Source organism: Aminobacter carboxidus (assembly GCF_014863355.1).
Lineage (GTDB): Bacteria > Pseudomonadota > Alphaproteobacteria > Rhizobiales > Rhizobiaceae > Aminobacter > Aminobacter carboxidus.
On the sequence record NZ_JACZEP010000003.1, the window covers coordinates 1 to 230,686 of the forward strand.

General features: G+C 62.6%; 203 protein-coding genes and 3 pseudogenes (1 of these 206 cut by a window edge). 118 read left to right on the top strand and 88 right to left on the bottom strand.

Translation table 11 applies throughout. The features are described from left to right. Nucleotides 1-117 (bottom strand): annotated as a pseudogene (locus IHE39_RS30625) (sulfite exporter TauE/SafE family protein); the annotation flags it as partial. A gap of 493 nt (nucleotides 118-610) precedes the next feature. After that, nucleotides 611-1,483 carry a helix-turn-helix transcriptional regulator gene (locus tag IHE39_RS11950; RefSeq protein ID WP_192566613.1) on the bottom strand — a complete coding sequence of 291 codons (873 nt, stop codon included), beginning with the start codon at nucleotides 1,481-1,483 and terminating at the stop codon, nucleotides 611-613. 215 nt (nucleotides 1,484-1,698) lie between these two features. On the opposite strand from IHE39_RS11950, the gene IHE39_RS11955 reads away from it, so the two are divergent. From IHE39_RS11955 to IHE39_RS12005, 11 genes are all read left to right on the top strand, one after another. Continuing rightward, a complete protein-coding gene (locus tag IHE39_RS11955) occupies nucleotides 1,699-2,754 on the top strand; it encodes a Rieske 2Fe-2S domain-containing protein (protein ID WP_192566614.1) in 1,056 nt (351 codons plus the stop codon). A gap of 168 nt (nucleotides 2,755-2,922) precedes the next feature. Further along, nucleotides 2,923-3,900 carry a PDR/VanB family oxidoreductase gene (locus tag IHE39_RS11960; RefSeq protein ID WP_192566615.1) on the top strand — a complete coding sequence of 326 codons (978 nt, stop codon included), beginning with the start codon at nucleotides 2,923-2,925 and terminating at the stop codon, nucleotides 3,898-3,900. 101 nt (nucleotides 3,901-4,001) lie between these two features. Further along, nucleotides 4,002-5,048: an adenosine deaminase gene (gene add / locus IHE39_RS11965; protein ID WP_192566616.1), complete on the top strand. Its 1,047-nt coding sequence runs from the start codon at nucleotides 4,002-4,004 to the stop codon at nucleotides 5,046-5,048. A 94-nt stretch (nucleotides 5,049-5,142) separates the two neighbouring features. Beyond that, the gene (locus tag IHE39_RS11970) at nucleotides 5,143-6,177 is read left to right on the top strand and encodes a BMP family lipoprotein (protein WP_192566617.1); all 1,035 of its coding nucleotides are present in this window, start codon (nucleotides 5,143-5,145) and stop codon (nucleotides 6,175-6,177) included. 71 nt (nucleotides 6,178-6,248) lie between these two features. Then, complete coding sequence (locus tag IHE39_RS11975; protein WP_192566618.1) at nucleotides 6,249-7,784, top strand: ABC transporter ATP-binding protein; 1,536 nt, start codon at nucleotides 6,249-6,251, stop codon at nucleotides 7,782-7,784. After that, on the top strand, nucleotides 7,781-8,848 hold the full coding sequence (locus IHE39_RS11980) for an ABC transporter permease (RefSeq protein WP_192566619.1): 1,068 nt from the start codon (nucleotides 7,781-7,783) through the stop codon (nucleotides 8,846-8,848). The genes IHE39_RS11975 and IHE39_RS11980 overlap by 4 nt, the downstream gene beginning before the upstream one ends. Continuing rightward, entirely contained in the window at nucleotides 8,845-9,777 is a 933-nt protein-coding gene (locus IHE39_RS11985) for an ABC transporter permease (protein WP_192566620.1), read from the top strand. The genes IHE39_RS11980 and IHE39_RS11985 overlap by 4 nt, the downstream gene beginning before the upstream one ends. A gap of 469 nt (nucleotides 9,778-10,246) precedes the next feature. Next, complete coding sequence (locus IHE39_RS11990; RefSeq protein WP_192566621.1) at nucleotides 10,247-11,572, top strand: NAD(P)H-dependent oxidoreductase; 1,326 nt, start codon at nucleotides 10,247-10,249, stop codon at nucleotides 11,570-11,572. Then, nucleotides 11,569-12,603 (top strand): thiamine pyrophosphate-dependent dehydrogenase E1 component subunit alpha, encoded by a 1,035-nt coding sequence (locus IHE39_RS11995; RefSeq protein WP_192566622.1) that lies wholly within the window; start codon nucleotides 11,569-11,571, stop codon nucleotides 12,601-12,603. The genes IHE39_RS11990 and IHE39_RS11995 overlap by 4 nt, the downstream gene beginning before the upstream one ends. Continuing rightward, nucleotides 12,603-13,601, top strand: coding sequence for an alpha-ketoacid dehydrogenase subunit beta (locus IHE39_RS12000; protein ID WP_192566623.1), 999 nt, complete (start codon nucleotides 12,603-12,605; stop codon nucleotides 13,599-13,601). The genes IHE39_RS11995 and IHE39_RS12000 overlap by 1 nt, the downstream gene beginning before the upstream one ends. Before the next feature lie 3 nt (nucleotides 13,602-13,604). Then, nucleotides 13,605-14,969: an acetoin dehydrogenase dihydrolipoyllysine-residue acetyltransferase subunit gene (locus IHE39_RS12005; protein ID WP_192566624.1), complete on the top strand. Its 1,365-nt coding sequence runs from the start codon at nucleotides 13,605-13,607 to the stop codon at nucleotides 14,967-14,969. A gap of 71 nt (nucleotides 14,970-15,040) precedes the next feature. Here the strand turns inward: IHE39_RS12005 and IHE39_RS12010 are convergent, their stop codons facing one another. Then, the gene (locus IHE39_RS12010; RefSeq protein WP_184771114.1) at nucleotides 15,041-15,895 is read right to left on the bottom strand and encodes a MurR/RpiR family transcriptional regulator; all 855 of its coding nucleotides are present in this window, start codon (nucleotides 15,893-15,895) and stop codon (nucleotides 15,041-15,043) included. Between the two features lie 31 nt (nucleotides 15,896-15,926). Continuing rightward, the gene (locus tag IHE39_RS12015) at nucleotides 15,927-17,009 is read right to left on the bottom strand and encodes a polyamine ABC transporter substrate-binding protein (RefSeq protein WP_246471156.1); all 1,083 of its coding nucleotides are present in this window, start codon (nucleotides 17,007-17,009) and stop codon (nucleotides 15,927-15,929) included. A gap of 152 nt (nucleotides 17,010-17,161) precedes the next feature. Here IHE39_RS12015 and IHE39_RS12020 point away from each other — a divergent pair, with 152 nt between their 5' ends. From IHE39_RS12020 to IHE39_RS12035, 4 genes are read left to right on the top strand one after another with little or no spacing between them, the layout of a single operon-like run. Further along, a complete protein-coding gene (locus tag IHE39_RS12020; RefSeq protein WP_192566625.1) occupies nucleotides 17,162-18,256 on the top strand; it encodes an ABC transporter ATP-binding protein in 1,095 nt (364 codons plus the stop codon). 1 nt (nucleotide 18,257) lies between these two features. Continuing rightward, nucleotides 18,258-19,151, top strand: a complete 894-nt coding sequence (locus IHE39_RS12025) for an ABC transporter permease (RefSeq protein WP_192566626.1) — start codon at nucleotides 18,258-18,260, stop codon at nucleotides 19,149-19,151. Nucleotides 19,152-19,162: 11 nt separating this feature from the next. Next, nucleotides 19,163-19,993 (top strand): ABC transporter permease, encoded by an 831-nt coding sequence (locus IHE39_RS12030; protein ID WP_184771118.1) that lies wholly within the window; start codon nucleotides 19,163-19,165, stop codon nucleotides 19,991-19,993. After that, a complete protein-coding gene (locus IHE39_RS12035) occupies nucleotides 19,990-21,129 on the top strand; it encodes a DmpA family aminopeptidase (protein WP_192566627.1) in 1,140 nt (379 codons plus the stop codon). The genes IHE39_RS12030 and IHE39_RS12035 overlap by 4 nt, the downstream gene beginning before the upstream one ends. Nucleotides 21,130-21,156: 27 nt before the next feature. Here the strand turns inward: IHE39_RS12035 and IHE39_RS12040 are convergent, their stop codons facing one another. Further along, nucleotides 21,157-21,825 (bottom strand): HAD-IA family hydrolase, encoded by a 669-nt coding sequence (locus IHE39_RS12040; RefSeq protein WP_192566628.1) that lies wholly within the window; start codon nucleotides 21,823-21,825, stop codon nucleotides 21,157-21,159. 93 nt (nucleotides 21,826-21,918) lie between these two features. Further along, nucleotides 21,919-22,551, bottom strand: a complete 633-nt coding sequence (locus IHE39_RS12045; protein ID WP_184771124.1) for a hypothetical protein — start codon at nucleotides 22,549-22,551, stop codon at nucleotides 21,919-21,921. A 194-nt stretch (nucleotides 22,552-22,745) separates the two neighbouring features. Between IHE39_RS12045 and IHE39_RS12050 the strand changes: the two genes are divergently transcribed. From IHE39_RS12050 to ptsP, 5 genes are all read left to right on the top strand, one after another. Then, complete coding sequence (locus IHE39_RS12050) at nucleotides 22,746-23,180, top strand: transcriptional regulator GutM (protein ID WP_184771126.1); 435 nt, start codon at nucleotides 22,746-22,748, stop codon at nucleotides 23,178-23,180. A 52-nt stretch (nucleotides 23,181-23,232) separates the two neighbouring features. Next, complete coding sequence (gene srlA, locus IHE39_RS12055; protein ID WP_115734428.1) at nucleotides 23,233-23,991, top strand: PTS glucitol/sorbitol transporter subunit IIC; 759 nt, start codon at nucleotides 23,233-23,235, stop codon at nucleotides 23,989-23,991. A 16-nt stretch (nucleotides 23,992-24,007) separates the two neighbouring features. After that, nucleotides 24,008-25,015 (top strand): PTS glucitol/sorbitol transporter subunit IIB, encoded by a 1,008-nt coding sequence (gene srlE / locus IHE39_RS12060; RefSeq protein ID WP_192566629.1) that lies wholly within the window; start codon nucleotides 24,008-24,010, stop codon nucleotides 25,013-25,015. A 116-nt stretch (nucleotides 25,016-25,131) separates the two neighbouring features. After that, nucleotides 25,132-25,512 carry a PTS glucitol/sorbitol transporter subunit IIA gene (locus IHE39_RS12065; protein ID WP_192566630.1) on the top strand — a complete coding sequence of 127 codons (381 nt, stop codon included), beginning with the start codon at nucleotides 25,132-25,134 and terminating at the stop codon, nucleotides 25,510-25,512. A 48-nt stretch (nucleotides 25,513-25,560) separates the two neighbouring features. Further along, nucleotides 25,561-27,540, top strand: coding sequence for a phosphoenolpyruvate--protein phosphotransferase (gene ptsP, locus IHE39_RS12070; RefSeq protein WP_192566631.1), 1,980 nt, complete (start codon nucleotides 25,561-25,563; stop codon nucleotides 27,538-27,540). An 18-nt stretch (nucleotides 27,541-27,558) separates the two neighbouring features. Here the strand turns inward: ptsP and IHE39_RS12075 are convergent, their stop codons facing one another. Beyond that, on the bottom strand, nucleotides 27,559-28,326 hold the full coding sequence (locus IHE39_RS12075; protein ID WP_192566632.1) for a hypothetical protein: 768 nt from the start codon (nucleotides 28,324-28,326) through the stop codon (nucleotides 27,559-27,561). Nucleotides 28,327-28,487: 161 nt separating this feature from the next. On the opposite strand from IHE39_RS12075, the gene IHE39_RS12080 reads away from it, so the two are divergent. Next, nucleotides 28,488-29,501 (top strand): sugar-binding transcriptional regulator, encoded by a 1,014-nt coding sequence (locus tag IHE39_RS12080; RefSeq protein ID WP_312880894.1) that lies wholly within the window; start codon nucleotides 28,488-28,490, stop codon nucleotides 29,499-29,501. A gap of 114 nt (nucleotides 29,502-29,615) precedes the next feature. Continuing rightward, complete coding sequence (locus tag IHE39_RS12085; RefSeq protein ID WP_184771135.1) at nucleotides 29,616-29,984, top strand: hypothetical protein; 369 nt, start codon at nucleotides 29,616-29,618, stop codon at nucleotides 29,982-29,984. 17 nt (nucleotides 29,985-30,001) lie between these two features. Here IHE39_RS12085 and IHE39_RS12090 read toward each other — a convergent pair whose 3' ends face one another. Next, nucleotides 30,002-30,970 (bottom strand): sugar-binding transcriptional regulator, encoded by a 969-nt coding sequence (locus tag IHE39_RS12090; protein WP_192566911.1) that lies wholly within the window; start codon nucleotides 30,968-30,970, stop codon nucleotides 30,002-30,004. Between the two features lie 272 nt (nucleotides 30,971-31,242). Here IHE39_RS12090 and IHE39_RS12095 point away from each other — a divergent pair, with 272 nt between their 5' ends. From IHE39_RS12095 to IHE39_RS12115, 5 genes are all read left to right on the top strand, one after another. Further along, nucleotides 31,243-32,229, top strand: a complete 987-nt coding sequence (locus IHE39_RS12095; RefSeq protein ID WP_192566633.1) for an ABC transporter substrate-binding protein — start codon at nucleotides 31,243-31,245, stop codon at nucleotides 32,227-32,229. 120 nt (nucleotides 32,230-32,349) lie between these two features. Next, nucleotides 32,350-34,053 (top strand): ABC transporter permease, encoded by a 1,704-nt coding sequence (locus IHE39_RS12100; protein ID WP_192566634.1) that lies wholly within the window; start codon nucleotides 32,350-32,352, stop codon nucleotides 34,051-34,053. Further along, nucleotides 34,041-35,117 (top strand): ABC transporter ATP-binding protein, encoded by a 1,077-nt coding sequence (locus IHE39_RS12105; protein WP_192566635.1) that lies wholly within the window; start codon nucleotides 34,041-34,043, stop codon nucleotides 35,115-35,117. Before IHE39_RS12100 ends, IHE39_RS12105 begins: the two co-directional genes overlap by 13 nt. Further along, a complete protein-coding gene (locus tag IHE39_RS12110; protein ID WP_434781303.1) occupies nucleotides 35,114-36,274 on the top strand; it encodes an MBL fold metallo-hydrolase in 1,161 nt (386 codons plus the stop codon). The genes IHE39_RS12105 and IHE39_RS12110 overlap by 4 nt, the downstream gene beginning before the upstream one ends. Before the next feature lie 8 nt (nucleotides 36,275-36,282). Next, complete coding sequence (locus IHE39_RS12115) at nucleotides 36,283-37,017, top strand: 5'/3'-nucleotidase SurE (protein WP_192566636.1); 735 nt, start codon at nucleotides 36,283-36,285, stop codon at nucleotides 37,015-37,017. Nucleotides 37,018-37,044: 27 nt separating this feature from the next. On the opposite strand, the gene IHE39_RS12120 is transcribed toward IHE39_RS12115, so the two are convergent. From IHE39_RS12120 to IHE39_RS12170, 11 genes are all read right to left on the bottom strand, one after another. Continuing rightward, a complete protein-coding gene (locus IHE39_RS12120; RefSeq protein ID WP_192566637.1) occupies nucleotides 37,045-37,821 on the bottom strand; it encodes a ferredoxin--NADP reductase in 777 nt (258 codons plus the stop codon). A 67-nt stretch (nucleotides 37,822-37,888) separates the two neighbouring features. Next, nucleotides 37,889-38,593, bottom strand: a complete 705-nt coding sequence (locus IHE39_RS12125) for an ABC transporter ATP-binding protein (protein ID WP_192566638.1) — start codon at nucleotides 38,591-38,593, stop codon at nucleotides 37,889-37,891. Next, nucleotides 38,586-39,356 (bottom strand): ABC transporter ATP-binding protein, encoded by a 771-nt coding sequence (locus IHE39_RS12130; protein ID WP_210327551.1) that lies wholly within the window; start codon nucleotides 39,354-39,356, stop codon nucleotides 38,586-38,588. Before IHE39_RS12130 ends, IHE39_RS12125 begins: the two co-directional genes overlap by 8 nt. A 4-nt stretch (nucleotides 39,357-39,360) precedes the next feature. Next, on the bottom strand, nucleotides 39,361-40,359 hold the full coding sequence (locus IHE39_RS12135; RefSeq protein WP_192566639.1) for an ABC transporter permease subunit: 999 nt from the start codon (nucleotides 40,357-40,359) through the stop codon (nucleotides 39,361-39,363). Beyond that, nucleotides 40,356-41,219 carry a branched-chain amino acid ABC transporter permease gene (locus IHE39_RS12140; RefSeq protein WP_184771150.1) on the bottom strand — a complete coding sequence of 288 codons (864 nt, stop codon included), beginning with the start codon at nucleotides 41,217-41,219 and terminating at the stop codon, nucleotides 40,356-40,358. Before IHE39_RS12140 ends, IHE39_RS12135 begins: the two co-directional genes overlap by 4 nt. Nucleotides 41,220-41,237: 18 nt before the next feature. Then, nucleotides 41,238-42,422, bottom strand: a complete 1,185-nt coding sequence (locus tag IHE39_RS12145; RefSeq protein ID WP_184771152.1) for an ABC transporter substrate-binding protein — start codon at nucleotides 42,420-42,422, stop codon at nucleotides 41,238-41,240. 112 nt (nucleotides 42,423-42,534) lie between these two features. Continuing rightward, the gene (locus IHE39_RS12150; RefSeq protein ID WP_192566640.1) at nucleotides 42,535-44,028 is read right to left on the bottom strand and encodes a class I adenylate-forming enzyme family protein; all 1,494 of its coding nucleotides are present in this window, start codon (nucleotides 44,026-44,028) and stop codon (nucleotides 42,535-42,537) included. A 4-nt stretch (nucleotides 44,029-44,032) separates the two neighbouring features. Beyond that, nucleotides 44,033-44,821, bottom strand: a complete 789-nt coding sequence (locus tag IHE39_RS12155) for a thiamine pyrophosphate-dependent enzyme (protein ID WP_184771156.1) — start codon at nucleotides 44,819-44,821, stop codon at nucleotides 44,033-44,035. Further along, a complete protein-coding gene (locus tag IHE39_RS12160; protein WP_192566641.1) occupies nucleotides 44,818-45,894 on the bottom strand; it encodes a hypothetical protein in 1,077 nt (358 codons plus the stop codon). The genes IHE39_RS12155 and IHE39_RS12160 overlap by 4 nt, the downstream gene beginning before the upstream one ends. Continuing rightward, a complete protein-coding gene (locus tag IHE39_RS12165) occupies nucleotides 45,894-46,151 on the bottom strand; it encodes a 4Fe-4S dicluster domain-containing protein (protein ID WP_184771159.1) in 258 nt (85 codons plus the stop codon). Before IHE39_RS12165 ends, IHE39_RS12160 begins: the two co-directional genes overlap by 1 nt. Continuing rightward, nucleotides 46,148-46,735 carry a 2-oxoacid:ferredoxin oxidoreductase subunit gamma family protein gene (locus tag IHE39_RS12170; RefSeq protein WP_184771161.1) on the bottom strand — a complete coding sequence of 196 codons (588 nt, stop codon included), beginning with the start codon at nucleotides 46,733-46,735 and terminating at the stop codon, nucleotides 46,148-46,150. Before IHE39_RS12170 ends, IHE39_RS12165 begins: the two co-directional genes overlap by 4 nt. A gap of 146 nt (nucleotides 46,736-46,881) precedes the next feature. Between IHE39_RS12170 and fdxA the strand changes: the two genes are divergently transcribed. Then, nucleotides 46,882-47,217, top strand: coding sequence for a ferredoxin FdxA (fdxA, locus tag IHE39_RS12175; protein WP_184771163.1), 336 nt, complete (start codon nucleotides 46,882-46,884; stop codon nucleotides 47,215-47,217). Nucleotides 47,218-47,231: 14 nt separating this feature from the next. Here the strand turns inward: fdxA and IHE39_RS12180 are convergent, their stop codons facing one another. After that, on the bottom strand, nucleotides 47,232-48,002 hold the full coding sequence (locus tag IHE39_RS12180) for a TetR/AcrR family transcriptional regulator (protein ID WP_192566642.1): 771 nt from the start codon (nucleotides 48,000-48,002) through the stop codon (nucleotides 47,232-47,234). A gap of 179 nt (nucleotides 48,003-48,181) precedes the next feature. On the opposite strand from IHE39_RS12180, the gene IHE39_RS12185 reads away from it, so the two are divergent. After that, nucleotides 48,182-48,940 carry an SDR family NAD(P)-dependent oxidoreductase gene (locus IHE39_RS12185; protein WP_192566643.1) on the top strand — a complete coding sequence of 253 codons (759 nt, stop codon included), beginning with the start codon at nucleotides 48,182-48,184 and terminating at the stop codon, nucleotides 48,938-48,940. Between the two features lie 71 nt (nucleotides 48,941-49,011). Here the strand turns inward: IHE39_RS12185 and IHE39_RS12190 are convergent, their stop codons facing one another. Beyond that, on the bottom strand, nucleotides 49,012-50,172 hold the full coding sequence (locus tag IHE39_RS12190) for an MFS transporter (RefSeq protein WP_192566644.1): 1,161 nt from the start codon (nucleotides 50,170-50,172) through the stop codon (nucleotides 49,012-49,014). An 88-nt stretch (nucleotides 50,173-50,260) separates the two neighbouring features. After that, nucleotides 50,261-50,350: a DUF1127 domain-containing protein gene (locus tag IHE39_RS31270; RefSeq protein ID WP_491844516.1), complete on the bottom strand. Its 90-nt coding sequence runs from the start codon at nucleotides 50,348-50,350 to the stop codon at nucleotides 50,261-50,263. A gap of 253 nt (nucleotides 50,351-50,603) precedes the next feature. Between IHE39_RS31270 and IHE39_RS12200 the strand changes: the two genes are divergently transcribed. Then, nucleotides 50,604-52,112, top strand: a complete 1,509-nt coding sequence (locus IHE39_RS12200; RefSeq protein WP_192566646.1) for a winged helix-turn-helix domain-containing tetratricopeptide repeat protein — start codon at nucleotides 50,604-50,606, stop codon at nucleotides 52,110-52,112. Nucleotides 52,113-52,173: 61 nt separating this feature from the next. Here IHE39_RS12200 and IHE39_RS12205 read toward each other — a convergent pair. The 3 genes and pseudogenes from IHE39_RS12205 to IHE39_RS12215 form a co-directional block, all read right to left on the bottom strand. Beyond that, nucleotides 52,174-52,413: pseudogene (locus IHE39_RS12205) on the bottom strand (helix-turn-helix domain-containing protein); the annotation flags it as partial. Between the two features lie 186 nt (nucleotides 52,414-52,599). After that, nucleotides 52,600-54,411, bottom strand: coding sequence for an ABC transporter ATP-binding protein (locus IHE39_RS12210; protein WP_434781315.1), 1,812 nt, complete (start codon nucleotides 54,409-54,411; stop codon nucleotides 52,600-52,602). A gap of 60 nt (nucleotides 54,412-54,471) precedes the next feature. Further along, the gene (locus tag IHE39_RS12215; RefSeq protein ID WP_184774229.1) at nucleotides 54,472-55,668 is read right to left on the bottom strand and encodes an aminotransferase class V-fold PLP-dependent enzyme; all 1,197 of its coding nucleotides are present in this window, start codon (nucleotides 55,666-55,668) and stop codon (nucleotides 54,472-54,474) included. A gap of 178 nt (nucleotides 55,669-55,846) precedes the next feature. On the opposite strand from IHE39_RS12215, the gene IHE39_RS12220 reads away from it, so the two are divergent. Continuing rightward, nucleotides 55,847-56,593 carry an IclR family transcriptional regulator gene (locus tag IHE39_RS12220; protein ID WP_312881016.1) on the top strand — a complete coding sequence of 249 codons (747 nt, stop codon included), beginning with the start codon at nucleotides 55,847-55,849 and terminating at the stop codon, nucleotides 56,591-56,593. A gap of 2 nt (nucleotides 56,594-56,595) precedes the next feature. Here IHE39_RS12220 and IHE39_RS12225 read toward each other — a convergent pair whose 3' ends face one another. From IHE39_RS12225 to IHE39_RS12255, 7 genes are all read right to left on the bottom strand, one after another. Then, nucleotides 56,596-57,078: a RidA family protein gene (locus IHE39_RS12225; RefSeq protein ID WP_184774247.1), complete on the bottom strand. Its 483-nt coding sequence runs from the start codon at nucleotides 57,076-57,078 to the stop codon at nucleotides 56,596-56,598. Between the two features lie 54 nt (nucleotides 57,079-57,132). Then, entirely contained in the window at nucleotides 57,133-58,338 is a 1,206-nt protein-coding gene (locus tag IHE39_RS12230) for an amidohydrolase/deacetylase family metallohydrolase (RefSeq protein WP_184774225.1), read from the bottom strand. Nucleotide 58,339: 1 nt separating this feature from the next. Next, entirely contained in the window at nucleotides 58,340-59,218 is an 879-nt protein-coding gene (locus tag IHE39_RS12235) for an ABC transporter permease (RefSeq protein ID WP_184774223.1), read from the bottom strand. Continuing rightward, on the bottom strand, nucleotides 59,218-60,159 hold the full coding sequence (locus tag IHE39_RS12240) for an ABC transporter permease (RefSeq protein WP_184774222.1): 942 nt from the start codon (nucleotides 60,157-60,159) through the stop codon (nucleotides 59,218-59,220). The genes IHE39_RS12235 and IHE39_RS12240 overlap by 1 nt, the downstream gene beginning before the upstream one ends. Before the next feature lie 79 nt (nucleotides 60,160-60,238). Continuing rightward, nucleotides 60,239-61,765, bottom strand: coding sequence for an ABC transporter substrate-binding protein (locus IHE39_RS12245; RefSeq protein WP_192566648.1), 1,527 nt, complete (start codon nucleotides 61,763-61,765; stop codon nucleotides 60,239-60,241). Nucleotides 61,766-62,014: 249 nt separating this feature from the next. After that, nucleotides 62,015-63,640 (bottom strand): serine hydrolase domain-containing protein, encoded by a 1,626-nt coding sequence (locus IHE39_RS12250; RefSeq protein ID WP_184774218.1) that lies wholly within the window; start codon nucleotides 63,638-63,640, stop codon nucleotides 62,015-62,017. 57 nt (nucleotides 63,641-63,697) lie between these two features. Then, nucleotides 63,698-65,227, bottom strand: a complete 1,530-nt coding sequence (locus tag IHE39_RS12255; protein WP_184774215.1) for an ABC transporter substrate-binding protein — start codon at nucleotides 65,225-65,227, stop codon at nucleotides 63,698-63,700. 286 nt (nucleotides 65,228-65,513) lie between these two features. Here IHE39_RS12255 and IHE39_RS12260 point away from each other — a divergent pair, with 286 nt between their 5' ends. The 3 genes from IHE39_RS12260 (at nucleotide 65,514) to IHE39_RS12270 (ending at nucleotide 70,216) form a co-directional block, all read left to right on the top strand. After that, a complete protein-coding gene (locus IHE39_RS12260) occupies nucleotides 65,514-66,659 on the top strand; it encodes a helix-turn-helix domain-containing protein (RefSeq protein WP_192566649.1) in 1,146 nt (381 codons plus the stop codon). 266 nt (nucleotides 66,660-66,925) lie between these two features. Then, nucleotides 66,926-67,831 (top strand): hypothetical protein, encoded by a 906-nt coding sequence (locus IHE39_RS12265; RefSeq protein ID WP_210327553.1) that lies wholly within the window; start codon nucleotides 66,926-66,928, stop codon nucleotides 67,829-67,831. A 189-nt stretch (nucleotides 67,832-68,020) separates the two neighbouring features. Continuing rightward, nucleotides 68,021-70,216, top strand: a complete 2,196-nt coding sequence (locus IHE39_RS12270) for an esterase-like activity of phytase family protein (RefSeq protein ID WP_192566650.1) — start codon at nucleotides 68,021-68,023, stop codon at nucleotides 70,214-70,216. 82 nt (nucleotides 70,217-70,298) lie between these two features. Here the strand turns inward: IHE39_RS12270 and IHE39_RS12275 are convergent, their stop codons facing one another. From IHE39_RS12275 to IHE39_RS12300, 6 genes are all read right to left on the bottom strand, one after another. Next, nucleotides 70,299-70,637 carry a slr1659 superfamily regulator gene (locus IHE39_RS12275; protein ID WP_115734413.1) on the bottom strand — a complete coding sequence of 113 codons (339 nt, stop codon included), beginning with the start codon at nucleotides 70,635-70,637 and terminating at the stop codon, nucleotides 70,299-70,301. A gap of 19 nt (nucleotides 70,638-70,656) precedes the next feature. After that, on the bottom strand, nucleotides 70,657-71,214 hold the full coding sequence (locus IHE39_RS12280) for a slr1658 superfamily regulator (protein ID WP_184774209.1): 558 nt from the start codon (nucleotides 71,212-71,214) through the stop codon (nucleotides 70,657-70,659). A 4-nt stretch (nucleotides 71,215-71,218) separates the two neighbouring features. After that, entirely contained in the window at nucleotides 71,219-73,591 is a 2,373-nt protein-coding gene (locus IHE39_RS12285; protein WP_192566651.1) for a SpoIIE family protein phosphatase, read from the bottom strand. Next, nucleotides 73,588-74,778 (bottom strand): class I SAM-dependent methyltransferase, encoded by a 1,191-nt coding sequence (locus IHE39_RS12290; protein WP_210327554.1) that lies wholly within the window; start codon nucleotides 74,776-74,778, stop codon nucleotides 73,588-73,590. Before IHE39_RS12290 ends, IHE39_RS12285 begins: the two co-directional genes overlap by 4 nt. After that, nucleotides 74,775-75,290: a ubiquinone biosynthesis methyltransferase UbiE gene (locus tag IHE39_RS12295; protein ID WP_246471473.1), complete on the bottom strand. Its 516-nt coding sequence runs from the start codon at nucleotides 75,288-75,290 to the stop codon at nucleotides 74,775-74,777. Before IHE39_RS12295 ends, IHE39_RS12290 begins: the two co-directional genes overlap by 4 nt. Nucleotides 75,291-75,438: 148 nt before the next feature. Then, on the bottom strand, nucleotides 75,439-77,121 hold the full coding sequence (locus IHE39_RS12300) for a putative bifunctional diguanylate cyclase/phosphodiesterase (RefSeq protein WP_343070086.1): 1,683 nt from the start codon (nucleotides 77,119-77,121) through the stop codon (nucleotides 75,439-75,441). 329 nt (nucleotides 77,122-77,450) lie between these two features. Between IHE39_RS12300 and IHE39_RS12305 the strand changes: the two genes are divergently transcribed. Next, entirely contained in the window at nucleotides 77,451-79,922 is a 2,472-nt protein-coding gene (locus tag IHE39_RS12305; protein ID WP_192566652.1) for a DNA translocase FtsK, read from the top strand. A 58-nt stretch (nucleotides 79,923-79,980) separates the two neighbouring features. On the opposite strand, the gene IHE39_RS12310 is transcribed toward IHE39_RS12305, so the two are convergent. Continuing rightward, entirely contained in the window at nucleotides 79,981-80,529 is a 549-nt protein-coding gene (locus IHE39_RS12310) for an invasion associated locus B family protein (protein ID WP_192566653.1), read from the bottom strand. A gap of 359 nt (nucleotides 80,530-80,888) precedes the next feature. Here IHE39_RS12310 and IHE39_RS12315 point away from each other — a divergent pair, with 359 nt between their 5' ends. The 4 genes from IHE39_RS12315 (at nucleotide 80,889) to IHE39_RS12330 (ending at nucleotide 95,262) form a co-directional block, all read left to right on the top strand. Further along, the gene (locus IHE39_RS12315) at nucleotides 80,889-93,569 is read left to right on the top strand and encodes an inverse autotransporter beta domain-containing protein (protein WP_192566654.1); all 12,681 of its coding nucleotides are present in this window, start codon (nucleotides 80,889-80,891) and stop codon (nucleotides 93,567-93,569) included. Nucleotides 93,570-93,717: 148 nt separating this feature from the next. Then, entirely contained in the window at nucleotides 93,718-94,215 is a 498-nt protein-coding gene (locus IHE39_RS12320) for a phage tail protein (protein ID WP_192566655.1), read from the top strand. Nucleotides 94,216-94,227: 12 nt separating this feature from the next. Further along, the gene (locus IHE39_RS12325) at nucleotides 94,228-94,731 is read left to right on the top strand and encodes a phage tail protein (RefSeq protein ID WP_192566656.1); all 504 of its coding nucleotides are present in this window, start codon (nucleotides 94,228-94,230) and stop codon (nucleotides 94,729-94,731) included. A gap of 9 nt (nucleotides 94,732-94,740) precedes the next feature. Beyond that, nucleotides 94,741-95,262 (top strand): phage tail protein, encoded by a 522-nt coding sequence (locus IHE39_RS12330; RefSeq protein ID WP_192566657.1) that lies wholly within the window; start codon nucleotides 94,741-94,743, stop codon nucleotides 95,260-95,262. On the opposite strand, the gene IHE39_RS12335 is transcribed toward IHE39_RS12330, so the two are convergent. After that, nucleotides 95,210-95,668 (bottom strand): hypothetical protein, encoded by a 459-nt coding sequence (locus tag IHE39_RS12335; RefSeq protein WP_192566658.1) that lies wholly within the window; start codon nucleotides 95,666-95,668, stop codon nucleotides 95,210-95,212. The genes IHE39_RS12330 and IHE39_RS12335 overlap by 53 nt on opposite strands. Between IHE39_RS12335 and IHE39_RS12340 the strand changes: the two genes are divergently transcribed. Together IHE39_RS12340 and IHE39_RS12345 are read left to right on the top strand one after the other, a co-directional pair. Then, nucleotides 95,655-96,809, top strand: a complete 1,155-nt coding sequence (locus IHE39_RS12340) for a DUF8189 domain-containing protein (protein ID WP_192566659.1) — start codon at nucleotides 95,655-95,657, stop codon at nucleotides 96,807-96,809. The genes IHE39_RS12335 and IHE39_RS12340 overlap by 14 nt on opposite strands. A 14-nt stretch (nucleotides 96,810-96,823) precedes the next feature. Then, nucleotides 96,824-97,366 (top strand): GNAT family N-acetyltransferase, encoded by a 543-nt coding sequence (locus IHE39_RS12345; protein WP_192566660.1) that lies wholly within the window; start codon nucleotides 96,824-96,826, stop codon nucleotides 97,364-97,366. A 5-nt stretch (nucleotides 97,367-97,371) separates the two neighbouring features. Here IHE39_RS12345 and IHE39_RS12350 read toward each other — a convergent pair whose 3' ends face one another. Further along, complete coding sequence (locus IHE39_RS12350; RefSeq protein ID WP_246485464.1) at nucleotides 97,372-97,671, bottom strand: DUF6916 family protein; 300 nt, start codon at nucleotides 97,669-97,671, stop codon at nucleotides 97,372-97,374. Between the two features lie 135 nt (nucleotides 97,672-97,806). Here IHE39_RS12350 and IHE39_RS12355 point away from each other — a divergent pair, with 135 nt between their 5' ends. The 3 genes from IHE39_RS12355 (at nucleotide 97,807) to IHE39_RS12365 (ending at nucleotide 99,388) form a co-directional block, all read left to right on the top strand. Beyond that, entirely contained in the window at nucleotides 97,807-98,601 is a 795-nt protein-coding gene (locus IHE39_RS12355) for a SapC family protein (protein WP_246485465.1), read from the top strand. Nucleotides 98,602-98,810: 209 nt separating this feature from the next. Next, nucleotides 98,811-99,167, top strand: a complete 357-nt coding sequence (locus tag IHE39_RS12360; RefSeq protein ID WP_184774203.1) for an ElaB/YgaM/YqjD family protein — start codon at nucleotides 98,811-98,813, stop codon at nucleotides 99,165-99,167. 53 nt (nucleotides 99,168-99,220) lie between these two features. Beyond that, complete coding sequence (locus IHE39_RS12365; protein WP_184774201.1) at nucleotides 99,221-99,388, top strand: Thivi_2564 family membrane protein; 168 nt, start codon at nucleotides 99,221-99,223, stop codon at nucleotides 99,386-99,388. A 103-nt stretch (nucleotides 99,389-99,491) separates the two neighbouring features. Here the strand turns inward: IHE39_RS12365 and IHE39_RS12370 are convergent, their stop codons facing one another. The 7 genes from IHE39_RS12370 to IHE39_RS12400 all read right to left on the bottom strand — a co-directional run bounded on the left by IHE39_RS12370 (nucleotide 99,492) and on the right by IHE39_RS12400 (nucleotide 106,289). After that, nucleotides 99,492-100,295, bottom strand: coding sequence for an amino acid ABC transporter ATP-binding protein (locus tag IHE39_RS12370; protein ID WP_281397567.1), 804 nt, complete (start codon nucleotides 100,293-100,295; stop codon nucleotides 99,492-99,494). Next, nucleotides 100,292-101,215 (bottom strand): amino acid ABC transporter permease, encoded by a 924-nt coding sequence (locus IHE39_RS12375; RefSeq protein ID WP_184774199.1) that lies wholly within the window; start codon nucleotides 101,213-101,215, stop codon nucleotides 100,292-100,294. Before IHE39_RS12375 ends, IHE39_RS12370 begins: the two co-directional genes overlap by 4 nt. A 62-nt stretch (nucleotides 101,216-101,277) precedes the next feature. Then, entirely contained in the window at nucleotides 101,278-102,159 is an 882-nt protein-coding gene (locus IHE39_RS12380) for an ABC transporter substrate-binding protein (protein ID WP_434781306.1), read from the bottom strand. Between the two features lie 219 nt (nucleotides 102,160-102,378). Further along, nucleotides 102,379-103,194: an ABC transporter permease gene (locus IHE39_RS12385; RefSeq protein ID WP_192566661.1), complete on the bottom strand. Its 816-nt coding sequence runs from the start codon at nucleotides 103,192-103,194 to the stop codon at nucleotides 102,379-102,381. Then, entirely contained in the window at nucleotides 103,191-104,078 is an 888-nt protein-coding gene (locus tag IHE39_RS12390) for an ABC transporter permease (RefSeq protein WP_184774195.1), read from the bottom strand. Before IHE39_RS12390 ends, IHE39_RS12385 begins: the two co-directional genes overlap by 4 nt. Beyond that, the gene (locus tag IHE39_RS12395; RefSeq protein ID WP_192566662.1) at nucleotides 104,075-105,175 is read right to left on the bottom strand and encodes an ABC transporter ATP-binding protein; all 1,101 of its coding nucleotides are present in this window, start codon (nucleotides 105,173-105,175) and stop codon (nucleotides 104,075-104,077) included. Before IHE39_RS12395 ends, IHE39_RS12390 begins: the two co-directional genes overlap by 4 nt. 79 nt (nucleotides 105,176-105,254) lie before the next feature. Next, entirely contained in the window at nucleotides 105,255-106,289 is a 1,035-nt protein-coding gene (locus tag IHE39_RS12400; protein ID WP_192566663.1) for an extracellular solute-binding protein, read from the bottom strand. Between the two features lie 171 nt (nucleotides 106,290-106,460). Between IHE39_RS12400 and IHE39_RS12405 the strand changes: the two genes are divergently transcribed. Both IHE39_RS12405 and IHE39_RS12410 read left to right on the top strand, forming a co-directional pair. Beyond that, the gene (locus tag IHE39_RS12405) at nucleotides 106,461-107,219 is read left to right on the top strand and encodes a FadR/GntR family transcriptional regulator (protein ID WP_184774189.1); all 759 of its coding nucleotides are present in this window, start codon (nucleotides 106,461-106,463) and stop codon (nucleotides 107,217-107,219) included. Next, nucleotides 107,219-108,916: an AMP-binding protein gene (locus IHE39_RS12410; protein WP_192566664.1), complete on the top strand. Its 1,698-nt coding sequence runs from the start codon at nucleotides 107,219-107,221 to the stop codon at nucleotides 108,914-108,916. The genes IHE39_RS12405 and IHE39_RS12410 overlap by 1 nt, the downstream gene beginning before the upstream one ends. A 12-nt stretch (nucleotides 108,917-108,928) precedes the next feature. On the opposite strand, the gene IHE39_RS12415 is transcribed toward IHE39_RS12410, so the two are convergent. From IHE39_RS12415 to IHE39_RS12425, 3 genes are read right to left on the bottom strand one after another with little or no spacing between them, the layout of a single operon-like run. Continuing rightward, nucleotides 108,929-109,738 carry an enoyl-CoA hydratase/isomerase family protein gene (locus IHE39_RS12415; RefSeq protein WP_184774185.1) on the bottom strand — a complete coding sequence of 270 codons (810 nt, stop codon included), beginning with the start codon at nucleotides 109,736-109,738 and terminating at the stop codon, nucleotides 108,929-108,931. Between the two features lie 14 nt (nucleotides 109,739-109,752). Next, nucleotides 109,753-110,745, bottom strand: a complete 993-nt coding sequence (locus IHE39_RS12420; protein ID WP_192566665.1) for an MDR family oxidoreductase — start codon at nucleotides 110,743-110,745, stop codon at nucleotides 109,753-109,755. Between the two features lie 35 nt (nucleotides 110,746-110,780). Further along, nucleotides 110,781-111,530: a FadR/GntR family transcriptional regulator gene (locus tag IHE39_RS12425; RefSeq protein WP_192566666.1), complete on the bottom strand. Its 750-nt coding sequence runs from the start codon at nucleotides 111,528-111,530 to the stop codon at nucleotides 110,781-110,783. A 142-nt stretch (nucleotides 111,531-111,672) separates the two neighbouring features. Between IHE39_RS12425 and IHE39_RS12430 the strand changes: the two genes are divergently transcribed. The 8 genes from IHE39_RS12430 to IHE39_RS12465 all read left to right on the top strand — a co-directional run bounded on the left by IHE39_RS12430 (nucleotide 111,673) and on the right by IHE39_RS12465 (nucleotide 121,988). Further along, the gene (locus IHE39_RS12430) at nucleotides 111,673-113,076 is read left to right on the top strand and encodes an FAD-binding oxidoreductase (protein WP_192566667.1); all 1,404 of its coding nucleotides are present in this window, start codon (nucleotides 111,673-111,675) and stop codon (nucleotides 113,074-113,076) included. Between the two features lie 9 nt (nucleotides 113,077-113,085). After that, nucleotides 113,086-116,568: an indolepyruvate ferredoxin oxidoreductase family protein gene (locus IHE39_RS12435; protein ID WP_192566668.1), complete on the top strand. Its 3,483-nt coding sequence runs from the start codon at nucleotides 113,086-113,088 to the stop codon at nucleotides 116,566-116,568. Between the two features lie 65 nt (nucleotides 116,569-116,633). Continuing rightward, nucleotides 116,634-116,909 carry a WGR domain-containing protein gene (locus IHE39_RS12440; RefSeq protein ID WP_343070087.1) on the top strand — a complete coding sequence of 92 codons (276 nt, stop codon included), beginning with the start codon at nucleotides 116,634-116,636 and terminating at the stop codon, nucleotides 116,907-116,909. A gap of 375 nt (nucleotides 116,910-117,284) precedes the next feature. Then, a complete protein-coding gene (gene repA / locus IHE39_RS12445; protein WP_184774174.1) occupies nucleotides 117,285-118,478 on the top strand; it encodes a plasmid partitioning protein RepA in 1,194 nt (397 codons plus the stop codon). Between the two features lie 11 nt (nucleotides 118,479-118,489). After that, nucleotides 118,490-119,545 (top strand): plasmid partitioning protein RepB, encoded by a 1,056-nt coding sequence (repB, locus tag IHE39_RS12450; protein WP_192566669.1) that lies wholly within the window; start codon nucleotides 118,490-118,492, stop codon nucleotides 119,543-119,545. Between the two features lie 258 nt (nucleotides 119,546-119,803). Next, nucleotides 119,804-121,015: a plasmid replication protein RepC gene (gene repC, locus IHE39_RS12455; RefSeq protein WP_192566670.1), complete on the top strand. Its 1,212-nt coding sequence runs from the start codon at nucleotides 119,804-119,806 to the stop codon at nucleotides 121,013-121,015. Nucleotides 121,016-121,111: 96 nt separating this feature from the next. Next, a complete protein-coding gene (locus IHE39_RS12460; RefSeq protein WP_184774168.1) occupies nucleotides 121,112-121,483 on the top strand; it encodes an antitoxin Xre/MbcA/ParS toxin-binding domain-containing protein in 372 nt (123 codons plus the stop codon). Next, nucleotides 121,476-121,988, top strand: coding sequence for an RES family NAD+ phosphorylase (locus IHE39_RS12465; protein WP_184774167.1), 513 nt, complete (start codon nucleotides 121,476-121,478; stop codon nucleotides 121,986-121,988). Before IHE39_RS12460 ends, IHE39_RS12465 begins: the two co-directional genes overlap by 8 nt. An 8-nt stretch (nucleotides 121,989-121,996) precedes the next feature. Here the strand turns inward: IHE39_RS12465 and IHE39_RS12470 are convergent, their stop codons facing one another. After that, entirely contained in the window at nucleotides 121,997-123,184 is a 1,188-nt protein-coding gene (locus IHE39_RS12470; RefSeq protein WP_192566671.1) for a tyrosine-type recombinase/integrase, read from the bottom strand. A 195-nt stretch (nucleotides 123,185-123,379) separates the two neighbouring features. On the opposite strand from IHE39_RS12470, the gene IHE39_RS12475 reads away from it, so the two are divergent. After that, nucleotides 123,380-124,540, top strand: coding sequence for an RHE_PE00001 family protein (locus IHE39_RS12475; protein ID WP_192566672.1), 1,161 nt, complete (start codon nucleotides 123,380-123,382; stop codon nucleotides 124,538-124,540). A 554-nt stretch (nucleotides 124,541-125,094) separates the two neighbouring features. On the opposite strand, the gene dgoD is transcribed toward IHE39_RS12475, so the two are convergent. Beyond that, nucleotides 125,095-126,243, bottom strand: coding sequence for a galactonate dehydratase (dgoD, locus tag IHE39_RS12480; protein WP_192566673.1), 1,149 nt, complete (start codon nucleotides 126,241-126,243; stop codon nucleotides 125,095-125,097). A gap of 32 nt (nucleotides 126,244-126,275) precedes the next feature. Continuing rightward, nucleotides 126,276-127,019: a FadR/GntR family transcriptional regulator gene (locus IHE39_RS12485; protein WP_192566674.1), complete on the bottom strand. Its 744-nt coding sequence runs from the start codon at nucleotides 127,017-127,019 to the stop codon at nucleotides 126,276-126,278. A gap of 199 nt (nucleotides 127,020-127,218) precedes the next feature. Between IHE39_RS12485 and IHE39_RS12490 the strand changes: the two genes are divergently transcribed. The 27 genes from IHE39_RS12490 to IHE39_RS12620 all read left to right on the top strand — a co-directional run bounded on the left by IHE39_RS12490 (nucleotide 127,219) and on the right by IHE39_RS12620 (nucleotide 155,940). Then, nucleotides 127,219-128,211: an arabinose ABC transporter substrate-binding protein gene (locus IHE39_RS12490; RefSeq protein ID WP_067964779.1), complete on the top strand. Its 993-nt coding sequence runs from the start codon at nucleotides 127,219-127,221 to the stop codon at nucleotides 128,209-128,211. A 67-nt stretch (nucleotides 128,212-128,278) separates the two neighbouring features. Then, nucleotides 128,279-129,790 (top strand): L-arabinose ABC transporter ATP-binding protein AraG, encoded by a 1,512-nt coding sequence (gene araG, locus IHE39_RS12495; RefSeq protein ID WP_192566675.1) that lies wholly within the window; start codon nucleotides 128,279-128,281, stop codon nucleotides 129,788-129,790. A gap of 11 nt (nucleotides 129,791-129,801) precedes the next feature. Next, on the top strand, nucleotides 129,802-130,752 hold the full coding sequence (gene araH / locus IHE39_RS12500) for an L-arabinose ABC transporter permease AraH (protein WP_184770383.1): 951 nt from the start codon (nucleotides 129,802-129,804) through the stop codon (nucleotides 130,750-130,752). Between the two features lies 1 nt (nucleotide 130,753). Continuing rightward, entirely contained in the window at nucleotides 130,754-131,632 is an 879-nt protein-coding gene (locus IHE39_RS12505) for an aldose 1-epimerase (RefSeq protein ID WP_192566676.1), read from the top strand. Beyond that, nucleotides 131,629-132,411, top strand: coding sequence for an SDR family oxidoreductase (locus IHE39_RS12510; protein ID WP_192566677.1), 783 nt, complete (start codon nucleotides 131,629-131,631; stop codon nucleotides 132,409-132,411). The genes IHE39_RS12505 and IHE39_RS12510 overlap by 4 nt, the downstream gene beginning before the upstream one ends. Before the next feature lie 7 nt (nucleotides 132,412-132,418). Then, nucleotides 132,419-133,357: a 2-dehydro-3-deoxygalactonokinase gene (locus tag IHE39_RS12515; protein WP_192566678.1), complete on the top strand. Its 939-nt coding sequence runs from the start codon at nucleotides 132,419-132,421 to the stop codon at nucleotides 133,355-133,357. Beyond that, on the top strand, nucleotides 133,354-134,004 hold the full coding sequence (locus IHE39_RS12520; protein ID WP_192566679.1) for a 2-dehydro-3-deoxy-6-phosphogalactonate aldolase: 651 nt from the start codon (nucleotides 133,354-133,356) through the stop codon (nucleotides 134,002-134,004). Before IHE39_RS12515 ends, IHE39_RS12520 begins: the two co-directional genes overlap by 4 nt. Then, nucleotides 133,994-134,866, top strand: coding sequence for an SMP-30/gluconolactonase/LRE family protein (locus tag IHE39_RS12525; RefSeq protein ID WP_192566680.1), 873 nt, complete (start codon nucleotides 133,994-133,996; stop codon nucleotides 134,864-134,866). The genes IHE39_RS12520 and IHE39_RS12525 overlap by 11 nt, the downstream gene beginning before the upstream one ends. Before the next feature lie 44 nt (nucleotides 134,867-134,910). Then, nucleotides 134,911-136,635: an L-arabinonate dehydratase gene (gene araD / locus IHE39_RS12530; protein WP_192566921.1), complete on the top strand. Its 1,725-nt coding sequence runs from the start codon at nucleotides 134,911-134,913 to the stop codon at nucleotides 136,633-136,635. 11 nt (nucleotides 136,636-136,646) lie between these two features. After that, on the top strand, nucleotides 136,647-137,582 hold the full coding sequence (locus IHE39_RS12535) for a dihydrodipicolinate synthase family protein (RefSeq protein WP_192566681.1): 936 nt from the start codon (nucleotides 136,647-136,649) through the stop codon (nucleotides 137,580-137,582). A gap of 201 nt (nucleotides 137,583-137,783) precedes the next feature. Beyond that, nucleotides 137,784-139,349, top strand: a complete 1,566-nt coding sequence (locus IHE39_RS12540; RefSeq protein ID WP_246485467.1) for an amidohydrolase family protein — start codon at nucleotides 137,784-137,786, stop codon at nucleotides 139,347-139,349. Nucleotides 139,350-139,366: 17 nt separating this feature from the next. Next, nucleotides 139,367-140,428, top strand: a complete 1,062-nt coding sequence (locus IHE39_RS12545; protein WP_192566682.1) for an extracellular solute-binding protein — start codon at nucleotides 139,367-139,369, stop codon at nucleotides 140,426-140,428. 20 nt (nucleotides 140,429-140,448) lie between these two features. Next, nucleotides 140,449-141,669, top strand: a complete 1,221-nt coding sequence (locus IHE39_RS12550) for an ABC transporter permease (RefSeq protein ID WP_192566683.1) — start codon at nucleotides 140,449-140,451, stop codon at nucleotides 141,667-141,669. After that, nucleotides 141,666-142,496 carry an ABC transporter permease gene (locus IHE39_RS12555; protein ID WP_192566684.1) on the top strand — a complete coding sequence of 277 codons (831 nt, stop codon included), beginning with the start codon at nucleotides 141,666-141,668 and terminating at the stop codon, nucleotides 142,494-142,496. Before IHE39_RS12550 ends, IHE39_RS12555 begins: the two co-directional genes overlap by 4 nt. Next, complete coding sequence (locus IHE39_RS12560) at nucleotides 142,493-143,968, top strand: chlorohydrolase family protein (protein WP_192566685.1); 1,476 nt, start codon at nucleotides 142,493-142,495, stop codon at nucleotides 143,966-143,968. Before IHE39_RS12555 ends, IHE39_RS12560 begins: the two co-directional genes overlap by 4 nt. After that, complete coding sequence (locus IHE39_RS12565; RefSeq protein ID WP_192566686.1) at nucleotides 143,968-145,068, top strand: ABC transporter ATP-binding protein; 1,101 nt, start codon at nucleotides 143,968-143,970, stop codon at nucleotides 145,066-145,068. Before IHE39_RS12560 ends, IHE39_RS12565 begins: the two co-directional genes overlap by 1 nt. Before the next feature lie 16 nt (nucleotides 145,069-145,084). Further along, the gene (locus IHE39_RS12570; RefSeq protein ID WP_192566687.1) at nucleotides 145,085-146,548 is read left to right on the top strand and encodes an amidohydrolase family protein; all 1,464 of its coding nucleotides are present in this window, start codon (nucleotides 145,085-145,087) and stop codon (nucleotides 146,546-146,548) included. A gap of 15 nt (nucleotides 146,549-146,563) precedes the next feature. Beyond that, a complete protein-coding gene (locus IHE39_RS12575) occupies nucleotides 146,564-147,286 on the top strand; it encodes an aspartate/glutamate racemase family protein (RefSeq protein WP_192566688.1) in 723 nt (240 codons plus the stop codon). 258 nt (nucleotides 147,287-147,544) lie between these two features. Continuing rightward, nucleotides 147,545-148,654: a transporter substrate-binding domain-containing protein gene (locus IHE39_RS12580; protein ID WP_192566923.1), complete on the top strand. Its 1,110-nt coding sequence runs from the start codon at nucleotides 147,545-147,547 to the stop codon at nucleotides 148,652-148,654. A 157-nt stretch (nucleotides 148,655-148,811) separates the two neighbouring features. After that, entirely contained in the window at nucleotides 148,812-149,369 is a 558-nt protein-coding gene (locus IHE39_RS12585; RefSeq protein ID WP_192566689.1) for an ANTAR domain-containing response regulator, read from the top strand. A gap of 311 nt (nucleotides 149,370-149,680) precedes the next feature. After that, on the top strand, nucleotides 149,681-150,718 hold the full coding sequence (locus IHE39_RS12590) for an alpha/beta fold hydrolase (protein ID WP_192566690.1): 1,038 nt from the start codon (nucleotides 149,681-149,683) through the stop codon (nucleotides 150,716-150,718). Between the two features lie 87 nt (nucleotides 150,719-150,805). Next, on the top strand, nucleotides 150,806-152,053 hold the full coding sequence (locus tag IHE39_RS12595) for an urea ABC transporter substrate-binding protein (RefSeq protein WP_210327555.1): 1,248 nt from the start codon (nucleotides 150,806-150,808) through the stop codon (nucleotides 152,051-152,053). 70 nt (nucleotides 152,054-152,123) lie between these two features. Further along, nucleotides 152,124-152,990 (top strand): branched-chain amino acid ABC transporter permease, encoded by an 867-nt coding sequence (locus IHE39_RS12600; protein WP_192566691.1) that lies wholly within the window; start codon nucleotides 152,124-152,126, stop codon nucleotides 152,988-152,990. Next, nucleotides 152,987-154,018, top strand: a complete 1,032-nt coding sequence (locus IHE39_RS12605) for a branched-chain amino acid ABC transporter permease (RefSeq protein ID WP_184770394.1) — start codon at nucleotides 152,987-152,989, stop codon at nucleotides 154,016-154,018. Before IHE39_RS12600 ends, IHE39_RS12605 begins: the two co-directional genes overlap by 4 nt. Next, entirely contained in the window at nucleotides 154,015-154,743 is a 729-nt protein-coding gene (locus IHE39_RS12610) for an ABC transporter ATP-binding protein (RefSeq protein ID WP_184770395.1), read from the top strand. The genes IHE39_RS12605 and IHE39_RS12610 overlap by 4 nt, the downstream gene beginning before the upstream one ends. Further along, nucleotides 154,736-155,428, top strand: coding sequence for an ABC transporter ATP-binding protein (locus IHE39_RS12615; RefSeq protein ID WP_184770396.1), 693 nt, complete (start codon nucleotides 154,736-154,738; stop codon nucleotides 155,426-155,428). The genes IHE39_RS12610 and IHE39_RS12615 overlap by 8 nt, the downstream gene beginning before the upstream one ends. A gap of 59 nt (nucleotides 155,429-155,487) precedes the next feature. Beyond that, nucleotides 155,488-155,940, top strand: coding sequence for an urease accessory protein UreE (locus IHE39_RS12620; protein ID WP_192566692.1), 453 nt, complete (start codon nucleotides 155,488-155,490; stop codon nucleotides 155,938-155,940). A 72-nt stretch (nucleotides 155,941-156,012) separates the two neighbouring features. On the opposite strand, the gene IHE39_RS12625 is transcribed toward IHE39_RS12620, so the two are convergent. Both IHE39_RS12625 and IHE39_RS12630 read right to left on the bottom strand, forming a co-directional pair. Beyond that, entirely contained in the window at nucleotides 156,013-158,430 is a 2,418-nt protein-coding gene (locus IHE39_RS12625; RefSeq protein WP_192566693.1) for a putative bifunctional diguanylate cyclase/phosphodiesterase, read from the bottom strand. 10 nt (nucleotides 158,431-158,440) lie between these two features. Beyond that, nucleotides 158,441-158,932, bottom strand: coding sequence for a putative pterin-binding protein (locus tag IHE39_RS12630; RefSeq protein ID WP_246485468.1), 492 nt, complete (start codon nucleotides 158,930-158,932; stop codon nucleotides 158,441-158,443). A 255-nt stretch (nucleotides 158,933-159,187) separates the two neighbouring features. Here IHE39_RS12630 and IHE39_RS12635 point away from each other — a divergent pair, with 255 nt between their 5' ends. Beyond that, on the top strand, nucleotides 159,188-159,559 hold the full coding sequence (locus IHE39_RS12635; RefSeq protein WP_192566695.1) for a 6-pyruvoyl trahydropterin synthase family protein: 372 nt from the start codon (nucleotides 159,188-159,190) through the stop codon (nucleotides 159,557-159,559). A 23-nt stretch (nucleotides 159,560-159,582) separates the two neighbouring features. Here the strand turns inward: IHE39_RS12635 and ehuR are convergent, their stop codons facing one another. Then, entirely contained in the window at nucleotides 159,583-160,992 is a 1,410-nt protein-coding gene (gene ehuR / locus IHE39_RS12640) for a MocR-like ectoine utilization transcription factor EhuR (RefSeq protein WP_192566696.1), read from the bottom strand. A 175-nt stretch (nucleotides 160,993-161,167) separates the two neighbouring features. On the opposite strand from ehuR, the gene IHE39_RS12645 reads away from it, so the two are divergent. The 24 genes from IHE39_RS12645 (at nucleotide 161,168) to IHE39_RS12760 (ending at nucleotide 184,093) form a co-directional block, all read left to right on the top strand. Next, entirely contained in the window at nucleotides 161,168-162,376 is a 1,209-nt protein-coding gene (locus IHE39_RS12645) for an ABC transporter substrate-binding protein (protein ID WP_192566697.1), read from the top strand. A gap of 115 nt (nucleotides 162,377-162,491) precedes the next feature. Further along, nucleotides 162,492-163,352, top strand: coding sequence for a branched-chain amino acid ABC transporter permease (locus tag IHE39_RS12650; protein WP_184770403.1), 861 nt, complete (start codon nucleotides 162,492-162,494; stop codon nucleotides 163,350-163,352). A gap of 7 nt (nucleotides 163,353-163,359) precedes the next feature. Further along, nucleotides 163,360-164,394 carry a branched-chain amino acid ABC transporter permease gene (locus IHE39_RS12655; RefSeq protein ID WP_192566698.1) on the top strand — a complete coding sequence of 345 codons (1,035 nt, stop codon included), beginning with the start codon at nucleotides 163,360-163,362 and terminating at the stop codon, nucleotides 164,392-164,394. Beyond that, a complete protein-coding gene (locus IHE39_RS12660) occupies nucleotides 164,387-165,157 on the top strand; it encodes an ABC transporter ATP-binding protein (protein WP_192566699.1) in 771 nt (256 codons plus the stop codon). The genes IHE39_RS12655 and IHE39_RS12660 overlap by 8 nt, the downstream gene beginning before the upstream one ends. After that, nucleotides 165,154-165,870: an ABC transporter ATP-binding protein gene (locus IHE39_RS12665; protein ID WP_192566700.1), complete on the top strand. Its 717-nt coding sequence runs from the start codon at nucleotides 165,154-165,156 to the stop codon at nucleotides 165,868-165,870. The genes IHE39_RS12660 and IHE39_RS12665 overlap by 4 nt, the downstream gene beginning before the upstream one ends. A gap of 9 nt (nucleotides 165,871-165,879) precedes the next feature. Next, complete coding sequence (locus tag IHE39_RS12670) at nucleotides 165,880-166,623, top strand: aspartate/glutamate racemase family protein (RefSeq protein WP_192566701.1); 744 nt, start codon at nucleotides 165,880-165,882, stop codon at nucleotides 166,621-166,623. Between the two features lie 44 nt (nucleotides 166,624-166,667). Continuing rightward, nucleotides 166,668-167,576: an allantoinase PuuE gene (puuE, locus tag IHE39_RS12675; protein WP_192566702.1), complete on the top strand. Its 909-nt coding sequence runs from the start codon at nucleotides 166,668-166,670 to the stop codon at nucleotides 167,574-167,576. 25 nt (nucleotides 167,577-167,601) lie between these two features. Next, on the top strand, nucleotides 167,602-168,849 hold the full coding sequence (locus IHE39_RS12680) for an allantoate amidohydrolase (RefSeq protein ID WP_192566703.1): 1,248 nt from the start codon (nucleotides 167,602-167,604) through the stop codon (nucleotides 168,847-168,849). After that, a complete protein-coding gene (locus IHE39_RS12685; protein ID WP_192566704.1) occupies nucleotides 168,849-170,111 on the top strand; it encodes an ArgE/DapE family deacylase in 1,263 nt (420 codons plus the stop codon). The genes IHE39_RS12680 and IHE39_RS12685 overlap by 1 nt, the downstream gene beginning before the upstream one ends. Before the next feature lie 278 nt (nucleotides 170,112-170,389). After that, a complete protein-coding gene (locus tag IHE39_RS12690; RefSeq protein WP_192566925.1) occupies nucleotides 170,390-171,544 on the top strand; it encodes a transporter substrate-binding domain-containing protein in 1,155 nt (384 codons plus the stop codon). Nucleotides 171,545-171,557: 13 nt separating this feature from the next. Continuing rightward, nucleotides 171,558-172,166: an ANTAR domain-containing protein gene (locus IHE39_RS12695; RefSeq protein WP_184770411.1), complete on the top strand. Its 609-nt coding sequence runs from the start codon at nucleotides 171,558-171,560 to the stop codon at nucleotides 172,164-172,166. Nucleotides 172,167-172,668: 502 nt separating this feature from the next. Beyond that, entirely contained in the window at nucleotides 172,669-173,916 is a 1,248-nt protein-coding gene (locus IHE39_RS12700) for a transporter substrate-binding domain-containing protein (protein ID WP_184770412.1), read from the top strand. Nucleotides 173,917-173,991: 75 nt separating this feature from the next. Further along, nucleotides 173,992-174,882 carry an urea ABC transporter permease subunit UrtB gene (gene urtB / locus IHE39_RS12705; protein WP_184770413.1) on the top strand — a complete coding sequence of 297 codons (891 nt, stop codon included), beginning with the start codon at nucleotides 173,992-173,994 and terminating at the stop codon, nucleotides 174,880-174,882. 25 nt (nucleotides 174,883-174,907) lie between these two features. After that, the gene (gene urtC / locus IHE39_RS12710; protein ID WP_192566705.1) at nucleotides 174,908-176,023 is read left to right on the top strand and encodes an urea ABC transporter permease subunit UrtC; all 1,116 of its coding nucleotides are present in this window, start codon (nucleotides 174,908-174,910) and stop codon (nucleotides 176,021-176,023) included. Between the two features lie 3 nt (nucleotides 176,024-176,026). Beyond that, nucleotides 176,027-176,821 (top strand): urea ABC transporter ATP-binding protein UrtD, encoded by a 795-nt coding sequence (urtD, locus tag IHE39_RS12715; protein WP_184770415.1) that lies wholly within the window; start codon nucleotides 176,027-176,029, stop codon nucleotides 176,819-176,821. Then, nucleotides 176,814-177,509, top strand: coding sequence for an urea ABC transporter ATP-binding subunit UrtE (gene urtE / locus IHE39_RS12720; protein WP_184770416.1), 696 nt, complete (start codon nucleotides 176,814-176,816; stop codon nucleotides 177,507-177,509). Before urtD ends, urtE begins: the two co-directional genes overlap by 8 nt. A 73-nt stretch (nucleotides 177,510-177,582) precedes the next feature. Next, nucleotides 177,583-178,035, top strand: coding sequence for an urease accessory protein UreE (gene ureE, locus IHE39_RS12725; protein WP_192566706.1), 453 nt, complete (start codon nucleotides 177,583-177,585; stop codon nucleotides 178,033-178,035). Further along, entirely contained in the window at nucleotides 178,032-178,715 is a 684-nt protein-coding gene (locus tag IHE39_RS12730; protein WP_184770418.1) for an urease accessory protein UreF, read from the top strand. The genes ureE and IHE39_RS12730 overlap by 4 nt, the downstream gene beginning before the upstream one ends. Before the next feature lie 15 nt (nucleotides 178,716-178,730). Next, nucleotides 178,731-179,426 carry an urease subunit beta gene (locus IHE39_RS12735; RefSeq protein WP_184770419.1) on the top strand — a complete coding sequence of 232 codons (696 nt, stop codon included), beginning with the start codon at nucleotides 178,731-178,733 and terminating at the stop codon, nucleotides 179,424-179,426. 13 nt (nucleotides 179,427-179,439) lie between these two features. Beyond that, nucleotides 179,440-181,152 (top strand): urease subunit alpha, encoded by a 1,713-nt coding sequence (gene ureC, locus IHE39_RS12740; protein WP_192566707.1) that lies wholly within the window; start codon nucleotides 179,440-179,442, stop codon nucleotides 181,150-181,152. 4 nt (nucleotides 181,153-181,156) lie between these two features. Further along, a complete protein-coding gene (gene ureG / locus IHE39_RS12745) occupies nucleotides 181,157-181,804 on the top strand; it encodes an urease accessory protein UreG (RefSeq protein ID WP_184770421.1) in 648 nt (215 codons plus the stop codon). Next, the gene (locus IHE39_RS12750) at nucleotides 181,801-182,676 is read left to right on the top strand and encodes an urease accessory protein UreD (RefSeq protein ID WP_192566708.1); all 876 of its coding nucleotides are present in this window, start codon (nucleotides 181,801-181,803) and stop codon (nucleotides 182,674-182,676) included. The genes ureG and IHE39_RS12750 overlap by 4 nt, the downstream gene beginning before the upstream one ends. A 42-nt stretch (nucleotides 182,677-182,718) precedes the next feature. Then, a complete protein-coding gene (locus IHE39_RS12755; protein WP_192566709.1) occupies nucleotides 182,719-183,321 on the top strand; it encodes a HupE/UreJ family protein in 603 nt (200 codons plus the stop codon). A 58-nt stretch (nucleotides 183,322-183,379) separates the two neighbouring features. Further along, nucleotides 183,380-184,093, top strand: a complete 714-nt coding sequence (locus IHE39_RS12760; protein WP_192566710.1) for a helix-turn-helix domain-containing protein — start codon at nucleotides 183,380-183,382, stop codon at nucleotides 184,091-184,093. Nucleotides 184,094-184,097: 4 nt separating this feature from the next. On the opposite strand, the gene pta is transcribed toward IHE39_RS12760, so the two are convergent. From pta to tauA, 8 genes are all read right to left on the bottom strand, one after another. Next, entirely contained in the window at nucleotides 184,098-185,096 is a 999-nt protein-coding gene (gene pta, locus IHE39_RS12765; protein WP_192566711.1) for a phosphate acetyltransferase, read from the bottom strand. After that, complete coding sequence (locus IHE39_RS12770) at nucleotides 185,096-186,130, bottom strand: YeiH family protein (RefSeq protein ID WP_184770426.1); 1,035 nt, start codon at nucleotides 186,128-186,130, stop codon at nucleotides 185,096-185,098. Before IHE39_RS12770 ends, pta begins: the two co-directional genes overlap by 1 nt. 73 nt (nucleotides 186,131-186,203) lie before the next feature. Beyond that, nucleotides 186,204-187,979 carry a sulfoacetaldehyde acetyltransferase gene (gene xsc / locus IHE39_RS12775; RefSeq protein ID WP_192566712.1) on the bottom strand — a complete coding sequence of 592 codons (1,776 nt, stop codon included), beginning with the start codon at nucleotides 187,977-187,979 and terminating at the stop codon, nucleotides 186,204-186,206. Nucleotides 187,980-188,022: 43 nt separating this feature from the next. After that, nucleotides 188,023-189,423: an NAD(P)/FAD-dependent oxidoreductase gene (locus IHE39_RS12780; RefSeq protein ID WP_192566713.1), complete on the bottom strand. Its 1,401-nt coding sequence runs from the start codon at nucleotides 189,421-189,423 to the stop codon at nucleotides 188,023-188,025. A gap of 22 nt (nucleotides 189,424-189,445) precedes the next feature. Further along, the gene (locus tag IHE39_RS12785; RefSeq protein ID WP_192566926.1) at nucleotides 189,446-189,826 is read right to left on the bottom strand and encodes a nuclear transport factor 2 family protein; all 381 of its coding nucleotides are present in this window, start codon (nucleotides 189,824-189,826) and stop codon (nucleotides 189,446-189,448) included. Nucleotides 189,827-189,980: 154 nt separating this feature from the next. Continuing rightward, nucleotides 189,981-190,808, bottom strand: coding sequence for an ABC transporter permease subunit (locus IHE39_RS12790; RefSeq protein ID WP_192566714.1), 828 nt, complete (start codon nucleotides 190,806-190,808; stop codon nucleotides 189,981-189,983). Further along, complete coding sequence (locus IHE39_RS12795; RefSeq protein WP_184770430.1) at nucleotides 190,801-191,613, bottom strand: taurine ABC transporter ATP-binding protein; 813 nt, start codon at nucleotides 191,611-191,613, stop codon at nucleotides 190,801-190,803. Before IHE39_RS12795 ends, IHE39_RS12790 begins: the two co-directional genes overlap by 8 nt. A gap of 82 nt (nucleotides 191,614-191,695) precedes the next feature. Further along, nucleotides 191,696-192,715, bottom strand: a complete 1,020-nt coding sequence (gene tauA, locus IHE39_RS12800; protein ID WP_192566715.1) for a taurine ABC transporter substrate-binding protein — start codon at nucleotides 192,713-192,715, stop codon at nucleotides 191,696-191,698. Nucleotides 192,716-192,870: 155 nt separating this feature from the next. Here tauA and pdxR point away from each other — a divergent pair, with 155 nt between their 5' ends. Beyond that, nucleotides 192,871-194,349: a MocR-like pyridoxine biosynthesis transcription factor PdxR gene (gene pdxR, locus IHE39_RS12805; RefSeq protein ID WP_192566716.1), complete on the top strand. Its 1,479-nt coding sequence runs from the start codon at nucleotides 192,871-192,873 to the stop codon at nucleotides 194,347-194,349. Nucleotides 194,350-194,611: 262 nt separating this feature from the next. On the opposite strand, the pseudogene IHE39_RS12810 reads toward pdxR, so the two are convergent. From IHE39_RS12810 to IHE39_RS12850, 9 genes and pseudogenes are all read right to left on the bottom strand, one after another. Further along, nucleotides 194,612-194,749 (bottom strand): annotated as a pseudogene (locus tag IHE39_RS12810) (leucine zipper domain-containing protein); the annotation flags it as partial. 85 nt (nucleotides 194,750-194,834) lie between these two features. Beyond that, nucleotides 194,835-196,073, bottom strand: a complete 1,239-nt coding sequence (locus IHE39_RS12815) for a phenylacetate--CoA ligase family protein (RefSeq protein WP_192566717.1) — start codon at nucleotides 196,071-196,073, stop codon at nucleotides 194,835-194,837. 66 nt (nucleotides 196,074-196,139) lie between these two features. After that, entirely contained in the window at nucleotides 196,140-196,976 is an 837-nt protein-coding gene (locus IHE39_RS12820; RefSeq protein ID WP_192566718.1) for an ABC transporter ATP-binding protein, read from the bottom strand. A gap of 62 nt (nucleotides 196,977-197,038) precedes the next feature. After that, nucleotides 197,039-198,367, bottom strand: a complete 1,329-nt coding sequence (locus IHE39_RS12825; RefSeq protein WP_184770436.1) for an ABC transporter substrate-binding protein — start codon at nucleotides 198,365-198,367, stop codon at nucleotides 197,039-197,041. Nucleotides 198,368-198,414: 47 nt separating this feature from the next. Then, entirely contained in the window at nucleotides 198,415-199,491 is a 1,077-nt protein-coding gene (locus IHE39_RS12830; protein ID WP_192566719.1) for a branched-chain amino acid ABC transporter permease, read from the bottom strand. Nucleotides 199,492-199,495: 4 nt separating this feature from the next. After that, nucleotides 199,496-200,470 carry a branched-chain amino acid ABC transporter permease gene (locus tag IHE39_RS12835; protein ID WP_192566720.1) on the bottom strand — a complete coding sequence of 325 codons (975 nt, stop codon included), beginning with the start codon at nucleotides 200,468-200,470 and terminating at the stop codon, nucleotides 199,496-199,498. Between the two features lie 112 nt (nucleotides 200,471-200,582). Then, nucleotides 200,583-201,362, bottom strand: a complete 780-nt coding sequence (locus IHE39_RS12840; protein WP_192566721.1) for an ABC transporter ATP-binding protein — start codon at nucleotides 201,360-201,362, stop codon at nucleotides 200,583-200,585. Then, entirely contained in the window at nucleotides 201,359-203,245 is a 1,887-nt protein-coding gene (locus IHE39_RS12845; RefSeq protein WP_192566927.1) for an AMP-binding protein, read from the bottom strand. Before IHE39_RS12845 ends, IHE39_RS12840 begins: the two co-directional genes overlap by 4 nt. 303 nt (nucleotides 203,246-203,548) lie before the next feature. Further along, nucleotides 203,549-204,223 (bottom strand): Crp/Fnr family transcriptional regulator, encoded by a 675-nt coding sequence (locus IHE39_RS12850; RefSeq protein WP_312880865.1) that lies wholly within the window; start codon nucleotides 204,221-204,223, stop codon nucleotides 203,549-203,551. A gap of 484 nt (nucleotides 204,224-204,707) precedes the next feature. Here IHE39_RS12850 and IHE39_RS12855 point away from each other — a divergent pair, with 484 nt between their 5' ends. From IHE39_RS12855 to IHE39_RS12865, 3 genes are all read left to right on the top strand, one after another. Beyond that, nucleotides 204,708-205,400, top strand: a complete 693-nt coding sequence (locus tag IHE39_RS12855) for an antitoxin Xre/MbcA/ParS-like domain-containing protein (protein ID WP_192566722.1) — start codon at nucleotides 204,708-204,710, stop codon at nucleotides 205,398-205,400. 314 nt (nucleotides 205,401-205,714) lie between these two features. Then, a complete protein-coding gene (locus IHE39_RS12860) occupies nucleotides 205,715-206,770 on the top strand; it encodes a porin (RefSeq protein ID WP_192566723.1) in 1,056 nt (351 codons plus the stop codon). A gap of 160 nt (nucleotides 206,771-206,930) precedes the next feature. After that, on the top strand, nucleotides 206,931-207,695 hold the full coding sequence (locus IHE39_RS12865) for an IclR family transcriptional regulator (protein WP_184770442.1): 765 nt from the start codon (nucleotides 206,931-206,933) through the stop codon (nucleotides 207,693-207,695). A gap of 47 nt (nucleotides 207,696-207,742) precedes the next feature. On the opposite strand, the gene IHE39_RS12870 is transcribed toward IHE39_RS12865, so the two are convergent. From IHE39_RS12870 to IHE39_RS12880, 3 genes are all read right to left on the bottom strand, one after another. Next, entirely contained in the window at nucleotides 207,743-208,918 is a 1,176-nt protein-coding gene (locus tag IHE39_RS12870; protein WP_192566724.1) for an aromatic ring-hydroxylating dioxygenase subunit alpha, read from the bottom strand. Nucleotides 208,919-208,933: 15 nt separating this feature from the next. Continuing rightward, on the bottom strand, nucleotides 208,934-209,899 hold the full coding sequence (locus IHE39_RS12875) for a PDR/VanB family oxidoreductase (RefSeq protein WP_192566725.1): 966 nt from the start codon (nucleotides 209,897-209,899) through the stop codon (nucleotides 208,934-208,936). Nucleotides 209,900-209,972: 73 nt separating this feature from the next. Beyond that, on the bottom strand, nucleotides 209,973-211,640 hold the full coding sequence (locus IHE39_RS12880; protein WP_210327557.1) for a thiamine pyrophosphate-binding protein: 1,668 nt from the start codon (nucleotides 211,638-211,640) through the stop codon (nucleotides 209,973-209,975). 315 nt (nucleotides 211,641-211,955) lie between these two features. Between IHE39_RS12880 and IHE39_RS12885 the strand changes: the two genes are divergently transcribed. After that, entirely contained in the window at nucleotides 211,956-213,140 is a 1,185-nt protein-coding gene (locus IHE39_RS12885; RefSeq protein ID WP_192566726.1) for an amino acid aminotransferase, read from the top strand. Nucleotides 213,141-213,265: 125 nt separating this feature from the next. Here IHE39_RS12885 and IHE39_RS12890 read toward each other — a convergent pair whose 3' ends face one another. Genes IHE39_RS12890 through IHE39_RS12940 form a run of 11 tightly spaced genes read right to left on the bottom strand, consistent with a single transcriptional unit; the run spans nucleotide 213,266 to nucleotide 223,676 of the window. Next, nucleotides 213,266-214,438 (bottom strand): 4-hydroxybenzoate 3-monooxygenase, encoded by a 1,173-nt coding sequence (locus IHE39_RS12890; protein WP_192566727.1) that lies wholly within the window; start codon nucleotides 214,436-214,438, stop codon nucleotides 213,266-213,268. A 46-nt stretch (nucleotides 214,439-214,484) separates the two neighbouring features. Continuing rightward, entirely contained in the window at nucleotides 214,485-215,153 is a 669-nt protein-coding gene (locus tag IHE39_RS12895) for a 4-carboxy-4-hydroxy-2-oxoadipate aldolase/oxaloacetate decarboxylase (protein WP_192566728.1), read from the bottom strand. Further along, the gene (locus tag IHE39_RS12900; protein WP_192566729.1) at nucleotides 215,150-215,806 is read right to left on the bottom strand and encodes an RraA family protein; all 657 of its coding nucleotides are present in this window, start codon (nucleotides 215,804-215,806) and stop codon (nucleotides 215,150-215,152) included. Before IHE39_RS12900 ends, IHE39_RS12895 begins: the two co-directional genes overlap by 4 nt. Beyond that, the gene (locus IHE39_RS12905) at nucleotides 215,803-216,465 is read right to left on the bottom strand and encodes an RraA family protein (RefSeq protein WP_192566730.1); all 663 of its coding nucleotides are present in this window, start codon (nucleotides 216,463-216,465) and stop codon (nucleotides 215,803-215,805) included. The genes IHE39_RS12900 and IHE39_RS12905 overlap by 4 nt, the downstream gene beginning before the upstream one ends. Next, nucleotides 216,462-217,478 (bottom strand): DODA-type extradiol aromatic ring-opening family dioxygenase, encoded by a 1,017-nt coding sequence (locus tag IHE39_RS12910; RefSeq protein WP_192566731.1) that lies wholly within the window; start codon nucleotides 217,476-217,478, stop codon nucleotides 216,462-216,464. The genes IHE39_RS12905 and IHE39_RS12910 overlap by 4 nt, the downstream gene beginning before the upstream one ends. Nucleotides 217,479-217,528: 50 nt before the next feature. Continuing rightward, nucleotides 217,529-218,554 (bottom strand): amidohydrolase family protein, encoded by a 1,026-nt coding sequence (locus tag IHE39_RS12915; protein ID WP_192566732.1) that lies wholly within the window; start codon nucleotides 218,552-218,554, stop codon nucleotides 217,529-217,531. Between the two features lie 41 nt (nucleotides 218,555-218,595). Continuing rightward, nucleotides 218,596-220,257 (bottom strand): FAD-dependent oxidoreductase, encoded by a 1,662-nt coding sequence (locus IHE39_RS12920; RefSeq protein ID WP_192566733.1) that lies wholly within the window; start codon nucleotides 220,255-220,257, stop codon nucleotides 218,596-218,598. Further along, on the bottom strand, nucleotides 220,254-220,664 hold the full coding sequence (locus IHE39_RS12925) for a Rieske (2Fe-2S) protein (protein ID WP_210327558.1): 411 nt from the start codon (nucleotides 220,662-220,664) through the stop codon (nucleotides 220,254-220,256). Before IHE39_RS12925 ends, IHE39_RS12920 begins: the two co-directional genes overlap by 4 nt. Continuing rightward, on the bottom strand, nucleotides 220,661-220,960 hold the full coding sequence (locus tag IHE39_RS12930) for a hypothetical protein (protein ID WP_192566734.1): 300 nt from the start codon (nucleotides 220,958-220,960) through the stop codon (nucleotides 220,661-220,663). The genes IHE39_RS12925 and IHE39_RS12930 overlap by 4 nt, the downstream gene beginning before the upstream one ends. A gap of 11 nt (nucleotides 220,961-220,971) precedes the next feature. Next, nucleotides 220,972-222,225, bottom strand: coding sequence for an amidohydrolase family protein (locus IHE39_RS12935; protein WP_184770454.1), 1,254 nt, complete (start codon nucleotides 222,223-222,225; stop codon nucleotides 220,972-220,974). A gap of 11 nt (nucleotides 222,226-222,236) precedes the next feature. Further along, the gene (locus IHE39_RS12940) at nucleotides 222,237-223,676 is read right to left on the bottom strand and encodes an NAD-dependent succinate-semialdehyde dehydrogenase (protein WP_192566735.1); all 1,440 of its coding nucleotides are present in this window, start codon (nucleotides 223,674-223,676) and stop codon (nucleotides 222,237-222,239) included. A gap of 163 nt (nucleotides 223,677-223,839) precedes the next feature. Between IHE39_RS12940 and IHE39_RS12945 the strand changes: the two genes are divergently transcribed. The 6 genes from IHE39_RS12945 to IHE39_RS12970 all read left to right on the top strand — a co-directional run. Then, nucleotides 223,840-224,616, top strand: coding sequence for a FadR/GntR family transcriptional regulator (locus IHE39_RS12945; RefSeq protein ID WP_192566736.1), 777 nt, complete (start codon nucleotides 223,840-223,842; stop codon nucleotides 224,614-224,616). 129 nt (nucleotides 224,617-224,745) lie between these two features. After that, nucleotides 224,746-226,275, top strand: a complete 1,530-nt coding sequence (locus IHE39_RS12950; protein ID WP_192566737.1) for an ABC transporter substrate-binding protein — start codon at nucleotides 224,746-224,748, stop codon at nucleotides 226,273-226,275. A 14-nt stretch (nucleotides 226,276-226,289) separates the two neighbouring features. Continuing rightward, the gene (locus IHE39_RS12955; RefSeq protein ID WP_210322383.1) at nucleotides 226,290-227,270 is read left to right on the top strand and encodes an ABC transporter permease; all 981 of its coding nucleotides are present in this window, start codon (nucleotides 226,290-226,292) and stop codon (nucleotides 227,268-227,270) included. A 3-nt stretch (nucleotides 227,271-227,273) separates the two neighbouring features. Continuing rightward, nucleotides 227,274-228,083: an ABC transporter permease gene (locus tag IHE39_RS12960; RefSeq protein ID WP_280222492.1), complete on the top strand. Its 810-nt coding sequence runs from the start codon at nucleotides 227,274-227,276 to the stop codon at nucleotides 228,081-228,083. Continuing rightward, the gene (locus IHE39_RS12965; RefSeq protein ID WP_192566738.1) at nucleotides 228,080-229,672 is read left to right on the top strand and encodes an ABC transporter ATP-binding protein; all 1,593 of its coding nucleotides are present in this window, start codon (nucleotides 228,080-228,082) and stop codon (nucleotides 229,670-229,672) included. Before IHE39_RS12960 ends, IHE39_RS12965 begins: the two co-directional genes overlap by 4 nt. A 73-nt stretch (nucleotides 229,673-229,745) precedes the next feature. Then, nucleotides 229,746-230,686, top strand: partial view of an aldehyde dehydrogenase family protein gene (locus tag IHE39_RS12970; RefSeq protein WP_192566739.1) — the 5' portion only. 469 nt of this gene lie beyond the right edge of the window; only the first 941 of its 1,410 coding nucleotides appear in the window; the start codon lies at nucleotides 229,746-229,748; its stop codon lies beyond the right edge, outside the window.

Consider the following 230,686-nt stretch of genomic DNA (forward strand, 5'->3'; position numbering starts at 1 on the left):
GATCAAAAAGCCGCCGCCGACCCCGAACATGCCCGACAGGAAACCGACCGCCGCGCCCATCGCCAGCAGCACGAACACATTGACCGACATTTCCGCAATCGGGAGATAGATGCCCACCCGTCAGACTTTTCGTTGGTGTGATTGGGGGTGGCATTTCGTTCTGCAAGGCACATTCGACGAATGCCCTGACGACGAAAGTTTGCTGAAAATTCGCATTGCAGCCAAGGCTATTGTGTCAGTGCGCCAGCCTTTTCAGGCAGGGCCACTATCGTCCCTGCCTCTATCGCAAATTGCTTGCGGTGCACAGCAGGTCCAGGCCCGCGCATATAGTGCAGTTCCGGGTGGTAGCGCTGTCGCCCGAAGCCATTCACCCAAGCGCGCAGGCGCTCCCTGTAGGATACTGAATGAGGCAAATCTGCCGACATCGTCAACACCACTGAAATCGCCCAGTTGAGCGGGTTGGCCCTGCGCGATTCAGTTGGGCATGCAGCATATTGGCTGCGACATTGGCCAACCGATCCAACGCGTATCCAAAATAGCGGTTTGGCGTTTTGCCGGCGCATAGCGATGCGTCTGAGATGCATTCCAAAAAGTAATGCCGTTGCGCTTGTCACTTCGTCAGGATGGTATCCGTATCCGGCAGCAGCATGCCGTAGGCGACGTCGGCTGCGCCCTCGGCGATATCGCTCGCCAAGCGATAACCCTTGTTGGCACGGACCTCGCGCGGCGACATGCCGAACTGCTCGGAGATCTGGCGCGAGAAGTGGAAAGGGTTCTTGTAGCCGCATTGGTAGGCGATGTCGGAGATGGCGAGGCCGCTCTGCAGCAGCAGGAAGTGGCCGCGGTTGGCGCGCACCTGCCAGAGATAGCGAACCGGCGTGATGCCGACATGCTTGCGGAAGGACGACACCAGGTGCTGTGGCGTCACGCCGACAAGTGCCGCCAGGCGCTCGACGGTGATTTCCTTTTCGTAGTTTTCGTCGATGTAGAAGCGTGCGCGTAGCACCGAGCGCGGCGTCAGGCGTTCCTGCTCCGACATCTGCGCTTCGTGGAAATAGGCAAGGAAAATGGATTCGCCGAGTGCGTTGCGCAGCGCATTGAGGTTGGAGCTGGAGCCGGCGCCAAGTTCGACACCGAGACGCTGCAAGGCCTCGACACGCTGCGACAAGGCAATGCGCGGTGTCAGCGTGCGCAGCCGCATCGCCACCGGTTCGGAGATTTCTCCGGCATAACCCTCGCACCAGCTGACGCGCGTGTTGCGGCCCTCCGCATACTCCATGAACAAGTGCTGTGCGTTGCGAAAGAAGCCGCAGCTGCGCGGCCCGAGGGCTATCTCCTCGTCGTCGCAGACAACACGTGCCTTGCCTTCATGGATGATGAGCAGCGTGAGGTATCGATCCTTCAGCGGACCATAGACGCCACCTGCCGGATAAATGGCTTCGCCAAAGGCAAAACCACGACCGCTATCAATGAGTGCGTGCATAGCCATATCCCGCTTGCCGATCCGCAGCTTGCAATAGCACAGGCGAAACGGCGCTGGAAGATTAGTCGAAACTGATCTTAAGCCCAGATATGTTTTCTGTCGCGTCAGGCATTCCGTGAAATTCCTGCCTGCGGAATACTCCACCCGTGTTCAGGCAAGGCTTTGGCCGACGCCCTGGACAAGCCAGCGAAGGCACGTTCTGGAGGAGTGAACAGGTGTTTCTGCCAGCCGATAATTCCAAGACAAAGAGCGACTTGCCACGTGGCTGTACCTTCTCGGCCAGCGACTGGCATATCCTTGCCTCGTTCTGGCATCCGGTTGCTTTTGTCCATGACATTGCCGACAAGCCGGTGCGTGCCAAGCTGCTCGATGTCGACCTTGTCATCTACAAGACGGCAAGTGGCATTACGGTTGCACGCGATCTCTGTCCGCATCGCGGCACTCGCATCAGTGCTGGCTGGATGGTCGACGACCAGATCGTCTGTCCGATGCACGGGCTGCATTTCGGGCATGACGGCGCCTGCTCCAAGATCCCTTCGATTGCCAATTCGGAAGGCCGCATTCCGCCCAAGCTCAGGCTCGAGACCTACGCATCGGTGGAACGATACGGCATCATCTGGGCGTGCCTGAAGAACGATCCGATCTGGCAGCTGCCGGAATGGGAGGGCATTTCAAACCCTGATTTCAGAAAGGTCTACGTGCCGAAAGGCACCTGGTACGCGGCGGCAAGCCGCCACGTCGAGAATTTCAATGACGTCGCCCATTTCCCCTGGGTCCACACCCAGAGCTTCGGCGGCAACACGGCCGATCCGATCCCGCCCTACGACGTCAACCAGACAGACTACGGTCTGCGTTTCGAGTTGCCTTATCATGAGGGGTTCAACCGGTTCGACGATGGTGTCGAGGGCGACAGCCGCGACGTGGTCTACACCTACGAGCTGACCTATCCGTTCTCGACCATCATCAAGATCGACCCCAAGGGGTCGGACTACGTCGCCTACTTCGCCGATACGGTCTGTCCGGTTTCGGCGCGCGAGACGCTCATCTTCCAGCTGATGACCGACACAACCGGCAATCCCGATACCGAGTACTGGATCAAGGATGCGCTGCTCATCAATGACGAGGACAAGCCGATGGTCGAGGAGCAGCATCCCGAAGAACTGCCGCTTGACCTCACCGAAGAAATCCATGTGCCGTCGGACCGCATGTCGCTCGAATACCGCCGCGGACTGGTCCGGAATTTCGGCCTCGGCGCACCGATCGTGAGTTGATCCCACGACCGCATCGCAATTGGAGACATAAGGAAAAGCCATGTCGGTCCGGTCATACAAATCCTCGCCTGTTCTGTCGTTCGCCGGCATTCGGTCGTGCATGGGGGCAGGCATGCTGTTGTCTTCGGGGCTGCGGTCGTGACCATGGCTGTCCCGATGAACGGGCTCATGCCCGCCACTACGATCAAGGCCGGTGCCAGGTTGCAGTTGCGCGTAGCCGCCAGGCGCGTCTGTGCCCAGGGCATCGTTGCGCTCGATCTCGTTGCGCCTGATGGCGCCGAGCTGCCGGCCTTCACGGCCGGATCGCATCTCGACCTGTTCCTGCCCGGCGGGTTCACCAGGCAATATTCGCTGCGCAACGACCCGAACGAACGCCGCCGCTATGCGTTGGGCGTCCTGCGCGAGCCCGGCGGACGCGGCGGGTCGGCCTATGTGCACGACCGGTTGAAAAGCGGAGACCTGATCGAGGCGAGCCGGCCACGTAATGCCTTCGCGCTCGACGAGACGGCACCTTTCTCGTTGCTGCTTGCTGGCGGCATCGGCGTTACGCCGATCCTGGCGATGGCTCACCGCCTTTCGACGCTCGGGCGCGATTTCGAATTCCATTATTGCGCCCGCAGCGCGGAGCGCATGGCATTCCGCGACGAGATCGAGGCCTCGCCGTTTGCAGCCCAGATGCGCTTCCATCTCGACGACGGGCCTGCCGGGCAACGGCTCGATCTTGATCGACTGCTCGGCGGTCGGCCGAATGGTGCGCATCTCTATGCGTGCGGCCCGTCAGGCTTTCTCGACGCGGTCGTTTCGAGGGCCGCCGCGGCGTGGCCGAAGGAGACCATACACCGCGAGTATTTCGCCAATGCGGCGCCGAAACCGACGTCTGGCGACCAGCCGTTCACGGTCACGCTCGCCCATGACGGCCGCAGCTTCGAGGTGGTGCCGGGGCGCAGCATCGCCGAGGTGCTGAGCGCGAACGGAATCGTCATCCCGGTATCGTGCGAGCAGGGCATCTGCGGCACATGCGTGACGCGTGTCCTGTCAGGCGAGCCCGATCATCGCGACCTCGTTTTGACCGACAGGCAGCGCGCCGACCACATAACGCTGTGCTGTTCGCGAGCGCGGAGCGCCGAACTGGTGCTGGACCTTTAGGGGACAAGGACAATTCCGGGATGCGGGACTGACAGCTATCCGCCAGGCAGCGACAGGGGGCCAAGTGGCCCCGACAAGAACGAGCCACCAAGGGGAATGAAATGGATCTGGATCAATTCGCGCGGGCGCTGCCAAAGGCCGAGCTGCATCTTCATCTCGCCGGTGCGGTCAATGCGCAGACCTTTCTTAAGCTGGCGCGCAAGAACAACGTGCCGTTGCCTCCGTTCCAGCACATCGAGGACCTCTATCGCTACGACAACCTTGTCGATTTTCTGCAGATCTACGATCTTGTCGCGCGCTCTGTCGTCGATGCCGACGACTTCCACCTCATCACCTATGAAGCACTCGCGCATGTCGCCAAGGCCGGCGGCCGCTACGCCGAGTTCTTCTTCAGCCCGCAGGTACACCAGGATGCCGGCATCAGCTACGAGACGATGTTCTCCGGCCTGCTCAAGGCGATGGACGATGCCGAGACCGACTTCGGCCTGGTGTCGCGGCTGATACCGGCGATCAACCGGGAGTTGACCATCGACCGAAGCTTCGAATTCCTCGACCGTGTGCTGCCATTCCGCTCCGACAAGGTGATCGGCATCGGCCTCGATTATGACGAGGAGCCGTTCCCACCAGCACCCTTCAAGCCGGTTTACGACAAGGCGAAGAAGGCCGGCATGCGGCTCACCGCTCATGCAGGCGAGGGTGGCCCGGCCGCCAATGTCCGCGATGCGCTTGATCTGCTCTCGGTCGAGCGCATCGACCATGGCTACCGCGTGATTGAAGACCCGGAACTTGTTGTGCGCTGCATCGATGACAACATCGCCTTCACGGTCTGCCCCAGCTCGACGGTCATTCTGACCCATTGGCGCGACCTGACTGCCGCAGACCATCCGATCCGCGCCATGCTCGATGCGGGCCTGAAGCTCGTGGTCGACACCGACGATCCGCCAATGCTGCAGACCGACCTTGCCAAGGAATACCGGTTGCTCGGCGAAACCATGTCGCTCGATCGCCGGACACTCGCCGATCTCGCGTTGAATTCGCTAGATGCGGCCTGGCTTGACGACAGCGTCAGGCGCGACTGGCGCGCATCATGGTCGGCGGAGATCGACCGCCTGCTGGCCGAGCCGCAGGAGGTGCCGCCAAGGAACTGATTTATGCCCGCCTGGGAGAGGCGGGATCGGAAGACATAATCATAAGAACGGGATGAAACCCAAAAAATGACACCAGAGGGAAAGGTACAATCCTATGTTCGCAATTCTCGCGAGACGGCTGGCACTATTGGCCGCGCTTCTAGTCGCTGCCATCGTCGTCAGTCCTGACCGGTCCGAGGCGGCCGAGCCGGACAAGCTCAACATTGCCATCATCCTGTCGGCTGGCATCGACAATGGTTGGGATGGCACGCTGATCGAGGCCCTCGAGCGGGTCAAGGCGACCAAGCCGCACGGCCTCGACATCACCTGGAAATACACTGACCCGCTCTGGGGCGACGACGCCGGCGATGCGATGCGGCTATTCGCTGAAAGCGGCCAATACGACGTCATCTGGGCGCACTCGACCTATTCCGACCAGGTCAAGAAGCTCAAGGACGAGTTCCCCGACATCCTGTTCGTTGTCGTCGGCTCGGGCAATGAGGGCCTCGGCGGCAACCAGTACTGGGTCTACAAGCGCGTGCATGAGCCGGCCTATCTGCTCGGCTATGCCGCCGGAAAGCTGTCGAAGTCGAACAAGCTCGGCTCGGTCGGCACCTTCCCCGCCGATGACGTGAACGACGAGATCAATGCCTTTTTTGCCGGTGCCAAGGCGGCAAATCCTGCTATCGAGCGCACCGTGGCGTTCATCGAGTCGTGGTATGATCCGGCCAAGGCGGCGGAATATACCTCCGCCCAGATCGCCACCGGCGCCGACCTGATCTTCCAGCTGACCGGTAACTTCAAGCCGTGCGAAGAGGCCAAGATCTTGTGCTTCGGCAACTTCCAGGACCAGCATTCCTTCTCGCCGTCGACGGTGCTCTCGAGCACGGTCGCGCATTGGGATCCTGACATCATCTGGGTGGTCGATGCCTGGTGGGCGCACAAGGCCGAGGGCAAGCCTTATGCCGGCAATACCGACAAGCACTGGTTTTTGATGAAGGATGGCGGCGCTTCGATGGCGCCATATCGCGACCTCGAGGCCAAGTTGCCGGAAAATATCCGCGCTGAGGTCGAGGACCTCAAGGCCAGGATCATCGCCGGCAGCTTCGAAGTGCCGATTGACGTTTCCGATCCCAAGGCGGCGAAGTAGCGCCCACGAGCCCTGCTGCGACAGGTGCCTGCCTGTCGCGGCCCCCGTGTTCCTTTACATTGGTAACAGCCATGTCCACTGCCTTGCGTGTCGAAGGACTGACCAAGCGATTTGCCGGGGTCACCGCCAACGACAATGTCGACTTCGACCTTCGCCCCGGCGAAATCCATTGTCTGTTCGGGGAGAACGGAGCCGGAAAATCGACGCTTTCTTCCTGCATCTTCGGCTTCTACCGGCCCGACAAGGGGCAGATTTTCGTCCGCGACAAGCCGGTCCATATCGCTTCGCCGATCGATGCCATCCGCCATGGCATCGGCATGGTGCACCAGCATTTTGTGCTCGTGCCCGAGTTCACCGTGCTCGAAAACATCATTGTCGGCACGCAGCGTTCAGGCTGGCGCCTGAACGCTCAGCAGGCCAGGCAGAAGCTGAAGGCCATTTGCGATGGCTACGGCATCGACATCGATCTTGACGCCTATGTCTGGGAACTGCCGGTCGGACGTCAGCAATGGGTGGAAATTCTGAAAGCGCTCTATCTCGACGCTGAGATACTTATCCTCGACGAACCAACTGCGGTGCTGACACCAGGTGAGTCGCGCATCCTGTTCGACATCATCCGCAAGATGTGTGCCCGCGGCCTGTCGATCATCCTCATCACCCACAAGCTTGTGGAAGTGATGCAGTCCGACCGCGTCACGGTGCTGCGCAAGGGCAAGGTGGTGGCGACGCTGAACACGCCGGAGACCTCGCCGGACGAATTGGCGCGGCTGATGGTCGGCCGCGAGGTCTCCTTCACCGTCACCAAGCCGGACCTTCAGCCCGGCGAGACCGTTGTTGCCGTCGACGGACTTACCGCACGCGGCCACTGGGGCGAGGCCGTGCTCAAGGACGTTTCTTTCTCCGTCGCGCGCCACGAAATCCTCGGTATCGCAGGCGTCGCCGGCAACGGCCAAAAGGAGCTGTTCGAAGTGCTGTGCGGCGTGCGCAAGCCTGAGGCCGGTACGATCAGGCTCAAGGGCGAGGACGTTGCCGGCCTGACGCCGCGCTGCCTGATGGATCGTGGTGTCGGCCACATCCCGGACGACCGCTTTCGCGAAGGCCTGGTGCCGGAGTTTAGCGTCGCCGAGAACCTTGTGCTCGGCTGGCAGCGCAGCCCGAAATATTGCAACGGCCCGTTGATCGACAGCAAAGCCATCGCCGAATTGTCGCGGGAGATGATCGCCGAGTACCAGATCGCCACGCGCGACGAGAAAGTGGCGGCGGGCAAGCTGTCGGGTGGCAACGCCCAGAAGATCATCATCGCACGGGAGTTCCTGCACGCTTCTGGCCTGATGCTCGCCAACCAGCCGACGCGCGGGCTTGATGTCGGCGTCATCGAATACGTGCAGGCGCAATTGCTCAAGAAGCGGGCAGAAGGCTTTGCCATCGTCCTTGCTTCGGAGGAACTGAGCGACCTGTTCAATCTCGCCGACCGCATTGCCGTGATGTTCAAGGGCGAGATCATGGGCATCGTCGACCCCAAGACGACAACCATATCGGAGGTTGGCGTGATGATGGCAGGTCGCCGCGAAGGTGTCGCCGCGCCCAAGGAAAGGACACTGGCATGATCCGCTTCGAACCGAGAGTCGAGAGCGATGCGCTCTGGACGGCGGCGTCGTTTGCCATGGCAATTGCCGCCGGGCTCGCCGCCTCTGCGATCCTGCTGGCCTCCACCGGTGCCGATGTGCTGCAGGTATTCAGTGCCTTGTTGCAAGGTGCGGTCGGCTCGCCCAAGGCGGTGGCGACGACACTGGTCAAGGCGACGCCGATCATCCTCACCGGCCTCGCCACGGTCATCGCCTTTCGCGCCCAGCTGTGGAGCATCGGCCAGGAAGGACAGGTGTTTGCCGGGGCGATGGGCGGTTATCTCGGAGCGCAGGTCCTCGCCGGCCTGCCGCCGCTGCTGTTCTTCCCCGGCGTGCTTGCCTTCGGCATGGCCGCCGGCATTGCGCTTGGCTGGCTTGCTGCCGTGCTCAAGAACCGCTTCGGCGTCAACGAGATCATCTCGACAGTGATGCTCAATTACCTCGTCGTCTACCTGCTGTCCTGGTTGCTGCAGGGTGGTCCCTGGGGGGAAAGCGGCGGCACAATCTCCTACCACCAGTCGCCAATGCTGCCAAACGAGGCGTTTCTGCCCGGAATGTTCGGCTCAAGCCGGCTGCATGCCGGTGTCCTGTTGCCGTTTCTGGCCGCTGCCATCTGCGCGCTGGTCATGTCGCGCACGCCGCTCGGCTACGAGATCCGTGGCCTCGGCTACAATCCAGAGGCGCTCAGGCATAAGGGCGTCAACATCAACCGCACCGTCACGATCATCATGCTGGCCAGCGGTGCGCTCGCGGCACTAGCCGGCGCCATCGAACTGTTCGGCGTGGCGCACCGGCTGCGCGCCGACAATCTTATCGGCCTCGGCTACGCCGGCATCATCGTCGGCATGATCGGCGGCCTGAGGCCACTGGGCACGGTATTTGCCGGGCTGTTCTTTGGCGGACTGGCAAGCGGTGCGGTCTACATGCGCGTGCTCGGCGACGTGCCGGCAGCACTGGTCCCGGCGATGCAAGGCATCACCTTGTTCTTCTTCCTCTGCGCCGGTGTCGTGGCGCGCTATCGTATCGTGAGGGTTGCGGTCCAATGAGCCAGCTGTTCCAGGAAGCCATCATCGTCAGCATCCTTGCTGCAACCGTCCGCATCGTCACGCCGCTGCTGTTTTCAGCACTCGGCGAGTTGATCACCCAGCGCGCCGGCATCTGGAACATGGGCGTCGAAGGCACCATGCTGACCGGTGCGTTCGCTGCCTATCTCGCCGCCACAGCAACCGGCTCGCTCTGGCTTGCCGTGTTGGCCGCCGTCCTCGCCGGTGCCCTGATGGGTGCCGTCATCGCATTCATGACGTCGCTCATGCGTGTAGATCACTTCATCGCCGGCCTCGGCCTCAACCTGCTCGCTGGCGGACTGACGCTCTATTGGTTCCAGAGCTACATCCAGGGACGAGCCCAGCCGACTTTTTCCGGATTCCAGAACGTGGCGATCCCGCTGCTCTCGGACATTCCGCTTTTGGGTCCGGTGCTGTTTTCGCAGCGTGCATTGACCTATGTCGCGCTGCTTGCCGTGCCGGCTGTCTGGTTCCTGCTCTACCGCACCCGCTACGGCCTCGAATTGCGCTGCCTCGGCGAAAACCCCAAGGCGCTCGACGTCAAGGGCTTGAGCGTGACTGCCAGGCAGTTCGCCGCAGTGATGCTGGGCAGCGCCATGACCGGCCTCGGCGGCGGCTTCCTGATGCTCGGCTTCTCCGATCGCTTCCTCGCCGACTTTACCGCCGGCCGAGGCTGGATCGTCGTCGTCGCGCTGATCGCCGGCAACTGGCGGCCACGCGGCGTGCTGATTGCCGTCACGGCCTTCGCCTTCCTCGAGTCGCTTGCGACCCACCTTCAGGTCATCGGCGCGCAGGTTCCGCACCAGTTGCTCCTGGCGTTGCCATATCTCGCCTCGATCGCGCTGCTGATGGGCCTGCGCTTCCGTACCGGCCAACCGGCGCGGCTTGGCGTGCCTTATGCAAGGGAGTGATTGGCCGGGCAGAATCCGTGAAAATCTCATCAGCAATAGTCGCGATTGAAACGGCTCGTTGAAAGGGCCTTTGCCAAAGCAGCGGATGGAACAGTGCGGGGCAGGGGACTGCCGACTTTCGACCATTTATGCCCGGTCAAGCGAGAGCTTGGCCGGGCATTTTCTGTTCCCGTCGGTCTGTGCGCAGATCTCTTGCTGCCAATTCGCCGCCGGAACCGATCGACTTTGCCGGCTTACACATTCCCTTTCTGCCGCCCCAAGTGTCCCGCTGCCGTCATGGTGTTCGACGTCCGCGCGCGGCTTCCTGTGGCCAGCGCCACGACTGTTCCCCGATGCCGGGTCGATGCTGCGGGAAACGATGGCCGGCGCTCATGGGCAGTGAAAACATGGACATTCGTATTGACACAAATACAGATGTTCATTACCTCTGAGCGCAATTGCAGTGCCTTTGCTCGGGAGGAACCATCGGATGACCATCAACGTCGCACCAGTCGGCTTGGCGCGGGACCTCGTGGAGCGGCAGAAGTCGGGCAAGCCGATCCGCATCGGGCTGATCGGCTCTGGCGAGATGGGCACCGACATTGTGGCGCGGGTGGCACACATGCCGGGCATCGAGGTCGGCGCGATCTCCGAGCTCAGCCTGCCCAATGCGCATCGCGCCGTTGACATTGCCTACCAGGAGAAGGGCCATGCCCGCGAAGTCGGTAGCGGCTCGGCGCTGAACGAAGCCATCGAGGCCGGCAAGATCGCCGTCACCAACGATGCCGACCTGATCCTCAACAGCGGCCTGATCGACGTCGTCATCGATGCGACGGGTGTGCCCGCCGTCGGTGCCGAGATCGGCCTGCGCGCCATGGAGCATGGCAAACATCTGGTGATGATGAATGTCGAGGCCGACGTCACCATCGGCGCTTATCTCAAGTCGGAAGCCGACCGTCTTGGCGTGACCTATTCGCTCGGCGCCGGCGACGAGCCGTCGTCCTGCATGGAGCTGATCGAGTTCGTCTCGGCGATGGGCCACACCATCGTGGCCGCCGGCAAGGGCAAGAACAACCCGCTCAACATCGATGCGGTGCCGCACGACTATGCCGAGGAAGCCAAGCGCCGCAACATGAACGTGCGCATGCTCGTCGAGTTCGTCGACGGCTCCAAGACCATGGTCGAGATGGCGGCGATCGCCAACGCCACGGGGCTGGTGCCCGACAAGGCCGGCATGCACGGTCCGGCAGCGACCTTGCCGGAGCTCAACAAGGTGCTTGTGCCCGAAAAGGACGGCGGCGTGCTGACCAGGGTCGGCGTCGTCGACTATTCGATCGGCAAGGGTGTGGCGCCTGGTGTCTTTGTCATCGCCGACATGTCGCATCCGCGCATCCGCGAACGCATGGAAGACCTGAAGATGGGCCATGGTCCGTATTTCACCTTCCACCGGCCCTATCATTTGACCTCGCTCGAGGTGCCGCTGACCTGTGCCCGTGTGGTTCTCTACGGCAAGGCCGACATGGTGCCGCTGGCCAAACCGGTGGCCGATGTCTGCGCCGTTGCCAAGAAGGACCTGAACCCCGGCGACGCACTCGATGCCATCGGTGAATACACCTACCGCGCCTGGATCATGACGACGGGCGAAGCACGTGCGGCGAAAGCCATCCCGTGCGGCCTGCTGCAGGGCGGCACGGTCACCGCGCCGATCAAGAAGGGCGAACTGATCACATCAGCCAACGCAGCGGTCGCGCCAAACTCGAAGATCGCCGAGCTCAGGGCACGTCAGGACCGGCTGGTCTATGGAGCGGAGGCATGACAGTGGCCCAGGCTAAGCCCAAGGACCTGCCGGTGGGTGCGAACCTGCCCTTCATCTACCGCGAATACAGCGCCGAGCGGCTGAAGCAGGCGTTGCACAAGATGTATCTCATCCGCCAGTTCGAAGAGGGCGCGGAAGAGTCCTATATGCGCGGCCTGATCCACGGCACGATGCACCTGTCCATCGGCCAGGAAGCCAGCGCCATGGGCATCTGCATGCCGCTGACCAATGACGACCAGATCACCTCGACACATCGCGGCCATGGCCACTGCATCGCCAAGGGCGCGGAAGTGTCGAGGATGTTCGCCGAGTTCTTTGGCAAGACGACGGGCTATTGCGGCGGCCTTGGCGGCTCGATGCACATTGCCGACGTGTCGACCGGCAATCTCGGTGCCAACGGTATCGTCGGTGGCGGCATTCCGATCGCCGTGGGTGCTGCACTCACCGCCAAGCGTCTGAAGTCGGACCGCGTCGTCATCTCCTTCTTCGGCGACGGCGCCAACAATGAGGGCGCTTTTCATGAGGCGCTCAATATGGCCTCGTTGTGGAAGCTGCCGGTCATCTTCGTCTGCGAAAACAACGGCTATGGCATGTCGACCTCGATGGCCCGCTCGACGGCGGTGCCGAATGTCGCTGATCGTGCTGCGGCCTATTCGATGCCGGGCGTGATCGTCGACGGCAACGTGCTGTCTGATGTTGCCGAAGCCAGCCATGAGGCGGTTCGCCGGGCGCGGGCGGGCGAGGGGCCGACGCTGATCGAATCCAAGACCTACCGTTATCGCGGCCACTCCAAGAGCGACCGCAACCGCTACCGGACCAAGGAAGAGATCGAGGACTGGATGACCAACCGCGATCCGATCGTCCGCTATGAAAATGAACTGATGGAATTCGGCATCATCGACAAGGCCGGCGTCGAGGCCATCCGCGAGGCGGTTGCCAAGGAAATCGCCGACGGCATCGAGTTCGCCAAGGCAAGCCCGTCGCCCGAGATTCGCGATCTCGAACGCTACGTCTACACGGAGACTGTGTAATGGATCAGGCCGTGCGTGAGCTGAGCTATGCCCAGGCGATCCAGGAAGCCATGGCGATCGCCATGGAGACCGACGAGCGCGTGTTTTTGATGGGCGAGGATATCGGCGTCTATGGCGGTGCCTTCCAGGTCACCGGCGATCTTGTCGAGCGTTTCGGTGCCGACCGCGTCATCGACACGCCGATCTCCGAACTCGGTGGCGCCGGCGTTGCAGTCGGTGCCGCGGTGACCGGCCTCAGGCCGATCTTCGAGTTCCAGTTCTCCGACTTCGCCACGCTTGCCATGGAGCAGATCGTCAACCAGGCCGCCAAGATGCGCTACATGCTGGGTGGCGCGGTTTCGGTGCCCGTGGTCATGCGCTTTCCGGCAGGGTCAGGTACTGGTGCCGCCGCCCAGCACAGCCAGAGCCTCGAGGCTTGGCTCGGCCATGTGCCCGGTCTCAAGGTCATCCAGCCGGCGACCCCATACGACGCCAAGGGCATGTTGCTCGCGGCTGTTGCCGACCCGGATCCGGTGATGATCTTCGAGCACAAGCTGCTCTACAAGACCAAGGGCCCGGTGCCCGAGGGCTATTACACCGTGCCTATCGGCAAGGCGGCGATCCGCCGCGAAGGCCGAGACCTGACCATCGTCGCCACTTCGATCATGGTGCACAAGGCGCTTGAAGCCGCCAAGACGCTCGAGGCCGAGGGCATCGACGTCGAGGTCGTCGACCTGCGCACCATCAGGCCGATGGACAAGGAAACCGTTATCGAAAGCGTCAAGAAGACCTCGCGTCTACTCTGCGTCTACGAAGGCGTGAAGACGCTCGGCGTCGGCGCCGAAGTCAGCGCCATGATTGCCGAGAGCGAGGCCTTCGACTTCCTCGACGCGCCGATCGTTCGCCTTGGCGGCGCCGAGACGCCGATCCCCTACAATCCGGACCTTGAAAAGGCGACCGTACCGCAGGTGCCCGACATCCTGGCCGCCGCGCGCAGCCTCGCCATGGGGGGCCGCTAGGCCATGCCGGTCGAAGTAATCCTGCCCAAGGTCGACATGGACATGGCGACCGGACGCATCTCGCGCTGGTATGTCGGCGAAGGTGCGACGGTCAAGAAAGGCGACCTGCTGTTCGAGATCGAGACCGACAAGGCGGCGATGGAGATCGACGCGCCGGCCTCCGGCACCATCCGCGACATATCGGGCAAGGAAGGCATCGACATCCCGGTCGGTGAAGCCGTGGCCTGGATCTATGCCGAAGGCGAGGCGACCAAGCCGGCGAAGGATGCTGTTGCCGATGCCACGCCAGTGCAGGAAGTCGTGCCTGCTGCGGCTGCTCCGGTCGCGGCAGCTCCGGCCGCTCTGCCTGAACTCGCGCCGGCGAACCCAGGCAAGCCGTCGAATGGCACCCGCGCCACGCCGCTGGCTCGCCGTCTGGCGGCGGCGGCCGGTTTGCAGCTCGATGCCATCGCCGGTTCCGGGCCCCGAGGCCGCGTCATGCGCAGTGACGTCGAGACAGCCATTGCGGCGCCTGCGCCGGCGGCATCTGTTCCGGCCAAGCCCGCTCCCATCGTTTCCAGGCCGTCGGCATCCTCCCAGCCACGGCCGGCGCCACAGCGGTCCGCTGGCGCGGCACCGCTCAACTTCGCCTGGCTGCGACAGGGTGAAGGGCGACCGATCGTGCTGATCCACGGCTTCGGCGCGGACCTCAACAGCTGGCGGCCGATGCTGGCTGCCGGCCCCGTCGATGCGCCATTGCTGGCGCTCGACCTGCCCGGACATGGCGGCTCACCACGCCAGACGCCTGCCGACCTCGATGCCATCGCTTGTGATGTCGAGGCAACGCTGGCAGCACTCGACGTCGGCCCGGCGCTGCTCGTCGGACACTCCTTTGGCGGAGCCGTGGCGGCGACCGTCGCCGCGCGTGGCCATGCCGATGTCCGTGCATTGGCCCTGATCGCCCCTGCGGGCCTCGGGCCTGAAATCAACGGTGCCTTCCTGCAGGGCTTCGTACGGGCCAAGAGCGAAGCGAGCCTGACGCCCTGGCTGCGGCTGCTCGTCGCCGACGAGGCGGTGCTGTCAAAACCCTTCGTCAACGCGACGCTGGCGCAGGCAGCCGATGCCGAGTTGCGCGCCGCGCAAGCCGAGATATCGGACCGCTTCTTTGCCGACGGCACCCAGACCTTCGACATCAGGGGGCTGCTGGCGGCCTTGCGCATGCCGGTCCGTGTCATTGTCGGTGCCAACGACCGGATCATCCCAGCGAGCCAGTCTCTGGGACTGCCTGGCGAGGTGGCGCTGCATGTGTTTGCGGCCACCGGCCACATGCCGCAGGTCGAGCGGCGCGAGCAAGTGCTGAAAATCCTGCTGGAGATGGTGCGGGTCTAGCAGCTTTTCTTCTAGATCCTCGCGCTGCCAGCGCGGGGATCTGGCATTCGTTGGCAGCTGGCTCCGCTGGATCAGCTCTCGAAATCGCCAAAAGTATTCTGCAGCCGGGTCAGCAGGTCGACGCGTTCGCCGACCTCGTCGCCGAGCAGCACGATGATGTTGCTCAGCATCAGGTCCATCACCGCGATGATCGTTGCCGAGCCGTCCCAGAGCGGACCGTGCGATCCTGGTACGACGAGGCAGATGTCGGAAACCTCCGGCCCCCACGGGCAGAACTCGTCGGTCAGCAGAACGACCTTGACGCCCATACGCCTCGCCTCCATGGCGAGCGGGCGTGCCTTGGCAGCAAAGCGGCGGACGTCGTGCAGGAACAGCACGCGACCCTCGACCGAACCGTCGAGCAGTTCGGCATAGGTACCGTTCAGCCCGTCGACGAACTGCACGCGCGGCCGTGTGTAGGATAGCTGGCTGGCGAAATACTGGGCGATGCCGCGGACGTTCTGGTAGGCCGCGACATAGACCTCGCTCGCCGAAACCAGGGCGTCGATCGTCTGCTGCCACTCAGGTGCGGCGGTCAGCTCGTAGATCCGGCCGAGATTGTCGATCTGCTGCTGGATGAGCCCGGCGAGCAGCTTGCCCTCGCGGATATCTTCCCGGAAGCGGTCGACCGGTCCCTTGACCTGCCAGGCGGGGTTGGAGCTGCCGCGCCGCAACTCGTGCTTCAACTGGTCGAGGCCATCGAAGCCCATGCGGCGCAGGTAACGCCCGACGGTCATCGGCGACAGTTCGAGGCGGGTGGCGATGGATCGCGCCGTCTCGAACGGGATTTCAGCCAGGTTGCGCTCGATGTAGTTCGCAATCAGCTTGTCGGATTTCGACCGCCTCAGCTCCTCGCTTTGCACGAGCTTCAGGATTCGCTGCGCCATGTCCTCTCCGGCCGGCCGCCTGGTGGCGGGGCTACTGCGCTGTCTTCACCTTGGTCCAGACCCGGTCAAGCTGGCGCAGACCTGGGCCCAAATCCTCGAAGATCTGCAGCCGCTGCATCGTCTCGGGCGAAGGATTGATCTCCTTGCTATTCTTGATGTTGTCGGGGGTCAATTGCCGTGCCGGCACGTTGGCCGTGCCGTTCGTCTGCTGCGAAACGTTGAGTGCCGCGATCTCGGGACGGGTGTAGAACTGCAGGAACTTGAGCGCGCTGTCCTTGTTGGGCGCGGTCTTGAGGACGCAGATGTCCTCCTGATACATGGTGGCGCCTTCTTCCGGGATGACGTAGCCGAGGTCGGCCGTGTTGGCCAACACGTCGACCATGGCGCCGACGAAGAAGTGTCCCGCCGCAACGTCGCCCGACTGCACCATCGCGCGGGTCTCGTAGGTGAAGGCGGCAACGTCAGGCTTCATGGCGATGATCGTGTCGGCTGCCTGCTGTAACTCGGTGGGGTCGGTCGAATTGACCTTGTGGCCATTGAGGATCAGGCCAACTGCCAGAACCTCGCGCATGTCGTCGAGCAGCGTGAACTTCAGGCCCTTGGCTTCGACGGTGGCGATCAAATCCTTCCAGCCGGTGATGTCCTTGCCGAGGATCTTGCGGTTGTAGAAGATGCCCACCGAGCCGAATGCGTAGGGCAGGCAATACTCGCCCTTGGGGTCGCTCTTGGCGCGCATGAACCCCGGATCGATGTTCTTGAAACCCTCATAGGTGTTGATGTCGGTTTTCTCGAGCAGGTCGAGCTTGGCCATGATGTCTTGCATGTGCACCGAGGGGAAGACGATGTCGTAGCCCGTGGCTCCGCCCTGGATCTTGGCCAGCATCTCCTCGTTCGACGAGTATGTCGACAGGTTGACCTTGATCTGGGTCTCTTCCTCAAACTTCTTCAGCACCGCTGGATTGATGTATTCGCCCCAGTTGTAGATGTTGAGCTCGGCAGCGGCGGCAGGCGCCACCGTTACGGCAACCGCCGCAAGCGAAATTGCCGCGACCTGCGCCAAAAGGCTCCGCCTGGTCGGCAGGATGCCGGCGAGGGCATGGTTCATGATCCTCATCGAATTCTCCTCTGTTGGTGTCTGCCCATTGCAGGCCGGCCTTCGAGTGCTCCGGCTACGGCTTCTGGCGGCCGTTGACTTGAATGATCAAATGGTATCCAAATCTCTCGATCGCACAAGAGTTATTTAGATAACAATTCGGGGAACGGCAGATGCGAGATTCCATTGTCCGGCTGGAGGGGGCGGCAAAGACCTTTCCCACGCCGGAAGGCCAAAGCGTAACGGCGCTCGACGCGATCGACCTCGATGTCGACCGCAATGAATTCCTGACCCTGCTTGGACCCTCGGGCTGCGGCAAGACCACCCTGCTGCAGGCGATCAGCGGCTTCGTCGAGCTTGATGCCGGACGCATCCTGATCGACGGCGAGGACATGACCACTCGGCCGCCCTACCGCAGGCCGGTCAACACCGTTTTCCAGAATTACGCGCTCTTTCCACACATGACAGTCGGCGAGAACACCGGCTATGCGCTGGAAGTTGCCGGTGTCGCCAAGGCCGAGCGGATGAAGCAGGTGGCGGCCGCGCTCGACATGGTCGGCCTCACCGGCATGGAAGGCCGCCGGCCGCGCCAGCTTTCCGGCGGCCAGCAACAGCGCGTGGCGCTCGCCCGCGCCATCATCGCCCGGCCAAAGCTGCTCCTTCTCGACGAACCTTTGTCGGCACTGGACAAGAACCTGCGCCAGGCGATGCAGATCGAACTGAAGACGCTGCAAAGCGAGCTTGGCATCTCCTTCATCTTCGTCACCCACGACCAGCAGGAAGCTTTGACCATGTCGGACCGCGTGGCGGTTCTTTCCGGCGGGCGCATCCAGCAACTCGACACCCCGCGCAATATCTACGACCGCCCAAACAACAGCTTCGTCGCCACCTTTGTCGGCGCCAGCAACCTTTTCGAAGGCCAGATGGACAATGGCTGGCTGCTGACGAGCGACGGTACCGCGATCCGCTATGTGCCGTCGGTGGGCAACGTGTCGGGTAAGGCCAAGGCTTTGATCCGCCCCGAGCAGTTGTTCATTTCGGGGGAGGGCCGCGACCATCCTTTCCTCGATGTCGAGGTCGAGCAGCTTGTCTTCGTCGGCTCGTCATTCGAGCTGTTCGGCCACACGGCCGAGGGTCGCAAGGTGACCGCCGAAATTCCGGCCGGCCGGCGCAGCTTCGTCGGCGAGGTCGAACAGACGCGCAAAGCGCGGCTGTCCTACGATCCGGCTGCCGTCCATCTCATCAGGTGCGACGCGGATGGCATCTGACATGTCACTCGCCGGTCGTCGTCGCGTCCAGCTCGCGCTGTTGCTCACGCCGGTGTCGCTGTTTTTCGCCGTCTTCTTCCTTGGCCCACTCACGATCATGATCGTCACCAGCTTCCTGGCGCCCGGCCTCTATGGCGGGGTGGAATGGGTCTTTTATCCGCACAATTACGGCCGCATCCTCGGCTTCGCCGATCCGGCATTCGAAATCTTCGACCCGGTCTACCTCGCGATCTTCCTGCGCTCGCTCAAGATCGCGGCGTTCACCGTCATCGCCACCCTGTTCGTCTGCTATCCCGCCGCCTTCTGCATCGCCCGGCTGTCGGAACGCTGGAAGAATTTCTGCCTGTTCCTGATCACGCTGCCGTTCTTCACCAGCCTGATCGTGCGCCTGTTCATCTGGGTGCTCATCCTGCGCCAGACCGGCATCGTCAACGAGGTGCTGCTGGCAGGCGGCATCATCGATCGCCCGCTTGAGCTGATCTACACCGACGGCGCGATCGTGCTCGGCATGGTCTACATCTTCATCCCGTTCATGTTCATGCCCGTCTACGCCAGCGTCGAAAAGCTCGACTGGACGCTGGTGCGCGCGTCCCTCGATCTTGGCGCCGGGCCCATCCGCACTTTCATCCGCATCATCCTGCCGCTGACGGCGCCTGGCATCGCCGGCGGAGCCATCATCGTCTTCATCCCGGCACTCGGAAATTTCGTCGTTCCAGCTGTGCTCGGTGGCGCCAAGGTGATGATGCTGGGCAACCTCATCGAGCAGCAGTTCCTCTCGGCCCGCAACTGGCCCTTCGGCTCAGCGCTGGCGATGATGGTCATGTGCGCCATGCTGGTGCTGCTGTTCGTCTATGTGCTGGCGTCCGGCCGTCGCGGCGCCGATGTCATGAACTGAGGGAGAGACCCATGAAGATCGCTCGTTTCCTCTTCCGTGGCTCCCTGTTTGCCTACACGGGGCTGTTCTTCGCCTTCATCTACATTCCGCTGGTGCTGATCGCCGTCTATTCGTTCAATTCCAACCCGGTCAACATGATGACCTGGACCGGCTTCACCACCGAATGGTACGCGCAGGTTCTCGGCTTCAAGACCACCATCTCCGAGAATGCGCTGTACATCGAGTCGACCGACCAACTCGTCCAGGCCGTCTGGAACAGCCTGATCATTGCCGGATCCACCACGGTGATCGCCACTGTCCTGGGCACGGCTGTGGCCATCGCGCTCTACCGCTTCGCCTTCTTTGGCAAGCGCTTCTATCGCACGGTCATGTTCATGCCGATGCTGATGCCCGACATCGTGCTCGGCATCGCTCTGCTGATCTTCTTCGTCAATTCGGGCATCAAGCTCGGCCTGACCACGATCATCATCGGCCAGTGCACCTTCCTGATCTCTTATGTCTTCATCGTCGTCTCGGCGCGCCTGGCCGGCATGGACCGCACGCTTGAAAACGCCTCCGCCGATCTCGGCGCCAATGAGTGGGTGACCTTCCGCAAGGTGGTGTTCCCGCAACTGCTGCCAGGGATCGTCGGCGGCGCCCTGCTGGCCTTCATCATCTCGATGGATGATCTCGTCATCACCTACTTCATCGCCGGCGTCGACGTGACGACGCTGCCGATGTTCATCTTCGCCATGCTCCGTCGCGGCATCAAACCCGAGATCAACGCCATCGCGGTGATGATGCTCTCCTTCTCCTTCGTCGTGGCCTCGCTTGGCCTCTACCTGCGCTCACGGCAGAAATGACCTCGATGACCAAAACGAATTCTCCTGCTGTCAAAGCCCGGGCCCGCGATCTCGGCTTGCCATTCCCAGGCCGCACCGGTCCGCTCAACGCCATCACCGATGTCGAGGGTATCGGCGTCGGATTCCGGACCATCCTCGAGGATGTGCCTCGGCCGGGCCGCAAGCGTCCGGTGCGCAGCGGCGTCACCGCGATCATGCCGCATGCGGCTTCGCCGACGCCGGTGCCGGTCTATGCCGGCGTGCACCGTTTCAACGGCAATGGCGAGATGACTGGCACCCACTGGATCGAGGATGGCGGCTACTTTCTCGGGCCGGTCGTCATCACCAACACCCATGCCGTCGGCATGGCCCACCATGCGACAGTCAGATGGATGCTGGAGCGCTACGCCTCGACCTATGACACTGACAGTTTCCTCTGGATCATGCCGGTCATTGCCGAGACCTATGACGGTGTCCTGAACGACATCAACGGCCTGCCGCTGACCGAAGCGGATGTCAGGGCTGCCCTGGATAATCTGTCATCGGGGCTGGTGCAGGAAGGCAATTGCGGCGGCGGCACCGGCATGGTCGCTTACGGCTTCAAAGGCGGGACGGGCACGTCGTCGCGTATCGTCGAGTTTGGCGGTCGTGAGCACAGGATCGGCACGCTGGTCCAGGCCAATCATGGCCAGCGTGACTGGCTGACGATCCGGGGCGTGCCCGTTGGCGAGCACATGCGCGACGGCACGCCCCAAAGCCAACTCGCCGAACGCGGTTCGATCATCGTCGTCATCGCTACCGACCTGCCGATGGCGCCGCACCAGCTGCAGCGGCTGGCGCGGCGCGCTTCCATCGGCATCGGCCGTGGTGGTACGCCCGGCGGCAACAATTCCGGCGACATCTTCCTGGCGTTCTCGACCGCCAACCCGCAGCCCATGGCCCACCGTGCGCCGGCAAAACTGAGCCTCGAAATCGTCAATGACGAGAAGCTGGACCCGGTCTATGCCGCGACCGTCGACAGCGTCGAGGAAGCCGTCGTCAATGCGATGCTGGCAGCTGAAGACGCCGGCGGCACCGCCTTCGACCGTTTCCGTATCAAGGCCATGCCGCATGATCAGCTGGTTGCGTTGATGCGCGACCACGGCCGAATGGGCTAGCTGCGGCGACAGGCGCGCGGGTTGTCGTCAGACGAAGCCGCGCTCGCGCAATTCGGCTGAAACCTCGTCCCAACTGCCGCAGACGGCTGCTGCGCCCGCCGCGAGAAGTTCGGGTCCGTGGCCGTCATGGGTATGGCCACCGCCGACATAGCCGATCGCCACCATACCGGCAGCGACCGCGCCCTGCACGCCGTAGCGCGAGTCCTCGATCACCACCGACCGCTCAGGCGCAAAGCCCATCTTTTTTGCGGCATAGAGGAAGATGTCGGGCGCCGGCTTGCCGTTCTTCACCATCGACGAGCTGAAGATCGACGGGCCGAAATAATGCGCCAGGCCGGTGACCTCAAGGCTGTGGTTGATACGTTCGACCGAAGAGGATGAAGCGACGCAGCGGGCAACTTCGAGCCGGGACAGGAACGCGGCGATATCGAGCGTCGATGCCAGCTGTTCGGTGAACAGCGCCTTGGTCTCGCCCCAGATGTCGTCGGTGGCGTTTTCGGGCAGGAGTTGGCCGGTAAGTTGGTGGATCTTGGCGATGATGTCAGCCTGCTTCATGCCGACGCAATGCGAAATCACCTCTGCCTCGATCTTGAGCCCGTTCTTGGCATAAGCGCGCACGTAGGCAAGCGCTGCCAGCGGCTCGCTGTCGACGAGCACACCGTCGCAATCGAAAATCACCAGGCTGTCGTTGGGCACGTCGGTCTCCAGAAACTTATGCGGCTCACGCCGCCCTTCGTCGAAATGAGGCTGCCGCGGACATGCCGTGCCGCAACTGCGATGGTTGGAAGTCTAATCCCGGCCTATCGCTTCAGGCCGTGGCGAAGCCTGCAACGCGCGCTGCATGGCGCTGCGCTCTTCCGGCAGGTCGGGTGCGAGCCAGTTGGGCTCGGCGCCGAGGAAGCGGTCGAGATAGGCGACGGCGTAGCTTGGCATCTCGGCGGTGTTTTCCTTGTAGGACCACCAGGTCCTGAGATCGTCGGCGCAGGCATCGAGGGCAGGGGCCTCGCCAAACTCTTGTTCGAACAATACCGCAATCGAGCAGACGCAGAAATTGGTGTAGACGAAACCCTCCGGCCAGAACCGTACGATTTCGGGAACTTGAAGCGCTGGCGTATTCGCGCTGGGCGCATCTGTGGCCTGTACAGGCGCTTGCTTGATCAGTTCCTTGAGCGCCAAGCCTGCGGCGTAGACGATGAAGTCGGCACGGTCGAGCTGTGCATATGATTTTTGGGCGTTTACGATCTCGACCCAGTCGAGGAAGATGCGGGTCAGTTTCTTCTCGTCGATATCGAAGTGGATGCCATATCGGGCGGTGATGGCGCGCGCACTGTTGCGGAAGGTTGTGCGGAACCAACGCAGTTGCCTGAGCCTGTGGCGGAGGTCGGGCACAAGCGCCAACTCGTTCTTGAAGATCAGGTCCATCGTCGCAGTGCTCCTGCCCTGTCCGGAAGATACCACCGGCAGGCAAAATGCCAAATGCCGCTGTGGATCGGAACCGCCGTGCGGGGGTGCCCAAAGTTATACATATTGACATTCGTAAAGACAAATGTTCTTTGATTGATATGTGAGCGGCTCAGCATATCGCCGCTCCGGAGGACTTCGGGAGGAGGAGCCTTATGGCAATCTGGCAGTGGGGACTGCTGCTTCTGGGCGTCGTCTGGGCGCTGCAGTCGCTTGGCGTGTGGATTCAGATGCGGCACTACGCCGATGTCTTCAAGGGCATCACCGCAAAGTACCAGGATGGCTATGTCGGCGCCGGCAATTGCCGCGGCCGCCTCGGCAAGGGAACGATCGCGCTGATCGTGGTCACGCCGGACCTCAAGGTCCAGCGCGTGCTGACCATGACCGGGCGTTCGGTCTTCGCCAAGTTTCAGCGACATGAAAATCTTGAGGGAACTTCCCTCGATCAGCTCCGGTCCAATCCCGCGATACTGGGAGAGGGGGAAGCCGGTGTGGCGGAAGCCGTGAAGAAGGCGGTCGAGCAGGTCGACCGTACGCGGCTCGAGCCAAAGGGGCCCGGCCTCGCCGGCCTCAAGCCAGTGGGTACGTAGGGAACAGCACCTTCGGGCGCGATCTCTTGGGTGAGGATATCAAGGAGGAGAAATGTCAGTCCTATCTATGTTGGCGCAGCACGCCGACATGGCCGTCCAGAACCTGCACGTCGCGGGTTCGATGGCCACGGATGCTGCAATTCACGGCAAGCTCGCCGTCAAGGGGGCAACGAATGATCTCGTCGTGCTCGCCCAGGCGAGCGGCGACCTGACCGTTGAGCAGTTCAAGGAAAAGCTCAACACCGTTGCCCAGGAGGAGCAGCTTGGCTGGCTCACCAGCATCGGCAAATACTTCATCGGCATCTTCCAGAAGGGCGGCGAGGTCTTCGCCGGCTTCGTCACCGGCATCATCCCGACGCTCGTCGTGCTGATGACGGCCTTCTATGCGCTGACCGAACTGGTTGGCGAGGAGAGGGTACACGGCATCGCGCGTGGCGCCGGGCGCATCGCGCTGACCCGCTACACTGTTCTGCCGCTGATTTCGGTGTTCTTCCTGACCAACCCGATGGCCTACACCTTCGGCTCGTTCCTGGAAGAAAAGCACAAGCCCGCCTTCTACGATGCGGCGGTGTCTTACGTGCACCCGCCACTCGGTCTGTTCCCGCACATCAACCCGGGTGAATATTTCGTCTGGGGCGGCATTCTCGTGGCTCTGCTCGAGCTCGAGAAGAAGGGCGCTGTTCCCGGCGGCTACCACATCCAGGTCGCCATCTGGTACGCCATCGTCGGCCTCGTCGTCATCCTGCTCAAGGGCATGCTGACCGAGCGCATCACCGCAATCATGGCACGCCGCCAGGGCGTCGAGCTGTAAGGGCGGGGAGGGGCACATGGCCAAGTCTTACAAGGCAGTCAAGATTTCCCGCGGCAAGAGCGGCTGGGGCGGTCCCCTGGTCGTCCAGCCGACGCCGGAACGCAACAAGGTCGTCTCCGTTACCGGCGGCGGCATTCACCCGGTCGCCGCTCGCATCGCCGAGATGACCGGCGCCGAAGCCGTCGACGGCTTCAGGTCGCCACCGGTCGAAGGCGAAATGGCGGTGGTCGTCGTCGATTGCGGCGGCACCGCGCGTTGCGGGGTTTATCCGCGCAAGCGCATTCCTACGGTCAACCTTACCCCGGTGGGGCAGGCGGGTCCGCTCGCCCAGTTCATCACCGAGGACATCTACGTGTCGGGCGTCAAGGAAAGCGACATCACCATGGCCGACGGTTCGGAAGCAGTGACATCGGCAGGCGCGGCCTCCAACGCGAACAATGCCTCGTTCGCGACGGCGGCGAAGGCAGCACCGGTGGCGACCAACGACGGTGGGTTCATCAACCTGATCGCCAGCGTCGGCCGTGTCATGGGCCGCGTCGTCAACATCTTCTTCAATGCCGGCCGCCGTACCATCGACCAGGTCGTCCGCAACGTGCTGCCGTTCATGGCGTTCGTGACGATGCTGATCGGCCTGATCCTCTACACCGGCATAGGCGACGTGCTTGCCCAGCCGATGGGCCCGCTTGCCAACAACATCGTTGGCCTGCTGGTCATCTCGGCCATTTGCGGTCTGCCGTTCCTGTCGCCCATCCTGGGACCAGGTGCTGTCATCGCCCAGGTCATCGGCGTGGCCATCATCGGCCCGCAGATTGCCAACGGCACGATCTCGCCGGCGATGGCGCTGCCGGCGCTGTTTGCCTACAACACCCAGGTTGGTTGCGACTTCGTCCCGGTCGGCCTGGCGCTCGGCGAGGCCAAGCCGAAGACCATCGAGATCGGCGTTCCTGCCGTTCTGATCAGCCGCCAGATCATGGGCCCGGTCTCGGTGCTCATCGCCTGGGCGGTCAGCCTGGTCGTGTTCTAAAACCCTTGCCCGGCGGCACATGCTGCCGCCGGGCGATCTTCCATCGCCGGCGCTGGCCGGCACCAAGCATCGTCCAGGCAGGCATATCGGCCTGGACCCATTGAAAGGCTTTGATCATGTCGGTTCATCTCAAGACGCACATCACGGCAATTGGACCGGAAGTGGCAGAGCTGGCCGAAGGCGGCGTGCTGATCCTGTTCGCCGACGGCGCCCCGCCGGAACTTGCAGAGGTGTCGGTACTGCACAAGACCGAAGTCGGACCGAGTGACGCAGCCCCCGCCGTCGGTGCCGCGATCGTTATAGGCGAGCTCGAAGGCACCATCACAGCCATGGGCGACAGCGCCTGGAACAAGGTGCGCGAGATCGGCCACGTGGTCATCAATTTCAACGGTGCTGCCGCTGCCGAGCGGCCAGGCGAAATCTGCGCCTCGGCTGTCGAAGGCGAGGTGCTGGTCGCGGCCCTCAGGGCCGGCGCTACCATCACTATCGGCCGCTGATTGCGGCGCGTGACGCCGCTATACTGAACTGGAACAAGAGACCTGCCTATGGAACGCTCGACGATCGTCAGAGTGCATGAAGGGCTGCATGCCCGGCCCGCCACCCGCTTCGTCAAGCTCGCCAAGAGCTTCGAAAGCGAGGTCGAGATCATCAAGGACGGCAAGTCGGCCAGCGCCAAGAGTGCGGTCAAGCTGATGTTGCTCGCCGTCAAGGAAAACGACGAAGTCACTATCCGCACCAGGGGCGCCGACGAGATAGAGGCGGTGGAAGCACTGGTCGGCTATCTCGAGAACCCGCTCGCCGGGCTTGCCGAGGAGCAGGCACAGGCTGAGCCGGAAGCTGCCGCCGCCGCTGGCGTGACCCTCAAGGTCGAGCCGACCAAGTCGGCGGCATTCGAGGAAGAGGTATCAGGCGCATTGAAGGGCGTGGCCGCCAGCGAGGGCTATGCCGTAGGGGCCGCCTTCGCCCACTTCCCGCCCGAGATCAAGCCGGAGCGCCGCACGCTTTCGCTCGGCGACATCAAGGCTGAACTCGTCCGCTTCACTGATGCCGTCGAGGTCGTGCAGGCGCGCATGAACGCCTCGCTGGCATCGGACACGCTGTCGGCCAACGATCGCGGCATCATCGCCGCCCTGCGCGACATTGCCGCTGACGACGAACTGCGCGACGAGGTCGTCACTACAATCAACACTGGCAGCGACGCCGTGACCTCGGTCATCGGTGCTGCCAGCAAGATTGCCGCTCAGTTCGGCCAGGTCGACGACCCCTATCTCAATGCGCGCGCCGACGATGTCCAGGCGGTGGGCCGCCAGATCTGCCTGGCGCTGCTTGGCCAGGCCGACGTCAGCCTGGACGACATCCCTGAGGGTGCCATCCTGATCGCCGAGGACATCGGTGCCTGGGATCTCGCTCGTGCGCCGCTCAAGCGCATCGGCGGCATCGTCTGCGGTCATGGCGGGGCAACCTCGCACATCGCCATCATCGCCCGCGCCCACGGTATTCCGGCCGTACTCGGCATGGGCGCTCAGGTGCATGAGCTGGGCAAGGCGCGCGAAGTAGCCCTCGACGGTCATCGCGGCCACGTTGTCGCCAATCCCGAGGGCGCGGTGCTCGACCGCTTTCGTGCCCGCATCGACGAGGCCGCCCGTGAGCGCGAGGCGCTGAAGGCGTTCAAGGATACCACGCCGCACCGTGCCGACGGCACCGTCATCGAAGTGGCCGCCAATATCGGCTCGCTGGAGGAGATCGACGCCGCGCGTGATGCGGGCGCCATGGGCGTCGGCCTGTTTCGCACCGAGCTTCTGTTCATGCGCCACATGCACCTGCCGTCGGAAGACATGCAGGCCGAGACCTATGCAGCGCTGGCCAAGGCTTTCGCGCCTTATCCGGTCATCGTGCGCACCCTCGACATCGGTGGCGACAAGCCGATCTCCGGCATCGAGTTTCCTCAGGAGGAGAACCCGTTCCTCGGCTGGCGCGGCATCCGCATGTGCCTCGACCGGCCCGACATCTTCAAGCCGCAGCTCCGGGCGCTGTTGCGCGCAGCCGTCCATGGCAACGTCAAGGTAATGCTGCCGATGGTCGCCGACGTCGGCGAGGTGCGTGCCACGCGTGCCCTGATCGAAACCTGCAAGGCCGAGCTTGCGGTGGAGAAAATAGCCTTCGGCGAGTTCCAGCTTGGTGTCATGATCGAGACCCCGGCGGCCGTTCTGATCGCGCCGGCGCTGGCCAGGGAAGTCGCCTTTTTCTCCATCGGCACCAATGACCTCACCCAGTACATCATGGCCGCCGACAGGCTCAATCCGACCGTTGCCAAGCTCAATGACGTCACCAATGTCGCCGTCATGTCGGCGATCGAAATGACGGCGAGGGCAGGGGTAGCGGCAGGGATCATGGTCGGCATGTGCGGCGAGGCGGCCGGCCGGCCTGACCTCATCCCCGAATTCCTGCGCATGGGCCTGACCGAACTGTCGATGAGTCCGGCCTCGATCCAGCGCGCCAAGAAACGGATCGCCGAGCTAAGCTGATGCCGGATTGGCGCGGTGTTACGGCAGATGCGCCAGCAGCACCTGGAAGATCGCGCCAAGCTCCTTGACGGGATCGGCACTGGCGAGCGCAATTGTGATGCGCTCGCGGCGGGCGTCCACCGCCATCTCAGCGGCCTCCAGCAGGTCGGCGTCGCTCATGCCCGACGGCGACAGGGTGAGGATGGCTGCGGCGAGCAACATCGGCGCAAGCGGTACGAGCCCCGCGGCGGCATCCGTTGCCTCGTTGCCGGACTGGCTGACGAGCAATTCGACAAGCGTTGCAGCGGCAACGATGGCGACAGCTTCGAGCCTGCTTTCCGCGCTCGCCTCATGCATGGCCGTGAGCAGCTCGCCATGCTTCTTGCGGATGGCGAGATGCGCCTGGCTGAAACCTGCCTCATGCAGCGGCATCCGGTTGCCGCCGTCTTGACGTGGCGAAGTCTTGAACGCGGCATAAAGGTCGCGGCGGAACAACCTTTCGCCCTCGACCGAGCGTCCGGTGGCGAAGTAGGTGTCGAAGCCATGCAGCTTTGCGCCGTCGCCCGCGCGTATGATCGGCAGCAGCGTGCGCGACACTGTTTCGGCGGCGCTCAGCGTGTCATCGACCACGCTGGCCGCGCGGCCAAGCAGGCGCTCGATCTCGGCGGGCGGGGCAAACGGCTCGGCCATCTGCGGCCGGCGCGGTCCGCCTGGATTGTCGTGCCGGCTGGAGCGAACGAAATGGCGCACGTCGCGGAGACGATCCTTGATGTTGACGACAACATCTTCCGAAAGACTTCTCAGCATCTTGCGCATTCCCTTGATATCGCTGTGGCCGCGGGACGAAACCGCAGGCTCGGGCATTGCAGCACTGTTTTGCACGGTGCGCAATTCAATCGCGACACCTCGCCGCTTGACCTTGCCGCGGTTCCTTGAAAAGTGATGTAAACTGAAACGGGGGGAGTGGCGTGAGCAAAGGTGTCAAAGGGTCGGGTGGAAAATCGCGTGCCGCCGAGACACCTCAGGATGTCGAGAGTTCCCCTACCGACAGCCGGGCCGACAGGCTTCGTGTTCGCGCCGCCTGGATGTATTTCATCGAGCAGATGACGCAGAACGACATTGCCGAGGTTCTCGGCGTCGGCCGCGTCACCGTCGTGCGTATGCTCGCCGAGGCGCGCCTGCGCAACGAGGTCAAGATCGCCATTGAAAGCGATCTGTCCGACATCGTGCGCCAGGAACGCGCCTTGGAGCAGAAGTTCGGCGTGCAGCGGGCGATCGTCGCGCCGCTTTCCGGGGAGGGCTCGGATCCGATCCCGACCATCGGTGCGGCAACCGGCGCCTACCTTTCCGAGGCGATGAAGTCGGGCATGTCCGTGGGCGTCGGCTGGGGCCGCACGCTCACCGGCACCTTGCCTTTCGTCAGCGGCAAGCCACTTAGCGATTTCCGCGTCATCTCCCTGCTTGGCGGCGTCGGCGTCGCCCGCCGCACCAATCCGGCCGAATTCGCCTGGCGATTTGCCCAGGCCTTCCAGGGCGATGGCTACCTCATTCCGGCACCTGCCGTCGTCGACAGCGTCGAGACCAAGCGTGCGTTGATCGAGCGCTGCGGCTTGTCCGAAGTCTTCGCATTGGCCGACAAGCTCGATGCCGTGCTGGTCAGCGTCGGCGACATCGCCTCGGCCTCGACCTTCTATCGCGGTGGCTTCCTGACCGAGGCCGAGCGCGAGAAGCTCGCGGCAAAAGGCGCTGTCGGCGATCTTTTGTTCCACTTCTTCGACCGTGAGGGCAACCTCGTCGACCATCCCATCAATGAACTCGGCATGTCGGTCGATGTCGACCGCATCCGCCGTGCGCCACTGCGCATCCTGACATCAGGCGGTGCAGACAAGATCGACGCGCTGCTGGGCGCCATGAAGCTGGTCAAGCCGACGGTGCTGATCACCGACGAACACAGCGCAAGGCGGATGATCGAAGCGCCCTGAGCGACAAAACGCCTGAAGTGCTTGTCATAGCCGGGCACTGCCTGCATGATCGCGGATACCAGCTTGGCCGACCAGCCGCAACAGAACCGATAGCTTGCCACCTTTGGAGGTCCCATGCCTGATTTCAACCCGGAGAATGTCCGCTCCCTGGTCAGCAAGGTCATGAGGGCGTCTCCTTCCGATGTCAGGCTCATCGCGCAGCGCCTGCACGATCATGCAGTCGAAGAGCGCATGTCGCCCGAGGCGGCAAGGGCCTTCGTCGCTGAACTCGGCTATGACAGCCTCGAAGCCTTCTGCGCCGATATCGGCCTTCCCGGCCATATCGCGGAGCGTTGGGGCCGGTTCGGCGTTTCTGGCGAAATGCGCCAGGTCTTTACCCTGCTCGCCGGGCAGCGCCGGAAGATGGCCGAGGCCATCGCCGAATTCGAGGCGATGACGCATGTCGGCATCGAGGATTTTCTGCGTGAAAGAGGGCTGCTATAGGCTGCTGCCCGCAGTCTCTAAGGCAGCTGGGTCAGCGCCGCGGCGCTGTCGCTGTCGGTGATCAGCACGTTGGCGTTGACGGCGGCCAGTGCTGCGCGAATGGCCGGAATCTTGCGCTTGCCGCCAGCCGCCAGCACCAGGTTCGGCACCGCACTGACGGCTTCCAGGTCGACTGCCATGACCCGGTCATTGACCTCGTGCTCGACCATCCTGCCCTCGGCGTCGATGAAATAGCACAGCATGTTGGCGACCGCGCCCTTGGCCTTGAGCGGGGCGACGAAGCTCTGCGGCACGATGCCATGACGGAAGATCGTGGCGTTGGCCGACATCTCGCCGACGGTCAGCAAGGCGACGTCGGCTTTTGCGGCGCGCTTGCGCACATCCAGCAGCTCGGGCTGGGCCCACAGCAGGTCGCGCAGTTCGCGGCTGTGGGCGATGACAGGCGCGGTGATCTGGTAGCTGTCGACGTCGAAGGCCTCTGCCACCTTGGCCGCCACCGTCGATGGGTTGATCCATTGCGAATGCGGCAGGCTCCCGACGAGGCCAACGACGCTCGCACCCTTGAGGTGCCTGCGGCTGAGGAAGGCGATGCTGGAATGCAGCGTAGCCCCGCCACCGATGGCCAGCGTCATGCCGTCCTGCATCTGCTGGTCGAGATAAAGCGCCACCGAATGACCGATCGCCCGCTCCAGATGTTCGTCGGCCGAGGGTGTCGGCACGACGATGGCGGCATCGAGCTTCCATCGCTTTTCGAGCGCGCGCTCGAGTTCCACCTGCCTGGTGGTCTGGGCGTTGATCGTCGTCACCACCACGCCGTCGGCCGTGCAGGCGGCAAGCGTACGCATCACCTTGACCCGGCTCACCTTCAACTTGTCGGCGATCTGTTCCTGGGTCAGGCCCTCGACGTAGTAGAGCCATGCCGTTTTCACAGCGAGGTCGGACGACACCATGGCGGCACCTGGTTCGACAGGCATTTCCTGCTTCATACGCATCCTGTCCGCTCTCCCCTCGACGCCAAACGATTCTGGAGAATGGCGTTTCTGCAGCCTTGTGCAAGGGCCTCAGGCCAGTCCGAAGGTGGCTTTTCACATCCGAAATTTCGCAATGCAGCATGTTCATTTGTATTTGACATGCAACAAATGATCATATCATAAATGTGTCAGCGTTCTGTCACCCAAGTGTCAAACGCGCTGTGTAGGGAGGTCGTGGCACGCGGATCTGAAGCCGACTTGCCATGTGTGACACAACAGGAGGTTTCATGAAAACGACATTCGCCAGGCTGGCCGTAAGCCAGCTCGCCCTGGCCGTGGCGCTATTTGCCGGTGCTGCCAGCGCGGAGACGCTGACCCTTTACACGTCGCAGCCGGAAGCCGACGCGACCAAGACCGTCGAGGCATTCAAGAAGGTGCGCCCCGACGTCGACGTGCAAGTCTACCGCTCGGGCACCAGCGACATCCTTGCCAAACTCGCCGCCGAGTTTGCCGCCAATAGCCCGCAGCCCGACGTGCTGCTGATCGCCGATGCCGTCAGCATGGAACTGCTCAAGAAGGACTCCCGGCTGATGGCCTATCCCGAGGCCAAGCTCGATGGCTTCTCGGCCGACGCCTATGATGCCGACAAGACCTATTTCGGCTCCAAGCTGATCACGACAGGCATTGCCTACAACACCGCCGCCGCCGAAAAGCCCGAGCATTGGGCTGATCTGGCGAAGCCTGCCTATGCCGACGGCCTCGTCATGCCGAGCCCGCTTTACTCCGGTGCCGCTGCCTACCTGCTTTCCGGCTTCACCGGCAATGCCGACTATGGCTGGGACTATTTCGACAAGCTGAAGGCCAACAACACCATCTCGGTTCGCGGCAACGGTGCCGTGCTGAAGTCGGTGGCTAGCGGCGAGAAGCCCTACGGTATCCTGGTCGACTTCATGGCGATGAACGCCAAGGCCAAGGGGTCGCCGGTCGAGTTCGTCTTCCCGTCCGAGGGCGTACCCGCGGTGACCGAGCCGGTGGCCATCCTTTCGACGGCAAAGAACGTCGCTGGTGCGAAGCAGTTCGTCGACTTCATTCTCTCCGATGACGGCCAGAAGCTCGCACTGGAGCAGGGGTACCTGCCGGCCAAGCCGTCCGTCGGACGGCCCGCCTGGCTGCCCGAAGGTGTCGAGGTCAAGGTCATGAACTTCGACGTCAAGGCGATCGTCGAGAAGATCGAAGCTGACAAGGCCAAGTTCTCCGGCCTGTTCGGCGGCTGATTGCCAGCCCGGAAGGCCTATTGGCCTTCCGGGCTCCTACTTCAGATTTGAACTGGCCGATATGCCAGTATCGCGCGGCACCTTCTGAGCGAGAGCCGCCCTGTTTTCCGGAACCGAAAAATGTCTGTCAGGCTGAATCAGGGTCGCGGCCAGGAATGGGCCATGACGGTGGTGGTCGCCGCACTCATCGTGCTGCTGTCGATCCTGCCAATGCTGCGCCTGATCCAGGAGATCTTTGCGCCGGGCGGCACCTTGTCCACCGCAGCGATCAGCTCAGGCTTGACCAACACGACGACCTGGGTCGCCACGGGCAATACGCTCGTTGTCGGTTTCTTCGGCACCGCGCTCGCCGTGATCCTCGGCACGTCGGTCGCGCTGCTTGTGACCCTCACCGACGTGCGCGGCCGCAGCGCCTTCGTGCTCTGCTACGTCATGCCGCTGATGATCGCGCCGCAGGTGACCGCACTTGCCTGGCTGCAACTGTTCGGACCGGCAAGCCCGCTGCTCAAGATGCTGGGTATCGCGCCGCCGCTCGGCAGCCGCAATCCGCTCTATTCGCCCGAGGGCATCATCCTGCTGCTCGGCGTGCAATATGGGCCGCTGGTCTTCCTGCTCGTGCGCGCCGGCTTGAGGAAGCTGCCGCGTGAACTGGTCGAAGCGGCTCGCGCCAGTGGCGCTGGATGGTTCACTGTGCTGCGCACCATCGTCTTGCCGTTGATGACCCCGTCGGTCGTTGCCGCGGCCGCGCTCGCCTTTGTCTCCTGCGTCGGCAATTTCGGCATTCCTGCCTTCCTCGGCATTCCCGCCAACTATCTCGTGCTGCCGACGCTGATCTACCAGAGGCTCGCCGGCGGCGGCCCTGCCGTGCTCGGTGACGCGGCTTTCCTGTCAGTGCTGATCGGCCTGATCGCCATGGCGGGCATCCTTGCCCAGGAAATGATGAGCCGGCGCCGCGACTACCGCATCAGTTCGACGTCGCTCGCCGCCGAGCCCTACGAACTCGGCAAATGGCGGGTGCCGGTGCAGGTCATGATGTGGTGCCTGATCGTACTGATCCTGATCCTGCCGCTGTTCGGCTTGTTGCTCAGTTCGCTGGTGCCCGGCTACGGCATTCCGCTCAACGCTGCCACTGCCACGCTCGACAACTACCGCTTTGTGCTGTTCGAATATGGCGCGGCCCGGCGGGCCTTCCTCAACAGCTTCGTGTTGTCCTTTTCAGCCGCGGCCTTCGCCGTGCTGGTCGCGATCCCTGTCGCCTATCTCGTCGCCTGGAGCGGCAAGAAGTGGGTCAAGTACCTGAACCTCGCGGTCGAGCTGCCCTACGCCCTGCCGGGCGTGGTGCTGGCGATCGCGTCGCTGCTGATGTTCCTCAAGCCGATCCCGTTCACCGGCGTCCAGATCTACAACACCGTCTGGATCATTCTCTACGCCTATCTCGCCCGTTTCCTGGTGCTGGCGTTGCGGCCGACGATCGCTGGCTACCACCAGATCGACAGAGCGCTCGAAGAAGCGGCGCGGGTCGCCGGAGCGAGCCTGTTCACCCGCATGCGCACCATCATCTTTCCCCTCGTCGCCCCGGCAGCACTTGCCGGCGGACTGCTCATCTTCATGACAGCGCTCAGCGAGCTCACGGTTTCGGCGCTGCTGTGGTCGTCCGGTTCCGAGACCATTGGCGTCTTGATGTTTTCCTTCGAGCAAGGCGGCGATTCCAACTACGCGTCGGCAATTTCGGCGATCACCGTGACGATAACCTTCGTCCTGATGCTGCTGGCAAACCAGCTTGCCGCCCACCTACCCAGCGGAGTGCTCCCATGGCGGGACTGACCATCAACGACGTTACCAAGACCTTCGGCGATTTCGATGCCGTCAAGGACGTCTCCATCGATGTCAGGGACGGGGAGTTCCTCGCCGTTCTGGGGCCATCGGGTTGCGGCAAGACCACCTTGCTCCGCCTCGTCGCCGGGTTCGAGAACGTCACCTCAGGCGATATCCGCATCGGCAACGAGGTCGTTTCCACCGCCGAGGGCTGCGTTCCGCCGGAGAAGCGGCGTGTCGGCATCGTGTTCCAGAACTATGCGCTGTGGCCGCACATGACAGTTGCCGAAAACATCGGCTACTCGCTCAAGGTCGCCAAAGTCGATGCCGAGACCCGCAAGCGCAGGGTCGAGGACGCCATGGCGCTGGTCGACCTCACAGGTTTTGGCGATCGCCGTCCGGCCAATCTGTCCGGCGGCCAACGCCAGCGCGTTGCGCTCGCCCGCTGCCTGGTCGCTGCACCTTCGCTGGTGCTGTTCGACGAACCGCTGGCCAATCTCGACGTCCATCTGCGTGCTGCCATGGAGGACGAATTCGCTGCCTTCCACAAACGCACCGGCACGACGATCGTCTACATCACCCACGACCAGGCCGAGGCCATGGCGCTGGCCGACCGCATCGCCGTCATGGACAATGGCCGCCTGGCCCAGCTCGCAGCACCCCGGGATCTCTATCGTGAGCCGGCCAACGAGATGGTTGCATCCTTCATCTCCGAAGGCATCGTCATTCCAGCTCAGGTGCTGAGCCCGGCCGAAGGCGGCCATATCAAGGTCAGCGTGCTCGGCCAGGAGGTTGTCGTCCGCTGCCGTCCTGATGAAGCGCCACGCGCCGGCGCCAAGATATGCTGCCGCGCGCCGGAAATCTCGGCAGCCACCTCGAGCGAGCCGGGCATCGACGGCACGGTCAGGCGCGCCGTCTACAAGGGTGGCGTGGCGCGCATCGAGTTGGCGCCAGATGCGGACCCTTCAGTTTTGCTGCACTTCGAGCAGCCCGATCCCAACCCCTTCGAGGCCGGTGCCAGGGCGCGCGTCCGCATCGCTTCCGGTTGGCTGATCCCCGGTGCTGCAGCATGAGCATGCATATCGAACTCTGCGGAGGCTTTGGTGAGAAGGGGCGCACCAGCGTTGCCATTTCAGGCGGTGGCCGGCGCGTCCTGCTCGATGCCGGCATCAAGGTCGGCGCTTCCGGCCCGGACTACTACCCGGTACTTGCTGGCGGTATCAACGAGCTGGACGCGGTGCTGATTTCCCATGCCCATGAAGACCATGTCGGCGCGCTGAGCTGGCTGCTTTCGCAAGGCTATGGCGGTCGCATCCTGATGACTTCCGAGACGCTCGATGAAGCCCCAGCAACGCTCCGCGCCTATGCTGATCCGGACGACTTCAGGCGCTTTCCGCTTCTTAAGGACCGGATAGAACTCTTCGAGCCGGGCGACAGCCTGACCATTGGTGGGCTGAGCATAGCGACAGGCCGTTCCGGCCATGTCGTCGGCGGTGTCTGGTTCACGGTCGACGACGGTAGCCGCAAGATTGTCTATTCCGCCGACGTGGTGCCGGACAGCAGCGTGTTCGTCATGGACGCCATGCCGCCTTGCGACCTCCTGGTGTTCGATGCCTCCTATGGTGCTGACCCAGTCAGCGGTGCAGCCCGCGCGCAAGCCATCGCCGAGTGGGTCGCTGCCCGTCCCGGTGGCTGCCTGCTGCCGACACCGCTGTCGGGTCGCTCGCTCGAACTGCTGGCCATCCTCGATGGCCCCTTTGCCATCCACGCCAGGATGCGGGTCTCGCTCGCGGCGCAGATCGAGGCGAGGGCGGCCCTCCATCCGGCGATGGTCCCGCAATTGCGTCGGCGTCTGACTGATGCCGCCGACTGGCGAGACGGCGATCCGCTGCCGTCATGCCCGCTGCTCGCCGACGACGGCATGGGCAAGGCCGGGCCGTCGGCGACGCTTTTGCCGCTGGCCGACGTTGCCGGCTATCCCATCCTGCTCACCGGCCATCTGCCTGCGGGTTCGCCGGGCGAGGCGTTGCATGCGGCTGGCCGGGCCGGCTGGATCCGCATGCCGACGCATCCGACGCTGTCAGGAAATCTCGCCATCTGGGAAGGTGCCGGACGGCCGGTGGCGCTTGGCCATTCCTGCCCGCCCGACGCACTCGCTGGGCTTACGCCGCACATGCCGTCGCTGCGCGTCGACCTGCGCACCGGCGACAGCTACACTCTCGCTTCTTGAGGTCCGCCATGAAAATCCTGATCTGCAACGACGACGGCATCGCTTCGCCTGGCCTGGCCCGTCTGGTGGCGGCAGCGCAAACCATCAGCGACGATGTCTGGGTCGTCGCGCCGGAGCGCAAGCACACGGCCGCCGGGCCTTCCCTGACCATGGCCGAGCCGATCACCATGCGCCGCACCGCCGAACGCTGGTATTCCTGCTCCGGCCGCCCGGCTGATTGCGTAGTCACCGCCATGACCTGGCTGCTTGCCGGCGACGACAGGCCCGACATCGTTCTGGGCGGTATCAATGACGGCCGCAACGTCGCCGAGGATCTCGCTTATTCCGGCACGCTCGGCATCGCCCGCGAGGCCAGCTTCTGGGGTGTTCCGGCCATCGGTTTCTCGCAGGTCAAGTCGCCCGACATCCGGCCCGGCGACGATGCCTGGCTCGGCGGTCTGATCGCCGACCTGTGGCGCAAGAGGGCGGACTGGGTGCTGGAGGGCCATTGGCTCAGCATCAACCTGCCGTCGTCGCTACCGGCCGAAATCCGACAGCCAAAGATCGGCCGCGACAAGATCGCCCGGCGCTCGGAGGTTGTCGAACAGGGCGGCGACCGCACCGTGCTCGTCGTACCGAGAGGCCGCGAGCGGACGAGCGTCGAGGGCGACGAAAACAGCACCATCGATGCCGGCTACATCACCATCAACCGCATCAACTGGTTTGGCGAGACGCGCCTGGCCCAAGGCTTCCTCGAGGCATGACCGACGTTGGCGTTTTGTGATGACCGCCTACGCTCTTTCGGCGAAGGCCTTTTCGACGACATGTTCGCCCGGGGTTGCGTTGTTGCCCTCGCTCATGCCGAGTCCCTCGAGGATCCCGCGCATGTCGGCGATGAAAGCAGGGCTGCCGCAAAGCATTGCGCGGTCGTCGGCAGCGTCTATCGCGGGCAGGCCGATATCGGCAAATAGGGAGCCGGACCGGATAAGATCGGTGATGCGGCCGCGGTTGCGGAAGGGTTCGCGCGTGACCGTCGGATAGTAGATCAGCTTGTCCGACAGCATCTCGCCGAAATACTCGCTGGCGGGAAACTCGTGTGCGATCTGGTCCCTGTAGGCGAGTTCGTCGGTCTGGCGGCAGCCATGCACCAAAACGACGCGCTCGTAGCGCTCGAATGTTTCGGGATCGCGGATCAGGCTCATGAAGGGCGCAAGCCCGGTTCCGGTACCAAACAGATAGAGATTGCGCCCGGGCCGCACATTGCCGAGCAACAGCGTACCTGTCGCTTTGTGGCCGACGACAATCCTGTCGCCGACGACCAGATGCTGGAGCCGCGAGGTCAGCGGCCCGTCGGGCACCTTGATCGACAGGAATTCGAGATTGTCTTCATAGTTCGGGCTGACCACGCTGTAGGCGCGCAACAGCGGCTTGCCATCGACTTCGAGCCCAATCATCGCGAACTGGCCGTTTTCGAAACGAAACGCCGGGTCGCGGGTGGTGGTGAAGGAAAACAGCGTGTCGGTCCAGTGATGCACACTCAGCACTTGCTGTTGGGTAAGGTTGCTCATTCCCTGCGCTCCTTCGCTTAGGGTTAAAAGCCCGGTCGGACTTGTTGGGTGCTGTCAGGTAGAGAAGCTAGACCGCCAGATGGCGCTGCTTGATCTCCGGGTTGTTGTCGAATTCCGGCCAACTGCCGCGGAAGGTGATGCGGCCTGTGTCCATCACCAGAACCGTGTCGGTGATCTGCCGAGCAAACCAGATGTTCTGCTCGCACAACAGCAAGGCTGCCTCTTCGGCATCGCACAATTCGCGGACGCTGACCGCCAGCTGTTCGACGATTGCCGGGGCCAAGCCTTCCGTCGGTTCGTCGAGCAGTAGTAGGCGCGGCCGGCAGGCGATGGCGCGGGCGATCGCCACCATCTGCTGCTGGCCGCCGCTGATCTGGCCGCCGCCGCGTTCGGCGATGGGCTGCAGCATCGGGAAGCGATCGACGATGTCCTGCACCGGGATGGGCCTGCGGCCGGGTGTGGTGGCATAGGCGGCCATCTGGATGTTCTCGCGCACCGTCAGGTGCTGATAGATGCGGCGGTCTTCGGGCACGAGCTGGAGCCCCAGCCGGGCACGCTTGAAGGTGGGGAGGCCGGCAATCGAGCGGCCCTCCCAGCTGACCTCGCCGTTTACGGTCGGTCCGGCATTCATGATCGACTTGAGCAGTGTCGACTTGCCGGCGCCATTGCGACCGATAACGGCGACCCGGCCAAGGGCAGGCACCGACAAGTCGACGCCATGCAGGATATGGCTGCCGCCATAAAAGGCGTTGATGCGGCTGGCCTCAAGCATGATGCGCTTCCTTGCCCAGATAGACCTCGCGCACCACGGGATTGGCGCGGATTTCCTCGATGCTGCCCTGAGCGATCTTGCGGCCCTGGTTCATCACCATGATGCGATCAGCCAGGCCGAAGATGACGCCCATGTCGTGTTCGGTCATGACAACGGTCAGGCCGCTGCCCTTGCCGCTGATGTCGCGGATCAGTTCGGTTACGCCGACGCGGTCGCTCGGCGACATGCCGGCTGTCGGTTCATCGAGCATCAGGACTTTCGGCCGTCCGGCGAGCGTGATGCCGAGTTCCAGCCGTTTCTTGTCGCCATGCGACAGTTCGGAGGCCGGCGTCCGCGCCTTCTTGTCGAGCGACAACCTGACGAGGATGGAGTGAACTTCGTCCAGCGTGGCGCTAGACGGTTTGACCGCATACCAAGGCGCGTCGGACTTGCCGGTGTTCTGGAGCCGCGCCTCGACGGCAACGATCAGGTTTTCCTCCGCCGTCATTTCCTTGAATACGCGGGCGACCTGGAATGTTCTGCCCATGCCGGCGCGGGTGCGCTTGTAGGCGGGATCGCGGGTGACGTCCTTGCCAAGGAACTCGACTGAGCCGGCCTCGCAGCCGATCTCGCCGGTCATCACCTTGAACAGTGTGGTCTTGCCGGCACCGTTGGGGCCTATGATGGCGAAGGTCTCGCCCTCTGATATCTCGGCGTCGACGCCATGCAATACCTTGAGCGACCCATAGCTCTTGTCGACGGAACTGAGACGAATGATGGTCATCGGCTCACTCCTTGACCGGTTGGAGGGCGGGGGCTGCCTTTGCTGGCTCTGGCCGCGCCGAAAGACCGGCAATCAGCGCGTTCCATGCGCCGGCGACGCCGGTCGGAAACATCAGCACGACGGCGAGCAAGATGCCGCCGGTGATGATTTCCTGGATGCCGACCAGCGTGCGAGTTGAGAATTCGATGGCGGAAAACAGGAAGGCACCGATCAGCGGTCCCCAGAAGGATGAAGCGCCACCGAGCAGGGTGAAAAGGATCGGCTGTGTCGAGCGCATCATGTTGCCGATGTCGGGCGTCACGATCTGTGCCCAGGGCGCAAAAAGCGCACCGGCACAAGCGGCGATGGCGCCCGAGATGGTGAATGCGACCAGCCGGTAGCGGTGGGTGTCGACGCCCATGAAGGCGGCGCGCTCGACGTCGAGGCGGATGGTGCGCAGCGTGCGGCCGAAGCGGCCATGAGCGATCCACCAGGTGAGTCCGACGAGTAGCGCGCAGGCAATGCACACGAACCAGTAGTAGCTGTTGCCGCGTGACAGATCGACGGTAGCAAATCCGATGGAAAAGGTGGGCCGGACGATGCTGGGAATGCCGTCCTCGGCGCCGAGCCAGTGGATTTTGGCGAGCGTAATGCGCAGCAGTTCGGCCAGCGCCAACGTCAGGATGGCGAGGAAGATGCCGGTCGACCGCCGCAAGGCGACAAAGCCAATTGCGAATGCAACCACGCCGCCGGCGAGCGTGGCTAACACGATCAGCAGCAGGAACTGCCCTTCGTAGCCCTGGCGTAGCATCACCGCCATGGTGTAGGCGCCGATGGAAAAAAGCCCGCCGCTGCCAAAGCTGGCCAAGCCGGCGTAGCCGAATAAGAGGTTCCACGACAGGGCAAAGACCGCGACGATGATGGTCGTGCCGGTGAGGAAGACGAGGCCGGAGTTCGCCCACAAGGGCAACAGCAGCAGGATGGCGGCGAGCGCCACGAGGAGATATGTCGACAGTCGGTTCACAGCCGGCTTTCCCCCAAAATACCGTTCGGCCAAAGCAGTAGGAAGGCGACCATGGCGAAGTAGACGACGACGCCCGGATAGGCAGGCAGAAACATGGTGTTGAGCCCGTCGATCACGCCGAGCAGGATCGCGGCGATGAAGGCACCGCGAACATTGCCGAGGCCGCCGATGACGACGGTGATGAAGGCAAGCAGAAGGAACGAGTCGCCGAGCGCCGGCGACAGCGTCTGGTTGGGCAACAGCAACCCTCCGGCAAGTCCAGCGAGTGCAAAGCTGCCACCGACCGCCGCCATGATGCCGGCAGGTACGTTGATGCCGAGCAGTTCGGCCATCCAGCCGTCACGGGCAATGGCGGTGATCATCTTGCCGGCCCAGGCACGGTGGATGACGAAATCGAGCACTAGGAAGACAACGATCCCTGACGCGATGATGAACAGCGAAAAGGAGGGGATGAACAGTCCTGCGATCTCGACGCCGGCGTCGATGCCGGGGGGTGGGTCGACCGACAGGAATTCCAGTCCCCAGACCAGTTTGACGAAGCCAACGCAGACAAGCATCACCGCAAAGGTGGCGATCAGCATGTAGTGTTCGTCCACATGCTGGATGCGCCGCAAGATGAAACGCTGGACAACGATCCCCAGCACCCCGACCACCAGTGCCGCAACGACGGCCGCGGCAATCAGCGCAAGGACCGATCGCGGCGCTGAGCCGACGAGCGAGCTCGCGACATAGGCGCCGATCATGAAAAAGGCGCCATGGGCGAAGTTGAGGATGCGCATGATCCCGAAGACCAGGGTCAACCCGGCCGCAACGAGAAACACCGCCATCCCGGTCGTGAGACCGTTGACCAACGTAAACATCTCTAGTTTTCCCGCACCTTAGTTGAGCTTCGAGCCGGGTGTGGCCCGCTCCAGGAACTCAGCACCTGGAAGCTGCGCCGTCTCGAACACGCTCCAGCCATTGGCGTTCTTGTCGTCGCGGCCGAAGCGGATGTAGGTGAGGTCGCCGGCAAAGCCGTGGTCTTCCTTGCGGAAGTGAATCTTGCCGAGCGCGCCCTGCGGCGCTTCGGTTTCGATTGTCGGGATAAGCTTGGCGGCCTCCATCGAACCGGCTTTTTGGACGGCGTTGGCGATCGTCAGGATGCTGTCGTGCGAGACGCCGATATACCAGTTTGGATATTCGTCGCCGCGCAGCTTGATATAGGCCTTGTGGACCTCGTCGCTGACCGCATTGTCCTTGTTGGCCGCCGGATACCAGCCGGTCCAGCTCCACAGCGAAGCCGGCGTGTTGGCGCCCATCGCCTTGGCGATGGCGAACTCGTTGGCCGAGTCGCACAGCACCTTGAACTTCTGGTCGAGGCCGAAGGTACGCGCCTGCTTATAGTAGCTGATGGCGTCGGCGCCCTGCAGCACATTGAACAGCCCCGGCGCACCCGAGCCGATGATGTTGGAGATCTGGTTGCGGAAGTCGGCGCCGCCATAGGGCACCAGCACCGGGTCGAGGATCTCGACCGTGCGGCCTGCCTTTACCTTTTCAGCCTTGAGGCCGTTCGAAAAAGCATTGGTGATGTCGGCCAGCGCGGTCACGTCGGACCGCAGCATCGCCCATTTCTCGATCTCGGGATGCTTCTGGGCCATCAGATTGCCGTAGCCGCCAAAGCACATTGGCGACGAGAAGCCAAGACGGAAAGCGCGCGGGTTGTAGGCTTCGTGCGTCAGCGCTAGCGCCGATGCACCGACCATCATCATGGTTACGTCGGCTTCTTCGAGCAGTGGTAGGGTGCCGAGCAGGTTGGCGGTGAACGTGCCCTGGGCAAACAGCTTGATGCCGTCGCCAGTCAGTTCGCGGAATGCCGTGACAGCACCTTCAGGCGAGTTCTTGTCGTCGCGCACCACAAGCTCTATCTTCGAGCCGTTGACGCCACCGGCGGCATTGAGGCGTTCGACGGCGATCTCGCTGCCGTCCTTGATGTAGTTACCATAGAGCTGGCCGGGGCCGCTCAGTGTGGTGATCAGACCGATACGTACCGTATCGCCCTGGGCCGCGCGCAATATTCCTGGCATCGCCAACGCACCGATTCCGGCAGCCGTCGTTGTCAGAAAATGTCTTCTGTTCAATCGCATGTCTTCCTCCCAAAAGACCGGGGTTCCTCCTCCCCGGATATGAAATGACGTATCAGTTCCTCTGCAGAACCATCTCCTTGACCCGCGAACGCATGATTTGGCCGGTGGCCGGCGTTTTCGGCAGGTCGTCTACGGCAATGATTTTTCGCGGATGCTTGAAAGCAGCGAGCGCGCTGCCGAGATGTGAGCGCAGGACGTCGAGGCTCGGGCATTCGCCGGGGCGGTCAAGCACGACCGCTGCGCAGACCAGCTCACCCCAAACCGGATCCGGCAGGCCGATGACGGCGACCGAACGGATGCCTGGGCAGCCGGCCAGCGCAAGCTCGACCTCCGCCGGCGCAACGGTCTCACCGCCCGAGCGGATAACTTCGCGGCGGCGGCCGGTGATTGTGAGATAACCTTCAGCGTCGGCTTCGGCGAGATCGCCGCTGCGATACCAGCCGTCGACAAAGACCTCCTGGGTCTGCTCCGGCAACTCGAAATAGCCGTCCATCATGCTCATTGAGCGCAGCTGCAGTTCGCCGTCGACGATGCGCGCCTCATTGCCGGGATTGGGTAAGCCGACACTGCCGGGCTTGCGCTCGATGTCGGAATCGTTGAGCCCGAGCGCGCCGCCGAATTCGGTCGAGCCATACATCGCCGCGCGGTAGGCGCGCGGGAAACGGGCGCGTATCCGCTCCATCAGCACCGGATCGAAGCTGGAGGTTCCTGAGGCAGCAGAGCGCACGACGCTGCCGTCGAACGGCGTCCTGGCCGCTAGCAGGCGCTCCCATATTGCGGGGATGCAATAGAAGAAGGCCGGTTTCCATTGGTCGATGGCACGCGCCAAAAGCTCGCCCTCCGGGCGGGAGACGAAATGGGCGGCGCGGCGGTGCGCCCAGTTTTCCATCAGGTAGTTCCAGCCGGCCCAGTGGAACATCGGGAAGGTCATCAGCTCGCCGCGACCACCCGAAGTGACGAAGCGCGACGCGCCAAGATATGAGCGCAGCCAGCTTGCCTTGTGGGAGAGAACCACGCCCTTGGGCAGACCGGTGCTGCCACTGGTCATGAAGATCGCGTGCGTATCGCTTTCCGCCACGCCCATGTCGGGCAGGGGATCGGTGCTCGCCTTGCCAGGCAGCACATCGAGATTGAAACCTGCCGTCACAGTGTCTCCAGCGCCAAGGATGGCGACCGGAATGTTTGAATTGGATGTCCCGAAGCTGCTGCCGTCCTGGCGCGCCGGATCGAGCACAACGAGATCGGGGCGGATGTATCCGGCAATGGGCAGGAGTTCCTCCGGCGACAGTGCCGGATTGACGGGAACGAAGGCTGCGCCCAGCCGCTGGGTGGCGAAATAGAAGGCGAGGTGATCGAGCGCCATCTCGGCCTGGAACAGGATGCGGCTGCCACGCTTGATGCCAAGGACCTGCAGCGCGCGCGCCATGGCGTTCGCCGCCTTGTCGACCTCTGCAAATGTTACAGTGCGTTCGTCGAGCGATGCCGCAAGCGCGTTGGGCGTCGTATTGACGGCTAGGTCGAGAATGCGATGGGTCAGGCGAAGCATGGTCCTATTCCGAAGCTGAAATGTCCTTGATCTCGCCCAGCGGGTAGGTCTTGCCGAGCGACTCCATCATGTAGTCGGCGCCGCCCGAGGCCGGCACGAACCAGCCGGTCGGGCACATGGTCAGGATCTCGACCAGGCTGAGCCCCTTCTTCTCCACCTGCCGCTGGAAGCCCTTGCGGATCAGGCGGCGCGTGGCAGCGATCGAGGCTGCGTTGTGCACCGAGCCACGTGCCACATAGGCCGAGCCCGGCATTGCCGCGACCATGTCACCGATGACGATCGGATGGCCATGATAGGTCGCGTCGCGCCCTTCCAGCGTGTTTTTGGTGCGCTGGCCGATCACCGACGAGGCGGTCATCTGGCCGCCGGTGTCGCCAAACACGCCATTGTTGAGCAGGATGCAGGTGATGTTTTCGCCGCGCGCGGTGGCGTGCAATATCTCGGCCAGGCCCTCGCTGGTCATGTCGCCGTCGCCTTGCAGCGTCCACACCGCAACATCAGGGCGCATGCGCTTGAGGCCGGTTGCGACCGCAGGCGCGCGTCCATGAAGGCAAAGGGTCGAGTCGACGTCCATCGTCATAATGAACGAGCCGTAACAACCGTGCCCGATGATCGATACGTTCTTTTGAGCTAGGCCGAGCTCTTCGATGACTTCGAGCACTAGGCGGATGGCCACCGGCTCGCCGCAGCCGGGGCAAAGGTGGTGTTCCTCGGTCTGCAGCAGAGTCGGCTTGAAAGAAGCCACCTTGTTGCTCGGCGCCTCGGGTGGGCGCGTGGTCATAACGATGCTCATTTGCTGGCTCCGTTGATGGCTAGCTCGATACGTTCGCGGATGACGCCTGCGTCCATCAACGGCCCTAGGTTGAGGCCGGACTCGTCGAAGCTGACGCCGCCAATGGCCTTGACCAGCTTGCGGTCGAGCACGTTGAGCTTGACGTCGTCGATCATCTGGCCGGCGTTGAGTTCGAACACCAGCACGCGCTTACAGCCGTGCGATGCCGCTTCCAGCGCATCGCCGGGGAAGGGCCAAAGCGTGATCGGGCGGAAATAGCCAACCTTGTGGCCATCGGCGCGCATTTCGCGCACTACGTGCTCGACGAACTTGCCGCCAGAGCCGAAGGCTACGACCAGCGTCTCTGCGTCCTCGACGAACCCTTGCTCGTGGCGCGCCTCGACTTCGGCGATGGCGTCGAACTTGGTCGCGATGCGCTCCCAGTGCAGGCTGGGGCCGGGACCGGGATTGTTGGTCTTGCCGCAGCCGAAGGTCCAGATCTGCCGGGACATGCCCGAACCGCCAGAGGTGCCGTCGAGTTGCCAGTCCTTCTCCGGCAATGGCTCGAGCTCGAGGTCCGGCAATTCGGTGCCCATCTGGGTGCGGGCGAGCAGGTTGTCGCCCATGAAAATCACCGGCACGCGGTATTTGTCGGCGAGGTGGAAGGCGAGCTGCGCATGCTCGACGGCCTCGTGCAGGTCCTTGGGCGCAAGCGTGATGGTGCGATAGTCGCCCCAGCCGCCGCCGCGCGTCGCCTGGAAATAGTCCTGCTGGTTGCGCGCCATGTTAAAGATGACGATTGGCGTCTCGTTGAGGGCGGCCTCGGCGATCGCCTCCTGCATCAGTGCGAGGCCCTGGCCGCATGAGCCGCTGGCCGCGCGGAAGCCGCCGGCCGCTGCACCCAGCGCCATGTTGACGCCTTCGATTTCGGTCGCCGCGTTGATGCAGACACCGTCATGGTGCGGCAGCTTCTCGGCCATGTATTCGAGCAGTTCGGTCGCCGGCGACATAGGATAGCCGGCATAAAAGCGCAGGCCCGCCATGATTGCTGCTTCGACGATCGCCTCGCTGCCGTCCATCAAGCGCATCGGCATCATTGCATCCTTTCGGCGTCCGAGCCCGAAACGATCGGCTCGTGGTATTTGTAGACTTCGAAGACGAAGTCAGGGCAAACCTGCTGGCAGGCGGTGCAACCTGTGCAACCGGGCGCAAGCTCCGGATAGAGATAGCCGGTGGCGTTGCCGGCCCTGGACATGGTCAGCACCCGGGGCGGGCAAGCGACGATGCACAGCTCGCAGCCCTTGCAGCGGTCGGCATCGATGACGAGGGTTCCGCGCGTAACCTGCCTCATGCGACCCGCGCCTCTTGAGCGTCGAAATCGACCTTGTAGGTAAGCGGCGTGACGGCTGCCGCCCCGGCGCGGATAGCCCGTTCATTGGCGTCGATGTGCTGGCGTCGATAAGCAGGGATCTGCTCGGCCATTGCGGCCACCGCGCTGTCTATTTTTACGGCACCCGTGAGCGCTGCATATGCGCCCAGCATCACCATGCCGGCGGCCATGCGGCTGCCTTGCTCGGTGGCGATTGCGGTGGCGGGTAAGGTGACAAGAATGTGCTTGTCCATGCAAGGCAGGTCGGCGGCGATCGTCGCTTCGGCGAGAACCAGCGAACCCGGCCGTAGCCTTGAACCGACGCGCGCCCAAAACAGATGCGACATGGCGATGGCCGAGCCGGCATGCGGCAAGATCGGCAATGCCTTGAGCGGTCTCGCGCCGATGACCACAGTGCCGACCGAACTGCCGCCGCGCATGTGGCCGCCATACTCGCCGGCCAGCATGACATGGCGACCGTCCCTGATGGCGGCGAGCGCCAGCGACTTGCCGACAAGCTGAATGCCCTGGCCGCCGATGCCAGAAATGAAAAGGTCGAGTTCCAACTAACCCCTCCCGGTTACTCGTGACCCAAGTGCTAGGGCCATCCCGGCATCGGGGCAAGCGATTTTTTCTAGTTCGACAAGAAATTTCCTGTTGAACAACAAAAAATGTCAGTTAGCTTCCGGCCACCGCTTTGGAGGAGTAACAAATGGCCTATGTGGTGACCGACGCCTGCGTGCGCTGCAAATTCACCGACTGCGTGGCGGTATGCCCGGTCGATTGCTTCCACGAGGGCGAAAACATGCTGGTGATCGATGCGGAGGTGTGCATCGACTGCGGCGTTTGCGAGCCCGAGTGCCCGGCCGACGCCATCCTGGCCGACACCGACCAAAGGGCAGACAAGTGGCTGAAAATGAACAAGGAATATGCGGCGAAATGGCCGGTGATTTCGACGCGGCTGCCGCCACCGGAAGACGCCGAAACCTTCAAAAGCCTCGAAGGAAAATTCGAGACCCACTTCTCGCCTGCGGCTGCAATTCGTTGATGTCGCTGGTGCGGCTAGCTGGGCGATGCCATGCCGTCGAAAAGGATGTCGAGTATTTGGATGGCAAGGTCCGTCGGCGTAAGGCCGTCCGGCCGGTACCATTCGCGCGTCCAGATCAGGGTGCCCTGAAGCACCTGATTGGCGAGCGATACATTGATACCAGGTCTCAATTCACCCGCCTCGGCGGCCGCCGCCATAAGGTCGCGCCAGATTCTGTTGGTCTCGTTCAGCAGGTTGAAATGCCTCTCGCGCACATCCTGCGGAACCTGGTTGATGACGTTGCCATGCGCGGCAATGTAGTCGAGTTTATGCAGTGTCGTGTTGAGATAGGTGATCGCCGCCGCCTTGATGCGCTCGCGGTAGCGCGTTTCCGGAGGCAACTGCTGTAGCGTCGCGAGCAGCCTGATGTGAAGTTGCCGCGTCAGGGAATTGATCATTTCCTCGACCAGCACGTCCTTGGTCGGAAAATGATAGCGCAGCGCCGTCACGTGCAGGCCGATCTCATCGGAAATGTCGCTGAGCTTGGTAAGCTGGTAGCCCTTTTGGGCGAAGACCTTGGCCGCTGCGTCGAGGATTTTTTCTTGTACGCCCTCGGTCTTGCGGCTTGGCTTGCGGCCCGAAGCGTTGCGGGCAGTGCGATTCAGCTCACGAGTCGCGCCCTCGGCTTCGATGATCGACGGCCCTTCGGATTCGTTCGTCGTCATTCTTTCGCTGCTCAAGCTTGCCGACTCGCCGTGCCTAGCTTCCTGGATCATTTGTAACGTGCCTCCTTGCGCACAAGCCACTGCTTTCCCATTCGTGGCTGGCCATGCTTCGGCAAAAGAAGATGGAGTGCGGCTTCGTCGGGCATTCAGATTCGACCGACAGGATGGCCATTGCCGCCGACAAGGCAATCATAATTTCTTCTTGAGCATGAAATTTTTCTGGGTAAGTTCGCCCGGACTGGTTCACGAAAGGCAGTGACATGTTCGAACTCGACCTCAAAGGGCGCCGCGTTGTTGTGGCCGGCGGCAGCAGGGGCCTTGGCCTGAACACGGCACTCGCCTTCGCAAAGGTCGGCGCTTCGGTTTCGGTCTGCGCACGCGGTGCGACCGATCTGGAAACGGCACGGGCAGGCATTGCCGCGCACGGCGTCGGTGCCCATTCCGGGCTGTGCGACCTCGCCGATCTCGGCTCGATAGAGGCCTATGTCGGGGAGGCGGCAACCGCGCTTGGCGGCATCGACATCCTAGTCAACAACGCCACCGGCAAGGCCAGTTCCGACACCGAGCAGGACTGGGCGGATAGCCTGAGCGTCGATGTGCTCGCAACGGTGCGCGCATCGCGCGCGGCACAGCCCTTCTTGGAACAAGGCAAAAATCCTGTTGTCATCAACATCTCGTCGCGAACCGCTTTTGGTCCGGCTCGAGCTACGCCAGCCTACGGTGCTGCCAAGGCGGCCGTGATGCATTTTACCCAGTCGCAGGCAGCCGCACTGGCAGGCAAGGGCATACGGGTCAATTGCGTGGCGCCGAGTTCGCTCGAGTTCCCCGGTGGTTGGTGGGACAAGTGCCGCAACAGCAATCCGGAGCTGTATCAGAAGACCAAAGCCAGCTTCCCCTTCGGCCGCTTTGGCGCGCCTGAAGATATTACCCGTGTCATCCTCTTCCTGGCATCGCCACTGAGCGGCTGGATCACCGGCCAGACCCTGCTCGCCGACGGCGGTCAGACATTACAGGTATAGTCTTCAGCGATCTGCCTCTATGGAATCGGGCATAGCATCGCATCGTCGTGGTACGGTAGACGCCTGGATCATCAGCCGCGGCGTTGCTCCGTCATCAGAAGCACCGCCAGGACACAGCTCAGCAGGCCCAGCAACAGTGGCAGTCCCTGATGTCCGATCAGTTGCATCGTGAATCCTGTTGCAGGCGAGCCCACTATGCCGCCGATGCCCCATGCAAGCGCGAAGCCGGCATTGCCGGCAATCAGGGTCTGGCCGGTGAAACGCTCGCCGAGTTGGATCAGCGCCATGGTGTAGATGCCGAACGAGACCCCGCCCCAAACGAAAACGAGCGGCCAGATCAGCCACCAACCGAAGGCCTGAGGCAGCAGCAGGCAACCGGCCAGGCAAGCCAGTGCACAGAACAGCATGGTTCGCGTCGAGCCTAGCTGCTCGGCCATGCGCCCGAGCAAGATCTGCAGCAAGGCGTTGCCTGCGATGAAGCAGGTGATGAGCGAAGCGATCCTGCCTTCGGCACTGCCGAGCGCTGCGCCATAGACCGCAAACAGGGAAATCAAGGTCTGCTCGAAGGCGGCGGCGGTGAAAACCGCAAACAACAGCAGCGGCGCAAGCGCGAAGAAGCCGCCGATCGACGTTGCTTCGCCGTCATGCGGCATCCTTGGCATGCGCGGTACGACCGCAAGTACGATCAGGCCGCAGACAAGGAATGCCACGACGCCGACCATGAAGGGCGGCCAGCCCTCGGTGCCGACCAGGCCGAGCGATAAAGGGCCGATGGCGAAGCCGCCCGAAACGATCGCTGAATAGAGCCCCATGATGCGACCGCGCCGAGATGCCGGTGTGATCGCCAGCAGCCAGGTTTCGCTGATCACGTAGAGCGGATTGGCAAAGAAGCCGAGCAGGAAGCGCAGCGGCATCCAGGCCCAGATGTCCTGCACCAGGGCGATGGCGACCAGGGTGGCTGCAGCCAGCAAAGAACACAGGATCGCAAGCCGTGCCGCCCCCACACGCCGGGTCAACCCGGGAATGACGGGCGACGACACGATGAAACCCAGCGGCGTCATCGCCGCCGACAGACCGATCAGGCCTGCCGTCGTCCCTTGCCGCTCCAGGATGAAGCTGAGCAGCGGATAGGTCAGTCCCTGCGCCACGGCAAATACCGTGACGGTCGCAATGACACCCGCCATCGCGCCCCATGGGATCTGTCGCTGCGATGTCGAACTTTCGGCCGTCATGCAGACCTCCATGCGGGGCAGGGCATTTCTGTCACGCGGCGCGCAACGGCACCGAGAAACTGGCGGTCAAGTGTCATCGCACTTTGCCTCAGGCTTGCCAGAAGTGTTTGGCGATCTCCGTCTCGACCTGCCGTGCGGTCAGGCCTATATCGTCGATCAGATAGGGATCGGCTTTCAATTTCTGCTCCAGTTCCCAGCGGAAGCGTATCCGCCATCGCCAGGTTGCTATGGTGCCTGGCAAATTCGCCCGCCTTGGCTGAGGCGGAGCCGGTGCAACCTTGCAAGTATCGTTCATCGTCAACCTCGTCCGGCTTTGAGGCGCTGGACCCCTCGACCTGAATGAGGATGACTTCTGCAGAATACGAACCGCGTCGTCCTTAAGCCCTGCCAAATAGTTCCAAAAACTTCCAAACGGGCTATAGATGCGCCGCATGCAAAGAGCGCGTTTTGCCTTTGGTCCGTTCGTGCTTGATCCGGATGCCGGAACGCTGGTCCGGAACGATGATCCCGTTGCCGTCAGCCACCGCGGGCTGAAGCTGCTTGCGGCGCTGGCCGGGCGGTCGGGCGAAATCCTCGGCAAGGCCGAATTGATGGACGCGGCGTGGCCGGGCACTTCGGTCGAGGAGGGCAACCTCACTGTCCAGATCGCGCAGCTCAGGAAATTGCTTGGTCCGACAGCCGACGGCGGTGAATGGATCTCTACGGTCCCGCGCGTCGGCTACCGCTTCATGGGAGCGGTCGAACAGATTGACGAAGCCAAGCGAAAACCTTTGCCGCTGCCCGACAAGCCGTCGATCGCCGTGTTGCCCTTCGTCAATGCCAGCAACGATCCCGAGCAGGGGTCTTTCGCGGACGGGCTGACCGAAGACCTGATCACCGACCTCTCCAGGCTTCCCGGCCTGTTCGTCATCGCACGCAACTCATCCTTTGCCTACAAGGGCAGGGCGATGGACGTGCGCACGATCGCCGCGGCGCTTGGTGTGCGCTATCTGCTGGAGGGCAGTGCACGGCGCGCCGGGGGGCGCGTGCGCATCAACGCCCAGCTGGTCGACGCGATGAGTGGCGATCATGTGTGGGCGGAACGCTTCGATCGCAGCCTGGAAGATATTTTTGCCGTCCAGGACGAGGTCACCGGCAAGATCGTCGAGGCGTTGCTCGGCCGGCTGCGCGCACCGCCGCCGCGCAATCGGCCTCAAAATCTCGAAGCCTACGATCTCTGCGTGCGGGCGCGCAGGCTGATGGATGATTCACCGCAAGCGGCGCGGGAAGCGCATCTGATGCTGACGCGCGCTGTTTCGCTCGACCCTGGTTACGCCGAGGCCTATCGCTGGCTCGCCATGAACCACTGGATGGGATGGGTACACAGCGGCGGACCGGCGGAACCCGCACGCAAGGTCGCTCTGGGCCTGGCCCGCAAGGCGGTGGCGCTCGATCCCGGCGACGCCGGCTGCCGCTGGGTCCTGGCATATCTGCTTGCCTACAACAGCAGCTTCGCTGAGGCGGATGCGGAATTCGCCAGGGCGATCGAGCTCGACCCAAACGAGGCCGATACCTGGGCCGCACTCTCCGACATCGCAGTCCTTGCCGGGCGGGTCGAGGAGGGGCTTGAACACATCCGCAAGGCATTCCGGCTGAACCCGTTTCCGGCAAGCTGGTACTATCTGACACTCGGCCAGGCACAGTATGCAGCGGGCGAATACCAGGCCGCTGTCGAGACACTGCGCCGCGACGAGACCTATCGCACAAGTTCACGCCGGTTCCTTGCGGCAGGCCTTGGGCAACTCGGCCGGTTCGATGAGGCGCGTGCCGAGGCCGAATTGTTTCTCGTCGGCAACCCCGACTTCACCATCCGCCACTGGGTAGCGACGGAGCCATTCCGTGACGCTGCGACACTTGATCATTTCGTCGATGGCTTCCGCAGGGCCGGTCTTCCGGAGTGACATGCCGGCGTGACGCCAGCGGAGCAACCCATTGGTATCGCTGCAAAGTCGCACTTCAAGGTAGAACCCACCCCAGGTCGCCGACGCCGGTAGCGTATCGATGGTTCGACGGCCGGCCTCGGGCCTTGTGCCGAAGTGCTGAAGCACCGTCGGACTGAAACGTCTTCAACAGGCGTTGAACTTGCCGGGCCGTCAGATCGAGCACATGCGCAGCCGACACCACCGTCATATGTCGCTCTAAAACCTTCGACAGCACCTCAATGCGTTGAAGCTCGCGTTCGCTCATCACGATCAGTCCCAACCTGCCGTCTCCCTCGCTCGCGTCAACGAGCAGGGCGACATTCCTACTTTGCAGAATCAAGACATTTTAACTTTGCGCCAATAAATGTTTGTCGCATAACAAACATTATGGAACTAACCAGGTGGTGCTGCGGCATTGTTAGAGCCGGTAACAGATGCAGCCCACCTATCGGCGCTCAGGTCATCCTCACACCGCTACCAGATGGCCGCTGGCTACTTCGCGAAACTCGCGAATTGAAGCCTGATAGTCCGGCGCGCGGATTGGGCTATGCAGTTCCACAGTATCGCCTATGCGCTTTTCGCGACGACGATCTGGATCTGGCACTGGAACCGCCGCCATCAAGCGTTTGGTGTAATCGTGCTGGGGGTTGTCGAACACTGAAGCGCGAGGGCCGATCTCGACGATTTCACCAAGATACATCACCGCCACGCGATGACTGACCCGTTCAACGACAGCCATATCGTGGGAAATGAACAGGAAAGCAAGGTTCAGGCTCTGTTGCAGGTCAAGCATCAGGTTGATGACCTGCGCTTTCACTGACACGTCGAGCGCCGATACGCTCTCGTCGGCGACGATCACCTTGGGCTTCAGCGCCAGGGCTCGAGCGATGCACACCCGCTGGCGCTGCCCGCCTGAGAACTCGTGGGGGTAGCGGCTCGCCATGTCGGACGTGAGACCAACCTTGCTCAACAGATCGGCGACGACGTCGCGCGCTTGTTTCGACGTGCCCATCTTGTGCTCAAGATAGGGTTCGGCGATCGCATCACCGACAGTCATGCGAGGGTTCAGCGAAGCAAACGGGTCCTGGAAAATCATCTGGATCGACTTGCGCATCTGGCGCAGCTCTCTCTTTTCCAGCTGCAGCATATCCTGGCCGTCGACCATGACCGAACCGGAGGTCGGTTCGATCAGCCGCATGATCGCCCTGCCCGTCGTTGATTTGCCGCAACCGGATTCGCCAACCAGTGACAGCGTTTCGCCGGCAAAGAGGTCAAAGGAAACATTCTCCACCGCATGGACACGTCCGCCCAGCCGCCCGAACAGGCCGGTGTGGATATCGAAGCGCTTGACGAGGTTCTTAACCTCGAGAACAGGTTTGTTGTTGTCCACGGTGTCGGGTGTTTCGGTCGACGCAATCGCCTCACCCGTTGTGGTGTTGACGATCGGGAAACGCAATGGCCGGTCATAGCCGTGCATCGAGCCGAGAACCGGCACCGCAGAAAGCAACGCGCGCGTATAAGGATGCTCGCCACGGTGGAAGATATCGGCGGTAGCGCCAGTTTCAACCTGCTCGCCCCGGAACATCACCACCGTGCGATCGGCAATCTCGGCGACCACGCCCATGTCGTGGGTAATGAACAGGACCGACGTGCCCTGCTCGTCTTGCAACATCTTGATCAGGTCGAGAATCTGGCCCTGGATGGTCACGTCGAGCGCGGTTGTCGGCTCGTCGGCGATCAGCAGTTTTGGCCGCGAAGCCAACGCCATGGCGATCATGACACGTTGGCGCATGCCGCCGGAAAATCGATGCGGATATTCGTCAAAGCGCGATGCGGCAGACGGGATGCGCACCTTCTCCAGCAGCTTCATCGTTTCGGCCTTTGCATCGGCCCGCGACATCTTCTGGTGGCAAAGCAGAGCCTCGGCAATCTGGTCGCCGATGGTGAAGAGCGGGTTCAGGCTCGTCATCGGCTCCTGAAAAATCATCGATACGTCGTTGCCGCGCACCTTTCGCATCTCGCTTTCAGGCAGAGCGACGAGATCGGTTCCGTTGAGGAATACCTTGCCTTCGATGCGGCTGGTGTCGGCTTGCAAAAGCCTCATGATCGAAAGCGAGGTCACGCTTTTGCCCGATCCGGATTCGCCAACAATTGCCACCGTCTCGCGTGGCCTGACGTCAAAGGAGATGTCGCGCACGACCGGCTTCCAGTCGCCATCGACCAGAAACGATGTCGTTAGATTTTGCACGGACAGCACAGTGCCGGTGTCTGTCTGCACGGTATTTGTGGCTTTGGCGTTCACGGTTGTTCCTCCCTGTCGTGCATGGCGTAGCGGCGATCAGTCCGGCCAGCGCAACACGTCGTCGAAACGATATTTGCTGCGGTTCTCGAATGGCGTGGCGATGATCTCGTTGGAGGCGCGGGCCTTGTCGAGTTCTTCCATCAGTCGTGCCGCAACGACCTTCTCTTGACCTGGATGCAGGTTGCAGGGGTCGAGGTAGAAATAATTGTGCTCGACCTCGTGGTCGCGCACGATGATGGGCTGATCGCCCCGTGCCAGCGCCGCAGCCAGGTCCCAGGCTGTGATATGCGCTTCTTGCGCCGAGATGATAACCCGCATGCGATCGAGCGGGTTTTTCGTCGGATCAGGCTCGACAAGTGCGGTTACACCGGGCCGGTTCGCCAGTGTCTCTTTCCAGAGATTGAGATAGCTGGCCTCGCGTTCTCGAATGCCGGCATGGTCTCGCTTTTCCCAAGCCTCAAGCGCTGCCATGACGCCAAAGACACTCTCCTTGCCAACCTTCATGCCCCGGCCGATACCCATGTTCTGCAGGAAGGCAGCCCGCACCAATTCCTTGTTGCCAGCGACGATGCCGGAAGTTGGCCCACCAAGGAATTTGTGGCCGGAATAGAGCGCGATGTCCGCACCCTGTTCGAGGAATATCCTGAGGTCATATTCCGATGCCGCATCGACGATGACCGGCACGCCCCTGACAGCTGCGATTTCGACGAATTCCTTGAAGTTGAGCAGACCGTAATCGACGACGTGGTGGGAAACGACGTAAACAGCAGCGGCAGTCTTCTCGTTGATCGCCTTCTCCATATGGAAGCGGTGGGTCGATGTCGCCTGCCCGATTAACACGGCTTTGGCGCCCGCCAGCCTAATGGCCTGGTCAACCGGCGCGCCGTAGCTGACGACATGCCCCATCTGGACGATGACTTCATTTTTTGCCGGAGTGACGTCTGGCAGCTGCTCGATGGCAAGCAGGTTATCGCCTGTCATCGCGCCTGCAACGGCCAGACTGATGCCAGCTGAACAGGAGGCGGTAACGAAGCCAGCTTCCGCACCGGTCAGGCGGGCGATGACAGCGCTGGCCTTGCGTTGCAGGTGATTGATCTCGACAAATTGCGGCAGGATCGCGCTCATCGCTGCGATCGCTTCCGGCACAACAATCGAAGCGCCCAAACTAGTCATGGTTCCAGAAACGTTGATGACCGGACGAAGGCCAAGCTTGGTGCGGATATCATCGGACATGTTTCAATCTCCAGTCGTGTTCAGTGCAGTTTGCCATCGACAAGTTATGCCACAATAATGTAATAACCAACGGAATTGCACGAGGAGCATTCCGTTGAACGTCACGACGCCTTCGCAGGAAAAATCGACCGTAGAAGACACCTCGGCTGAGGCCACCAAGGGCGCCCGCCGCTCGAGGGTGAGCGGGATTGATCGCGCTCTTCAGGTCATCGACTATCTCTATGAAACCGGTGAACCTGCAGGCGCCTACGCAATCGCCAAGGCGATCAAGGCGCCGCTGTCCACGGTCTATGTCATCATTGACGATCTGGTCGACAAGAACATGCTCGCGCGCAATTCCGAAGGCGCAATCTGGCTCGGCGCTCGGCTCTATCATTATGGACTGGCCTATGCCCGGTCTCTGGATTTCATGGGGGTAGCCACCCACGAAATGCATGACCTTTGCCGCCAAACCAGCGAGACCGTGCAATTGTGTGGACGCGATGGAGACCACATGCTGGTGCTCGCCATGGCCGATGGCCCAAGCCATTTTCAGGTCGCTTCCCGCGTCGGCACCCGGGTTCCGCTGAACTGGACGGCATCTGGCCGGCTTCTGGTCGGTCACCTGCCTGATGGCGAACGCGTCGAGCTGTTTAAGCGCTGCGCGCGTATTTCCCCGACGGGACGTGCCGAGATCGACGCGAAGTCGCTGTCGTCTGCGGCTGGAAAGGCCTTTGAGGAGCGGCTGTCGCTTCAGATTGCCGAGTCCGACTATGCGGTTGCCTGCATTGCCTCGCCGATCTGCGACCGCAGCGGCCAGCCGGTTGCGACCATATCCATCGTGCTGCCGGAGCAAAAAGTCCTGTCCGACATGCCGCATTATTCCGAACGCGTCCGCGCGTCTGCGGAGCAGATCGAAAAGCTGATGGGCTGGCGCGGACACTGAAGTCATGGCCTCGCGCGCAGCGAGACAATCGCCTCGATCTCTACTGTAATGTTCCCCGGCAGCGAGCCAAAACCAACGGCTGAGCGGGCGTGTTGTCCAGCTTCGCCGAAGACGTCGATAAGCAGGTCCGAGCAGCCATTGATGACACTGGGATGATCCTCGAACTGTGGCGTGGCATTGACCATACCCAGCAGTTTGACGACGCGTTTGACACGCGAAAGATCGCCCAAGGCGTCCTGCATGACTGCAAGCAAGTTCACGCCGACGAGCCGCGCATGCTCGTATGCCTGTTCGACGCTCACATCGTCGCCGACCTTGCCCGAATGCAGGACGCCGTCAGCCTCGCGCGGGCCCTGCCCCGACAGGTAGAGGAGGTCGCCGTCCTGAACATGAGTGACGAAGTTGGCAATTGGCGGCGGCGGGGCCGGAAGCGAAATGCCGAGCGCGGCGAGGCGGTCATATGGCGTCTGTGCCGTCGAAGTCATGGCTGGCAAGATATTCACATTGCTTTCTGTTGTGCGCGTCTCAAGCTTCATGGATCACCGCCACGAATAGCCGTGACTATGGCGCACGAGCTTGCGGGGATGTGGTGCATAGCGGCTGGCAGCGATCGCTTCGGACCCGATGACGGCGTAGCGTGGCTCGAACAGCCTCTTCAGGCGCGAGGTGTCGCCGTTGGAATCGGTCGCTTCGAGATCACCGTCAACCAGATCGAAGACGGTGAAATCAGCGCGCTCGCCGATGCTGAGCCTGTTTTCCATCGACAGTTTGATGGCCGATGCCGGCGCGTGGGTGACGGCGTCGATAACCTTGTCGAACGGCATGCCAACTGAAAGCAGCTTGGACATCGTCGTCGCGAGATCCCAGACAGGGAAATTCATCGAATGTCCGTGCAAGTCGGTTGAAATTGAAAATGGCATGAGCCCGCGCTGGATCGCTGCTTCGGCCACCTTGAATGAGAACGAAGCGCCGCCATGGCCGATGTCGAGGCGAACGCCCTCGCTGGCGCAGCGCTCCGCCAGGTTGAAGAGGTCTTCGTCTTCCATGATGCTGGAGCCGGCTTTGCCATTGAAGCAGTGGGTGACAATGTCGCCCGGTCCCAGAATCTCCAGCACTTCGTCATAAAGCGCCGGCGGCTCGCCGACATGGACCATCATCGGCACCTTGAGGATCTTGGCGATCTTCTTGCCGAGCTTGACCGGAGTCACGCCCCACGAGCCGGTGATGACATGACTGGCGCGGACCTTGATGCCGACAATGTGCTCGCTGTTTTCAGCGTAACATTCGAGAATGCGATCAAGGTCGATGTCGCGAATGTCTCGCAGCTCCGGTACACGGTTGCACGCCACAAGCCCAATCGAGCCCAGATTGAGGAAGGCCTTGATGCGCTCGCGCGACGGCTCGATGATGTACTCGCGAAAACCGTGGAAATTTGCCTCGCCGGCCGAGCCCGCGTCGACCAGCGTCGTGACGCCACGTTCGGCGCCGCATTCAGATGGACGGATCGAAATGTCCGTGCCGCCGTGCCAGATGTGGACGTGCAGGTCGACCCAACCGGGCGATATCCAGGCGCCCTTCCCGTCAATTCTATCCGCATCAGCTGGCGCCTCGATGGCGGCGCCAATGGCGGCGATGGCGCCTTCAGCGTTGACGAGAATGTTCGTCGTCGCGGTCGGCGCGTCGGCTCCCAGAGCGATAGGCTTTACGTTGGCGATGAAGAGCGGCTTGTTTGGTTGGGAGGCCATCTTAGAGATCCTTTCGAAGTCTTGGATCGAGCATGTCCCTCAATCCGTCGCCGACCAGCTGGAGCGACAGCACCGAGAGAATGATGGCGAGACCTGGGAAATAGGTCATCCAATCAGCCTGGCCGATATATTGCCGACCGGAGGCGATCATCGTGCCCCAAGTCGGGATTTCAGGACTGACGCCAAGGCCGAGGAAGGACAGACCAGCCTCCGCAAGCATGGCGCTGGCGAAGAGGAAGGTGCCCTGCACCAGGATTGGCGACAATAGATTGCGCAGCACGTGCCGCGTCATGATGTGGAATGTCGATATGCCGAGAGACTGCGCAGCCTCGACATATGGCAGTTCGCGGATGACCAGCGTCGAGGCGCGCACGATGCGGGCAAGCCGCGGCGCATAGACGATGGAAAGCGCAACGATCACTGTTGTCAGCGACGGACCCAGTGCTGCCACCAACGCAATGGCGAGCAGGATGTCCGGAAAGGCCATCATGGCGTCGATCAGCCGGGCGATCGGCGTATCCAGTCTTCTAAAGAAGCCCGCCAGCAGGCCGAGTGTCACGCCAATGAGGGCAGACAACGCCACCACGGCAGCGCCGACCAGCAGCGACAGGCGCGCGGCGTAAATCGTGCGCGAAAATACATCCCGTCCGAACTCGTCGGTACCAAACCAGTATGTACCGCCCGGCGGCTTCAAGCGGTTGACGATGGACAGCTTCGACGGCGAGTAAGGCGCAATGTATGGCGCGAGCACCGCAAGCAGGACAAAGATCGTCAGGACGATGACGCCAAAGGCGACCGTTTTGCGCTTGAGCAGCCGGTGAACGAACTTGAACCGGGATTCGGCGGCCGGCAGCGAGGGGGTGTTGGCGATGTCGGTCATCAGTAGCGCACCCTTGGGTCTACCAGCAGGTAGAGCATGTCGATCGCAAAGTTGATGAGAACATAGAGCCCGGCAATGACCAGCAATGCCCCCTGGATGACCGGGTAATCCCGACGCAGGACCGCCGAAACAACCAGGTTTCCGATCCCCGGCAGGCCGAACACCGTCTCTGTCACGACAGCGCCCGAGATCAGCACGGCAGCCGTCAGCCCAAGCACGGTAAGGATCGGTATCAGGGCATTCTTCAAGGCGTGCTTCAGGATCACGCGCCGCTCTGCCAGGCCTTTGGCTCGAGCGGTGCGGATGTAGTCGTCGCTCAGCACGTCGAGCATCGAGGCGCGGGTGAAGCGCAAGATCAGCGCCGACGAGACCAGGCCAAGCGCTAGCGCCGGCAAGGTCAGGTGGTACATGCGATCAAGGAATGAAGCGCCGGGACCACCATAGCCGGAGACCGGAAAAATGTTGTGACGCACGGCAACGAATTGCATCAGGATCAGACCGAGCCAGAAGCTCGGGATGCTCGCGGCAAGCATTGCGAGAAAGGTTGACGCCTGGTCGATGAACGACCCCCGGCGATAGGCTGCATAGATGCCGATCGGCAACGCGATCACGCAGGCAATGGCGAGCGAAAAGATCGTCAGGAAAAACGTCGGCTCAGCTCGCTCCATCAGCGCCGCCGTCACCGGCATGTTCAGAAAGATCGAGTGGCCCAGATCGCCCTTCAGCAATTGACCAATGTAGAGAAAATACTGGACCCATATCGACTTATCCAGCCCAAGGCGGGCGCGCAGGTCGGTGATGTCCTGCGGGGTTGCATCGGGGCCGAGCATGACGGCTGCCGGGTCGCCTGGCGTCACGCGCACGATCACAAAGACGATCGTGACGACCAGAAACATCACCACAATCATGCCTGCGAGGCGCTGAAGGATATAGCGTATCATGGGCAGTTCCTATGTCCGCGAGGCGGCATGATCGAAAGCGGACGCCAACCTTGGCTGGCGTCCGTTCGCCAAGAGCGTGCTACTTCTTGATCGAGGCGTTCCAGAAGTAGGGCCACGGCGCGGGATCGACACCCTGAAGCTTGTTCGAAATCGATGAGACAGCGTTGAAATTGCCAATCTTGATGAAAGGTGCTTCGGCGTAGATGACCTTCTGGACATCCGCCCACAAGGCGACGCGCTTGGCTGGATCAGCTTCCGCCGTAAAGGTGTCAACCGCAGTCTTCCGTGCGGGAGTGTCCCACCAGCCCGGCGAGCTGGTCGAAAGCGAACCGATCAGCCCCGGCTCGGGCAGGAAGGGGCTATGGGTGATGTAGATGTCCCACAGGCCCTTGTCGGCGCGGCGCTGAGTCAATGTGGCCCAATCGACAACCTGCATATCGACGTTGAAGCCGGCCAGTTTGAGATATTCGGCGGCGACCTGCGCCATCTTGTAGTGAAATTCATACTGGCGGCTGGTCAGGATGCGGATTGGCTCGCCCTTGTAGCCGGCGGCCGTTGCGGCAGCCTTTGCGCCTTCGGGATCGGCGGCATTGTAGTTGCCTTCGACACCGGCGTCGGTGCTCCAGGCAAACGCCGATGGGTAGATATTGCCCTCAAGGGCGTAGAAGTCCGTCGAGCCGAACGCCGCCGCAAGCATGTCTTCCATGCTGAGTGCCTGGCGGATCGCCTTGCGAACTTCCATGTTGTTGGCAGCGCCCTCAGCGGTGTTGAAGACGAATACCGGATAGCCGAACGGCTTGAGCAGCATTGGCTGCGTTGCCGCGGCACTTTTCAGCTTGTCGAAGGATTCAACCGGCAGGGCGTCGACGTAGTCGTACTGGCCTGAAACGGCGGCCTCGATGCGAGTGTTCGCGTCAGGAACAGGCACGAAACGGATCTCGTCGAGGTAGGCGTGACGCGCCCCGCCATAGCCGTCGCTGTCGTTTGAGCGCGACTGATATCCATCGAAGCGGACCAGCTGGATATATTGGTCAGCCTTGCGTTCCTTCAGCATGTAAGGACCGGTGCCAACAAATTCACTCATCGTGTCGGCCTGCTTTTCAGACGGAATGATGATGGCGGCAGAGTTGTTGAAGGCAAGCAGCGCGCTGAGCGGCGCATAGGGTTGCTTCAGCTGGATCGTAACCGTCGTCGAATCCGGCGCGGTGATGGATTCGATGAAACCGGCTGCCTGCTTGCCGCGCGAGGCCAGCTTGGTCCAGCGGTTGAGCGAAGCGACCACGTCGGCCGAGTCCATGTCGGTGCCGTCCTGGAATTTGATGCCGGACCTTAGCTTGACGGTGAAAGTCTTGCCGTCAGCAGTGATCTCGGGAAGGCTTTCGGCCAGGAGCGGAGTCACGCTCCACTTCTTGTCGAAGGTGTAGAGCGTCTCGAACATATGCTGGGTTACGATGCCGACCAGATCGGCAGTCGAGGTCATCGGGTCAAGCGTTGGCGGTTCGCCAATGGTGGCGACATTGATGACGCCCCCCTTTTCCTGCGCCACTAGGTCGTTCGGCATAGCCGCCAGCAGCAAGGCGGCAAAAGGAACAAGCTTCGATTTCATTGTATCTTCTCCCATTTTATTCTGCAGTTATGTAATAGCAGCTTTAATAAAAGAATACATGTCTGGAAGCCGCTGTCAATGTGCCGACCGCAGCTCGGCGTGACCGGACTTCAGGACTCGGACGGATCCGATTACCAGCGAAGTTTGTCTTGCTGAAATCCCGGTCCTGGCAGAGGCCCAAATGGGCCTAGCCAGGGTAGCCGGTTGCGATTACGTCGTGACGCCAGGCGGCGACGGACATCACGCCATCTAAGCCAACCTGGCCAGCACCACGTCCCGGCCACGGTCGCTGTTGAACACAATTGCGTCGCTACCGATGCGGACAGTGTAGAGCCACGGCAGCACCCAAGGCGCGATACGCCATTGATCGTGGATATCGGCTTCGCTCGGGCGAGCGAGATACATATCCGCATCGCATGCATCGAGCGAAAGCAGTGCTGCGCCAAAAGGCGAGGTCACGCGCATGATCCGGCGTCCATCGACATTGTCGATGCTTGCGGTCAAACCGCTTTCGGCGCTGCCATATGTTCCAAACAGGTCGTTCCCGATTTGCCCGGGCGCTTCCACCCGTCGATAGCGCCTTGAGCGGCCGAACGTCTCGGTGAGTATCGATCCGTCCGTGTTCAACGAGAATACAAATGGCGGTAGTGAGCCGCGCGCATGAAATTTGCCTGGCTCGGCTTCCTCGAGCGCCGAGACGCCCATGCTGCCAACGATCGCTGGCAGTCCGCTCGATTCCTCAAGAGCCAAGACGAAGCTGCCATCGTCGGATCGCCAGAAGCCGTAACGGGTCTTGAGGGCAGCAATGCCCTCCGGCGAAATCACGCCGCCTGGGTCGCGGCCAAGCACAATGTCGAGCATGTCGCGCGCCAGCCCAAACGATGAAAAATCGTCGTGGTTGGACAAGACAATGATGGAAACATCATCCGCCGTGGCACGGAAGGATTCCGAACGCGAGCCAGCGATCCAGCCGCCATGGCCGACGAGCGAGACACCTTTGTGGCGCGTATTGACGAGGCCCAGCCCATAGGGCGACGCAACATCGTTGATCGTCACATAGGGCCGCCCCATGCGCTCAATCATCTCTGCCGTGCCGACCTTTGGCTCCAGCAGATTTTGCTGCCAGATGATCATGTCCGCCAGCGTCGAAACGAGGCCGCCCTCGCCGCCGATTGCAATGCCCCAGGCCGATTTGAGCCACTGTCCCTGCGGACCGCGCCGATGATGATCGGCCAGACGAGGATAGATTTCGTCGTCCCTCACCATCAGTTGGGTGTCAGTCATCCCAAGGGGGCCGGTGATGTAGTGCTCAAGCGCTTCGTTGAAGCTCTTGCCGGTGACCTTCTCAATCAGTTCGGACAGCAGAAGAAAATTTGAGTTGCTGTAGAGAACGTCGGTCATCGGCGCAAAATTCAGCGTCTTTTGCCGCGCAACGATCGCCTTTGCGGCCGACCTGGAAGACGGCGCGGTAATTGGAATGCCGGCCATGATCATCGAATCCAGAATGTCGCGGATGCCACTGGAGTTCGACGCCAGATGACCAAGCGTAACCTGACTGCCCCAGTCGGGCAGCCAGGGAAAATGATCTCGTATGTCGTCCTCGAGCGAGAGCTTCCCCTCGGCTTCCAGCATCAGGATCATCATCACGGTGAACTGCTTGCTCTGGGAGGCAATTCGTACGACTGAGCGATCCGTCAACGGCAATTGATGTGCCAGACTGGCAAGCCCCCTCACCCGCTGGTAAATTAGGTTGCCTTTGTGCAGCACAGCCACGGCAACGCCGGGCGCGTCGGGCGGTGCCGCACCAAAGACAAGCGCATCAAGCCGTGCGGTCTCGGTTAATCCAAGCGATCCCGAAAACTGAGAAACAGACATTCGATATTCCACAGCAAGCCGTCCGCCCCCGGGAGAAGCGGGGACGGACTGGTCCTCTTATTTTTCCAGCGACACGTTCCAGAATGAGGCCCAAGGGGACGGCCAGAAGCCGGTCAATCCGGGCGCCTTGGCCGATAGTGCGCTAAAGTTGCCGACTTTGATCATCGGTGCCTGCTCCATGATCAGCGACTGCACAGTGCCAAAAGCAGCAATGCGCTTCGCCGGGTCGGCCGTGCCTGTCAGCGTTGTCATCGCATCCGCGATCTCTGGCGTACTCCACCAGCCTACTGTCGTCGGAGACAGGATGTTGATCAGTGCCGGCTCTGCCAAAAATGGGCTGTGCGTGATGAAGATGTCCCACAATTCAGGCTTTTGAATGCGCTGCGTCAGCGTCGCCCAATCGACGACTTCCATTTTCACGTCGAAACCGGCGAGCTTTAAGTATTCAGCGGCAACCAGCGCCATCTTGTAGTGGAACTCGTACTGGCGACTGGTCAGGATGCGCAGCGGCGTCGGCGTCGTCAGCCCGGCCTCGGTGAGCAGCTTCTTTGCAGCATCCGCATCGCCGACGTCATAGTTGCCCTCAACGCCGACGTCGCTATGCCATTGATATCCCTCCGGATACATTGGGCCCTCGACCGCAAAGAACTTCGAGTCGCCAAAGGCGGCAGCGAGCATGTCGCTTTCGCTGAGCGCCGCCTGCACGGCCTTTCTCACCTTCATATCGGCGAGAACGCCTTGCTTGGCGTTCATGCGCATCATCAGCCAGCCGGAATTCTGCAGCAACACCGCCTCGGACTTGCTGCCGGTGAGCCGGTCCATCTGTTCGACGGGGAGCGAGTCCGTATAAGCGAATTGTCCCGCGACCGCGCCTTCGAGACGGGTGGATGCATCTGGGGCCGGAACGAAACGAATCTCGTCGAGATAGGCAATCCTTGCCCCAGCATAGCCGGAGCCTTCCTCGGTACGCGGCTTGTATTTATCAAAGCGCGTCAACTGGATGTATTGATCCGGCTTGCGCTCCTTGAGCTGGTACGGGCCGGTGCCGATGACCTCGACCATCGGGTCCGCTTGCTTTTCGCTTGGCAGCATGATCGCAGCCGAGTTGTTGAATGCCAGAAGTGCCGGCAGCGCGGCATAGGGCCTGGTCAGTGTGACGCGAATTGTCGACGGATCGATGGCCTCGATCTGCTTGACGGTCGGGGCGATCTGCTTGCCTCGGCCTGCGAGCTTCATCCAGCGGTCCAGGGAGGCGACGACGTCTGTGGCGTCGAACTGAGTGTTGTCGTGGAAGACGACGCCCTGGCGCAGCTTGATCGTGTAAACTGTCCCGTCGTCGCTCACCTCGGGTAAGCTCTCCGCCAGTAGCGGCGCGACGTTCCAGTTCTTGTCGAAGGTGAAGAGCGTTTCAAAAATATGCTGGCTGATCATGCCGACGAGATCTGTTGACGTGACCATTGCGTCGAGCGTTGGTGGCTCTCCAACCGTCGCAACATCGATAACGCCGCCTTTGGTTGGCTCTGCATGGGCCGCAGGTGCAGTGGCAAGCGCAGCCAGCGCAGAAACAAAAGCCAGTCTCATCTTCATAATGTTGGTCCTCCCAGACTTCCAGTAATATGGAATAGCTTCCATATTAGAAAGGCTAGGCATTTATCAATGGTTGTCAAACCATTTCTGCAGATGTGCGTGCATCGTCCGCCACCATATTCGCCGCCACCGTTTCTGCCGCCCACTGCGCGACATCTGCAGTCCGGCGCTCCGCTATAGACGCATCGGCGACATGCGAAGCCTTCGGCGTGTCGCTTGAGCGAAGGCGGTGGTGTATATATTATAAACATATATTTAAATTACTAGGTATTACAAAAGTAACTTCATGATTAGAAGATTATTTGATAGCTATTTCCTCCATAGGTCGCATGGGGTATGTGTGGTCGTGTCAAGTATCTTTACCGATATGCAACAGACCGGCGCGAATGGCTCAAAAATACAAACTCTCAATTATTCGGCTTCAGGTGCGACGGACTCAGACCGCTTTACATATTGGCAAGAACTTCTTGCCTCGCTGTTCAGGGTGACAAGGCCGTTCCATCGGCGAAAACACAGTTTTTTCGCGTCATTGACCGTCTATCACCTCGGCCTGGCGCTGGTTTTGCACGGAAAGAGCGATGCCGTTCGCTACTCGCGATCCGATGCCAGGACCGTGCGCGATGACCTGGATCACCTTTTCATCCATGTCTGCAGCGAAGGTGGCGGACATTTGCGACGGTCCGGCGAAAACCGGCGGCTGAACCACCTCGATGTCGGGATCATCGACCTTGCGAGCCCGCTCGATTTCGTCGCCTATGCCAGTGAAAGCGTAAGTCTCGTATTGCCGCGATCGCTCCTGTCGCCTTCGACGGGCGAGTTGGACAGGCAGCATGGCCGGATTCTGTTACGGGACACGCCGGTCGGTGGTCTGCTGGGTCAGCACATCATGACCTTGTGCCAGACGGCGCCGCGGCTTTGGCTCCATGAGGCTGTAGCGCTTGCGCGGGTTACGGCAAACCTGGCCGACACATGCCTGGCGATTGGCGCCGTCTCGCAACCGATGCCCGCAATGGCATCGCACCGCAGCCTTGTCCGCTCCATTCGCGGCTATGTCGAGGAAAGGCTGCATCAGCCGGAGTTGACGCCTGACGAGCTGGCTGCGGCGTTCCGTATTTCACGGAGCCAGCTCTACAGGCTGTTCGAGGCATCTGGCGGTGTCAGGCACTACATCAGCCGCCGTCGTCTTCGCCGCGCCCTGCTCGACATTTGCAGCCCTGCCTTGCGCCATCGGCGCATCGGCGACATCGCCTACGACCTCGGCTTCAGGAACGAGGCGCATTTCAGCCGGATCTTCCACGAGGCCTTCGGCAAGTCGCCCCGTGCCGCGCGCGCTGCCGGCCGTCACGGCGACGCTGAATGGCACACCATCGCCTCCCCTGCGCCTGGCAGCAATCAACTGGAGCATTGGCTCAAGGAGCTGATGGTTGGGTGAGCGGGCCGCTATCGTCTGCCGATGGGACGCGTGCGTGCGGCTTGGGACGAACGGACATCTTTTTTGGACGCCAGCCGTGGGACGAAATACAGCAAGAGGCGCAGATTAGATTCTGCGGCGTGGCGAATTAATACTTAAAATACTACGCAATCATCCGGAGAATGCGTTTCTCATTGAGGATTGTTGCACGTTTCCTAAAAAAACCATGCGGCGACTTGCTCGACTTGCATCTGAATTGTTGTCAACCAGAGTTCCAGGAGGCCAAGATGGCGAAGCTACACATCTACAAGAAGGTCGGGAATACATGGACGAAGATCGCCAACGGTGACGGTACCGTCAGCACCGACGAGTCGTTCACGGTTACCATTTCATCCGGTTCCGTCACCAGCGGAAACACCTACGACATCAGGCAAGGCCAGTCGGTGACGGGCGATCTGTGCAATTGCACTGCAGTAAACGGGAAGAACGCGACCTTCAGCGCGGCGGCTGACGAGGCGGATACCTATGAGCGCGACGCGGCGAGACAGAACCTGGCGAACTTCTACTCGGCTCTTGATGCCGTCTCCAAGGCAGTGACCATTCTTGTCGATCTCGACGACCTGGCCACGCTCAAGACCAACAACTACGCCATGTGCTTTGCCAAGAAGGTTGCCTCTGGCGGCGACAGCGGCAGCTACAACGTGGTGTGGCAGTCGCTGACCAAATATGTCTACAGCACCGCATTCTCGTGGACGCCGCAGTTTTCGCTGTTCGGAACCAACGTCTTCGCCGACACGGTGACGGTAACGGCCACGACCAACGCGCGGGCGCTCGGGCTTGGCCAGCAGTGCCTGCTCGACAAGAACGGCATCCTGCAGCCGCCAGCGACCGGCGGTCCTGTCACTGGCGTTTCCATGCTGAACCAGTTCAGCCTGATCCATCCGGCACTCAGCCAGATCTCCACACTCAACGGCGTCCAGCAGACGACGCCGCTCTATGTCGCGCCCCAAGGCATGGTCCAGGGTTCGGTCACGCTGACCCCCATCGACACCGTGATGGTGTGGTTCCAGCAGGACATCGCCACTTCGACGATGTTCAGCTCGGCCCGCTCCAATTATACCGAGATCGACCTCACGATGACCAACACCGCCACGCGCCTGTACAAGGGCGGCCAGTGGTCGACTCCGTCCTGACGGCTACGCAATCGGCTCCCCGGGCGGCAACCGTCGCGCGGGGAGTTTGCTGCCAGGCAGCATGACCCGCATCGTTGATGCGATGCGGGTCATCGCTTCTGTCATCAAACCATCATCCTGTTGTCATCGCGCTGAAATCTCATTGCCCCAAACGAAGACCGCAATTCCGTTCAGGCAAAGAGGTTTCTCATGTCACGCAAGCTCCTGCTTTTGACGTCCGCACTGGCGGCGTCCGCAGCCTTCCCGGCCTATGCCGACCAGGCGTTCAACCGCATCGCCACCTTCCCGGTCGCTGCCAATCTGCCGGCTGGCGTCGATGCCGCGACCCTGACGTCGTCGGAAATCATCGCCGCGACCGAAGACGGCATGACGCTGGTCTATTCCGATAGTCCGCTTGGTGCCGTCGGCTTCATCGACATCACCGACGCCAAGGCGCCGAAGGCCGCCGGCATCGTCAAGATCGAGGGTGAGCCGACTTCTGTCACCGTGCTGGGCGGCAAGGTCTTCGCTGGCGTCAACACCTCGAAGAACAAGCAGGAGCCTTCGGGCAACCTGACCGTCATCGACCTCGCCTCCAAGGCGATCGAAGCCACCTGCGATCTCGATGGTCAGCCTGACTCCGTGACGCTGAGCAAGGACGGCAAGTTTCTGGCCGTCGCCATCGAAAACGAGCGCGACGAGGAGCTGAACGAAGGCGCGCTGCCACAGCTGCCGGCCGGCAATCTCAAGATTTTGTCGTTGAAGGATGGCGCCCCGGACTGCGCTTCGATCAGGACTGTCGACCTGACCGGCATTGCCGCCGTCGCCCCGGAAGATCCGGAGCCGGAATTCGTCGCCTTCAACGAAGCCGGCGAGATTGCCGTCACGCTGCAGGAAAACAATCACATCGCCATCGTCAACGCCGAAAGCGGCAAGATCGTCTCGCATTTTTCGGCTGGTGAAGTGACGCTCGAAAATGTCGATACCAAGAAGGACGGCGCGCTCAGCTTCTCCGGCAAGGTCGAGAATGCGCCGCGCGAACCCGATGCCGTCAAGTGGCTCGACAATGATCGCCTCGTCGTTGCCAATGAAGGCGACTACAAGGGTGGCGCCCGCGGCTTCACCATCTTTTCCAAGACAGGCGAAGTGCTCCACGAGTCGGGCCCATCCTTCGAATACCGGGCGGCGGCCGCTGGTCACTATCCCGAGGCCCGCAACAAGAAGGGCATCGAGCCGGAAGGGCTGGAGTTCGCATCCTTCGGCGATCAAAAGTATATTTTCGTTGCCGCCGAGCGGGCTTCGCTGATCGGTGTCTACAAGGATACCGGCAAGGCGCCGGAATTCGTCCAGGTTCTGCCCTCGGGTGTCGGTCCGGAAGGCCTCGTTGCCATCCCGCGGCGCAACCTGCTGGTCACCGCCAACGAGACCGACCTTGTCAAGGACGGCCTCGCCCGTTCGCATGTCATGGTCTATGAACTCGGCGAAGGTACCGCCGCCTATCCGCAGATCACAGCCGCTCCCAATGAAGACGGCACGCCGCTCGGCTGGGGCGCGCTGTCGGGCCTCGCCGCCGATCCCAAGGAAGCCGGCAAGCTCTATGCGGTGTCGGATTCTGTCTACCGCTCGGCGCCGGCGATCTTCACCATCGACACCACCAAGACCCCTGCCCTGATCACCGAAAAGACCGTCGTCACCCGCGACGGCAAGCCGGCCCAGAAGCTCGACCTCGAAGGTCTGGCACCCGACGGCAAGGGCGGGTTCTGGCTTGCTTCCGAAGGCCGCAGCGACAAGCTGACCCCGCACGCCATCGTCAACGTCAACGCCAAGGGCGAGATCAAGGACGAGATCGCGTTCCCGGCCGAGTTGCTGGCGCACGAGACCCGCTTCGGCCTCGAAGGCATCACCACGCTTGGCGAAGGCGACGACCTCACTCTGGTAATGGCGATCCAGCGCGAATGGGCCGACGACCCGAAGGGGCAGGTCAAGCTTTTGGCCTACAAGCCCAAGGACAAGGAATGGTCGGCGGTGCGCTATTCGCTCGATTCGACCGAAAAGGGCTGGGTCGGTCTGTCGGAGATCACCGCCCATGACGGCAAGCTGTTTGTCGTCGAGCGTGACAATCTGATCGGCGAGGAAGCGAAGAACAAGCGCGTCTATGCGGTGGCGCTCGATGCCTTCAAGCCGGCAAAGCTCGGTGGCGAATTGCCGGTGGTGGCCAAGACCTTGGTGCGGGACCTCGTGCCAGATCTCGAGGCAACGACCAACGGCTACGTGGTCGACAAGGTCGAGGGTTTTGCCATCGATGCGTCAGGCGAAGCCTTTGTCGTCACCGACAATGATGGCGTCGACGATTCTTCGGGCGAAACGCTGTTCATCCGCCTGGGCAACATCGCAGCCATCAACTGACCAGATGGCGTCAGCCAAAACGACAAAGCCGCGGCATCGAAGCCGCGGCTTTTTTTGTTGTCCGGCGTTGCGGAACTTCGACTCAGTCGATCTGCAGGACCAGCGCCGGATGCAGCTTCTTCAGGTTCGGCAGCGACTTGGATTGCCAGGGAATCTCTGAGCTGCCGCGCACGATCAGTTGCACGTCGGGATGCTTGCGCACCTCGATGGTGAACTTTGCCAAAAGGTTGATGCCCGACGAGTTGAGAAACTCGAGGTCGGTCAGGTTGAGTGTCATGGTTTCAGGTTTTTCGGCCAGAATGGCAGTCATCACCGCCAGTACGGGCGCGTAGGCTTCCGACCCGGAAAGCCGCATGGAGCCATCGAAATAGACATCGCTGTTTTCCGTCCAGACGCGATAGTCGTCGGTTCTTACTTCCATGGGCGCCTTCATTCTTTCGTTAGTGAGCCTGCGAGATCGGGATCGTGGCGTATGTCTCGACATGAACCCGGTTGCTGGATTCTACCGGGCTGAAGATCCATGCCAATCGAGCGCCATAGTCGCTCATCAGCGTCAGCAATCCAAGCCCCGAGCCGGTAGCATCGGGATCGGCGGCATTTGCCTCGATCTGCTGGATCAGCAGGTCGCCCGGATCACCTATGGTAATCTGGGAGAGAAGCTTCTGAAACGTCACCGCGGTCTTGTCGGCGACGACGTTGGAAACCTTCACCTTGAAGTTGTCGGAATCCATCGATGCTTCGACGATAATCTCGCCCGGTTCGCGAAACTTCACGGCATTCTCGATCAGCTCGTTGACCAAGTATCCGATGCTGTGGCGGACTTCCTTGTAGTCGTTGCGCGACGCGTGAAAAGGCAGCGCGAAAAGATCGGCGATGAAGTCCGAAGTCGTCGCGCAGTGGTGCCATTTCAGGTCCAGCGGCCCGTCAAACAACCTGACGCGGCTGATGTTGTCGCGCATGCCCATCGCAATGTCGGCCGGTCCATACATAGTTGTCATGTGCTCACCTGTGCCTCATGACGACGAGTGTAATATCGTCATGTATCTTCCGTGTGCCGATGTATGCCATCAGGTCGTCGACAATGCCTGTCTTGATCTCTTCAGCACTGCTGCCATAGCGCGACCGTGCGCTTTCGCTGAGCCGGTCGAGGCCGAACAGCTTGCCGCCCGACCCTTCGGCCTCGGTCACGCCGTCAGTATGGAGCACGATGACGTCGCCGCTGCTGAAGGGGATGTTGCGGGTTGCCACGAAAGGCGAAATGTCGCGTTCGAGGCCGACCGGAAGGCCGAGGTCGAGCGTGTCGATCCGCTCGACCTTGCCTCCGGCGCGGACAACCAGAACCTCTTCATGCTGGCCCGACAGGACCAGGCGCTCGTCTTCATAGTCGAGGAAGGCCAGCGACAGGTGCTTGTCGGAGTTGGTGCGCTCCAGGTTCTTGAAGATTGCGCGGTTCAGCCGATCGAGGAACTGCCGTGGATTGTCTTCGCCGGTCTCCTGCAGCGCGCGCGCGACCGACTGCACCATCAACATCAGCACACCGCTCTCGAGACCATGTCCGGTGACATCGCCAATGCCTATCTTCAGGCGATGTCCGTCCTGCAGCACATCGTAGTAGTCACCGCCGACCTCGTCGGCCGGCCGCATGTAGGCTGCGATCTCGATGCCAGGGATCAGTGCGAGTTCGCGCGGCTTGGGCAGCACCATCATCTGTATCTGGCGCGCAACGTCGAGTTCGGCGCCAAGGCGCACGTTTTCGCTGCGCAGCTTTTCGTTGAGCGAAGAGATTTCGACGTTGGCGTCTTCGAGATCCCTGGTGCGTTCATCGACCAGTTGTTCAAGGTTCTCGGTATGGAAGCTGATTTGCTCGGCCATGCGGTTGAAGGCCACGCCGACCTCGCCGACCTCGTCCTTGGACGGGATGTTGACGCGGACGGAATAGTCTTTCGCTTGCAGCCGCCGTGCAGCAGCAGCCAGGGCGCTGAGGCCTGCGGTGATACGCTTGGACAGGCCAAACACCGCGGCAAACACGATCATCAGCGAAACGATAATCGCCAGGAGCTGATAGAGCAGGATGCGGTTCGTCGCCTTCGAAATGCTGTCCTGTGCCGCAAACAGCGCGGCGTAGATCTCGCGCTCGGGCACAACGATGCCAACCGACATCGCCTGCTTTTCAATAGGCCCGGCACTCCAGAGGTTCGTCGGCTTGAGCCCTTTCAGGACGACGATGTAAGGGACGTTTTCGCCCTTTTCTTGCAGCATGACATGCTGGATCACACCATCGTTGCTGCTGTTGAGGTCGAGGGTTGCGATGGCAGGCTGAGTGCTGGCGCGCAGTGACCGCTCCACGCCGGTGACCCCGTCGGCGGCCCCCTTGTCGCTCGAAGACACCAGCCCGATCGTCGCTTCGCTCTTGGGGTTGATGGCCACCACGTTGCCGTTCGGCATCGTCAGGAAGCCGAAGCCGGTCTCGGCGATCTTGACGTTCTCGACGATCTCGGCGAGCTGGTCGAGCGTAATGTCGGCCCCAGCGGCACCCGCAACGCCTGCACGGTCGCGCGTCCACAGCGGATGGAAAAAGCTGACGATCAGCTTGCCGGTGATTGCGTCCGTATAAGGCGCGGTCTGGGTGATGTCGTTGTCGGGGATGAAGCGCGACGCCGGATCGAGCGCCCATTTCTGCCACGATCCATAGATGCCGGGGAAAAAGAACTCCCAGAACTCCGAGTTGTTATGGCCGGGATAGAGGCGATCGAAAGTCTGGGCCTGGTCGGTGTAAGGTGCGGTCCTGAAGATCGGCCGTTCCTTCGGGCCGATGTAATACATTTGCAGCTTTGACGAACCGCTGGTGAGCAGGCTTGGCGCGACGAGGTCGAGCACAGCACTGTTTTCGATCTCTTCCTGGACCGCCGGTAGCGGTTTGTGGTCGGGGCCAAGCAGATAACCCCAGACGCTGACCACGGACGGTGCGCCGGGCAGGTTCTGGGCCCACTGCCCTTTGGTGTCGTAGACGACCTGCACGGAAGCCGCGGACTGGTTCGCCAGCGTGGCGCCGACTCGTTTTTGCCGGTCGGGGTCGTCGATCTGTCCCTGAATGACGCCTGCCAGAGTCTTGACGTCTGCATGGACTCGGTCGAGCAGGAGGTCGACGCGCGCCGCGGTGGAGTCGGCATAAGACCGGATGTACTCCTGGTTTGCCGTGGTCAAGCCGGCGCCGACCTCCGAGGTCGCGTCCTGCGACAGCCGCTGGACGTTCCACAGCGCCAGGCCGCCGCTCATCAGCAGGTCGAACAGCACTGCGCCGCCCACCACGAGCACGAACTTCGCCCGGAAGGAATGCAGGTCGAAACGAGGCGTATCCCGCGTGTCGGTACTCATAGCGGCTTCTGCCCCGATGCGGCCCAGATCGGCCAGCCGGCATACCCTTTCGGGTGGAGGGCTGCTGAGATGTGGTCCTTGAAACCTTGCCTGAACTGCTTGATGAACTCCCCGGAATCACCACGCTTTGCCGCCATGTCGCCGGCATAGACCTCTTCCCATGCCGCGATCATGTCGGCGAAGTCCTTCGGGTCGCCGTCCAGATTGGTCACCATGAACGACTCGACGCGTATGTCGTCGAAGCCGGCATCGGCCAGATAGCGCCGGCTCTTGGGCCCGAGCTCGACATCCATGTCGAAGTGTTCGAACAGTTTCGCGACCTCGTTGTAGGTCCAGCGAATGCTTTCGGCGCGTGGTTCGCCCAGGCAGTGCGAGTTCTTCTCGTTGGTGATGTAGACCCGGCCCCCCGGCTTGCAGATCCGGAACAGCTCCTTGAGGATTTGCGCCGGGCGATTGAAGATCTGCAGCGAGTGCCGGCACGTCACGAGATCGAACTGGTCGTCATCGAGCAGCATCTCCGAGGCATCACCATAGGTGTATTCGATACCGGTGATGTCGAACTCGCTGGCGACCTTTCTGGCATAGGCCAGGCTCGACTTGGAGTGATCGAGGGCTACGATCCGCGATGGCTCGAATTCCTTTTGCGCCAGCACCGCGAAATCGCCGATGCCGCAGCAGATGTCGGCCATGACGATGCCCGGCCGCATGCCGTGGCGGGGCAGGATCGAGCGTTCGTGCCGCCAGGTCATCTTGGTCTGGGTGCGCAGGATGGGAATGAACCCGCCCTCTTCGAGGAAGCTTTGCCCGGGATAGAACTCGCTGTCGTATTCCTCGACGGTGATGCCAGGCTCGATCTTGCTGAGACGGCCGAACTTGCGCGTCGTCCAGCCGACGACGCTGGAAGTGACGACCACGAATCTCAGGTCCGGCCTGACCCGGCATGCGTCGATGATGACGCGCGCAAAGGCATGAAACGCAGTGTTGTTCATCTGCGCCAGCCGCCTGACGTTGACGTAAAGCACGCCGCGGACGCTCTCGATGGATTCCTTCAACAGCGCCAGGCTGGGCGCGAGCTCGTCGATCGTTTGCGGGCGAACCGAACCGGCAATCGAAAATTCCTGGTTGTTCAGGTCAAAATGCGCCTTGAAGCGCCCAGCGATGCCGGAGGGGGAAAGATGTGCAGTCAATTTGCCAAGCCCCCGAGCGGAAGGTCGACGACGATCTTGACCATGTCGTCATCGACCTCTTCAAGTCGAAGCGTGGCGTTGTAGTTAACGGTCAGTTCCAGAAGCATCATGTCGCGGCTGGGGGCAACATCGCCCGACAACGAGCTCAGATAGCGCGCCTGCCGGTCGGCACCCTGGACCCTCGCAACGGCAGCCTCAAGGAAGGTGTGCTCTTCCCGGCTGCAGGCAAACGTCAACTCGATCCGGTCGGTCTCGCCAAGGCGAGACAGCCTGCATTCAAGTGCGCCCCCAGAGTGACGTGTCCTGAAGGTAACCTCCAGCAATTCATTGAGTGCAGATGAAAAGAGATTCGAAAAAAGGACTGAGTCCGGCCGGTTATGACTGATCGTACGCGCCAGATAACTCGAAATGTAGTCGCAATGCGCCCAATTCGAAAGGAAAGATGCGATCTCCATGTCGACCTGGATCATTGTGCGAAAACTTGGTTCCGCATTCGCATCTTTCGTAGGCATGTCACCCTCTTGCCGTTCTGGCCGAGCAATTAGCATCGCTCGGCAAATTTGCGGTGTCCGGTCCGAAGTCGGTCTGCCGTGACACTATCTGTATGTATCGTCTGCGTCGCCTGCCCCGTCGAGGCAAGCTAGCGGGTGTTGCCTGTCTTCATGTTCGGTCTTGTTCTTGCGGCGCTTTCAGCTCTGCGGGTGACCGGTCCGCAAACTCGCCCGTCGCGTCCGCTCCCATCGGCCGCCCAAGGAAGTTGCCCTGCAAGCAATCACAGCCTTCGTCGATCAGCCAACGTGCCTGGCCGGCCGTTTCTACCCCCTCTGCGGTGACGCTGATACCCAGTCCGTGTGCCAGGCTCATGACCGACCGGACAATGGCCTGGCTCTTGCGGTCGGCAACCAGGTCCTTGATGAAGTACTGGTCGATCTTCAGCGTGTCGAACGGAAAATTCTTGAGATAGCTCAGCGACGAATAGTGGGTGCCGAAGTCATCAAGCGAGATCCGGATTCCCAGGACATTCAGCGTGTTGAGCGTATCCAGATTGTCGACGGTCTGCTCCAGCAGAACGGTTTCGGTGATCTCGAGTTCAACGCGGTCGGCGCGGATACCGACCTTGTCGATGATCTGCGCCACGGTATCGGTGAGCGAGCCGCTCAGGAACTGCGCCGGCGACAGGTTCACCGCAACGTTGAGCGAGGGTGGCCAGGTCATCGCCTGGCGGCAGGCTTCCTCAAGCACCCAGCGGCCGATGTCGTCCATCAGACCATCGGCCTCGGCGATCGGAATGAACACGTTTGGCGGAATGAGGCCAACCTCTGGATGGTGCCACCTCAGCAGCGCCTCAAAGCCGATGACCGTCGATGGTGGGCGAATGAGCGGCTGATACTCGAGATAGAGCTCCTGCCGCTCCAGCGCCATGCGCAGGCTTCGCCTCAGGTTCTCCCGCTGCTCCAGCAGCAGCATCATCGAGCGGTTGAAGGTGCGGGCGCAGCCACGGCCATCGCGTTTGGCCGCGTAAAGGGCGATGTCGGCCGCCTTCATCAGCTCTTCACTCTCGACCCCATGCTGAGGGCCGAATGCGATGCCGACGCTGGCGCCGACAAAAAGCGGGATGTCGTTGATGACGAAGGGCGCCTTGAAGGCATCGACAATCGCCTGCGCCAGCCGTTCGGCAGCCATAGGCTGTTGTTTGCCGGCCTGGATAACCGCAAATTCGTCGCCGGCGTATCGATAGGCGGCATCACCGTCCTGCAGCGCGCCGCGGATCCTGTTTGCCGCAAGCTGCAGCAAGGTGTCGCCGGTTCCATGGCCGAGCGTGTCGTTGACCGATTTGAAATCGTCGAGGTCGATCTGCAGCAAGGCCGACCTGTCACGGGAATCGCCGCTTTCCGCCAGGATTTCGTCCAGGCGCTCGCTGAAGCGGCGGCGATTCTGCAAACCGGTCAGCGCGTCATATGTCGCCTGATGCTGCAGCAGCTTCACGCGGTCTGCTTCTTCGGAGGCGGCACGACCGTCTAGCCCTGTTTCCGCCGACTCGATGATGCCGACGCCATCAGCCATTCCGAAGCACAAGATCGTTCCCGCCGGCTGCCCAGACAAAGCCTTGAGCTTGATTCTCGTCGACGAACCATCGCGCGCGGCAAGCTGCATCGCGGCGCGAAGCTCGTTTTCGCCAAAATTCGGATAAATCTCCCAAGCCAACGCGCCTGTGGTCATGGCGTTGCCGCGAATGCTTTTCAGCGTGGCCGAGCAGTCGGTCAGCCGGAAGTCGTGGTCATAAAACGAAAAAAGATCGGTGGTGTTTGCCAGGAAGCTCGCAAGACGTGCATCGCGAATCACGGAGAGGTTCGAGGGCCCGAGCCCAACGCCTCTTTTGCCCTCAGCCTTCGGATACGCAAACCAATTCCAAAAGCGGTACAAGTCCGCATCTCCCTACCGCATGACGTAAAGTTAGCACAGCAGAACAAGGGCTTGCAAACACCCGGCGCGCGCACTCCACAACCATCCATTGACGTCAGGAATTGCCCTGCACTCGTCTAACAAGCGCAGAACGGCGTGGTGCCGTGGTGGCGGTTGCCACTTCCAGATCACAAAGCTGGATGCTGGAAGGAACTGTTAACCACTCGCTTCCTATTGCTCGGGGGACGTTTCATCAGCGAGTCTTGAGTATGGGAAGCACGCGTTTGCCTCGAGTGAATTTTTCGAACCAAGCCTCGCACGATGACGGTCCAGATCGCCCCGAAAGCAAGGGCGACCGGCCGCATGTGGCTTCGCCGGCCGATGGCCCCGGCTGGCAGGACTATTTCTATCTTGCGCCCAATGTTCGCTTCACCCGCACGCCCAACTACGACGCCGCCAAGCGCCACGCATCGACATCCGAAGAGGCGGAGGCTGTCCACGATGAACCTCAGCCAAACGCTGTCGTCGTTCAGCCACAGACGGCCGAGCGCGTGGCATCTGTCGCAGCCCCTGCTCCAGCTAGGCCGGCAACCGTGACGACAGGGGCCCAGGTCGTAGAAGCCTTGCAGGCACAAATCGCCCGCAGGATCGCTACGCCTGCGATGCAGGCGCCCTCGCCCGCGCGCCAGACCGCAGCGGCCGTGCAGCAAGCCACGCCAGCGACACAGGCTGCGGCCAGGCCAGCAGGCGCCAGTGAAAGCCCGACGGCGCAGCCGAAGAAGGCGCGGTGGTCCTATCTTTCCGATCATGCATTTTTCGAGCTGATGGCGCCGAACACGTCGGACGGTCCCTCATCGGCAGTCCCGGTTGTCGCCGCCCGCCCCGCGCCCGTGCCGGCCCGGGTTGCGCCGGCGCCCGTCGTCGTCCGACAGCCAGAGGTTCCTGCCGCGGAGATCACTGCGCTGTTTCGGGTCATCGAGTGCATTCCGCCGCAGCAGGCCAATGTGGCGCCTGCAGCGCCAGCCAACTCCAATGAGGTGAAGCTCGAAGCTCCGGCGATTGCCGAGCGCGATCGGCCAGCCCACCTCGCCGATCCTGCACCAGAGCCAGCCACCATCGCCGAGCCGGTTGCCCCGGTGCGGGCCGTGTCGCCTTTGCCCTTGATGGGCAGGATCGTACCAGCGACCACTGGTGATGCCTATGAGCTGCCTTCCGAGGAGCTGTTGCAGCTGCCGCCGGAAGGCCAGGGCTTCTACATGTCGCAGGAGCGGCTGGAGCAGAACGCCGACTTGCTGGAAAGCGTGCTCGAGGATTTCGGCGTGCGCGGCGAGATCATCCATGTTCGCCCCGGTCCGGTGGTGACGCTCTACGAATTCGAGCCCGCACCTGGTGTCAAATCCTCGCGCGTCATCGGCCTTGCCGACGATATCGCCCGCTCGATGTCGGCGATATCAGCGCGTGTCGCCGTCATTCCCGGTCGCAACGTGATCGGCATCGAGCTGCCCAATGAAACACGCGAAACGGTCTACTTCCGCGAGCTGATCGAGTCGGACGGCTTCCGCAACACCGCCTGCAAGCTGGCGCTGTGCCTGGGCAAGACCATCGGCGGCGAGCCGGTCATCGCCGAACTCGCCAAGATGCCTCATTTGCTCGTTGCCGGCACCACCGGTTCGGGCAAGTCGGTCGCCATCAACACCATGATCCTGTCGCTGCTCTACCGGCTGAAGCCGGAAGAGTGCCGCCTGATCATGGTCGATCCCAAGATGCTCGAGCTCTCGATCTATGACGGCATCCCACACCTTCTGACGCCCGTCGTCACCGACCCGAAGAAGGCGGTCACCGCGCTCAAGTGGGCGGTGCGCGAGATGGAAGACCGCTACCGCAAGATGGCGCGGCTCGGCGTGCGCAACATCGACGGCTACAACGAGCGCGCCGCGATAGCCCGCGACAAGGGCGAGACCGTGGTGATGCAGGTCCAGACCGGCTTCGAGAAGGGCACCGGCGTGCCGCTGTTTGAAGAGCAGGAGATCGACCTCGCGCCGATGCCCTACATCGTCGTCATCGTCGACGAGATGGCCGACCTGATGATGGTTGCGGGCAAGGAGATCGAGGGCGCCATCCAGCGCCTGGCCCAGATGGCGCGTGCTGCCGGCATCCACCTGATCATGGCGACGCAGCGCCCGTCTGTCGATGTCATCACCGGCACGATCAAAGCCAACTTCCCAACCCGTATCTCATTCCAGGTGACGTCGAAGATCGACAGCCGCACCATCCTTGGCGAACAGGGCGCCGAACAACTGCTCGGCCAGGGCGACATGCTGCACATGGCCGGTGGCGGCCGCATTTCGCGCGTCCATGGCCCCTTCGTCTCGGACGCCGAGGTGGAGCACGTCGTCACCCATCTCAAGGCACAGGGGCGTCCCGAATATCTCGAGACCGTCACCGCCGACGAAGACGATGAGACACCGGAAGCCGACGACAGCCCCGTCTTCGACAAGGGCGCCGTCGCGGCCGAGGATGGCGACTCGATCTATGACGAGGCGGTGAAGGTGGTTCAGCGCGACAAGAAGTGCTCGACCTCCTACATCCAGCGCCGTCTCGGCATCGGCTACAACCGTGCCGCTTCTCTGGTCGAGCGCATGGAAAAGGAAGGCCTCGTCGGCGCGCCCAACCATGTCGGCAAGCGCGAGATCATGGCCGGTCGCCGCGACAACGCGCTGATGAACGACGACCAGGACTGATCGGAACACCTATCTGACAAAGGGGCGGGCTGGTGCCCGCCCAGCCCCTCGTCGTCGCCTATTGGATGGCTTGCAGCTTGTCGATCGCGGCGGTGAAGCCTGCCAGCGACACCGGAATGGCAACCGGCTTGCGCGTCACCGATTCCATGCCGACATTCAGATTGGTGCCGGCTTTCATCGCCGTGATCAGTTCCGGCGTCAGTGGTGCTGCCGCATAAGCACCGTTCTGGTCGCTCGTCTGAATGGCGACGACTACCTTCTCGCCCTGGTCGATCTGGTACGAGGCGCCTGACGGCAGGAACAGGCCGTGTGGCAGAGCAAGCAACATGGCAAGACCGCCCTTGTCGTTTTCCTTGCGAATAGTGACCGTCAACACGCGCTGGCCAGTCTTCGACTCGGTGAGATTTTGCGACACCTGGCATTGTAGTTCGTTGATCGTCGCACCGCTGGCGCAGTTGACTGCCCAAGGGTTTGCCTCGGTCGGCTTGGCCTCGGCGGGCTTAGCTTCCTGGGCAAATGCGCCGCCGGCAAACAACAAGGCGAGCGCAGCAGCGCTGATGTTGATAACTCGAGCGGACGTTGTTGTTCGCACTGGGATGGGGCGCATTTTTCTTGCCTTCGCTGGGGATCGACTGGTTCGACTTGAGTCAACTTAGGCTGAAAGAAGCGCGGGTTCTGTTGCTCTACTGCAACATGACTTCTTTTTATGCCAATGCACGCATTGGTGGCAGAAAATCCTCTTGCAAGCCGCGCGCATTGGTAGACCTATCAGCAAAACCAAGAACGCCCCCTTGGGATGGATCTTTGATGCACTCGCGTTTACTGCCCAATAACGCAAGGCATACCGATGCGGCTACCGCTCTGGCGAGCGGACCGCAAGTTTCGGCCGAGTATAGACTGACGCGGCGCGCCAGAAGCCTTTTGCGGACATCGGCCCTGTCAACAATCGCCTTTGCCTTGTCTGGCATGGCAGCTTATGGCGGGCAGGACGGGCTGTGGCAGCCGCAGGTCCGCGCCATCGTCGGCGCCAACAACGACGGCGCCACCGCCGCGCTTGAGGGTTTTGTTCCGCTCAAGCAGACGGCGGAATCAGTCCTGTTCCTCGATGTCAGGGCCAAACACGATTTCGAAGACGGCTTTGGCCAGGATTTTGGCCTCGGCATACGCCGGATCGTCAACCTTGACGTGATGCTTGGCGGCTACGCATATATCAATACCCAGAGACAAGACGGACACCAGTTCACCGGGGCGACGCTGGGCGTCGAGGCGATCACGGCGAATTTCGACGCGCATGTGAACGTCTATCTGCCAATCAGCGGAGACCGGGCCGAACAATCGGTGAATTCGAGCCTGTCGATGGTCGGCAACCAGTTGCTCGAGCAGATAGCGGTCATCGACCGGCGCAACTATGCCGCCTGGGGCATCGAGGGCGAGATCGGCGCACAGGTGCCGGTTGAGCTGCCCGAGGACCATTCGCTGCGGCTCTCCATCGGCGCTTATCATTTCGGGGATCCCGACGGCGACGACGACAACATCACCGGCGGCAAGGCCGGCTTCGAATATGCTATCGGCGATGTCTTCGGCAGCGGGGCGTCCGTCGCCTTCACCGGCGAGGTACGCAACGACAACCGCGATGACACCCAGTTCGCCGGCAGCGTCCGGCTGACGATACCGTTCAATGCCGATGCAGGCGGCGTTGAGGAGCAAGGCGACAGCGGCGAGCCGGTCTATGCCGTCAGCGACGCGTTGCGTAAACGCGTTAACGAGCGGGTGCGCGGCGACATCGGCGTTCGCATCGAGGGCGACGAGAAACTCGCCAGCTCGACGACACGCGTGGCGATCAATGCCGCCACGGGCACGGCGTTTGGCAAGTTCTTCTTTGCAGATGGTGCCAACACGCTAGGCCTCGGCACATTCGGTGATCCGACCACGCTGGACGACGCGGTCAGCGATGCCGGCGTCAACGGATTTGTCGTGGCGCTTGGCGGCAGCGGCAACCTTTTGACGGCAGGCGTGACGCTGGCCAACGGCCAGACGGTCATCGGCGGTGGCGAAAGCGTTACCGCCCAGCTCTTCGGCGGCGGCACCGGCAACTACAATCTCGGCGGCAGCAACGGCACCATCGCCGGCACCAACCCGGGCAACAATGTCATTACGCTCGGCAACGGCAATACGCTCAGGGGCATCACCGTCACCGGCGGCGCCGACGGTATCTTTGGCAACAACATCAACGGCGCGACGCTGACCAATGTGACCGTCAGCGGCACGGGCGGCCACGGCGCCAACTTCACCGGCAGCTCGACCGGCATCAGAGGTTCCAATTTCACCTCGACCGGCAACGGCCTCGACGGTCTGCACATCGCAGGCAACGGCACCTACAATTTCACTGGCACCACGCTGCTGCAGGACAATGGCGACGATGGCCTGGATATCGCCGGCCAGGGCACCTACACCTTCGCCATTCTGAACGCGCAGGACAATGCGGACGCCGGCATCTATGTCGCCGGCACCTCTGTTTCGGGCAGCTTCACCACGTCAGGCGGCACGGTGTCGGGCAATGGCGGCATCGCCGTCTTCATCGACCCCATCACCGCTCACGTAACCCTGACCTCGATTACCCACAATGGCGGGACCTCGGGCGTCGTGCTCGATAACGTTGCCGGCAGCTTCACCGTCACCGGCCAGACCACGATCTCAAACACGTCGGGCCCGGCGATCGACATCGTCAATTCGCCGGCGTCGATCCGCTTCGGCGACGTCAACATCACCAACCCAGGCGGCGACGGCATCGCGTTTGCCGGCGTCAATGCCGCCATTGTCGCCGGCAACATCGTCATTTCTGGATTGGGCGTCGGCACCGGCCTCGATTTCTCCGGCAGCAGGACGAATTTCACAGCCCAGTCGTTCAACATCACAGGCACCGGCGCCGGCTCGATCGGCATCGATCTTGCCCAGACCATTGGCGGCTCGTCGATCGTCATCACCAATGGCGGGGTCATCGCCAATGTCGGCACCGGCGTTCGCCTCGGCATTTCCGGTTCGCTGGTCAATTCGGCCAACGCACAATTCAGCTTTGGCGGTGGCTCGATTTCAGGCGTCACCGCGTCGCTCGACGCACGCGGCCTGAACCAGACGCTTGGAACCTACGCCTTCGGAACGACAACCTTCGGCGGGCCCCAGCTCTTCGACGCCCAGAACCTGATCTTCGTCGGCGCTTCGGCCACCGGATCGGGCACTGGCTCGTCGTTGCTGGACCTGGCTTCGATCGCCACCGCCGACGCCAACACTGACGGCACTGCAATCTTCGTGCTGGTCAACCGCGGAACCGATATCGACGACACTGACGGCTTCTCGCTCAGTGCCGGCCAGACCCTCGCGTCGTTCGGCAACGGCCGACAGTTCTCGCTCGGCGGCGTGCCGATCAATGTGACCGGCACGAATGTCCAGCACAGCACCACCATCTCGGACGCAGGTGGTGCCGCCACGCTCACCAACACCGGCAGCGGCGACACCGTCACCCTGGCCAACAACACCTCGCTGCTCGACGTCGACCTGTCCAATGCAGGTGGCGGCAACGGCGTTTTCGGCAACAACGTAACCAACGTCACGCTTACGGGTCTCACGGTCTCCGGTGCTGACCTCAACGGCCTGGTGTTTGCCGGAACCAGCACCGTTTCCGGCAGCAACCTGACGTCGTCAAACAATGGCTCCACAGGCCTTTCGATCCAGGGCGGCGGCACCTACGTTTTCACTGGTACCACCACGCTTGCGGACAACGGTGGCAGCGGCCTGGCGATCAGCGGCGGCACAGGTGCCTACAGTTTCGACACGCTCAACGCCACCGGCAACGGCGGTAATGGAGTTGGTGCTTCGGGAACATCGGCCGGCGAACTGTCGATTGGCAACGGAACGATTTCCGGCAATGGCTTGACGGGCTTCCTGGCAAGCGGCATCGGGCTTGACGTAACTTTGGCCAGCTTGAGCCAGACCAACGGCTCGACTGGGATAAGCCTCGCCGGCGTTTCCGGCGACTTTGCCGTGTCCGGCACCACGACGATCTCTGGCACAGCCTTCAACGGCATCGTGATCAGCGGCAGCTCGGCAACGGTCAGCTTTGCTGGCGCAACCACCATCACCAACGCCGGCAACGGCGTTTCGCTTGGTGGCAACTCGGGTGCGATCAGCTTCGCCGACGTGACAATCAGCCAACCTGGCCAGAATGCCATTGACGTCCAGGGCACCAATGGCACGATAAGTTTCCAGAACATCGACATCACCAACCTGTCGGCCACCAGCACCGGGCTCGACCTGTCGGGCAGCAGCTCGACCTTCACCGTCGCAACGCTCGACATCTCCGGCCTTGGCGGCACTTCAACCGGTATCGACCTCTCCGGCACGACGGGCGGCATGGTGTCGATCGGCAGCGGCGTCATTTCGGGCGTCGGCACCGGCGTCCAGATGGGCGATCACGGCGCGGTTGCGGCGAGCGCGAACACCACCTTCTCGTTTGGCGGTGGCTCGATCACCGGCACCGTCGCCTCGCTCGATATGCGTGGGCTTCTGGTCGGCAATGGCACATATGCCTATAACACCACGGCACTGGTCGGGCCGCAGCTGTTCGACACAGCCAACGTCATCTTCGTCGGATCCGGCAACACCGGCTCCGGTGACGGCTCCAGCATCGGCAACCTGATCAATGCTGCTGCGGCCGACGACCTGACTGTCGACGCCAACACGATCTTCGTCCTCGTCAAGTCGTCGGCTCTCGACGTCATCAATACAGACGGTGATGGTTTCACCTTGGCCAACGGCCAGTCGGTCGTGTCTTTTGCCAACGGCGCGACTGTCGATCTGGGCGCACCACCGGCCAATGTCACCGGCGCCAATGTCGCTACCGGCGCAACCCAGGGGGATCCTTTCAGCCACGGCGGAGCGACGCTCAACAATGCCGCCGGCAGCGCCATCAACCTTGCCAATGGCAACCTCATCCAGAACCTGACCGTCAGCAATGGCGGCTCGGGCGCGGCCATCGACGGGACAAGCATCTCAGGCCTGAACGTCGCCGGCGTAACGATTGCCAGCGCTGTCACGGGCATCGACCTGAGCAGCGCGACTGGCACGATCAGCATTGCCAATCTCAGCATCCAGTCGGCGCAAACCGGCATCTTGCTGGCGAACTCGGCCGCAACGGTCAACTTCACTGGCACCAGCACTGTCGGTGGCGTCACGGGCACGGCTCTGTCGTTCAACAACTACAGTGGCACGGCGACATTCGCCGATTTCAACATCACCGGCGCGGCTACGGGCATCAACATCGCCGGCGGCTCCACCGGCACGTTGAACTTCGATGCGGCGAGCTCGATCGCCAACACGTCGGGTGTGGCGTTCAACATCGACACCGCTACGCCCAACCTGATCTACAACGGCACCATCAACCAGACCAGCGGCGCAAGTGCTGTCCGCGTCAATGCGATGACCGGCGGCAGCGCCACCTTCGGCGGTCTTATCACCGCCAGCACTGGCGGCGCCAACGCCATCAACCTGACCAGCAACACAGGCGGTACGATCAGCTTCAACAACGGGCTGGCGATCACCACGACCACGGGTATCGGCTTCAACGCGACCGGCGGCGGCACCATCAACGTCGCGGCAACGGCAGGCACCGAGACGATCAGTACTGATACTGGCCAGGCCATAAACCTCGATGGCGTCACGATTGGCACGGGTGACGTGTCGTTCGACAGCATTACGACAGGTATCACAGCCTGGACGGCGCTCAATTTCAACGCTGTCGGAGGTGGTACGTTCTCTGGTGGCACCGTCACGATTGCCGGTACCACCGGTGTCGGCGACGGCATCCAGATCGTGGCATCCTCGGCGACATTCAATTTCGCTTCGGCAAAGATCGACAACACTGCTGGCCGCGGTATCGCCCTCACTGGCGCCAACGGCAACGTGACCTTCACGACGGTCGACATCGATGGCACGGCTGGGCGTGGCATCGACGTCAGCGGCGCCATCAACCTCGTCAGCGTTGGTGGCGGCACGATCGGTGCGAGCTTGGCTACCGGTGGCCGCAGCATCAACATTGATGGCCAGGCAGCCACGAGCACGATCTCGCTGACCAATCTGGCGGTCACCAGCGTGGCCGACGCCTTGCTCATCCGCAATTCGGCCGGCACCATCACGATGACCGGCGGTTCGCTCACTCAGAGCGGCCTGGGCAACGCGCTCGATATCGAAGACAGCTCGGCCGCAATCTCGGTCGGCGCCACGATCTCGCACGCTGGCTCCGGCCATGCGGTCGAGATCGATGGCACGTCGGGCAACACCACCATCTCGGGCAATGTCACGGCGACCGGCGGCGCGCAGCTGTTCAGCATCGGCACGACAACCGCACCGACCGGCGGCACGATCAGCTTCACCGGTTCGTCGCTGACCGCGACGGGCGGTGGCGGTGCTTTGATCGCTGGCCTTGGCGCGGGGGCGAGCTTCAATGCTGCAGCGGCGATTTCGATCACCAGCCCGCTCGCAGCCGGCCTGTCGGTCGTCAACGCCGCCGGCAGCGCCACATTCGGCTCCGTCACCGTCAGTGGTGCGGCGACCGGCATCGGCCTGTCCGGCAACACCGGGACGATTGCCTTCGGCGCCACCAGCGTGACCAATGTCGGTTTGAACCAGACTGGCGTCGCCATTTCCGGCACCAATGCCGGAACTCTGTCCTTCGCCAGCCTCGGCATCGCCATGACCGGCAACGACGCGACCGGCATCAGCTTCGCCAATGCGGTGATCAACGGCACCATCACCGCGACCGACTTCGATCTCACCAGCGTAAGTTCCACCGGCACGACGGCGGTCAACCTTTCCAGCACCACCGGTACCGGCACGATCCAGCTCGGCGACGCGGGCGCGCCCGGCAACACCACGGCTGCCACCATCGGCGGCAGCGGCGCTGGGCCGGCGGTCGGCTTCCAGTTCACCAGCACGACGGCCGTCAATTTCATCTATGGCGATGGTGAGGGAAGTGTCGACAAGCTGTCCACGGTCAAGGCCGTCGACATCATGGCTTCGCCAGGGGGTGTCTTCCCTGCTGCCGGAACCTACAACTTCAAGGACGTCGACGGCGCCAATGGCGGCTTTGTCGGCGACCTTTCCGAGGCGCAGGGGCCGACAGTCTATTACGTCGACAGCCAGGGCGACGGCAATGGAACCGCGGCGAACCCCGGATCGATCGCCGGCGCCGAAGCCTCGGGCGCCGACGTCATCGTATTCATCGACACCACGGTGAACGGCACAAGCGACTTCATCGACATGATGCAGGCGCAGCACAATGACGGTGCGAACAACACCTTCAACCTCGCCGATGGCCAGGTGCTCATCGGGCTCAAGGCCGGAGAATCCATCGACACGGCGCCACTGGGCGCTGTCGGCGGCGGTTTGGGCAATGCGTTCCAGTTCAGCGGCATCAGTTCGTCGACGATCATCGATGCGCCTGCTGGCATCGACACCGTGCTGCCGACCCTGACCACCGCCATTGGCAATACGATCAGCCTCGGTGCCAACGCCAGTATCGTCAACGTCATCGTTGCCAATACCGGTGCGACCGGGATTGGTATTTACGGATTCGACATCGCCAAGCTCATCCTGAGCCGCGCCACGATCTCCGGTGGCGGAGGAGGCGCGCTATCGCTCGACGACGGCGGTGCCGACAGCGAGGTTGCGCTGTCCAATCTGATCCTGTCGGCAACAGGCGGCAACATCGCCTCGATCGACGGAACAGGTGTGGGTACCGGTGTGATGAAGGTCAGCGCCTTGTCCGATATCACACTGCTCGGCAACAATGGCGAGATCGGTGGTTTTGCCTTGAGTGGCGTCGTCTTCGATGCCAACGCGGCGACAGCTGGGATGGATCAGGTCGACGGCGGCGCGTTTGTCGCTGGCACCACGACCAATCGTGTCGGCGGCTACGGCCTCATCCTGGACGATACGAGTTCGGGCAATCTGAAGTTCGACACCACCAGCATCGCCGTCCAGCAGGCATCGAACCCGATCTTTGGCGGCGATGTCGCGCTCGGCATCTACGCCAACCCCCTCGATGGCTCCAGCAGCACTCTGGACTTCGGCGCCGCGACGATCGACGTCGCCGGCGGGGGATCCGCCGGCGGCTTCTTCAATGGCGCGCATCTGCTGGTCAACAGCACCAACAGGATCGGTTTTTCGGGCGCCACCAGCTTCACCGGCACGAACGGTGCTGGCGGCATCTACGCCAACAGGGCGGCAGCCGTTGGCGGCGAACTGTTCTTTGCCAGCGCCAGCAACACGTTCAATGTCGACGAAGCCGCGCTGGGCATCTCCAACGTCGCAGTCACCAATGGTGCCGGCGGCTCGGCGCAGTTTGGTGCTGTCACTGTCACCGGCGGCCAGAACGGCATCAAGCTGCTCAACGTGATCGCTTCGCCGACGATACAGTTCAACGGCCCGGTGACGATCAGCGATACCACTCTCAACGCCATCGATCTCACCAGCGGCCTCGTCAATGGAACATCGGTGACATTTGCCGGCGCGGTTTCGATCACCAATGCCAATGGCGGCGGTGTCAAATGGCAGCCAGCGGTCGGCAGCACCAATACGCTGACATTCGCTGGCGCGCTCGACATCCAGAACAATGGCGGCATCGGTTTCTATGCCAGGAGCGGCAATGTCGTGCTCTCCGGTGTCGGTGCGAAGAACGTGACCACGACCAATGGACGCGCGCTGGTGGTCGATGGCGCGAATGTCAGCGACGGTGCCGCGGGCGCCGGTGTCTTCAACAACATCAGCGCGAGCGGCTATCTGAATGGCGGCGGCATCGACATCAATGCCGGATCGGGTGCGATGCGGTTTGCCGGAACCGTCAATCTGACACCTCTGGCAAGTCAGGTCGGTACAGCCTTCGGCATCAACATCGGCGGCGGCACCACCGGCACCTACACCTTCGCCGGCACCACTACCATCAATGGCGGCAGCGACGACAACGGCGTCTATGTCAGGAACACAGGCGCAGGCCTGACCATCGACTTCACCGGCCCGCTCGACGTCACCACGGGCCTCAATGCGATCGACCTCAACGACACGACCGGCAACCTCGCCTTCTCGATCCAGCATGCGGCGAGCAGCCTGACCACCACCACCTCGACCGGGACCGCGTTTCTGGCTGTCGGCGGCAGTGGCGCGATCAGCAGCACTGCTTCCATCTTCAGCGACGGTCTCGGTGCGTCGATCAGCGGCCGCACGGGCGGAACCATCACTCTGTCGGGCAACATCACCCAGGCGCTCCGTGGCGTCGAGGTCAATGGCGGCAGCGGCGGCAGCGTCGTCTTCTCCGGCACGCAGAAGATACTCAACACCGGCACCACCAACGCGGTGCGTGTGTTCTCGCCGACTGCGGTCAGCTTCATCAATGGCGGCCTCGTTATCAACACGACGACGGGCGCCGGCATCAGCGTCAACGGTACCGGTGGCACAGCGAACGTCACCGTTTCGGGCGTCGGCAACACGGTCAGCACCGGATCCGGAACGGGTGTCGATATTGTTGGCGGCGTCGGCGCTACGAATGTCGCCATAAATGCCGCGGTCACTTCGACGACCGGCCTCGCCGCCAATGTCCAGGGCGTCACCTCGGGCACTGTCACGCTGTCGGGCAACCTGATCGCGGCCGGCATCGTGGTGAACTCAAGCACCGGCGGCACCATCGACTTCTCAGGCGCGACGAAGAGCCTGACCTCTGGACTCGCGAATGCCGTCAACCTGACCAACAACGCCGGCGCGACCATCAACTTCAGCAATGGCGGTCTGGCGATCAATTCCACCAGCGGTACCGGCTTCAATGCCAGCGGTGGTGGCACTGTCACTGTCGGCACAGGCAGCAACGCCAACACGATTGCCACGACGACCGGGACGGCTTTGAGCCTCAATGGCGCCACCGTGGGCGCCGCTGGCCTGAACTTCGCGACTGTTTCGGCAAGTGGCGCAGCAACCGGCATTGTGCTGACCAATGTCGCGTCGAGCGGTGGCGGCGCCGTTGCGCTCGGCACCGTCAACCTGCAAGGCATCACGGTGCGCGGCGTCGACATCTCCGGCACGCTTGGCGCAGCGATCTCCTTCAACGACCTCGATATTGGCCTGAACGGTTCGGCCATTGCCTTTGACCTCAATGGCGCGACTATCAATGCCGCTGTCACGGCCAACGATTTCGACGTCACCAATTCGGCGGCAGCCGGCACATCGATCGGCGTCGATCTTCGTGGTGCCACCGGTGGTCAGACCGTGCGCCTGGGCGACGCGGTTGCGGGCGGCACCAGCTCGAGCATCGCCGGCGTCAACACCGGCATCTTCCTCAACAGCGCGACGAACCTTGGCTTCACCTATGGCGATGGCGAGTCGGCGACCGACCAGCTTTCGACGATCGGTGCCAATGTCGCCATCGATGCCAGCAGCGCGCCTGCGGCCGGCAGCTACAATTTCCAGGACGTCAACTTCCAGGCGAGCCCGGGCCTCGGCTTCGGCATCGGCAAGGTCTACTTCGTCGACAGCGACGGCGCCACCGGCGGTGGCAACGGCTCGGGCACCGACGGCAACAATCCAATGACGCTGGCAGCGGCTGAGGCGGTCGCTGGTGTCAACGACATCATTGTGCTGATCAACAACGGCAGTATCATCACCGCGGCCGGCACCAACGCTGACAACACGCTCAATCTCGCAGCCGGCGCGCAGGTGCGCGGCTTCGGCAATGGCGCGATCAACCTGGCCCTGACCGTGCCGAGCGCGATCCAACTGGCCAGCAATTCGATCTCCATCGCAGCGGTCGGCACCGGCGCTGCGACACTGACCAGCAGCGCCGGCAGCAATATCATCACGCTCGGCGCCAGCGGCAACGTCATCGACGGCTTCATCCTCGACGGCAGCCCGGCGAACGTGGCGCGCGGCATCAAGGACAACGGTACCGACGGCGCCTCCGGCACGTCTGTCACCAACATGACGATCAGGAATTTCCTGACCGCCGGCATCGAGATCACGCCGTCCACCAATACGACGATCAGCAACGTCGTGTTCTCGGGCAATGGCTCGGAGGCGATCCTCAACGCCTCCAATACCACGATCACCAACGTGACGAGCACCGGGGCGACGGGCATCGCCTTCGATATCCGCGATGCCACCGGCACGACGACGCTGAGCAACATCTCGATCTCAGGCGCCGGAGCTGGCGGCATTTCCTTCGGCGGCGTGTCCGGCCCTGCCGGCACGATCACCGGTACGAATGTCGATATCGGCGGGGCAAACGCCCTTGCCGTCACCGGCGGCAACGCCACGATCAGCTTCGATGCCGCAAGCTCAATTGCCAATATGTCGGGTACGGCGGTTGCCATCACCAACCGCACCGGCGGCAGCTTCACATTTGCTGGCTCGGTTGTCGCCAATGGTGCCGCCAGCGGCATCAGCGTCTCGGGCGCGACGGCCGCAAGCGCGGTCAGCTTCACCGGCGCCGTCGATCTCGGCACGACGACTGCCATGACCGGCACTGCCGTTTCGGTCAACAACAACGCCCAGGCCTCAACGGTCAGCTTCGCCAATCTGGATATAGTCACCAGCACCACCACTGGTTTCTCGGTGAGCAACGGCGGCACGGTCAACGTCACCACCGGCACGATCAATGCCACGTCAGCGCAGGCCATCATGCTCAACGGCGTAGCCGCCAACACCACCTTCATCTCGGTCAATTCGATCGGCGGAACTAACAATGTCGGCCTGACCAACGTTGCCGGCACCGTCAATCTGGGTTCGGGCGCGCTTTCGGGCGCCTCGGGCGCGGCGTTCCTGGTCAGCGGCGGTTCGGCGAATGTCGACTATTCCGGCACCATCACCAAGACGACAGCCGGCAATGTCGTCAACATCGCCAGCCGCACCGGCGGAACGTTGGCGCTTTCGGGCAACATCAGCGCGACGGGCGCAGTTGCGAACGGCATTTCGGTGGCCGGCAACAGCGGTGGCGCGATCACCTTCTCGGGTTCGACAAAGACCCTGACGACGGGTGCGAATGCGGCAGTCAGTCTGGCGGGCAACGCCGGCGCGACGATCAACTTCAACAATGGCGGGCTTGCCATCTCGACGACCTCAGGCGCGGGCTTCAGCGCCACGGGCGGCGGCACGATCAACGTGCTGGGCTCGAACAACACGATCTCGTCCGCGACCGGTACGGCGCTCAACGTCGCCAACACAACGATTGGTGCGAGCGACCTGACCTTCCGCAGTATCTCGTCCAACGGCGCAGTCAACGGCATCGTGCTCAACGCCACCGGCGTTCTGGGCGGCCTGACGGTGACCGGCGACGCTGGTGGCAGCAACAATGGCTCGGGCGGCACCATCCAGAACTCGACGGGCACTGGCGTCCTCCTGACCAGCACCCAGTCGGTCAACCTCGGCTACATGAATATTCTCAATAGCGCCGATGACGGCATCGGCGGAACATCGGTGACCGATTTCGCACTCAACCGTTCGACGCTGACCAACAATGGCAATGCGATCGGCGATGCGGGTATCGACTTCGGTGGAGTGGGCACCGTCTCACCCAACGGGTTGTTCGGCACGGCAAGCATCACCAATTCGACGATCACCACGTCCTACGAAAAGAACGTCTCCATCCGCAATTCGAACGGGACACTGGCGCTGACGGTCAGCAACAGCACCTTCAGCAACACCTCGGCCAAGGTCGACAGCGACGACGGACTGTTCCTGGAAGCCGGCGGAACGGCGACGATTACGGCGAACGTCACCAACAATACCTTTACCGCAAACCGGGGCGACCACTTCCAGGCAGCGGCACTGAACTCCGGCAACCTGAACATCAAGTTCACGGGCAACACGTTGAATGGTGGTCACGCAACAGCGCTTGGCCAGGGCATCACCATCAATGCCGCCACTGGCGTCCCCGGCTATGCCGGAACGGTCAACTACGACATCGACAACAACTCCATCAACGGCGCGATCGGCAGCGCGATCACCGTCAATCTGGGCACCTCGAGCGCAGCGGCGCTCTTCAACGGCTTCATCCGGAACAACGATATAGGCACCGTCGGCGTCACCAACTCCGGTTCGACGCAGGCTTTCGGCATCGCGGTCGAGGCTCACGGCAACGGAACTCACACGGTCGCAGTCACCAATAACCTGGTGGTCGAGGCATTCGACAGGGCGATGAACGTAGTGGCCAACGATGGCAACGGTGTGCTCAACCTGACCGTCCAGTCCAACCAGCTTTCGTCGAACGCGGCCGGACGCGAGGCCTTCAACCTCGTGGCAGGCGGGGCGGACCCCAACATCTTCGGGCTCAGGGACAGCCATACGGTGCGCCTCAACCTGGGTGGTGCCGGCGCCCTCGAAAACACGTTTGTCCATGGCTCCGGCGTGACGAGGGACTTCCTCATCCGCCAGCGCTTCGACTCGCGCCTTGAGATTGTCGGTTATGCCGGGTCGCAATTCGATACCGCTGCGGCACTTGCTTACGTCCAGGGGCGCAACAATGGCAGCGCAGGCGAACCGGGACTGGTGACGACCGAAGGCGTGGGGCCAGGAGGGTTCTTCAACGGATCGGTGCCGCTTCCAAATCCGTTCTAGTTTGTTGGAGTGATATCTTTGGGGTCTCCGAGTTCAAAGTCCAACTATAGACTTGATGCTTCGCGCCATAAGGAACGGTTCTTGTGCAACGTTTCCTGGCGGCAGGAATATTGCCGCCGCTTTTTGCAACACATTTGAGGGATGACATATGGCTGAGCCATTCTTGTCGGAAATCAGACTTATGTCCTTCGGGTTCGCGCCAAAAGGCTGGGCGCTCTGTAATGGACAGTTGCTTCCGATCAATCAGAACCAGGCGCTTTTCTCGCTGCTCGGAACCACGTTCGGCGGCGATGGAAGGGTCAACTTTGCGCTCCCTGACTATCGCGGCCGCACGCCTATTCATGTCGGCTCCAGTCACACACTCGGTGAGCGCGGTGGAGAAGCAAGCCACACGCTGTCGATATCCGAAATACCCACCCACACGCACGTCTATAAAGCGGCGTCGGGAAACGCGACCGTCTCCGCCCCGATCGGCAATTCGCTTGCGGCAGCAAACAACCTTTACGCTGCGCCGAGCAATTTGGTGGCGCTGAGGTCGACGACCGTCGGCAACATCGGCGGCAGCCAAGCGCATCTCAACATGCAGCCGTTCCTGACCTTGTCCTTCTGTATCGCCCTTCAGGGCATCTTCCCTTCGCCGACTTGAGGAGGCACGACCATGGCACAGCCTTATGTTGGCGAAGTACGCATGTTTGCCGGCAATTTTGCCCCCGCCGGTTGGATGTTCTGCGAGGGCCAGTTGCTGCCGATCTCAGAAAACGAGACGCTTTTCCAGTTGATCGGCACGACCTATGGCGGTGACGGCGAGAGTACTTTTGCCCTGCCCGATCTGCGCGGCCGCATCCCGATACATCAGGGCAACGGGTTCATCCTGGCTGAAACCGGCGGTGCCGAGGAGATCACGCTGACGACGTCGCAGATCCCTCAGCACAGCCATCCGTTCCTGGCCACAAGCGGCCCCGGGGGATCCTCGAGCCCGCAGGGCAACGCGATCGCCGAGCCCCCGAGCATCTCCATCTACCTTCAGGATTCCACGACGGGAAACCTCAACAGCGCAGTCATTTCGTCGGAAGGCGGCAGCCAGCCGCACAGCAACTTCCAGCCCTATCTCTGCGTCAGCTTCATCATCTCGCTATTCGGCATCTTCCCGTCACCGACATAAGAGGACCTCATGGCCGATCCCTTCGTCGCCGAGATCAGAATCTTTCCCTTCAATTTTGCGCCCAGGGGCTGGGCCTGGTGCGACGGGCAGCTTTTGCCTTTGTCGCAGAATACTGCCTTGTTTTCGCTGCTTGGTACGACCTATGGCGGCAACGGCAAATCCAACTTCGCCTTGCCCGACCTGCAAGGCCGTGCGCCGATGCAACCGGGACAGGGACCGGGCCTGTCGCTGCATGACCTCGGTGAAACTGGCGGATCGGATACGGTGACGCTCCTCCAGTCCGAGATGCCCGCCCACTCGCATTTTTCCGCGGCGTCGGAGTTCGACGCGGATCTGAAGGCGCCGACCTCGACGCGCGTGCTGGCGCACTCGCAGGGTGGCTTTGCCTACGGAACAGCCGCGCCCAGCATTTCGATGGCCGACCAGGTGCTGGCGCCTGCCGGAGGCGATGCGGCGCATAACAATCTGCAGCCCTATCTCACCTGCTATTTCTGCATCGCGCTGCAGGGCGTCTTCCCGCCCAGAGGCTAATGAATTCCGAGCCACGCAGGACCAACATCATGGCCAAGAAAGCAGCTCCAAAGTCGAACTCGAAGACGCCAGCCGGCACCGCCAAGAAGGCGGCGCCGGCTTTGGCCGCCGCTGCGAAGAAGCCAGTTGCGACCAAGGCAACCGCCGTAAAGGCGAAAACGGTATCAGCGCCAGTTGCCAAGAAAACCGCGGCCAAGGCGTCCTCCACGAAGGCGAAAATTGTCACAGCACCTGCTGCCAGGAAACCGGCCGCAGCCAAGGCAAGCGCACCGAATACGAAAACCGCGGCATCCAAGCCCCTGAAAGCTCCGGCTGCGCGCGCAAAAAGGTTGAGCGCTCCGGCGCTGCGGCACTTGCCGCCGGGAACGAAGTTCTTTGAGCTGTCGCGACTGATGGTCGTTGCCATAGACGGCGGCAACAAGCTGGTGCAGAAGGCGCAAAGCGGGCCCAATGGCCCCTGGGCCAAGGCATGGGCACCGATCGCTGCGGGTACCTATGCGCTGATGGCAACGGGCCTGACCCGAGATGGCCGCGTTGCCGTTGTGGCGCAGCCGTCGGCCGGTCCGCAACTGGTCTTCATCACCGAAGACGCCAACCAGGTCGGCCCTGTCGAGAAATGGAATGCGCCGGTCAACATCGGCGCTGTGCCGGGTGCCACGGGCTACCAGAGCATGTCGATGGCGCGGGATACCGACGGCCTGATCGAAATCTTTGTCGTCACCAGCGTCGGGCAGATCTGGTGGATACGCCAGAACCCGCCCAAACTTGTCGACAAACGGGTCACCATAACGCCGCCCGGCACCGACAAGCCGATCACTGTGACAGTTCAGGAGCAGGCGCCGCCCGACAAGCCCTGGAGCGACTGGCAGCAGATTCCTGGTGGCCTTGTCGCCATTTCCGCCCGGCGCCAGGGCGACGGCCGCATTGTCCTGTTCGGCATCAACTCGACGCTCAATCTCTATCGCTGCCAGCAATCGGTCGCGCGCACGACCAATGCCGGCGAATGGACGCCGTGGGTGATGATGAACACGCCTACGACCGGCACCTTCATCGGCATGGCGCCGGTGCTTGGACCGAGCGGGGGACTCAATTTCTTCGGCCTGACCAGCAACGGCCAGGTGGTGCACACAAGGCAGCAGCCGGCGGGCTCGGAGTCCTGGACGCCATGGGCGACGCCGGGTTTCTCGCGCACCGGCATCAACACGCTTGCCAGCGGCATCCAGGGCGACAACGATATCGTGCTTGTCGCCAGCGACCACAGCCTCATCCATCAGTTCAACGCGCAAAACAGCGCGCGTACCCAGAACTGGACCGGCTGGCGCGATTTCTCCCAATCGGACGCCCGTGTCGAGTTCAAGCTCGACTACAATGCCGACGGGCGGCTGATGCTGTTCAGCCACGCGGCAGCGGTGCCGGCCGGGGGCGGATTGTGGGCCAAACGCCAGACCGCGCTGGACAGCACGGAATGGGACATCGATTGGGAGCAACTGGCTGATGGCGGAATCCGGCGCTTCTCGGTCGTGCGTGACCTGACGCCACCGAGCTGATGACGGCGAGCTTGATGCATGGAGCCGAGGCGGATTCGGCACACGGTCTTTTGTCCTGGCGTCGGTCGCGTGAAGCCGGGCTGAGCTTTCGGCCGGCCGGTGAGCGCGACCTGCCATTCCTGTCGGCGCTCTATGCCTCGACGCGATGGGACGAGCTTGAGCCGACTGGATGGTCGGAGGAACAGAAACGTTCCTTCCTGTCGCAGCAGTTTGCCGCCCAGCACCACCACTACATCACGCATTATGCGGGAATCGAGCGGCTCGTCATCCATCGCGCGGGCCAACCCGTCGGCCGGTTCTATGTCGCGCGCTGGCAGGGCGAACACCGCATCGTCGACATTGCGTTCATGCCCGAGGCCTGCAGCCGCGGCTATGGCACCGCAGTCATCGGCGATGCGCTCGACGAGGCTTTCGCCGCAGACAGTCGTGCCTCGATCCATGTCGAAAAGAACAATCCGGCGAAGCGGCTCTACCAGCGGCTTGGGTTCGAGGTCGTCGAAGACAAGGGCGTCTACGACCTCATGGCCTGCTGTCCGCCCGGCTGGCAGCCGGCATGACGAGGTCAGTTGAATACGGCCTCGTAGAACATGGCGGTCGCGTCGGCCGAAACGGGCACGATGAAAATGTCTTCGGCGATTGTGTTTCCGACAAAGCGGTAGGTCGCTTGCTGCAAGGAAACATCGCGCGGCCCCGTGAACAACAGCGAAAAACCGCCGCCTGGGCGGGAGCTCGAAGACAGCGAACGGACTGCGTTCAATTCGAGCACCAGCTGCCGGCCGCCGACGTTGACGGTGAATGCCTGCCCGACAGAGCTTTCAAAATCCGAAGCCGAGATCATCTGGTCCGCCCTGTAGTGTATCATTCGCGAAGCACCCAATTTTGCTGCTTGCTAGTGTCCTGTCTATAGCCGCAGTACAGTTTCGCGCCGTTGCTCATGAAGAACATATCAAGACGATCGCACTGTTGCCATGCGATGCGAGCCGCCAGAAGGACTTGAATGATGACTGAATCGACGATCGAAACGAAAGCCGTGGAAGGCGCCGCGGCCGGCGGCCTGCCGCTGTTTTATTCCAGGCCCGAGGCGCTCAATCCGGTACGCCACGGTTCGCTTGGCCTGGCGGCACGCAGCGATTTTTCCTTCGCCCGCCAGGCTCATGCGATCCCTGTCGTGGCGTCCGAAATGCCGGCGGCGATGCGCTCCTATCCGATCGTCTTCATCGGACCGGCCAAAGCGCCTGTCATCATCACCGGATTGCGCCAGAACGAAAACCTCTTCGTCGAGGCAAGCGGCAAGTGGCTCGAGCCGCATTACATCCCGGCCTATGTCCGCCGTTATCCCTTCATTCTCGCCGACGATGCCGGGTCGGGCCGGCTGACCTTGTGCGTCGACCGCGCCAGCGAGCGCATTGCCGAGGTTTCGTCCGGCGCGGGCAAGGTCGCGCCGTTCTTCAACGCTTCGGAAGCCAGCGAAGCGAGCAGGCAGGCCCTCGCCTTCTGCAACCAGTTCCAGATCGATTTCAATACCACCCGTGCGATGGTGGAAAAGATCGACGCCCATGGCCTGTTTGCGCCGCGCCAGAGCACGGTCACGCTGGAAGGCGGCGAAGTGCTCAACGTCAGCGACTTCCAGGTCATCGACGAGCCGGCCTTTAACAAGCTCTCCGACGAAGCCTTCCTCGACCTGCGCAAGTCGGGTGCGCTCGGGCTGGTCTATTGCCACCTCGCGTCGAGCAACAGCTGGACCTCGCTCGTCTACCAGGCCTCGCTGCGGCGGCTGGTCACGGCTGCCTGATCTTCGATCCCGATACAAGCAGGAAGGACTGCTCCCTTAGCGGCCTTGGATGTCAGAAGCCTGTCGGTAACAGCACGCAGGTTCCGCGCTGTCGGTCTCTGGCGGAATGACATCTGCTCCGATCCGCCCGATCGGAGCGGCCAGACGGGCCATTGAACGGAACGAATTGCCGTCTGCACCGTTCCCATGTGGTTGCAGAAGGAAAAATCATGGCTGACACACCCAAGACTGAAGTTCCGAGCGTCGAAAGCGTTCAAAAGTCAGTCGAAAAGCAAATCTCCGAGCTGCGCAAAGAGATTGCCAAAATTAACAAATCCCTTGCCGAACGGAGCGCAGAGCTTGTCTCCGAAGCGCGCGACACGGCAAGTGGCGCAATTGAAGAGGCGTCGACGCGGGCGTCGCGAGCTGCTCAGCAGCTTCGTACGCAGGCTCAAACGGTCTCCGAGGCCGCCCGCGAGAACCCGGCGACTACGGGTGTCGTGGTTGGCTTGGCGGGTTTGGTCGGTGTCATGATTGGCCTTGCCATTGCAAAAGGCTCAAGCGATCGGCGTGGCGGCTGGTATTGATCGGCACTGAGCGTCCAGACCGGGCGCCCATTCAACGTTCCTAGGAGAACCACATGGCCTCATCTGTGCTCATCAGTATCCTGATCACATTTCTGGTGATTGTACTTGTGCTTTATCTGGTTCAACGCCTGCCAATCGACGCCAAGATGCGGCAGATTGCGCAGATAATCGTGATCATTATCGGCATTGTTTCGCTGCTCAAGTACCTGGCAGTTTTTTAGCCGGCTGTGCACGGCAACAAAAAAAGCGGCTTTCGAGCCGCTTTTTTTTATCAACCTTATGCGCCGTTGGCCAGGCATGAGCATTGCCGAGCCTGTTCGCTCGTCACAGCACGTGGGACAGAAACTCCCGGGTGCGTGGCGACTGCGGATTTGCGATCATCTCCCGCGGCTCGCCGCGCTCTTCGACGACACCGCCATCCATGAAGATCAGCTGATCGCCGACTTCGCGGGCAAAGCCGATCTCATGGGTAACAACGACCATCGTCATGCCGCTTTCGGCCAGGTCGCGCATGACCACCAGTACTTCGCCGACAAGTTCCGGATCGAGTGCCGAGGTCGGCTCATCAAACAGCAGCACCTTCGGGTTCATCGCCAGCGCACGGGCGATCGCCACGCGCTGCTGCTGGCCGCCGGAAAGCTGGCGTGGATAGGCGTCTGCCTTGGCCGAAAGTCCGACACGTTCAAGCAAGGTATAAGCCTTATCCTTGGCTTCGGCTTTGGACATGCCTTTCACCATCATCGGGGCCTCGATGAGGTTTTCCAGCGCGGTCATGTGCGAGAACAGGTTGAATGACTGGAATACCATGCCGATGTCGGCGCGGCGCTGGCACAGTAGCTTGTTGTTGACCTCGTAGAGCTTGCCGTGGCGCAGGTCGTAGCCGACGAACTCACCGTCGACCAAAAGCACGCCGCCGCTGACTTCCTCCAGATGGTTGATACAGCGCAGGAAGGTGCTCTTGCCCGACCCCGACGGGCCGATGACGCAGGCGACCGACCCGGTCGGCACATTGAGGTCGATGCCTTTCAGCACTTCGATTGCGCCGAAGGATTTGCGCACGCCGCGCGCGAACACCATCGAGTTGTCGGGAACGCCGAAACGGGCCTGGTTTTGTGCTTTCGATGTCATGCCGGCTGTGCCACCCGTCCGAACCTGAAGGCGCGTTTCAGTGTCTCGCGCAACGACACGCCCTGCTGCTGGTCGCTCCTGCCGTAATACTGCTCGATATAGTGCTGGCCGATCGACAGGATGGTGACGACGAACAGGTACCAGAAGGCAACCACGATCAGCAGCGGGATCGTCTCGAAGGTGCGCGCATAGATGCTCTGCGCGGCATAAAGCAGGTCGTTGACTGCGATGATGGTGACCAGCGACGTGGTCTTGAGCAGATTGATCGTCTCGTTGCCGGTCGGCGGCACGATGAAGCGCATCGCCTGGGGCAGCGTGATGCGGCGCAGGATCAGCCGGTGGTTCATGCCGAGGCTGCCGGCGGCTTCGGTCTGGCCCGATGCCACCGAGTTGATGCCGGCGCGCACGATCTCGGCCATGTAGCCGGCTTCATGAAGCGACAAGGCGACAACGGCCGCGACGAAGGGCGTCATGAAGTCGTTGGTCTTGACGGTGAAAACAGTGCCGATGAAGGGCAGCGTCAATGAGAATTCGCGCACGATCAGCGCTAGGTTGAACCAGAAGATCAGCTGGATCAGCGCCGGCGCGCCGCGGAAGAACCAGATATAGGCGCTGGCGAAAGCGTTGAGGATGCGGCTTGGCGACAATCGCATGATCGCAACGATGGTGCCGATGATGATGGCCAGCACCATGATGGTGACTGTCAGCACCAGCGTCTGGCCGAGACCGCGGATGATCGACGGATGAAACAGGTATTTGCCGACGGTCGGCCAGTCGAAGGCCGGGTTGGTGGCGAGCGCCTTGAAGATCAGCCCGAGAATGGCCAGCGTGATCGCCGTTCCGACCCACAGGCCGTAATGGCGTAGCGGAACGACAGTCAGCGCTTCCGGCGGCGGAGTATGCGTATCGGCCCGGTCCATTCAGCCGCCTCCCAACGGTGCTGAAGGCCGGCGAGCGCTCATGCCCTCGCCGGCCTTGTCGATTATTTGCGGATCTTGTCGGCGCTGTCGACAACATAGGCTTCGTCGATCATGGCGCTGGTCATGCCGTACTTGGCCATGATCGTCTTGTAGGTGCCATTCTTGATCAGCTCGTTGACGCCGGCGGCCAGCATATCGGCCGTTTCCTTGTCGCCCTTGGGGATGGCGATGCCGAGCGGTGCGACGTCGTAGAGGCCAGGCACGACCACCATCTGGCCCTTGCTGGTAACCTCGAAATAGCCCGAGGCGGTGGCGTCGTCGAGACGGGCGTCGATCCGGTCGGAAAGTGCTGCCTGGATGATGTCCTTGCCTTCGGGGAAGATGCTCTTGGCGATCTCCGGCAGGCCCTTTTCCTTGCACTCGCCGCTCAGCCGGTCGGCGATGAAGTCCGACACCGCGCCGCCAATGACCCCGACACGCTTGCCGCAGAGATTGTTCTCGCCCTGGAACTGCGAGGCCTTGTCGGCGGTGGTCGAAGCGACGATGCCCGACTTGATGAACATCACGAAGTCGACCTGCTTCAACCGGTCATCGGTGGCGGCAAAGGTTTCCCACGCCACCTTGAACCGACCGGCGGCGAGGCCGGGCACCATCGAGGGAAAGGGAATGCGGGTTACCTCGAGCTCGGCGCCGAGCAGCTTGGCTGTTTCCTGGGCCAGCTCGATGTTGATGCCGACCTGCTTGCCGTTTTCGTCGATGAATTCGAACGGCGCGTATTCAAGCGTGTTGGCGATGATCAGCTTGCCGGTGTCCTTGACCTCGGCCGACTTCGGCAGCTCGGCGGCGGCCAGTGTGCCGGCAATGGCAACCAGGGCCGTGGCAGCCGTGGCGGCAAATGTTGCGCCGCGCAGAAGCGAAAGATGATGCACTTTGATCCTCCTCATGATGCTGAGATGGCCGGCGGCTGCTGCCCCTGGCTTCGTCCCCGTGACCGCCCTCCCCTCGATGGAGCGCGCTTCTTGTCGGCGGCCGTCACGTCAGAACCAAATTCTGATATTGAAATGTATTTTTGCGGCTGCTGAATTGTCAAGCGAGCAACCCCTGCCCGCCACATAAATCGCGTCCGCACCTTGGCAGTCGTTTCGTGCTTCACCTTGTCATGGTCAGAACCTGAGCGACCTCAGCCCGACGGTCCGGTCGATGATGAGGATCGCGGCAAAGGTCATGAAGATGCTGAGCGAGGCGATGGCGGCTGCCGTCGGATCGAAATTGAAGCGCAGATAGTCGAACAGCTCCAGCGGTAGCGTGTTCTTGCCGATCGATTTCAGCAGCAGCGAGATGTTGAAGATGTCGAAGGAGATGACGAAGGCAAACAGGCAACCGGTGATGATGCCGGGCTTGATCGCCGGCAGCGTCACACGCCGGAAGGTCATCCAGCCGCCGGCGCCCAGGCTGCGCGCCGCCTCTTCCTGCGAGCGGTCGAAGTTGAACAGCGCCGATGACACGTTGAGGAAGACATAGGGAAAGGTGACGACGATGTGGCCGATCTGGATGCCGATCGAATAGTCGGTGCCGATCCTGATCTCGTAGAAATAAAACAGCAAGGCGATCGCCGTCAGGATTTCCGGCACCAGCAGTGGTGCGGTCATGACCAGGCGGATGTAGTCGCGGAAGACCGTGGCATGGCGCGCGACGTAGATCGCCGCCAGCGTGCCGATGACGCCGTTGACGATCGTCGACGTCGCGGCGATCTGGATCGAATAGAGGGTGGCGTCGAGGAAGCGCTTGTTGGAGAACAGCGCCTCGAACCAGCGCAGCGAAAAGCCCTCGAGCGGAAACGCCAGGAACTCGCCCGAGTTGAACGACAACAGCACCACCAGCACGATCGGGAACATCAGGAAGATGTAGATCGCCGCGACCAGCGCCGTGAACAGGTGGTCCCAGATGGTCTTTTCGACGCCGCTCGACGAACCTGTCATGGCAGCCTCCGCATCGCGCGCGCCGTGAGCCTGAGATAGAGCCCGACGAAGATGACCGCCACAGCCGCCATGATGATGGCGAGTGCTGCCCCTGCCGGCCAGCGGAAGTTGTCGACCAGATATTGCACCACCAGCACCGACATGGTGCGTCCGCCAGTTCCGCCGAGCATGGCGGGTGTGACATAGGCGCTGATCGACAGCACGAACACCAGGATCGTGCCTGCCTGGATGCCCGGCATGCTGAGCGGCAGCGTCACCTTCCAGAACGTCCGCATACGCGACGCGCCGAGCGAACGCGACGCCATGGCAAGATCGGGACTGATCGCCTGCAAATTGCCGAGCAGCGGCAGGATGATGAAGGGCAGGAACACATGCGTCAGCGCGATGGTGACGCCAAGCGAGTTGTTCATCAGTTGGAGCGGAAAGTCGATGAGGCCGGTTGCCTTGAGCGCCTGATTGGCGACGCCGTTGTTGGACAGGATGATCATCCAGGCAAAGGTCCTGACGACAAGGCCGACGAGCAGTGGGGACAGCACGAAGATGTAGAGCAGGCTGGTCCATCGCGAGCGCGATTTGGCAAGGTGATAGGCGACGGGATAGCCGAGCAGCAGTGAAATGACGGTCACGGTGGCGCCGATCAGCAAGGTGCGTCCGAGGATGCCCCAGATGTAGAAATCGCCGAGTGCTGTCGTGTAATGCGCCAGCGTGAAACCCTCGCCATAGACAGCGCGGGTCGATGCCTCGCGCAGGCTCATGGTGATGATCGTCAGATATGGCAGCGCGAAGAAGCCGATCAGCAGCACCAGTGCCGGCACCACCATCCATGTGGCGGTGCCGCGATTGCTCCGGCCTTCGACGCGTGGAGCTGCTTCGACTGCGCTCATGATGCCAGCAACCAGGTATCGCGGGCGGCGAAGCGCAGCGTCACCTGTTCGCCGACGTCGAGCGGGTTGCGGCCACCGACATCGACGACGATGCGGTCACCGCTGCCGAGCTTGACGGCAAGCTGGTTGGCGCTGCCCTGGTAGATCGAGTTGACGACGGCGCCGGTGAGCGCGTTGTCGCCGTGGCCGGCCTCCCCTGCCCTTTGCTGGCGGCTAATGCCGGCATCGTGCCTGAGCGTGCGGATGTTCTCTGGGCGGATCATGATCTTGACCTCGGCACCCTTGGCCAGCCCGGCTGGGCCCGTCGTGCCGATGCTGCCGCAAGGTGTTTCGACTTTGTAGCTGTCCTGTCCAAGGGCTTCGGCGATCTTGCCTGATATGGTGTTGGAGCGGCCGATGAAGCCGGCAACCGATTGCGAGACCGGCCGTTCATAGATCTCGCGCGGCGAGCCGAACTGCGAAATCGTGCCGGCACTCATCACCACGATCTTGTCCGACATGACCATCGCTTCGGCCTGGTCGTGGGTGACGTAGATGCTGGTGATGCCGACACGCTGCTGCAGGTCGCGGATGAAGAAGCGCATCTCGTCGCGCAAGGTGGCGTCGAGATTGGCGAGCGGTTCGTCGAGCAGCAGCACAGAGGGTTCGATGACCAGCGCGCGGGCCAGGGCCACGCGCTGCTGCTGACCACCGGAGAGCTCGCGCGGATAGCGTTTGTCGTAGCCTTCGAGGCGCACCATGGCGAGAACCTCGGCGATCCGCCGCTGGCGGTCGGCGACTGAGACCTTGCGGACCTCGAGGCCAAAGCTGAGGTTTTCGGCCACCGTCATGTGTGGAAAAAGCGCATAGGACTGGAACACCATGCCGATGTCGCGTTGCTCCGGCAAAGCGTGTGTCACGTCGCGCACGCCAAACAGGATGCGGCCGCTGTCGGGCCGTTCGAAGCCGGCGATGCAGCGCAGGGTCGTGGTCTTGCCGCAGCCGCTAGGGCCGAGCAGCGAGACGAACTCGCCTTGCGCAATCGGGATCGAAATGTCCTTCAGGATGTGCAGATTGCCATACCGCTTGTTGATACGGTCGATGGTCAGTGCGGTCATCCGGTGTCCTCGCGCGGTTGTTAGGCCGGGAGGTGGGGGCCCCTCCCGGCCATGACGTCGATGCGATCGCGGGGTGGCGTTACGCCATCTCCCGGTTCCAGCGGTCGGCAATATCTGCCGCCTTGTCGACGTAGCTGTCCCAGTCGTAGCTCTTGATCTCGGCCATGCGCGGGCCGACGATCGGGGTACGTGCCTTCATCGCGTCGTCGACTGGAGACTCGCTGTTGCTCGGCGAAGTGTAGAAAGCCTTGGCCATGTCCTGCTGGACCTTGGCGTCGAGGATGTAGTTCAGATAGGCGTGCGCGGCGTCCTTTTCGGCGCCGGTGCCGACCAGGTTGAACGACTGCTCGAAGGCCAAAACGCCTTCCTTGGGCGCGATGATCGCCACTGGTGCACCCTTGTCCTGCAGCGTCATGATCTCGGTCCAGTCGACAGGCGCGATGATGGCGTCGCCGCGGATCAGGGCGGTCGCCACCTCGCCGCTCCAAGAGGCTTGGGTGAACGGCAGCAGTTCCTTGATCTTAGCGAATGCGGTGTCGAAATCGTCGGGGCCGCTTCCGAACAGCTCGGCGACCAGACGCAGGAACAGCACCGCGCCGGTATTGCCGATCTGGTAGAGGCCGGTCTTGCCCTTGAACTCGGGGTTCTCCCAGAGGTCATGCCAGGACGTTGGAGCGGTCTTCACCAGATCGGTGCGGTAGGCCAGTCCGATCGGCGAAACGATGGCGCGGATGCCATTGGCATCCTTGTTGACGAACTGCGGGAAGGTCTTCGCCGCATTAGGCACCTTGGCGAGATCGAAAGGCTCGAAGAAGCCCTCGGCGCGCAGTACGGCGGCGATGTTTTCGTTGCCCATGAAGATGCTGTAGGGCGAGCGGCCGCCGCCGGCGCGGATCTTGGCGACGAAATCCTTGCCGAGCCCGACGTCGAGCTGTGGCTGGATGCCAGTGGCGGTCGTAAGGCCGGGCAAGAGCTTCTCTTCCCAGAACTTGGCCCATAGACCGCCATAGGTTGGAACGACCAGTGGCGACTGCGCCAGGGCAAGCCGCGGCAGGGTCATCGAGGCAATAGCCGTCGTCATACCGACGGCGAATTCACGCCTTGTCAGCTTCATCGGAAATTATCTCCCATGTTCCCACTGAAGTTCTTATTGTGGCTTGCGTCGCGGGTCGAAAACGCAGCCCTGTTAGATCGAAGGCTTGCATTTTTGGATCAGGCGGTCAACAATTTAGATATTGTAATATTGAAATAATAAGAAGCGGCCAACGAGGGAGAGCATAAGGGCATGGAGGACGCCAAGCAGGCAGTCCAGGCGACCAAGAGCCTGGCACATCAGATCGCGACTTCACTGCAGCAGGAGATCGTGCAGGGCACGCTCAGCGTCGAGGCGCGGCTGCCATCGGAAGCCGAGATCGCGCAGCGCTTCGGTGTCTCACAGCCGACGGTGCGAGAGGCGCTCAAGATTCTCGCGGCAAAGAAGCTGGTGCGTTCGAAGCGCGGCCCCAATGGCGGCGTCTTCGTCAATGCGCCATCGCTTACCGCAGCCAGCCAGATGCTGCAGGAAATGACGACATGGTTCGTCGGCCTCGGCGTCTTCGGGCTCAGCGAGATCGTGGAGGCGCGCCTGTTGCTCGGGCGCACCTGTGTCCAACTCGCCGCCGAGCGCGCGACCGCCGAAGATCTTGAAACGATCGAGGCGACGCTCGAGGCGTTCGAGCGCGACGACATCACCGACGAGGAGTTTTGCCGGCTCGACGTCGCCTTCCACCACGCCATCGCCCAGGCGACTGGCAACAACGAGTTGCGCTTCATCATGCTTGTCGTCAACGACTCGCTGATCCCGGCAACCAACATGATTTCCTTCCGCTTCCGCGAACGTGGCCGTGTCGTTTCGCTGCACGCCGACATCCTGGAAGCGTTGCGTGTCCGCGACGCCGCAGCAGCGACCGCTGCCTTCGAGGAACTCATCGCCTATCAGTCCAGCGTCTACGAAAAGGCCCTGTCGGCGCGCCAGGATGCCGCCGCCCAGCGGCAGGAAGCCTGATGAGCCAACTCGTGGCGCCCGGGCAGAAGCTGATCGAAGAGCAGCTGCCGGATGGACGCCGCGTCTATCGCAGCGCAATCCCCCTGCTTGGCGATCTGCCCGACATCTTTGCACGGCTCGTCACATGGGCGGCCGAGCAACCGGACAAGGTGCTGCTGTCCGAGCCCGGCGAAGGCGCCAGGCGCTCGATCAGCTACAGTGAAGCACTTTGCCGTTCCCGCACTATGCGACAGCGTCTGGCGGGGCTCTGCGGCCTGCGCAAGGGCGATTGCGTGGCGACTTTGGCTCCTGCGGGCATCGATGCGCTGGTGCTCAAGCTCGCTTGCCTTTCCGGGGGTTTCGTCCATGCCGCTCTTCCACCATTTCCGTTCCGCGACGGCGTCGAGAGCGAAACCACGAAGCCATTTGTCGAAAACGCCAAGCCCCGACTGATCGTGGCACCGCCCGGCCACCCGGCCATCGAAGGCATGGATGCCGTATCGCTCGATGAACTCGCACGCGACGGCACCGACGGAACGGCGCCCGAGGCGGACGAGCAGGCTTCGCCCGACGACTGGGCGGCGATTTTCTTCACCTCCGGAAGCACTGGGGCACCGAAGGGCGTTCCGATCACACGCGGCATGATCTCGTCCAATCAGGGCGCCATCGCCGCGATGTGGCCGTTCGTTGCTGAAACCCCGCCCGTGCTCGTCGACTGGTTGCCCTGGCATCACGTTTTCGGCGGGCTCGACAACATCTTCAAGGTGATCTGGAACGGTGGCGCGATGCATGTCGACGCGGCACCCGGATCCGCGACGATAGAGGCAACGGCGAAGCTGATGGCCGAGGTTGCCCCCACCATGCACATCGCCGTGCCGCTCGGGCTCAAGCTCCTGCTCGATCGGCTGGAAATGGATGAAGACGGCGCCCGTGCGCTGACGCGAAAGCTGCGCGCCATCTTCTTTGCCGGCGCCGGCATCGACGCCGAACTGTGGCGCCGCCTCGCTGCATTCCGCGACAGCCATGGCGATTTCCAGATCCTGTCGGGTTACGGCGCAACGGAAGCTGCCTCGACGATCACGCTGTCGCCCGCGCCGCTGGAACGTCCGGGCGAGCTCGGCCATCCCCTGCCCGGTCATAGCGTGGCGCTGGCCGATGTCGATGGTCGCAGCGAGCTGCGTGTTTCGGGACCCAACATCGCGCCCTGTTACCTCATCGGGGGTCGTAGGGTCGAACTGCCGATGGACGAGCACGGCTTCTACCGCACCGGTGACGCGGCCGTGCTGCGCCAGCGGTTGGATGGTGTTGCCGTGTTCGGCTTTGATGGCCGTCTTGCCGAGGACTTCAAATTGTCGAGCGGGGTCAAGGTGCGCACCGGGCCGCTGCGCGCAGGCCTTTTGGCGCAATGCGCGCCGCTCGCCGACGACATCGTCATTTCAGGCGAGAACTGCGATCGGTTGGTGGCCCTGGTCTTTCCCTCGGCGGTAGGCAAAGCTCGTCTCGAAGAGATCGGCGCGCGCATCGCCGGTTGGAATGCCGCCAATCCCTCTGGTTCGACGGTGATTGCCCGGTTCGATTTCGCGGCTGCTCCCGCGGACCGCGCCAAAGGCGAGTTGTCGGACAAGGGGCAGATCGTGCAGTCGCGTTACTTGCGCAACCATGCCAATCTGTTCGAGGCATTGCAGGTGGGCGGCGGTCAGGCACCCAAGGGTGCCTGACGCATTTCGAATTCAGTCGAGGTCGCGGAACGGCTTCTCGCGGATGTCGAGGAATTCCTTCAGCGAGTGGTCCTTGAGCAGCCGCATCCAGTGGCGTCCCTCTTCCGAGGCATGCAGGATCGCAGTGGTTTCGCGATTGTAAGTCCAGGAGCTCTCGAGACCGGCGGTCTGCTGCTGGTGGTTGAGTGCTGCCTTGGCGAACTTGATCGCCGCACCCGGCATGCGGGCGCATTTGCGTGCCAGCTTCTCAGCTTCCGCCTTCAGCTGGGCGCGTGGGACCGCCTTGTTGACGAGATGGATGCGTGCTGCCTCACGGCCGTCGATCAGATCGCCGGTATACATCAGGTGACGGGCATGGATCATCGGCACTGTCCACGGCAGCATCAGCGTCGGCGGCGCCGAGACGTGGCGCACTTCCGGCTCGCCCAGCATCGCGTCCTCGGCGGCGATCGTCATGTCGCAGCACATCATCAGCTCCAGCCCGCCGGCGAGCGCATAACCGTTGACGGCGGCGATGATCGGGATCGGGGCTTCGCGAATGAGCTTCATGCGGCGCATGTTGGCGCCGATGTCCTCGCGCCAGGCTTCCGCATCCATCTCGAAGTCCTCGCCGCCGAGATCGAAGCCGGCGGTGAATGCGCGCCCGGCACCGGTGATGATGATCGCGCGGATCTCGGGATCCTTGACCGCCCGCACAATCGCCGCCTCGAGCGCATCGCCGAGCTCCTGGTTCATGGCGTTCATCTTGTCGGGGCGGTTGAGCGTCAGGGTGACGAACGCGTCTTCGGCGTCCTTCTCCCACAATACGACTTCGCTGCTCATGGTCTTCCCTCCCCTCAGGCGATTTCGATGACGACGCGGCCGCGGATCTGGCCGGCGACGATGCGCTTGGCGAGGTCAGGCAGCTCGCTCATTTTGTGGGTCTCGGTCATGGCCACAAGCTTGGCGCGGTCGAGATGCTCGGCGAGCGTGCGCCAGGCCCGTTCCCGCTTTGCCTGCGGCGCGAAAACGGAATCGACACCGATCAGGGTCACGCTGCGCAGGATATGCGGCATTACGGTGCCTGGCAGGTCGTGGCCTCCGGCCAGCCCACAGGCGGCGACCGCGCCGCCATAGACGGTCTGCGCCAGCGCATTGGCAAGGGTCGTCGAGCCGACGCTATCGACGGCACCGCTCCAGCGCTCCTTCTGCAGCGGCCTGACCTCGGCGGCGAGTTCGGCGCGGTCGAGGAAGGAGGTCGCGCCCAGCGAGCGGAGATAGTCGTGCGTCTCGGCGCGGCCAGTCGAAGCGACGACGGCATAACCCTTGGAAGACAGCAGGCTGACGGCGGTGGAGCCGACGCCGCCGGCAGCACCCGTCACCAGCACTTCGCCCTTGCCGGGCTGAATCTTGCCCCAGTCTTCGAGCGCGTCGACGCAAAGGGCGGCGGTGTAGCCCGCCGTGCCGATCGCCATCGCCTGTTCCATGGAAAACGCATCCGGCAGGCGGATCAGCCATTCCGGCTTCAGCCGTTGGAAACGGGTGTAGGCGCCCCACTCCGTCTCGGACATGCCCCAGCCATTGGCTACGACCTTGTCGCCCGCTTTCCATGCCGGCGAACGCGACTCAACGACTGTGCCTGCGATGTCGATGCCGGCGACCATCGGCAGGCGGCGCGCGATGCGGCCCTTGCCCGAGATGGCGAGGCCGTCCTTGTAATTGAGGCTCGAATAGGCGACCTCGACCAGCACGTCGTTGTCTGGCAGGTCGGCCCTGGTGATCTCGCGGAAGCCGGCGCGCGGCTTGCCGTCGACATCTTCCAGCATCAACGCCGTAAAAGTCTCGCTCATGAAAATCTCCAGGAAGTCATGGGGTAATCTCCGGCCTAGCCGCGCTTGGCCTCGCGTTCGGCGCGCCGCGCAAGGCTGAGCGCATAACTGTCGCGAACATAGGCCAACAGCTCCGACAGCACAGTTGTGGCATCACTTGCGCTGCGCGCCTCGATAGCGGCCGCCAGCCTGTCGTGGAAATCGGCGACGGTGCTGCGCTCGCGTACATGCGAAACGATCATGTTGGTGATCGGCATGAACGCCTCGACCACCGTGTACATCATCAGGCTGAGCGGGCCATTGCCTGCCGCCTGCACCACAGCGCGATGGAAGCGCACGTCGGAGGCGCAAAAATCCTCGTCGCTGAGCAGATTGGAACGCTGCAGCGCGATCTCGGCGCGCATTGCGGCAAGGTCCTTGTCGCTGCGGCGTTCGCAGGCGAGCCGGCAGCAGATGGCTTCGGTCTCCAGCCGCGCGCCGATGATCTCGTCGATGTCGAAGGCGCCAACGCCGACCAGCAATGTTGCCGCCCCCGTGATCGCCGACGACAGGCCTTCGGGGTCAGGGCGGCTGACGAAGGTGCCGCCGGTCGGGCCGCGCTGCGAGCGGATCAGGTTCTGTGCCGCCAGTCGCTTCAGCGCCTCACGCACGGTCGGCCGCGAGATGCCGAAACTCTTGGCAAGGTCTTCTTCGGTCGGCAGGCGTTCGTCGATCTGCAGGCGGCCGTCAAGGATGGCGGCGCGGATCTTGTCGGCGACCTGCCGGGCAACGCCGGTGCGCACCACATCCTGATATTCGATCGGCATTCGCCCTCCGTCGGTGCGGCCGCATCGGCCTGCATCCGTTTCAATAAGGGATAAACAATATAGGTTTGACAAATATTGCAAGCGAAATAAGCTTGGCCGAGACAGCGCCCGGAAAAGGCTTCCTCCGGGCCATCCAGGCATCATGGCGCGACCGATCGACCAGGTTCTTTCCACGCTTCAGACACGGCTCGACAAGGCCGCGGTCCTGACAGGCGATGCCATCGATCCACGCTACAGCGACGACCTTTCGGGCGAGCCGGGTGCCCGGCCGGAACTCGTGCTGCGTCCACGCAGCACGGACGAGGTGGCCGAGATACTGAAGGCCTGCCACGCGGCCCGCTTGCCGCTGGTCGTCCAGGGCGGCCGCACCGGGCTTTCAGGCGGGGCGAGGGTGCTTGCGGATGAGGCTGTGCTTTCACTCGAGCGCATGGCAGTCGCGCAAGAGGTCGAGCCGACCGCCGGCACAATCATCGCCGAGGCCGGCGTTCCCTTGCAAGTTGTTCAGGAAAAGGCCGATGCGGCTGGGCTGGTCTTCGGCGTCGACATCGGTGCGCGCGGCACCGCTACCATCGGCGGCAACATCGCCACCAACGCTGGTGGCATCCGCGTTTTGCGCTACGGCAATTTTCGCGCCCAGGTGCTGGGGCTGGAAGCGGTACTTGCCGACGGCAGCGTGCTGTCTTCGCTCAAGGGCCTCGCCAAGGACAATTCCGGCTACGACCTCAGCCAGCTTTTCATCGGCAGCGAAGGCACGCTCGGCGTCGTCACCCGAGCCTGCTTGAAGCTTCATCCCAGGCCGATAACCCAGTCCGCCGCCTTCTGCTCGCTGCCCTCGCTTGAAGCCGCCTTTGGCCTGCTCAAATTCCTGCGCGGCCGCCTCGGCAACCTGCTCTCCGGCTTCGAGGTCATCCTCGCGCCACTGATCGGCGACATGGTCGCGGTGCTCGGCCTGACTGCGCCTGTGGCGCTTTCGTCGCCTGTCTACGTGCTGACCGACATTCAGGGCATGATGCCTGGTGCCGATGAGGAAGCGTTCACTGAAGCATTGGCGCAGGCGATCGAGGACGGGCTGGTCGAGGACGTCGTGGTTTCGCAGTCGGAACGCGAGTTCCAGGCGCTGTGGACGTTGCGCGATGACTGCAACCGTTTTCTGTTCGCCGAGGGTGCGATGCTCAGCCTCGATGTCAGTCTGCCGCTGCCGCGCATGGGCGAATTCCTCGACATGGCGAGAGCAGCCCAAAGTCGAGCCGACCCGGCAGCGCAGGACTACGTCTTTGGCCACCTCGGCGACGGCAACCTGCATTATGTCGTGCGCACCGACAGGCCGCACGAAGTCGCCAAGGCGGTGTTTGACTGTGTCGCCATATCAGGTGGCTCGATCTCGGCGGAACACGGCATCGGCCTCGACAAGAAGGCCTATCTGCACCTGACGCGGGATGCGGCCGAGCTGGCTGCGATGCGGCGGCTCAAGGCCGCGCTCGACCCCGGCAACATCCTCAATCCCGGCCGCATCTTTGACATGCCGCCTGCCCCGCTCAACGTTTGAGATTTCGTCATGACCGCAGTCCAGTCTTCCGAAAATGGTGCCCAGAAGGTCGACATGCCCTCAGCTCTCGACGAGCGCTACACGCTTGAACGCGGTCGCATCCTTGTGTCGGGCACGCAGGCGCTGGTGCGCCTGCCGATGGTCCAGCGCCAGCGCGACCTGGCTGCAGGGCTCAATACGGCGGGCTACGTTTCCGGCTATCGGGGATCTCCCTTAGCCGGCTTCGATCGCGAAATGGCCAGCGCCAAGAAATATCTCAAGGCGAGCCATATCGTCTTCCAGCCCGGTCTCAACGAGGACATGGCGGCGACCGCCGTGTGGGGCACGCAGCAGACCGGCATGTTCCCCGGCGCGCGTTATGATGGCGTGTTTTCGATGTGGTACGGCAAGGGCCCGGGCGTCGACCGCACCATGGATGTCATCCGCCATGCCAATGCCGTAGGCACCAGCGAGCATGGTGGCGTGCTGCTGCTCGTCGGCGACGACCATGGCGCTGTGTCCTCCACCTTGCCCCATCAGAGCGAGCACAATCTAATTTCGGCCATGGTGCCGCTGCTGTCGCCGGCGGGTGTCGGCGAGTATATCGACTACGGACTGCTCGGCTGGGCGATGAGCCGCTATTCAGGCGCCTGGGTCGGCTTCAAGTGCCAGACCGAAATCGTCGAATGCTCGGCGACCGTCGATCTCGATCCAGGCCGACTGGAGATCGTCACCCCTGCCCTGCCGCTTCCGGCGGATGGCCTGTCGATGCGCTGGCCCGACGGGCAGCAGGCGATGGAGCGTCGGCTCGAAACCAAGCTCGCCGCTGTGCTGGCCTTCGCCCGCGCCAATCGCCTCGACCGCCAGGTCTGGCCCTCCCCTACAGCCCGGCTCGGCATTGTCTCGACCGGCAAGTCCTGGCTCGACCTCAAGGGCGCGTTATCGCTGCTCGGTGTCGACGAGGGACGCGCGGCCGAGCTCGGCATCCGCCTCTACAAAGTCGGAATGGTCTGGCCGCTGGAGCCGGAGGGTCTGCGTGAGTTCGCCGACGGGCTGGAGCAGGTCCTCGTCGTCGAGGAGAAGCGTCCCGTCATCGAAGAGCAGATCAAGTCGCTTCTGTTCAACCTGCCGGGCGATCGCCGCCCGCAGGTGTTCGGCAAGGTCGGCCCGGATGGGGCCCCTCTCCTGCCCTCGATCGGCGAGATTGGCGCGCTTTCGGTGGCCCACGCCATCTTGCAATGGCTAGGTACCAACGATCCGGATCTCGCCGCCCGCGCTGTACAGCTGTCAACTGTCGGGGCCCCCTCCGCTGCCGTGCCGGGCCTGCTCAACCGCGAGCCCTATTTCTGCTCGGGTTGTCCGCACTCGACATCGACTGTCGTGCCCAAGGGCAGCCGCGCCTCGACCGGCATCGGTTGCCACATGATGGTGATCGGCATGGAGCGCGACACCTCGACCTTCACCCAGATGGGCGGCGAAGGCGGCTCGTGGATCGGCCTGTCGCCCTTCACCGACGAGAAGCACATCTTCGTCAACATGGGCGACGGCACCTATTTCCATTCCGGGCTGCTGGCCATCCGCGCCGGCATCGCTGCGAAGGTCAACGCCACTTACAAGATCCTCTACAACGACGCGGTCGCCATGACCGGCGGTCAGCGCCATGATGGCGAGCTGTCGGTGCCGTCGATCGTCGGCCAGATGCTGGCCGAGGGCGCCAAGCGGGTTGTCGTCGTCTCCGAACGTCCTCACCTGCTGGCCGGCCAGCTTCCGCGTTCAGTTGTTGTGCGCCACCGCGACGAACTCGATCAGGTGCAACGCGAGCTGCGCGAGGTCGAGGGTGTTACGGTGCTGGTCTACGATCAGGTCTGCGCCGCCGAGAAACGCCGTCGCCGCAAGCGCGGCACCTACCCTGTCTCGCCCAAGCGCGCCTTCATCAACGAACTGGTCTGCGAAGGTTGCGGTGATTGCTCGGCTGTCTCGAATTGCATCTCCATCGAACCGCGCGAGACCGAGTTTGGCCGCAAGCGCACCATCAACCAGTCGAGCTGCAACACCGATCTTTCCTGCATCAAGGGCTTTTGCCCGAGCTTCGTCACTGTCGAAGGCGGGCAACTGCGCAAGCCACAGGCCAAGGCTGCCGCCGGCGTCGATGCCGGCCTTGCCGAACCCAGCCGCCCCATTCTGGGCAATGGGCCCTACAGCGTGCTCCTAACCGGCATCGGGGGAACCGGCGTCATCACCGTCAGCGCCATCCTTTCGCAAGCGGCCCATCTCGACGGCCTGTCGCTGCTAACACTCGACCAAACCGGCCTCGCGCAGAAGAACGGGGCGGTGGTTTCGCATATCCGCCTGGCGCGTCAGCCCGAGTTGCTCAATGCCGCCCGCATTGGGCCGGGCGAGGCCGACCTGGTACTCGGCTTCGATCTCGTTGTCGCCGCCTCGCAGAACGCCATCGCCACCTTCGGCAAGGGGCGCACCAAGGCCGTGGTCGACGACCACTTCGCCCCGACCGCCTCCTTCGTCAAGGATACGACGATGGATTTCCGCGAAGGTGCCACGCTGCAGCGGTTGCGCAATGCCGGTGGCGAGGGCGCGCTCACGACCCTTCCGGCCATGAAGCTCGCAACGGCGCTGTTCGGCGACGCGATTGCCGCCAACATGTTCCTGCTCGGCCACGCCTGGCAAAAGGGCATGGTGCCGCTCAGTCGCGCTTCGATCGAAAAGGCCATCGACCTCAACGGCGCCGGCGTCGCCATGAACCGCGCTGCCTTTGCCTGGGGCCGGCGCTCGGCCGAAGACATGAATTTTGTCAGCCGGCAGGCTGGCACGTTGCCGGCTGCGCCAGAATTCATGTCGCTCGACGAGATTGTCGCGCACCGGGTGGCATTCCTTACGAGCTACCAGAACGCCGGATATGCTGAGCGATATCGTGCGTTGGTCGACAAGGCCCGGCAGGCCGAGGCGAGGGTGGCTTCGGGACAGGAAGTTTTCGCTGCCGCCGTCGCCAGGACTGCATTCAAGCTCATGGCGTACAAGGACGAGTACGAGGTGGCGCGGCTGCATCGCGATCCGGTCTTTCGGCAGAAGCTCGCCGCGCAGTTCGAAGGCGATTTCAAGCTGCAGTACAATCTGGCGCCGCCGATGCTGACGCGCACCGATGCGCGCACAGGCCATCCTGCCAAGATCGCCATCGGCAGCCGCTGGATCGAACCTGCCTTCGCGGTGCTTGCACGCCTCAGAGGCCTGCGCGGCACGCGTTTCGATCCGTTCGGCCGCACTGCTGAACGCAAGATGGAGCGGAGGCTGGTGGCGGAATACTTCACGCTGGTCGAAGAGCTTGTCGTTCGCCTATCGGTATCGAACCTGGCGACGGCCACAGAACTTGCCGGATTGGCCGAGACCGTCCGCGGCTATGGCCATGTGAAACTCGCGGCTGTGGGGCGGTACGAGCAGCGCAAGTCCGAACTGCTCGCGGCCTTTGGCCATGCAGCATCTGTGGGGCAGGCGGCCTGAAGGTCGTAGTCCCATCAATGCGCTGAATCGGAGACGGCTGATCGATTCAGGAGTTTCATTGGACGGTGGAATCGCTGCACGCGATTCTGCCGGCCATGCAAAAGCCGAGCCCCATCCTGCACCTCCAGCGTCGTGATCCGAGCCGAAATATGGCCCGGTTCTACTGCCTATCACTGGAAAGCTCGCTGTTCGGTGACGCGGTGCTGGTGCGGGAGTGGGGGCGTATTGGCACGTTGGGCAGGAGGCGGCTCGACCTGTACGCTACTGCCGCCCAGGCGCAGGATGCTCTGCGCCGTCTGGCGGCTTCCAAGGTCCGCCGCGGCTACAGTTCTGTCGGTTGACAGCTGTCAACGAGCTGGTGACAGGTCCGAAACGACCGCTGTCGTGTGCCGTTTCGCTTCCGTCACAATGGTTAATTTCCGTTAACTATAAACAAGTTGACTCGACTCGCCCTCTCCAGCACCCTTGTTACGGTAAATGGTCGTAATTCGATGCGTCCAGCGTAACCGCCTCAGCAATCCGTTATCCACGCTCCATCACGTTAAAATGTGTGAAGGCGTAACCCGGATTCGGATTCCGCAGCGAATCGGCGCATAAATCTTAACGAAGCCTGACGGTGCGTCGCTCATGCGGCTGCCGGACGGCGAGAGGGGACTAAAGACTTGGTTGGGGCAGTTCAAGCACGGGCGGAAAACGCGAGCGAAGAGGCCGAGGTCATGGCGACTGATCGTGCCATTGCGCGCGACGCCGAGATGTTGTCGGCGCAATTGCAGGCGATGCGCGACCGGCTGTTTTCGCCGACTTCGAAAAAGGCCTTGCGCAAGTTCTCAAGCGGTGAAGCGGCGCGTCTGATCGGCGTTACCGACGGCTATCTGCGCCAGCTCTCCATAGCAGGTGAGGGGCCGCAGCCGGAGACCGGGGCAGGGGGGCGCCGCTATTACGCGCTCGACGACATTAACGGGTTACGCCGGCATCTCGCCGAGCAGAACCCGACCAAGGCGCGTCACTATCTGCCGCGCCGCGATGCCGGGCGCGGTGAGCACTTGCAGGTCATTGCCGTCACCAACTTCAAGGGCGGTTCGGGCAAGACCACGACCAGCACCCATCTCGCCCAGCATCTGGCACTCGCCGGCTATCGCGTGCTCGCCATCGACCTCGATCCCCAGGCGTCGATGTCGGCGCTGTTTGGCTATCAGCCCGAACTCGACCTCAACGGCAACGACACGCTGTACGGTGCGATCCGCTATGACGAGGAGCGCCGGCCGCTCTCTGAGATCATCCGCCGGACCTATTTCGACGGGCTTGACTTCGTGCCTGGCAATCTCGAACTGCAGGAGTTCGAGCACACCACGCCGCAGATGCTGGCGGCGCGCCAGGCTGGCGACAGCAAGGCGATGTTCTTTGCCCGCGTCCAGGCAGCGCTGCAGAGTGTTGCCGACGACTACGACGTCGTTGTCATGGACTGCCCGCCACAGCTCGGCTTCCTGACCCTGTCGGCGCTGTGTGCCGCGACCTCGGTGCTGGTGACCATTCACCCGCAGATGCTCGACGTCGCCTCGATGAGCCAGTTCCTGTTCATGACCGCCGATCTGCTGTCGGTGGTGCGCGAGGCGGGCGGCGAACTGAATTTCGATTTCATGCGCTACCTGATCACCCGCTACGAGCCCAACGACGGACCGCAGACGCAGATCGTTGGTTTCTTGCGCTCGTTGTTTGGCGATCGCGTGCTGACCGCGCCTCTGGTCAAGTCGACGGCGTTCTCCGATGCCGGCCTGACCAAGCAGACACTTTACGAAGTGTCGCGCGAGAGCTTCAGCCGCGCCACCTATGACCGCGCGATGGAATCGTTGACAGCTGTCAACGGCGAGATCGAGGCCCTGATGCTCAAGGCCTGGAATCGGGCGGCGTGAGGGAGGCTGGCATGGCATTGAACCGCAAGGACCAGCTCAAGGCGTTGTTCGGCACTGTCGAGACCGCGCCGGTATCCGCAACCCCGACCGAGACTGCGCCGGAAACCAAGTCGGCCGAGCCGGAAGCGGCGCGTCCGCGCAGCGCCTCGGGCGCCGTCAAGGCGATGGGGCTGTCGCTAGGTGGGCTGTCCAAGGAGATTGAGGAAGCGCGCAGGCTGAAGGAGAGCCTGGACGCCGCCGAACGCGTGACCCAGGTGGACACGACGCTGGTCGAGGCGTCGTTCGTTGCCGACCGGCTCGACCATGGTGCCCAGGATCCGGATTTCGAGGCGCTGGTCAGCAGCATTGAGACGTCGGGCCAGCAGGTTCCCGTGCTGCTCAGGCCGCATCCCGACAAGCCGGGGCGCTACCAGACGGCCTATGGCCACCGCCGCGTGCGCGCAGCGGGTAAGCTTGGCGTTCCTGTCCTGGCTATCGTGCGGCCGTTGTCCGATGTCGAGCTGGTGCTTGCCCAAGGCAAGGAAAACAGCGAGCGGCGCGATCTCTCCTTCATCGAGCGTGCGTTGTTCGCGCATGAACTGATCGGACGCGGCTTCGAGCGCAGCATCGTCCAGGACGCGTTGTCGCTGCACAAGGCCGAGATGACGCGCTTTCTCCAGGTCGCCGACGCAGTGCCCGAGCAAATCGTGCGCGCCATCGGTGCCGCACCCAAGGTCGGTCGGCCGCGCTGGATGGCGCTTGCAGAGCTGCTGAAGAGTGAGGCGGCACGCGTCAAGGCGGACGACGAGATCACCAGCCAGCGTTTCCGCGCTGCTGCAAGCGACGAACGCTTCAACCTGCTGTTCACGCGGCTGCAGCGCAGGGGCGAGCCTGTTGTTGGCGGCGCGCGCGAAATCCGTGACGGCAAGGGCAGGGCAGTGGCGCATTTGACTGTCGCCAAGGGCAAGGCCCGGGTCGATTTTGTCGAAAAAATTGCCGACGGCTTCGAGGATTTCCTCGGTGAGGAACTGCCCAGGCTGTTGGAGAGGTTCGAACAGGAGCGCGGCCAAGCGGCTGGGCAAGACTAGATTTGTCCACCGCCCGCGAGACCGGCGCATCCTTCATGGCAGCGCCGTCAGCGGACGGGGAGCGTAAGGCGTCCGTGCCAATGTGTAGAGGACTGGAACTAGAAGGATAACCGGCAAGAAAAAGGCCCCCGAAACGTCGCCATTCCGGAAGCCCTCATCAATGTAGCAATTGTGAGAGAATCATTTCCGGGCCGACTTGTCAACCACTGGACGCGTTCCGGAACGCCTTTGGCTTGCCTCCAAGTGAGGTGAACGAGGATGATCGAGCATATTTCGACGACGCCCTTTGGGCGGCGATCGCTATCGCTTGCCATGGTGGCAGGTCAGATGGCGGCCGACAGCTGCGCGCCTGGCGCCAGTACCAATAAATGGCAGGTGTTTCGTGCCGTCTGCGAGGCCAAGGGATTGCTTGGCGCCAGCGATCGCGCGCTTGCCGTACTCAACGCTTTGCTGAGCTTTCATCCCGACACGGATCTCGTGGAAGGGGAGGGGCTTGTGGTGTTTCCTTCCAATACCCAGCTGGCGCTCAGGGCGCATGGCATGGCGCCGGCGACGCTCAGGCGGCATCTCGCTGTGCTTGTCGACTGTGGCCTGGTGGTGCGCCGCGACAGCCCCAATGGCAAGCGCTACGCCCGCAAAGGCTATGACGGGGCGATCGAGCAGGCCTTTGGCTTCGATCTGACGCCGCTTCTGGCCCGGGCAAAAGAGTTTGAGCGGCTGGCAGAGGCAGTCAGGTCTGAACGGCGGGCACTGTTGCTGGTACGCGAGCGCATTACCATCCTGCGCCGTGACATTGCCAAGATGATCGCCTTCGGCCTTGAAGAGGGCATAGCAGCCGACTGGCAGCGCCTGCATCTCGAATATCGCGAGATCACGGCCACGATTCCACGCACGGCGAGCCGCCTTGAGCTTGAGCCGATTGCCAAAGATCTCGCCCTGCTTGCCCAGGAGGTGCGCAAGACGCTGGAAAGTCACGTTAAAACTGAAGAAACAAGCGCCAATGAGTCTCATTTCGAGCGTCACATACAGAATTCAAATACACACCCTCATGAATTTGAACCCGGCCTCGAAAAAGGCCAAGGGACGGCCGCTGCGGTGAAACTGGAGGCGAAGAGCCAGCCACCAACGGGTTATCCGCTTGGCATGGTGCTGCGCGCTTGCCCTGACATTGCCGATTACGCACGAAACGGTATTTCGGGCTGGGCGGATCTGGTTGAAACGGCAAATCTGGTGCGCGGCGCGCTCGGCGTCAGTCCGGATGCCTGGAACCAGGCCTGTGAAGCGATGGGGGCGGTGGATGCCGCGATCATGGTGGCGGCGATGCTGCAGAAGGGCGAAGCGATTTCCAGCCCGGGTGGCTATCTGCGCAGCCTGACAGCCAAGGCCTGTGCCGGCGAATTCTCGATCGGTCCGGTGCTGATGGCGCTGCTGCGTGGTCGGGGAGGGGCTGCGCAGACGAGGGCTGGGTGACATCCGGGCCGCTTTGCCGAGTTGATTGAACTTGAATTGAGCGCATAATGTGCACATATTGAACGCATGGATATCAAAGTAAGTCCGGAGCGTGTCATGGCAGCTCAAAGTCTGGGAACATCAGTGGCTCATTTTGGTGAGGCACGGTCGCAATTCCTGTCGGCACGCCGCGTGTCGGAGCTGCTGGGGGTGACCCAGGCAGACTTGGCCAGGCTGGTTGGCGTTGCCCGCAACACCCTGACCGCACGTTCTGGAGCGCGCAAGGTAGACCAGGCACTCAGCCCCGTCGTCCGCATCCTGGCGATGGCCGCTGAAATGGCCGGCGACGAAAGCCGCGCTGCGATCTGGTTCAAGCACCAGCCGATCCCCGGTTGGGCCGGCAAGACGGCTTATGATCTGGTCGGCGAAGGCAAGGCCGACAAGGTTCTAGCCTATCTGGAGGCGGTGCGCTCGGGCGTTTATGCCTGAAGCCAGCTTGCAGCGAACGCTGTGGCGGGCCTTCGTGCCGCGCTGGGCGCACATGCCGCTTTCGGGCGAGGGGGCCGCGCGTTTTGGCGGACGCTGGAATCCAGTCGGCTCGCCGACGCTGTATGCAGCCTGCGAGCTGTCGACCGCCTGGGCCGAATACAATCAGGGTTTTGTCCAGCATCCGGCGCTGATCGCCCAGCTCGAGCTGTCGGAAGCGAGGCTTGTCGATCTGACAGATGCGACGGTTTTGCAGAAACTCGGCATCGATGCCAGCATTCACAATTGCGAGTGGCGCGCCGATCTTGACGAGGGTAGGACACCTCAGACCCATCTGCTGCGGCAGCGTCTGCTGACAGAGGGGGTTGACGGCATCGTCTACCCCTCCTTCATGTCGCCTGGCGGCGGCTGCGTCGCCCTGTGGCACTGGAACGGTCCGGGCCAACCGTCGCTCAAGGTCATAGATCCCGATCAACGCCTGCCGAAGACACCTGCCTCCTGGCTTTAGGCCTTGGGTTACACAACCAATCGCGCCGCACGCCCGAGCTTGCGTTCGGCGTCGTTGTAGTAGTGCGAAGCCTGGCTGACGGAGCGGTGCTGCGATTGCTGCATGGCATCGAGCAGCGGGATGCCGCGGCGCGCCGCCTCGGTGAGGTAGCCCGAGCGCAGGCCGTGGGCGGAGAATTCGTGCGGATCGAGGCCTGCGGCGGCAATACGGCGCTTGAGGATGAGATTGACGGCCTGCGGGGTCAGCGCACGGCGCTGGACATGGCCCCACTGGTCAATGGCGCGGAACACCGCACCTTCGACGAGCTCGGCCCGGGCGATCCAGTCGTTGAGCGCCGTCACCGGCCGACCGATCAGGAATACCGCTGTTTCCGTATCGGTGTTGGTGGTCTTGGTGCGGCCGAGATGGATCTTCAGGCACGGCAATGTGCCGCCATCGACATTGAGCGGATCGACCGGCACCGGCGCTTCCTCCACAAGCTGTTCGAACCGAAGGCCTGCTGCCTCGCTGCGCCGGCGCCCGCCGGACGCAAAGGCGAAGAGCAGCAGGGCGCGATCGCGGCAATCAGCCAGACTGTCACCGGCGCAGGCTTGCAGCACCGCAGTCAGGATGTCAGCCGTGACCGCTTTTAGGCTCTTGCGGATACGCGGACGCCCGGCGGCGCGGACGGCAAGCTTGATCGCGCTAGTGACCCCGGGCGCGTTGAAATGACCTGTCAGGCCGCGCCATCTGGTCAAGGTCGACCAGCTCGACAGCTTGCGCCGGACGGTGGCCGGTGCGTGCGGTCTTTGGGCCAGGCGCAGCAGGCCCTGGTCACGTAGCGATGCCGCCACAGCCTCGGGCATGCCATGGGCAAGATCGCTGTCGCGGCGGGACACATCCCACAGATGATGGGCGACAAATTTCAGCAGCAAGGCCTCAGGCGCCGGCCACGGCAGTGCCGCGCCGGTCGCAGCCAGGCACCAGGCCTCGAGGTAAAACAGATCGGAAGCGAGTGCCCGCAGGGAGTTTTCGCCAATCCCTTGGTTGGCGAGATGACGCAAGGTGGCGACGTCGTCGTCGCAAAGCACGTCCGCCAGCTGCTTGCGCCGGTCAAACGGCAGGATACCGTCAAGGGCGTCGAGCGCCTCGGCCCTGTCCGCGCGACCGTCACCAGCGTTGGGGGCAGGGCCTGACTTGGTCGGCGGTTTGGCCATAGCATCTCTTTTCGACAGGATTTTGTGCCGCAAACAGCCGGGTTCGAGCCGGATTCTAGCGCTTCCGTGGCTGATTTCAATCACTATCGATAAGGGTTAGTTATCGATAATTAAACGGGCCAGTTTTCAGGATCGCCATGACTAAAGGTAAGGATATGATAGCTTTATGAACGGGAAATGTGTTAAGGTTAATCAATGCCTTACGTCTTGCCTGATTTGTCCCTCGATCAACTCATCGGGCCCGCCATGCGGGCAACCGAGGTTCTGGTACGTCTCGACGAGCGTGTGGCCCGTTCGCCGGTTGGCGCGGGCTTTGTCGCGCGCAGTCATTTTGCCGACGCCGTCTCGGCACTATGGCTCGAGGGTGAGCTCGTGCATGTCGAGGACCTGGTGCTGCACGACGCGCATATGGATCAGCGGGCGCCGACGCACGAGTTGACCCGGGCCCATGAAATCTTGCGGCTCAGGCGCCAGGTGCTTGCCAACAAGCCGGATTGGGCGCTCGGCCGCGACGGCCTTGCCGCTTTATGCGGGCGGTTTGCGGCAGCGGGGCCGATGGGCTCGGAGACGCAGTTGCAGGTGCCGGGGAAGGGCAGTGCTGTAGGCGGTCAGGATGACGAGCAGGAACCGGAGGACGACGGCCTCGGCTCAGGGAGCCTCAGTGCCGAATTGGCTGCGCTGGATGCAGCGCTTGGCCGCGCCAATGCAGTGCTTGACGCAGCACGGGCGCCGGCCACGGCAGGGCGCGATACGACGTTAGGCGGCGAGGCGGCCGCCACCCGAAATCCCTTGCTTTATGACGGTGACTGGGACGAGCAGGAGCGGCTGGGCGAGTGGAAGACTGCGCTCGCCAAGCTCGACGGTTTGCCAGCTCTGCTGCGTGCCGCGGTCGCTTTCGACGCCTGGAACGCCATTGCGCCGCTGCAGCATGCACCGTGGCTCGGTCGTCTGCTCGTCGCAGCACTGTTGCGTCAGGCCGGCACGACGACCGCGCAGCTGGCCGCGCTCTATCTCGGGGCCCGGGCCATTGGACGCGAGCGCCGGCAATCGCGCGACCGCACGACAAGGCTGATCGCCTTTGTCGACAGCGTCCATGAAAGTGCTGTGGCTGGGATCAAGGAACACGACCGGCTGATGCTGGCCAGGATGCAGATGGAGCGCCGGCTCAAGGGTCGGCGCTCGACGTCAAAGCTGCCGCAGCTGATCGATCTTGTGTTGTCGCGGCCGCTGGTCAGCAGCGGCATGATCGAAAAGGAACTCGGCGTCACCACCGCCGGCGCGCTCAATCTCATAGGCGAGCTCGATCTGCGAGAGTTCACGGGCAGAGGCAGGTACCGGGCCTGGGGTGTGATGTAGGGTCGGCCGGTGACGGAGGGCACCGTGCGTCACGGCTCGTAGCGGCCAGGCTCGAAACTGAAATCTTCAGCCGGGACGCCGTCGCCTCAGAGGCGTGATGTGAGGCAACGAAGCAAGCCGCGCTACTGGCTGCCGCGGCGCCACTTCAAGATGCTAGGGACCTGGGTCCGTTCGTTGTCGTCACCGCGAAGCAGAGGCGACCGCGATCCGGGGGCCTACCGCCCATCGGGCACGGTCATTGGCAGCGCCGGCGGTGGCCCGACTTGCTGACATAGAGCTCCACCAGTTCCTTATGGGGTGACGCGCGTCGGGCATCATCCAGGCTGAGCGTGGGAACCTCTATGGCCCAGCCTAGTAGCACTGCTAGGCATGCCTGCTCAAATTTGCCGACCAGACACGAGCGCGAGCAGGAAGTGGCCGGCGTCAAAAATGTGCGCCTCCATGCGCGGCAGGGCCTGCATCCATGAGCTGCGGGACATCGTCTCCCAGATGATGGCGCAATTCGTAAGGCTTGAAGGTGCCTGCCGGGTCAGGAAGTCCTGTGCAGCGTCTTCTCACCATTCGGCGAATGAGCCATCCTTGTGGCGCCAGATGGGGTTGCGCCAGCGATGGCCTTCCTTGGCGCGTTCCTTGACGTAGTCCTCGTCGATCTCGACCCCGAGGCCGGGGCCATTCGGGATGGTGACGTAACCGTCTTCGTAATGGAACACGTCCTTGTTCTTGGCGTAGTCCATCAGGTCGTTGGACTTGTTGTAGTGGATGCCCAGGCTCTGTTCCTGGATGAAGGCATTGTAGCTCACCGCGTCGAGCTGCAGGCAGGCGGCAAGCGCGATCGGACCGAGCGGGCAGTGGGGGGCCACGGCGACGTCATAGGCTTCGGCCATGGCAGCGATCTTGCGACATTCGGTGATGCCGCCGGCATGTGACAGATCCGGCTGGATGATGTCGACGACGCCTTCCTGGAGCACGCTCTTGAAGTCCCAGCGGCTATAGAGGCGTTCGCCAAGCGCGATTGGCGCCGATGACAGGGCAGCGATCTCTTTCAATGCCTCGCGGTTTTCGCTGAGCACCGGTTCCTCGATGAACATCAGCCTGTAGGGCTCGAGCTCCTTGACCAGGACCCGGGCCATCGGCCGGTGGACGCGGCCATGGAAGTCGACGGCGATGCCGACATGCGGGCCGACTGCCTCGCGCACCATGGCGACACGCTCGATCGCCGCATCGATCTTGTCGTGACTGTCGACGATCTGAAGCTCTTCGGTGCCGTTCATCTTGAGCGCGGTGAACCCGCGCGCAACGACGTCTTTGGCACCTGCTGCGACTTCCGACGGCCGGTCGCCACCGATCCAGGAATAGACCTTGATGCGGTCGCGGCAGCGCCCGCCAAGCAGTTCATGCACCGGCACGCCGAGTGCCCGGCCCTTGATATCCCACAGCGCCTGGTCGATGCCGGCAATCGCACTCATCAGGATCGGTCCGCCGCGGTAGAAACCACCGCGATACATGACGTTCCAGTGGTCCTCGATGAGCCGCGGATCCTTGCCTATCAGATAGTCGGCGAGTTCATGCACCGCCGCCTCGACTGTGTTGGCGCGGCCCTCGACCACGGGCTCGCCCCAACCGCTCACGCCCTCGTCTGTCTCGATCTTGAGAAACAGCCAGCGTGGCGGAACGATGTAGGTCTTGAGTGCAGTGATCTTCATGGTGTCGGCACTAACTCCGGATGGGCTGGCGTTCAGTCTTTCTTGTGCTGGCTCTTGGCGCGCGCGAGGTCGCGCGCGGCGAGATCGAGGATCTCGTTGGCGGCGACGCGCGCGGCGGCGGCGTCGCGCATGCGCAGCGCTTCGACGACGCCGTAGTGGACCCTGACTGCTTCGTCGCGCCGGTCGACGGAATTGGCCGTCGCCTCGAGCGCGAAGTTCAGCGCCGTCTCGATCATTCCGCCGATCTGGCGAAAGATCGGGTTGTGGCAGGCACCATAAAGGACCTGGTGAAAGGCGGCGTCCGAGCGGGCAAAACGCGCAACGTCGCTTCCCGCTGCTTCCATGCCTTTCCATGCCAGTTCGAGATCGGCGATCTCCTGCAGCGAGGCTCTGGTCGCGGCAAGTTCGGCGACCAGCGGCTCGATGGCACGGCGGGTTTCCAGGATGGAGTCGAACAATTTTGGATCAAGTGTGTTCGGCGCGTGCCACTCCAGCACCTGGGGATCAATGATGTTCCAGTTGTCGCGCTCGCAGACGACGGTGCCGATGCGCGGGCGGCTGAGAACAAGGCCCTTGGCTGCGAGCGTCTTGAGCGCTTCGCGGATGACGGTGCGGCTTACGCTATATTCCGTGCAGAGGTCGATTTCGCTCGGTAGCGTGCTGCCCACCGGATAGTTGCCGGCGAGGATCTGCGAAGCGATAGCACGCACGACATCGGGCAGGACGCGCGGTCGACGTGACTTCGCTTGCGCTTCAGGTGCCTCGTTGATGTTCATGCGTTCTCCTCCCCCAAGAGCGTTTTCTCGTTCTTATGTCCGCTTCGTATGCCGGACAATGCGCCCCTGCGATCATCCATGACGACGCCGCAAAAGGAAGTTATCTCATTTATCATACCAACGCAATTGACTGGTATGATAAAAGAAGCTAGCGTTTGTCATCCGGGCTGAGTGCCCGGCACCTTTGGGAGGAGTTCACATGCGATTGTTGAAGACGGCGCTCGTCGCGGGCGCCCTTGCGGTTCTGTCTGCCACCACCATTGCTTCTGCCTATGCGCAGGAAACCAAGATCGGCTTCATCGTGAAGCAGCCCGAGGAGCCCTGGTTCCAGGACGAGTGGAAGTTTGCCGACCAGGCTGCCAAGGAAAAGGGCTTTACGCTGGTCAAGATCGGCGCCGAGGACGGCGAGAAGCTGATGTCGGCGATCGACAATCTCGGCGCCCAGGGCGCCCAGGGCTTCGTCGTCTGCACGCCCGACGTGAAACTCGGGCCTGGCATCGTCGCCAAGGCTGCAGCCAACAACCTCAAGGTGATGACCGTCGATGACCGTCTGGTCAGCGCCGACGGCAAGCCGATCGAGGAAGTGCCGCATATGGGCATCTCGGCCACCAAGATTGGCGAGGCCGTCGGCCAGGCGATCGTCGACGAAATGAAGGCCCGCGGCTGGAAGGCCGAAGAGGTCGGTGCGATCCGTGTCTCCTATGACCAACTGCCGACCGCTGTCGATCGCGTCGAGGGCGCCATCTCGGTGCTCAAGGCCAACGGCTTCAAGGCCGAGAACATCTTCGATGCGCCACAGGCGAAGACCGACACCGAAGCCGCGCTCAACGCAGCGACGGTTGTCCTGAACAAGAACGCCAACATCAAAAAGTGGGTCGCCTTCGGCCTCAACGATGAAGCGGTTCTGGGTGCCGTTCGCGCTTCGGAAGGCGTCGGCATCGCAGCTGACGGCATGATCGGCGTCGGCATCGGCGGCGCGGACTCGGCGATCAACGAGTTCAAGAAGCCGTCGGCTACCGGTTTCATCGGCTCGGTGATCATCTCGCCGAAGCGCCATGGCTATGAGACCGCGCTCAACATGTACGAGTGGGTTGCCAACGGCAAGGAACCGGAGAAGCTCATCCTGACCGCCGGTGCGCTTGCCAAGCGCGACGACTTCGAAAAGGTCCGCGCGGAACTCGGCATCGAGTAGTCACCGCCACATTGAACGGTGTCCGGCGGCGGTGTTTGCTGCCGCCGGACATTCAGGAGGACCGTCGATGTCATTTCTCGAATTTTCCCACATCTCGAAAGCCTATCCTGGCGTCCAGGCACTGTCCGATGTGTCGTTTTCCGTCACCAAAGGGGCCGTCCATGGCCTGATGGGCGAAAATGGTGCTGGCAAGTCGACGATGATCCGGGTGCTCTCGGGCGACCAGCATGCCGATACCGGCGACATCATCATCGATGGCCAGGTCCAGAAATACGCCTCGACGCGTGACGCCTTCCATGCCGGCGTCATCGTCATTCATCAGGAACTGCAGCTGGTTCCGGAGCTTACCGTCGCGGAGAACCTTAGGCTTGGCCGCTTTCCGGCCAATGCCGGTGTCATCCAGTCGCGGCAGATGTTTTCGGAAGTCGGCGACAAGCTGAAATCGGCCGGCATCGACATCGACCCGCGCCGCAAGGTCAAGACGCTGTCGATCGGCGAGCGGCAAATGGTCGAGATCGCCAAGGCGATCATGCTCGATGCACGCGTCATCGCGTTGGACGAGCCGACCTCATCGTTGTCGTCGCGCGAAAGCGAAATTCTCTTCAGCCTGATCGAGCGCCTGCGCGCCGAAGGCAAGGTCATTCTCTACATCTCCCATCGCCTCGACGAGGTGTTTCGGCTCTGCGACAGCCTGACCGTGCTGCGCGACGGCAAGCTGGCCGCCCATCATCCGAGCCTCGAAAACGTCACGCGCGAACAGGTGGTGGCGGAGATGGTCGGTCGCGAGATCTCCAATGTCTGGGGCTGGCGTGCGCGCACGGTGGGCGATGTCAGGCTGAAGGCTGAAGGCATCGCCGGCGAGAAGCTCGTGCAACCGGCGAGCTTCGAGGCCAGGGCTGGCGAAATTCTTGGCTTCTTCGGACTGATCGGCGCGGGCCGTTCAGAGTTGATGCGCCTGGTCTATGGCGCCGACATGCGCAGCGGCGGAACGATCAGCGTCGACGGACAGGCGATACGCGCCGTCGACCCGCGCCAGGCGATACGCGCCGGCATCGTGCTGTGCTCCGAAGATCGCAAGCATGACGGCATCATCCAGGGGCGCTCGCTGGAGGAGAACATCAACATCTCCTCGCGTCGTCACAACACGCGCTTCGGTATCCTCAATCCGCGCAAGGAAGCCGAAATCGCCGAGACCTACATCAAGAAGCTCAAGGTCCGCACGCCTTCGCGCAAGCAAGACATCCTGAACCTGTCCGGCGGCAACCAGCAGAAGGTCATCCTCGGCCGCTGGCTTTCCGAACAGGGCGTCCGCGTCCTCATCGTCGACGAGCCGACACGCGGCATCGATGTCGGCGCAAAGTCCGAAATCTACGAAATCCTCTACCAGCTCGCCGAGCAGGGCATGGCGATCATCGTCGTCTCCAGCGAACTGCCCGAGGTAATGGGCATCTGTGACCGCATCCTTGTCATGTGCGGCGGCCGCATCTCGGCGCACATCGACCGCAACGATTTCAGCGAGCGCGCAATCCTGGCAGCAGCGCTTCCCGACAAGAAGACGCCAGCCGCAATCGCATCCTGAGGGGACTGAGCATGACAAACTCTTTCAAGAAGATACTGCTCGGCGACCAGGGCCTCGTCGTGATCTTCGTTCTGGCCTTCGCGCTGGTGTCGATCTTTGTCCCGAACTTTCTGACCGAGCGCAACATGCTGGGCCTGCTGCAGTCGGTGGTCACCGTCGGCATCGTCGCCTGCACGATGATGTTTTGCCTGGCGGCACGGGACTTCGATCTGTCGGTCGGGTCGATCGTCGCCTTTGCCGGCATGGTTGCCGTCATGGCCTCGAATGCCACCGGTTCGATCATGATTGGCATCCTCGCCGCCCTTCTTTGCGGCGGCGCCGTCGGCCTGATCAACGGCGTGGTCATTGCCAAGTTCCGCATCAACGCGCTGATCACCACGCTGGCGACCATGCAGATCGTGCGCGGCCTGGCGCTGATCGCGTCGGACGGCCGGGCGGTCGGCATCAACGATCCCCATTTCTACCAGCTTGCGCTATCCAAGTTGCTCGGCGTTCCGACGCCGATCTGGGTGCTGGCAATGCTGTTCGTGGTGTTCGGTTTCGTTCTGAACCGCACGGTGTTCGGCAAGAACACACTGGCCATCGGCGGCAATCCGGAAGCGTCGCGCCTGGCTGGCGTCAATGTCGACTGGACGCGCATCTGGATCTTCACCCTGCAAGGCATGGTCTGCGCCATCGCCGGCATCCTGCTCGCCTCGCGCATCACCTCGGGCCAGCCCAATGCGGCCATTGGCCTGGAGCTGTCGGTCATCTCGGCTTGCGTGCTCGGTGGCGTGTCGCTGGCCGGTGGCCGCGCGGCGATCGCCGGCGTGATCGTCGGTGTGATGATCATGGGCATCGCCGAGAATGTGATGAACCTGCTCAACATCCCGGCCTTCTACCAGTACATCGTCCGTGGCGTGATCCTGCTGCTCGCCGTGTTGCTCGACAACCTCAGGTCTAGCGCGCTCGGACGCCGTTGAGATGCACGGATTTGTCGAGCTTGAAAACGACTGCCTGTCGCTGCGGCTGAGCACGACAGGCGGGGCGGTCGTTGACGGCCATACGCGCGATGGACGTCGCTTCCTGCGCCGACATGACGACGGCGCCTTCGACGTCTTGCGCTCGGCATGCTTTCCGCTGTTTCCCATCGGCAATCGCGTCGAGGGCAACGGTTTCGAGCTGGCCGGCAAAAGTTATCGTTTCAAGCCCAACACGGCCGAGCCGAACTACATCCATGGCGACGGCTGGCTGGCCAAATGGAACGTTGCAGATGCATCGGCCACGCATGTTCGGCTCGTCTTCGAGCAGCCGCGCCCCGTCAATTCGCCTCACATCTATCGTGCGGTCCAGACCATCACGCTTGATGGTGCAACGGTGACCTTAGCGCTTTCGGTTACAAACCGGGGCGACGAAACGCTACCGTTCGGCATCGGCTTCCACCCCTATTTTCCCCGGACCGAGGGCACACGAATCATCGCGCCGGCGGCCGCTTGGTGGAGCGAGCGCGAGGGCTATCTGCCCGGCGTGCGCACGCCGATCCCAGACAGCGCCGATTTCGCGACGCCGCGCCGGCTGCCGCGCCGTAGGTTGAACAATTGCTTCGAAGGCTGGAGCGGGCAGGCGCGGATCATCTGGCCGGAGGTGAAGCTCGCCGCGGATATCGCCGCCGATCCAGTATTCTCGCGCTACATGCTCTACGCGCCGGAGGACGACGCAAGCTTCTTCTGCCTGGAGCCGATGTCGCACACACCCAATGCGCTGGCGCTTGCCGGGCCAGATGCGCTGCATCTCCTGGCATCCGACGAGACGCTCGCCGGCGCTTTTTCGATCACTGTTTCTGACTGCGAGGACTTCCAATGAGCGACCGTCTTGTCGGCAAGCGCATTTTCCTGACCGGTGCAGCACAAGGCATTGGCCTCGCCATAGCCCAGGAATGCCTGAAGGAAGGCGCGAAACTCTTTATCGTCGACCGCGACGGACCTCTGCTGCGCGAGACAGTGGAACGGCTCAACGCAGACGAGGGCACGCTCGCTTGTGCCGAAGCCGATATCTCCGACGCTTCGGCTATCGCTGCCGCCATGACGCAGGCCGACAAGACGATCGGCCCGGTCAATGCGCTGATCAACAATGCCGGCATCAACGTCTTCAATTCGCCGCTCGAGACCACCGATGCCGAGTGGCAGCGCTGCTTCGATGTCAATCTCAAGGGCGCATGGAACTGCTGCAAGGCGGCACTGCCTGCTATGATTGCGGCGGGTGGCGGGGCAATCCTCAACATCGCCTCGACGCACTCCTTCACCATCATTCCGCACACCTTCCCCTATCCGCTCGCCAAGCACGCGCTGCTTGGTCTCACCAAATCCCTGGCGCTCGAATATGCGGCTGCCGGTGTGCGCGTGAACGCGCTCGCGCCCGGCTATGTCGAGACGCAGAAGAACATCGACTACTGGAACAGCTTTGCCGATCCGGCAAAGGCGCGCGCCGACACGATGGCACTGCACCCCGGAAAGCGCATCGCCACCACCACCGAGATCGCCAAGGCGGCCGTGTTCATGATCTCGGACGAATGCCCGTTCATGAACGCTGCCTGTCTTGTCGTCGACGGTGGCCTGAGCGTCCTCCAGCACGCCGCGCAGTGAGGGGACGATGTCCGCAGCATCCGTCATCGTGGCAATCGATTGGGGAACCACCCGCATGCGGGCGTGGCTCCTCGATGCCGAAGGTGCCGCCCGTGCCGAACATCGCAGCGACGAAGGGCTGACCACAGCCCAGACGGTCGGCTTCGAGCCCATTCTCGAACGGTGCCTTGCTGCCTTGCGCGCGCCGGACGACGTGCCGGTCATCATTTGCGGTATGGCTGGCGCGCGCCAGGGATGGATCGAGGCGCCTTATGTCGACGTCCCGTCCTCAATTGCGGCGATCCTGAGGGGCGCCGTCCGCGTTCCCCATGCGGGGCGCGACATCCGCATCGTGCCGGGCCTTGCCTGTCGCAGTCTCGACGCCCCCGACGTGATGCGGGGCGAGGAGACGCAACTGGCTGGCGCGAAGCTCGAGACTGCCGGCCGCCATGTGGTCTGTATGCCGGGTACCCACTCCAAATGGGTGATTGTCGACAGCGGCGCCGTCGAGACTTTCCGGACGTGGCCAACCGGCGAATTGTTCGCGCTGCTCTCAGGTCACTCCATCCTGCGCCATTCGATTGGCGAGCAGCCGGACGCCGTCTCGACGGAGAACCCGGTATTTGCAACAGCCTGCGAGATCGCGCTCGCTGACGGCGGCGATTTCGCCTCGCGACTGTTTTCGATCCGGGCCGGCTCGCTGCTTCATGGTCTGACGCCTGAGGACGCGGCGGCTAGGCTATCCGGCCTGATGATCGGCAGCGAGGTGGCGTCTGCTCGGCGACAATTTCTCCATGCTGACCGAAGTGTGACCCTTGTCGCATCAGGCACGCTCGCCACGCTTTATCGCCGTGTTTTCGAGATCGCCGAGCTAGCGGTCCGCGACATCGATGCCGACACCGCAGTGCGCATCGGCCTGTTTGAAGCGGCGCGCCAGAATGAAATGATCGATGGAGTGCCGGCATGACCAGAACAGCGGAATTTCCGAAATTGCGGCGCGGACTTGTCGCGATCCTGCGCGGGCTCACCCCCGATCAGGCTGTTGCGGTGGCCGGCGCGGTCTACGCGGCCGGCATCGAGGCAATCGAGGTACCGCTCAACTCGCCGGAGCCTTTTGTCTCCATCGCTTCCATCGTCGGCAGCCTGCCAGCTTCCGCGTTGATCGGAGCAGGTACAGTGCTTGACGCAACCCAGGTCGATAGCCTCGCCGAGGTCGGCGGCCGGCTCGTCGTCAGCCCCAACATCGATGCCGAGGTGATGGCCGCAGCTGCCCGCTACGGCATGGTGACCATGCCGGGGGTGATGAGCCCGACCGAGGCATTCACAGCGGTTCGGCTCGGGGCTTCGGCGCTGAAATTCTTCCCGGCCAGTGTGATCGGGGCAAGCGGTATCGCCGCGATGCGCGCAGTACTGCCCAAAGATACTGTCGTCGGCGCCGTTGGCGGTGTTTCCGATCGCGACTTCGCCAGCTACCGCGCCGCCGGCGTCACCGCGTTTGGGCTCGGCACCAGCTTGTTCCGCCCTGGCATGGGCGTCGAGGAAGTGGCGGCACGGGCAAGGTCCGCCGTTGCCGCCTGGAACGAGGCTTTCGAGGGCAACGACAATGCCGGCTAACGTTTTGGTATTGTCCGACCATGCCTGCGAACTCGGCGAGGGGCCGAGCTACGATCCGCTCGGTGACACGCTTTATTGGTTCGACATCGTCAACGGCCTGCTGCTGGAGAAACGTCTAGGTGAGGACCGCACCACAACGACCCAGCTCGGCCAGATGGCGAGCGCCCAGGCGTCCATCGATGGCGAGCGCCAGCTGATCCTGACCGAGACCGGCCTTCATGTCAGGAACAGGACGACAGGCGGCATGGCCCTTCACACGGCGGTGGAAGCAACCAACGCGTCCACCCGCTCCAACGACGCCCGCGTGCATCCATGCGGAGCTCTGTGGTTCGGCACGATGGGCAAGCATGCGGAGACCGGTGCAGGCAGGATCTACTGGTTCTTTCGCGGCGAGTTGCGCGAACTCTATGCCGGAATCTCCATCCCCAATTCGATCGCGTTCTCCCCTGACGGCACGGTTGCCTACTACGCCGACACCGCAGTCGGGCGCATCATGCGCGTTGCTTGCGACGCAAACACCGGCCTGCCCGAAGGCGCGCCCAAGGTTTTCGCCGAAAGCCAGGGTTCCGGCAGCTTCGACGGTTCGGTGGTCGACGCCGATGGAACCCTGTGGAACGCGCGCTGGGGTGAGGGACGGCTCGCCGCCTATACGCCCGGCGGCGAACTTGTCCGTTCGGTGCCGTTGCCGGTGAGCCAGCCGTCATGCCCGGCATTCCTAGGTAAAAATGCCGACCGTCTCGCGGTGACCTCCGCCTGGATCGAGTTCGGCGATGACGCGCGCCGGGCCGAGCCGGATGCCGGCATGACGTTTCTGGTCGACCTGCCGGTCAAGGGCCGGCTGGAGCCTCATGTGCTGATCTAGCGGCATGCCGTGCCGACCGCTTTTGGCGGGTCTTCAACTACGGGATTACAACAGTGACACGGAAATTGCGTTCACAGGCCTGGTTCGGTGGCTTCGGCAAGGATGCCTTCATTCACCGCAGCTGGATGAAGAACAACGGATTGCCCGACGACGCCTTCGATGGTCGCCCGGTGATCGGCATCTGCAACACCTTCTCCGAACTCACGCCCTGCAATGCGCATTTCCGCGGCCTGGTCGAACACGTCAAGGCCGGCGTCCTCGAAGCGGGTGGTCTGCCGCTCGAATTCCCGGTTTTCTCGTGCGGCGAATCCAACCTGCGTCCCACCGCAATGCTGTTCCGCAATCTCGCCTCGATGGATGTCGAGGAGGCGATCCGCGGCAACCCGATGGACGGTGTCGTCTTGATGGCCGGCTGCGACAAGACCACGCCGTCGCTGGTCATGGGTGCCGCCTCCTGCGACGTGCCGGCGATCGTCGTCTCGGGCGGCCCGATGCTGAACGGCCGCTTCCGTGGCAAGGCGATCGGCTCGGGCACTGACGTGTGGAAGTTCTCCGAGGACGTTCGCGCAGGCGTGATGAGCGAGCAGGAATTTGCCGCCGCCGAAAGCGCCATGTCGCGCTCGCCCGGCCACTGCATGACCATGGGTACCGCTTCGACCATGGCGTCGATGGTCGAGTCGCTCGGCCTGGCGCTGCCAGGTAATGCTGCCTATCCGGCGGTCGACGCCCATCGTGCGCGGCTTGCCCGCCTGTCCGGCCGACGTATCGTCGAAATGGTCAAGGAGGACTTGCGCCTGTCCCAGATCCTTACCCGCAAGGCGTTCGCCAATGCCATCCGCATCAATGGCGCCATCGGCGGCTCCACCAATGCGGTCGTGCATCTGCTCGCCATCGCCGGCCGCATCGGCGCTGAGCTGACCCTCGACGACTGGGATCATTTTGGCCGCGATATCCCGACCATCCTCAACCTGATGCCATCGGGCACGTTCCTGATGGAAGAGTTCTGCTATGCCGGTGGCCTGCCGGCGGTGATGAAGGAAATCGCTGACCTGCTCGATCTCGACGCCTTGACGGTGACGGGCAAGCCGGTCGGCGACAACATCGCTTCCGCCGAGAATTTCAACCACGAGGTCATTCTGCCCCGTGCACAGGCGCTGACCCAGCAGGGTGGCATCGCCGTTCTGCGCGGCAACCTCGCGCCCAGCGGCGCGATCCTCAAGCCCTCGGCCGCATCGCCCGACCTGATGCGCCATCGCGGCCGGGCCGTGGTGTTCGAAAACATCGAGCACTACAAGGCGCGTGTCGACGATCCGGCCCTCGATATCGACGAAACCTGCGTGATGGTGCTCAAGAACTGCGGCCCCAAGGGCTATCCCGGCATGGCCGAGGTCGGCAACATGGCGCTGCCGCAGAAGCTGCTGGAAAAGGGTGTGCGCGACATGGTCCGCATCTCCGACGCGCGCATGTCCGGTACCGCCTTCGGCACCGTCGTTCTTCACGCCGCACCTGAAGCCGCTGTCGGCGGTCCGCTCGCGCTGGTCCAGGATGGCGACATGATCGACCTCGACGTCGAGAACCGCCGCCTGCACATCGAAGTCAGCGACGAGGAACTGCAGCGCCGCCGTATGCAATGGACCCCGCCCGTGCCGGAGATGCGGGGCGGCTACCAAAGCCTGTATGTCGAGCGTGTCATGCAGGCCGATCGAGGTGCTGACCTCGATTTCCTCGTTGGCTGCCGTGGCCACGACGTTCCGCGCGAAAGCCACTGACGGAGAGGCCGATGTCACGTTTTGCCGTCGCCGATATGCATGGCATCCACGCCATTCTGTATGCCTTGTTCGATGACCAGGAACGGCTGGACCGGGCGGCGATGCGCCGCCAGGTCGAGATCTGCCTCGAGGTCGGCGTCCACGGCATGGCCGCGCTTGGCCTCGCCACCGAAGTGTCGAAGCTGACCGATGCCGAGCGCCGCACTGTCATGGACTGGATCGCCGAAGACACCGCTGGCAAGGTGCCGCTGGCCCTGACGATCTTCGGTTCTTCTGTCGCCGAGCAGATCGCCCAGTTGCGCCACGCCGAAAGCGTCGGCGCCGACTGGCTGATCCTGCAGCCGCCGATGGTTGGTCAGTATGGTGCTGCCGAGTACATCCGCTTCTTCGGTCGCGTTGCAGAAGCGACGAATCTGCCGGTCGCCATCCAGAACGCGCCTGCCTTCATGGGGCGTGGACTGAGTTCGACCGAGATCAGCGACCTCGTGCGCCAGCACCCCAACATCCAGCTGGTCAAGGGCGAGGGCCCGGTGGTCGACATCGCCGGCCTTGTCGAGGCGACCGGCGGCAAGCTGCCGATCTTCAACGGCCGCGCCGGGTTGGAAATGCTCGACAATCTGCGCATCGGTTGCCGCGGCCTGATCCTGGCGCCCGACTGTATTGACTACGCGGTCGCGGCTTATGACAGCTTCAAAGCCGGCGACGAAGCGGGCGCGCTTGCGACCTATCGCCAGATGCTGCCGGCGGTCGTTTCGACCATGCAGGGGCTCGAGAATTTGCTGTGCTATGGCAAGCGCCTGTTTGCGCTGCGCAGCGGCCTGGCCGTGCATGATCGTGGCCCAGCTCTTCGCCCCAACGCCACTGGCCTTGCGATGATCGAGCGATTTGCCGCGGAGATGGGGCCGTTGCAGCTTCGGACGGGATTATTGGCGAACGAAAACGGCTAGATAGTTTCACTCCAATCAGAGCAGAACTGTGGGCCCGCTGCTCCCGATTCAGGCGCTTTTTCGACCAATTTTTTTCATTCCAATTTATGCTTGCGCGAATGAATGGAAGGCGCTAGCGTTTAATCAGCGCATGGGGGAAAGCATCTACCCATAAGCGGTTGGCGTGCCGATTTGCCGGTTTTGAACTGGAGCAGATCGAGTATGAGCAACGCCACAGCTCCCATCTTTTCCGTTTTGAACCGGGCACCGTCGGTGTTGTTTCGTGGCGCTTCGGTGCTGACGATGGATGCCGACGACCGGCTCCTCACCGATACCGATGTGCTGGTGGAAAAGGGGCTGATCACGGCCGTCGGCGTTGGCTTGCAGGCGCCGGAAGGCACACGGATCATCGACGCGTCGCAGCACCTGCTTATGCCCGGGCTGATCAATGGCCATGTCCATTCTCCGGCGAATTTCCTGAAGGGCGCGCTCGACGACGCGCCGCTGGAAATGTTCATGCTCTACGAGGTGCCGCCGCTGGCCGGCGCGCCCGACAGCGCCCGGATGTGCAATCTCAGGACCTTGCTCGGCGCCGCCGAGATGTTGAAGCTCGGCATCACATCCGTTCACGACGATGCCTTCTTCAATCCCGTGCCGACGCCCGAGACCATCGACGCGGTCATGGATGCCTACGCCACGTCGGGCATGCGGGCCAGCGTCTCCCTCGACCAGCCCAATGTCGTCGAGTTCGACAAGTATCCGTTCCTGAAGGAGCTGCTGCCGCAGGAGTTGCGTCTCCACATGGAAAACGCGCCGCGGCAGAGCGATGGCGAGCTGATCGCGCTCTACCGCGCATTCATCGCGAAATGGCACGGCGCTGCAGGCGGGCGCCTGATGGCCTCCGTGTCGTGCTCGGCGCCGCAGCGGGTCACGATTCCGTATTTCGAGGCGCTGACCGAACTGTCGGCCGAACACGGGCTGCCGTTCATCATCCATATTCTCGAGACGCGCCTGCAGCGCGTGCTTGGCCAGGAAAAATACGGCAAGTCGCTCGTCCGCTATGTCGATGACCTTGGCCTGCTGGATGAGCGCAAGCTGGTCATTCATGCCGTCTGGATCGATCGGCACGACATCGATCTTCTCGCTGCGAGCGGCTGCACTGTTGCGCACAATCCGATCTCCAACCTAAAGCTCGGCAGCGGCGTCATGCCCTACAGGGCGCTTCGGGATGCCGGCGTGCCGATATGCCTGGGCACCGATGAGGCGGCGGTCGACGACACCGCCAACATGTGGGGCGTCGCCAAGGTAGCCGGGCTGATCCACAAGATCGCCGATCCGGAATGGCAGCGCTGGCCGAAAGCGAACGAGGTGCTGGGCGACCTGTTTATCGGCGGCGCCCGCGGCATGGGCCTGCCTGACAGAATCGGCCGCGTCGTTCCAGGCTATGCCGCCGACCTCATTCTCGTCGACCTCGACACCATTGCCTTTACCCCGCTCAACGACATTCGCCGCCAGTTGGTGTTTTGCGAGAACGGCAGCTCTGTGACGCTGACAATGGTCGATGGGCGCATCGTTTATGAAGACGGCAAGCTCACGACCATCGATGAAAAGGCCCTGCGCGCCGAGATCCGGAGCCTCATGGCCGAGCATCAGGCGAACCTCGCGGAGACACGGCTACAGGCCGACCGCCTCGCTCCCTACTACAGGGAGATGTACCGGAAAACGCTTTCCCGACCTGTCGGAATGAACCGCTGGGTCGGATCGAACGAGGACGTGCATAACAACTAAGATAAGAGGAGAACATCATGACTGGAAACTTCGTCAAACCCTGTATTGCCTTTGCTTTGTCTCTTGCTCTCGGCGTTGCTGGAGGCCAGGCCTCAGCCGCCGAACTCAGGATCGGTGGCGTCGGCGGTGCCGCGCAGGCGGCTGCAACCGAAGCCATGGTCAAGCCTTACGAGGCCATGTCCGGCGCCAAGATCATCGAAGACGAGTATGATCAGAAGCTCGCCGAAATCCGCTCCCAGCAGGAGGCGAAAAGCCTGAAATGGGACATCATCATGGTCGGCCCTTCCATTGGCCCGCTGGCCTGCGATGAAGGCCTGCTCGAGGACATTTCGGGCAAGGATATCGTCAAGCAGTCGGATTTCACCAAGCCGCTCATTCCGTGCCTGGTGCCGATGTTCTCGTCGTCGGGCGTGATGGTCTACAACGGCGCGAAACTTGGCGACAACGGACCCAAGACATGGGCCGATTTCTGGGATGTGAAGAAGTTCCCGGGCAAGCGCGGCTTTTACAACGCGCCCAATGAAACGATCGAACTGGCGCTGCTGGCCGACGGTGTCTCCACCGCCGATCTGACCAAGGTGCTGACCTCGCCTGGTGGCATCGATCGTGCCTTCAAGAAGCTCGATGAGCTCAAGCCCAATATCCAGTGGTGGAACAGCTCGAGCGAGGCGCTGCAGCTGCTGGCTTCAGGCGACATTGCCATGACCTATGCCTGGAACGGCCGTGTCACCAAGGCCAACATGGACGACAAGCGCGACTTCCGCATCGTCTGGGATGCAGGCCACCTGAACGGCAGTGAGTATTATGCAGTGATGAAGAACACGCCCAATCTCGACGGCGCGGTCGGCTTCCTGAAGTTTGCTGCCGAAGCCAAACAGCAGGCGGCCTTCACCAACATCACGCCTTATGCTCCGCTCAACAATGCCGCGGTGCCGCTGCTTGATCCAAGCCTGGCCGAAGTGCTGCCTTCGAGCCACATGAACACGGCCGTCGACCAGGACGATCCTGCCTATGTCTCGTTCTGGCTCGACAACATGGACAACCTGAACGAACGCTTTGCCGCCTGGCAGGCGCAATAACGCACGACTGGGAGCGGGTGATGGAAATCGGCGGACCAGAATTGACCAGGGCACTGCGGGCGTCACGTCGTCGCCAGCAGGTCGGCGCGCTGACGCTCGTCGCGCCGGCCCTGATCTTTCTGATCGCCGTGTTTGCGATCCCGCTCGCCTTGTTCACCTTTCGCAGCGTCGACAATGCCGAGACCTGGAGTGTGCTGCCGTTGACGCGCAGCGCCCTCTCCAACTGGGACGGCAAGGATCTGCCGCCAGAGACGGTCTATGCCGCCTTGGCAACCGATGTGCAGGCGATCGAGCGGTCGGCGGCAGCGACGCTGGGCCGGCGGCTCAATTACAGCGAACCCGGCATGCGCAGCCTGATCATTTCGCTGCACGGGCTAAAGCTTGATCCGGCACGACCCGTTGCCGCACAGATGATCGCTGCCAATGTGCGCTGGGGCGAGCATCGCATCTGGCAGGTCATCGACAGCGAAAGCGGTCGGCTGACACCCTATTACGCGTTGCGGGCGCTCGACCTGCAGCTGGCCGACGGCCGCATCGTGGCGAGCAGCAGCGAAGATTCAGCGACGTTCCGCTCGATCTTTGCCCGCACCTTCTGGATCAGCGGCATCGTCACGCTGCTCTGCCTGATCATAGGCTTTCCTGTCGCCTATGTGCTGGCAACCGCCAAGGGCTGGTTCGGGCGCATCCTGTTCATATCGATCCTGCTGCCGTTCTGGACGTCGGTGCTGGTTCGCTCGATGTCGTGGATATTGCTGCTGCAGCAGAATGGTATCCTCAACCGCTTCCTGATCGACATCGGTCTGATCAATGCGCCCCTGACGCTGATCTACAACCGCACCGGCGTCTACATCGCCATGGTGCATGTGCTGCTGCCGCTGTTCGTGCTGCCGCTGTACGGCGTCATGCTCAAGGTCGATCGCGCATTGCTGCGCGCTGCGGCAAGCCTGGGCGCGCGGCCGCTGGCAGTGTTCCGGCACGCCTACCTGCCGCAGGTCATCCCAGGCGTCATGGCGGGCCTGGTGCTGGTCTTCGTGACGGCCATCGGCTTCTACATCACCCCTGTCCTCGTCGGAGGCGGAGGCGACCAGATGATCAGCTACTTTGTCGCCTTCTACACCAACGCCTCGGTCAATTGGGGCCTCGCCGCCGCCCTTGGCACACTGCTTCTGCTGGCGACGCTATTGTGCCTCGGCGTCTTCCGCTGGGCCTTCGGCAGCGCAACCATGGTGACCGGGCGATGAAATCGGACAGATCTGTCACCATGACCGAACGCGTCTTCGATCTCGGCGCCAAGCTGATTGCCGTATTGGTGGCGATCTTTCTGGTCACGCCGATCCTGGTCATCTTTCCGTTGTCGTTCACTTCGGACTCGCTGATGATCTTTCCGCTGCCAGGCGTTTCGATGCGCTGGTATGTCGATTTCTTCACCAACCCCGTCTGGCTGACCGCCTTGCGCAACAGCCTGATGCTGGCGGTGGTCACCATGGTGGTGGCAACGGTGCTGGGGACGCTTGCGGCCCTTGGACTGGTGCGCCTGTCAAGAGGATGGCGCAGTGTGGTTTCGACCTTACTGCTCAGCCCGCTCATCGTGCCCGTCATCATCATCGGCGTTGGAACATTCTTCTATTTCGCCCGGCTTGGGCTCGCCGGCAGCTTCTTCGGCCTGGTCCTGGCTCATACCGTGCTGGCTCTGCCACTGGTCGTCATCGCCGTCACCGCGACGCTCGAGGGTTTCGATCCCAACCTCGTTCGGGCCGCCTATGCATCTGGGGCGTCGCCGTTTCCGGCGTTCTGGCACGTGACGCGGCCGCTGATCATGCCCGGCATCGCCACCGGTGCGACATTCGCCTTCATCACCTCATTCGACGAAATCGTCTGCGTCATCTTCCTCGGCGGCCCGGAGTTCCGCACCTTGCCGCGCCAGATCTGGAGCGGAGCAAAGGAGACGGTGACGCCGACAATCGCCGTCGCCGCGGTCCTGCTGGTCGTCGCCTCCGTGGTGATGACGCTGGTGGTCGAGGCTCTGAGGAAGCGCGCGCAGCGACTGAGCAAGGGAGCGGCAACATGATGCCAAACGACAGCAAGCAAACCCTCATCCGCGCCAAGTGGGTTGTCGGCTATCAAGGTGGCGAGCATCGTCTGATCGAGGATGGCGTCGTCGTCATCGAGGGCGACCGCATCTTGCATGTCGGGCAGGATTGGACAGGCAAGCCCGACGAGGTCATGTCCGCAGGCAACAGCCTGGTCATTCCTGGCCTCATCAGCGCGCATGCCCATGTCGCGGCCCAGGTAACCGACCGCCTCGTGCTCGATGGCGGGCGCCGCGATTTCCTGCGCTCCGGATTTCTCAACTGTGCACCGCGCAAGGTCTCGGGCGGGCCGAGTCTCGGTTCGTTCGAGGACGCCGATGCCTCGATCGCCTTTGCGTTTGCAGCGCTTCTGAGCCAGGGCGTGACGACCATCGTCGAGGCAGGCAACACCGGCGAAGTCGGAAGCATCATGCTGCGCCATGCCGAGGCGTGCGGGGCGCGGCTGTACTATTCGCCGGCATTCGCCACAGGCGAATATCTGTTCGAAGACGATGGCCGGATGATCGTTCGTCGTGATGAAAAAATGGGTTTTGACGGGCTCGAACGTGCGGTGGCCTTCATCGAGGCGCATGACGGCGCCTTTGACGGACGCTTTCACGGCATCCTCAATCCCGACGAGTTCTATTTGTCGACACCAGAGTTGCTGCGACGGACGAGGGCGGAGGCAGACAGGCTTGGCGTCGGCATCACCATGCATTTCTGCGAGCAGCTGTTCGAGTTCCACGAAACGCTGCGGCTGACCGGCCGCACGCCGGTCCAGCAGCTCGTCGACGACGGCATTCTTGGCGACGACGTGTTGCTTGGGCACTGCATCTATGTCGCTGGCCATCCGATGGTTGCTTATCCCTGGGACACCGACCTCGAGCTGATCGCCGCTTCGGGCGCCACCGTTGCCCATGCGCCGGTCGCCTTGGCGCGCCGCGGCGTGTCGTTGGCGAATTTCGACCGCTACATCAAAGCCGGCATCAACATGGCGATCGGTACCGACAGCTATCCTTACGACCTGATCGCCGAGATGCGGACGGCGTCACTGACGGCCAAAATTATCGGCATGGACAATGAGGCCGCCAAGGCGCGGCAAGTGTTCGACGCAGCGACGCTGGGCGCGGCGCGCGCGCTGAAGCGAGACGATCTTGGCCGCCTGGCACCGGGTGCCAAGGCGGACCTCGCGGTGATCGATTTCGACGATCTGGCCATTGGGCCGGTCTGGGATCCGATCCGCAGCCTGGTCATGTGCGCCACCGGCCAGCACGTCCGAACGGTTTTCGTCGATGGTAAGACAGTGGTTTCGGAAGGCCGCGCCCTGTTTGCCGACGAACAGCAATTGTTGAGAAAGGCCCAGGCATCATGCGAGACGGTTTGGAGCAAATTTCCCGAAACGCACTGGTCGGGCAAGACGGCAACGGAGATTTTCGCGCCCTCGCTGCGCAAGTGGGAGCCGCACGCTTGATGAAGCCGAACGCAGACGAAATCCTGGTCCGCTTTAACGGCGTCAACAAGAGCTACGACGGCTCGAACCTTGTGGTCAGTGACCTCAATCTCGAGGTGCGGCGAGGCGAATTCCTGTCCTTGCTCGGTGCCTCCGGCTCGGGGAAAACCACCACCTTGATGATGCTGGCGGGGTTCGAACGGCCGTCATCGGGCGCGATCGAACTTGGCGGCAAACCGCTCGACAACGTTCCGCCGTGGCAACGCGACATCGGCATCGTGTTCCAGAGCTATGCGCTGTTTCCGCATATGACGGTTGCTGACAACATCGCTTTCCCGCTCAAGCAACGGCGCCGAAGTGCTGCCGAGATCGATGAACGGGTCAAGGCCATGCTGGCCCTGGTCAAGCTGGAAGGCATGGCCGACCGGCTGCCGGCACAGCTGTCCGGCGGCCAGCAGCAGCGTGTGGCATTAGCCAGGGCGCTGGTCTTCGACCCGGCGCTGGTGCTGATGGACGAGCCGCTGGGCGCACTCGACAAGCGGCTACGCGAACATATGCAACTGGAGCTTAAGCGCATCCACGAACGTCTCGGGGTGACGATCGTCTATGTCACCCATGACCAGGGTGAGGCGCTTGTCATGTCGGACCGCGTCGCGGTGTTCGCCGGCGGCAGGATCCGGCAGCTGGCATCGCCGACCGAACTCTATGAACGTCCGGCCGATGCGCTGGTGGCTGATTTCGTCGGTGAGAACAATCGGCTCGAAGGCAAGGTCACCAAAATCGCCGAGGGGCACTGTCAGGTAACGCTCGGCAACGGTCTTGTCGTCACGGCAATGGCGCCACAGCCGCTTGATCCAGGACAGTCCGTGGTCCTTGCCCTGCGCCCGGAACGCGTGGTGGTGGGTGCCGTGGAGAGTGCGGAAAACCATCAGACCGCGATAGTCGCATCGGTTGTCTATCTCGGCGATCACGCCCGGCTGGAACTGGCGGTTGGCGGTCTGACGCTGGTGGCCAAGGTACCCAACGATGCCCGCTACAGGGCGCCGCAAGCCGGCGAGCGTGTCACCATCGCTTGGCGCTCAGAAGACTGCCGTGCGTTTGCCGGCAACGACCGAAATTGACAGGCAGGGATCACTCATGAGCCGGACACATATCAGAAACGCCGACTGGGCAATTGTCTGGGATGAGGAGACGCATCGCCACGTCTACCGCAACGATTGCGACGTGGTGTTTGAAGGCAACAGGCTGATCCATGTCGGCAGTGCCTGGAAGGGCGAGGCCGATGCTGTCGTCGACGGCCGTGGCCGCATGATCATGCCCGGCTTCGTCAACATCCATTCGCATTCGCGCTCCGGCCCGATCGGCAAGGGCATCATGGAAGAGCTGGCAACGCCGACCTTCTGGGGCAGCGGGCTCTACGACGCCAAGGCGGCGTTCTGGAAAGGCAGTTCGGTGAATGGCGACAATGCGACGCCGGTAGCCTCGTCGCGGCTCACCTATCGCGAGTTGCTGCTGAGCGGGGTGACCACCGTTCTCGACCTGTCGGCGCCGTATGAAAGCTGGCTCGACATTGCCGAGGAGAGCGGCCTGCGGGTGGTCGTTGGCCCTTGGTATGCGAGCGCGGACTGGTCGACCAAAAATGGCCACGAGGTGGAGTATATCTGGGATCACAAGGCTGGCCGAAATCATTTCGACACGGCGATCGGCGTCATCGAACAGGCCAATGCGCATCCGTCCGGACGGATGAGCGGTATCCTCGCCCCCGACACGCTCGACACCACATCAGAGGATCTGCTGCGCGATACGCTGGCTCTGGGGACCGAGCGCAACTGGCCGCTGACCATCCACTGCGCCGAAAGCATGGTCGAGTTCCATGAGTTCACGCGACGCACCGGCCATACGCCGGTGGGCTACGCAAAGAAGATGGGCGTGTTGCGCCCCGGGACGATCCTGGGGCACTGCATCTTTCTCGATACGCATTCCTGGCCGCATTGGCATACCCGCGATGATCTCAGGTCGATCGCTCAGAGCAAGACGGCAGTGGCGCATTGCCCGACAGCCTTCGCCAGGGGCGGGGTGACGATGGAAAGCCTGCCCGACTATCTTGCCGCCGGCGTCACCGTCGGCATCGGCACCGACACGTTCCCTCACAACATGATCGAGGAAATGCGCCTGGCCCTGATATTGGCACGCGTGGCGAGTGAAGATTTCAACCGCATGCCGACAGGGGAGATCTTCCATCTGGCAACCGTCGGCGGCGCCGATGCGCTTGGCCGCAGCGACATCGGCCGCCTTGCCGTCGGCGCCAAGGCCGATGTCGTTTCAGTCGACCTGAGCGACCCGAATATGCGCCCGCTGCGGGATCCGCTGAAAAGCCTCATCCATTGCGCCGCCGATCGCGCGGTGCGCGACGTCTGGATCGACGGCCGCCAGGTCGTCTTTGACGGAAAGGTGCCGCAGATCGATCTCGATATGGTTGCGGAGGCGTCCGAGGTACTGGAAGCCGCACAGCGCGCCGCCGAAGCCACCATTCCTGAGGTCGACTGGGCAAAACGCGATGCGCGCACGCTTGCCCCGCTGTCGCTCGCCATGCGCCGCTGAACCGGAAGTGCCATCGTGAAACTGCTGGTCGTCAACCCTAACAGCACCGCAGCCATGACTGCCAAGATCGCAGCCATGGCGCGGGCCGCGGCCTCGACGGGAACCGAGATCGTGGCAACCAATCCCGCGACAGGTCCCGAGAGCATCGAAGGGTACTTCGACGAGGCGTTTTCGGTGCCCGGCATGTTGAACGAAATTCAACGGCACCCGGGCATGCGCGGATACATCATCGCCTGCTTTGATGACACCGGTCTCGATGCCGCCCGCTGCATCGCCGACGCGCCGGTGATCGGCATCGGCGAGGCCGCTTTCCACATGGCGGCACTGCTCGCCCACAAGTTCGGCGTAGTCACCACGTTGCCGCGCTCAATTCCGGCGATTGAGAACAACCTGCTCAGATATGGGCTGTCCGGGCGTTGCGCCAAAGTCCGTGCCGCAGATGTCCCGGTGTTGGATCTGGAACACGGGCAGGAGCAAGTGCTGGCGAAAATCTCCGCCGAAGTTACCAGATTGCTTGACGAAGATGGCGCGGAGGCGATCGTGCTCGGATGCGCCGGCATGGCGGATCTGGCAACTACACTTTCGCGCCGTTTCGGCGTGCCGGTTCTCGATGGCGTCGCTTGCGCGGTCAAGCTTGCCGAAGGGGCTGCGGCAATGGGATTGAAGACCTCCAGGGTACGTGCCTATGCGGCTCCCTTGCCGAAGCGGATTGGCGAAGGCGCAGGCTTCGCCGCTTAGAGGTGTCGCGCCTCGTGGCTTGCAGCGCGCGGAAAGGCTATCCGGCAAACTGCATGCCTTCGCCCGTCTTGGGCGTACGGCCATTTTCGATTGGTCTCACCATGCTTGTATGTTAGGAATAACTAATTCCTCGTAGGGATGGCTTTCGGCAGCAGCGTCATAAGTTGCGCCGGGCCATGGCCGCAAACCGGTCGACGAGGCATGGAAGGCGGAGGATCAGATGTTCGCATCTCAGCTTGCCGTGGACGGCTGTTGAGCATGGGCTCGACGGGCGAGCCTTGGCGTGTTGGCGTACTCTTCTCGCAATCCGGAGATACCGGCGTGATCGAGGAGACGCAGCTCAAGGGCACGATGCTGGGCATCGCCGAAATCAACGCGGCGGGTGGCATCAATGGCCGCGAGATCGTGCCGATCATCTATGACCCGACATCCTCCACCGAACTCTATTCGCATTATGCGCGGAAGCTTCTGATCGAGGATCGCGTCACGACCATCTTTGGCTGCTACACCTCGACAAGCCGCAAGGCTGTGCTGCCGCTGGTCGAGCGGGTCAACGCATTGCTGTGGTACCCGACGCGATATGAGGGCTTCGAATTCTCGCCCAACATCATCTACACCGGGTCATCGCCCAACCAGAATACCATCGAGCTGATCAACTACCTGCTCACGACCCACGGCAACCGGTTCTACCTGCTCGGCACCGATTATTGTTATCCCCGGCGCACCAACCGCATCGTTCGCGATCTCGTCTGCGGCCAGGGTGGCACGATCGTTGGCGAGGAGTATCTGGGTTTCGGTGCGAGCCCAAACGACTTTCGTCCGATCATCCGCGACCTTCGCGACAACAAACCCGATGTCATCTTCTCGACCGTCGTCGGTCAGGCGATCTCCCACTTCTACCAGGCCTATACCGACGCCGGCTTCAGCCCCGACAGCATGCCTATCGGCAGCCTGAACACCTGCGAGGCGGAGTTACGGCTGATGGGAACTGACGTCGGGGCCGGGCACATCACCGCTGCGACCTATTTCGAGAGCGTGGAGAATGAAGAGAATGACCGCTTTGTTCGCCTCTTCAAACAGCGTTTTGGCGAGGATCAATCGACCAACATGTGTGCCGAGGCGGCGTATTTCCAGGTTCACCTCTTCGCGCAAGCCGTCGCAGAGACGAACAGCATGGATACCGACGCCTTGCGTCCGGCGGTGCTCGGGCGGGAGATCGCAGCCCCTCAGGGGCGGATAGGAATCGACTACAAGAACAACCACGCCGAGCTCTGGACACGGATCGGCAAGGCGGACGATCACGGCCGGTTCGACATCCTGCGGGAATCGATGGTCGCGCTGCGGCCCGACCCGTTTCTCGTGACATGAGGGTGAGCGACTTGCCTGAGAGCTGCGCAAACGAGGTTCGGTCATGAGCGGCCCGTCCGCTTTTCGTGGTTCCCGCGGAGCCGGTGCTGACGGTTCGCAACGTGCAAGCGCTGCTCAACCAAGGGCCACGCGTGGATCGGGCGGTGTGCAGGCGGAAATGCGCCAGTCGACGGTGCTTCTCGTTCATCCGCGCGATAGCGATGGCGATGCCGTCCTGCGGGAGATCAGGCGGGTTGGATGCCGCGTCGAGATGGCCTGGCCAGCACCAACGCTGCCGCCGATCGGATTCGACTTCGCGCTGGTAGCGATCGATGCCGACGTGCTCGCGACGGCGCCATGGCTTTCCGGTGAGCCGCCAGTGCCCGTTGTGGCAGTCGTAGACGGGGACAAGGGCGTGCCGGTCGACGTGCTCAGGCTATCCAACGCCCAGGCGGTGTTGGTCAAGCCGTGCCAGCCAGCCGCGGTCCTGTCCAACCTCGCGCTGGCGCGCAACATATTCAGCTATGAGCGGCGGTTGCTGAACAAGGTGGCGAAGCTCGAAGAGACGCTGCATGCCTCCCGTCAGATCGAGCAGGCCAAGCTCATCTTGATGACGCAAAAGAAGCTGCGTGCCAACGAAGCCTACGACTACCTGCGACGGCAAGCCATGACCAAGCAGATGTCGGTTGCAGCGATTTCGGCGGCGCTGGTTGACGCCTACGGCCTGATGGAATAATATCCAAGTGTTCGTGAGGTCTGATGGCCTCCGGCGGCTCCGAATGGGCCAAACTCCGCAGCAAAAGCGCTGCGTTTCATAGAGGATCTGGATAGACCTCGCGCAAACTCAGGTTTCTGAGTGCGCGGGGTTTTTGCGTTTTTCTACCGATTGCAACTCGCTCCGGAGAAATACGCCACAAAACTCGAGGAAGACAGCAACTGACCTAGGATGGTCAGAGCGAATACTTATTGCCTAGGTGAAATTATCAAGATGGCCGGCCTGAGCGGGGTGGCTGAACGCTGAATTATTGCCAAATGCAGGAGGTAGCTATGGCGCAGTGGAAAATAGACAAGGAAGTCGACTATGAAGTCTTCAATCTAGGAGATCTGAAGCTCCAGAAGGGCATGACCCTTCCCGACGCGAAGTTGGCGTACAAGACGTTTGGCAGGCTGAACGCCGACAAGAGCAACGTCATCGTCCTGCTGACCTACATGGCCTCTACCCACTACGACAACCAGTGGGTCATCCGTGAAGGCGGCGCGCTCGACCCGAGCAAGTACTTCATCGTCATTCCCAATGTCTTCGGTAACGGCCTGTCGTCTTCGCCGAGCAATACACCGGCACCTTATAACAAGGCGCGTTTTCCGCATGTCACCTACTACGACAACATCAAAGCACAGCATCGGCTGCTGACCGAGAAGTTCGGCATCACCAGGATCAAGATGGTCACCGGTTGGTCGATGGCCGCGGCGCAGACGTTCCATTGGGCAGCGCTCTATCCCGACATGGTCGAGACCATCTGTCCGACTGCCGGCTCAGCGAAGACGGCAAAGCACAACCACGTCATGCTGGAGGGCGTGAAGGCGGCACTGACGGCCGACGATTCCTTCAAGGACGGTTGGTATGACGACCAGCCCTTCAAGGGTCTGCGCGCCATGGGGCGCGTCTATGCCGGCTGGGGCTTCTCGCAGGAATTCTTCCGTAAGGAGGAATATCTCGAGCTCGGCTACGCCTCCGTCGAGGACTTCATCGTGGGCTATTGGGAGCAGTGGTTCAACCTGCGTGACGCCAACAACATGGTCGCCATGATCCGCACCTGGCAGTCCGGCGACATCAGCGACAACGAACTCTACAACGGCGATTTCCGCAAGGCGCTCGGTGCCATCAAGGCCAAGGCGATCGTCATGCCGGGCGACTGCGACCTCTACTTTCCACCTGAGGACAGCGCGTTCGAGGTCGAACACATGCCGAACGCCGAACTTCGCCCGTTCCGCTCGAGCCATGGGCATTTCGCCGGCGGATCCGGCCTCAGGCAGGCGGATGTGAAGTTCCTTGACGAAGCCTGGCGGGAGTTACTGGGCGCCTGACGAGGCGGCTGTTCGCGATGTGATTTTCAAGCATGAACCTAGTCGGCCGGCGCATTGGCGTCGGCCGCGGAAAACAGGGGAACAAAGATGATAATGAATTCACACCTCAATCGCCGCACACTTCTCAAAACTGGTGCCGGCGCCGCGGCGGGCCTCGGCCTGGCCAGCATCGGTGGCCGAGCTTTCGCGCAAGAGGACACGATCAGGATCGCCAGCCTGCTCGATCTCTCAGGTGGTCTCGACGCCGCCGGCAAGCCGATGCAGGACGCCATCACCTTCGCCGTCGAGGAGATCAACCAGGCAGGCGGGCTCCTGGGCAAGCAGATCAGCCTGGTTACCTACGACACCCAGACCGACATGCGGCTCTATCCGCAATATTCCCAGCAGGCAGCCTTGAAGGACAAGGTGTCCGCCGTGTTCGGCGGCATCACGTCTGCCTCCCGCGAGGTGATGCGGCCGGTGCTTCGACGGCTCAACACACTTTACTTCTACAACACCCAATATGAAGGCGGCGTCTGCGACCGCAACATCTTCTGCACGGGCATCACGCCAGCGCAGAAGCAATCCAAGCATGTGCCCTATGCCATGAACAAATGGGGCAAGAAGATCTACACGCTGGCCGCCGACTACAATTACGGCCAGATCACTGCGGCGTGGACCCGCAAATACTGTACCGAAAATGGCGGGCAGATCGTCGGCGAGGACTTCTTTCCACTCGACGTCACCAACTTCGGATCAACGATCCAGAAGATCCAGGAAGCCAAGCCGGACTTCCTCTACCTCGTCCTGGTCGGCGGCGCGCACCAATCGTTCTACCGCCAGTGGGCAGCCGCCGGCATGAACAAGCAGATCCCGATGGCGTCAACGACGATGACCATCGGCGGCGAGCAGATGGTGCTGTCACCCGAGGAGACCAACGGCATCCTGTTGTGCTTCAACTATTTCGAGGCACTCGAAACCCCGGCCAACAAGGCCTTCCTGGAGCGCTTCCACAAACGCTTTGGTGCCGACTATCCCTATGTGACCGAATTGGCCATGGCCACCTACCAGTCCGTCTATCTGTGGGCGGAAGGGGTCAAGAGGGCGGGCACAGCCGAGCGCATGCCGGTGATCGAGGCGCTCGAGTCAGGCATCAGCCTCGACCTGCCCAGCGGCAAGTTCTCGATCGATCCGCAGACGCATCACTGCGTGATGGACATCAACATCGGCCAGATCCAGGACCGCAAGATCAACATCCTGGAGAGCTATTCGCAGCAGCAGCCACTCGACACTTCAGGCGTCTGCGACCTCAAGAAGAACCCTGACGACAACTCGATGTACGTCATCAAAGTCTGAACGACCCAAAAGCTTGCGGGTCGTTCGGTCACGTCGAGCGAACGACCCCGCAGCGATCCAGGAGGCCTGAATGGACCTGCTCGTAGTACTTTCCTTTGAGGCTCTCAAAGCCGTTGCAAGCCTGGCGCTGATCAGCGTCGGACTGGCCATCATCTTCGGCATGATGAGGGTGATCAACCTCGCGCATGGCGAGTTCCTCATGCTCGGCGGCTACGCTGCGATTGTCGCGACCAAGGCGGGGATCAACATCTGGGTCGCCACCCTTCTGGTCAGCCCCCTCGTGGTGGGGGTGATCGGTATGGTCATCGAGCGGACCATCATCCGCTTTCTCTATGGCCGGCCGCGCGACACCATGCTTGCGACCTGGGGGCTTAGCCTGCTCCTTGTCGGTCTGGCCACCACCATTTTCGGTAACACCACCGAGGGTATTTCGGCACCGGCCGGCTCGCTGCAGATCGGTGACTACCGCATCGCAGCTTATTCGCTGATCATCATCGTCATCGCTGTTGTTGTGTTTGCCGCGATCTGGGCTGTCTTCCGCTTCACGCGCTACGGGCTGATTGCACGCAGCACGATGCAGAATGCCGACATGGCCGCCGCACTGGGCGTCAATCCATCGCGCGTCTATGCCGTCACGTTCGGCGTCGGTGCCGGGCTCGCGGGCCTCGCCGGCGGCGTCATGGCACCCATCACCGGCATCGTGCCGACGATCGGTGCTGCCTATGTCGCCAAGGCGTTTATCACCGTCATCGGCGGTGGCCCGGCGATCCTTGCGGGCACAGTGTCGGCCTCTGTCATGTTCGGGGCGATCGACCAGATCATCACTTATCTCTCTACCCCGGTTATCGGCGAGGTGGCGCTTTTGGCCGCTGCCGTCGTGCTGCTGCGGTTCATGCCGCAAGGCATCACCGGGCGTTTCTTCAGGAGGGCGGCATGACCGCGAATTGGCAAGGAAACGGCGGGCTGGTTGCCGCCACCGTATTGGGTCTGGCGCTGTTGTTGGCGCTGCCGCAGATCGTCGACCCCGTCATGATGATCGAACTGACGTCTTATGTGATCATGGCGATCCTGGCGCTCAGCCTCGGGCTGATCTGGGGCTATGGCGGTATCCTGTGCTTTGGCCAGTCGGCGTTTTTTGGCATCGGCGCATATGCCTACGCCATCGCCGTCATCAATTTCGGTGACAGCACCATCCCGCTGCTGCTCTCGATCGTCGTTCCTGGGCTGTTTGCCGCATTGCTCGGTTACTTCTTGTTTTACGCGCGCATCACCGACGTCTATTTCGGGGTCATCACCCTGACCGTGACCTTGATCCTCTACAAGGTCATGGGTGCGACCTCAGGTTCTCAATATGTTATCGGCGTAGCTCCCTTGGGTGGCTACAACGGCATCCCGGCTGTTCCGCCCCTGAACCTTCCGGGCAGGCCCGACGCGGCATTGTCGTTTGATGGTCTGTTCTATCTATCCGGTCTGATGTTGCTGGCAGTGTATGTCGGCCTGCGGCTGATGCTGAAGAGCCGCTTCGGACAGGTCGTCGTTGCCATCCGCGAAAACGAACGCCGCGCCGAGCTGCTCGGATATGACGCTCGTTTCTACAAGCTGGTGACCTTTGCCATTGGCGGCGCCATCGCTGGTCTTGCAGGTTGCCTGTTTGCCAATTGGGGCATGTTCATCAGCCCCGACGTGTTCGGGCTGGCGCAGTCGGCGCAGGTCATCATCTGGGTGATTGTCGGCGGCACCGGCACGCTGCTCGGCCCCATAGTCGGTTGCTTCGCCATTCAGTGGGTCGCCACGAAACTGGGCGCCCAGCAGCTTCTCAATGCCAACCTGGTGCTGGGCACGATCCTGATCGGCTTTGTGCTGCTGGTGCCGAAAGGCGTGGTGCCGACTGTCAGTGATGCCCTTCGGCGGCTGAAATTCCGTCCCTACGTTGCCACGCTGGTCGAGCAGAGGAGGGTGCCATGACTTCGCCCGATTGCATTCTCGAGACCCGGGGCCTCGAAAAGCGCTTTGGTGGCGTCGTTGCCATTGCCAGCGTCGACTTCAGCCTCAAGCAGCGTGAGCTGCGTTGCCTGATTGGTCCCAATGGGGCTGGCAAAAGCACCTTCTTCAAGATGCTTACGGCACAACTCAAGCCGACGACCGGCCAGATATTGTTCGATGGCATCGATATCACGCGGGCCCAGCCGCATCAGGTCAGTCGCCTGGGCATCGGCATCAAGAACCAGGTACCCGATGTCTTCAACAACCTGACGGTTGCCGAAAACATCTCCGTTGCGGCCCGGTCGCGTCATGGCAAGGCACGCGCCGCGGCCAAGGGCAAGGACGTCATGGAGCGGCTGGGGCTGACGGCACTGACGGGCAGGCTGGTCGGCGAGCTTGCCCACGGCCAGCGCCAATGGGTCGAGCTTGCCATGGTGGTGGCGCTCGAGCCCAAGCTGATCCTGCTCGACGAGCCGGCCGCAGGAATGACGGCGGATGAGACCAACAAGACCGCCGAGCTCATCCGCGAGGTCAACAAGACGGCCGCTATCGTGGTGGTCGAACACGACATGCAGTTCATCAAGCAGATCGCACAAACGGTGACGGTGTTCCACCAGGGGCGCGTGCTGATCGAAGACACGATGGAAAAGGTTCAGGGCAACGAGCTTGTCCGTGAGGTCTATCTGGGGAAGTCCGAAGATGATTGAGGTCAAGAATCTGCACTCCGGCTATGGCCGGATCCCGATCCTGCACGGCATCAACTTCACCATGAAGCCTGGCGAGGTCGTCGGAATCCTCGGCCACAACGGCATGGGCAAGACCACGCTGTTGCGGACGCTCGTCGGTCAGATCAAGACGACGCAAGGGCGCATCGAGTTCGATGGCCGTGACGTCACTTTTGCCAGCTCGTCCGAGCGCGCCCGCGCCGGCATCGGCTACGTGCCGCAAGGTCGCGACATCTTCCCACTGCTCTCCGTCGTGGAGAACCTGAAGATGGGCGAGATCATGCGCGGTGGCGAAAGCGCGATACCTGAGATGCTCGGCCACTTCCCGGTGCTGAAGGATCTGCTTGAGCGGCCCGGGCGAGGGCTGTCAGGCGGACAACAACAGATACTGGCGCTCGCCCGCTGCCTCGCCGGACGCCCGAAGCTGATACTGCTCGACGAGCCGACAGAGGGCATACAGCCCTCGATCGTCGATCTCATCGCTGAAAAGCTCGGCGAACTGAAGGTCACTCTGGGTCTTGGCATTATCCTCGTCGAGCAGGACATCCGCTTCATCCGCCAACTGGCCGATCGCGTGCTGATCATCCAGAAGGGCGCTTTTGTCGCCGAGATTTCACCCGATCAACTCTACGACAGGGAAACGGTCGACGCACATCTGGGGATCTGACCTCGGACCAGCTGCAAGTTGCCTTGTAACCCAGCGGCCAACCGCGCCAGGGGCTTTGAATGTTGAAGCTGAATTCCATCGTCGGATTGGCGGCTGACCAGCAGTTGAGCGCCCGACTGCATCTGCTCGATCACGAAGGCCGTGTCGAGTTCATCATGCTCGACACCGCTGAAATCACGCGACGTCGCCTGTCGGCGCGAACCGACCGTGGCACGCTGTGCACAATCTCCCTGCCGCGGACGCAACGGCTTGTCGACGGAGCGGTGCTGTTGCTCGAAGACAAGCGCGCCATCGTCGTTCGCGCCGAGCCGGAACGGTGGCTGGTCTTCAAGGCGGCCAATGCCGCTGCCGGAATCGAGCTCGGATATTGTGCCGGAAACATGCACTGGCCGGTGCGTTTCGAAGGTGACCACCTTTACGTTGTCGGCGAGCTTGGATCCGTCCATGTTCTGGATCGGCTCCACCATGTGCTCGACCGGGGTGCGGTAATTTTCCTTGGCGAAGACAAGTGACTGCCAACAGCTATTTTCGCCAATCAGCGAACCGATGTTCCAGTTCAGCCGTTGCGAGGGCGCGCTGGCGCCTTACGCCAGTGTCAGCTTGGCGCGTTGATCTTCGAGATATCGCCTGAGGTTTGCAACGGACATCGGTGGGCTGAAGAAGTGCCCCTGAACCGCGTCGCACCCGGTGGCCCGGACGATCAACAACTGTTCTTCGGTTTCGACACCCTCAGCGACGGTGGTCATCTCCAGCGCATGCGACAGGTTCACGATTGCGCTGACGATTGCGCAATGGTCGCGGTTGCCGGCGATCTCAGCGATGAAGGAACGGTCGATCTTGACCTTGTCGACGGGAAAGTTTCTGAGGTAGCTGAGGGACGAGTAGCCCGTCCCGAAATCGTCGAGTGAAATCTTGACGCCGAGCGCGTGCAACCGGTTCAGGGCGAGCAAGGTTTCCTTGTTGTCACCCAGCAGCAGGGATTCGGTGATTTCGAGCTCAAGGCGCTCGGGCGCCAGGCCTGTCAGCGACAGCACGTTGGCGACGGTCTCGACGATGTTTCCCCGCCTGAACTGACCCGGCGACAGGTTGACCGCAACATTCACGTTGCCCGGCAATTTCACCGCTTCCCGACAGGCCTTCTCGAGCACCCAGGCGCCGAGATGTACGATCAGGCCCGTGCTTTCGGCGATCGGGATGAACTCGTCGGGCCGAATCTGGCCACGCTGGCAGCCCGGCCAGCGCAGCAACGCCTCGACCACGGCGACTTGCTTGCTCTGGAGATTGACGATCGGCTGGAAGACCAGTTCGAATTCCTTGTCGAAATCGGCTGCCCTGAGATCGAGTTCGAGCATGCGCCGGCGTTGCAGCCGGTCGTCCATCTCCGGCGCATAAAACTGATAGCTGCCGCGGCCATCGCTTTTGGCGCGGTAAAGTGCCAGATCGGCGTTCTTCACCAGGTCGTCGGCAACGCCGTCGCAATCCGATGCCAGCGCAATGCCGATGCTGGCGCCGATGACGATATGGTGAGCGTCGAGGTGGTAGGGTTCTTCAAGGGCTTCGATCAGCCGGTGTGCCACATGTGCGGCGCCATCGCGGCCGACTGCCGGCTGGACGATGAGGAACTCGTCGCCGCCAAGACGGGCAACGACATCATATTCGCGGACCATGCCAGAGATGCGATTGGCAACCTCGCGCAGCAATGCATCGCCGACAGGGTGGCCAAGCGTGTCATTGACGTTCTTGAAGTTATCAAGATCGAGGCAGAGCACCGCAGTGTCCTGATGATGCCTGCGGCCATGCGCCAGCTCCTGTTCCAGGCGCTCGCGCAGCAACAGGCGGTTTGGCAACCCGGTCAATGGATCATGGCGCGCCATATGGGCAATGCGCTCTTCCGAAAGATGGCGCTCGGTGATGTCCTCATAGGTGGCAACCCATCCGCCTGAATCCATTGGCTGATGCAGGATCGAGACGATGCGACCGTCGACAAGCTTCTGCAGCAGGACGCCGGGCTGGCCCTTTTCGATCAGCTGCTGCTGGGAGCGATAGGCAAGGTCGGCGCCTTGTTGCGTGGAGGTCGCGGCGTCGATCGATGCCTGCATGATCTGTTGGGGGGTGGTCCCCGGCGCAAGGCTGCCGTCGGGGAGGCCGTACATCGCGGCGAACTTGCTGTTGCTGACAATGAGCCGCTGGGAGGCATCGAACATGCACAGGCCCTGCGACATGTTGCTCAAGGCGGCATCGAACAGGCCATTTTGGGTGGCGAGCGCGTGGTTCGCGCCGAGTACTGCGGCGTTCGCCGTTTCAAGGTCATCGGATGTGCGGCGAAGATCCTCGTTTGCGGCATTGAGCGCGTCGGAAGTCTGCGTCAGCAGCCGGTTGTGCCACCTCAAAAGCGCAATGAACGCAAGGCTGCACAGGAAGAAGCCAATCGCCACCGCAGAGAAGCTGCTGTGGAGGCTCAGCAGCTCGTCGTCGACCTTGGCTGCCTGCACGGCGCTGTACTGGTTGGCTTCCGAGGCCAGGCCGATAAGTTCGGACTCCAGCGAGGCCATTGATTTCAGGATGGATTGCGCCTTGCCCGGCTCGTCGATCCTGGCAATGACCTTGTCCATGTCTTGGACAAATGCGGACAGCTGGGCGACGATCGCCTTTCGCTCAGGCGCCTCATCGACAAATGCCTCGAACTGGCCGGTGGTGAAACCACCGAGCCGGCTCTTCAGAATCTCGAAGCGGAGCTGCGTGTCGGCCTTGACCTGTTCGTTCGGCGAAGCCGCCAGCGACGCCACCCGTTGATGGAGTCGCAGGTATTCATTCACGCCCTGGCTGGCACTCCAGGCAACGTCGTATCGCGAGAGTTTTCCTATCGATGCCTGACGTTCGAAGATGACGACGGACAAATAGGCGGCGGCGATGGCGAACGCGGCAATGGTGCCGATCAGCAGTGCTTTGAGCAGATGGAATGCAATGGCACGGCGAGATCCGGGCGCTAACAAAGCGGCCATGACATCTTCCCTACCGGACGATTAGCCGGGCCAGCTGCCAAACCGAGCGTGAATAGAACTTCTGGCTTTGAAGCTCCGGTTCGCTGTCATACGGGTAGACGATGAACAGCGGGCCCTTGTCGCTGACCGCCATGTACTGGCCGTCACGCTTGAGGGCCAGCAGCACGTTGTGCTTCGCAAAGTCCTCGGTTGGTATCGTTGTCTTGTAGTCGTTGAGCGCGACGGCGACCGCTTCTTTTCCGTCGGCGCCAACGAGCTCCATGATCTTCTGAAGCGGGACGCCCTCGAACTTGACCATGCCCGTGAACCACGGCGTCGTTGTCTCGATTGCGGTGACGCCGAGCGCTTCGAGCATATCGCGGTCAAACGAAGCCACACCATTGCCATTTGTGACGCTGATCTTGCCTTCGATGACCAGGATCGGGGTGCCTTTGGGCGCCTCGAGTTTGCCGTCTTCGGCCTGAGCCGCCGACAACGCGAAAAGTGCCAATGACGTAGCCATTGCCACGGCTCGAATGATGGAAGACAAGAGGTGATTCATAGCGCGTACTCCCCGGCACTGTAAGTTTGCATTGGACGATGCCAAAGGTCACTGAAAAACACATTAACAGCGTTGAATATGCCACAATAATCAGCACGATATCGTGTATCGGCAAGTAGCAGACGGATGTTGCTTGTTTTGTTCGAATTGACCGACTCAGGAGCCGGTGGCAGATATCCGGCACTGCGTTGAACGCGACAAGGGTCAGGACGGGAAATGATCGAGACTTTCAAGGAGTTCACCTTCGAGGCCGCGCACCAGCTGCAGCCTTATTCGGGCCTCCACGGTCATTCGTTCCAGGTGAGCGTTCATCTGGTCGGCGACCCGGACCCGGTCTTTGGCTGGCCCGCCAATCTCTATGAGCTGGAAAAGCAGATTGAGCTGCTCCGCAAGACCATCGACCACACCTACCTCAACGACATCGAAGGGCTTGCGGTGCCTTCGCTCGAGAACGTAGCGCGCTGGATCTGGGACAGGTTGGAACCCCAGTTCCCGCAACTCGATCGCGTGGCGGTCCGCAGGGGAGCGCAAGGGCAGGCGGAAGGTACTGTGTATAGCGGGCGGGCGCTGCATAAGGCCGGCGCTTGAACGGCAGCTCTTGACTTGCCCAGCTACACGTATCCGATCGATTGCAGATCCATGTGAGGTTTGGGCTGCGAGTTGAGCAGGCCCATCAGCCGATTCAGGCCGAGCGCGATCTGCGGCAGGGAGTGAGCCGCTCCCAGGCAGAGCCTGACGGCATGAGGGGCATGGTCGCGCTTGACCGCAAATGCGTCGGCGGTGATCACACGGACGCCCTCACGCAGGGCCGTCGCGGAGAAGGAATCCATTCGCCAGGGTTCCGGAAGCTGCAGCCAGAGATGATAGCACGACGTGGAAGCGTGCTCTGCATGCGGGCCGAGGATCCGGTGGGCCACTTCCTGGCGTTCATGCGCCTGATTGCGGTGCCAGGCGATCAGCTTGTCGGCGTACCCGTTTGCCATCCAGCTGGTTACCACGGCCGCCATGAACGGTGGCGACATCCAGTTGCTCATGGTGACGATCTCCTGGATGGAGCGGCTCAGCTTGGCCGGTACCACCAGAAAGCCGATCCGCAGTCCAGGGGCCATGCTTTTGGAGGCGCTGGTGAGATAGATGGTTCGCTCTGGAATGAGAGACGCAAAGGGCCGCGGCCTGTGCTCGGCCAGAAAGCCGTAGACGTCGTCTTCAATGATCCAGAGGCCGTACTCCTCGACGATCGCTGCAATCTCCCGCATCCGCTGTTCGGACATGGTGATCGTCGTCGGGTTCTGCAGGACGGGCATGCAATACAGGGCCTTCGGCCGCTTGGTCTCGCATAGTTCGCGGAGGGCTGCCGGGTCCAGGCCCTGGTCGTCCATTTGAACCGCTGCGAGATTGATGCCGAGTTGATGGGCAATGGCCCTTGCACCCGGATAGGTGAGTTGCTCCGTGGCAATGGCCTCGCCATGGCCAGCCAGCGCCATCATGCTAATCAGCAGACCGTGCTGCCCGCCATTGCAGATGATCACATTGTCCGGATGAGCCCGTATTCCGATGCCCTCCAGCCATTGTGCCGCGATGGCCCGGTGCGAGATCATCCCCGCGCTGGGCTGATAGGTGAGAAGCGCGTCAAGGGACCCTGACCGCGACAAATCCTTCAAGGTCGATCTGAGGATTTCGTCCGCTTCGCCAATGGCAGACAGGTTCAGCCCGAGGTCGATCACCTCCGGCTCGGGCTTCTCCGGCACCACCAGCCGGGTGATGTCGTCGCGATGGTTGTCGAAGTCGTTGATGAACGTGCCGCGACCGACCTCGCCGACAACGAGGCCTCTTAGCGCCGCCTCCGCATAGGCTCTCGCTATCGTTCCAACTGTCACGCCCAGTCGATAGGCGAGGTCGCGGTGTGGCGGCAGCTTTTCCCCGGGCTGCAGTTGGCCTTCGGCTATGCCGCGCTCCAGCGCATCACATATCGCCACGTAGATCGGCCCGGCGCCCTTTCTGATCTCCGGCTTCCAGTTCATGTGGCTCTCGCTACTTTGACACCATGTCAATGAAATAATTGACACCTTCTGGTCTCAGACTTACGCTCAAATAATAACAAAAACAAGGGAACATAACTGCGAAATCTGAGCATATTGAACCAATTGACACGGGTTCAATTGCAAATGAAGGACGAGTTTCACAATGGAGGACAAGATGATTTTGCGTCAGCAAAGACAAAGTGCCCTGCGCAAGGCGCTTATATTAGGTGCGGCTGCCGGAGCGTTGGCCTTTGGAACTTCGGCGCATGCCGAAGAAACTCTGAAGATCGGTGCGCTGGGTGTGATGAGCGGGCCGTTTGCCGGTTGGGGCGGCGTCATGTGCCAGACGTTCAAGTCCCGGGCTGGCATGTGGAATGACGATGGCGGCGTGGCAATCGGCGACAAGACCTACAAGGTCGAGGTCGTGTGTGTTGACGACAAGGGCGATCCCAAGGGCGCCCAGACTGGTGCCGAAAAGCTGGTGTCGGAAGGCGTTAAATACATCCAGGGGCCGAACACCGACTCCACGGCTGAAAGTGCGAAGACCGTCATGGAGGCGAACGGCACGATCAACATGCCCTACGCCTTCTCCAAGTCGCTCTACAAGGCGCCGGCCTCCCAGTCGATCCTCGGCATGGTCGCGTCCTACCAGGTTGGCCCGGTCATCTACAAATGGCTGATGGAAAACAAGGGCGTGAAGAAGATCGCGTTTGTTTCCGAAAACAATGCCGATCCGATCAAGCAGCGCGACGAGGGATCCGCCGGCGCAAAGGCGCTCGGCCTGGAGGTCGTCTCCGACCAGGAGACCTATGAGTCCGGTACGACGGACTTCTTTCCGATCCTGACCAAGGTGATCGGCACCGCGCCGGACCACATCGTCTTGTCAGGCGTTTCGCCTTCGGATGTCGGCCCTCTGATCAAGGCGGCGCGCGAACTGGGCTTCACCGGTACCATGAGCACCGAAACCGGGCAGGATCCGAAGGCCATCTATGAGGTGGCAGGCGATGCTGCGAACGGCTTCATCGCGGCCGGCGGCGCCAGTACCGAAGCGATCCGCAGTGACTTCATGGTCAAGTTCATCGATCGCTACACCAAGGACTGGGGCGAGTGGAACGATGTCGCCGGTCTTTTTGTCTATGGGCCCGAGATCATGATCCAGACGCTGCAGAGCGTCGGGCCGAAGGCCCTCGAAGACACCGAGGCATTCAAGGCATCCCTGGATGGTTTCGTCGGCAAGAACCCGTTCCTCAAGGACGGCGGCGAGTTGAAATATGTCGGCCGCACAGACTACGGCCAGGCGCGCCAGGTTTCGGTGCCGATTGTCGTGCAGCAGGTCGAAAACGGCGAATACAAGCCGCTGTTCGTCGGAAAACTCCCAGACTGACGAACCCGGGCGGCGGTCTGCCCCCCATGGCCGTCGCCCGCATTTCTTCGCAAGAGGTCCGCATGGCGCGGGCCCGGATGGGCGAAAGTGCCCGTCCTCGCACAGGAGACTTCGCATGACGCAGGTTATGCTCAACGCGCTTGTCGTCGGAACGACCTACGCGCTGATCGCGCTCGGCATCACCATCATCTTCAGCATCATGAAGGTGGTGAATTTTGCCCATGGTCAGCTCTACATGATCGGCGGGTTCGTCGTTTATTACTTCAATGTCGTGTTCGGGCTGCCGTTCTGGTTCGGCCTCGTCATGTCCTTCCTCATAGTCGGACTGCTCGGCGTGGCCATGGAACTGTTCCTGTTCCGCCCAGTGATGCTGCGCGTCAAACGCGAGGAGGTGACCATGCTGCTCGCGATGGGCACGGCTGTGTTCCTCGAAAGCCTGGCGCTGATCGTCTTTGGCGAGAAGCAGCGTGGGGTGCCGCCGATTGCCACCGGCATCGTCGAACTCTTCGGTGCCAGGCTGCCCACCGGACGCATCGTCGTCATCGTTGTCGCAGCGATGCTGATCGCCGCCCTGATGGCCTTCATCGGCTACACCAAGACCGGCCGGGCGCTCAGGGCCATGGCGCAGGATCGCGAAGCGACGGCCCTGCAGGGCGTCAATCTCAAATGGCTCTCCGCCATGGGCTTCGGTCTCGGCACCGGCCTTGCCGGCCTGTCCGGCGGCCTGCTCGTGGCGATCTTCGCCGTCCACACCGGCGCCGGCACGGCGATCTCGATCAAGGCATTCCTGATGATCATGATCGGCGGCGCCGGCGTGCTCTCCGGCGCCATTCTCGGTGGCTTCGTCCTGGGTTTCCTCGAATCCGTCGGCTACGCGCTGCTGCCGGGCTCGCTGACCTTTCTCATCATCTTCCTGATCGTGATCTGCTTCCTGATCGTGAGGCCGAACGGGATCATGGGTAAGCCCTGGGGCTGAGACGACCATGCAAAAGACAATCTCCATGCCGAACGTGAACCTGCCCCAAAGCGAGCAGCGAAGCTCCGCGCTGAAGCCCATCGGGCTGGGGCTCTTGATCGCGGCGGCCTATTTCATCGCCATTCCGCTGGTCTTTGGAGCCAACGGCTACCTGCTCAACGTGTTCACCACCATGGCCGCCGTCAGCTTCATCAGCTTCGGCGTCTGGCTGACCTTCGCCATTGGCCGCATCAATCTTGCCCAGGCGGGATTTGCGCTGATCGGTGCCTATGTCACCGCCATCCTGGTGTCGCGTCTCGGCGTCTCGTTCTGGATCTGCCTGCCGCTCTCGGGAGCCGTCGCGGCCCTGCTCGGCGGACTGATCGGCTGGCCGGTGCTGCGCCTCAAGGGTGTCTACTTCGCGATGATTACCCTGTGCATCACCGAGGCCTGCCGCCTGACCGCCCTGAGCTTTCCGGCACTCACCAGGGGCGCGCAAGGCATTGTCGACCTGCCGCTTCCAGGCGAACTGTCGCTGTTCGGACTGACCATCATTCCAGCCTTCGAAAAGGGTGCGCGGCTGCCGTTTTTCTATCTAGCCGGCACGCTGATGCTGCTCGGACTCGGGTTCATGTGGTTGCTCGATACCAGCCGAGTCGGTGCGGTGTTCCGCTCGCTCAGGCAAAACGAGGATCTCGCTTCCAGCCTGGGGATCAACGTCGCCAAGTACCGCGTCGTCGCTTTCATGGTGAGCTGCTTCTACGCGGGCGTTGGCGGCGCCTTCTTCGCCACGCTCCAGCAGAACGTCTACCCGACCACCTTCCAGGTCCTCGATAGCGTCTACTTCATGGTCTACTGCTTCGTCGGCGGCCTGGAATTCGTCATCGGTCCATTGGTCGGGGCGCTGGTGATGATGAGCAGCTTCGAATTGCTGCATGAGTTCCAGCGCTATCAGACCGTCATCTTCTCCGGGCTGATGATCCTGTGCATCCTGTTGATGCCGAACGGAATCCTGAGCGTCGTCAAACGCTCCGGCAAGCCGGAGGAGGCAACCAATGCTTGAAGTTCGCGGACTGACCAAGATCTTCGGTGGGCTGACGGCAGTGAAAGATCTGAACTTCACGCTGGATGCAGGAGAGATCCTTTCCATCATCGGTCCCAATGGCGCCGGCAAGAGCACCTGCTTCAAGCTGATCGCCTCCTTCCTCACCCCGACTACTGGCACCGTCCGTTTCAACGGCAAGGACATTACCGGTATCGGACCGCATGCGGTGGCTCGCCACGGCATCGTGCGGACGTTCCAGGAAAACACCAGTTTTCAGGACATGACCGTGCGCGAAGCGGTGCTGCTCGGTTACCAGAAGGACTGCAAGGCCTCGCTGGCCGGCATGATCTTCCGCTCGCCACGAGCCAGGAGAGACGAGCGCGAGGCCGGCGACTATGCCGATCACGTGCTCGACATGCTCGGCATGACAGGCCTGGCCAATACGGTTTCGGCGGCCTTACCGCACGGCATGCTGCGCAATCTCGGCATCGCGGTGGCACTCGCGGCCAGACCCAAGCTCATCCTGCTCGATGAGCCGTTTGCCGGCCTGAACTCGGATGAGACCAAGCGCGGCGTCGAGCTGATCCGCAAGATCCGCGACGAGGGCGTCACGCCCATCCTGGTCGAGCACGACATGACCGCGGTCATGTCGGTCAGCGAGCGCATCGTGGTTGTCAGTTTCGGCAGCAAGATCGCCGAGGGAACGCCGGCTGAGATCCAGCAGAACGAGAAGGTCATTGAAGCCTATCTCGGTGCCGAAGACACGGAGATCGGGCTATGAGCGCGCAATTCTCGATCCGGGACCTGGCTGTGTCCTATGGCAGGGTTCGCGCCGTGAAGGGCGTCTCCCTGACCGCCGGCGAGGGGCAGATCATTTCCCTCATTGGCGCCAACGGCGCCGGCAAGTCTTCCATCCTTCGCGCCATTACGGGTCTGACCGCGCCTGAGAGCGGCGAGATCTGGTTCGACGGCGAGCGGATCGACGGCAAGGGACCCGACCAGATCGTGGCGCGCGGCGTGGCAATGGTTCCGGAAGGGCGGCGTATCTTCCCGTTCATGAGCGTACGCGACAACCTTTTGATGGGAGCATATCGCCGCAAAGACAATGCCGGGGTCGCGTCGGATCTCGAAGGCATCCTGACGCGGTTCCCTCGACTGCGTGAACGCATCAGGCAGCAGGCCGGCAGCCTGTCCGGCGGCGAACAGCAGATGGTGGCGCTCGGCCGCGCGCTGATGTCCAAGCCGCGGCTTTTGCTGCTCGACGAGCCGTCGCTCGGCATCGCACCGATCATCGTGCGCGAGATTGCCCGCTTCATCACCAGCATCAACCGAGACAACGGCGTCAGCGTCATTCTTGTCGAACAGAACTCGCGCATGGCGCTCAAGCTCTCCAGCCACTCTTACGTGCTCGAGACAGGCAAGATCGCCTTGTCGGGGCCGTCGCACGAACTGGCCGAGAATGACGACGTTCGTCGTGCCTATCTCGGCGGCTAGGGGCAGGTCATGAAGATCGAGATCATCAACCCGACGACCACCGCGGCCTTTGCCAGGAAAAACCTGGTGGCAGCGCAAGGCGTCGCCTCGCCGGGCACCGAGATCCTGTCCGTGTCGGTCAAGAGCGGGCCACCGTCGATCGAAAGCCACTACGACGAGGCGCTGAGCACGATTGGCATCCTGGAAACGATCCGCGAGGGCGAGGCAGCCGGCGTCGACGGCTACGTCATCGCCTGCTTCGGCGACCCAGGCTATCTCGCCGCTCGCGAGATGGCGCGGGGGCCGGTGATCGGCATTGCCGAGGCGGCCTTCCATGTCGCCAGCATCGTGGCGACCCGATTCTCGGTGGTAACCACGCTCGCCCGCACCAAGATCATCTGCGAGCACCTGCTGCAGGTCCACGGCTTCGAACATCAGTGCCGCAAGGTCCGGGCTTGCGGGCTTGAGGTTCTCGAACTCGAGGAGACCGGCATGGCGGCCTGCCGCGACATCGTCGAGGAATGTCGCCGTGCTGTCGCCGAAGACGATATCGGCGCCATCGTGCTCGGCTGCGCCGGCATGGCCGACCTGGCCGTGCATATCCAGGAGCAGATCGGCGTTCCCGTCATCGAAGGTGTCACCGCCGCAACCAAGCTGGTCGAAGGCATCGTTGCCCTGAGGCTCGGGACCAGCAAGTTCGGCGACCTTGCCTATCCGCTGCCCAAGCGGCTGAGCGGATCAGTCAAGCATCTTGAAATAGCACCACGCGACTAGGCCGCCGTCAGGCTCCGTCCGGATCAGGTAGAAAGGATCGAACAATGTCTTACCCCCGCGATATGGTCGGCTACGGCAATCGACCGCCGATGGCCAACTGGCCGAACGGCGCCAAGCTCGCGCTGCAGTTCATCGTCGCCTTCGAGGAGGGTTCGGAAAACTGCGTCCTCCACGGCGATGCCCATTCGGAGAACTTCATCTCCGACATCATCGGCGCACCACAGCTCTTCGGCGTGCGCAACATGAACATGGAGTCGCTCTACGAATATGGAACGCGTGTGGCGTTCTGGCGGGTGTTCGACGAGTTCAAGCAGCGCGGTATCAACACCACCGTGCTGGCGAACGGCCTGGCGCTGCAGCATTACCCTGAAGCCGGCAAGATCATGCACTCGCTTGGCCACGAGATTGCCAGCCATGGCTGGAAGTGGATCGACCATCAGTGGATGGGCGAAGACACCGAACGCGCCCAGATGAAGCTGGCCATAGACACCATCACGCGCGTGACCGGCGAACGACCGGTCGGCTGGTACACCGGCCGCTGCAGTCCCAACACGCTCAAACTGGTGGTCGAGGAGGGCGGCTTCCTCTACGATTCCGACACTTATGCCGATGACCTGCCCTATTGGGAGAACGTCAACGGCAAGCAGCACCTGCGTATCCCCTACACGCTCGAAGCCAACGACATGCGCTTTGTGGCGGCTGCGGGCTTCAACTCCGGCGACCAGTATTTCACCTATCTCAAGGATACATTTGACGTCCTCTACCGCGAGAGCGACAGGACCCCGCGGATGATGTCGACCGGGCTTCATCTGCGCATCGTCGGTCGTCCCGGGCGCTGGGCGGCCTTCCTGCGCTTCCTCGACTACGTCCAGAAACATGAGGGCGTCTGGATCTGCCGGCGCGATGAAATCGCCCGCCACTGGCATAAGCACCATGCACCTGAGCGACAGTAGAGGCGCAGCGGCCCGGGAACGCATCATGTCGAACTATCTCAGCGAAACCGACGCCGGGCAGCGCATCATGCGGCGCTGCGACGAGCTTGGCAGCATCAGCGTGCCGGGTGCTGGCGTGACGCGATTTTACCTTTCGCCGCAACACCGCTCAGCCGCCGAGACCATTGCCGGATGGATGCGCGATGCCGGTATGGACGCGCGCATCGACGAGGCGGGTAACGTCGTCGGCCGTTACCATTCCGACAGCGGAGGTGGCCCCTACCTCGTCACCGGCTCGCATATGGACAGCGTCGTTCATGCCGGCCGCTATGACGGTCCCCTCGGCGTGCTGACCTCGCTCGACTGCGTCGCCGTGCTCCATGGCCGTGGCCGCCGCCTGCCATTCGGCGTCGAGGTCGTCGCCTTCGCCGACGAGGAGGGCACCCGGTTCAGGACGACGCTTGCCGGAAGCCGGGCGATCACCGGGCAGTTCGGCGACGACCTGCTGGACGCAACGGATGCCGACGGCCACAGCGTTCGCGAGGCAATGGTCGCGTTCGGGCTCGATCCAAGCGCCGTCGGCAATGCTGCCCACCGCCCCGACGAGGTGATCGGTTACGTCGAGCTGCATATCGAGCAGGGCCCGGTACTGCAGGCGGCCGACCTGCCAGTCGGCGTGGTGACCGCGATCAGCGGACAGACGCGCGCGGTGATGCGGCTGAATGGAGCGGCCAATCATGCCGGCACCGTACCGATGGGCATGCGCAAGGATCCGCTTCTGGCCGCAAGCGAAATCGCGCTCGCGGTCGAGCAAATCGCCTCTGCCTATCCGGACACGGTCGGCACCGTCGGCTTCATCAAGGCGGAGCCCGGATTGATCAACGTCATTCCAGGCGAGGTCTCGCTGACGGTCGACTTGCGTTCGCAGGTCGACGGCATTCGACACGCCGCCTTCGACGAGCTTGGCATCGCTGCCGGAAACATCGCGGCGCGGCGCGGCGTGGAGATCAAGATCGACACGATACTCGATCTCCATTCATGCCCGTGCGCATCCGATTTCGTCGACCGCATCGCGACCGCGGTCGAAGCGGCCGGGGTGCGGCCCCTGCGCCTGCCAAGCGGCGCCGGCCATGACGGCATGGCGATGAGCACGATGACCGGCATCGGCATGATCTTCGTCCGTTGCAAGGACGGCATCAGCCATTCGCCGGAAGAGTCGGTCACTGCCGAGGACGTCGCAACGGGAGCGGCCACGCTCCTGCATTTCATCGAGAATTTTCAGGGAAGACCCTAATGGAACCGAACCCCATCGCAAAAAGTCCCGGCCTCGGTTCGGAGCGCCTGCTGGATTACGTCAGGGCGCATCGCGACGACCAGGTGCGGATGCTGGCGGAACTCGTCAAGGTGCCGTCTGACAATCCGCCCGGGGACTGTGCGACGCATGCCGATCGCGCTGCCCAGCTCTATGAAGCCTTGGGCTTCACGGTCGAGCGGCACAAGGTGCCCGACGCGCTGGTCGCGAGCGTCGGCATGATCAGTGCCACCAACCTGATCGTCCGGCACAGCTTTGGTCCCGGCCCGACCATCGCGCTCAACGCGCATGGCGACGTCGTGGCACCTGGCGAGGGCTGGACGGTCGATCCCTATGGCGCCGAGGTCAAGGATGGCTGGATGTATGGCCGAGGCGTCGCGACCTCGAAATCTGACTTCGTCACCTACGCCTATGCGCTGTTGGCGCTGCGCTCGCTGGGCGAGAAGCTGTCGGGCACGATCGAAATTCACTTGACCTACGACGAGGAGGTTGGTGGCGACATCGGGCCGCTCTACCTTCTGCAGCAAGGGCTGACCAAGCCGGATTACGCGATCTGCGCCGGCCTCTCCTACGGTGTGGTCACTGCCCATAATGGCTGCCTGCATCTCGACATCGATGTCCGCGGCAAGTCTGCCCACGCGGCACGGCCTGAAACCGGCATCGATGCGCTCGAGGCTGCAACCCACATCCTGAGCCGGCTCTATTCGATGCGCTCAGGCTTTGCTGAGCAACGCTCTTCGGTCGAAGGCATCACCACGCCGTCGCTGGTCGTCGGGCTGATCTCTGGCGGCATCAACACCAATGTGGTCCCCGACAAGATCGCGATGCGCGTCGACCGCCGCATGATCCCGGAAGAGGACGGCCCGGCGGTGGCGCGCGACCTGATCGCCTTCATTGAGGCCACCGCGCGGGAGATGCCGGGCGTCGAATGCCATGTCCGCCAACTCATGCTGGCAAACCCGCTGAAGCCGCTCGAGGGACAGGAGCGCCTGGCTGGCGCCTTGCAGCGGCATGCTTCGGAACTCGTCGGCGAGACCGTGCCGACGCATGGCGTGCCCCTCTACACAGACGCGCGGCACTACAGCAACGCCGGCATTCCGACCGTGCTGTACGGCGCCGGCCCGCGGACGATGCTCGAGGCCAATGCGCACCGCGCTGATGAGAAGCTCAGGATCGATGACCTTGTCCTGGCGACCAATGTCGTGACGCTGGCCCTCTATGACATGCTCACCGGAAACGCCTGACGGTTGATGGCGCAAGCCGCCTGAATATGGCTGATGGAGGCGGTCCGCCGATCGCCTTCTTGCCGGCTATGGCAGGGAACGTACGGCCCCAACTCATGGACACTCTCGGCCTGCGTAGTCGGGCCGCAGAGCCCGCGTTGCCTTTCCCGAGCGGTCAGGATATCTCTGTGGGATTGGAAACAGTGGCGTTTCCCAAATCTCCCAAAACAGACTCCGCCCGGCTCGCGCCGATGACTGGGTATATTGTATCGACCGGCTCAATAGGTGGCTTATATCGCATGGCGAATGGTGACTGGCGGATTGGCGTCCTGTTTTCCAACAGCGGAGTGACCGCGGCAGCAGAAACGGCCGAAGCGAACGCGACGCGCCTTGCGATCGAAGAAATCAACGCGGCGGGCGGCGTTCACGGGCGAGGGATAAACGCCGTCTTCTACGATCCCGGATGTTCGGCCAAGAAATACCAGGAGCTTGCTGTTCGCCTGCTTGCCGAGGACGGGATCAAAGTCATTTTCGGCTGCTACATGTCGTCGGCGCGAAAAGCCGTCCTGCCGGAGATCGAAGCCTATCGCGGCATGCTGTTCTACCCGACCTTCTATGAAGGGTTCGAATACTCCACCCGCTGCTTCTATACCGGTTCGTCGTCGAACCAGAATGCGGTCCAGCTGGCGCGCTACCTGATCGACAATTATGGCACCCGGTTCCTGCTGGTCGGTTCGAACTACGTCTTTCCTTACGAGTACAATCGAGTCGTCATGGATCTGGTGACCAGAGCCAAGGGCACCATTCTCGACGAGATCTATGTGCCCGTCGAAGCGGTGCCCAAAGATTTCAACCGTGTCATCAAGCAGATCGGCAAGCTGAAGCCGGATATCGTGGTCTCAACTGTGGTCGGCACCGGCGCTGTCATGCTTTACGAAGCCTACAAGCAGGCCGGCTTCGACGTCGCCACGATGCCCATAGCCAGCCTGACGACGACCGAAGCCGAAGTCGCCGAGATGGCGCCTGATATCGCGGCGGGGCACCTGACCTCGGCGTCGTTCTTCGAAACGCTTGATACACCGCAGGCACGGCGGTTCGTTTCAGCCTACAAGCGGCGTTTCGGCGCCGATGCGCCTGTCACGGCAGGTGCAGAGGCTGCCTATTTTCAGGTCCATCTTTACGCCAAGGCACTGGAACTGGCCGGCACGGACGAGCCGGAAGCGCTGGCCAAGCATCTCGCCGGGCTGGAATTCGACGCGCCGCAAGGGCGGGTACGCATTGACCCCGACAACCACCACACCGAGCTGTGGTCACGCATCGGGCGGGTCAACGCGGAAGGCAAATTTGACGTCATCTGGCAGTCCGAGACGCGGATCAGGCCGGATCCTTATTTCGTCACGGCCTCATTCGATGATTGGATGAGCAAACCCCATCAGCTGAAACGCAAGGCGTAGCGGATCGTTTTCGGTGCCAACCAGGATACTCCAGGACCTGAAAGGCTTGCGCGTCCAAGTCATCCATCCGCCCGATCAGGCGGGGCTGGCGCTGGTCGAGCATCTCAGGCGCATCGGCTGCAGCTGCGAGACAACCTGGCCGTTGCCAGATGCGATAAATCCTTCGGCGGTGGTCGTGCTGGTTTCGATCGAGCAGGAAAACCGCGACAAGATTCTCAGCCTGTTCCGGCCGGTGCAGCCGTCCGATCCGGCCCTGGTGGCGGTGGTGACCTACGAGGATCCGAGCACGTTGCAGGTGGTGCTGGAATGCGGGGCACTTGCGGTCATCGAGCGCCCGATCCGCCCGTTTGGCCTGCTGACCAATCTGACCATCGCGCGCGCCCTCTGGCTCGAGCGGCAGAATGCCAGCAAGCGTATCCGCAAGCTGGAGAGAAAGCTGGCCGGCAACAACCGCATCCTGCGTGCGAAGAGCATTCTGATGGAAACGCAAGGGCTTAGCGAGCAGGACGCGTATGAGAACATTCGCCGGCAAGCGATGGCCAAACGCGTTCCGATGGACGATCTGGCGAGCGCGATCATTAACGCGCATGAGCTCTTGACGTTCAAGGATATGCGTGACTAGTATGAAACATAATTGACGCCGGGTGAAGCTCGGATGTCGATACGGTGTGAGACAATGTGGTCCGCACCGAGTGGCTATGTAGCCCGCAGACTCCTCATCGGAGTTGGCGGGCTTTTTTGTTTTTCGGCTTCCGACAAGGCCGTTGGCAGCTGTTGGTTCGATTTGCAGCACTTCTTGACGCTCGTTGGTCAGCGCATGCGAACGCGTGCGCGACATCGCCTTTGCTCGGCGGCGGCTCACCTCGTTTCGGTCGGGCCTGTCGTCTCCTGCCTGGGAGGTTATTGCGATTGTAGAAGAATACATCGGTAAGATATCTGATAATTGGCAACTTTTTGACTGTGCACAGGTAATGCGAATAACAACTTTGCGCAAATTTTGTATATAAGAAAAATATACTGAAAAGATATTGCATATTATAATTTTCTAATACAGCCTGGACGTGGTCGCGAATGGGGCGGCTTCACAAAAAATCAAACGCACAACGATGCGAACAGGAGGACCAATGAAGAACCATGATAGACGTACCTTTTTGAAGGCGTCGGGTCTCGCGGCCGTCGGGCTGGCGGCACCAGCGATCCTGCGTCTCGGCGACAAGGCCTGGGCAGCTGACGAGATCCCCGTCGGCATCATGTATTCGCTGACCGGGACCACGGCGATCGTCGAGAAATCGATGAACCAGTGCGCCCAGATGGCAATTGATGAAATCAACGCCAAGGGTGGTGTCCTTGGCCGCAAGCTGCGCGCGATCATCGAGGATCCGGCGTCCGAACCGCGCATCTACAGTGAAAAGGCACGCAAGCTGACGATCGAGGACCAGGTTCCCGTGATCTTCGGTTGCTATACAACCGCCAGCCGCAAGGCGGTCTTGCCGGTCGTTGAGCGGCGCAAGGGCCTGCTCGTTTGGCCGACCTGGTACGAAGGCGAAGAGTGCTCCAAGAACGTGCTCTATGCCGGCTCGGCGGTGCCCAACCAGCAGTTGGAAAATTCGTTGCCATGGCTGCAGAAGAGCCTGGGCAAGAACAAGGTGTTCATCGTCGGTTCCGATTACGCCTTTCCGCGTGGCATGGCCAAGACGTCGAAAACGATCTGCGAAAAGATCGGCATGCAGGTGGTCGGCGACGAATACCTGCCGCTCGGCCACACCGAGTGGGCGTCGATGGTCTCCAAGATCGGCTCCAGCGGTGCCGACGTGATTTTCTCCAACGTGGTGGGTGACTCGATCGTCGCCTTCTATCGGGAGCTGCGCAACCAGGGCTACGACTTCGACAAGCTGCCCTTGTGCGCCTCGACGACGACAGAGGTCGAGATCAAGGCGATGGGGCCGGAGTATGCGCTCGGCAGCTACGTCTCGCTGCCCTATTTCCAAACGGTCGACACACCTCAAAACAAGGTGTTCGTCGAGGCGTTCAAGGCTTATGCCGGCGCCGATGCCGTGACCCACGCCGCAATGGAGGCTGTCTACATCGGCGTCAACATGTGGGCGATGGCAGCAGAAAAGGCCGGCGACCTCGCACCCGAGGCGATCATCGCCAGCGCAGGTGGGCTGTCATTCGATGCGCCGCAGGGCAAGGTCACGATCGACCCCGACAACCTGCACAGCTACCTGACGCCGCGCATCGGCAAGACCCGCGCCGATGGTCTGCTCGACATCGTCGACCAGTATGCCGAGCCGCTGGTGCCGCTGCCTTACTCCAGCGTCGGCGAGACGGCCGACAAGCGGGTCTGCACGACAAGCGGGGCAACGCTCTAGTCCCGAAGTGCCAGCTGTGCCGGCGTGGATTTTTCGCGCCGGCACGAGCCCCCGACCAATGCGGATGGAAGCGGTATGGAAACTTTTGTCATCGGACTGAGCATCGCATCGATACTGTTCATGGTCGCCCTCGGCTTGGCGATCATCTACGGCACCATGAGCGTCATCAATCTCGCCCATGGCGAGATGGTGATGATCGGCGCCTACACCACTGTTTTGGCGACCAAGCATCTCGGCTTCAACATCTATCTCTGCCTGCCGCTGGCCTTCGTGGTGACGGCGACATTCGGACTGATCATCGAGCGCACCGTCGTGCGCAGGCTTTACGGCCGACTGCTCGACACGTTGCTGGCGACATGGGGCATCGCGCTCATCCTGCAGCAGCTGATCCGCATTCACTTCGGGCTCGGGCTGTTTGGTATCGAGATCGAAGGGCTTGGTTCCGACCTCCAGAACGTGCCGGTTCCCGCCGAACTGCAGCAGGCCATTCGCCTCTTCGGTGCCAACATCCCGGTCTACCGAGCTTTCGTATTCGCCGCCGCGCTGGCATTGGGCGCCGTAACCTGGCTTTTGATGTTCAGGACGCGTTTCGGCAGCCAGTTGCGCGCCGTTTCGGTTGCCCGCAACACCGCCGCCGCCTGCGGCATCAATGACAAGCGCGTCAACATGCTGGCCTTCGCCTATGGCTCCGGCCTCGCCGGCATTGCCGGCGTCCTGGTGTCGGGGTTCAAGACCGTGTCGCCCGACATGGGCACGCCCTATGTCGTCGACGCCTTCCTCGTCGTCGTTGCCGGTGGTGTCGGCCATCTGCTTGGCACCTTCGCCTCGGCAGGCATTCTCGGCGAGGTACAGAGCTTCGTCGCCACCTGGGCAAACGACGTCTACGGACGGACGGTCCTGTTTGCCGTCGTGATCTTCATTCTCCTGTTCAAGCCTCAGGGCCTCTTCGTCACCAAGAGCCGCTGAGCTTGGCTGCAACATGGACGAGCGCATGACTTACCGCACCGCTTCCATCATCGCCTACGTCGTCTTCTTTGCCGTTGTGCTTGCGCTTCCGCTTGTGCTCAACAGCTTCTGGACCAACCGCGTCGCGATCTACCTCGTCTATTCGATCTGCGCGATCGGCATCAGCATGTCGTGGGGCTATGCCGGCATACTCAGCCTCGGCCAGGGCCTGTTCTTCGGCATGGGCGCCTACATGCTGGCGATGTCGCTGACCCTCGCCGTACCGGAAAACAATCCGGTACCGCAGCTCATGCTGCTCAACATGGAGCCCAATGCGGTTCGCGACTTGTGCTGTGTCACGACAGGCTCGTTCTTGTGGATTCCGTTCCGGTCGATCGCGGTCGGCATGATCGCGGGGATCGTCGTGCCGTGCATCCTGGCCGCCGGTATCGGCTACGTGATGTTCAAGCGGCGCACGACAGGCGTCTATGTCAGCATCATTACGCTGGCCTTCGCGCTCATCGGGCAAATGCTCATCGTCAACAACCAGCCGCTGACCGGCGGCTTCAACGGTCTGGCCGATCTGGCACTGCTGGAGATCGCCGGCTTCGAGTTCGACCCCTACGGCCCGAGCGCCTATTACGCCGTCGCCTTCACGTTGATCGCGGTAATCCTGCTCGCCCGCTACATGCTGACAGGACGCATCGGCCAGGTGCTCAAGGCCATTCGGGAGGACGAGGCGCGGGCTCGCTACCTCGGCTACGATGTTGAGAACTACAAGCTTTTCATCTTCTGCGTCTCGGCCGGCGTGGCGGGCCTGGCGGGGATGTTGTTCACGCTTACCTCGGAATTCGCCACGCCGTCGCTGATGGCGACGTCACTCAGCATTTCGATGGTGATCTGGGCTGCGACCGGTGGCCGGGCGTCACTGCTTGGAGCGTGTATCGGTGCCTTGATCGTCAATTTCGTCGGTTCGCTTGCCAGCGAAAGCGCAACCTTCCAGCCGGTGTGGCCGATCATCCTCGGCCTGCTCTTCGTCTTCGTGGTGCTGTTCATGCCGAACGGAATCGCCGGGATTTTCAAGGCCTTCATCGAACGCTCCGGCAATGCCGGCAAGGCCGAGGGCTTCGCCGAGACCAAACTGTCCGCAAGGGAGGTGTAATCGATGAATGCCGTTCATAGGGCATCTCAAGTCGCGACCGTGTCGGCCGCGCCCATCTTGCGAACACAGAAGCTGACGGTTCGCTTCGACGAGTTTCCCGCCGTGCGCGAAGTCGACCTGTCGATCGCCGACGGCGAGCTCAGGGTGATCATCGGCGCTAACGGCGCCGGCAAATCGACCTTGCTGGACCTGCTGTGCGGCAAGACCCTGCCTTCCGAGGGCGAGATCTGGCTGCGCGATCGCAACATCACCGGGATCGGCGAGGCTGCAATCGCCCGCAGCGGCGTCGGGCGCAAGTTCCAGACCCCGACGGTCTTCAAGGACATGACGGTGCTGGAAAACCTGCAAGTGGCGAGCAACCGTCGCGTCCGCGTCTTCCAGAACCTGTTCGACCGGGTGAAACCAGGTCCGAGCGACAAGGAGATCGCCGTCGCCGAACGGACCGGCTTGCTCGGCTCGATGAAGCGCCGGGCATCGGAACTCTCGCATGGCCAGCTGCAATGGCTCGAACTGGCGATGGTGCTCAGCCAGGACCCCAAGATCATCCTGCTCGACGAGCCGGCCGCCGGCATGACGGCGGCCGAAACCGACAAGACGGCCGAACTCCTGCTCGATCTCGCCGGTGGCCATACGGTGCTGGTGATCGAACACGACATGGCGTTCGTTCGCCGCATCTGCCGGACGATCACGGTGATGCACCAAGGGGCCGTTCTCGCCGAGGGAACCGCGGAGGAGATCGAACACAACCCCGCAGTAATCGAGGCATATCTTGGATCGGCGACGCTCAGCCATGCTTAAGTTCAAAGACCTCAATGTGTTCTACGGAACCAGCCACATCATCCACGATCTCAACCTTGAAATCCGCAAGGGCGAGGTCTTCTGCATCATGGGCCGCAACGGCGTGGGCAAGACGACGCTGCTGCGCAGCCTGCTCGGCATCAGCGTGCAGACCAAGGGCGCCATCGAGTTTGAAGGCACCGACATCAGTCGCGATCTCACCTATCAGCGGGCGCGGCGCGGCATCGGCTACGTTCCGCAGGGGCGTGAGATCGTGCCCGGGCTCAGCGTGCTCGACAACATCCTGCTCGGCTGCAACGCGCGCGCCGATGGCCAGTCGTCGGTGCCGCCACTGGTGTGGACGCTGTTTCCGTTCCTGAAGGATCATCTCAACCGGCGCGGCACCAACCTGTCGGGCGGTCAGCAGCAGCAGCTGGCAATTGCGCGTGCGCTCGCGACAGACCCGAGCGTCCTGGTTCTTGACGAACCGACCGAGGGCATCCAGCCCAACATTGTCGAGCACATCGAAGAGGCGATCATGTCGCTCAACCGGGATTATGGTTTGACCATCATTCTCGTCGAGCAGAAGATACGCTTTGCGCGCACCGCTGCGCATCGGTTTGCAATCCTTGAAAAAGGTCAGATCGCAGCGGCCGGTCAAACCGCCGATCTCAGCAATGAACTGATCCACAAGCACATGAGCTTGTAGCGCCGCCGCGTGTTCACGCCTGTCCGATATCCGATCATGCCCGCCATGGGTTCAGTGCAGAAAGGTAACTGAGATGCTTCGAATTGAAAGCGTACTGGGGAGCCGCAGGGATCCTGGTTTGCACGAGGCGATCCACCATCTTGAGCATCACCATGCGGTGGAGTTCGTCACCATTGCCGTTGGCGACCTCGACCGGCGGCGGCTGATGGCGCGGACCGACAAGGGCGAGGAGGTGGCCATCACCTTGCCACGCGACCAGAAGCTGCATGACGGCGCCGTGCTTGTGCTCGACGATCATCGCGCGGTGATCGTGCGCGCCGGCGAGCAGCGCTGGCTGAGGTTCAGTCCGCGCTCGGCCAGCGACGCACTGGAGCTCGGCTATCACGCCGGCAATCTTCACTGGCGTGTCCGCTTCGACGGCGAGGACCTGCTGGTCGCCCAGGACGGTCCTGCCTCGGCCTATGCCGCGCGCATCGAACCACTGCTTTCGGGCGGTCGTGTCGAGATGAGCGAGGTGGCGGAATGAACCACCCATCGGTGCAACTGCTCGTCGCTTTCCAGCACGCCGACGGACAGTTCCCTTCAGGCGGATTTGCCTTCTCGCAAGGGCTCGAGGCGTCGTCTTCACTTGCCGGGAAGCTGGGCGTATTCGAGTTCGCCGGTTTCGTCGATACCCAGATACGTCATCGCTGGGCCAATGCCGACCGCGTCGCCCTGGTCCGTGCCCACCGGCTTGCCGGAGATCTCGACGCACTTGCCGAACTTGACCGCGAGGTCGAGGCCTCGACCTTTGTCGAGGGGCTGCGGTCGGGTTCGCGCCGCAACGGCACGGCTCTCCTGACCACACATGGACGCTTGGGAACGAAGGGAGCAGCAGCCTATCGCGCGATGGTTCGCAATGGCCAGGCCTGCGGTCACCTCGCTGTTGTCCAGGGTCTTGTGTGGCAGGCAGTCGGCCTCGATGAGACGACGGCTGTCGCGATCGGCGGCTACCAGATGGTCGCCTCGCTGGCGACAGCTGCTGTGCGGCTCGGCTTGATCGGCGCCATCGACGCGCAGGCTTCGATTGCCCGGGCGCTACCCGAGATCGAAGCGGCGGCTTGCAGGCCCTTAGCCGACGATGAGGCGCTGCGTTCGTTCACGCCACTTTGCGAGATCGCGGTGGCCATGCACGGCACTTCCGGCCAGCGCCTGTTTTCGAATTGATGAGGAGCACACGCCATGTTGCTGACCCCGACCGAACTTGAACGCCTGACGATCTACACGGCGGCGGAACTTGCGCGCAAACGCCGGGCCAAAGGTTTGTTGCTCAACTACCCCGAAGCCGTTGCCATCATCTCCGACGAGATACTCGAAGGCGCCAGGGAAGGGCGCTCGGTCGCCGAGATGATGTCATTCGGCTCCGCCATTCTCACCCAGGCTGATGTCATGCCAGGGGTGGCGGCGATGCTGCCGATGCTGCAGATCGAGGCTACGTTCCGCGATGGCACCAAGCTGGTCACCGTGCATGAGCCGTTGCGGCCGGCGGCCGGTGCTGTTGCCGACGATCTTGAACCCGGCGCGATCATCACCGAGGAAGGCGACATCGAGCTCAACGCCGGCCGGCGCAAGCTGACGCTGAAGGTCGTCAATACCGGCGACCGTCCGGTGCAGATCGGCAGCCACTACCATTTCTTCGAGGTCAACAAGGCGCTCGATTTCGATCGTGCGGCTGCCTTCGGCATGCGCCTCGACATCGCAGCCGGCACCGCCGTGCGCTTCGAGCCGGGGCAGGAGAAGGATGTTCCGCTCACCACCTTCGGCGGAGAACAACGGCTCTCTGGCCTCAATGGGCTGTCGAACGGTGTGGCCGACGATGCGGCGGTGAAGGCCGCTGCCCTTGAAAACGCCCGCGCCCGCGGCTTCCGCGGCGCCTGAGGGAGGAACGATCATGGCAACCCTTTCACGTCGCGACTATGCCGCAATGTATGGCCCGACCACCGGCGACGGCTTTCGTCTCGGCGACACCTCGCTGGTCGCCGTCGTCGAAAAGGACTTCGCTGTTTATGGCGACGAATGCCTGCATGGCGGCGGCAAGACGCTGCGCGATGGCGCGGGCCTTGCCGCCGGCGTCACAAGTGCGGAGGGCGCGCTCGACTTCCTGCTTTGCAATGTGACGGTGATCGATGCCGTCGTCGGCATCGTCAAGGGCGATCTCGGCATCAGGGACGGCAAGATTGTCGGCATCGGCAAGGCCGGCAACCCGGCCATCATGGACGGTGTCGACCCGCGGCTCATCGTCTCGGCGGCAACCACGGTGCGCGATTGCGAGGGCCTGATCGCCACGGCCGGCGCGCTCGACGTGCACGTGCACTTCGACAGCGCGCAACTGTGCGACCATGCCATTGCCTCTGGTATCACCACGATGCTTGGCGGCTCGCTCGGGCCGATCACAGTTGGCATCGACTGCGGCGGTCCGTTCAATGTCGGCAAGATGCTGCAGGCAGCCGAACATTGGCCGATCAACTTCGGTTTTCTCGGTCGTGGCAATTCTCATAAGCCGGCGTCGCTTGTCGAACAGATCGAAACCGGGTGCCTTGGCCTCAAGCTGCATGAGGACTGGGGTACGATGCCGGCCTCTATCGATACCTGCCTGACAGTGGCCGACCAGCTCGACTTCCCGGTCCAGATCCACACCGATACGCTGAACGAATCCGGCTTCCTCGAGGATACGCTCGCCGCCATCAACGGCCGCACCATTCACATGTACCATACCGAAGGTGCCGGCGGCGGCCATGCCCCCGACATTATCAGCGTCGCCGGCGTGCCGTGGTGCCTGCCATCGTCGACAAATCCGACCAATCCCTACACCATCAACACGTTTGACGAACATCTCGACATGACGATGGTGTGCCACCACCTCAACCCGGCGATCCCTGAGGACGTCGCCTTCGCTGAAAGCCGCATCCGCGCCCAGACCATCGCCGCCGAGGATATCCTGCACGACATCGGCGCGATCTCCATGCTCGGCTCCGACAGCCAGGGCATGGGTCGTATCAACGAGGTGATCTGTCGTACCTGGCAACTCGCCGACAAGATGAAGAAGCAGCGCGGCCGCCTGCCCGAGGAGGCGACGCGCTTCGGCGACAATGAGCGCATCAAGCGCTACGTTGCCAAATACACCATCAATGCCGCCCGCACTTTCGGCATCGCCGAGCATGTCGGTTCGCTCGAGGACGGCAAAATGGCCGACATCGTGATCTGGCGGCCGGCCTTCTTCGGCATCAAGCCGGAACTGGTGATCAAGGGGGGCTTCATCGCCTGGGGCGCCATGGGCGACAGCGCTGCCTCGCTAATGACCTGCGAACCGCTGCTGTTGCGCCCGCAATGGGGTGCCTTCGGCCGCGCCAAGCAGGCGCTTTCGGCATGCTTCGTCAATCCGTTGGCGATCGAGCGCGGCCTCGCTTCGACGCTCGATCTCAAGAAGGCGCTGCTGCCCTCACGGGGCAATCGCGCCCTGTCCAAGAAGGACATGCTTCACAACGATGCCTGCCCCAACATCCGTGTCGATCCGCAGACCTTCGATGTCTTTGTCGACGGCGAACTGGCAACCTGCGAGCCGGCTCACGAACTGCCACTGACCCAACGCTACATGCTGAGGTGACATCATGGATACCAGGACGTCTTTACATTCGCCGTCACCGTCGCGCGTCGGGGCTGCCCGCATCGGCATCGGCGGTCCCGTCGGCTCCGGCAAGACCGCGTTGATCGAACGGTTGATCCCGGCTTTCGCCGCGCGTGGCGTGTCGCTGGCGATCGTTACCAACGATCTGGTGACGGCTGAAGATGCCGAGCGTATCCGCCGTTCGGGCCTGATCGACCCCGCACGCGTGGCCGCTGTCGAGGCCGGCGCCTGCCCGCACACGGTCATCCGCGAGGATCCGACGCTCAACATCGCCGCCGCCGATGACCTGGAAGCTCTGTTTCCGGATGTCGAGTTGATCCTGATCGAAAGTGGTGGCGACAACCTCGCCTCGACCTTCTCGCTCGACCTCGTCGACTGGTGGATGTTCGTCATCGACGTCGCCGGTGGCGACGACATCCCGCGCAAGAACGGTCCCGGCGTGCTCAAATGCGATCTGCTGGTCGTCAACAAAACCGATCTCGCGCCTTATGTCGGCGTCGACATTGCGGCGATGGCCGCGCAGTCCGCGACCGCGCGGGCAGGCCGGCCGATGGCGCTCACCAATTGCCGCAGCAATGACGGGATAGACGCCATCGCCGATCGGATTGTTGCCGACGTGTTGTTCAGATGACGAGCCATTGGCCTCAAGCGCGTGTCGCTCATGCCCTGCAGCCGCCCCAATCCGCGGCGCGCAGCGGCCGCTTCGAGCTTGCGCTGTCCCGTCACGGCGCGCGTACGCATATCGGTCGCCAATACGTCTCCTATCCGTTCCACATGACGCGGCCGTTTGCGCTCGATGCTGCCATCCCTTCGCTGCTCACGGTCTACCAGCAGTCTTCCTCCGGCGGCCTGTACCGCGATGACAGGCTTTTGAGCCGCTTTGACGTTGGGGCGGGCGCCAGTGGTCATGTCACCACTCAGGCTGCGACGGTCGTTCACGACTGCCACGGTCAGCCGGCTCACCAGGCGACGGAGATCGTCTTGGAGGACGGTTCATTCCTCGCGTTGACGCCCGACCCGCTGGTGCTGTTTCCCGGTGCCGCCTGTTCGAGTGTCACCCGGGCAACGCTGGCGCCTGGCGCGGTGTTGCTGTTGTCCGACGCCTTCGCGTTGCATGATCCGGAGGGCCGGGGGCGTCCGTTCGACCGACTGGAGGCGAAGGTTGACATTCGCGACGCCGACGGGCGGCTGCTCGTCCGCGACAATCTTGATGTCTGCGGCTTGCAACTCGCAGGGACGGCATCGCCCATCGGCGAATGGAAGGTCGCATCCAACTTCATGCTCTTAGGTGCGCCCGACCGGCTCCCCACTCCCGATGAGCTTGCCGCTCTCGGTCGGCAGGAACGCCAGATTGCGGGCATCACCGCGCTGCCCAACGGAGCTGGCTGGGGCGTGCGCTGCCTGGCTGCCGATGCGATCGCGGCACGCGGCATCGCCGAATGCCTGTTCGTGCTCGCCGTAGCAGCAGCCTTCGGCCAGCGACCCGTACCGCGGCGCAAATGACGACCCGATATCAGACCAATCGTCGATGAAAGGAAGCAGACCATGAACACCAGGTTTCTCGTAAAGACAGCAGCGCTGACCGCCTTCGCACTGGCACCTGGCCTCGCCAGCGCTCACACCGGCCTCGGCCATGCCGAAGGCTTCGCCCACGGCTTTACCCATCCGCTCGGCGGACTCGACCATGTGCTCGCCATGGTGATGGTCGGCCTGTTCGCGTCCCAGCTTGGTGGGCGGGCGCGCTGGCTGGTGCCGGCAAGTTTTGTATTGGTGATGGTGCTTGGCGGCATGCTTGGCCTTGCCGGTATTGCCATTCCCTTCGTCGAGCTCGGCATCGGACTGTCCATCGTCGTCCTTGGCGGTGTCGTTGCACTCAACCTTCAAGCTGGAGTGGCGGCCGCCATGGCGCTGGTCGGCTTCTTTGCCGTCTTTCATGGCTATGCCCATGGTGCGGAGATGCCGGAGAGTGCCAGTGGTCTGGTCTATGGCCTGGGTTTTGTGCTGGCGACTGCAGCGCTGCACGCGGCCGGTCTTGGCTGTGGCTTGCTGCTCGATGGAAAGGAAAGCGCGAAAGGGGCGCTCTTTGTTCGTTCGCTCGGCGCGGTTGCAGCCATTGCCGGCGTCGGAGTGGTGAGCGGCCTCGTCTGAGAGGCCGTCTGCTGCGGCGCGAGCCTGGCGGCACGCAATGCTCAACGGAGGTGCCACGATGAATGCTTCAATCCCCCTACACCAAGCTCGGCCCGTCGGCTTCCCTGAAAAGGGCGGGGCTGGCCTTGGCCGGAAAGCCAGTGCGGTTCCGCTGCAACAGGACCCGCACGCCGTTCGGGTGCCGGGGGAGAACGAGCTGCAGGCCGCGATAGGCCGGGAGGTACGGGCCTGTCGCAAGCGTCACGGCATGACGGCAACCGAGCTTGCCTGTGCCGCCAACATCTCGGTCGGCATGATGTCGAAGATCGAAAACGGTGTCATCTCGGCGTCGCTGACCACGCTGCAAGCCTTGTCACAGGCGCTGGGCGTGCCGATGACCGCGCTGCTCAGAAGCTTCGAGGAGGAGCGCAGCGCGGTGTTCGTTCGGGCTGGAACCGGGGTCGAGGTGGAACGGCGCGGCACACGCGCCGGTCATCATTACAATCTGCTCGGCTACATCGGCTCCGCATCCAGCGCAGTGTCCGTCGAGCCTTACCTCATCACGCTTACCAGTCACACCGACACATTCCCGCTGTTCCAGCACGCGGGAATGGAGTTCCTTTATCTGCTTGAAGGCGAGATCACCTATCGCCACGGCTCGACGCTCTATCACATGGCCCCAGGTGACAGCCTCTTCTTCGAAGCCGACACGCCGCATGGCCCCGAGCAGCTGTCAAAGCTGCCGGTCCGGTTCCTGTCGATCATCTCCTATCCGCAGGGCGGAGAGGAGTGACGCCTTATCGCGCTTGTGCCTGTACCACCGTCACCGCGATCATGTGAAAGGCGTCCTCTGCGGTGCAGCCGCGAGAGAGGTCGTTGGCCGGCTTAGCGAGGCCTTGCAGGATCGGGCCGATGGCATCTGCCCCACCGATGCGCTGGGCGATCTTGTAGCCGATGTTGGCGGCGTCAAGATTGGGGAAGACAAAGACATTGGCTTCGCCGTGCAAGGCCGAGTTGGGCGCCTTGGAGGCGCTGACGGCCTCGACGAAGGCGGTGTCGAACTGCAGTTCGCCGTCGATGACGAGATCGGGGTCGGCGGCGTGTGCCAGGCGTGTCGCCTCGACGACCTTCGAGACGCGCTCGTGGGCAGCACTTCCATTGGTCGAAAACGACAGCATCGCCACCTTGGCCGGGGCGCCGGCCAGGGCTTCGTAGGAGCGGGCGGACATGCGGGCGATATCGGCAAGGCCGGCGGCATCGGGGTCAACCACCAGGCCACAATCAGCGAAGACGAAAGCGCCCTTCTTGGCGTGATGGGGCTGGCACAGCATCATCAGGAAGAAGCTGGACACCAGGCCTACGCCGGGGGCGCGGCCGATGGTTTGCAACGCTGCCCGCACCGTGTCGGCAGTGGTGGCGACGGCGCCGCCGACGGTACCGTCGGCCTCGCCCTCGCGCACCATCATGGCCGCGAAGATGAGCGGCGAGCGTAGCGCTTCGGCTGCTGCGGCCTCGTCGACGCCTTTGGCTTTGCGGAGGTCGCAATAGGCAGTGGCCAGGCGTCGCGCGAGAGGCGAGGTTTTTGGGTCCTCGATGCGGAGATCCAGCTGGCTCTCACCGGCATTCGCAAGTTCCCGCTCGATGATACTGCGGGTGCCGACCAGTGTGATCTCGGCGATGCCTTCGCCTTTGGCCCGTATCGCGGCCTCGATGATGCGTGGGTCCTCGCCCTCGGGGAGGACGATGCGCCTGGGCGCCTGTTTCGCGGTTGCGATGATGCGTTCCAGCGGTTTCATCAGGCGTGCCCCAGATAGTAGATGCCAGCGAGAATGAAGAGGCCGATGAAGATGGTCTCGGCGACGATCAGGGCGACGGCGTCGCCGCCGACTTCGAGCACGCGGCGCAGCGATGTCTTCATGCCGACGGCGACGATGCCGGCCAGCAGGGCCCAGCGCGAGGCTTCCATGCCGATCTTCGAGACGGCTTCGGGAACGAGGCCGAACGAGTTGGCGGCGGCAAGGACGAGGAAGGCGATGACGAAGCCGGGCAGCAGCGGTGGGCGCTTGCCTGTCTCGCCGGCCGGCTGGGGCACATTGCGCGTGGCAATGGAGAAGATCAGCACGACGGGCGCGAGCATGGTGACGCGGATCAGCTTGACCAGCGTTGCCGTTTCGCCGGCTTCCGGCGACACCGAGAAGCCGGCGCCGACGACCTGCGCGACGTCATGGATCGTGCCGCCGAAGAAGATGCCGGTGGCGCGCGCGTCGAGCCCCATGGTCTGGGCGATGATCGGATAGGCGATCATGGCGAGCGTCGACAGCACCGTCACCGACAGCACGGTGAAGATCAGGTTGCGTTCGGCGAACTCGTTCTTGGGCAGCACCGCGGCGATCGCCATGGCAGCGGACGCGCCGCAGATGGCGACCGATCCACTGGTCAGCAGTGCCAGCCGCCAGCCGCGACCGAGCAGCTTTGCCGCGATCAGGCCAAAGACGATGGTCGCGGCAATGGCAGCGACCAGCAGCAGGATGGTGCCGGCGCCGAGCCCGACGAGCAGATCGACGCTGATGCGCATGCCCAGCAGGGCGACGCCGATGCGCAGCACCTTCTTGGCACAGAAGTCGATGCCGGCGACGCAGCGGCCTTCCTCGGACAGGAAGTGGAAGGCGATGCCGAGCAGCAGCGCCATCAGCATGGCCGGCGCCCCGTAATGGTCGGACAGGAACTGGGCGGCAATCGCCACCGCACCGGTGACCGCGAGGCCGGGCCAGTAAGTCTGCACCACCGAAGGCAGGCCGTTGAAGCGTTGTGTTGCGGCGGCGGTGTTCATCGGTTCATTCCCGGTCATGGTGTGCGGTGTCTCGCCCGCCCGGCGGACCGGGCAGGCGAGGGGTGTCGCGAGGTCAGGCGAGCTGCTGCGGCCGCATGTCGGAACGCTCGATGCCGGCAACCGGCACCGGCTTCTTCATCGCGTCGCGGCGGAAAGGCTCGCCGAGCTCCTGGTTGAGGATGACCTCGACGAAGGTGGTCACGCCCTTGGCCTGATCCTCGATCGCCTTGTGCAACGCCGCCGTCAGCGCCGCCGGCGTGTCGGCGACGACACCCTTCAGGCCGCAGCCGTCGGCAATCTTGGCGTAGCTGAGGTTGGGGTTGAGCTCGGTGCCGACGAAGTTGTTGGCGTACCAAAGCGTCGTGTTGCGTTTTTCGGCGCCCCACTGGTAGTTGCGGAAGATCACCATGGTGATCGCCGGCCAACCTTCGCGGCCGATCGCTCCCATCTCGTTCATCGAGATGCCGAAGGCGCCATCGCCGGCAAAACCGACCACCGGCACGTCAGGACGGCCGATCTTGGCGCCGACGATCGACGGGAAGCCGTAGCCGCAGGGACCAAACATGCCCGGTGCGAGGTACTTCCGGCCCTGTTCGAAGCTTGGATAGGCGTTGCCGATGGCGCAGTTGTTGCCGATGTCGGTGGAGATGATCGCTTCCTTGGGCAGGGCTGCCTGGATGGCGCGCCAGGCCTGGCGCGGCGACATGCGGTCGGCCTCGCGCAGACGGGCGGTCGCATTCCACTCGGTGCCGACGTCGTCATCCTCGTGATCCATCGACGACAGCTGCTGCAGCCAGGCCGAACGGGTCTGGTGGATCGCCGCCTTGCGCTGCTCGCGGCCTTCATTGCCGGCCGACGGCGTCAGCTGCTCGAGGATCTGGCGGGCGACCTGCTTGGCATCACCGCAGATGCCGACGGACACCTTCTTGGTCAGGCCGATGCGGTCGGCGTTGATGTCGACCTGGATGATCGAAGCATTTTTCGGCCAGTAGTCGATGCCGTAGCCAGGCAGCGTCGAAAACGGGTTGAGGCGGGTGCCGAGCGCCAGCACGACGTCAGCCTTGGCGATCAGCTCCATCGCAGCCTTCGAGCCGTTGTAGCCGAGCGGGCCGGCGGCAAGCCGATGGCTGCCTGGGAAGGCGTCATTGTGCTGGTAGCCACAGCAGACCGGCGCGTCGAGCCGTTCGGCCAGCGCCATCGAATCCGCGATAGCTTCGCCGATGACCACGCCGGCACCGTTGAGGATGACCGGGAACTTTGCCTCGGATAGCAGCTTGGCCGCCTGGGCGATGGCCTGCTGCCCGCCCGATGGCCGCTCGAGCCGGACGATGCTCGGCAGGTCGACGTCGATGACGTGGGTCCAGTAGTCGCGCGGGATGTTGATCTGCGCCGGCGCACAGCCGCGCCAGGCCTTCTCGATCACGCGATTGAGCACTTCGGGAATGCGCGAGGGGTCGCGCACCTCTTCCTGGTAGCAGACCATCTCTTCGAACATCGCCATCTGGTCGACTTCCTGGAAGCCGCCCTGGCCGATGGTCTTGTTGGATGCCTGCGGGGTCACCATAAGCATCGGCGTGTGGTTCCAGTAGGCGGTCTTCATCGCGGTGATGAAGCCGGTGACGCCCGGGCCGTTCTGGCCGATGGCCATCGCCATGGTGCCGGTGGCGCGGCTGAAGCCGTCGCACATCATGCCGGCGTTGGTCTCGTGGGCGCAGTCCCAGAACTTGATTCCGGCCTTGGGGAACAGGTCCGACACCGGCATCATGGCCGAGCCGATGATGCCGAACGCGTGCTCGATGCCGTGCATCTGGAGGACTTTGATGAATGCTTCTTCGGTGGTCATTTTCATTTTCTGGTTCCTTTCGATGGGGGGCAAGTCGGCCTTGGGAGGGCTAGAGGATTTCGTCCTTGAGGTAATACCAGCGGTACATTCCCCACTGGCCGAGCCGCCGGAACGGCGTCAGCAGCCCGTGGCTCGGCAGCGGCGAGGTGAAGATCGGCAGGTCGAGCGCGCCGCCCTTGCCGGCAACCATCTGGGCCATGCGGCGGCCGGCCTGGGCGGAATACATGACGCCGTTGCCGCCATAGCCCATGGCGTAGAACAGCTGCTGCTTCGGATCTGGGCGGAAGACGCGCGGCATCATGTCGTGACTGACATCGACCCAGCCCCACCAGGAGTAATCGACCTCGATGCCGCGCAAGATCGGAAACTTGCGGTAGAGCCCTTCGAGCAGCCGGTAGAGGTGACTTGCATTGACCGCGTCCCGCCCGGTGATGGCGCTACGGCTGCCGATCTGCACGCGACCGTCGGGCAGCATGCGGTAGTAGTGGCGCAATGTCCGCGTGTCGGTCAGTGGAATGTGTGTCTGGAAGTTCAGCTCCTGCCGTTCGCCCGATGTCAGCGGCCGGGTGACGATCGAGTTGGACAGGATCGGCATCAGCCTGTGCCGGGTCAGGTCGTGCAAACCGGGCGAGGTGTAGCCGGCGGTGGCGATGCAGACCGCACGCGCCCTGACGATGCCGCCTGGCGTGCGCAGATGATGCACGCCACCCTTGAGTTCGCTGCCGACAACCGGGCTCGAGGTGTGCACTTTCGCACCCAGCTTGCGCGCAAGCTTGAGATAGCCGAAGGCAAGCTTGGCCGCATGGATGCCGATGCCGTCGGGCTCGTACATCGCGCCCTTGGCCTCGGCGTCGCGGACGAAATCGCTGTGGACTTCGTCGCGGCCGATCATGCGGGCGCGGTAGCCGAACACCTCGTTGAGCAGCCGCGTCTCCTTTTCCAGGGCCGGCAGCACCTTGTCGCGATGGGCGATGTAAAGGTGGCCGCCATCCTGCGGATCGCAGTCGATCTCGGGTGAACGGATCAAGTCGCGAAACAGGTCGAAGGCCTCCGATATTTCGACATGCATCTTCTTGGCGACGTCGACACCCCAGCGCTCGATCCATTGGGAACGCTTGAGGCGCCCGGCGGAAATCTGTGCCTGGCCGCCATTGCGCGTGCTGCAGCCCCAGGCGACGCCATTGGCTTCCAGCACCGTCGCCTTGATGCCGTGCTCCTTGGCGAGATGAATGGCGCAGGACAGGCCGGTATAGCCTGAGCCGATGATGGCGACGTCGACGTCGATGTCCTGTGTGACAGGACCGTCGTCCTGCGGCTGCGGGCCGGCGGTGGCGATCCAGTAGGTTGGCGCGTAGTCCTTGCCAGCACCAGGATTGGGCGCGTGGACCGGGTCGTAGGCAGGATCGAACGGCAGTCGCTGTGCCGTGGACCTGACAAGCTGATGTTCCATTTCATGGTCCTCCCGAGACCGCTCAGGCACCGGCCGCGATCAGCGGCCTGTTCTTGCGGAAGGCCTGTTTGCGCACGATCTTGCCGGCATCGAGCGTGAACAGGTCGCAACCCTCCGCCTCGATGCGGCTGCCGTCGGCATTGGTGCCCGAGAAGGTCCATTCCGAGACGGCACGATCGCCGTGGACGAAGTGGCTGTGATGGGCCCAATGCGCATCTGGCATGGCCTTCCACACGCCGCTGAAGGCGTTGGCGATCGCCTCGGTTCCTGTGAAGCGGGCGCCATGGACTTCCGGTCCGGCGACGCCGTTGAAAACACAGCTCTCGGCGAAGAAGCGCATGACGCCGTCGATGTCGTGCCGGTTGAAGGCGTCGAAAAGGCTGGCAAGGTCGTCGGCGGTGATCGACATGTGGTGGTCCTCGTGTCTCTCACGGCGACGCCTCTCAGGCATGGCTTCGCCGCGGCCGGACAAGCCGGCAGAGTGGTTCTGGTCTGTTGGTCGTTGCTGGGCCGGGATCAGCCGGGCGGCGAGTTTGCCGGGTGCGCGGGCTTCGCCATCAGATCTTGCCCTTCCAGGGGATCAATGCCTTTTCCAGGTAGCGCAGCATCAGGTCGAAGGCGAAGGCGAAGATGCCAATCACGATGATGCCCATGATGACCGTGTCACTGGCGAGGTACTCGGCGGCGTTGAGCACCATGAAGCCAAGACCACGATGGGCGGCGACCATCTCAGCGGCCACCAGCGTGGTCCAGCCGACGCCGATGCCGATGCGCATGCCGGTGAAGATCTCGGGCAAGGCAGCCTTGAGGATAACCTGGCTGATGACCTGGGCACGGGTGGCCCCCATGGCGTAGGCGGCGTGGATCTGTTCGGTCGAGACTGAACGGACGCCTGCACGGGCGGCGATCGCCATCGGCGCGAAGATCGCCAGATAGATCAGGAACACTTTCGGGAATTCGCCGATGCCGAGCCAGATGATGATCAGCGGCAGGTAGGCGAGCGGCGGCAGCGGCCGGTAGAACTCGATGATCGGGTCGAACAGGCCACGCACCGTGCGGTTGACGCCCATCAGAATGCCGATCGGGACAGCGGTGACCAGGGCCAGGAAGAAGGCGCCAAGCACGCGGCCAAGGCTTGCCAGCGTGTGCTGGATGAGCGTCGAGTTGGAGACACCCTCGGTCATGGCGATGACGAACTTGTCCCAGACGGCGAGCGGCGAGGGCAGGAACAGCGGTTTGACCCAGCCCATCTCGGTGATCAGCAGCCACAGGCCGAACAGCACCAGCGCCGTGATCAGGCTGATGTGGCCACTCATGCCGTCGCCGGGCGCGCCGTAGATCTTGCCGGGGCGAACCGACTTGGCTCGTGAGAGGCGCTCAAGCATGGAGGAGTTCCGGGTTGCCGGACTGGCGTTCGTCGCCATAGATGATGCCAAGGATTTGCTCGCGCATGTCGATGAAATCGCGGCTGGATTTGATTGCACGTGCGTTGCCCTCCTCAAGGAAGCGCCGATTGAAATCGAGCTCATAGGTGTGGGTGATACGGCCCGGACGCGGCGACATGACGATCAGCCGGGAGCCGAGGAACAGCGCTTCTTCGACGCTGTGGGTGATGAAGAAGAACATCTTGTTGGTGAGCTGCCAGACCTTGAGCAGCAGTTCCTGGATGGTTTCGCGGGTCAAAGCGTCGAGAGCTGCCATCGGCTCGTCCATCAATAGCATGGCTGGGTCACAGGTCAGCGCACGGGCGATACCGACGCGCTGCTGCATGCCACCGGAGAGGTGGTAGATCATGTGGCGGTGAAAATCCTGCAGGCCGACAAGAGCAAGGTTCTTTGTCGCCAGCTCACGCCGGGTCGCTTTGTTGACGCCGCGCAGCTTGAGCCCGAATTCGGTGTTGTCGATGACGTTGAGCCAGGGCAGCAGCGCGTGCTTCTGGAAGACGACGCCGCGGTCGGCGCCGGGGCCGACGACCTGCCGACCGCCGAGCGTGATGTCACCATCGGTCGGCGTCATGAAGCCGGCCATCAGGTTGAGCAGCGTGGTCTTGCCACAGCCGGAGGCACCGAGTGCGACGACGAAGTCACCGCTTTTGACCTCGAGGTTCACGCCCTTGAGCGCGATCACTGCCTGGTCGGTGTAGAGGCCTGGATAGGTCAGGCTGACATTGCTGACGTTGAGGGTTTCCATCGCGTCGAGCCTTTCAAGGAAAATGCAATCGAGTGGTGGAGAGAGTGCCGCCGGCAGGACGCCTGCCGGCGGCAGACCCGAACTACTTGGATGCTTCCGTGGCGTAGCTACTGTTGACGAAGGGCGCGTAGTCGTCGAGCGCTTTGTCGATTTGCTTCTGTGCAGCGAGGAACTTGGCGCTTTCGTTCAGTGCCTTGATGGCGCCGCCGCCCAACCAGGTGTCGGAGGCCTGCTCGTCGGCATTCGGGAATGCCAGCAGGTTGAGTGCTTCGACAGCACCTGCGCCGTCGCCGCCGATCAGCTTGACGATGCCCTGCACCTGCGGCGAGTCTGCCGTCCAGGCCGCCTTGTTCTTGTTGTAGTCGGCATAGGATTCAGCCAGCACCTTGGTGAAGGCGGCCATGAACTTGGGGTTCTCGGATGCCCACTTCTTGTCGGCGACGAGCCCGTCGAAGGTCGGTACCGACGCGGCACCGATGGTCTCGGAGTCGGCGATCGTCTTGCCGTTCTTGAGCAGTTCGGAGAGTGCCGGCGGCCAGACATAGGCCGCATCGATGTCGCCGCGCTGCCAGGCAGCGATGATCTGCGGCGGCTTCATGTTGAGGATGTTGACCTCGCGCGGATCGACTTTCCAGACCTGTTCGAGACCGACGAGCAGATGAAAGTGCGATGTCGAAACGAATGGCACGCCGACATTCTTGCCCTTGAGGTCTTCCGGCTTTTCGATGCCAGAGCCGTTGCGCACGACGAGCGCTTCCGACTTGCCGATGTTGTCGAGGATCCAGAACAGTTCGAGATTGACGCCGCGGGTGGCGGCGGCGGTGGTGCCGGTCGAGCCGATCACGCCGATCGGGACGCTGCCGGAGGCGAGTGCCGTCGAGATGTCGCCGCCCGAGCTGAACTGGCGCCAGTCCACCGTGTAACCAGCCTCCTTGGCGGCGGCGTCGAAACGCCCGTCGGCGATGGCCGTCACGAACGGACCGACGATCTGCTGGTAGCCGACAACGACAGTCGTTTCGGCGTAGGCGAGGCAGGAGGTGAAGACGCCGGCCGCTACGGTTGCGGCGCCGGCCAAATGTTTGAAATGCTTAAAGTGTATCATTGTTACCCTCTTGTTTTGTTAGCCACCGGTTGTTCCGGGAACTTGCCGGCTTTGATGCCGGTCTTGGTTCTGTTCATAGGGTTAAATGGAACCTTTGAATTGCCTTATATCCAGATTGGAAGTTGAATGACTCCAGATTAAACCTGCGTGGGACCATGGCACAGGCGACAGTTTCGGAGACGATCTTCTTTCTCGACCGGGCGAGCCGCATCGGCCTGCAGGCGCAGATCCGCGAGACTGTAGTGTCGGCGGTGCTGTCGGGCCGCTTGCAACCCGGCGCGCAACTGCCCTCGACCCGCAAGCTTGCGGAATATCTGAACATTTCGCGTATCACGGTGACGCTGGCCTATCAGGAACTGGCGTCACAGGGTTATGTCGAAACGGCCAGCCGAAGCTCGTATCGTGTTGCCGGCAATCCACCGACAAGCGGACTTGAAGCGGCGACATCCGATACCGGTGCTGACGAGATCGATTGGTCGGCGAAGCTGCACAAAAGCTTCATCGTCGCCAAGCAGATGCGCAAACCGCTCGACTGGCGGCGATATCCCTATCCGTTCCTCTACGGCCAGATGGACCCGTCGCTGTTCGATCTCGGCGCCTGGCGCGACTGCGCGCGCAGGGCGTTGGCACGTGAGGATTTCGAGCTGATGGCCGGCGATTTTGCCGCCGCCGACGACGTGCAGCTGGTCAACTACATCTGCTCGCGGACGCTGCCCAGCCGTGGCATCCGCGCCACGCCGGACGAGATCCTTGTGACTGTGGGGGCACAGAACGCGCTCTGGATCGTCACCCAGCTGCTGCTGCGCCAAGGCGCGCACGCGGTGTGCGAAAACCCCTGCCACCCTGACATGAGCGCGTCGCTGAAGCTGAGTGGCGCTGACGTCACGGCCATCGACGTCGATAAGGAGGGCCTGCCACCGGCGGCGCTGCCTGATAAGGTCGACGCGGTGTTCGTCACGCCCAGCCACCATTCACCGACAGGTGCCACCATGCCCGTCGAACGCCGCGCTGCACTCCTGGCGGCGGCTGCCTCCGAAGACTTCATCATCGTCGAGGACGACTACGAGTTCGAGATGAGCTTCCTGGCGCCGCCCTCGCCGGCGCTGAAGTCCTTCGACCGTACCGGCCGGGTGTTTTACATTGGCAGCTTTTCCAAGTCGCTGTTTCCCGGCCTGCGGCTGGGCTATCTCGTGGCGCCGGCCCCCGTCATCCGCGAGGCGAGGGCGTTGCGTGCCCTGATGCTGCGCCACCCGCCCGGTCACCTGCAGCGCACCGCCGCCTATTTCCTCGCGCTTGGCCACCATGACGCGGTGCTGCACCGCATGCGCGGTGAGTATCACAAGCGCCACATCGTCATGGCCGAGGCATTGCAGCGCGAAGGCTTCATCATCGCCGGCTCGTCGGCTTTCGGTGGCACATCGTTCTGGGTCGCTGGGCCCGATGGCCTGGACGCCGACCTTCTGATGAACGAGCTCAGGCAGGACGGTGTACTGATCGAATCCGGCTCGCCGTTTTTTCCCGATGCGGACGGTCCGTGCCGGTTCTTTCGCATGGGCTACTCGTCGATCGCTCGCGACAACATCGCCGAGGGCGTGTCGCGGACAGCGGCACGGATGAAGCGGCTGCTCGCCTAGTCGCCACCTTGCACCAAACCGTCCTGGTGAGATCGGCGGCCAGGTCGCTGTCAGTCTGGAACAACGGTCGGAGCGCGGCTGGGGCTGTTGGTTGCAGACATTCGGCGACAGCTGTCCAGAGATGGTACAGCGAGCTGCCGGGGATTGTCAGCGTTGTTGGACGGCCTTCGAGGTCGAAGCTGTCCCGCCAGGTGCCGATCGGGGTGTCCGCCAGATAGCTTTCGAACAGCGCGCTGGCGACTTCGTCCGCGGCCCGGTAGCGGCCGAGCCAGCGATGGGCCGTCCGTTCCGAAACCCCGGCCGAACCGGCAGCACACCGCACGCTCCAGCCCTGTTCAATCCGTTGTACCAAAAGCACTCGACCTGACGGCGTCAGACGCGCATTCTTATGGACGTTCATTCGAGCAGCTCCGCTGAAGGTTGGTTGGCTTCGCAACCCCAGCTCTCAGTCCCTCCTCGAATGAACAACCTTCATAGCTTCGACACTAGGCCACCGGTCGCTCGTCAGCGATGACCTTGCCGTCATTGGGCAGGCTGCCGCGAGCCACGACCTCGACGCTGCCGCGCATCTTGGTGGCAGCCTGCAATGCCGCTTCGAGTTCTCCCTGCAGTCCGTCCGCTGTTGAACCCGCTTCGGCTTTCAGCAGCATGACGTCCTGCTCGGCCTGTCGGCTGACGACGAGGCGAAGGCGGCCAAGCACTGGAAATTTTCGGCCGATCGCGGCGATCTGGGCCGGATCGACGAACATGCCCTTGACCTTGGTGCGTTGGTCGGCGCGGCCCATCCAGCCGGCGAGCCGCATGTTGGTGCGGCCGCAGGCGCTCGGGCCGGACAGCACACGCGACAGGTCGCCCGTGCCAAAGCGCAGCAGCGGGTATTCGGGGCTTAGCCGGGTAACGACGACTTCGCCGACTTCACCGTCGGCGACAGCCTCGTCGGTACCCGGGCGCACGATCTCGACGATCAGGCCTTCGTTGACGACCAGGCCCGAACGCGCCGTCGTCTCATAGGCGGCGACGCCGAGTTCGGCGGTGGCATAGGCCTGGTAGGCGTCGATGCCGGCGTCGGCGATCTCTTGTTGCAGTGAGGCCGGGAACGCCGCTCCCGATACCAGGGCATGGCGGAACGAGCTGACTGTGCCGGTGGCGGTCATGCGGTCGAGCAGGATCTTGAGAAAATCCGGCGTGCCGATGTAGCCGGACGGCTTCAGCACCGCGATCGCCTCGACCTGTTGTTCGGTGTTGCCGACGCCGGCCGGGATTACCGCGCAGCCGAGCGCGTGCGCGCCTGCCTCCATCATGTGTCCGCCCGGTGTCAGGTGGTAGCTGAAGGCGTTGTGGACGATGTCTTGCTTGCGCATGCCTGCTGCAAACAGCGCGCGCGCGGAACCCCACCAGTCGTCGCCGCGCCCCTCTGGATCGAAGATCGGTCCCGGAGAAACGAGCAGGCGCTTCAGCGCGCCGGGTCTGGTGGGCGTGAGACCGGCGAAAGGTGGGTTCTCGGCTTGCAAGGCGAGCAACTCGCTTTTGCGGATGACCGGAACCTGCTGCAGGGCTGTGCGATCGACGAGGCTGTCGAGCGCAATTCCTCCGAGCTGTCGATGCAACGCCGGCGTGTCGGCTTGCGCCCCTTCGAGAAGCGAACGCAGCCGGGCAAAAAGTGCCGCTTCGCGCGCCGCTGGCTCCTGGGTTTCCCCGGCATCGTAATGTGCGTTCGTCACCATGGTTCACCTAGAATGTGGACAAGTGGCAGGCCCGGTCGCAGGCGCGGACGCGGTGCCTGGAACAGATCACGCCAGCCAGCGCTTGCGCCGCTTGTAGCTCTTGACCTCGCGGAACGACTTGCGGCCCTCGCCGCCGATGCCAAGGTAGAATTCCTTGACGTCCTCGTTGTCGCGCAGGGACGCAGCATCGCCATCCATGACGATACGGCCGGTCTCCATGATGTAGCCGTAGGTGGCGTATTTCAGCGCCATGTTGGTGTTCTGCTCGGCCACCAGGAATGACACGCCCTGCTTGCTGTTCAGGTCCTTCACAATTTCGAAAATCTCGTCGACGACCTGCGGTGCCAACCCCATCGACGGCTCGTCGAGCAGGATCATCTTGGGCCGGCTCATCATGGCGCGGCCGATGGCGCACATCTGCTGCTCGCCGCCCGAGGTGTAGCCGGCCATTGACGACCGCCGCTGCTTCAGCCGGGGGAAGTAGTCGTAGATCATCTCAAGGTCGTCGCGGATGGCACGGTTGCCGTCGCGACGCGTGAAGGCCCCGGTGAGCAGGTTTTCCTCGATCGAGAGATGGCCGAAGCAATGCCGCCCTTCCATGACCTGGATGCAGCCGCGCCGCACCAGTTCGTTCGGGCTGAGGCGATCGACGCGGTCGCCGTTGAACTCGATCGAGCCCTTGGTCACTTCGCCGCGCTCGGCATGCAGCAGGTTCGAGATCGCCTTCAGCGTCGTCGTCTTGCCGGCGCCATTGGCGCCGAGGATGGCGACGATGCCGCCTTGCGGTACGGCGAGCGATACGCCCTTGAGGACGAGGATGACGTGATCGTAGATCACCTCGATGTTGTTGACCGTCAGCATCGGCCGGGCCGGTTCGACCGCTTTGGAAGCATGTTCAGACATCAGCAAGCTCCGGGGCATCGTCCCTTCCCCATCAGGGGAAGGGACTGGGTTCAAGGTGAGCCTCAGGAGGCGTCGCAGGCCTCGGAACGGGCCGGCCACGGCGCGTTCTTTTCGGCGTAGGCCTTGGCATCGGCGTCGAGCAGCGGACCGACCTTGTCGCTCAGCGGCGCGATGTAGTCGGACACCTTCTCGTAGGTGGTGCCGTTCCAGCTCTGGACGAAGGTCGAGAAGTGGCCGTTATGGTCGGCGCAGGAGAGCTTGACCTCACCGGTGAAGCCCTCGAGGCCGATTTCCTTGAGCCGTGCCTCGTCGATGTTGAGGCCTTCAAGGCCGCGGCGGACGTCCTCGCCGGTGACCACCTTGTTGCCGGTAATTTCCTGAGCCTTGCGGATCGCCTCGGCAATCAGCATCGAGTTGTAGATGCCGCGGTTGTAGAGGACCTGGCCGACCTTGTCCTTGGACGAGACCTGGCTCTTGCCGGCATCGACGACGTGTTTCTGGATGTCGGCAAGCAGCGGGAAGTCCGCACCCACGGCATGCCAGTTCAGCGTCTTGAAGCCCTTGGCGCCATCGCCGGCACCCTTGGCGTCATCCTCGCTTGGCCACCAGATCGAGATGAACTTCTCCATCGGGTAGTTGGTCTTCACCGCTTCCTTGACGGCGGTGGCGTTCAGCGCGCCCCAGCCATAGAGGATCATGTAGTCAGGCTTGTCCCGCCGCACGCTGAGCCATTGCGACGACTGGTTCTGCATGTCGGCGGCTGCGACCGGATACAGCTTGGCTTCGAAGCCGAGTTCCTTCGACAGCTGCTCGATCAGCGGCAGCGGCTCGCGGCCGAAGCTGGCGTCGAGGTAGATGTAGCCGATCTTCTTGCCCTTGAGCTTTTCTATGCCGCCGCCTTCCTGCGTTGCGATGTACTGCAGGATCTGGGTGAAGCCGTCCCAGTAGGTCGCCGGCGGGTTGAAGATCCAGGGGAAGGTGTCGCCCTTGGCCGAGGCCGAAAGTCCGTAGGCCATCGACAGCACCGGAATCTTGTCCACGGCGGCCTTGGGGATCAGCGGCAAGGTGATACCGGTCGACCACGGATTGACGAGCACCGGCTTCTTGGGCTTCACCGATTCATAACATTCGAGACCCTTCTTGGTGTCGTAGCCGGTCTCGCATTCCTCGACGATCAGCTTGACGCCGCCGATGCCGCCATCGCGCTCGTTGAGAAGCGTCAGGTAGTCGTGCATGCCGTTGGCGATCGGTGTGCCGGAGCCGGCGAATGGGCCGGTGCGGTAGGTGAACAGCGGCACGTAGATCGAGTCCTCCGCCTGCGCGTCGTGGACGGCCGGCAAGGTCAACGATGCTGCTGCAGAAAGTGCGTACAACCAGTTCTTGAGCGACATTTCCTTCTCCTCCCTACTTGTTTGCATTTCCGTCTTGCGAGCGGCCCCTAGTAAGGGAAGGGCCACACACGAAGCTTCTGCTTGGCGATCTGCCAGAGCCGCGCGAGGCCGTGCGGTTCGACGATCAGGAAAAAGATGATGAGGGCGCCGACGATCAGATAGGTCAGGTGCTCGACGGTCGCGGCAGCGATCGGCAGGCCAAGCGCCTCGGGCAGCCCGCGGATGACGATCGGCAGGATGTGGATCAGCGCGGCGCCAAAGAAGCTGCCGATCATCGAGCCCAGCCCGCCGATGATGACCATGAACAAAAGCAGGAATGACAGCTTGATGTCGAAGGCCGATGGTTCTGCGGCGCCGAGCCAAAGGAAGACCATCAGCGCGCCCGAAACGCCGCAGTAAAATGACGACACTGCGAAGGCCAGAAGCTTTGCCGGCAACAGGCGGATACCCATCAGCTGGGCTGCGATGTCCATGTCGCGCACCGCCATCCAGGTGCGGCCGATCCTGCCATGGACGATGTTGGAGGCGAGCAGGGTCATGCCCACGACAATGACCAGCACGACGAGATAGCGTGTCACCGGGGTGGCCGAGGGGCCGGTGATGGCGAGGCCAAACAGTGTGCGGGCAGGGACCTCGATGGCTCCGGAGGGATTGTCGTTGTAGAGCCAGCTGATGCGCACGAAGCACCACTGCAAAAAGAACTGCGCGGCAAGCGTTGCGACCGCCAGGTAGAAGCCCTTGATGCGCAAAGACGGCAGGCCAAACAGCACGCCGATGCCGGCGGCGAAGAAGCCCGAGCACAGGATCCAGACCAGGATGTTGACGCCCGGAAAGATCGTCGAGAGCTTGTAGGCGGCATAGGCGCCGACACCCATGAAGGCGGCCGAGCCGAGCGACAGCAGCCCGGTGTAACCGACGAGGATATTGAGCCCGATTGCGCCGAGCGACAGGATCAGGAACGGCACCATCACCGAGGCAAGCAGGAACTCGTTGCCGAACAGCGGCACGATGACGAATGCGACGACCAGGATGGCGGCCAGGCCGAGCCTGTCCTGCAGGATCGGGAACACCGCCTGGTCGGCCGCATAGCTTTGCTTGAACTGGCCCGTCTCGCGATAGAACATGGTGTCAGATCCGCTCGATTATCTTGTCGCCGAACAGGCCCTGCGGCCGGTACAGCAGGAACAGCAGGGCAATGGCGTAGGCAAACCAGCTCTCGATGCCGCCGCCGAGCAGCGGGCCCCAATAGAACTCGCCGAGCTTTTCGCCGATGCCGATGATCAGCCCGCCGACGATCGCGCCGGGAACCGAGGTCAGGCCTCCCAGCACCAGCACCGGCAGCGCCTTGAGTGCCACGATCTCGAGCGCGAAGGAGACGTCGGAGCGGGCGCCCCACATGATGCCCGTCACCAGCGCGACCAAGCCTGCGGCGAACCAGACGACGACCCATATCTGGTTGAGCGATATGCCGACCGAAAGCGCTGCCTTGTGGCTGTCGGCCACGGCGCGCAACGCCCGGCCTATGCGGGTCTTCTGGAAGAACAAAGCGAGCCCGGCGATCATCACCGAGGCGATGACGGCGGCGGCGATGTCGATCTTCTGGAAGCTGACCATGCCACCGAGCATCTCGACGTCGACCGAACCGCTCGGCAGGAACAGTTCGCTGGCGATCATCTGCTTGGGATCGCCGCCAAACACCATCTCGCCGAAGCCGATCAGCACATAGGTGATGCCGAACGTCGCCATGAACAGGATGATGTCAGGCTGGTTGACCAGCGGTCGCAGCACGACGCGCTCGACCAGCATGGCCAGCACGAACATCACGCCCGCGGTCAAAACAAGCGCAACGAAGGCAGCGGTGTGGCCGGAGAAGCCGGCGGCCGAGAACTTCTCGTAGAAACCGACGAGCGTGAGCGCCGAAAACACCACCATGATGCCCTGGGCGAAGTTGAACACGCCCGACGCCTTGAAGATCAGCACGAAGCCGAGCGCGATCAGCGCATAGAGCACGCCTGAAACCAGGCCCTCCCACAGGGTCTGGACCAGCAGGTCGGGCATCTGCGCCATCTGGACGAAGGGGTCGATGAAGATGTTGTAGAGCATCTGTTTCCCCCTCAGCCGATCCGGCAGACGACACGCGCCGGCCGGCATGTCGTGCTGACTGTGCGTGTCGTGTTCATGCGGAATTTCTCTCCTCCACCAGACACATGCATGCTCAGTGCCCCACACCGAGATAGGCTTCGATGACCTTGGGGTCGGCCTTGACCACCTCGGGCGTGCCGTCGGCGATCTTGTGTCCGTATTCGAGAACCACCACGCGGTCAGACAGGTCCATGACCACGCCCATGTCGTGCTCGATGAGGGCGATGGTGGTGCCGAAGTACTTGTTGAGATCGAGGATGTAGCGGCACATATCCTCCTTCTCTTCGATGTTCATGCCGGCCATCGGCTCGTCGAGGAGGAGAAGTTCCGGCTCCATCGCGAGCGCGCGGCCAAGCTCGACGCGCTTCTGCAGGCCGTAGGGCAGCTTGCCCACCGGCGTCTTGCGGATCGACTCGATCTGCAGGAAATCGATGATGTCTTCGACCACGCGCCGGTTCTCGATCTCCTCGCGCATCGCAGGTCCGTAGCGCAGCATCTGCCAGAACAGCCCGCGGTGCATCTTCAGCGTGCGGCCGACCATGATGTTGTCGAGCGTGGTCATGCCGCGGAACAAGGCGACGTTCTGGAAGGTGCGGGCGATGCCCTGGCTTGCGGCCTGGTAGGGTCGCATGCGCGGTCGGGTCTTGCCCTTGTAGGTGATGCGGCCATGTTGGGGATGGTAGAAGCCGTTGACGACGTTCAGCATCGAGGTCTTGCCGGCGCCGTTAGGGCCGATGATGGCGCGGATCTCGCCCTTGCGGATGTCGAAGGAGACGTCGGTGATGGCCTTGACCCCGCCAAAGGACAGGGACACGCCGTCGACCGCCAGCAGTGTTTCCGATTGGGCGGTCATGCGGCGGCCTCAAGCTTTGCGGTTGGCATCGCCTTGGTGTCGGCAATGCGGACCCGGGCCGAGATCACGCCCTTGCGGCCGTCCTCGAAGGTCACTTCGGTGGAGATGTCGGCAGCCTCGGCACCGTTGTAGAGCGCATCGACCAGCGGCTTGTAGCGTTCGGCGATGAAGCCGCGCCGGACCTTCTGGGTACGGGTCATCTCGCCGTCGTCGGCGTCGAGTTCCTTGTGCAGGATCAGGAAGCGATGGATCTGGGCGGCAGCCATGCGCGGCTCGGCGGCGAGCGCCCGGTTCACCTCGGCGACATGCTCGATGAACATCGCATAGACTTCGGGCCGCTGCGCCAGTTCCTGGTACGAGCCGTAGGCGATGTTGTTGCGCTCGGCCCAGTTGCCAACCGCCGTGAGGTCGATGTTGAGCATCACGGTGACGAAGTCTCGGTCCTGACCAAAGGCCACGGCTTCCTTGATATTGGGGAAGAATTTCAGCTTGTTTTCGATGTATTTCGGCGCAAACAGCGCGCCCGAGCTCAACTTGCCGACGTCTTTTGCCCGGTCGATGATGTTGAGGTGGCCGTCGGGGTCGAAGAAGCCGGCATCGCCAGTCTTCACGTAGCCATCGGCGGTCACCGTCTCAGCCGTCTTTTCAGCGTCCTTGTAGTAACCGACGAACTGGCCCGGCGAGCGGTAGAGCACCTCGCCGTCGTCGGTGATGCGGATGTCGACATTGGGCGTCGCCGGCCCGACCGTGCCGGCGCGAATCTGTCCGTCGGGCTGCGCGGTGACATAGAGAAAGGCCTCGGTCTGGCCGTAGAGCTGTTTCAGGTTGAGGCCGAGTGAGCGGTAGAATGAAAACAGGTCCGGGCCGATCGCCTCGCCGGCGGTGTAGGCGACACGAATGCGGGAGAAGCCGAGCACGTTCTTCAGCGGCGCGTAAACCAGAAGGTTGCCGATGGCATAGCCGAGGCGGGCACCGAGCGGGACGTCCTTGCCGTCGAGAATCTGTTCGCCCCAGCGTTTGGCTATGCCGATGAAGTAGTTGAACATCGAGCGCTTCAGCGCGCCCGCATCCTCCATGCGGATGGTGATCCGGGTCAGCAGCGTCTCGAACACGCGTGGCGGGGCGAAATAGAAGCTCGGCCCGATCTCCTGGGTATCCGCTTCGGCCGTCTCGCGGCTTTCGGGACATGCGATGCAGAAGCCGGCGACCAGCGACTGGGCATAATTGAGATAGTGGTCGCCGACCCAGGCCAGCGGCAGGTAGGCGAGTACCTCGTCGCGGTCGGTCAGCTTGTCGAATATGACCGTATCGCGTGCGGCCGCGATCGAGCCGCCGGCGCTCAGCAGGACGCCCTTGGAACGGCCTGTCGTGCCCGAAGTGTAGAGGATGATCGAGATGTCGCTGGCCTGGCCGCGATCACGCTCGGCGTCAATCGCGGCGCGCGCAGTTGCGTCGGATGCCAAGCGGGTACGGCCGCTTTCAATGATATTGCCGATAGCATGGAGCCGGCTGTGATCGTAATCGCGCAGGCCGCGTGGCTCGTCATAAAACACGGTGCGGAGCTTGGGCACGCGATCCTGCACGGAGATCAGCTTGTCGACCTGCTCCTGATCCTGCACCGCTGCAAAAGCGACGTCTGCATGGTCGAGCACATAGGCCATCTCGTCGGCGACCGCGTCGGCATAGACAGGCACGGGGATGGCGCCCAGCCACTGGGCGGCGAGAATGGTCCAGTACATCGCCGGCCGGTTTTCACCGATGACGGCGATTGTCGCGCCGCGCTCGAGACCCAGCTGTTGCAACCCGGCCGCATAGGCGCGGATCGTCTCGGTCAGCTCGCTCCAGTTCCACGTCCGCCAGATGCCGAGGTCCTTGTGGCGCATCGCCGGGCGGTCTGGCCGCACCTGTGCATGCTCGCACAAAAGCTTGGCAAACGTATCGCGTTCGCGCGTCTCGCTCCCTTGTGCCAAAGGCACGCCTCCCGTTCGTTCCCTCGTAGGTCGCCGGGTGTTCCCGGTCGTTGGATGGAAGCTCGCAACCTTGGCAGGCTTTTTCAAGGGCTGGCTTGACAGACAGGGCGCCAATGTTCAGTCTTGGCTACCGGCCTTGTATGCCTGCGCTGGAAAAGTCCTCATAACATATTGAATTTATTGACTTCAGGTGTCGGCATTCGCGTGCGAGACGGGCTACTCGCCGTAGCCGCGCAGCTTTTCCAGGTCCAGGATCGTCACGCCGCCACCCTCGTTACGGAGCAAGCCGGCCTTTTCCAGCTCCTGCAGGATTCGGTTGGCGACAGGTCGCGACACGCCGGCCAGCAAGCCGATCTCCTCCTGGCTGATGTCGATGTGCGAACCGACGAAGGGACTGATCACCGGGTTGAACAGCGAGGCCAGGCTGCGTGCCACCTTGCCGGTCGAATCGAGCGTGCGGTCATGCTCGACCTGGGCAATGAACTGCCCGAGCCGCTCATTGATGAGCCGCACAAGCAGCCGGTCGAAGGCGACGCTGTTTTCAAACAGCCAGAAGAATGTCGCGCGATTGAGAAGCGCCACCTGCGTACGGCGCAGGGCGAGGACATCATACTGGCGTGGCTCGTCCTTGAGCAGCGATCCTTCGCCGAACCAGCAGCTCGGTGGCAGGCCGGCATAGGTCACCGCCTTGCCCGAGGTGGTGATCGAACCCAGCCGCAGCAGGCCGCTGACCACCCCGATCCAGTTGTCGATGCGATCACCGCGATGGATGAAATAGGTGCCCGGCTCGAGGATGCGCAGCATGATGCCGCGCCGCGCACGCTCGCGCTCGTCCTCCGGCAGTTCCCGCGCCCAGAATACCGAGGCCAGAAATTGCTCCGGGCTTATCACGCGCGCTCCCACTCTTCATGACGGAGTCGTGCGTACCATGTCTTTGGCGTGCTCGCCATGCCGCGGGACTTGCCCGTCAATGTCCCACACAGGCTTGTCGGTCATGCCTTTTGGGAATGTTAGCGGCTGCTCAAGGAATGGCAGGGACATCGTCCGGATCGACTATGCCAACAGTGCAGAAGTCATTGTAGGCATGATCCGCTACGGCATCGATTGGACAAAGGTGCCTGGCCGATCAGCCCGACCGCGGAGGAGCCCCAAGGGGAGCGGATCGTGGCGCTGATCGCATCGAGGGGAGGGTATCGATGAAAAGCTGTCTTGCATTCGCGTGGCCGACAAGCAGGCCCGATGCCTTGTGCCGCTGCTGGCATTGACCGGCTTGAGCCGGCTTCCCGTCGATTGGCGGTGCCAGCTTCGCGGAAATCAACAAGCGCCCCGCGATCGAATCTCCAGCTTGATGCTCTCATGCATTGGCAAGGATTGAATGGAAATGGTTGAAGACATTCATGCGCATGGAATAAATCTTGTCAACAAATACACTGAATTCTTCTTCAGTGAATTGAAGAATATGTTCGCAGTTGAGGGTGAAAGTACTGGCTGGCCGGCACGGCAGCCAAGATTGCCCGGTGCTGTAGCCCGACCGTCAGCGGCGCAGCCACCGAGCAGCATATCGGCTGAGCTGCCTGATCTTGCCTCGCAATTTATCCGTGCCCTCGCTGTCGAGGCTTCCCGCCAGTGCCTGGCGAATGAGGGCGGGGATCCCGGAATGCTGGCGCAGCCTTCGGTCCTTGCGATGGCGCCGGCCCAACCCCGTGGCGGGGATCTCGACTCCATGACCATCGAAGAGTGGGCAGGCCGGGTCGCGGGAGCCACCTATCTGGAAGAGAATCTGCGCATACCGCGCTCCACCTTGCATCGGTGGTTTCGTTGCAACGAGGTCATCGCATTGCGAAAGGGGCGGCAACGCCACGTATTCCCCCTGGCGCAGTTCGTCGACGGAAGGCCTGCGTCGGGCATTCGCGAAGTGTTGGCGCACATCACTCATCCGCGGCAGGCCTGGCATTGGATGATACACCCCTCGCCGATGCTCAACGGTCGGACCCCGATCGAATTGCTCAAGCAGGATCTGGTCGGCGACGTCGTTTCCGCCGCAAAAGAGCATTCGCTAGCGTCATAAGTTTCGAGCGCCCGCCTGCGGGATCGAAGTGGCGTCCGTTTTTTATGTATAAATAACGTTCCATTTGTGCAGTTTGTGTTTGTTGTTTCATTTGTACATTACTGTTGTTGTTTTAATATCACTAGGCACTTAGATTCATCGAATTTTTGACGAAGTGTTGAATTTTGTTGTTTATCAATCAATCCAGTTGTGGATATTCAAGCTCACCGGAAACGCCACATCACAAAATGTTTCTGGCAGATAGGCGCTGAATATACTTTCAATATAAGAAAGTACTCTGTGTCATTTGAATCAATTCTACTGGAGGTTGGATAATGAATATCAAGAGCGTTCTTCTTGGCTCCGCTGCAGCCCTGATCGCCGTCTCTGGCGCCCGTGCGGCCGACGCTGTCGTCGTCGCCGAGCCGGAGCCGATGGAATATGTCCGCATCTGCGACGTCTACGGCGCGGGCTTCTACTACATCCCCGGCACCGAGACCTGCCTCAAGGTAGGCGGCCTGGTTCGCTACCAGATTGATTGGGCTGACACCGACAATGGCTGGAAGAAGTATTCGGCAGCGCGCCTCAAGCTCGATGCACGTTCGGAAACCGAATACGGCACCTTCCGCCGTTACATCGAACTGCATTGGCAGAACAATGGCGGCGAGTTCGGTACCACCTCGACCACGCCTCGGCCGTTCACCGACACGACCGACATGTGGATCCGCTATGCCTACTTCGAGGTCGGTGGCCTGATGATCGGCCGCAACGACACGCTGTTCGACGGCGGCATCGACGGCGAGTTCGATAAGGGTGGTGGCAACTTCATCAACCAGATCCGTTATACCTTCGACGCCGGCAACGGCATCGCTGTGTCGGTCGGCCTGGAAGAGGAAGACAACAACTTCGACTACGTGCCGCTCGTGACCGGCAAGGTCTCGATCGCCCAGGGTTGGGGTTCGGTCAACCTGTACGCCGCCTATGACGATCGCTTCTCCGAGTTCGCCCTGAAGGGCATCGTCAACGTCAAGGCAACTGACGCGCTGACGCTCCAGGCGGTTGCGACCTATGAGTCTGGTGCGACCTGGCTCGGCCTGATTGGCCCGTATTCGGGTTACGACTGGTCGATCGGCGGCTATGTGAAGTATCAGGTCAACGCAAGCCTGTCAGTCGGTGCTGGCGGTCAGTACTTCGGCGACCGTCACTACGGCGACTTCGTTACGGGCCAGACCGTGGACCTGAACGCCAACGACTGGGCCATCGGCGCCGTCATCGACTACAAGATCGTCGAAAACCTGAACGCCAAGCTGGCTGTCAATTACAACGACGGCGACAGCTATCCGGTGGACGGCTCGTTCTCGGGCTTCCTGCGTCTCGACGCTTCGTTCTGATCTGTTGCTGAACTGATCTTGGCAAACCCGGTTTCCAGTCACCGGGTTTGTCTTTTTCCTGCGTCATAGCTGGGAATTTTTCGGGGTGGTTGTCTCGAATTTCGTGAATACTTCTTGCTATGCGTGACATATAACAGGCCACGCGCAGCGGAAGGACAGCATGAGACGGTCGAACCAAGACAATGACGACGAGCAGGGATCCTCGTCAACGGTAAAAAGCGTCGAGGTCGCGGTCCAGATTCTCGACGCGCTGGCCGACGCGCCGGGTCCGGTGCGCGTGACCGAGCTTGCGCGTTCGCTGGACATGACCAAAGCCAGGGTTTCCAGGCATCTTCAGACGCTCACTCGCCTCGGCCTTGTCGACCACGCCCGCGAGGGCGAAGGCTACGTCTTCGGCCGCAAGCTGTTCAAGTTCGGCCGAGCCGCTGTCTACCGCAGCAATGTCGTCGAGATCGCGCGGCCTTATCTCAACGAGCTCTGCGCCCAGACCGGCCATACCGCCTTGCTGACGACGCCGATCAAAGGCGGCGCGATGGTCGTGCATGCGGTGCCCAATCCGTTCGAGCCCGGCATCATGGTGCAGCCCGGCATGGTGCTGAGCTTGCCGGGATCGCCGGCTGCCCGGCTGTTTTACTACTTCGAAAACAAGAAGCCGGTGCCGCCGCGGGTCGTCGAGAACCTGACGGCATATGGCGTCGACTTCGAAACCGACACGCGCGGCAATGGGCTTGGCGGCATCGCCGCGCCGATCTTTGAGGCCGACGGCCAGATCTGTGCCTCGCTGGGGGTCATCCTGTCGTCGTCGCTGCTCGTTCCCGAGCCGGACGTCCAGTTGCTCTCGACCGTGAGATCGGTCGCCAGCGAAATCCAGAGGCGTTACGCCGACGGCGTCAACCCGCCGCTGATGCCAGGGCAATCAAGCTGACGACAATGTTGCCGGCTCGCAGGTAAGCTTCCAAGCCGGCAACTCGATCATGCCCTGGGCACGACGCGCGATCCGGCCTCGAGCTCGACCAGCGCCTTAGCCGGGTCGAAGACAACGCCCATTGGATCCTTGCCGTTGGCTACCGCGTCGACCTGTTGGCGCAGGACGCGGCGCAGCATGCCGATGCCCTGGTCAGTCGAGGTCAGGTTTTCTTCCGAGTGGAAGGTGATCGGTCCCTGTCCGACCTGCGCCTCGTAATCTCCCGGTAGTTTCTGGTGCTCTTGTTCCGACAGTTCGTGCCAGAGCTTGCCGGCATATTTCGAGCGGATCTTGGCCAGCGTGCCGGCTTCGCTGACGCGGCCGACCGAGTAGATGCGGAACGACGTATCGTCCATCGGCAGCACCCAGCCGAGCAGGCTGCACGGACCGTCGACGGTTGCGACCGGACTTGCCACCGCGCGTACGGTCGGCAGCACGGCTTCGGTGATGCGCTGGTGCTCGCCGACTTCGAGGTCGCGCAACTGCAGGCTGGAGACGCCGCGTGGCGTGTAGTGGAAGGTCACGCGCGGCATCAGGCTCATCTTGGAATTGAACTGGTCGCCACTGAACGAGCCGTGCAGGATCGGCACGTGGAAGGGATCAAGCACGTTTTCATAGTGCTGGAGCCAGTTGCAGTCGACGATGACAGGGCCGCCGCTGCCGATGCTGCTGTCGTCGGTTTCGAGAAACTCGCCGGAGCCGAGGTCCTCGAGCACATCGTAGCTCGGCAGCACCGGCTTGCGGTCGTGAGGCCCCATATAGGCAAAGATCAGGCCGTATTTTTCTTCCAGTGGATAGTGCGGCTGGCGCACATGGCCGCGCGTCTTCGCGCCCATTTCAGGCTCGCAGGGCTGTTCCAGGCAGTTGCCCTCGGTGTCGAACAGCCAGCCATGATAGCAGCAGCGAATGCCAGTTTCCTCGACGCGGCCATAATAGAGCGACGCGCCGCGATGGGCGCAGCGCGGATGCACGAGGCCGGGCCTGCCTGCGCCGTCGCGAAACAGGATGAGCTCTTCGCCTAGCGCCAGAATCTTCCTTGGTGTGGACGTGGCGTCTTCCGACAGGCCGACCGGGTGCCAATAGCGGCGCAGCAGTTCGCCCATCGGCGTTCCGCGCCCGACCTCGGTCAATTCGGCGAAGTATGTCGGCTTTGGCAAGGCATAGGCCGATCCGTCTTTGGTCATTGTTGGTTTCCTCCCCTAGCGGTCGAGCCGCAACAGCGCTGTCGTGGCGCGCGAACAGCAGATCATCATCGAGTTTCCGGCCGCGCGTTCGCCGTCGCTGAGCACCTTGTCGCGATGATCGGGCACACCCTCCAGAACGCGGGTTTCGCAGGTGCCGCAGACCCCGTTGCGGCACGATGAGGGGGCGTGGACGCCGGCCTGTTCGAGCGCATCGAGGATTGTCTGCTCGGCACCAACCTGGATGGAGAGCCCTGACTTGTTCAGCACGACCGTGAAGCCGCCATCGTCGGCAGCCGGCACGCTCGGGGTGAAGGATTCGCAATGCACGCTGGATGGATCGCGCGACGAAGCGGCCTCCAGGAATGCCTGCAGCATCGGCGCGGGGCCGCAACAATAGAGCTGCGCATCTGGTGCTGCCTGAGCGACGATCCGGGCAATATCGAGCAGGCCATCGTTTTCGCTGTCGACATGAAGGCGGACATTGTCACCAAGTGCTGAAAGCTCGTCAAAAAGCGCGCACTCGGCCCGTGAGCGCACTGCATGATGCAGTGTCCAGTCGGCGCCGGTTTCGTGCAGCCGTCGCGCCATGGCGAGCAGGGGTGTAATGCCGATGCCGCCGGCAATCAGAACCGAAGCGGCTTTGGTGTCCGCAAGCGCGAAGCTCGAACGTGGCTGCGAAATCCTGATGCGATCGCCGGGCCGTGCGTGTGCATGAAGCCAGCGCGAACCGCCGCGTGTCGCCCTGTCGAGGGCAACGGCGATACGGTAGTCGGCGGCATCTGGCGTGCCGATCAAAGAGTATTGCCGCACCAGCCCATCGGGGAGATGGACATCGATATGGGCGCCGGCTTCGAAGGAAAGCAGGGGCCGGCCATTGGCGGGCCGAAGGTCATACGAAAGGACCGTAGGCGTTTCGTATGAAATCCGACGCACGATCACCTCGATCGTCGCGTCGGTTGTCTGCTGGTGACCGTCGTTCATATCAGCGGCCATCCCAAAGCCGTATCAAGGGAGGGCCCGACCGCGCGTCCGCGGATGCCGGGCCTGGTGAGGTTCAGCCCAGCGGGTTGGCCGGTGGCGTGACAGGCGAAGGCACGAAGGGGTGGATCAGTGCCCAGGGGCTCGGCATCTCGCTGACCGAGACGGCAATCAGGGCAGGTCCCTTGCTGTCTTTTGCCCGCGTCAGCGCAGCGTGAAGTCCAGACGGTGAGTCCACCTTTTCAAAGGGCAGTCCGAAGGCACTTGCCAGATGCGCGAAGTCGGGATTGGCAAGCTCGACAGCGAAGGTGTCGCCGAAGGTGCGCTGCTGGATGCGGCGGACATTGCCGTAGTGCCCGTCGACGAACACCACGACAGACATGTTGCAGCCGTCGCGTGCCAGTGTCGCCAGTTCCTGCATGCCCCAGCCGAAGCCGCCGTCGCCATTGAGCGAAACCACGCGCCGGTCTGGATTGCCGTGGGCAGCGCCGAGTGCTGTGTTGAAGCCGTAGCCCAGCGTGCCCTGGTAGCCCGGGGTGACGTAGGAATTGGCGGCATGGACCGGGAAGGCGATATTGGAGAAGTAGCCGACCTGGGTCAGTTCGCTGACCAGGATGTCGTCGTCGGCCATGCTGGAACGAATGGCCCTGACATAGTCGGTCTGCGGCTGGATCGCGTCGGTCTGCGATGCCGACCAGGCCTTGACCTTGCCGATCTTTTCGGTTGACGAGGCGCGTGCGTCGGACGGCAGTGCCTCGAGCAGCGCTTCGGCGGCGGCGGTCGCGTCTGACAGCACCAGGCAGCCCGGCGCGCGTGGCGCTCCGGCTGCACCCGCATCGACATTGACGTAGACGTATTTGGTGTCGCCGCTGGCGTGGGTCGGCCGGGCGATGCCGTCGATGAACCGGGTTCCGACCGCAACGATCACGTCGGCATGGGGGAATACTGCGCGTCCGCCAAGCGATGTCAGGGCAAGCGGGTGGTTGTCATCAAGCAGTCCGCGTGCACCGTCGGTCATGACGACGGGCGCCTGAAGCCGCTCGGCGAGCGCCTGGATGGCTTTGCCGGCACCGGATGCGGCTGCACCGCCGCCGACCTGGATGACCGGAAACTTCGCCTGCGCCAGCATGGTCGCGGCAGCCTTGACGGCGTCGGCCTGCGGTTCGAGCCGGTTGAATTCGGCGCGCTGCAGGATTGTCGTCACGCCCTTGGCCTGCAGCACGTCGGGTGGCAGCTCGATGGCGACCGGGCGCGGATGGCCCGAGCGCAACTGCACGAAGGCTTCGTGGACGAGCGCAGGCACATCTTCGGGGCGATGCGCGATGCCATGCCACTTGGTCAGCGACTTGAGGATGCCGCTTTGGTCCGGAATCTCGTGCAGCATGCCATGCTTCTGGCCGATCAGCGTCGAAGGGATCTGGCCCGAGATGCACAGTACGCGCGAGCTGCAGGCATAGGCGGTGGCGAGGCCGGAAAGCGCGTTGAGCACGCCGGGGCCGGGCACGACCATGAACACGCCTTCACGACCGGTGGTGCGGGCATAGCCGTCGGCCATGTAGGACGTCGCCTGTTCATGACGCGGCATGATGTAGCGAATGCGATCCGGCTGGCTGCGGATCGCGTCCACCGCCCAGTCGAGCTGAATGCCGGGAATGCCGAAGATGTCGGCCACGCCTTCTTCCAGGAGCTGGGCAACCAGTGCCTGTCCTCCGGTCAGCTCCATAGGTTCGTACTTCCCGCTCACGCCGCTCTTCTCCGGTTGGTTTTGATCGTAGGGCGGGCTCTGACCAGGGCCGTCTAGCCGGCCGAGGAGTGTCCCAAAACCCTGCGAGCAGTCACATGAAATGCAAAGTCGTCTCATAATGCGTTACATCGTCTCGCTAGTCAATGGCAAAACGCGACATCCGATCCTGGCCCGTGGCTCTACAGGCACCCTGTCGTGTGACATCAGGAAAAATGGTAGAGGACGCGCGCCACAAGAGGTCAGCTTGATGAGTCCGAGTTGACCATGTTCAAAATACGCGATAAAGTCTCATAATACGAGACAATAGAGGGTGATATGTTTTCAAATCTCTCCACGCCGACAGCCGATCCGCTGCTCGGGATGATGCAGCAGTTTCGCGACGACCCGAGCGCCGACAAGGTCGACCTCGGCATCGGCATCTACAAGGACGGGCAGGGCAACGCACCGGTGCTGGCAACGGTCAAGCAGGCGGAAGCTTTCCTGGTGGAGAACCAGAAGTCGAAGGCTTATGTCTCTTCGGCCGGCAATGAAGACTACAATCGCTTGACGCGGGAACTCATCTTCGGCGCCAACAGCGGCCTGCTCGCGCGTTCGCAGGCGATCCAGACGCCGGGCGGCACCGGCGCTTTGCGTGTCGCCGGCGATTTCGCCCAGAGCGTGAAGCCGGGCGCCAAGGTCTTCCTGCCGGATCCGACCTGGCCGAACCATCCTTCGCTGCTGGCCGCTGCTGGCCTCCAGGTGGTCCGCTACCCCTACTACGATGTTGCCTCGGGCAAGCTGCAGTTCGACCGGATGGTCGAGGCGTTGCGCGCCGCGGGTCCCGGCGATCTGGTGCTGTTCCATGGCTGCTGCCACAACCCTGGCGGTGCCGATCCGAGCCTGGCGCAGTGGGCTGAAATCGCCGAGCTGCTCGCCTCGACCGGCGCAACCCCGCTGATCGACCTTGCTTATCTCGGCTTCGGCGATGGACTTGTCGAGGATGCCGCCGGCGTCCGGCTTCTGGCCGAGCGCGTTCCTGAAATGCTGATCGCCAGCTCCTATTCGAAGAACTTCGCGCTCTATCGCGAACGCGTCGGCGCGCTGACGGTGATGGCCAAGGATGAAGCCGCGGCCAGCCGCGCGCACGGCCACATGCTGCCGGTCGTCCGTTCCAACTACTCGATGCCGCCGGACCATGGTGCTTCGGTCGTCGCGCATATTCTCGGCGATGCCGCTCTGCGCACGACCTGGGAAGGCGAAGTCGCCGAAATGCGCGGACGCATCAACGGCATGCGCGAAAAACTGGTGGCAGCACTTGCCGGCCGCACGACGCGCGACTTTGGCTTCCTCGGGGTGCAGCGCGGGATGTTCGCCATGCTCGGCATTACGCCGGCCGCCGCCGAGCGGATGAAGGTCGAGCACCATGTCCACATCACCAGCTCGGGCCGCGTCAACGTCGCTGGCCTGACCGACAACAATGTCGCTCACGTCGCCAACGCCATCGTGGCCGTCTGCGGCTGAGGTCGTCGACAGCGCCTTTCCGGCTGAATGAAACAAGGGCGACGTTCCAATATGGAGCGCCGCCCTTTCGCTTCGTCGAGATGTAACCGGGACCAACTCGCGCCGTGTCCCGGCCCGGGCCGGCTTCAGATTTCGTAGGGCAGGCCGAGCTGGGCCTTGCGCAGCCGCTGCTGTCCGATCTCGGTGTTCCCCCAGTGGTTCAGCGTCTGGTACTGCATCCGGGTCTGGAAACTCGTCTGTCCCGGGAAGATGTGCAACGCCTCGCACATCGAGCAGGCCCAGTGAACGGTCGGCCAGATGCGGCGCAGGCACATCTGCGAATAGCTGTCGAGCAGCGTCGTGTCGTTGGTCGTCAGCAGCCGACGGATGGCTTCGGCCATGATGCGCGCGTCGCCGACGGCGAGGTTCAGGCCCTTGCCGCCGCTTGGCGGCACGATGTGCGCGGCGTCGCCGGCAATGGCGAGCCGGCCGTGGCGCATCTTCTCGCAGACATAGCCGCGCAGGCGGGCAACGCTGCGCTCGATGATCGGGCCGCGATTGAGCTGCGCTGCTGTGCCGTCGTCCATGCGGATGTCGAGTTCATCCCAGATCTGCTGATCGCTCATCGCATTGGGATCGGCGTCTGTTTCAACCTGTAAATAGAGCCGGCCGACCGAAGCCGAACGTGCGGAGGCAACAGCCAGGCCGCGCGTCGAATGGGCAAAGCCACGACGGGCGGCGAGCGGTGCCGCCTCGGCCAGGATGCCGAGCCAGGCAAACGGGTATTCGGTCAGGAAGACATGCTCGTCCGAGCCCGGAATATGCCTGCGGCTGACGCCATGGTAGCCGTCGCAACCGGCGATGAACTGGCACTCCAGAACCTTGTCTTCGCCATTGTGGCGGTAGTGAATGCGCGGTGCGTTTTCGATATCGTCGAGGCTCGATACGTCGGCTTCAAAGACGATCGGCAAGCCGTCGGCCTCGCGCTGGAGAATCAGGTCCTCGACGATCTTCTGCTGGCCATAGGTGGTCAGGTGCCGGCCGGTGCCGTCGTCGAGCGAGATGTCGGCCTTCTGCCTGTCCCAGCACAGCTGCATCGAGCGCATCGGAATGCCCTCGCGATTGAGGCGTTCGCCCATACCGTAGGCCCGTAACGTATCGACAGTACCCGCTTCAAGGACGCCGGCGCGCACGCGCTCGAGCACATAGGCACGCGTGCGCCGTTCCAGGATCACCGAGTCTATGCCGTTGAGCTGGAGAATACGCGCCACGAGCAGGCCGGCTGGCCCGGCGCCGATGATCCCGACCTGAGTTTTCATGAGTTCACCTGTTGCTGCTGATGAAGTTGCGGCGCCGTTTCCGGCGTCAGTACTCAAGGCCCTTGTCTTTGAGCCTGGCCCGCAAATTGAAGAGATCGAGGCTGAGCACGCCCTTGGCGAGTTCGGCGCGTTTGGCTTCCTCGTCGGCGATACGCCGTTCGGAGAGTTGTGCCACGGTATCGGCCAGCTCCCGAGGAATGATCACCACGCCGTCGTCGTCGGCTACGACGACATCGCCGGGATTGACCACCGCACCGGCACACGAGACCGGCACGTTGACCGAGCCGATCGTTTCCTTGACCGTGCCCTGGGCGCAGATCGCCGTCGACCAGACCGGGAACTTCATCTGGGTGAGGTCGCGGATGTCGCGGACGCCGGCGTCGATGACGAGGCCGATGCCGCCGCGCGCCATGACCGACGTTGCCAGAAGGTCGCCGAAATAGCCGGCGTCGGAAGGTGAGAACGGGGCAACGACCAGGATGTCGCCCGGCTTGATCAGTTCGATCGCCACATGGATCATCCAGTTGTCGCCAGGCGGCACCAGGACCGTGACGGCACTTCCTGATATGGCGGCACCGGGATAGATCGGCCGCATCCTGGAGCTCATCAGTCCGGTGCGGCCAAGAGCTTCATGGGTGGTGGCGACGCCGGCTTTGGCTAGCCGGGCGATGGTCGCGCCGTCGGCGCGCTCGATGTTGCGGATGACCTTGTTCATGACCGGCGCGTCTGCAGCGAGTGATAGCGAAACTTGGTGCGGGCATCGCGCAGCGACATGCCCTCGGTGATAGCCTGCCGGATGGCGTTTTCGGCGGTGGCGATCTCGTCGGCGAGGTCCAGAACCTCCGACGCGCGCTCGCTCGGAATGACGACGACGCCGTCGGCATCGCCAACGAGAATGTCGCCCTGGCGAACCAGCGCGCCGCCGATCTCGACTGTTATGCCGGTCGCGTCGACCTGGACGCGGTCCTTGCCGGTCTTCATCGAATAGCTGCGCGAGTAGATCGGGTAGTCGAGCCGAAGGCACAGGTCGACGTCGCGGCAGGCGCCGTCGATCACCGTGCCGGCAAGGCCCTTGTGACTGGCGAGCTGGGTCATGATATCGCCCCAGACAGTGCAATCCTCGCGGCCGCGATTGTCGAGCACGACGACAGTGCCGGCCGGAAGGTCGTCGATGAAGTCGCCGACATTGCCCGGCGCCAGAACGTCGACAGGGACGTAGCGGACGGTGAAGGCGCGGCCGACGAGCCGGAACTTGTGGTCGCGTGGCTTGATGCCCCGGCAGACACCTTCGATGCCAAGCCGGTCCATGGCGTCGGACAAGGTGGCGCAGTCGTGGTTGCCGGCGCGTTCTACGGCCTGGTCGGTCATTGCATTGCCTCGAGCATGTCTTCGTAATCGGCGCCCAGCACCTGCGAGACCGGCTTGCCGGACTTCAGGGCCTCGACCATCAGGCGTTCCTTGGCCGCGATGCGCTCGGCGGTCCGGATCACCTTCTCCGCCTCGTCGGCGGCAATGAATACCGCGCCCGAACCGTCCGAGATGACGTAGTCGCCGGGGGCAATCGTCACCGCCTCGATGGTGACGGGCACATTGGTTGCGACTTCGTGGACGCGGCCGCGTGCCGTGCGCACCGTTGTCGCACGGGCAAAGATGGGAAAGTCGAGCCCGTTGGCTTCGTCGACGTCTCGCAACGGGCCATCGACGATGACGCCTTGTATCCCGGCAAGGCGCGCAGCCTGGGTCAGCACGCCGCCCCAGCCGCCGGCGTCGATCCCGGGATGCGAAACCACGATGATGGAATTGGCGTCGCCGGCCTCGATGGCGCGGGCACCAAGATGCACCTTGGGGCCCCCGGCTGGCGCTGGGCCCTTGGCGAGGGCAACGGTGACGACGCGCCCTGCGACAACGCCGCCGCCGGAGCGGCGGGCGATGCCGGTGACAGCACCAGTCAGCCCGAGCGCGTCAAGCGCATCCGAGACCGAGCAGGCATCGAGCTGGCGCAGCCGTTCAAGCAGCTCCGTACTCATGATTTGACGCCCCACCAGTACATGCCTTGCGCGGTACCGGTGCCGGCCGGCGAGCGGTAGCAAGGGACGTAGGCCACTTCGTGGAACTCGGTGTCGTATGCTTCCATGACGCCAGCGGTGGTGATCCAGCTCTTCATCTCCGAAGTGCCCGACTGGAGCTCCGAGAGCGGGATGCTCTTGAGGAACTCGGCATCCTTTTCGCGCATCGCCTGCATGAAGCGGGCGTCCCAGTCCTCGTCGATGGTAAAATGGCTCATGCCGCCCGAGCCGAAGACGACGACGCGGGCGTCGCTGTTCCAGGAGCGGATGGCTTCGCCGACGACCTGGCCGAACTTGTAGGAGCGCCGAGCGGTCGGCTGATTCGGCGGGAAAAAGGTGTTCTGGTAGATCGGAACGTTGGGAATGACCTTGTCGCGCATCACCTGGCGGTAGATGTGGCCGAAGGCGTGACTGATGCCGGTCGTGCGCGGATTGTGCGTCGGCAGCTTGGGTGAGACGGTGATGTCGAACTCATTGTCGACCAGATTGCCGATGATGTGCTTGGCGAGTTCCGGCACCGTATCGTATTCGCGGTACTCTTCCGGTGCGTGGCCGGCTTCGCCCTCGGCGACACCCGGTGGCATCAGCCGGCGGCCTTCTTCGGTCGCGGGATGATGGCGGATCTTGTCGCCGTAATAGATCATGTAGGGCGGGCTCAGGTCCTCGCCGTAGATCTCGTGCTGGTCGTTGCCGAAGATGATGGCGACGTCGGCCTTCATCGCATCGAAGGCGTCGGCCAGGCGTTCGCTGGCGACGTGGCACTTCTCGTAGTTGGCGGTCATCGCCTCCATCGTGCTGCGTTCGGCAAGGTTCTCGTCCTTGCGCAGTTCGCAGAGCTGGTCGAACGTATAGACGCCGCCGCGGAACGGATGCTGCCGCGTGCGGTCCGACTGGACGCGCAGCAGCCATTTGTCAGGCGTGGTGTGCAGTTGCGGCCCGTGAGCCGTGCAGATGAATCCGACTATTTTCGCCATAGGGTAGCCTCCATGTTTGCCAAGGCTGCGCTTCAGGTGACCTGGGTTGATCAGGCTTCGATGTTGAAAAGCCGTGCGGCATTGCCGCCCAGGATTGCCTTGCGTTCATCATCTGAGATGAACGACAGACCGTTGATGTGTGGGATGATGGTGTCGAAGGTCTCGCCGGTTTCCGGATCGATGGACGAACCGACTCCAGGCATTTCTGCGCCATAGAGGCACTGCGAAGCGCCGACCACCTTGACCAGCAGCTCGATCGCGTCGCGCGAGTAGAGCACTGTGTCGAAGTAGAGCTTCTGCAGCCGATCGCGGAACCGAACGCCTGACGAGGACATGCCGTTGCGCGGCACGGTGGTCGCATCGAAGCGGCCGAGCTGGTAGGGGATCGCGCCGCCGCCATGGCTGACCAGGATCTTGAGGTCCGGGAAGTCATCAAGCACGGTCGACTTGCACAGGCCGTAGACCGCGGTGGTCTCTTCGTTGATGAAGTGCAGCGAATAGGGCTCGCGCTCAGGCGCCCGCGAACTCGCCGAATGGATGTGGCCGACGACATCCAGCTCGCAGAGCTTTTCGTAGAGCGGATACCAGTAGCGGTCGCCCATCGGCGGTGCCATGCGGCCGTTGTTTTCGAACGGATCGGGATTGATCAGGCAACCGCGAAAGCCGAACTCCTTCACGCAGCGTTCGAGTTCGCCAAGCGCTTCGGTAATCGGGCTGTCGCCGGTCTGCGGCAGGCCGGCGACGCCGTAGAAGCGCTCGGGATAGAGCGCGCATTCCTGCGCGATGATGTCGTTGGCATATTCGACGTACCAGTGGACGAGCTTCTTCGGTTCTTCCGAATGCATCAGCTGGAACGGGCGTGGCGACAGCATCTGGATGTCCACGCCGGCCTGGTCAAGGCAGGCGAGGTGGCCCATCGGCGCCATCTCGACGCGCTTGAACGCCTGCTCCAGCGCTTCGTTGGAAACCGGCGGCGCCTTGCGGCCATGCGCGCCGCGATGCGACAGGATGCTGGCCTTGTAGGCGGGAAGCTGATGCGGCACCGCCATGTGTGCGTGACAGTCGATGATTTTCATCGGGCACTCCAGAATTCCAGTAAGGTTCGCATGGGCCCGCCTCAGTTCACTGCGGCGGCAGTGCCGGTGATGGTATCGAGCAGAGTGTCGGGGGTCGCCGGGCATGCATCGCCGCGCCAGGCGACGTGCCTGTCTGGCCGTGACAACACAAAGGCTTCGGCATAAGGGCCACAGCCTTCGTCACCGGGCACGACGTCGAGCAGCTGGATCGGGATGCCGCGCGCCGCTGCCGCGGCCAGGAACGCCGACGCATCGCGGGCCGGGTCGAACCGCAGCAAGGTGTAGTCGGGGCCCATCGCGTCATAGAGCGAGCGCTTGTCCCCCAGCCAGATGTGCGGCGTGCGGCAGCCGGGCACCGTCGACGGTGTGAAGTCGGCCATCGAATAGGCCGGCTGTGCTGCGCCATCATAGGAAATGATCGGCGAGCGGTCGTAGTAGTAGCCAAAGTTGAGGCCGCCGCAGCAATATTGCTGGACGTTGAGGTTGTAGATCTTGCGTCCCAGTGTCTCGCGCGCGGCAGCGCCGGCCGGTGTGTCGTCCTCGATGTCGACAGGCACCACCTTGCGTTCCTTGGCCATGGCGTGGGCATGGTTCATGGCGAAGACCGAGACCTGCTCGGTGATCGGCTGACGTTCGGCGGCGTAGGCGTCGAGCATGCCTGATTTGCCCCAACCCGAGACGTTGGCGGCGAGCAGCCAGCCAAGGCACTCGGCGTCGGCGATGCCGGCGTTCATGCCATAGCCGGCGTAAGGCACCCAAAGATGTGCTGCGTCACCGCAGATGAAGACCCTGCCCTTGTGGAAGCTGTCGGCGACGAGGCGACGGCCGAACCAGTCTTCATTGGACAGGACTTCATAGGAAAAGTCCGGGCCGACGCCGAGGATCTCGCGGATCGACCAGTCACGGTCGACGCTGTCGAAGTCCGGTTCGTCGTCGCGCAGATAGTTGTGCACCAGCCAGGTCTCGCGGCCGTCGATGGCATAGACGTTGCCGCTGCGTCGCGGATTGAGTGAAAAGCTCGCCCATGCCGGCGCGTCGTTCATCAGGCCGAGCAGCTGCGGTGAACGGATGTAGGTCGACTGCACGCGCTGGACGACGGCGTCGCCGACAAGCTTGGCGCCGATGTCGCGGCGGACCTGCGAACGGCCACCATCGCAGCCGGCGAGGTAGCGCGCCGAGATCGTCGTCTGCTCGCCAGAGTCGATATTGCGGGCGCTGATCTCTACCCCGTCTGTGGTCTCAGCGTGCGACAGATATTCGGTGCGGTTGAGCACCGTCAGTCCCGGCATTGCCACTGCGTGTTCGAACAGGATCGGCTCGAGGAAGAGCTGGTTGATCCGGTGCGGCGGCTCGGCCGTCGGCCAGTCGGTATCGGGCCCGCCGGTTGCCGTGAAGCGGTCGCGCCGGCAGGGGATCGGGATGCGGGTAATCGCCTTGCCGGTCATCGAGGTGCGATAGGCGATGTCGTTGGCATAGTCCTCGGGCAGACCAGCGTTGCGCGCAGCATTGGCCACGCCCAGACGCCGCAGGATCTCCATCGAACGCGCCGAGACGTGATTGCATTTGACGTTCGGCGGCTCGCCGCGATGGCGAGTCTCCAGGATCGTCACCGCCACGCCGCGCTGCGCCAGGATCATGCCCAGCGTCAGCCCGACAGGTCCCGCGCCGACAATGAGGACGTCGGTCTTCAGCGCCGAGGTCATGGCCGAGGCTCCCTGACGGTCAAAACAACGTCGCCGTTGCTCACCTGCACAGGAATGGGCGTCAGCCCGACATTCTTATCGATCGGATGGCGACCGGTGAGCATGTCGAACTCGAAGCCATGCCAGGGGCAGACGATGTGCAACTGCTCCTTGGAGAAGCCGAGGCCGAGGCTCTTGCCGTTGTCGGCCACCAGCTCCAGCGTGCGCGGCATGATCTTGCCCTGGCACACCGGGCCGCCCATGTGCGGGCAGATGTTGAGATAAGCGCGGACTTCCTCGCCGACGAAGTAGACGCCGATGCCTGTGCCATCGACGTCGATGACCATTCGCTGGCGCTTCTTGAGTTCGTCGTGCCGGCCCAGCACGATCTGCCGCGACGTTCCCGCCGCCATGTCGGCGCCGCTCACGATGCCCTCCGGAACCACATGGCGAGGTCGAACACGTTGAGGTCGGCGGCGCGCAGAAGCTCACTGACCAGGACTGCGGTTTCGGTGGCGGTCAGAGCGTCCTGGTTGACTGGCGGGAAAATCTTGTCCGACTTCTCGACCTTGGCCGCGTAAAGCTTTCCAAGAGCGGCGAGTGCGACTGCGATGTCGGCCTCGCTGATCTTTTCGAGCGTTCCCGAAGCAAGGGCCTCGTCTGCTGCCGCTGCAATTGACGCGGCTGCCGCGCTGAAACCAGCGCCATGTTCTGAAGTTATCATTGTCTGTGCCACTACGATGCGGTTTTCGGGCGATTGGCGAGGACGTCCTCGGCCAGCGGCTTGCGGCGTGCCGTATCCAGCTTGAACAGCCGCGCGGCGTTCAGGCCGAGGATGTTGCGCTTGGCCTGTTCGGAGAGGAAAGGCAGCGAGTCGATGGTCGCCGGCGAGTCCCAGTCCCAGTGCGGCCAGTCCGAGGAGTAGAGCAGCTGGGTCTCGGCGTTCATCGCCTCCATGGTCGCTTCAAGAAGCTTCATGTTGGTGCGTTCGAGCGGTTGGCTCGTGTAGTACATCTCGCGCATGTATTCGCTCGGCAGCCGCTTGAGGCCGGGCGCCTCGCTTGGCCGCATCAGCACCTCGTGGTCGAGGCGCTGCATCAGGAACGGGATCCAGGCGAGGCCGCTTTCCACCCAAAGCATGTTCAGCTTGGGGAAGCGCTCCGGCATCGCGTTGACGATCCAGTTGGTGAGGTGGATCTGGTTGTAGTGGGTGAACGACAGCGCATGCATCGACAGGAAGCGGTTGAGCTGGGCGAAGGACGGATCGCCCCAGTGGTAGCCGGAGTGGAAGGCCAGCGGCTTGTCCAGTTCCTGGATCATCGAATAGAGCCGCATGTAGCAGTCATGGTGGACCGGCTTGTTGCGGGTCGAGCAGACGGTGAAGCCGATGATGCCTTCGGTGTCGCCGTAGCGCTCGACGAGCTCCTCGCACGCCTCGGGCGAATTGAAGGGCAAATAGAGCAAGCCCTTCATGCGGCTGTCGATCGGCAGGATGCGTTCGATCATCCAGCGGTTGAACGCCTTGGCCAGCGCCACCTCGATCTCATCCTGCGGATGCATGCCGAGCAGCAGCATGGCGCTAGGGAACACCACCTGGTAGTCGAGACCCATCGCATCCATGCTGCGGCGGGCGGTCGAGATGAAGCGGTGGACGCTGTCGTCGTTCACCGGCTCGCGCCGGCCCTGGTGGCCGATGCGGCCGCCGACACTCTGCAGCGACAGGCCCGGCGAGATGTTGAGCAGGGCGTTCGATCCGCCGAAGCCCTTGACCTGGTGCTGGCCGATCTGGCGCAACACGTCGTTGTCGATCAGGTCGATGATCTCGGACCAGAAATGGTCTTCCGAGACGTGGGCATCGACGTCGACGATAAGATAATCGTCAAAGTTCCTCGCCGCCTGGCGCGTGGCGTGCGCGAGCACATCGCGCGAGTCGGTCGAGCCGGTGATTTCACCGATCTCACGGAAGTTGGGAATGGAATGCTCGGTCATTGCGCTACGCTTCAACCCTGTGTCACGAATTTGGTCACGAGATAGCTGTCCAGGCCTTCCGACCCGCCTTCGGAGCCGTAGCCACTTTCCTTGACGCCGCCGAACGGGGTCTCGGGCGTCGTCAGCACCATGTTGTTGATTCCGACCATGCCGGACTCCAACTCGTCGCCGATGCGTGTGGCGGTGGTGGTGTCGCGGGTAAAGGCATAGGCGGAGAGACCGAAGGGCAGCCTGTTGGCCTCGGCAACGACCTCGTCGAAATCCTTGAACCGGCGCGTCACCGCAACCGGGCCGAACGGCTCCTCGTTCATGATCCGCGCTTCGTTCGGCACGTCGGTCAGAACTGTGGGCTGCCAGAAGTAGCCGCGGTCGCCTGTCCGTTCGCCACCCAGTTCAACGCGCGCCCCGGAGCGTTGCGCGTCCGAAACCAGGCTTTCCATGGCGTCGATGCGGCGACCGTTCGCCAAAGGTCCCATCTGGGTCTCCGGATCGAGGCCGTCGCCCAGCCTCAGCGAGGCTGCGACTTCACGAAACCTCGCGACAAACTTGTCGTGGATCGACTCGTGCAGGTAGAACCGCGTCGGCGTGATGCAGATCTGGCCGGCATTGCGATACTTCGACCGCGCCGTCATTTCGGCTGCCTTCTCGACGTCGGCGTCGGCGAAGACGATGGTCGGCGCATGGCCGCCGAGTTCGAGCGTCGCCGGCTTGACACCGTCGGCGGCCAGCCTGGCGAGATGCTTGCCGACGCGGGTCGAGCCTGTGAACGAAATCTTCTTGATCACCGGCGATGCGATCAGATGCGTCGAGATCTGGTCCGGCACACCGAAGACGATGTTGAGCACACCATGGGGAAGGCCGGCATCGGCAAGGGCCTGGGCGATCGCCAGGGTTGGCGATGGCGTTTCCTCGGCCGGCTTGGCAATGCACGAGCATCCGGCGGCAAGGGCCGCGGCGATCTTGCGCGCCGGGATGGTGACGGGAAAATTCCACGGCGTGAACACGGCGACCGGGCCTATCGGGTCGCGGAACACCAGGCTGCGCACGCCTGAGGTGCGCGACGGAATGATGCGTCCATAGGCGCGGCGGCCTTCTTCGGCGTACCAGTCGAAGATATCAGCAGCGCCATGCACCTCGGCCATCGAATCGCCGACCGGCTTGCCTTGCTCCAGCGTCATGGCACGGGCGATGCCTTGTGCGCGTTCACGCAGCAAACCCGCCGCGCGGCGCAGAATACCGTAGCGCTCGAATGCCGAAACCTTGCGCCAGGAACGGTATGCGGCTGCGGCCGCAGCGAGGGCATCGTCCAGGTCGGCTGTGGTTGCGACCGGGATTTCGCCGATGGTTTCGCCGCTGGCGGGGTTGATGACCGGCAGGATCTCGCGATCGTTCGCCCGAACCCTCTCAGAACCGATGCGCAACGAGCGATCTATCTGACCTTCTGTGACCATGTCCCACTCAACTGATTGAAATTGTTGAAGGCGGGAGCTCGTCACCGCCAATCTTGAAATATATGATAGTTTAAAAATTTTGGTCGCGCAATCGCCATTTTTCGCTTGATTTTCGACTCTGAATGCTCTTTTTTGTCCTAAATATCTTATCAAAGGGATTGGCATGCAAAAGGCACCTGATGCTGAAGGTGGCGGTCTTGCCCAGATGGTCGGCCCGGCAGAGCGGCTGTGGTCCTCGGGCAAGCAGACGACGCTTTCGGCGAGCGTGATCGACCAGATACGCACTGTGCTGTTCGCCGGCAGGCTTGCTCCAGGCGATCGCCTGGGCTCGGAAGCCTCGCTGGCGCTGCAGTTCGGCGTCAGCCGCATGACGATGCGCGACGCGCTGCGATCACTGCAGGCGTCTGGCGTGATCGAGGTCAAGGTCGGCATCAAGGGCGGCATCTTCGTCGCCGAGGGCAATTCCGAGCGCCTGGCCGAGACCATCGCTATCCAGCTGAAGCTGATCGGCATCAGCACTGAAGAGCTGCTCGATACCCAGATCGCCATCGAGGTGATGGCGGCGGGGCTTGCCGCCAGCAATGCGACAAGCATAGACATCAAGGCATTGCATGAGGCGCTTGGCGAGGCCGAGCGGCTGATCGACGACGCCGAGGAGTTCACCTGGGCGGCGATCAATTTTCATGGCTGCGTCGTTGCAGCCTCACATAATCGGGTGCTCGCAGCACAGTTCAGGGCCCTCAGCCATGTTCTGATGCCGCTCTACGTCAGGGGATCGTCGCCTGAAGTGGCCCGTCGCGCGGTGGCATTTCAGCGCGCGCTGATTGCCTGCATCGAAGCACGCGAGCCCGACGCGGCGAGAAACCTCGTTTACGGACGTTTGCAATTCGTCAAGTCGCGCCAGCTGGGCGACCTGGCGAAGGGAGAAGCCGGCGACTGACCATGGAGGAACGGCCGGGCACCGTGCCTTGCCGCTTTGGTTTCAAGCCGAATGCAGAGGGGAATGCCTGCTGAACGTCGCAAGAGAAGCGACGTTGCGGGTCAATTTGCGAAAAAGGGAGTGAGGAAGATGTTTACGATTTCGCGCCGGAGCCTGCTCAAGATCTCAGCGGCTTCCGGCCTGATGGCGGCATTGCCTGGCGGCGGCGCCTGGGCGGCCGCGCCCAAGCGCGGCGGCCACCTTGTCGTGGCGAGCGGTGGTGCGTCGACTGCGGATTCGCTGGATCCCCGGACCTTCGGCTCGCCCTACACGGCGGTCATGTCCGGCATCACTTACAATTCGCTGATCGAGGTGCATGGCCTTGATATGGAACTGCGGCCCGGCCTCGCCAAGAGCTGGGAGCCGTCCAATGGCGGCAAGACCTGGATCTTCGATCTGGTTGAAGGTGCCACGTTCCACAATGGCAAGGCCTTTACCAGCGAGGACGTGGTGTTTTCGCTCAAGCGCCATGCCGAAGAGGCCTCGCGTTCCAACATGCGCAGCATCATCAAGGGCGTCGCCGATATCCGCGCCGACGGTCCGAACCGCGTCATCATCGACCTGCCCGAAGCCAACTACATGTTCCCGGCCATGCTGACGGCATTCTCGCTCGGCATCGTTCCGGCCGGCACGACGACCTTCGACGGTGTCGGCACCGGCCCTTACAAGCTGAAGAGGTTTTCGCCGGGCGAGGTTCTCGAAGCCGAGCGCAACGAGAACTATTTCAAGTCGGACGCAGCTTTCGTCGACAGCCTCGAATTCCTGGCCATCAACGATGCCTCGGCACTGGGCAGCGCCTTCCAAAGCGGCCAGATCCACCTGACCACGCTGCTCGACGCGCGCACCGCGCCGCTGATGCGGCAGATGCCGAACCTCAAGATTTACAACACCGAGGGCCGCGGCTTCATCTGCTTCAACATGCGCACCGACATGGCGCCGTTCGACAATCCCGACATGCGCATGGCGCTCAAGCTCGCCGTCAACCGTCCTGATATGCTTGAGCGTGTCTCGGTCGGCGTCGGCCGCATCGCCAACGACACGCCGGTGGCACCGAGTGATCCGGTCTTCGCCGCCGAACTGCCGCAGACCGAATACGATCCGAAGCGCGCCAAGGAACTGTTCGACAAGACCGGCTTCAAGGGTCCGCTCGTGCTGCAGACCTCGGAAGCGATCTCGTCGCGCGCCGTCGACATGGCCGTGATCTTCCAGGAGCACGCCGCCAAGGCGGGCATTCCGATCGAGGTCAAGCGCGAGCCCTCGGACGGCTATTGGGAAACCATCGTCGGCCAGACGCCGTTCCACGTTTCGGCCCGTTCCGACCGGCCGACGGCGGATGCGATCTTCTCGGTCGCCTTCCTCGGCACCTCGGGAAACAACGAGTGCAAGTGGGTGAACAAGGACTTCGACACCGCGGTGATCGCCGCGCGTGCCGAGCCTGACCTCGAGAAGCGCAAGGCCTTCTATGCGACGGCGCAGAAGATCTGCCGGGAAGATGGCGGCACCATCATTCCGTTCTTCTCCAGCACGGTCGAAGGCACGACCAGCGACCTCGACGGTTTCGTGCCGTCGGCTCTGCAGATGGCGGGCTACCGCGCCATCGAGCAGGTCTGGTTCGCCTGACAGGACTGGACGGCATGACTCTGTTCGCCAATTCCCCGGTGAAATCGTTCGTAGTCGCCAGGGTTGCGTCCGGGCTCGTGTCGATCTTTTTCATTTCGTTCCTGGTTTTCCTGGGAACGTCGATGCTGCCGGGCGACGCAGCCAATGCGTTGCTCGGCCAGAATGCCACCCCTGAAACGGTCTTGGCCCTGCGCACGGAGCTGGGCCTCGACCAACCTTTGCCGGTGCGCTACTTCCATTGGCTTGGCAATGCGCTGCATGGCGATTTCGGAACCTCGCTCTCCAACGCGCAGCCGGTGATCAACCTGTTGGTGCCGCGGCTGATCAATTCGCTGATCCTTGCCTTTTCGGCGGCGGCGATCGTCCTGCCGCTCGCCGTCGGCATCGGCTTGCTCGCCGCCATCAACCGCGGCAAGGCACTCGACACTGCCACCGGTTCGATCTCAGCGATCTTCCTGTCGATGCCGTCATTCCTGATCGGTTACCTGCTGGTCTTCATTTTCGCGGTCAAGCTCGGGCTGTTTCCGCCCTTGTCGATGGTCCGTTCCAGCGCCAGCCTGCCAACCTGGATTTCGGCCCTGACATTGCCGGTGCTGACCCTGGTGCTGGTCGCGCAGGCCCATGTAATGAAGCTGACCCGTGCCGCCGTGCTCGGGGTGATGAGCTCCGACTACATTCTGATGGCAGAGACCAAGGGCATTCCCCGCAACAGGATCATCCTCAAGCACGCGCTGCCCAATGCGTTGTCGCCGATTGTCTCGATCTGCATGATCACCATGGCCTACCTGATCGTCGACGTCGTGGTGATCGAAGCCGTGTTCAACTATCCGGGCATGGGCAAGCTGATGGTCGACGCGGTTGCCTATCGCGACATCCCGATGGTGCTGGCCTGCGGCGTGCTGTTTTCGACGATCTTTATCTCACTCAACTTCACCGCCGACTTGTTGGCCATGCTCGTCAATCCGCGTCAGCGCCTGCCCAGGAAGGGGAACTGAACCGTGTCGAGCAAGTTGACGCTGACCGTTTCCCTGGCTGTCCTCGCAACGATGGCGGCAGCCGCCATCCTTGCGCCGGTGCTGGCGCCGTTCCCGCCCAACGAAATGGTCCATGCCGCATTCGACGCGCCGGGCGTAGGTGGTGTGCTGGGTGCCGACGGTCTTGGCCGGGACATGCTGTCCCGCATCCTCTACGCCACGCGCTACACTTTCGTTGCGACACTGATCGCCACCACGCTGGCCTGCATGATCGGTGTGTCGCTCGCCATCATCGCCGGTTTGAGCAAGGGGTGGGCTGACATCATCATCGGCCGCGCCGTCGACATCCTGATGTCGATCCCGCAGATCATCTTCGCGTTGATCATCCTCGCCATTGCTGGCGTGTCGCTGACGACGCTGATCCTGACCATGGCGGTGCTGCAGTCGAGCACCTACTACCGCGTCACCCGGCCGATCGCCGGCGACCTGGCGGCGATGGAATATGTCGAGGTCGGCCGTCTGCGTGGCGAGCGGCTGCACTGGTATTTGTTCAAGGAAATACTGCCTAACATGGTGCCGTCGCTTTTGGCGCAGTTCGGACTGGGGCTTTCCTCCGCGGCACTTTTCATCAGCTCGCTCAGCTTCCTGGGCATTGGCATCCAGCCACCTGCGGCTGATCTCGGCGGGCTTGTTCGCGAGAATGCGCTGGCCCTTTCAACCGGCCGTCTGACACCGCTGATACCGGCGTTCTGCATCGCGCTCTTCTGCCTGAGCGTGAATGGGATCGTCGATTGGCTCGTCGGTCGCTTTTCAGACAAACCGGACGTGAAATGAGCGGAAATCGCATACTGAGCATCGACAATCTGCGCGTCGAGACACGAACGGGCGTCCTGCTCGATGACGTCTCGATCCATGTCGACCGCGGCGAAGTGCTGGGCATCATCGGTGAGTCAGGGGCCGGCAAGAGCACGCTGGCGCTGAGCTCGATCATGCTGTTCAAATCGGGATGCAGGCCTACATCAGGCTCGATCACGCTATGCGGCCAATCGCTGATGGAACTCGGTACCACCGAGCTCGAGACCATCAGGCGTACCAAGGCGTCTTATGTCGCCCAAAGCGCTGCAGCTGCGTTCAACCCGTTCTACCGGCTGGAAGATCAGGTCACCGAAATCCCCGCCATGGCGCAGAAGCTGACCTCGGCCCAGCGCCGGCGCATGGCGGTCGAGTTGTTCGAGGAGCTCCAGCTGCCCGATCCCAAGAATTTCGGCCGTCGCTATCCGCACCAGGTCTCAGGCGGCCAGCTGCAGCGGGCCATGATCGCCATGGCGCTGATCAACCAGCCCGATCTGATCATCTTCGACGAGCCGACCACCGCACTTGATGTGACGACGCAGATCGAGGTGCTCAGGCTGATCAAAAAGGTGGCGAGCACGCACAATTGCGGTGCCCTCTACATCTCGCATGACCTGGCGGTGGTGTCGCAGATGGCCGACCGCATCATCGTCATGCGCAACGGCAAGATGGTCGAACAGGGCCCGACGCGTCAGCTGGTCGACCATCCACAGACCGAATATGCCAAGCGGCTCGTTGCTCACCAGGGCGATGGCAGTTACGCCAGCATCGACGGCAGCGACGCGACCTTGCTCGATGTGCGCAATGTCGATGTCGGCTATGGCGGGGTCGCTGCCGTGAAGGACGCATCGATCAGGCTTGGCGCCGGCTCGGTGCTGGCGCTCGTCGGCGAGTCTGGCAGTGGCAAGACCACGCTGGCGCGCAGCATTGCCGGGCTGCAGCCTGCGCGCACCGGCGAGATCCGCATGCGCGAAAGCGTGCTTGCACCGCTGGTCGAGCGTCGCAGCTTCGACCAGAGGCGACTGATCCAGTACATCCACCAGCTTCCCGACCTGGCGCTCAACCCGCGCCAGTCCATCCGCGACGTCGTTGGCCGGCCGCTCAGCTATTTCCACGGGTTGCGCGGTGCTGCCGCCGAACAGCGGCTGCGCGAACTGATGGATGCTATCGAGTTGCCGGCGGCCTATCTCGACCGCTACCCGGCATCGCTCTCCGGCGGGCAGAAGCAGCGTGTCTGCATTGCGCGTTCGCTGGCGGCAAAACCCGACATCTTGATCTGCGACGAGATCACCTCGGCGCTCGATCCGCTGGTCGAGGAGAGCATCGTCAAGCTGCTCACCCGGCTGATCAAGGACGAGGGGCTGAGTATCCTGTTCATCACCCACAATCTGGGCCTCGCGCTGCGCTTTTCGCACAAGACTGCCGTGATGCAGGCGGGGCGCATCGTCGAGCATGGCGATACGCGCGCCGTGTTCGAACAGCCGCAATCCGACTACACGAAGAGCCTGATCCGCGCCGTGCCGCAGCTTCGCGAGGGCTGGCTGGACGGCTTTTCCGCCAATGCCGCCTGAATGAAAGCGAGGCCGCGCACATGCGCGGGCCTGCTCCGCGATCTGCGGCGGTCAAATTTCGAGGGAGACAACCATGACGCAGTCGCATGCGATGATCATCAATGGCGAGAGGGCGGAGGCCGCGGGCACGTTCGGCGTCATCGACCCGGCGCGGGCGGAGGTCTTCGCCCAGTGCCCTGCCGCCGGTCCGGAGCATCTCGATGCTGCGGTTGCAGCCGCGCGTGGGGCGTTCCCGGCATGGCGCGACACGGCAATCGATGAGCGGGCGCGTCTGCTCAACGAGATTGCGAATGCCGTCGAAGCCGACAAGGAGGCGCTGGCAGTCCTTTTGTCGAGCGAACAGGGCAAACCACGCGCCAGCGCCCATGGCGAGATCGGCGCTGCCATCCACTGGATGCGCGAAACGGCAAAGCTCAGGCCGCCGGTCGAAGTCATCCGCGACGACGAGAAGATTAGGATCGAGGTTCACCGCAAGCCGCTTGGCGTGGTCGGCTCGATAACGCCGTGGAACCACCCGGTGCTGATCGCCACCTGGCACGTCATGCCGGCGCTGATGGCTGGCAACTGCGTCGTGATCAAGCCGTCTTCCTACACGCCTTTGACCACGCTTCGGCTCGTCGAGCTTGCGAATGCGCATCTGCCGCGCGGCGTGCTCAATTCGGTCACCGGCGAGGGCGGCATCGGCCGCGCCATCACCAGCCACCCCGGCATCGACAAGATCGTCTTCACCGGCTCGACGCCGACCGGGCGCAACATCATGTCGAATGCCGCCAACACGCTGAAGCGCCTGACGCTCGAGCTCGGCGGCAATGACGCGGCGATCGTGCTTGCCGATGCCGATATCGATGCCATCGCGCCGGTGATCTTTGCCAAGTCATTTGGCAATAGCGGTCAGACCTGCGCGGCGCTCAAGCGTCTCTACGTGCATGAGAGCCTGCACGATGCGCTCGCCGAAAAGATCGCTGCCCTCGCGCGCGCCGCCAAGGTCGGTCCGGCCAGCGATCCGACAAGCCA

Bases quoted from the DNA above. Each gene is read 5' to 3' on its own strand.
- IHE39_RS11950 (WP_192566613.1), bottom strand. From the start codon at position 1,483: ATGCACGCACTCATTGATAGCGGTCGTGGTTTTGCCTTTGGCGAAGCC.
- IHE39_RS11960 (WP_192566615.1), top strand. From the start codon at position 2,923: ATGCCCGCCACTACGATCAAGGCCGGTGCCAGGTTGCAGTTGCGCGTA.
- add (WP_192566616.1), top strand. From the start codon at position 4,002: ATGGATCTGGATCAATTCGCGCGGGCGCTGCCAAAGGCCGAGCTGCAT.
- IHE39_RS11970 (WP_192566617.1), top strand. From the start codon at position 5,143: ATGTTCGCAATTCTCGCGAGACGGCTGGCACTATTGGCCGCGCTTCTA.
- IHE39_RS11975 (WP_192566618.1), top strand. From the start codon at position 6,249: ATGTCCACTGCCTTGCGTGTCGAAGGACTGACCAAGCGATTTGCCGGG.
- IHE39_RS11980 (WP_192566619.1), top strand. From the start codon at position 7,781: ATGATCCGCTTCGAACCGAGAGTCGAGAGCGATGCGCTCTGGACGGCG.
- IHE39_RS11985 (WP_192566620.1), top strand. From the start codon at position 8,845: ATGAGCCAGCTGTTCCAGGAAGCCATCATCGTCAGCATCCTTGCTGCA.
- IHE39_RS11990 (WP_192566621.1), top strand. From the start codon at position 10,247: ATGACCATCAACGTCGCACCAGTCGGCTTGGCGCGGGACCTCGTGGAG.
- IHE39_RS11995 (WP_192566622.1), top strand. From the start codon at position 11,569: ATGACAGTGGCCCAGGCTAAGCCCAAGGACCTGCCGGTGGGTGCGAAC.
- IHE39_RS12000 (WP_192566623.1), top strand. From the start codon at position 12,603: ATGGATCAGGCCGTGCGTGAGCTGAGCTATGCCCAGGCGATCCAGGAA.
- IHE39_RS12005 (WP_192566624.1), top strand. From the start codon at position 13,605: ATGCCGGTCGAAGTAATCCTGCCCAAGGTCGACATGGACATGGCGACC.
- IHE39_RS12010 (WP_184771114.1), bottom strand. From the start codon at position 15,895: ATGGCGCAGCGAATCCTGAAGCTCGTGCAAAGCGAGGAGCTGAGGCGG.
- IHE39_RS12015 (WP_246471156.1), bottom strand. From the start codon at position 17,009: ATGAGGATCATGAACCATGCCCTCGCCGGCATCCTGCCGACCAGGCGG.
- IHE39_RS12020 (WP_192566625.1), top strand. From the start codon at position 17,162: ATGCGAGATTCCATTGTCCGGCTGGAGGGGGCGGCAAAGACCTTTCCC.
- IHE39_RS12025 (WP_192566626.1), top strand. From the start codon at position 18,258: ATGTCACTCGCCGGTCGTCGTCGCGTCCAGCTCGCGCTGTTGCTCACG.
- IHE39_RS12030 (WP_184771118.1), top strand. From the start codon at position 19,163: ATGAAGATCGCTCGTTTCCTCTTCCGTGGCTCCCTGTTTGCCTACACG.
- IHE39_RS12035 (WP_192566627.1), top strand. From the start codon at position 19,990: ATGACCTCGATGACCAAAACGAATTCTCCTGCTGTCAAAGCCCGGGCC.
- IHE39_RS12045 (WP_184771124.1), bottom strand. From the start codon at position 22,551: ATGGACCTGATCTTCAAGAACGAGTTGGCGCTTGTGCCCGACCTCCGC.
- IHE39_RS12050 (WP_184771126.1), top strand. From the start codon at position 22,746: ATGGCAATCTGGCAGTGGGGACTGCTGCTTCTGGGCGTCGTCTGGGCG.
- srlA (WP_115734428.1), top strand. From the start codon at position 23,233: ATGTCAGTCCTATCTATGTTGGCGCAGCACGCCGACATGGCCGTCCAG.
- srlE (WP_192566629.1), top strand. From the start codon at position 24,008: ATGGCCAAGTCTTACAAGGCAGTCAAGATTTCCCGCGGCAAGAGCGGC.
- IHE39_RS12065 (WP_192566630.1), top strand. From the start codon at position 25,132: ATGTCGGTTCATCTCAAGACGCACATCACGGCAATTGGACCGGAAGTG.
- ptsP (WP_192566631.1), top strand. From the start codon at position 25,561: ATGGAACGCTCGACGATCGTCAGAGTGCATGAAGGGCTGCATGCCCGG.
- IHE39_RS12075 (WP_192566632.1), bottom strand. From the start codon at position 28,326: ATGCTGAGAAGTCTTTCGGAAGATGTTGTCGTCAACATCAAGGATCGT.
- IHE39_RS12085 (WP_184771135.1), top strand. From the start codon at position 29,616: ATGCCTGATTTCAACCCGGAGAATGTCCGCTCCCTGGTCAGCAAGGTC.
- IHE39_RS12090 (WP_192566911.1), bottom strand. From the start codon at position 30,970: ATGAAGCAGGAAATGCCTGTCGAACCAGGTGCCGCCATGGTGTCGTCC.
- IHE39_RS12095 (WP_192566633.1), top strand. From the start codon at position 31,243: ATGAAAACGACATTCGCCAGGCTGGCCGTAAGCCAGCTCGCCCTGGCC.
- IHE39_RS12100 (WP_192566634.1), top strand. From the start codon at position 32,350: ATGTCTGTCAGGCTGAATCAGGGTCGCGGCCAGGAATGGGCCATGACG.
- IHE39_RS12105 (WP_192566635.1), top strand. From the start codon at position 34,041: ATGGCGGGACTGACCATCAACGACGTTACCAAGACCTTCGGCGATTTC.
- IHE39_RS12110 (WP_434781303.1), top strand. From the start codon at position 35,114: ATGAGCATGCATATCGAACTCTGCGGAGGCTTTGGTGAGAAGGGGCGC.
- IHE39_RS12115 (WP_192566636.1), top strand. From the start codon at position 36,283: ATGAAAATCCTGATCTGCAACGACGACGGCATCGCTTCGCCTGGCCTG.
- IHE39_RS12120 (WP_192566637.1), bottom strand. From the start codon at position 37,821: ATGAGCAACCTTACCCAACAGCAAGTGCTGAGTGTGCATCACTGGACC.
- IHE39_RS12125 (WP_192566638.1), bottom strand. From the start codon at position 38,593: ATGCTTGAGGCCAGCCGCATCAACGCCTTTTATGGCGGCAGCCATATC.
- IHE39_RS12130 (WP_210327551.1), bottom strand. From the start codon at position 39,356: ATGACCATCATTCGTCTCAGTTCCGTCGACAAGAGCTATGGGTCGCTC.
- IHE39_RS12140 (WP_184771150.1), bottom strand. From the start codon at position 41,219: ATGTTTACGTTGGTCAACGGTCTCACGACCGGGATGGCGGTGTTTCTC.
- IHE39_RS12145 (WP_184771152.1), bottom strand. From the start codon at position 42,422: ATGCCAGGAATATTGCGCGCGGCCCAGGGCGATACGGTACGTATCGGT.
- IHE39_RS12150 (WP_192566640.1), bottom strand. From the start codon at position 44,028: ATGCTTCGCCTGACCCATCGCATTCTCGACCTAGCCGTCAATACGACG.
- IHE39_RS12155 (WP_184771156.1), bottom strand. From the start codon at position 44,821: ATGAGCATCGTTATGACCACGCGCCCACCCGAGGCGCCGAGCAACAAG.
- IHE39_RS12160 (WP_192566641.1), bottom strand. From the start codon at position 45,894: ATGCCGATGCGCTTGATGGACGGCAGCGAGGCGATCGTCGAAGCAGCA.
- IHE39_RS12165 (WP_184771159.1), bottom strand. From the start codon at position 46,151: ATGAGGCAGGTTACGCGCGGAACCCTCGTCATCGATGCCGACCGCTGC.
- fdxA (WP_184771163.1), top strand. From the start codon at position 46,882: ATGGCCTATGTGGTGACCGACGCCTGCGTGCGCTGCAAATTCACCGAC.
- IHE39_RS12185 (WP_192566643.1), top strand. From the start codon at position 48,182: ATGTTCGAACTCGACCTCAAAGGGCGCCGCGTTGTTGTGGCCGGCGGC.
- IHE39_RS12190 (WP_192566644.1), bottom strand. From the start codon at position 50,172: ATGACGGCCGAAAGTTCGACATCGCAGCGACAGATCCCATGGGGCGCG.
- IHE39_RS12200 (WP_192566646.1), top strand. From the start codon at position 50,604: ATGCAAAGAGCGCGTTTTGCCTTTGGTCCGTTCGTGCTTGATCCGGAT.
- IHE39_RS12215 (WP_184774229.1), bottom strand. From the start codon at position 55,668: ATGTCCGATGATATCCGCACCAAGCTTGGCCTTCGTCCGGTCATCAAC.
- IHE39_RS12225 (WP_184774247.1), bottom strand. From the start codon at position 57,078: ATGACTTCGACGGCACAGACGCCATATGACCGCCTCGCCGCGCTCGGC.
- IHE39_RS12230 (WP_184774225.1), bottom strand. From the start codon at position 58,338: ATGGCCTCCCAACCAAACAAGCCGCTCTTCATCGCCAACGTAAAGCCT.
- IHE39_RS12235 (WP_184774223.1), bottom strand. From the start codon at position 59,218: ATGACCGACATCGCCAACACCCCCTCGCTGCCGGCCGCCGAATCCCGG.
- IHE39_RS12240 (WP_184774222.1), bottom strand. From the start codon at position 60,159: ATGATACGCTATATCCTTCAGCGCCTCGCAGGCATGATTGTGGTGATG.
- IHE39_RS12245 (WP_192566648.1), bottom strand. From the start codon at position 61,765: ATGAAATCGAAGCTTGTTCCTTTTGCCGCCTTGCTGCTGGCGGCTATG.
- IHE39_RS12250 (WP_184774218.1), bottom strand. From the start codon at position 63,640: ATGTCTGTTTCTCAGTTTTCGGGATCGCTTGGATTAACCGAGACCGCA.
- IHE39_RS12255 (WP_184774215.1), bottom strand. From the start codon at position 65,227: ATGAAGATGAGACTGGCTTTTGTTTCTGCGCTGGCTGCGCTTGCCACT.
- IHE39_RS12260 (WP_192566649.1), top strand. From the start codon at position 65,514: ATGATTAGAAGATTATTTGATAGCTATTTCCTCCATAGGTCGCATGGG.
- IHE39_RS12265 (WP_210327553.1), top strand. From the start codon at position 66,926: ATGGCGAAGCTACACATCTACAAGAAGGTCGGGAATACATGGACGAAG.
- IHE39_RS12270 (WP_192566650.1), top strand. From the start codon at position 68,021: ATGTCACGCAAGCTCCTGCTTTTGACGTCCGCACTGGCGGCGTCCGCA.
- IHE39_RS12275 (WP_115734413.1), bottom strand. From the start codon at position 70,637: ATGGAAGTAAGAACCGACGACTATCGCGTCTGGACGGAAAACAGCGAT.
- IHE39_RS12280 (WP_184774209.1), bottom strand. From the start codon at position 71,214: ATGACAACTATGTATGGACCGGCCGACATTGCGATGGGCATGCGCGAC.
- IHE39_RS12285 (WP_192566651.1), bottom strand. From the start codon at position 73,591: ATGAGTACCGACACGCGGGATACGCCTCGTTTCGACCTGCATTCCTTC.
- IHE39_RS12295 (WP_246471473.1), bottom strand. From the start codon at position 75,290: ATGCCTACGAAAGATGCGAATGCGGAACCAAGTTTTCGCACAATGATC.
- IHE39_RS12305 (WP_192566652.1), top strand. From the start codon at position 77,451: ATGGGAAGCACGCGTTTGCCTCGAGTGAATTTTTCGAACCAAGCCTCG.
- IHE39_RS12310 (WP_192566653.1), bottom strand. From the start codon at position 80,529: ATGCGCCCCATCCCAGTGCGAACAACAACGTCCGCTCGAGTTATCAAC.
- IHE39_RS12315 (WP_192566654.1), top strand. From the start codon at position 80,889: ATGGCAGCTTATGGCGGGCAGGACGGGCTGTGGCAGCCGCAGGTCCGC.
- IHE39_RS12320 (WP_192566655.1), top strand. From the start codon at position 93,718: ATGGCTGAGCCATTCTTGTCGGAAATCAGACTTATGTCCTTCGGGTTC.
- IHE39_RS12325 (WP_192566656.1), top strand. From the start codon at position 94,228: ATGGCACAGCCTTATGTTGGCGAAGTACGCATGTTTGCCGGCAATTTT.
- IHE39_RS12330 (WP_192566657.1), top strand. From the start codon at position 94,741: ATGGCCGATCCCTTCGTCGCCGAGATCAGAATCTTTCCCTTCAATTTT.
- IHE39_RS12340 (WP_192566659.1), top strand. From the start codon at position 95,655: ATGGTCGTTGCCATAGACGGCGGCAACAAGCTGGTGCAGAAGGCGCAA.
- IHE39_RS12335 (WP_192566658.1), bottom strand. From the start codon at position 95,668: ATGGCAACGACCATCAGTCGCGACAGCTCAAAGAACTTCGTTCCCGGC.
- IHE39_RS12345 (WP_192566660.1), top strand. From the start codon at position 96,824: ATGCATGGAGCCGAGGCGGATTCGGCACACGGTCTTTTGTCCTGGCGT.
- IHE39_RS12350 (WP_246485464.1), bottom strand. From the start codon at position 97,671: ATGATACACTACAGGGCGGACCAGATGATCTCGGCTTCGGATTTTGAA.
- IHE39_RS12355 (WP_246485465.1), top strand. From the start codon at position 97,807: ATGATGACTGAATCGACGATCGAAACGAAAGCCGTGGAAGGCGCCGCG.
- IHE39_RS12360 (WP_184774203.1), top strand. From the start codon at position 98,811: ATGGCTGACACACCCAAGACTGAAGTTCCGAGCGTCGAAAGCGTTCAA.
- IHE39_RS12365 (WP_184774201.1), top strand. From the start codon at position 99,221: ATGGCCTCATCTGTGCTCATCAGTATCCTGATCACATTTCTGGTGATT.
- IHE39_RS12370 (WP_281397567.1), bottom strand. From the start codon at position 100,295: ATGACATCGAAAGCACAAAACCAGGCCCGTTTCGGCGTTCCCGACAAC.
- IHE39_RS12375 (WP_184774199.1), bottom strand. From the start codon at position 101,215: ATGGACCGGGCCGATACGCATACTCCGCCGCCGGAAGCGCTGACTGTC.
- IHE39_RS12380 (WP_434781306.1), bottom strand. From the start codon at position 102,159: ATGAGGAGGATCAAAGTGCATCATCTTTCGCTTCTGCGCGGCGCAACA.
- IHE39_RS12385 (WP_192566661.1), bottom strand. From the start codon at position 103,194: ATGACAGGTTCGTCGAGCGGCGTCGAAAAGACCATCTGGGACCACCTG.
- IHE39_RS12390 (WP_184774195.1), bottom strand. From the start codon at position 104,078: ATGAGCGCAGTCGAAGCAGCTCCACGCGTCGAAGGCCGGAGCAATCGC.
- IHE39_RS12395 (WP_192566662.1), bottom strand. From the start codon at position 105,175: ATGACCGCACTGACCATCGACCGTATCAACAAGCGGTATGGCAATCTG.
- IHE39_RS12400 (WP_192566663.1), bottom strand. From the start codon at position 106,289: ATGAAGCTGACAAGGCGTGAATTCGCCGTCGGTATGACGACGGCTATT.
- IHE39_RS12405 (WP_184774189.1), top strand. From the start codon at position 106,461: ATGGAGGACGCCAAGCAGGCAGTCCAGGCGACCAAGAGCCTGGCACAT.
- IHE39_RS12410 (WP_192566664.1), top strand. From the start codon at position 107,219: ATGAGCCAACTCGTGGCGCCCGGGCAGAAGCTGATCGAAGAGCAGCTG.
- IHE39_RS12415 (WP_184774185.1), bottom strand. From the start codon at position 109,738: ATGAGCAGCGAAGTCGTATTGTGGGAGAAGGACGCCGAAGACGCGTTC.
- IHE39_RS12420 (WP_192566665.1), bottom strand. From the start codon at position 110,745: ATGAGCGAGACTTTTACGGCGTTGATGCTGGAAGATGTCGACGGCAAG.
- IHE39_RS12425 (WP_192566666.1), bottom strand. From the start codon at position 111,530: ATGCCGATCGAATATCAGGATGTGGTGCGCACCGGCGTTGCCCGGCAG.
- IHE39_RS12430 (WP_192566667.1), top strand. From the start codon at position 111,673: ATGGCGCGACCGATCGACCAGGTTCTTTCCACGCTTCAGACACGGCTC.
- IHE39_RS12435 (WP_192566668.1), top strand. From the start codon at position 113,086: ATGACCGCAGTCCAGTCTTCCGAAAATGGTGCCCAGAAGGTCGACATG.
- repA (WP_184774174.1), top strand. From the start codon at position 117,285: ATGGCGACTGATCGTGCCATTGCGCGCGACGCCGAGATGTTGTCGGCG.
- repB (WP_192566669.1), top strand. From the start codon at position 118,490: ATGGCATTGAACCGCAAGGACCAGCTCAAGGCGTTGTTCGGCACTGTC.
- repC (WP_192566670.1), top strand. From the start codon at position 119,804: ATGATCGAGCATATTTCGACGACGCCCTTTGGGCGGCGATCGCTATCG.
- IHE39_RS12460 (WP_184774168.1), top strand. From the start codon at position 121,112: ATGGCAGCTCAAAGTCTGGGAACATCAGTGGCTCATTTTGGTGAGGCA.
- IHE39_RS12465 (WP_184774167.1), top strand. From the start codon at position 121,476: ATGCCTGAAGCCAGCTTGCAGCGAACGCTGTGGCGGGCCTTCGTGCCG.
- IHE39_RS12470 (WP_192566671.1), bottom strand. From the start codon at position 123,184: ATGGCCAAACCGCCGACCAAGTCAGGCCCTGCCCCCAACGCTGGTGAC.
- IHE39_RS12475 (WP_192566672.1), top strand. From the start codon at position 123,380: ATGCCTTACGTCTTGCCTGATTTGTCCCTCGATCAACTCATCGGGCCC.
- dgoD (WP_192566673.1), bottom strand. From the start codon at position 126,243: ATGAAGATCACTGCACTCAAGACCTACATCGTTCCGCCACGCTGGCTG.
- IHE39_RS12485 (WP_192566674.1), bottom strand. From the start codon at position 127,019: ATGAACATCAACGAGGCACCTGAAGCGCAAGCGAAGTCACGTCGACCG.
- IHE39_RS12490 (WP_067964779.1), top strand. From the start codon at position 127,219: ATGCGATTGTTGAAGACGGCGCTCGTCGCGGGCGCCCTTGCGGTTCTG.
- araG (WP_192566675.1), top strand. From the start codon at position 128,279: ATGTCATTTCTCGAATTTTCCCACATCTCGAAAGCCTATCCTGGCGTC.
- araH (WP_184770383.1), top strand. From the start codon at position 129,802: ATGACAAACTCTTTCAAGAAGATACTGCTCGGCGACCAGGGCCTCGTC.
- IHE39_RS12505 (WP_192566676.1), top strand. From the start codon at position 130,754: ATGCACGGATTTGTCGAGCTTGAAAACGACTGCCTGTCGCTGCGGCTG.
- IHE39_RS12510 (WP_192566677.1), top strand. From the start codon at position 131,629: ATGAGCGACCGTCTTGTCGGCAAGCGCATTTTCCTGACCGGTGCAGCA.
- IHE39_RS12515 (WP_192566678.1), top strand. From the start codon at position 132,419: ATGTCCGCAGCATCCGTCATCGTGGCAATCGATTGGGGAACCACCCGC.
- IHE39_RS12520 (WP_192566679.1), top strand. From the start codon at position 133,354: ATGACCAGAACAGCGGAATTTCCGAAATTGCGGCGCGGACTTGTCGCG.
- IHE39_RS12525 (WP_192566680.1), top strand. From the start codon at position 133,994: ATGCCGGCTAACGTTTTGGTATTGTCCGACCATGCCTGCGAACTCGGC.
- IHE39_RS12535 (WP_192566681.1), top strand. From the start codon at position 136,647: ATGTCACGTTTTGCCGTCGCCGATATGCATGGCATCCACGCCATTCTG.
- IHE39_RS12540 (WP_246485467.1), top strand. From the start codon at position 137,784: ATGAGCAACGCCACAGCTCCCATCTTTTCCGTTTTGAACCGGGCACCG.
- IHE39_RS12545 (WP_192566682.1), top strand. From the start codon at position 139,367: ATGACTGGAAACTTCGTCAAACCCTGTATTGCCTTTGCTTTGTCTCTT.
- IHE39_RS12550 (WP_192566683.1), top strand. From the start codon at position 140,449: ATGGAAATCGGCGGACCAGAATTGACCAGGGCACTGCGGGCGTCACGT.
- IHE39_RS12555 (WP_192566684.1), top strand. From the start codon at position 141,666: ATGAAATCGGACAGATCTGTCACCATGACCGAACGCGTCTTCGATCTC.
- IHE39_RS12560 (WP_192566685.1), top strand. From the start codon at position 142,493: ATGATGCCAAACGACAGCAAGCAAACCCTCATCCGCGCCAAGTGGGTT.
- IHE39_RS12565 (WP_192566686.1), top strand. From the start codon at position 143,968: ATGAAGCCGAACGCAGACGAAATCCTGGTCCGCTTTAACGGCGTCAAC.
- IHE39_RS12570 (WP_192566687.1), top strand. From the start codon at position 145,085: ATGAGCCGGACACATATCAGAAACGCCGACTGGGCAATTGTCTGGGAT.
- IHE39_RS12580 (WP_192566923.1), top strand. From the start codon at position 147,545: ATGGGCTCGACGGGCGAGCCTTGGCGTGTTGGCGTACTCTTCTCGCAA.
- IHE39_RS12585 (WP_192566689.1), top strand. From the start codon at position 148,812: ATGCGCCAGTCGACGGTGCTTCTCGTTCATCCGCGCGATAGCGATGGC.
- IHE39_RS12590 (WP_192566690.1), top strand. From the start codon at position 149,681: ATGGCGCAGTGGAAAATAGACAAGGAAGTCGACTATGAAGTCTTCAAT.
- IHE39_RS12595 (WP_210327555.1), top strand. From the start codon at position 150,806: ATGATAATGAATTCACACCTCAATCGCCGCACACTTCTCAAAACTGGT.
- IHE39_RS12600 (WP_192566691.1), top strand. From the start codon at position 152,124: ATGGACCTGCTCGTAGTACTTTCCTTTGAGGCTCTCAAAGCCGTTGCA.
- IHE39_RS12605 (WP_184770394.1), top strand. From the start codon at position 152,987: ATGACCGCGAATTGGCAAGGAAACGGCGGGCTGGTTGCCGCCACCGTA.
- IHE39_RS12610 (WP_184770395.1), top strand. From the start codon at position 154,015: ATGACTTCGCCCGATTGCATTCTCGAGACCCGGGGCCTCGAAAAGCGC.
- IHE39_RS12615 (WP_184770396.1), top strand. From the start codon at position 154,736: ATGATTGAGGTCAAGAATCTGCACTCCGGCTATGGCCGGATCCCGATC.
- IHE39_RS12620 (WP_192566692.1), top strand. From the start codon at position 155,488: ATGTTGAAGCTGAATTCCATCGTCGGATTGGCGGCTGACCAGCAGTTG.
- IHE39_RS12625 (WP_192566693.1), bottom strand. From the start codon at position 158,430: ATGGCCGCTTTGTTAGCGCCCGGATCTCGCCGTGCCATTGCATTCCAT.
- IHE39_RS12630 (WP_246485468.1), bottom strand. From the start codon at position 158,932: ATGGCTACGTCATTGGCACTTTTCGCGTTGTCGGCGGCTCAGGCCGAA.
- IHE39_RS12635 (WP_192566695.1), top strand. From the start codon at position 159,188: ATGATCGAGACTTTCAAGGAGTTCACCTTCGAGGCCGCGCACCAGCTG.
- ehuR (WP_192566696.1), bottom strand. From the start codon at position 160,992: ATGAACTGGAAGCCGGAGATCAGAAAGGGCGCCGGGCCGATCTACGTG.
- IHE39_RS12645 (WP_192566697.1), top strand. From the start codon at position 161,168: ATGATTTTGCGTCAGCAAAGACAAAGTGCCCTGCGCAAGGCGCTTATA.
- IHE39_RS12650 (WP_184770403.1), top strand. From the start codon at position 162,492: ATGACGCAGGTTATGCTCAACGCGCTTGTCGTCGGAACGACCTACGCG.
- IHE39_RS12655 (WP_192566698.1), top strand. From the start codon at position 163,360: ATGCAAAAGACAATCTCCATGCCGAACGTGAACCTGCCCCAAAGCGAG.
- IHE39_RS12660 (WP_192566699.1), top strand. From the start codon at position 164,387: ATGCTTGAAGTTCGCGGACTGACCAAGATCTTCGGTGGGCTGACGGCA.
- IHE39_RS12665 (WP_192566700.1), top strand. From the start codon at position 165,154: ATGAGCGCGCAATTCTCGATCCGGGACCTGGCTGTGTCCTATGGCAGG.
- IHE39_RS12670 (WP_192566701.1), top strand. From the start codon at position 165,880: ATGAAGATCGAGATCATCAACCCGACGACCACCGCGGCCTTTGCCAGG.
- puuE (WP_192566702.1), top strand. From the start codon at position 166,668: ATGTCTTACCCCCGCGATATGGTCGGCTACGGCAATCGACCGCCGATG.
- IHE39_RS12680 (WP_192566703.1), top strand. From the start codon at position 167,602: ATGTCGAACTATCTCAGCGAAACCGACGCCGGGCAGCGCATCATGCGG.
- IHE39_RS12685 (WP_192566704.1), top strand. From the start codon at position 168,849: ATGGAACCGAACCCCATCGCAAAAAGTCCCGGCCTCGGTTCGGAGCGC.
- IHE39_RS12690 (WP_192566925.1), top strand. From the start codon at position 170,390: ATGGCGAATGGTGACTGGCGGATTGGCGTCCTGTTTTCCAACAGCGGA.
- IHE39_RS12700 (WP_184770412.1), top strand. From the start codon at position 172,669: ATGAAGAACCATGATAGACGTACCTTTTTGAAGGCGTCGGGTCTCGCG.
- urtB (WP_184770413.1), top strand. From the start codon at position 173,992: ATGGAAACTTTTGTCATCGGACTGAGCATCGCATCGATACTGTTCATG.
- urtC (WP_192566705.1), top strand. From the start codon at position 174,908: ATGACTTACCGCACCGCTTCCATCATCGCCTACGTCGTCTTCTTTGCC.
- urtD (WP_184770415.1), top strand. From the start codon at position 176,027: ATGAATGCCGTTCATAGGGCATCTCAAGTCGCGACCGTGTCGGCCGCG.
- urtE (WP_184770416.1), top strand. From the start codon at position 176,814: ATGCTTAAGTTCAAAGACCTCAATGTGTTCTACGGAACCAGCCACATC.
- ureE (WP_192566706.1), top strand. From the start codon at position 177,583: ATGCTTCGAATTGAAAGCGTACTGGGGAGCCGCAGGGATCCTGGTTTG.
- IHE39_RS12730 (WP_184770418.1), top strand. From the start codon at position 178,032: ATGAACCACCCATCGGTGCAACTGCTCGTCGCTTTCCAGCACGCCGAC.
- IHE39_RS12735 (WP_184770419.1), top strand. From the start codon at position 178,731: ATGTTGCTGACCCCGACCGAACTTGAACGCCTGACGATCTACACGGCG.
- ureC (WP_192566707.1), top strand. From the start codon at position 179,440: ATGGCAACCCTTTCACGTCGCGACTATGCCGCAATGTATGGCCCGACC.
- ureG (WP_184770421.1), top strand. From the start codon at position 181,157: ATGGATACCAGGACGTCTTTACATTCGCCGTCACCGTCGCGCGTCGGG.
- IHE39_RS12750 (WP_192566708.1), top strand. From the start codon at position 181,801: ATGACGAGCCATTGGCCTCAAGCGCGTGTCGCTCATGCCCTGCAGCCG.
- IHE39_RS12755 (WP_192566709.1), top strand. From the start codon at position 182,719: ATGAACACCAGGTTTCTCGTAAAGACAGCAGCGCTGACCGCCTTCGCA.
- IHE39_RS12760 (WP_192566710.1), top strand. From the start codon at position 183,380: ATGAATGCTTCAATCCCCCTACACCAAGCTCGGCCCGTCGGCTTCCCT.
- pta (WP_192566711.1), bottom strand. From the start codon at position 185,096: ATGAAACCGCTGGAACGCATCATCGCAACCGCGAAACAGGCGCCCAGG.
- IHE39_RS12770 (WP_184770426.1), bottom strand. From the start codon at position 186,130: ATGAACACCGCCGCCGCAACACAACGCTTCAACGGCCTGCCTTCGGTG.
- xsc (WP_192566712.1), bottom strand. From the start codon at position 187,979: ATGAAAATGACCACCGAAGAAGCATTCATCAAAGTCCTCCAGATGCAC.
- IHE39_RS12780 (WP_192566713.1), bottom strand. From the start codon at position 189,423: ATGGAACATCAGCTTGTCAGGTCCACGGCACAGCGACTGCCGTTCGAT.
- IHE39_RS12790 (WP_192566714.1), bottom strand. From the start codon at position 190,808: ATGCTTGAGCGCCTCTCACGAGCCAAGTCGGTTCGCCCCGGCAAGATC.
- IHE39_RS12795 (WP_184770430.1), bottom strand. From the start codon at position 191,613: ATGGAAACCCTCAACGTCAGCAATGTCAGCCTGACCTATCCAGGCCTC.
- tauA (WP_192566715.1), bottom strand. From the start codon at position 192,715: ATGATACACTTTAAGCATTTCAAACATTTGGCCGGCGCCGCAACCGTA.
- pdxR (WP_192566716.1), top strand. From the start codon at position 192,871: ATGGCACAGGCGACAGTTTCGGAGACGATCTTCTTTCTCGACCGGGCG.
- IHE39_RS12815 (WP_192566717.1), bottom strand. From the start codon at position 196,073: ATGGTGACGAACGCACATTACGATGCCGGGGAAACCCAGGAGCCAGCG.
- IHE39_RS12820 (WP_192566718.1), bottom strand. From the start codon at position 196,976: ATGTCTGAACATGCTTCCAAAGCGGTCGAACCGGCCCGGCCGATGCTG.
- IHE39_RS12825 (WP_184770436.1), bottom strand. From the start codon at position 198,367: ATGTCGCTCAAGAACTGGTTGTACGCACTTTCTGCAGCAGCATCGTTG.
- IHE39_RS12830 (WP_192566719.1), bottom strand. From the start codon at position 199,491: ATGTTCTATCGCGAGACGGGCCAGTTCAAGCAAAGCTATGCGGCCGAC.
- IHE39_RS12835 (WP_192566720.1), bottom strand. From the start codon at position 200,470: ATGCTCTACAACATCTTCATCGACCCCTTCGTCCAGATGGCGCAGATG.
- IHE39_RS12840 (WP_192566721.1), bottom strand. From the start codon at position 201,362: ATGACCGCCCAATCGGAAACACTGCTGGCGGTCGACGGCGTGTCCCTG.
- IHE39_RS12845 (WP_192566927.1), bottom strand. From the start codon at position 203,245: ATGCGCCACAAGGACCTCGGCATCTGGCGGACGTGGAACTGGAGCGAG.
- IHE39_RS12855 (WP_192566722.1), top strand. From the start codon at position 204,708: ATGGAAATGGTTGAAGACATTCATGCGCATGGAATAAATCTTGTCAAC.
- IHE39_RS12860 (WP_192566723.1), top strand. From the start codon at position 205,715: ATGAATATCAAGAGCGTTCTTCTTGGCTCCGCTGCAGCCCTGATCGCC.
- IHE39_RS12865 (WP_184770442.1), top strand. From the start codon at position 206,931: ATGAGACGGTCGAACCAAGACAATGACGACGAGCAGGGATCCTCGTCA.
- IHE39_RS12870 (WP_192566724.1), bottom strand. From the start codon at position 208,918: ATGACCAAAGACGGATCGGCCTATGCCTTGCCAAAGCCGACATACTTC.
- IHE39_RS12875 (WP_192566725.1), bottom strand. From the start codon at position 209,899: ATGAACGACGGTCACCAGCAGACAACCGACGCGACGATCGAGGTGATC.
- IHE39_RS12885 (WP_192566726.1), top strand. From the start codon at position 211,956: ATGTTTTCAAATCTCTCCACGCCGACAGCCGATCCGCTGCTCGGGATG.
- IHE39_RS12890 (WP_192566727.1), bottom strand. From the start codon at position 214,438: ATGAAAACTCAGGTCGGGATCATCGGCGCCGGGCCAGCCGGCCTGCTC.
- IHE39_RS12895 (WP_192566728.1), bottom strand. From the start codon at position 215,153: ATGAACAAGGTCATCCGCAACATCGAGCGCGCCGACGGCGCGACCATC.
- IHE39_RS12900 (WP_192566729.1), bottom strand. From the start codon at position 215,806: ATGACCGACCAGGCCGTAGAACGCGCCGGCAACCACGACTGCGCCACC.
- IHE39_RS12905 (WP_192566730.1), bottom strand. From the start codon at position 216,465: ATGAGTACGGAGCTGCTTGAACGGCTGCGCCAGCTCGATGCCTGCTCG.
- IHE39_RS12910 (WP_192566731.1), bottom strand. From the start codon at position 217,478: ATGGCGAAAATAGTCGGATTCATCTGCACGGCTCACGGGCCGCAACTG.
- IHE39_RS12915 (WP_192566732.1), bottom strand. From the start codon at position 218,554: ATGAAAATCATCGACTGTCACGCACACATGGCGGTGCCGCATCAGCTT.
- IHE39_RS12920 (WP_192566733.1), bottom strand. From the start codon at position 220,257: ATGACCTCGGCGCTGAAGACCGACGTCCTCATTGTCGGCGCGGGACCT.
- IHE39_RS12930 (WP_192566734.1), bottom strand. From the start codon at position 220,960: ATGATAACTTCAGAACATGGCGCTGGTTTCAGCGCGGCAGCCGCGTCA.
- IHE39_RS12935 (WP_184770454.1), bottom strand. From the start codon at position 222,225: ATGACCGAGCATTCCATTCCCAACTTCCGTGAGATCGGTGAAATCACC.
- IHE39_RS12940 (WP_192566735.1), bottom strand. From the start codon at position 223,676: ATGGTCACAGAAGGTCAGATAGATCGCTCGTTGCGCATCGGTTCTGAG.
- IHE39_RS12945 (WP_192566736.1), top strand. From the start codon at position 223,840: ATGCAAAAGGCACCTGATGCTGAAGGTGGCGGTCTTGCCCAGATGGTC.
- IHE39_RS12950 (WP_192566737.1), top strand. From the start codon at position 224,746: ATGTTTACGATTTCGCGCCGGAGCCTGCTCAAGATCTCAGCGGCTTCC.
- IHE39_RS12955 (WP_210322383.1), top strand. From the start codon at position 226,290: ATGACTCTGTTCGCCAATTCCCCGGTGAAATCGTTCGTAGTCGCCAGG.
- IHE39_RS12965 (WP_192566738.1), top strand. From the start codon at position 228,080: ATGAGCGGAAATCGCATACTGAGCATCGACAATCTGCGCGTCGAGACA.